This is a genomic window from Pelistega ratti, assembly GCF_009833965.1.
Classification (GTDB): domain Bacteria; phylum Pseudomonadota; class Gammaproteobacteria; order Burkholderiales; family Burkholderiaceae_B; genus Taylorella; species Taylorella ratti.
In genome coordinates, this window is record NZ_CP047165.1 from 1 (window position 1) to 230,686 (window position 230,686).

Genomic DNA, 230,686 nt, shown 5'->3' on the forward strand with positions numbered 1-230,686 from the left:
ACTGTTTCCGCACCACCTAGTCGCTTATTGTCGATGTTGGTTGAGGCAAAGGGATTAATTTATTTGTTTTTTACCGTTGTTCTAGCGGTACTTCTTTTTTCTTGGCACGCTACTGATCCGGGCTGGGTGAGTACCTTGACAGATGGGCAGGTACGTAACTTACTAGGAACATTTGGTGCGTATATGGCTAATATTGTTTACTATCTGGTGGGGGCTTCTGCTTGGTGGTTAGTTATATTATTAGCACAACGTACCTATATTTCATTAAAGCGTGTTTTTGGAGCGAATGTTGTTATTGACCCAGAGTTGGCATTACCTCGTGTTCCATGGGAGTTATGGACAGGTTTTATTTTGGTCTTTTTCTCTTCAATGGGGATTGAGGCTACACAAAATTATACATTGCTATCCTCTTTACCCGGAGGAGCAGGGGGCGTATTAGGAAATACAATTGCTAATTATTTACAAACCTATATTGGTGTAGGCCCTGCTGCATTACTATTAATTATTTTGTTTTTAGTGGGTTTAAGTTTATTTTTTAATTTTTCGTGGTTGAGTGTTGCTGAAAAAATTGGTGTACTAATTCAGCGTTTTATTAGTTTCTTTATTAAGCATCGTGAAGAAGTAGAAGACCGTAAGATTGGTGAGCAAGCCAGTGAGACACGGGCAACAGTTGTAGAATCGCAAAAAGAAGATCTCTCTGTGCATGCGGAACCCATTCGGATTGAACCTGCTGTTGCTCATGTTAAGCAAGCACTCAAAGTTGTGCAAAAAACCAAACAACCCGTGCTTTTTACGCTTTCAGATGAAGAGAGAGAAGTTGAGTTACCAACGTTAGACTTATTAGACCCAGCACCTGAAATACAGGAAACCGTTTCTCTTGATACGATTGAATATAACTCTCGTCTTATTGAGAAAAAACTGAATGATTTTGGGGTAGAAGTCAAAGTAGAAGCGGCTCAAGCAGGCCCTGTGATTACACGTTATGAGATTGAGCCTGCAACAGGAGTACGAGGTACGCAAATCGTTAATCTTAGTAAGGACTTAGCACGTTCATTGAGTGTCGTACGTCTTCGTGTCGTAGAAACCATTCCCGGTAAAAGCCTAATGGGGATTGAGTTACCGAATCCTCGCCGTCAAACTGTACATTTATGTGAAATTATTGGTTCTGAAGTTTTCCATAAAAGTGCCTCTTTACTTACTTTAGCACTAGGTAAGGATATTGCCGGTCATCCAATTGTTGCTGACTTGGCAAAAATGCCCCATCTATTAGTAGCAGGAACAACAGGTTCAGGAAAATCGGTGGGTATTAATGCCATGATTTTATCTATTCTGTATAAGGCTGACCCTAGTGAAGTAAGATTAATTCTCATTGACCCTAAAATGCTTGAAATGAGTGTTTATGAGGGGATTCGTCATCTACTTGCTCCAGTTGTCACCGATATGCGTCAGGCGGCTAATGCACTTAATTGGTGTGTTGCGGAGATGGAGCGCCGCTATAAGGTTATGAGTAAGATGGGTGTACGAAATATTGCAGGGTATAACACTAAGATTCGTGAAGCTAAGAAAAAGGGAGAAAGTATTCCTAATCCATTTTCTCTAACACCAGATGATCCTGAACCGCTAGATACATTACCAATGATTGTAGTGATTATTGATGAGTTAGCAGACTTAATGATGGTGGCAGGCAAGAAAATTGAAGAGTTAATTGCTCGTCTTGCTCAAAAAGCCCGTGCCGCAGGGATTCACCTCATTTTAGCGACACAACGTCCTAGCGTAGATGTTATTACGGGTTTAATTAAAGCCAATGTTCCTACACGTATTTCTTTCCAAGTATCAACTAAGGTGGATTCTCGTACGATTTTAGACCAAATGGGGGCAGAATCACTACTGGGGCAAGGGGATATGCTCTATATGCCACCGGGATCAGGTGTTCCTTTACGGGTACATGGGGCTTTTGTGGATGATGATGAAGTACATCGTGTCGTTGAATTCTTGAAAGAGCAAGGTGAGGCAGAATATGTAGAAGGTATTCTTGAGGGAGCAACCGCCAGTGGTGATGGTGAAGCTGGCTTTGCTGGTGGTTTTGGTGCAGATGCAGAAAAAGATGAACTATATGACCAAGCGGTAGAAATTGTATTGCGTACCCGTAAGGCTTCGATTTCTTCGGTGCAACGTCATTTACGAATTGGTTATAATCGAGCAGCACGTTTATTAGAGCAGATGGAAGCGGCTGGTTTAGTCTCACCCATGCAATCGAATAATAACCGTGAAATTCTTGTTCCTGCAGGACAAGGAACAGAAGACTAAGCGTATTTTTATCGTTTGGTGTACTTAATAGACTCTAAGGGATATTGATTGTAACAATTCTCTATCCCTAAGAAAGCGGATTGACTATACAAAAAGTAAAAATCGTTTTACATTGTGAGTTTTAAATTTATCCTAAGGAAAATAGAATGAAAAGAACCTTCTCTGTTTTAGCCATGAGTACTTGTCTTTTGATGGGAACTGTTGCTTTGGCACAAGAATTACAGGTTTCACCTGATCTTGCGAACCAATCCTTTTCTGTATCTACTGATTTAGGTGATATTCAATTTTCAGCGATTCCTGCGGTTAAAAATCAGACAAAAACAGATGCTCGTCAGCAACTTAGTGATTTTGTAAAGAATATCCAATCGGCTACGGGTCAATTTGCACAAGAGACAGTAGGGGGCAATAATCCTCAACCTCCTTCTTCAGGTGATTTTGCTTTCCAACGTAATGGGGGTAAATTTTCATGGCATATTCGTAAGCCCTATGAGCAACATATTGTGTCAGATGGGCGTATTGTGTCTCAATATGACCCCGATTTAATGCAAGTAACAGAGCGTACTATTAAGGGTGCATTGGGTAGCTCACCTGCGGCTATTTTATTTGGAAAGGGTAATTTAGAGAATAATTTTACTGTTCAGATTTTACCTGAATCAGAGGGTATGGTTTGGTTAAGAGCAACACCTAAGGTAGCAGATGAGGGAATGAATTATATTGATATTGCTTTTGCTAATAATTTACCTGCGGAGTTGCGTATTTTGGATTCTTTTGGGCAAACAACCCATATTAAACTACGTAACTTTAAGTCTAATGTTAGTATTGCCAATAAAACCTTTCAATTAAATCTACCTAATAATGTAGAGCGTGTTCGGTTGGATTAAGGGTTTAGCGTTATCTTATATTGATAATGGTTTTATAGAGATAAGCACCTTTATTAAAGTGTTATGGAACAAGGTACAGATTTATTTTCTCAAAAGCTGCTTGATGTGCCTTTGGCAGAGCGTTTGCGTCCTAAACATCTTTCGGAAGTAGTAGGGCAAACACACCTATTGGCAAAGGGAAAACCCTTGCAAGTTGCTTTCCAATCTGGGCGACCACATTCCATGATATTTTGGGGGCCTCCCGGCGTAGGAAAAACAACATTAGCACGTTTAATGGCAAATGGTTTTGATGCTCAATTCATTGCTATTTCGGCGGTATTGGGCGGTGTTAAAGATATTCGTGAGGCGGTACAATCGGCACAAATAGCCCAATCACAAGGGCGAAAGACTATTTTGTTTGTGGATGAGGTGCATCGTTTTAATAAAGCTCAACAAGATGCTTTTTTACCTTATGTTGAAAGTGGTTTATTTACTTTTATTGGTGCAACGACTGAAAACCCTTCGTTTGAAGTCAATTCCGCACTGTTGTCTCGCGCAAGAGTGTATGTACTGGAAGCACTTAAACCTGATGAATTAAATATTCTTATCCATAGGGCATTAGATGTCGTAAATGAAACCCATACTGAAAATCCGTTTAGTATGGATGAGGCGGTTAAAGAGCATCTAGCACAATGGGCGGATGGTGATGGAAGACGGTTAATTAATGCGATTGAGATTGTGTTAGAGTCGGCTTTAGTCGTTGGGCAGTACACCATTACATTAGAGTGGTTAGAAAAATTTTTACCTCAAAATCTAAGGCGATTTGATAAGGGGGGTGATGCTTTCTATGATCAAATTAGTGCTTTACATAAATCGGTAAGAGGCTCTCACCCTGATGCCGCTTTATACTGGCTCACTCGAATGCTAGATGGTGGGGCAGATCCTAAATATTTGGCACGCCGTATTGTACGAATGGCATGGGAAGATATTGGCTTGGCTGACCCTAGAGCGATGCAGATAGCCAATGATGCAGCAGCGACTTATGAGCGATTAGGAAGCCCTGAGGGTGAATTAGCCTTGGCACAAGCAGTGATTTATCTGGCGGTTGCAGCTAAAAGTAATGCGGGTTATATGGCATATAATGCTGCTCGTGCCTTTGTGAAACACGATAAATCTCGTCCTGTTCCTTTACACTTACGCAATGCCCCTACAGAGCTGATGAAATCATTAGGATACGGTAAGACTTATCGTTATGCTCATGATGAACCTAATGCTTATGCGGCAGGGGAAACCTATTTACCTGAGGGAATGGACGAACCAAATTGGTATCAACCTGTTCCAAGAGGGTTAGAATTACAAATTACAGAAAAATTAGCACGATTAAAACAGTGGGATAAAGAGGCTTTATCATCTGATAAAAATAAGCGTTGAGTTGTTTTTTGAGATACTTAAACTTAGATAACGTATTGGAAAAATACTATTAATAGAATATAGATTGCTACAATATTAATTAAGAATAAATCTATCAAAATTGCTACAGCGAATTGTCATACTTCCCCTATTTAAAAATTAGTCCTTATTAGCCACTCTACGTATTTTGGAAGAATCATTGATATATTGATAAAATCAGTATAGTATTTTCCAATAAATGGTTTAGATATAAATATGTTGTAGAGGGATAATGGATAGTCGTTTGATGCAAATCAGTAAAGAAGATTTAGCCAAATTAGAACGGGCTGTTGTTTTATTAGAATCACCGACGTTGACAGCACAAATTACCAATTTACTGGGTAAGGTAGTTAAAATTGATCTATTGCCAAATTATATTCAAGGTAAAATTGTCGGTATTGCTGAACAAGCCTTAGATACTGTTTTTAATGTGGCAAGCTCAACAATGGAAGATAAACAAAAAGTATCGTCTCCTCTATTACATAAATTAGCAGCTGCCGCGACTGGAGGAGCAGGGGGATTTTTTGGCATGACGGCTATACTCGTTGAAATGCCTATTTCGATTACAATTATGATGCGTTCTATCTTAGATATAGCACGTGAAGAGGGTTTTTCTTTGCGAAGTTATGAGACTAGAATGGAGTGTATTAAGGTTTTCGGTTTAGGTAGTAATTTATCACAAGATGATGATGAATCGGAGTCAGGCTATTTTTTGTCAAGAGTAGCACTAGATCGTATTACGCAAAGTTTATCAAAAACAGCAATGGAGATAGCGGCTAAAGATATTGGGGTAAAACAATTTGCTACTACAAATATTCCTTCTCAAATTATAGAGCCAGTCAGCAAAGCCATGATTAAATTAATTCAAGCGGTTGCGCAACGTTTTGGGGTTGTTTTAACAGAAGAAGCTGCCGCCAAACTTGTTCCGGGTTTAGGGGCTGTTACGGGTTCAATGCTTAATACAATGTTTGTTGATTATTATCAGGATATGGCTAAGGGGCATTTTATGGTAAAAAAACTTGAGCAAAAGTACTCTGAAGAACTTATCAAAACAGAATATCAACGTATTTATAAGCAACAAAAAATATCAAAATAAGTGGTTTTTATTATTTGAGGGGGTAGTAATTGGAGTGCTATATCATATATTTATTGGGGATATGGAAAAATAAAGTGTAACACGGCACATCTTACATTATCGACTTATCTTTTAAAACATGACACTTTGATCTTGAAATTAAGCCGTATTAATGCGTTATTTAAAATATAGGACTCTACTTTAAAAATATATTATTTCTCTTTCGCTATAACAGGTAAAACAGCTTTAAAACAGCTTCCTTCCCCAAATATGCTTTCTATTTCTAATGTAGAGTGGTATTTTGCCAGTGCGTATTTTGTAATCGCTAAGCCAAGCCCTGTACCACCTGTTTGTCGTGAACGTGCATTATCAATACGATAAAAGCGTTCAGTTAGGCGAGGAATATGTTCTGGAGCGATACCAATACCTGTATCTGTTACAGAAAAAATAGCATGATCTGTATCTGATCTACTAAGTTGAACAGTAATAACCCCTTGTGCTGGGGTATAGCGTACAGCATTAAAAGTAATATTACTAAATGCACTATATAGCTCTGATTCTAAACCATAAAAATAAATATCTGGTTCCACTTCAATAATAAATTGATGCTGTCCTTTAGAGATATTTTGGGTGGCTTCAATCACTTGGTTTACCATATAAGAAAGATTGAATTGTTGGAAATCACCTGCGGTTGATTGTCCTCGTTCTAAACGTGAAAGCGTTAATAAGTCGGTTAGCAGATTCAGCATTCTTTTGCCTTCTTTCTGCATAAGCCCTAAGAAAGTTTGGCGCTGTTCAAGTGGTAAATCAGGTATATCAGATAATGTTTCAACAAAACCATTAATAACGGTTAATGGTGTGCGTAATTCATGAGAAACATTGGCAACGAAAGTAATTTGTGCATCATCTAATTGTTCTTGTTGAGTAATATCTTGTGTGATAATGAGTTCACTTTGTTGCGTAAAGGGCTGACGGCTAATGGATAAAATACGTTTAAAATATTGCCCATCAGGTATGCTTAATTTTAAGGTAAGTGGCTGATTATCAAGTTTTTCTTGTAAGAATTGCTGACACTCTGGTAAACGGATAAGGTTTTGTAAAATACCTTTAAGGTCATTTTGATAATTAAGATTAAGGTGTTGGCAAATAAGGGGATTAAACCATTCGATACGACCTTCTGTCAGAATGATAATACCGCAAGGAATGGCCTCAATAATATGATTAAAACGAGCTAAAGAGGCAGAAAGTTTTTTCTTTCTCTTTAGGCTCGCTTTGCGAAGGGACAAAATTTTATCAAAAATATGTCCCCAGATACCAAACCCCTGTAATTTACTTTGTTGATCATTTAACCACCTAATAAGACGGGTAAGATAAAAGAGTTGTACACTTATCCAACCTAGTAGAACAATACTAATAGACATCCACATTAGTGTTGTTCCGCCTATTAAATAACAGATCCCTGCTACTAAAAAGAGTAGTAAAAAGAGCCGAATAAAGGTGGGTAAAAATAATCTCATTGTGTTTCTTCTTTACCAAAACGGTAGCCGAATCCTCTGACGGTTTGTAGTAAATTATCAAGTCCGCTGGGTTTGAGCGATTGGCGTAAACGGCGTATATGCACATCAATAGTCCGCTCTTCCATAAAAACATGATCTCCCCAGACAAAATCAAGTAATTGTATCCGACTATATAAGCGATTAGGGTGTGTCATAAAGAAATGCAATAATTTAAATTCTGTTGCACCTAAATTGAGTATGACACCATTGCCTGAAACAACTTTATTGATCGGATCAAGATTTAGTCCGTTGATACTGATTAATTGCGTTGTTTTATGGGGGTGGTGACGGCGTAATAATGCATTAACACGAGCCGTTAATTCACGAGGGGAAAAGGGCTTTGTGACATAGTCATCAGCCCCTGTATTTAACCCTTTTTCTTTATCTAATTCATCACTACGAGCCGTAAGGAGGATAATCGGTAAAGATTGTGTACGACTGTTACTACGTATCTCTCTGATAAAGTCAATGCCAGAAATATCGGGTAGCATCCAGTCAAGTAAGATAAGATGAGGAAGCTGTTCACTAATATGATGTCTGGCTTGTGAGATACTGTCAGCAAGTTTTACATTAAATCCGCCCTGCGTTAAGGTGAACTGAATTAAGGTAGCGATAGACTCTTCGTCTTCTACGACAAGAATATCGGCTTTTGACATAGAGTATTCCTTTGTATTATGAATATAAGTCTAAGTGTATTAACCAAATTTACCTGTAATATAGTCTTCCGTTTCTTTACGTTTGGGTTTCGTAAAGATTTGTTTGGTATCATTGACTTCGATAAGTTCCCCAAGATACATATAGGCTGTTATATCAGATACACGGGCAGCTTGTTGCATATTATGTGTAACAATAGCAATCGTGTAATCATTTTTGAGCTCTGTGATTAACTCTTCAATATAAGCAGTAGAAATAGGGTCTAATGCTGATGTAGGCTCGTCTAGTAATAATACATCAGGTTGGCAAGCAATAGCACGCGCAATACATAGACGCTGTTGTTGCCCACCAGAAAGAGAGTTACCTGATTGTTTTAATTTGTCTTTTACTTCTGTCCAGATAGCTGATTTACGTAATGCCCATTCTACACGATCATCTAAATCACTTTTGTTGAGTTTTTCATAGAGTTTGACACCAAAAGTAACATTATCATAGATTGACATAGGGAAAGGCGTTGGTTTTTGGAAAACCATACCAACTTTTGCACGGAGTAGATTAACATCAACCTCTGGACTAATAATATTTTTTCCATCAAGTAATAATTGTCCCTCTGCACGCATATTAGGATAAAGGTCATACATACGGTTAAATATACGTAGTAAGGTAGATTTACCACAACCAGAAGGTCCAATAAAGGCAGTTACTTTTTTTTCTAAAATATCAAGATTAATATTTTTTAAGGCATGAAAATTGCCATAGTAGAAGTTAAGATTAAGGGCTGAAATTTTTGTTTGCATCATAAATTCCTTAGTGTTTTTGACGACCTAAAATTCTTGCCATAATATTGGCAAATAGTACCGTAATAGCAATGAGTAACGCACCTGCCCATGCTAAAGATTGCCAGTCTTTATAAGGACTCATGGCAAATTGATAAATAACATTAGGTAAGTTAGCAATAGGTTGGCTCATATTTGAGCTGAAAAATTGATTATTTAACGCGGTAAAGAGTAAGGGTGCTGTTTCACCAGAAATACGAGCGAAAGCAAGTAAGACACCTGTAAGTACCCCTGTTTTAGCTGCTTTAAGTGTAACCATAGAAACCATTTTCCATTTTGGTGTTCCTAGTGCATAAGCTGCTTCGCGTAAGCTATTGGGGACTAGCTTTAGCATATTTTCTGTTGTTCGAACAACAACAGGTATAACGAGTAAGGAAAGTGCGAGAGATCCTGCCCACCCTGAAAAATGCCCTTGCTTAACAACAAAGATACCGTAAATAAATAGACCGATAACAATTGAGGGAGCGGAGAGCAAAATATCATTCATAAATCGAGTCATGCTAGCTATCTTGCTATAACGACCAAATTCAGCTAAGTAGATACCTGTTAAAATACCGATAGGTGTACCAATAAATAGTCCAAATATGGTGATTAATAAACTTCCCCAAATGGCATTACGTAAACCACCACCAGCATCAGGGGGCATGGTATCAACTCTAAAAAGATGTAATCCTAATCCGTTGATACCATTGGCTAATAGCGTATAAAAAATCCAACCTAACCAAAATAGACCAAATCCCATCATTAACCAAGCAATGAGTAAATAGGTACGATTAAGCCATTGGCGACGTGTATAGAGTGAATGATTAATAGTAGTTTTCATTTAACGTCCCTCATTTTTTACCATTTTTAATAACAGTAATTTTGATAAACATAATACAGTGAAGGTAATAATAAAGAGGATTAAACCTAAGTAGAGTAGGGAAGATAAATGCAATGGATTCACCGCTTCTGCAAATTCATTTGCCAGTGCAGAAGTAATGGATACGCCAGAGTTATTTAGACTAGCACTAATATTAAAGGTATTACCAATAATAAAGGTAACTGCCATTGTTTCACCCAATGCACGACCTAAACCAAGGATAATGCCACCAATAACACCTACTTTGGTATAAGGTAGAACAATGTGGCGGATAACCTCCCAACGTGTACAACCTAAACCATAAGCAGATTCTTTAAGCATTGTGGGTGTTACTTCAAAAACATCACGCATTACAGAGGCAATATAGGGGATAATCATAATGGCAAGAATTAAACCTGCAGGGAAAAGACCAATTCCCATAGGAATACCACCGAATAAGACACCAATGAATGGTAGATGGCTAAAATGCTCAATAATAAAGGGTTGAAGGGTATCAGAAAAAATAGGAGCAAAGACAAATAAGCCCCACATACCGTAAATAATAGATGGGATACCAGCAAGTAGCTCAATAGCAATACTTAATGGGCGGCGTAATATAACAGGGCATAGTTCTGTTAGGAATACGGCAATACCAAAACTCACTGGTATTGCGATCAATAGTGCAATAACAGAAGTTACTAATGTACCGTAAATGGGGGCTAATGCACCGTATTGACCTTGTACAGTATCCCAATCGCTTGAGCTGAAAAATCCGAATCCAAACTGTTGCATAGCTGGATAGGCACCAATCACTAATGACACTAAGATACCACTAAGACTGGCTAATACGAGTAAGGCAAAGAATCGAGTAATATTTACAAATATAACGTCAATAAATGCCTGCTGTTTTAATTTTTGGGAAAGTATCATCATGTTTCCTCATTCCCTCCCTCAAATGAATAGAGGAGGGAGGGAATATTTTTTTATTACTTATTCACTTTTTTCCATTCAGTACGTACCAATTCTTTTACAGCATCTGGTAAAGGTACATAATCAAGTTTTTGTGCTTGTTCATTTCCTTTTTGGTATGCCCAGTTAAAGAAATCAAGTACTGTTTCTGAACGTTGTTTATCAGCACCATTTTTTGGTACTAAAATAAAGGTAGCTGCTGCTAATGGCCATGCATTTGCTGCTGGTTGATTTGTTAGCACTAAGTTAAATCCTTTTGCTTTTGTCCAATCAACATTGGCAGCGGCAGCAAAGTTTTCTTGAGATGGAAGTACAAAATTACCTGCTGCATTTTGTAGTTGGATATAGGTCATTTTATTTTGTTTAGCATAAGCATACTCTACATAACCAATAGAGTTTTTAACACGACCAACATAAATAGAAACACCTTCGTTGCCTTTACCTGCAGCACCGCTTGCTGAGGTTGGCCATTTTACGGTGTTAGCAGCACCAACTTTTTCTTTCCAGTCAGGTGATACTTGGCTTAAATAATGCGTGAAAATAAAGCTTGTACCTGAACCGTCTGAGCGGAATACGGTAGTGATAGGTGCATCAGGTAGTGAGGCAGATGGATTTAATTGTTTAATTTTCTCATCATTCCAGCGAGTAATTTTGCCTAAGTAAATATCGGCTAATAATTCGCCTGTTAATTTAAGTTCCCCTGCTTTGATACCTTCTACATTAATAATAGGTACAACACCACCAATAACGGTTGGGAATTGGATAAGGTTGTTTTTAGTAAGATCTTCTTCTTTCATTGGTGAGTCAGAAGCACCAAAATCAACAGTACCAGAAATAATTTGTTTTACACCACCAGATGAGCCGATAGATTGATAGTTAATTTGATTACCTGTTTCTGCCTTATAATCCATTGCCCATTGTACATAAATGGGTTGAGGGAAAGACGCGCCAGCACCTGTAACAGTAGTAGCTTGTGAAACTTGACTAAAAGTAAGTGTAGACAATAAAGTTAATGTTATTGTACTAATCTTTTTCATGGTATTCTCCTTGAGTTAATTATGTGTGAATTATTATCACGCCGATAAAGATAACAAATGAATATGTCAGAAATATGACAAATAATATTTACAATTTGATTTGTTTTTTTAACAACACTAAGGTGGTAGAGGAAAGGTATAAAGGGGGAGGGATAAGATAATGGGATTATCTTGTAGCGATGTTTGTGGGGAAAAAGAGGGGGGCTACGCTACTGTTATTATTGTTATATATTGTCTGTTTTATTAGGGGAAGAGATGTAAAACAGAGGGCTGTAGCGTAGCAAAGGGGGGCTTATATTAGATGTTTTATTGTAAATTAGATTCAATTTCAGCCAGTGGCTTGTGTCGTATATCAATACCATGTACTAAATAGACAACGTGTTCAGCCATGTTTTTAGCATGATCGCCAATACGTTCAATCGCTTTATTCATCATCATAACATCAATCCATGTGCTGATTCTTTTTGGATCTTCAAAGATATTGGTTGTGATTAAGCGAATTTGGTTACGATAGTCTGTATCTAGTTTTTCATCGGCTAAGCGTAAAGTAATCACCGTATTTTCATCTAAACGGGCAAAAGCATCTAATGCTTGGCGAACCATACTAAATGCCATTTCTAAAATGCGGTGTGTATCGTATAGTTCTGGAATAGTGATTTTATTATTTGTTAATAAATTATTGGTATAGAGAGCGATTTTTTTAAGCTCATCACCAATACGTTCTAAATCGACAATCATTTTGGATGTTGTTAAGACAAAGCGTAAATCACTTGCAGCAGGTTGTCGTCTAGCGATAATGGTTTGGCAATGATCATCAATACGACCTTCCATATCATTAATTTTTTTATCGTTTTCAACGACTTCTTCTAAACCTTGTGTGTTACCTTGGTTTAGACTGTTGAGAATGGTTTGGATTTGTTGCTCAATAATGCCGCCCATTTGCATAACTTCTGTGCGAACGTTTTCAAGCTCTTGGTTAAAATAGGAAGAAATGTGCTGATTTTTCATTGAAATAAGCCCTAAAATAAATTATAAACAGTGCCAGTATAAAGAGTAAATATGTCAAAAATATGACAATTAATCGTTTCTTATTTTTCCTTCATTCTAATGTATTGTGTTTAATAATATTGAATGCATAAAATAGATATGATGACTAAAACTATTAATCATAGTGTAGGGAAAGCTACTCACCTATCATTTTATAGGGTCATGTTAATTGGCTTTATTATTTGTTTTAGATAAGAATATTATTTGTAGTGTAAAGGTATTCTTATCATTTATGCGTATTACTTGATTAAAGTATATAAAAATGATGGTATATATTGATAATTTATGCTAAATTTCTAATGTCTTTTCTTTATAAAAAGGATTTTCATGATGAAAAAAACAATCATAGCAACTGTTATTGGTTCGGTGTTTATGTTAGCGGCTTGCAGTGATAATACTGAGCTGACTCAAGCGAAAGAAAAGTTGGCTACCCTTGAGCAACAATCGGCTCAACAGGTAGAAAAATTAACGGCTGAACTCAATCAAGTTAAAGCAGAATTGGCAACTCATGCTTCTCAAGTACCTGCATTGCACGTAAAGGTATCGACTGTATTTGAAAAAGAAGAAGAAATCAAACATACGGTTAAAGATGAGTATGATATAGAAACAACAACAGTGCATTATAGAATGCAAGTCCCTGAAACAGGTATAGATTGGCTTGATACATTACTTGTAAAAGTCTATAGTAATACTGATGGTAAATTATCAGACAAAGTATTGACTAAAGAAGCACTTACTCAACAGGCTCAACAAGAATTTTCTACTATAGTTGATGATATTAAAAAAGAGCCTATTAGTGGTTATGAGCATATTTCTAATGCTGAGTTTGAAGGACAGCGTGAAAATATCGTGACATTTAGCCATTCTTATTATTCTTATGCCGGTGGTGCGCATGGTGTAGGAGGTATTAATTATATTAATATTGATACAAATAAAAAGGCAATTATTACCTTAAATGATTTAATTGCGCCTGCTCAACAAGATAAATTAAAAGATATATTATGGGGAAAGTATAAGGGAGATCAGGCAGAAGAAGATCTTTTTGTAAACAGAAAAGATTTTGATTTTATTAAAAATAATAATTTCTACTTTAGTCCAGCTGGTTTACACTTTGTCTATCCTGTGTATACACTAGGCCCTTATGTAGAGGGGGAAGTAGAATTGACCGTTTCATGGTATGAAATTAATGCTTTATTAAATAAAGATTATCAACGTGAATCCATTGAAATGGACTCTGTAGAGGGTAGTTAGTATTATCTGTTCTTACTATTATATCGAGGTAATATAACGATTGATAATCGGTATAAAAAGTGAATAGAAGAGATGGTATAAAGTAGTGAATAAAGCGTAGGAAGTTTATACTTTATATACAAAAAATAGTTTACTAACCACTTTCTTCTTTTTAATAAAAAAATCCCCAGAGAAGTCTGGGGATTTTGTTTGAATCGATGAAGTGGTGAAAAAGAAATTTCCCACCACTAAATTGATTATGCTTTCACTGTAGCAGCAAGTTCTTTGTAGCTATCGATTTGATCAAAGTTCATATAGCGATAGATCTTATCACCATTTTCATTAATCACTCCAATATCAGCAAGGTATTCTTCTCGTGTAGGAATACGACCAAGACGAGAACAAATTGCTGCTAATTCTGCCGAACCGAGATAGACATTGGTATTCTTACCTAAACGGTTAGGGAAGTTACGTGTACTGGTTGACATTACGGTTGCCCCTTCTCGAACTTGGGCTTGGTTACCCATACAGAGTGAGCAACCCGGCATTTCTGTACGCGCACCAGAAACACCGAATACACCATAGTGTCCTTCTTCGGTTAATTGCTCTGCATCCATTTTGGTTGGTGGAGCAATCCATAGGCGTACAGGAATATCACGTTTACCTTCAAGTAGTTTAGAAGCGGCACGGAAATGACCGATATTGGTCATACAACTACCGATAAAGACTTCGTCAATTTTTGCACCAGCAACGTCTGAAAGTGTTTTCACATCATCAGGGTCATTAGGGCAGGCAACGATAGGTTCGTGAATTTCATTTAAGTCAATCTCAATGACAGCAGCGTATTCTGCATCAGGATCGGCTTGTAATAATTGTGGATTTGCTAACCACTCTTCCATTTTACGGATACGGCGAGCTAATGAGCGTGCATCTTGATAGCCATTTGCAATCATTGTTTTTAATAGGGTGATATTACTATTGATGTATTCAATGATTGGCTCTTTATTAAGATGTACGGTACAACCAGCCGCTGAACGTTCAGCAGAAGCATCGGTGATTTCAAAAGCTTGTTCTACTTTAAGATCAGGTAAACCTTCGATTTCAAGGATACGTCCAGAGAAGATATTTTTCTTACCTTGTTTAGCAACGGTTAATAAACCTTGTTTAATAGCGTATAAAGGAATTGCATTCACAAGGTCGCGTAGTGTTACGCCAGGTTGCATTTTACCTTTGAAACGAACTAAAACAGACTCAGGCATATCTAATGGCATAACACCTGTTGCAGCAGCAAAGGCAACAAGACCAGAACCTGCAGGGAATGAAATACCAATTGGGAAACGAGTATGAGAGTCACCACCTGTACCGACTGTATCAGGTAATAACATACGGTTTAGCCATGAGTGAATGACACCATCACCGGGACGTAATGAAATACCACCACGGCTACTAATAAAGGCAGGTAATTCATGGTGTGTTTTTACATCAACAGGTTTTGGATAAGCTGCGGTATGACAGAATGACTGCATGACTAAGTCAGCAGAGAAACCTAAACAAGCAAGGTCTTTTAATTCGTCACGTGTCATTGGACCAGTGGTATCTTGGCTACCGACAGAAGTCATGCGTGGTTCGCAGTAAGTACCTGGACGGACACCTTGTCCTTCAGGTAAACCACAGGCACGCCCAACCATTTTTTGAGCCAATGTAAAGCCTTTACCTGTATCAGCAGGGCTTTTGGGTAGGCGGAATAAGGTTGATGGGGGTAAACCAAGGGCTTCACGCGCTTTTGCGGTTAGACCACGACCAATAATCAATGGAATACGACCACCTGCACGGACTTCATCAAATAAAACATCTGATTTAACTTGGAATTCGGCAATGACTTGACCATTTTTGATGGCTTTACCTTCGTATGGGCGAAGTTCAACTTCATCTCCCATTTCCATTTGAGAAACATCTAATTCGATAGGTAATGCACCGGCATCTTCCATGGTGTTATAAAAGATAGGAGCAATTTTACCACCCAAACAGACACCACCAAAACGTTTGTTAGGAATGAAAGGAATATCTTCACCCGTAAACCATAAAACAGAGTTAGTTGCTGATTTACGAGAAGAACCTGTTCCTACCACATCACCGACATAAGCAACAAGATTACCTTTTTCTTTGAGTGATTGGATAAAGGCAACAGGACCACGTTTACCATCTTCTTCTGGTTCAAAAGCAGCGCCTTCACGTTTGTTTTTTAACATGGCGAGTGCATGCATTGGAATATCAGGACGTGTTGTGGCATCAGGTGCGGGTGATAAGTCATCGGTATTCGTTTCACCGGGTACTTTGAAAACAGTGATTTTGAGACTTTCAGGTACTTCAGGACGACTAGTAAACCATTCGCCATCTGCCCAGCTTTGTAGAACTTCTTTGGCAAATTGATTACCTTTTTCGGCTTTCTCTTGTACATCGTGGAAAGCATCAAACATTAATAAGGTTTTTTTCAATGCATTAGCGGCAATTTGCCCTAGTTCTGGGTTATCTAAAAGCTCAATTAATGGGCTGATATTGTAACCACCTAGCATAGTACCTAGTAGTTCAGTTGCATAAGCAGGGCTGATAAGCGCATTTTTTTCACTACCAAATGCGAGAGCAGCGAGGTAAGATGCTTTTACTTTGGCTGCTTCATCTACACCAGCAGGTACACGGTGAGTGAATAGCTCTAATAAAAATTCTTCTTCACCAGTAGGTGGATTTTTGAGCAATTCGATAAGATCAGCGGTTTGTTGCGCTGATAGGGGGAGGGCAGGAATACCCAAGGCAGCACGTTCTGCTGCATGTTTACGATACGCTTCTAACATATGCTTTCCCTAAAGTGATTTAAAATTAATATGCTCTATTATAAAGTAAAAAATGAATGTCATGTTTAAGTCTTATATAAGACTTGCTCAAAAGCAACAAAAATCTAGGGTTAGCGAGTATAAAAATGCCATATAGGTGTTGTTTTTTATCATAAGTTTAACGAATAGGTGTTGAAGTAAACCATAATCCATGTATTACAAATTTGTACTTGCTATTTTGTTGCTGACTTGTTACACTTTGTGTATTCATAACGAAACAGGGGTGCTGTAATTTTATACGGCTGAGAATTACCCTTTATACCCGAACAAGATAATACTTGCGTGGGGAGTTTTAGGTATGTGACTGACTATTCATCATTCATAGCACGTAGGCTATGTCTTGAGTCCAAGGCACTTCTGTTTCATCATTAAGGAGTGCCATATGGCAAAATCAAAAGGTAATGAAGCACAAGAATTGACTCAATTAAGTGAGTCGCTTGGCATTCAATTTGCGTATCCCAAATCGGTTAAAGCATATATCACGGGTTCTCGTCCCGATATTCAAGTCCCTTATCGTGAAATATATCAGGATGATACGATTACCCCAACTGAAACAATAGAAAATCCCCCCATTCCTGTCTATGATACTAGCGGTGCTTATGGTAATCCTAAAGCCACTATTGATTTAAAAAAGGGATTACCTAATATTCGAGGGGTATGGATTGATGAACGAGGTGATACAGAAGTTTTACCCTGTTTATCAAGTCAGTATGGTCAGGAGAGAGTGAATGATCCTAAAACGGCACACCTGCGTTTTAATAAATTAATACAGCCTCGTCGTGCTAAGGCAGGACAAAATGTCACACAAATGCACTATGCTCGTAAGGGGATTATTACCCCTGAAATGGAGTTTGTTGCATTACGTGAACAAATGAAAATGGATGTGTTATTTCGCGACCCTCGTTATGAAAAATTAATTCGCCAACATGCTGGTTTTGCTTATGGGGCTAATATCCCCACACATCCTGATCAAATTACGGCAGAGTTTGTGCGACAAGAAGTAGCAGCAGGGCGAGCAATTATCCCTGCTAATATTAATCACACCGAGCTTGAGCCTATGATTATTGGGCGAAATTTTCGTGTCAAAATCAATGGTAATTTAGGTAATTCAGCGGTAACGTCTTCTTTAACCGAAGAAGTAGAAAAAATGGTATGGTCGCTTCGTTGGGGGGCTGATACGATTATGGATTTATCAACGGGTGAGCATATCCATGAAACACGAGAATGGATTATTCGTAACGCACCTGTGCCAATTGGTACTGTACCGATTTATCAATCCCTTGAGAAAACTGGTGGTATTGCTGAAGATTTAACTTGGGAATTGTTTAGAGATACCCTAATTGAGCAGGCAGAACAAGGGGTGGATTATTTTACGATTCATGCCGGTGTTTTATTACGATATGTTCCTCTGACAGCAGAACGCCTAACAGGTATTGTTTCGCGAGGGGGGTCTATTATGGCGAAGTGGTGTTTAGCACATCATCAAGAAAACTTCCTTTATACGCATTTTGATGAAATTTGTGAAATTATGAAAGCGTATGATGTGTCATTTTCTCTGGGGGATGGCTTACGACCCGGTTGTATTGCGGACTCAAATGATGAAGCTCAATTTGGTGAATTATATACCTTAGGAGAACTAACAGCTAAAGCATGGCAACATGATGTACAGGTGATGATTGAAGGGCCGGGTCATGTCCCCTTACAGCGTGTTAAACAGAATATGACAGAAGAGTTAAGCCATTGCTTTGAAGCACCTTTCTACACATTAGGGCCTTTGGTAACAGATATTGCACCAGCCTATGATCATATTACTTCTGGTATTGGGGCGGCAAATATTGCTTGGTATGGTACGGCAATGTTGTGCTATGTAACCCCTAAAGAGCATTTGGGTTTACCTGATAAAGAAGATGTGCGTACGGGTATTATTACTTACAAACTAGCAGCTCATGCAGCGGATTTAGCGAAAGGGTGGCCAGGAGCTCAGTTACGGGATAATGCTTTATCAAAGGCGCGTTTTGAATTCCGCTGGCGAGATCAATTTAGATTAGGGCTCGATCCAGAAAAGGCAGAAAGTTATCACGATGAAACATTACCTGCTGAGGGGGCAAAAATAGCCCATTTCTGCTCAATGTGTGGCCCTAAGTTTTGTTCGATGAAAATTACCAAAGAAGTCCGTGATTATGCTGCACAACAAATGCAGGAAAAATCGGTTGAATTTGTCAAAAAAGGCTCTAAAATCTGGAGCTGATTGGAGCATATAAAGATCGATTGGATTTAGTAAAGGAGGAGTAGCTAAGGAGGAGGAAGAGGAGACTTCTATATCAATAAATTTAGGGCTAATCTAATATAGCCCCTAAATTTTTATATAACTCTAAATAGTATTTTAGAAAAATAACTGATCGATATTTAAAATAGATAAGTGAAATAATATAAAAATTCTTGTAAAAAGAATAAATGGTTTTTGCTAGAACGGTGATATAAATAAGAGAGATTATTGGTTAGTATGGTATTGTTGCTAATTTCTCTTTTAAGAAATTAATAAATACTTGTGTTTTAGCGGGTAAAAGTTTAGTTGTTGTGAGGATATAGGCGGTAATGGGTTTTGCATGCCATGTTGGTAATATACGCTGGATTTTACCTGCTTGAACATATTGTTGTGCAAGAATATCGGGTAGTATCGTAATCCCTAACCCCTCACAAGCTAAGCGTAAATTCATACCGACACTATTTCCTTCAAAAGAACCCTGTATTTCAATCATTTTTTCTTTTTTTGAATGATGAATAAGATGCCATTGTGATTGATGGTGGAGTTGTAAACATTGGTGATGTATAAGTTCTTCTGGTGTATTGGGTATGCCAGAATGTGCAAGGTAGTGGGCTGAGGCATATAAACTACGCGTTAACGTAACCAGTTTACGGCTAATAAGAGAGGAATTTTTTTGTTCCCCCATTCTAATGACCATGTCAAATGTTTCGGTAATAATATCCACCTTACGAGGTGTTATATCAAACGCTAATTGAATGAGAGGGTAACGTTGATGAAATTCTGGTAGAAGCGGAGAAAGAATATCATAAGCAAAATCAACAGGGATAGAGATGCGTAGTATGCCAGTTGGATTGGTCAATATACCATTTAATTGTTGATGTAATGCTTTACTTTCTTGAACAATATGGACAGCTCTATCATAGTAAATCTTACCAATATCAGTGAGTTCTATTCGGCGAGTTGTTCGATTAAGTAATTGTAGCCCTAACTGTTTTTCTAATTTATTGATTCTTACCGAAATCGTAGAGGTTGGTATATGTAGTTTACGAGAGGCACTGGTAAAACCTTTAGCATTGACTACCTCTACAAAGAGATTCATATCATCTATCAGCATATTAATTATTCAAAATAATGAATAGTAAATTCAATTTTACATTATTTATATTTATTTTTTGAATAAATATAATGAAGATGTTTTATTAGTTTTATTAATTTCTTAGGAGAATGTCTATGAAAAATGTATTTACAGTAGATAATGCCACTATGTTACTGATTGATCATCAGGTGGGTACAATGGGCTGGGTTGGCTCTATTTCTTTTGATGAAATGAAAAAACATGCGTTGATGTTAGCGAAAACAGCCAAGGCGACTAATATGCCAGTTGTACTAACATCTAGTATGGAGGATCAAGCTCAAGGCCCTTTACTACCTGAGTTACAAACCATCCTACCACAAGCATTTGAAAATAGGATTTTGCGAGCAGGCATTGTGAATGCGATGAATGATGTTAATTTTGCAAATGCGGTAAAAGCAACAGGTCGTAAGAAAGTGATTGTTGCTGGGGTAACCAATGATGTATGTACAGTGTATCCTGTATTAACACTATTAGAACAAGGGTATGAGGTGCAAGTAGTAGCGGATGCAGGAGGCTCACCCAGTAAATTTGCAGATGAAATGTCATTAATTCGTATGCGAGAAGCGGGAGCAATAATTACGAGCACTAATCAACTCATTGCGGAGTTAGCACAAGATTGGTCTTCTGAAAATGGTTCAAAATTATTAGGTGTAATTGTAGAGAGTTTTCAAAGTTAATTGACGATTATTTCTTTATTTAAGAAGGGTGCTTTTTACGGTTTATAGCGATAAGGGTGAAAAGTACCCTAGTCTTTTAAAAGACCTTATCACTAGATAAAAATATCCCCAAAAAGGAATAAAAATATAATCTAATCAATAAAATAGTTAATGCTGTTCTAATTCTGATAGAATGCCATAGATATTTATAGGTATTTTTATATTTCTTTAGAGGGATAAAATGGCATTAAATAAAAAGGTTGGTTTGACAGTTATTGCTGCGGCTATTATTGGGGCAGGGGTTTGGTTTGGAGGAAATTATTTTCTTTCTAATAAAATTGAAACAGAGGCAAAAGCTTATATTGCCAAAAATAATTTAGAAGAACATATTAAATGGGAAAGTGTTGAAGGGCGATTAAACAAAAAGGCTATTTTCCATCAGGTTACTCTATCAGGTATGACACCAAAAGAAACACTCCACATTGAGCAGTTAGAAGTCAATGATTATGATAAAAGTGATGATCGCTTTTTACTGGATATTGATTTAAAAGGAATTACTGATTATCAAAAGCAACCGATTATCTCCTCTGCAGAAGAATTACAACCCGGTATTACTTTAGAAAGCTTAGGTATTACAGATATACCATTATTAAATAGTCATATTAAGATTAAACAAGATAGCCCCAGTAATTATGTCACCATTGATATTGGTTTAAATCAAGAGAAAGTGATTGATGTTGAGTTTGCCATTGATATGAAAAATACCAATACACTAATAGATGCTGTGCGAGAACAAAGTAATGAACTTAGTCCATTGCGGGTATTAGGTTTCGCAAGTAGTATGGCAGTAGGGGAAGTTTCTATCCAATTTAAGGATAAGGGAGCTATTGCTACAAATGCGAAAAAGAATCCTGAATTGATTCCACCAAAACAAGAATGCCTTGATAATTTAGAAGCTTTACATTTACCTCATGCGGATACGTATTGTGATGCTATCGTAAAATATTTCAGCGGTGATGCTTCTACCATTATGGTATCGGCTAAACCTCAGAAACCTTATCCTGTTGTCAAGCTAATAGATGATTGGCGAAAAATACAAATAATGCCGTATATGATTCCAGATGTTATTGAAAAGCTAAATATCAAGGTGAGTAACTAATACAGAGGAATATTAATATAGAGGGATATGTAAAACCTCTAAAATGATAAAAAAGGGCAACCCATTGTGTTGCCCTTATTGTTATCAGTGATGTAATGCAATGATACATCAAAATTATTGATAGAAAAATAAACTCTTTGTTAAATCAATCTATTTTGCCACAAGATCTTGATATTCAGGATGACGTTTAAGATAAGATTCCGTATAAGAGCAAGAAGGAATAATTTTGTAGTTATTTTCTTTGGCTGTATTTAGCATAAATTCGGTAATTTTTCCTGCTATACCTCTACCGCCAATGGCTTCTGGTACGACAGTATGGAGAATATTTAACGTATTATCGCCTTGAGGTTCATAATGAATATAAGCGGTATGACCATCTACTTCGGTGAAGAAAAGGTGTTTTTGTGTGTCATGATGAATTGTCATAAGATGTCCTTTATAAAATAGATTAACGAATAAATGATTTCCCCTAAACTAATAATCATTAGGACGAGTTTAAGAAGGTTGTCTCCCAATAAACCCAGTAGTGATGATGGATAAGGGGATTATATAGGTTATGAGATATAAGAATAATAATGAGGATTTTCAGTATAACCTATTTTTAATTGTAAAAAAATATATTTTTTAGGTGCTAAAGGTATTTTTTTCTAGCACTAAGAGAAAGTCTAAAGGGGTAGGGTAGTTATGTATTAGATAAAATAGTATAAAAAAGCCACGCTTATTTGCGTGGCTCTTATTTAAAATAATTTATATATTATTTTAATAAATCAGCAACACCATCACGTTCTTCAGTGAGTTCTGCTAAGGTTTTATCCATGCGTTCACGAGAGAAAGCATCAATTTCTAAACCTTGAACGATTTTATATTCACCGTTTTCAGTCGTAACAGGGAAACCATAAATAATACCTTCTGGAATACCATAAGAACCGTCAGAAGGAACACCCATTGTTACCCATTTACCATTTGTACCAAGTACCCAATCATGGATATGGTCAATAGCTGCATTGGCAGCAGATGCGGCAGAAGATAAACCACGTGCTTCAATAATAGCTGCACCACGTTTACCAACGGTAGGAATAAAGGTGTCTTTGTTCCATACATCATCATTGATTTTCTTCTCTAAGCTTTCACCATTGACGGTAGCAAAGCGAATATCTGGATACATGGTAGGAGAGTGATTACCCCAAACGACTAATTTCTCAATATCTTTAACTTGTGTACCTGATTTTTGAGCCAGTTGGGTCAATGCACGGTTATGATCTAAACGTAACATCGCTGTAAAGTTTTTAGCAGGTAAATCAGGTGCTGATTTCATCGCAATGTAAGCATTTGTATTAGCTGGATTACCAACAACAAGTACTTTCACATTGCGGCTAGCTACTGCATTTAATGCTTTCCCTTGAACAGTGAAGATTTGTGCGTTAGCTTGTAATAAATCTTTACGTTCCATACCAGGGCCACGGGGGCGTGCACCAACTAATAAAGCAATATCGACATCTTTAAAGGCTGTCATTGGATCACTATGTGCTGTTACTTCTTGAAGAAGAGGGAAGGCACAATCGTCTAATTCCATAATAACCCCTTGTAGGGCTTTTTGTGCTTTTTCATCAGGGATTTCAAGAAGTTGTAGAATAACAGGCTGGTCTTTCCCTAGCATTTCACCAGAGGCGATACGGAATAGTAAGGCATAACCAATTTGACCTGCAGCCCCTGTAACGGCAACACGAATAGCGGGTTTAGACATAATGATGCTCCAATAAAATATAAATAATAGTTACTTTACTTTAAAAGTAAGTAAAAGTTTGAATCTTCCCAATGTTATCCTTAAATAAGGATTTCGTCAATCATTCTTATATCTTATATATGATATCTTATAGATGAGTGGACAATTAGTGTAATATGTGAAATAATTCTACTACATTCAACATTTTTATTTACCGTTATGGTCAAAAATGACAAGGTAGTGACCAGACGAGTGATCAAAGAGAAATCTTCCGCTTCGTTTAGTCCTTTATATAAACAGATTAAAGATTTATTGTTACAAAGTCTAGAATCTGGTGAATTTAAAGCTGGTTTAATGATTCCTAGTGAGCAAGAACTTGCTGCCCGTTTTCAGGTTAGTCAGGGAACTGTCCGTAAGGCGATTGATGAATTATCGACAGAGAATGTTCTTATTCGCCGTCAGGGAAAAGGCACTTTTGTTGCTACGCATCATGAACCTCAAGTGCGTTATCGCTTTTTACGATTATCAACAGATACTTATCATGCTGATGAAAAACGCGCACAAAGTATCGTCTTATCCTGTACTCAACAAACGCCTACAGAAGAACAACGACAACTATTTGAGTTAAAGCCAGAGCAATTCGTTATTTGTATCAAACGAGTAATGCATTTGTCGAATCAGCCAACGGTTTATGAGGAAATTTATGTTCCTGAGCCTTCATTTCAGCACTTAACGCTTGAGTTACTGAATACAGAGAAACTACCACTATATAGCTTGTTTGAAAGTTATTTTGGTGTTCAGTTAATTCGTTGTGATGAAAAGTTGCGAGCAGTGAAAGCCCCATTGGACGTGGCACGTATGCTTAATGTCGAGGAAGGATACCCCTTACTTTCTGTGAATCGTATCGCCTATACCTATGGTGATAAGGCAATGGAAATTCGTAATGGTTTATACCTAACAGAGCATTATTACTACAGAAATAGTTTAAATTAGCGGTAAACTATCTGCTACAATTGATTTCTACTTTTCAGTGTGCCAAAAAAATCCTATAATCGAAGAGTTTTATTTGTTAATTGTTGTAAAAATAGAGGTTAGTTCATATGTCAGCTAAAAAACCTAGCCGTGAATTTCGAAATCTCGATATTCAACTAATTGCGACAAAGTATCGTTTACCTTTTGCGGGTAAAGTATCGATCCTACATCGCATTAGTGGCGTACTTCTTTTTCTTAGTCTGCCTGTGCTAATCACATTATTCTTATATAGTGTGGCTAGTCCAGAAACATTCGCCCAAATGGGTGTAGGGGCAGGTGGTGTTTTCCTTAAATTAGTGGCGTTAGTCGCTTTATGGGGATTTATGCACCATATGTGTGCAGGTATTCGATTCCTCATTCTTGATTTACATATCGGTATGGATAAGGTCAGTGCGCAAAAGAGTGCTATCGCGGTACTTATTATCAGCCTTACACTCACTGTCATTTTTGCAATTAAACTATTTGGAGTTTTATAATGGCTGATGAACAATACGGTAGAAAGCGTCGAGTAGTTGGTGCACATTATGGCACGATAGATTTTGTTGCTCAACGTCTGACAGCATTTGTATTAGCAGTTTATGCGATTGGTTTTCTAATTGCACTTTTGTTTACACCAGAAATTACCTATGATAAATGGGTGCATTTCTTTACCTTTACCTGTTTTGGCTTCCCTCTAGGGCGTGTTTTAGTAACGATTGCATTCTTCTCGTTAGCATGGCATGCTTGGGTGGGTGTACGTGATGTCTGGATGGATTATGTAAAACCCTTCGGGCTTCGTCTTGGTTTATTTGCTTTTACACTTCTTTGGTTAGCAGGCTGTGTGGCCTATTTTGCTGCCATTGTTTGGAGAATTTAAATGTCAGCGATTCTTTCTTCATTACCACGCCGTAAGTTTGATGTAGTGGTTGTAGGTGCAGGTGGTGCAGGTATGCGCTGTTCATTACAACTTTCTCAAGCAGGTTTATCGGTAGCTGTTTTATCAAAAGTATTCCCTACTCGTTCGCATACGGTTGCTGCACAAGGCGGTATTAGTGCCTCTTTAGGTAATATGTCAGAAGACCATTGGACATGGCATATGTATGATACTGTTAAAGGATCTGACTGGTTAGGCGATCAAGATGCTATTGAATTTATGTGTCGTGAAGCACCTAATGCTGTTTATGAATTAGAGCATTTTGGTATGCCATTTGACCGTAACCCTAATGGTACAATTTATCAACGTCCGTTCGGTGGTCACACTTCTAATAACGGTGAAAAACCTGTTCAACGTGCTTGTGCTGCCGCTGACCGTACAGGTCATGCTTTATTACATACTCTTTATCAACGTAATGTAGCCGCACGTACACATTTCTTTGTTGAATGGATGGCGTTAGACTTAATTCGTAATGATGATGGAGACGTATTAGGTGTAACTGCTTTAGAGATGGAAACAGGGGATATTTATATCCTAGAAGCCAAGACAACGGTACTGGCAACAGGTGGTGCAGGTCGTATCTGGGCGGCATCAACGAATGCTTTTATTAATACGGGTGATGGTTTGGGTATGGTTGCTCGTGCTGGTATTCCACTTCAAGATATGGAATTCTGGCAATTCCACCCAACAGGTGTGGCAGGAGCCGGTGTCTTAATTACTGAAGGTGTTCGTGGAGAGGGTGGTATTCTTCTCAATAAAAATGGTGAGCGTTTCATGGAGCGCTATGCCCCTAACCTTAAAGACTTAGCTCCTCGTGATTTCGTTTCACGTTCAATGGACCAAGAAATTAAAGAAGGTCGTGGTTGTGGGCCTGATGGTAGCTATGTCGTACTTAAATTAGACCATTTAGGTGCTGATGTTATTAATAAACGTCTGCCGTCTATTCGTGAAATTGCTATTCGTTTTGCAAACGTTGATCCTATTAAAGAGCCTATTCCTGTTGTGCCAACTATTCACTATCAGATGGGTGGTATTCCAGCTAACTATCATGGTCAAGTATTAACATGGGATGCAGCAACACAATCTAATAAAGTAGTTAATGGTCTCTATGCAATTGGTGAATGTGCGGCGGTATCTGTACATGGTGCTAACCGTTTAGGTACTAATTCATTATTAGACTTAGTTGTCTTTGGTCGTGCAACAGGTAATCATATTGTGGATTCACACCCTGAACGCCAATTAGCTCATCAAGAATTACCAATGCATTCAGTAGAAAAATCGCTTGATCGTGTGAATGCACTTGAAACACGTGCTTCTGGTGAAAAAGTTCAAGATGTGGGTAATGCAATTCGTGTGGCAATGCAACATCATTGCGGTGTATTCCGTACACTAGATTTATTAAATAAAGGTGTTGAGAAAATTGATGAAGTAGCTGAACAAGCGAAACATATTTATTTCAAAGATAAATCAAAAGTGTTTAACATGGCTCGTCAAGAAGCACTTGAAATTGAAAATATGATTGAAGTTGCTCGTGCAACAGTTAAATCAGCTTCTCAACGTACTGAAAGTCGTGGTGCACACGCCTTAAATGATTACCCAGAGCGTGATGATGTGAACTGGCTCAAACATACTTTATGGTATTCAAATGATGGACGTTTAGAGTATAAACCTGTTCAAATGAAACCATTAACAGTAGATTCTATTCCTCCAAAACCACGTACATTCTAATCGGATTTATTATGACTAAACGTATCGTAAAATTTGAAATTTATCGCTATGATCCTGATAAGGATGAACGCCCTTATATGCAAAAACTTGATGTTGAGTTAGGGCCTAATGACAAAATGCTATTAGATGCGATTGTTCGCATTAAAAATGATGTTGATGATAGTTTATCTATCCGTCGCTCTTGTCGTGAAGGTGTCTGTGGCTCTGATGCAATGAACATCAATGGAAAAAATGGTTTAGCTTGTATTACTAACTTGCGTGATTTGAAAGAACCGATTGTATTGCGTCCATTACCAGGGTTGCCTGTTATTCGTGATTTAATCGTTGATATGACACACTTCTTTAATCAATATCATTCGATTAAACCTTATCTCATTAATAACACACCAGCACCAGAGAAAGAGCGTTTACAAAGTCCAGAGGCTCGTGAAGAGTTAGACGGTCTTTATGAATGTATTTTATGTGCTTGCTGTTCTACTTCTTGTCCATCATTCTGGTGGAATCCTGATAAGTTTGTAGGGCCAGCAGGTTTATTACAAGCCTATCGATTTATTGCGGATAGCCGTGATGAAGCGACAGGAGAACGTTTGGATAACTTGGAAGATCCGTATCGTCTATTCCGTTGTCATACCATTATGAACTGTGTGGATGTGTGTCCGAAAGGTCTCAATCCAAGCAAAGCAATTGGTAAGATCAAGGAAATGTTGGTACGTCGTACTGTTTAAGTTATGGCAAATTTAACAGAGCTAGAGCGTGCACGTCTGAGATGGCGTGCTCGCCGCGGGTTACTAGAAAATGATCTTATTATTACACGTTTTCTAGACCGCTTTGAGGCAGAGTTGACTGATGACGATGTCAAAAGTTTAACTCATCTTTTTGAATTGGATGATAATTCGTTGCTTGACGTATTACTTGGCAGAGCAGAATTAACCGGAGACTATGATACTGTTAATATTAAACGGTTAGTAAAGCTCATGAATGAAGCCTAGCGGAAGAGACAACGGAGTAATTCCGGTATAACATTAAGGAGAATTCAGTTATGAAATTATCTGATAAAAAAGCAGTTTTAAATATTGATGGTAACGCACCTATTGAGCTTCCAGTCTATTCAGGTTCTATTGGTCCTGATGTATTAGATATTCGTAAGCTATACGGACAAAGTAAAACATTTACTTTTGACCCTGGTTTTATGTCAACCGCTTCGTGCGAATCAGCCATTACTTATATTGATGGTGATAAAGGTGAGTTGTTATACCGTGGTTATCCGATTGAACAATTAGCCGAAAAATGTGATTACCTAGAAGTATGCTATTTATTATTAAATGGTGAGCTTCCTAATGCACAGCAAAAAGAGGAATTCACTTACTCTGTGAATCATCATAATTTAGTTCATGAGCAAATGCATTTCTTCTTACGTGGCTTCCGCCGTGATGCACACCCTATGGCTATTTTGACTGGTCTTGTTGGTGCAATGTCTGCGTTCTATCATGATTCTTTAGATATTACAAATCCTCGTCATCGTGAAATATCAGCGATTCGCCTTATTGCTAAAATGCCTACATTAGTAGCAATGGCATACAAATATTCTCGTGGTGAGCCTTATGTATATCCACGTAATGAATTATCTTATGCTGGTAATTTCTTACGTCAAATGTTTGCAACACCATGCGAAGATTATAAAGTCAATGAAGTGGTTGAACGTGCTTTTGACCGTATTCTTACTTTACACGCTGACCATGAGCAAAATGCTTCTACTTCTACCGTTCGTTTATGTGGTTCTTCTGGTACCAACCCATTTGCAGCCATTGCTGCAGGTGTTGCGTGCTTATGGGGGCCTGCTCACGGTGGTGCAAATGAAGCATGCTTGAATATGCTTGAAGATATTCAGGCCAATGGTGGTATTGCTAAAGTTGGTGAGTTCATGGAGAAAGTAAAAGACAAAAACTCTGGCGTTCGTCTAATGGGTTTTGGTCATCGTGTTTACAAAAACTATGATCCACGTGCTAAATTAATGCAAGCAACTTGCAAAGAAGTATTGGCAGCTTTAGGTTTAGAAAACGATCCATTATTCAAATTGGCGATGGAATTAGAGCGTATTGCTTTAGAAGATCCATATTTTGTAGAACGTAAACTCTATCCTAACGTTGATTTCTATTCAGGTATTGTTCAACGTGCTATTGGTATTCCAACACAACTCTTTACCGCTATTTTCGCATTAGCGCGTACCGTTGGTTGGATTGCACAATGGAATGAAATGTTATCTGATGAAAACTACAAAATTGGTCGTCCTCGTCAGTTATATGTGGGCCATTCACTTCGTAACGTACCTGATATTACAAGTCGTTAAGAATAGTGGCGCCATTAGAAAATTTTATTCATTGTAATAGAATAGTCTAAAGAGTTTCCTCCTTTTGTTAATAAAGGGGATCATGGAAAACTTGCTTCTGTTGATTCAATAGGGGCAAGTTTTTTTATTGCTGTAGGGAAAAGGGTTTAGAGGGAATGGGTTTAGATATTATGAATAAGTGTAATGAAGATAAATAAAAAGCCTATTCAAATGCATTGAATAGGCTTCAGGGTTTTAATATATTTAAGGAGAACAATATTAAAAAACTTAGAATGGTTGCGGGGGCAGGATTTGAACCTACGACCTTCGGGTTATGAGCCCGACGAGCTACCAGGCTGCTCCACCCCGCGTCAGAAGATATAATTATAGAACTAATGGTATAATAAAGCAAGTCCTTTTTTAAATTATTTTATAGATTACCCTAAAATGAAAGAAGAATTACTCAAGAAAGTTTTAGAGACAGCACTTTTATGTGCAAGCGAACCTATGAAAATAGGTACATTATCTAAACTATTTGCTCAAGAAGATGATATTAAAAATGATGTAATAAAACAACAATTATTAAATTTACAAAGCGAATGGTTCAATAAAGGGTTACAATTAGTGGAAGTTGCTGGTGGGTGGCGTTTTCAAAGTCATCCCAATATGCAAAAATATCTAGAACGTCTGAGTCCAGAAAAACCACCTAAATATTCTCGTGCCGTGATGGAAACATTAGCCATCATTGCATGGCGGCAGCCCGTTACTCGAGGTGATATTGAGGATATTCGTGGTGTAACCGTCTCTTCTCAAATCATTAAAACGTTGGAAGACCGAGGCTGGATTGAGGTAGTCGGACATAAAGAAGGACCAGGCCGTCCTGCCTTATTTGGTACAACACATCATTTTCTTGATGATATGGGTCTTAAAACACTCACAGAACTACCTTCTATTGAATCAGATATTGAGCTTTTAAAAGCAAATACCCCTGAGCTTGCACAATTATTGCAAGAACAACAACTAGCACTTGTTAATGAAGAGGGTGAAAAAGTATTTAACTCAACTATACGTGAAGATATAAATACAGAGAATGAGATGGATACAGAGCATATCGTACCGACTGAGCAAGAGGATAACCGTTCTTTAGCTCAAGGTAGTATGACTGACAATAGTGCAGAAGATATACCTGTAGATGAGTCACCTACTGTATAGAAAAATTTCTGGCAGATACTGCTAATTATTTATTAATGATTTAATGACTTAATTTACTATTTTACATCAACAATAATTATTTCAAATTTAAAGGATAACTATATCATGAGTGAAACACAGGATTTCCTAGACAACATAAACGATACAACTTCAATAAATGATACGGCTAAAAAAGGAAGAAAACTTCGTACCCCTTTCCGCCGCCGGAAAGTAATAATAGAAGAGAAACCAACAACACCTAGCACATCACCTACAGAATTTACTCTCCCTGTTAAAGAAGAAAAAACCTCAAAGGGTAAAACATTAAGAAGTCCAATGTTGCGTAGTCGCCGAAATCTTCAACATAAGACATATACTAAAAATCCTCATAAAAAACCTTCATTTGTGAGTAATCAGGATTTAATTCTGCAACAAGCGATTCAAGAAGATGAGGCGAATGCTGCTTTATTTGAAAAAGAGCAACATCAAGTACTTAATTATCTTGACCAACACCACGATAAATTAGAAAGAAAGCTAGGCAAATATTTAAGCTCTGATACTATTATGCCTAAATTACATAAAGTATTAGCAGATGCAGGTGTAGGCTCTCGCCGTGATATGGAAGAGCTTATCCTTCAGGGGAGGGTATCTGTAAATGGTGAGCCAGCCCATATTGGACAGCGTGTTGGTTCAGAAGATGTTGTGCGAGTAAATGGTCGTTTAGTGCAACGTCCTAAAGTAGATCGTCCTCCTCGAGTTATTCTTTATCATAAGCCTGCTGGTGAGATTGTTACTATGGATGATCCTCAAAATCGAGCAACTGTTTTTTCTCGATTACCTAAAATGCGTACGGGAAAATGGGTTTCTGTTGGGCGATTGGATTTAAATACAGAAGGATTATTAATTTTTACAACATCGGGTGATTTAGCCAATCGTCTCATGCACCCTCGCTATGGTAGTGAACGTGAATATGCTGTGCGTGTATTAGGGGAAGTAACAGAAGAACAACGTCAGCAATTATTAAAAGGTATTATGCTTGATGATGGTTTAGCAACGTTTGGCTGTCTTGACTATATTGGCGGTGAAGGAAGTAACCGTTGGTATCGTGTAACGATTCATGAAGGGCGTAATCGTGAGGTTCGCCGTATGTTTGAAGCGGTTGGTTTGCTCGTTAGTCGATTGATTCGTTCTCGTTTTGGTGATATTTGTTTACCTCGCAACTTACGCCGTGGTGCATGGGAAGAGTTAGATGCTAGTCTTGTACTCGCTTTAATGGAACGTCTTGGTCTTCGTAAATCTGAGGAAGAGATGGTGACTAAAAAATATACTCGTCACCGTCCTTCTTATGCTATTTCGCATGATAATGCAATGCCACCAGGTTTTGAAAATGCAGTTGATGTTTCTTCTACCTTTAGTATTCATACACCGCGAAATACCCTTCAACAAAAACCTCGTACATTACGGAAAGGGACGACTGTTATTGTGAAGAAATCCTCTTCGCGCTTGTCTCATGCTAGTACAACAGAAACACAAAACCCTAAAAAAACTTCTCGTTTATATACTACACGTCGTAATACGCGTACCCGTGATGATTGGCAACCTAAAGGAAATAATGCGCATGAATCACAACTGGGTTTTTTCTGGGATGCTCATAAGAAAAATTATTAGTATTTAGTACAGAATATATACTGAGTGTATCAGCTATAGTAATTGCTATAGCTGATATTTTTTTAAGTATAAAATAGATTATTATAGTTATACTTATTTTGAAAAGTTATCGTTATAATAATTATTTATCTCTCTATAGGAAAATAAAATGTTTGGTATTACTAAAGAGCAGTTTTTAAAAGCATTTCAATATCGTAGTGCTACTCGTGCTTATGATCCTGAGAAGAAAATTAGCCAAGAAGATTTTGATTATATCCTAGAGTTAGGACGTTTATCGCCTAGTTCAGTTGGTTCAGAGCCTTGGCAGTTTGTTGTTATTCAAAATCCTGAGTTACGCTTAAAGCTGAAACCAGTTAGTTGGGGAATGCAAACGCAAGTAGAGGATTGTAGCCATCTAGTGGTATTTCTAGCTAAGAAAAATGCTCGTTGGGATTCTGCCTTTTTACGTCAAGGATTGGGGCGGCGTAATATTACGGGTGAACAAATGGAACAAGTAATTGAAAAGTATAAGAGTTTTCAAGAGCAGGATATTAAAGTAACCGAAAGTGAACGAGCTTTATTTGACTGGTGCAGTAAACAAACCTATATTGCATTAGGAAATATGATGACAGGTGCAGCAGTAATAGGTATTGATTCTTGTCCTATTGAAGGATTTAACTATGAGGCAGTCAATCAGATTTTGGTAGAAGCAGGTGTGTTTAATCCAGAAGAATGGGGCGTATCTGTTATGGCAACTTTTGGTTATCGTGCTAAAGAGATTACTCGCAAATCACGCAAACCTATTGAAGAAGTAGTGAAGTGGATTAAATAATAAATTTAATAAGTGGATATATGAAAAATATTATTTTATTGAGGTAAACATTCATTTGTATATCCATCTATATTAAAACGAAGTGTTTTATTAAATAGATTTTCTCTTTTTGAGGGGTTTCTAGCTATTTTAAAAATAAAGGATATTTAAAAAGGTTTTATCTTCATCTATGATGGTATTTACCTTTTTAAATATCCTTATTTGTTAGAAACTCAAGCGTTGTTTACACTATTTGCAAAATAAATTTCTAAATATTCGTAAGGTGTCAGTGTCCGTTTATGACCAAGTTGATCTTGGTAAACAAGAGCACTATGTGGTTTTACGGTGTTGTAGAAATTAATAAATCGGGTAAGCTCCTGTTTTCTATGCTGGCTATCGGTAAATTCATGTTTATCATGCCACATTTGCATCAAGGTTCTAATTACCCGTTCTGCTTTTCCATTGGTTTTAGGATTGGCGACTTTAGTAAATTTTTGATTGATATGATGTTGATAACAAGCTTTACCAAACTCATGTTCTTTTGTTCCTTTATATTCTGTTCCATTATCCGAGTAAATAACCTCTATGGTATAAGGACAAGGGTCTATCAGATGTTGGGTTAAGAACGTAGCCGCACTAAAGGCGGTTTTATCTGGCATAATAGCCGCATATAATTCACGCGAGTAATCATCAATAGCTACAAACAGATATTCCCTTTGACTTTGTGTATGTTGTCCTTTTAGTAAAGGCAAACGTTTTGTATCGACATGAATCATCTCGCCAGGATAGGATTTATTATAGCGTTTGGCTTGTTTTTTTAATCGTTCTTGGATGGACTTTTCTACTTTGGCTAAGCGTTTAATCCCAAATTTAGCCTGTCTAAACCGATTATTGATACTGGTCTGAGGTTTTAATAATCGACCACGAGCGAGTTTGAGTATCTTATAGATGGTGGGGCGAGAAACCTTGTATTCTTTCGCTAAAGAGGTGACATTTTGTTTGTTTTGCGTGTAAGCTAGCCAAATCTCTTCTCTTTGGCGAGGTAATAAGCGAGTGTTTTTGTGTATATTCATCGTACTATTATCTTAAAATAATGTAAACAACGCTAGTTTATTCTACACCTTATTGATAAAGGTAGATTTAAAGACGAAGTTGCACATTTTGCACCATCAGTTTATCTTTTAAAACCTTGTACTTCTATCTTGAATTTAAGTATGATATTCATCTATTGTATCGACCAAATATCTTTTGCTTCTAAGGTATGGATCCCTTTATATTTTTTAGCGACAGAGACTAGAGCCGTCGCTAAGGTTTTGGTTGGCATCGGTTTCATACTTTTTAATAACCCAATAGTATTAAACGCTTGTAAGATTTTGATACTCCACACTTCTCCTATACGTTGACTGTTTTGACGGATTAATACAGGGGGACGGAAAATCAGTAAATTTGCAAAACCAAGCTGTTTAATAGCTTCTTCTAATTGTCCTTTCATACGAGTATAAAAGTTACGAGACTGTGGTGAGGCAAAACCTGAGGAGACCAAAACAAAAGTATTTACTTGATTTGTTTTAGCGGCTTTAGCAAAAGCATATTGATATTCATAATCAACTTGCCATTGTGCTTGTTGTGTTTTAGCGGCTTTAATCGTTGTGCCGAGGCATGAGAAAGCAATATCTCCCTTAACTTTATCTGCCCATGTATCTGCTTTGTCAAACTCAACAATATGGACGGTCAATTTTTCATGGTTAATAGATAAGGGACGGCGAGAGAATACAACAACTTCTGTAAATGCTGTATCAGCAAGCAAAAGTGGTAATAAGTCTTTACCTGTAGCACCTGTTGCGCCAATCAATAATGCTTTCATAAAATTTTAACCTTAAATAAAATCATATTATACGGTTTTTAAAAATTACTTTTTTATTTGGACTTAACAACCACCACTACCTTCAGGATCATCTGTAAAAGGATTTTGCTTAAAAATTGGTATAAATGTTAGCAAATAGAGTACAAATACCATTATCAGCAATAAAGAGGGAATGTTGGTTTGTAACCATTCTGGTGCTAAAGGCATTAATACCGTACGAGTTAGTGCGGTAAGGAATAATAGGGGTAAAGCAATACGGCAAAGTATAGGGTAATCTAATCGTATAAATCCACTATGCCATAAGCCAGCAGTAAGCCACACCATAAGCACACCACCAAAGATACCTGCTATCGTAATGAGGTGTAAGGGGGTACTGCTAAGTGTTTGAAAAAGATGTGTATAGCCTAACCAGAGATAAGCTATACTGGCAAAAAGTTGTAAAAAATAATATGTACGTACATAATGTATGCGTAGTAGTTCATGATGATGTAACTCACGCAGTTTAGCGAGTAGAATCAGACCAACAGCTAATGCCATAAAACCAACAGCTTGTTGTGGTAGGTAGCGTTCAGCGATTGCATACATTAAAATAAGTAAAATAGCGATATTTTTATAAACTGCATTAGGAATAAAGATAGGATCCTTTAATGTACTTCTTTTTAGTGCTTCATTTCCTAAGAGAATACTAACCCGAAAGGATACCAACATCACCGCCGCCATATTTAAATGAACTTGGGTTTTAAGCCATGAAAGATCGCCTGTCATGGCATAACGTGTTTGCACAAGGGTAAAACAAGATAGTAATAGTAAGAGGGCAAAGTTATTGGTATTACGATCTAACCATATAAGCCATGTGGTAAAAAGCAATAAAACGAACCAGTACGCAGCGATAATATAACTACTTATAGTAGGAGCAATAAAAAGTGTGATAAACCCTAATAGTAGTAATATCCCAAGTATATTAGCAATCCCTTTTAGACTTCCTGAGAAGTGAGTCCATTCTAATAAAGCTGCCATTAAAAAACCACCGTAGGCAGCGGGTAACATAAATTCAAGAAAAATTTGTCTGTGCAGAATAATTGCTGTTGGACTTATCCAAAAACTGATGCTACTGATAATAGCAAAACAGGCCGTTATTACAAAAAAAGGACGCATGGGGTGCGTAAAGAAGGTTTGCCAGCTACTCATAATAATGGATTCCTTGAAACTCACGAGCAACGATTTTTTCTTCGTACGATGAATCACGAGAAGAGAGGGGTTCTGGTAAGATAACTCGATGGTTAATCTTCATGCCTTTTGGGGATAAAAATAAAATCTCATGGCTTAATCGAGCCGCTTCAAAACGATCATGAGTAACAAGTACACAAGCCATTCCTTGCTCAATTTTGTCATTTAAAAGACGAACTAATATATCGCGTAAATCACGATCTAATCCAACAAAGGGTTCATCTAATAATGCCAAGTCACAACCACACAGTAAAAGACGTAAAAAGGCGACACGTTTTGCCATACCGCCTGAAAGCTCTGTTGGGTATTTATATAAATCCCCTTGTGTGAGTCCAACTTTGGCTGCTAATGCAATCACAGCAGGTATATCCGCCTTTTCCATAAAAATAGTGATATTTTGCATCGCTGTCAGATTTTCAAGTAAGCGGTTTTCTTGAAATAAAAATCCAATTTTTTGAAAATCACTACTTATTTTTCCTGATTTTGGGGTCTCTAGTCCTGCAATAAGACGTAGAATAGTTGTTTTACCACAGCCACTGGGTCCAAATAAGGTTTTTACCTCACCTCGTTGTAGTGTAAAGCTAAAATGACGAATAATAGGATCTCGTAGTATCTCAAAACGAATATGATCTAATGTTAGCATTATCGTCTCCAAGGCATTAGAATAATTTCAAGGGGCTTGGTGATGAGGTATTCAAAAAGTGAGACAAAAACAATAACCAATACAACATATGCCATTACCGTAGATGTTTCTAACATGACTCGAGCATCGGCAATTTTAGCGCCCATACCATCACTTGCACCTAATAGCTCCGCCATAATAACCACTTTGACACCCATTGCAACTGCAATACTGATACTAGAGATGACATAGCTAGTAAGGTGAGGGAGGTAGAGATAACGGATTTTTTTTAATAAAGAACAACGGTAAGCATCAAAAAGCTCTTCATGTTGTTGGTTAATACTCGCCATACCCATTGCGGCACTGGCAAACGTTAGGGGGGATACTAGTACAATAATCGTAAATAATACGCTGGGTGAACCAAATCCAAACCAGAACAATGCCATCACTACCCAGATAATAGGGGGCATAGCTAATAAAATCGTGATAATGGGTTTAAGTAATGCCATGGCGGTTTTAAAGCTACCTGCTATTAAACCTAAGCATAATCCTGCTATTAAAGAAATACTAATCCCTAAAATAGCTCGTGATAGTGTAATATCTAATTCATAAAGGCTAAATTGTTGCAATAAAGCCCATGATTGATGAAAAACATTTAAAGGGGAAGGCAGCATAAACTCACCGAATACTGTGCTTCCCCAAGCCCACAAAGCAACGAGTACCATAGCAATTGCAAGGCTAGTAAAACCACTCCATAGATAATCTATAATAATAAATATCATAGGCTGTGGTTTTTTGATTTTATCGGTCTTAATCATAATAGATGGGGCTAATACAAAATAAACTAAAAACCATCAAAGTGTATCGAATAATCACTTACCCCCAGATAAGTTTATCCGATATGTATTTATACCAAGAAAAAATCATCACTTGGTAATTTACCCCCAAGTAATTTAGGATTAAATCGCATTAACTCTTCATAAAATTGCATTAATTCGGTTTTGATATCTCTACTTTTTGTTACGGTGAGATTTGCGTAAGGTAAACTTTGTACTAAGGCAGGTACAGGAGCAGGCATATAGTTTTTACCAATTTGAGCGGCACTTTGTGGGTTGTTGTTTGCCCATGCTAGAGCCGCTTGTAAATCCTGATGGAATAATTCAAATTGTTCTTGATGTTGTTGAAAGTAGTCAATATCTGCAATAATCCCTGCTTGTGGAATCATTGCTTGTGTATTAAATGCCTCACCCCATGCTTGGGTTAAATTAAAACTACGCACTACATTGATTCCCATTGTTTTCCCTTTTAAGATACTGGCACTTGCCATTGGTTCGGGGAGTAAAACAGCATCAAAATCTTTATTGAGGAATAAACCCACCGCCTCAGGAGGTGTTGCCGTATAAGTGATAGCTATTTTTTGGCTATCAATATTCAGTTTTTTAAGTAAAGCGTGTAAAACAATATCAAGCATATCGTTTTTGAAAGGAATTAAGACTTTTTTACCTATTAAATCTTGTGGTTGATTAATCGCTTGTTTACTGACAATATTAATAATCCCTTTGGTGAGAATATTAATCATACCAACACGCTGCCCTTGGTTAGCTAAATTAACCCCTACATTACTTGGGCTCATCATTACTTTAAATTGACCACTTGCAACCCCTGCACGTAACTGATCAGGTGATCGCCATGTTTTTAGTGATACATCCATCTGTTTGGTTAATTGCCCTTGTACAGCAGCAATCCCGATAATCATACTAGGTAGGGCAGGCGCTCCGTAAATAGCAAAGGTTTCTTTCTCCGCAGCTAATAAATTGGGTGAAAGTCCTAGTGTTGAAGTACCTGCTAATAATTTTAAAAATCCTCGTCTTTGCATAATGATTTCTCCTAATCGGAAAAAGAGTCTGAATAAAGTTAAGATTAAACGTTAGAATGCAGCGTGTAGGCTAAGCCAATATGTTCTACCCGGTGCATTCACTACGGCAGTAGGGGATAGGGCGACAACATGATCACCACTGATAAACTCAGCATAACGTTTATCAAATATATTATTAATACCTAACCGTACGCCATATTTATCGTGGATATTAATACCAGCATAAATATCTGCAACAACAAAGCTTTTGGCGGCTTCATGGTTGTCTATTCCTAACCCTTTTGTTTTATCAAAATCTCCACGGTGTTGCTTAGCGACATAGCGTGCAGTAATCCCTACATTGTAGCTACCAAGACTAAAATAATCTTTATAATCTGCCTGTGCCATTAACTCAAATGGACGCATTTGGTATAACGCACGACCATCGGTTTCATTCTGTCCGTAGTTATAGCGTGCTTTAAGCCCTGCTGCCCAATGTGCATTAAAGTTGTAGTGTGCATAGGCTTGAGCTGTAAATAGGCGGGCATCTACATTTCGAGTGATAATCCCACCGCCTTGGGTGGAGACACCACGTTGGTTTCTAGCACGATCAAAAATAATTAAATCTTTTACTTTATCAAAGATTAAATCACCACCTATATGCCAACCTTGCCCTGTTAGTGAGTTCATATAGTCATTATAGGCATCATTTTTGGTATCAATGCTAAGTTTAATAAAATTATGTTGTTCTGGTTTAAGTAAAGGATTCCCTACAATAGCAGCAACAGGTCGTTGGTTCATTAATTGACCATTAATCGTATTATGAATAATTGCCGCAATAGAATTAAAGCGTTCTAAATGGTTTCCAACTCGTTCAATATGAGCTAAGGTAAGGCTGTACTTTTGATATTCTGATGGGGTGTAATCGTATTGTAATTCTCCTGAGAAAGTTTCTTGTCGTACTTTACCATCAAATGCATAACCATAATGAGCTTGCCATATCTGTTGAGGATTAGCAAATGCTAAGCGTGGATTCATAGGGTTGGCAAGACGTGTGGTATTTTTACGAACCTCCGCTTCATTAAATTCATACGTCAGTCCTAAACCAAGTTTATGTTGTTCATTAAAACGATAGGATAAGGTATTTGATAGACGATAGCGATTGATATGTACATCACCAAAACGATATCCATTAAGAATATCCCTTCGGGGGGTATGTAGATAGCGCTCTCCATTAAAGTAATCATGTTGATAAGAAATAGCTGCTGTGTTATGAAACTGACCAATATCGTAATCATGTTTAAGGGAGAAGTTAAACATTTTACGTTCTAAATCAAGATATATATTTTGTGCGTGATTTTCTCGTAATGTATAGTTATCAGCATGACGCTGCATCTTGATAAAACTTGTTTCGGCTTGCAGTGTATTACTTAAATCAGCCTTACCCCACCGAGCATTGAGTTTAGCAATATGCCGCTCTGTTTTAATAGGATCCATCGCAAACTCAGGTTGTTTATCATCATCTATATTGTCATGTAGATAAGTGAGTTTGTATTCTTGATATTCAGAAGGGACAAATCCTAAAATCACTGATTGATTAAATCGCTTATACCCCCAATCAACATCATGACCTGCACCATCTTTATATCCATTGGCTTTTGTGTGATTAAGGTTGGCAATTCCATAAAAATTTGCACCGCGTGCTTGTGCCGATATTGCGTTATAAAAATTCTTACCATAAAACCCACTATTGATTTTTAAAGGGCGAAAGGCTTTATCAATATTTTCTGTCACAAAGTAGTAATCACGGCGATCAGTACGATCAAACTGATTTTCAGGAAAATAACCTAATGCAATATTCGGAGTAATGGGTTTAGGAGGTGAAAAGAATTTAATCGGTTCAATCGTATCTGGATTAGCAAGCTCTTGAGCAAAGGTAGTTATCGTAATAAAACTACTTAAGAGTGTGCAAATAGATAATTTTAAATTCATTTAAACCTCCTATAAGAATAATTATCATTTCCTTTTTCATTATCGTACAAAAGTAATATGAAGTAAACCGATATGAGGAAATTCTATAAATTTAGCGTAATAGTTTTATATCAATGTATATGATAAATAGCCTATAAATTTCTTATATTTCAATAACTTATATTAAATTATTGTTATGAAAAGAAAGATTTTTTAGGGGGTAGGGGAAAATGATTGTTATATTTTATGTAACAGAAGGTATATTTTATGGGAGTAGATGGATAAGAAAAAGAGTAGTAGTGCCGAGTTTTAATATTACTAAACGAATTATCTAAATACTTTAAATAATATATAAGGAAATAGAATTTATAATGGTTTTGGCTTATCAGCTACTATTTTTTAAAAACCTATGTAAAATAAAGGGCTTATTTATTATTTGCTTTTTACTTTTTTTAAGATGTCTTTAATCGTCCACAAATATGGTGGAACCTCAATGGGTTCTATCGAACGTATCCAAAATGTGGCTAAACGTGTTGCCAAATGGCATGCGGCTGGTCATCAAGTTGTTGTTGTTCCATCTGCTATGGCAGGGGAAACTAATCGTTTGTTGGGGCTTGCTAAAGAAATTAACGAGTTAGCCGACCGTAGAGAATTAGATATGTTAGCTGCGACAGGGGAGCAGGCTAGTAGTGCTTTACTTGCTATTGCATTACAAACATTAGGTGTTTCTGCGCGTAGCTATACAGGCTGGCAAGTTCCTGTGCATACGGATAAATCTTATACCAAAGCACGTATTACTAGTATTGAGCCAGACCGTATCAAACGTGATTTAGATCAAGGTAAAGTCGTTGTTGTAACGGGTTTCCAAGGGGTTGATGATGAGGGTAATATTACCACTCTTGGACGTGGTGGTTCAGATACCTCAGCAGTCGCTATTGCGGCAGCTATTAAGGCAGATGAATGCCTTATCTATACAGATGTTGATGGTGTTTATACGACTGACCCACGGGTAGAGCCGGATGCTCGCCGTTTATCCGTTATTTCATTTGAAGAAATGTTGGAAATGGCCTCTTTAGGTTCTAAAGTCCTTCAAATTCGTTCAGTTGAATTTGCAGGTAAGTATCATGTGCCTTTACGTGTTCTTTCTTCGCTTACCGACCCTAATATTGATCTTGAAGTTGAAAAAAATTCAGGAACGTTAATTACTCTTGAGGAAAATTCAAAAATGGAAGCCGCTATTGTTTCTGGTATCGCCTTTAGTCGCGATGAAGCCAAAATTACGCTTTTAGGTGTACCTGACCAACCGGGTGTTGCCTATACAATTCTTGATCCTATTGCCCAAGCCAATATTGATGTGGATATGATTATCCAAAATCAATCCGTTGATGGTACAACAGACTTTTCATTTACCGTTAATCGTAATGATTTTAAACGTGCTATTGAGGTGATTAATAGTCAAGTTGCACCTGCCATTAATGCGCGTGAAGTGATAGCAGATGATAAAATTGCTAAAGTTTCTATCGTAGGGATAGGGATGCATTCTCATGCAGGTGTTGCAAGCAAGATGTTTGGTACGCTCTCAAAAGAAGGTGTTAATATTCAGATGATTAGTACAAGCGAAATCAAAACCTCTGTGGCTATTGAAGATAAGTATATGGAGTTAGCGGTTAGAGCTTTACATAAAGCATTTAATCTGGATAAAGAAAATAATTCATAAAGTTTATGAACTTAGCATAATTTGCTTATTTGATAAAAGGGACGGTAGTAATACCGTCCTTTATTGTTTGAAACAACAACTGTAAATAGTGTTTAGGTCGCTCAAGTTATTGCCTATTTTATTTAAAAACAAATTTTATTCATGACAAATTTCTATATTGATGTAGTAGATATATAGGTCAATAGATAGAGATTTTTAATTCATCATTTCTGTTGTATATAAAGTAGCAAAATGTAATAACTATTTTTTATATAAGTAATGATTCTCCTATGTCAGTAGTGCTTATTGTTATTTATAATAAATGCTATTATTATCCTAAGGGAAAGGAGTGTTTTACTATGTCATCTGCACACCACCATCACCATGATGGACATCATCATGTTCATACCAGTAATAAAAAAGTATTGCGTATTTCATTATGGATTATCGCTATTTATATGATGGTTGAAGTGATAGGGGGTCTGTGGACAGGAAGCCTAGCTTTACTATCTGATGCAGGTCATATGTTTTCAGATGCCTTTGCGATAGGATTATCTTTATTAGCCTTTCAATTTGCTGAACGGGCAAGTAATTCACAAAATACCTTTGGTTACAAGAGAGCTGAAATTTTAGCTGCTGCATTAAATGGCATAACGTTAATTGTTATTGCGGTATTAATTATTATTGAAGCGATTAGACGGTTTTACCAACCACCAGAGATTGCAACAGTAGGAATGTTGCTGATTAGCTTTATTGGCTTGGTGGTGAATATTGTGATTGCTGTGTATATGCATCGTCAGGGAGATACAGAGCAAAATGTGAATATGCGAAGTGCTTATTTACATGTGCTAGGAGATTTACTGGGATCAGTCGGTGCGATTATTGCGGCATTGTTAATGATGTTTTTTGATTGGCGATTGGCTGACCCTTTAGTAAGTGTGATGGTAGCACTACTGATTGCTCGAAGTGCTTATGGTATTCTCAAAAGCACGTTCCCTATCCTTATGGAAGCCGCCCCTTCTCATATCAATCAGCAATCTATTGTAGAGGATATATTGAATACAGAAGGAATACAAGGCATTCATGATTTACATGTCTGGACATTAACAGGACAAGGTCATTATTTTTCTGCTCATTTGGTTGTAGAAGAGACATTAACAGTCGTAGAAACAAGCCAAATAATTCATCAAATAGAAGCTAAATTAAAAGATTACGGTATTTTGCATAGTACGCTACAGGTAGAAGGTAAACGTCATCAACATAGTGAAACACTCTATTGTGATGGCATGCAGAATCATCAGCACCATGCACCACACCATACCTGCCATCATCATTAGTATATTTTATGATACTAAAATAAACCATGCGTATCTAAAATAAAATAGTGCTTAAAATAGAGTGAATTTTACGGTAAAATAATGCCACTTTTATAGATTAATTATCAAGGTGATAATGTTTTTTTCGCATCGTTTTCGTTTCGTTAGTATCGTCGGTATAACCTTATTTTTAGCGGCATGTAGTACGGTAACACAGCATCGTTATCGTTCAATTGATCATGCTAAGCGCCCTCATGTAGAACGTGTTAATTTTGACCCGTCAGATATTAAAAAGGGTACAGGGACAACACAGCTAGTTGGACGTGCCTATCTACAGGATAACCGACAATTTAAAGAATATTCTGGTGCTATGATCGATGTTGTACTTAATCCTGTCTCTAAGGCGAGTGAACAATGGTTTAAAGAAGTCTGCCAACGTGGAAGAGTGCTGAGCGAACCAGCAAGTGCTTTGTATAAACAAGCTTTATATCAGGTGAAAACGAATACCTTTGGTCAATTTGCTTTCCCGAATGTTCCTCAAGGAGAATACTTTTTATCAACTCGTCTATATTGGGTCGATACAGCCCCTCGAAGTGGTCCAGTTGAATACGGCGGTTTATTAGCCAAAAGGGTGAAACTTACCTCAGCAGCTCAGGCAATCGACTTAAATCAACAAGACCGTTGTGCAGGATATTTCCATTAGTATATATTGACGTTTATTTACAAAAAAAATAGAAAAATCTTCAAATTTTTGATGACTATTTTGCATAATTTCTCTATAGTAGCGGTAATTTCTTTGTCATGATAAAAAGGCATCCTATATTGTCTTATGATTGATAGGGTAATGTGATTTTATTTAATTTTCAGATTTAGGATAAATTCTATGAAACTTTCTCGTATTGCCATTGGTGTTGCATTAAGTTTGAGCTTAACGGCTTGTTTTTCATTTTTTCCTCGTACTAGTCCATCTACGCCATCAGATGTTGTGGTGAAAGAAAATAGAAGTGCTCAAAATAATGCTAAAACTTTCCACCTTTATGTTGGTTCTACACATAAACCAGTTGCCAGTAAAAAATCAAGCAAGAAAAAAGCCCCTGCTACACAAGCAACAGAAGAGATTAAATCAGGTGATGTAACCTACTATACAACAGGTGCGATTGCTTCAATGGAAGATGTTCGTAATGCTTTTGTTGCAAAAACCGTATCTGACCAACCTGCTTTAGGTATCCGTTTAAGTGATGCGGCGAATAAGCGTTTAAGCGCTGCCTTAGCACACCATCGTTCAAATACAGTTTTAGCTAGCTTAAATAACTCGGTTTTCTCTAAAATTGATAATGCAGGCGCTAAACTACAAGATGGCGTTTTACTCTTACCTATGGCAACACTAAACCAAGCACGTGAAGTAGCCGATATCTTACGTCAAGCGAAAGCGAGTAAGTAAATTTCTAAGATGTAGTTATTATCTTTATATAAAAGCGTCATATACGATATGAGAAAAGGGCGGGCTTATCTGCCCTTTTTAGTATTTTTAAATGGTAAAACAGTGAAATATCTCTTTGCTTTTATAAGGTAGCGAGTAGAGAGGATAGGTATTTCTTTGTTATAATGTGCAGAAGTTTTATTTATGTCTAACCAATAAGGAATGATGATGAAGTTTTCTCGTAAATTGGCATTAGCCGTATTACCATTAGCTGCTATTTTGGCAGGTTGTGCATCAAGTGCTAGCAAAGATGCAGCAACAGAGACAGTTGCTCAACAAGCGCAAGCACAACAAGCAGCTTCTTTTGAGGTTTATGTTGCTTCAGATAAAGTGGTAAAAGGTTATCGTCCACTCAAAGTATCAGAGCAATCAACTATTTATGTTGCACAACAACCGCTTTTTACGCGTGATCAATTAACAAATATTGAATCCGTACAAGATGATAAAGGTCGTATTTTTGTTCGTGCGGTACTAAATCCTACCGCATCAAAAGCATTAGCAGCCGTTAATAATCGTGGTTTTGTTACGGTAGTAGGCTCACAAGTGGTTTCATTAAATAGTGCTCGTGATGGTGAAAACTTCCTATTCTTAGTAGGAGACCAACAAACAGCTCAAGCTATCGTTACTGCTGTTAAAGGTCAGCCTGTTCAACCTCCACTTAAATAATTAATAGTTAGTATATTGATTATTATAGCCTCAGGTATATGCCTGAGGCTTTACTTTTCTTATCTGGGTGAGTTATGAGAATTCCATTTTTCTCTCGTTATTTAGTTTTTGTCCTTATCGCTATTTTAGCGGTAGTAGGATTGATTTTATCGCTTTTTAATGCGAATTGGTTATGGCTAGCGATTCCCTGTATTATCCTGACAGGATTAGGGATATATGATATGAAACAGGTACGGCATTCTATCCGTCGTAACTATCCTATTATTGGGAATTTACGATTCTTATTAGAGTCAATTCGTCCCGAAATTCGTCAGTATTTTATTGAGAATGATACGGAAAACTTACCTTTCTCACGTTTGCAACGCTCAATCGTGTATCAGCGAGCCAAACAACAGATTGATAAACGTCCCTTTGGTACGATTAAAGATGTGTATGAAAAAGACTATGAGTGGATTAACCATTCTATGCACCCTTTTCATATTACAGATACCGATTTTCGTATTACAGTAGGTGGCCCTCAATGTAAACAGCCTTATAGTATGTCGATCTTTAATATTTCGGCGATGAGTTTTGGTGCATTATCGGCTAATGCTGTGTCTGCCTTAAATCGAGGAGCACTTAAAGGTAAATTTGCCCATGATACAGGTGAGGGTGGTATTAGTAAGTATCATTTACAAGGTGGTGATCTTATCTGGAATATTGGTTCTAGCTATTTTGGTTGTCGTAATGAAGATGGTACTTTTAATGATGAAAAATTTGCTGAAAAAGCTCGCCATCCCAATGTTAAGATGATTGAATTAAAAGTATCACAAGGTGCAAAACCCGGTCATGGTGGTATCTTACCAGGTGCAAAAGTGACTGCCGAGATTGCAGAGGCACGTGGTATTCCTATTGGTATTGATTGTAATTCACCCTCTACTCATCCTGAATTTGATACACCTATCGGTATGCTAAAGTTTATTCAACGAATGCGCGATTTATCGGGGGGTAAACCAACAGGCTTTAAAATTTGTGTAGGCCATGCATGGGAATTTTTTGCGATTGCTAAGGCGATGTTAGAAACAGGGATTTATCCTGATTTTATTGTGGTAGATGGGGCTGAAGGTGGTACAGGTGCGGCACCAGTTGAATTTGCTGATCATGTTGGTACACCTTTGCGTGAGGCATTACGTTTAGTACATAATACCTTGGTGGGTATTGGTTTACGTAAATATATTAAGATTGGGGCTGCGGGTAAAATTATTTCTGCCTTTGATATTGCCAGAACCTTATCCTTAGGGGCTGATTGGTGTAATGCTGGTCGTGGTTTTATGTTTGCTGTCGGCTGTATCCAAGCACAAGTTTGTCATACCGATAAATGCCCAACAGGGGTAGCAACACAAGATCCTAAACGTGCTAAGGCACTTGATGTGGATAATAAATCAGAACGTGTCTATAACTACCACCGTAATACGATGCGTGCCGTGGGTGAATTGGTAGGGGCTGCTGGTTTAAGCCATCCTAATTTATTGAAAGCACACCATATTGCTCGTCGTATTTCACCGACAGAAATACGGTTATTATCGGCTATTTACCCTGAGTTTCAAGAGAATGATTTACTCAATGGTATTTATCATTCTCGTTTATTTGAAGTGGCTTGGCCTGTGGCTCGTGCCGATTCATTTGACCCCAATGAGCAAATGGAAGAACTGATGGTTAAACTAAATGCTGTCTATCGCCCTTATACTGCGACAACCATACCTATTGTTCCTGAAGAAAAAAATGCGTCATCTACATAAAAAGGGTTATCAATAGGGGGTAATATTAATCCAGATGATGTATAACGTATCCTTATATATCATCTGGTATTAAAGCTATCGTTAAGTAATACATCTAACGAAAATATCTTTTTAATAAATATTATTTATACTATTGTGATAAGGTCAAATCTCTTTAGGATTATTTATGCAAATAGCGCTTTATTTTTCTCGTCTATTTATAGGTGTTGTGGCTAGTGTTAGTGCCTCATCTGCACTTGCTTTTGCAAAAGCACCTACGCAACAAGAGCGAGAAATACTATCAAAACAGGCAAGTCATTCTTGTGAAGTCGTGCTGGATAAGTTTAATCGTGAACAATTAGATAATAAGATTGATGTTAATCAGCTAGTGGGTATTATTCGTAGCCTTAATACGACCCAACAACTTCCCTCGTATTTTGTGACAAAACGAGAAGCAAGTGCTTTAGGGTGGTCAGCAGGTGTTCCTTTTAATCGTATTCCTGAACTCAAAGGAAAATCAATTGGAGGGGATCGTTTTGGTAATTATGAAAACCGTCTGCCTAAAGGACAGTGGAAAGAGGCGGATTTAGATTATCGTGGGAATAAGCGTAATGCAAAGCGGTTAGTCTTTAATACGCAACAAGAACGTTATATTACGATTGATCATTATGAACATTTTTCTCGTGTACCAAGTTGTGAGTAGTAGGGGAATAAAATGAAAAAATGTACGCAGACCAAAATAAAGCAGCCTTCACGTATTCATCAAATAAAAATTCCTCTTATTCATAGTGAGGCAGAGTTTTATAATGCTTTAGCTCAGCAAGTAAAGTTACCTTCTTATTTTAGTCATAATCTTGATGCATTATGGGATTTTCTCAGTACAGATTTAGAAGGGCCTATTGAATGGTATTGGTTAGAACATCAACAAAGTAAGGTATTTCTTAGTAAAACTTTCTATGATCAATTAATGATACTGTTACAAGAAATGGAAGTAGAGCGAGAAGATTTTACATTAATCATAGGCATAGAAGAGTAGATGGTATAGGGGAGAGGAGATAGTCCCTAGTTTTTTCTTATAAAATGTTGCAAAAATATAACAAAATAAATTTTTAATATTACCCTTATTATCAAATAATAGGGGTTTCCCCTGATATTGAGTGATATAAATAGCCTTTAAAATAGTGCGGAAAATAGCGTAAGATTTAGGTTTTATCAGCTATATTACTTTGAATGTAATGTAATAGCCTAGATCTTTGGGCGACTGTATTTTGATAGAAAATAGGTATGTTTAGGTATAACTGCACATAAAAGTTAAAAAAACTTTACAAAATTACTTTTTTAAGTTATTAATAAATTTTATGTTTTTATACTTATCGTTACTATTTATTCTAAATTCTAATTAAGGGAAACAACAGATGCAACCTATCCTAAAATATTCGGTATTATCAGCAGCAATTGCACTAGGCTTATCAACATCTGCTTTGGCAGCTAAAGTGCCAGCAGGCACTGTATTAGCCGATAAGCAAGAAATTACGATTAATAATGGCACAGAGCCACAAAGTTTAGATCCTCATAAATCAGAAGGTGTACCAGAGTCTCAAGTGGCTTATCAATTATTTGAGGGGCTTGTTACAGGAGATGAAGACGGAAATGTTATACCCGGTGTAGCAGAATCATGGGAACATTCACCTGATTTCAAACAATGGACATTTAAATTACGTCCTGATGCCAAATGGTCTAATGGTGATCCTGTTACCGCACATGATTTTGTTTTTGCATGGCAACGTCTTGTTACGCCAACGACAGCAGCACCTTATGCAAGTTATCTAAACTATCTTCAAATTGAAAATGCGAATGATGTTATTGAGGGTAAAAAATCTCCTGATGCATTAGGTGTTAAAGCAGTAGATGATCATACCCTCCAATTAACATTAAGCAATCCTGTGCCTTACTTAGTACCTATGGTTGCACATCAATCTGTCTTACCTGTTCCTCAAAAAGTAGTTGAAAAATTTGGGGATAATTGGGTAAAAAAAGAAAATATCGTAGGGAATGGTGCTTATAAACTGGTTGACCATGTGGTTAATGGCAAAATTGTATTTGAACGTAATCCCCATTACTGGAATGATAAAGAAACCATTATTAATAAAGCGACTTTCCTTACGATTGAACAACCGATGACGGATGTACAACGTTATCGTGCTGGCGATTTAGATATGACAAACTATGGTTTACCGCCAGAGATCTTCCCAAAATTAAAAAAAGAACTACCTGATGAATTATTTGTGACAAGAACACTGTCAACGTATATGTATGAAGTCAATCATACAAAAGCACCGTTTAATGATATTCGTGTTCGTAAAGCACTTAATTTAGCACTAGACAGAACAATTATTACTGATAAAGTATTAGCACAGGGACAGACACCTACTTATGTCTTTACACCGCCTTATATTAATGAAGGGAATAAGATTCAACAACCTGCTTATGCAAACCAATCTATGCAAGAGCGTAGTGCAGAAGCGATTAAATTATTAGAAGAGGCGGGTTTTAGTAAGTCAAATCCATTGACGTTTACGATTCTCTATAACACTAATGAAAGTCACAAAAAAATCGCTATTGCGGCAGCATCACTTTGGAAAAACAATACCAAAGGTTTAGTCAATGTTAAATTAGAAAATCAAGAATGGAAAACATATGTAGATAGCCGCCGTCAAGGTAATTATGATGTTGCTCGTGCAGGTTGGGTGGCTGACTATAATCATGCGACCACTTTTGGTAACTATTTCCTTTCTAATTCAAGTAATAATACGGCTTCTTATAAAAATAAAGCCTATGATGAGGCGATTGCAGCTTCCTATACCTTTGATGATAGTGAAGGACGTGAAAGTGCCTATGCCAAAGCAGAAGAAATTCTAGCCAATGATTTTGCATTGATTGCAGTCTATAACTATGTAAATACACGTCTTGTCAAACCGTATGTAGGCGGTTATTCAGGTAAAGACCCTCAAGACCATGTTTTACTGCGTAATCTTTATATCAAAAAATAAATATCCAAGGTAACAAGGGGGGCTTTCCCCCTTGTTTTGTTCTTTAGTATTACAAATGATTGCGTATCAACAAAATACGAAAGCGTTGTTTTGAATGATAAGAATCTTTTGCTTTAATACTTATCAATAGTTATTTCTGGTTTTTTGGGAGATACTTAATGTTGAAATTTATTTTAAGGCGGATATTAGAAGCGATTCCAACGCTACTGATTCTTATCACCGTTTCATTCTTTTTAATGCGTCTTGCACCGGGTAGTCCTTTTACCTCAGAACGTGCGTATTCCCCTGAGGTGATGGCGAATATTGAGGCAAAATACCATCTTAATGAGCCTTTGTATAAGCAATACTTCTTATATTTAAAGAATATGGCTCAAGGAGACTTTGGGCCTTCTTTTAAATATAAAGATCAAACGGTTAATAGTCTGGTTGCTTCTGCTTTTCCCGTTTCATTTAAACTTGGTGTTGTTTCTTTCTTCTTTGCCGTGTTGATAGGTGTGTCGGTTGGTACATTTGCTGCCTTAAAACAAAATAGCCGGTGGGATTATCTGCTGATGTCCTCGGCGATGATAGGTATTATTATGCCTAGCTTTGTATTTGCCCCATTATTAGTATTAATTTTTGCGATTTATCTGGATTGGTTGCCTGCGGGTGGCTGGAATGGCGGTGAACTTTATTATATGGTCTTACCTGTTACTTCCTTAACGATTGCTTATGTGGCAGGGATTGCGCGTATTACACGAGGCTCAATGATTGAAGTCTTGCATTCCAATTTTATTCGTACCGCTAAAGCAAAAGGCTTACCGATGCGAAAAATCCTCTTAAAACATGCGCTTCGTCCTGCCTTAATGCCCGTGGTGAGTTATCTGGGTTCAGTTTTTGTAGGGATTATTACGGGTTCAATCGTGATTGAAAGTGTATTTGGTATCCCGGGTATCGGTCAGCTTTTTGTGAATGGTGCGTTAAACCGAGACTATTCTTTGGTGATGAGTCTCACAATTTTAGTTGGTTTTCTCACTATTTTATTTAATACTGTTGTAGATATTCTCTATGCAGTGATTGATCCGAAAATTCGTTATTCATAAGCAGTTTTATTATAAAGGAGAGAGCGATGTCTGCTCATTCAGATCAACAAGCAATAGACCGTACTGTAGAAGCTATGCAAACACAAAGTGTACAAGGGCGTAGTTTGTGGCAAGATGCTCGCCGTCGATTTTTTCGGAATAAAGCAGCGGTTGGTAGCTTAATCATTTTATTATTGATTATTTTATTCATTATTTTTGCACCAATGCTTATACCATTTAGCTATGAAGATACCGATTATAGCTTGATGAATACTGCACCAGATTTTGCATCAGGTCATTATTTTGGTACAGACTCAGCAGGACGAGATTTACTTGTTCGAGTGGCTATTGGAGGGCGAATTTCCTTAATGGTCGGTATTGCTGGTGCGTTTATTGCCGTGATTATGGGGACTTTGTATGGTGCTATTTCAGGTTATTTAGGTGGCAAAGTGGATATGGTGATGATGAGAACCTTAGAAATTCTTGCGTCATTTCCTTTTATGTTCTTTATTATTTTATTAATTACCTTATTCGGTAAAGATATTCTACTGATTTTTGTTGCTATTGGTATGATTGCATGGTTAAACCTTGCCCGTATTGTAAGAGGACAAACATTAAGTTTAAAAAATAAAGAGTTTGTAGAAGCCGCGATTGTTTGTGGTGTTTCTCGTCGTCAAATTATTTGGAAGCATATTATTCCTAATGTATTAGGTTTAGTAGCTGTTTATGCTTCACTTGAAGTGCCTGCATTGATTTTATTTGAATCTTTTCTTAGTTTCTTAGGATTAGGTACACAAGAGCCAATGAGTAGTTGGGGGGCATTGCTGAGTGATGGGGCTATGCAAATGGAAACATCTCCTTGGTTATTGATTTTTCCTGCATTTTTCTTATGTTTAACCTTGTTTTGTTTTAATTTTATCGGTGATGGTTTGCGTGATGCACTTGACCCAAAAGATAAATAGGGGATAGGATCATGAAATTATTAACCGTTAATCAGCTTAATGTTTATTTAAAAACAGATGAACAATTGGTACACGCTGTACGTAATAGTTCATTTGAGGTCGAAAAAGGACAAACGCTAGCCATTGTTGGTGAGTCTGGCTCAGGTAAGTCAGTAACGGCGATGTCAATCATGCAATTACTGCCTTCTAATATTGTGCAATATGGAAAGGAATCAACGATTCTTTTTGAAGGGCAAGATATTCTACAGCTAACAGAGGAACAACTGCGTGCTATTCGAGGGGATCGTATTGGAATGATTTTCCAAGAACCCATGACCTCATTAAACCCCTTTATGACCATTGGGGAACAGATTCTTGAAGCAGTGATGACTCACCGTCAAATCAGTCGTACAGAGGCGGAAAAACAGGCATTAGCTATTTTACAGAAAGTTAAAATACCCAATATTGAGAAAAAACTCAAATGTTATCCTCATGAGTTTTCGGGTGGGCAACTACAACGTATTATGATTGCAATGGCAATTATTAATACCCCTGATTTATTAATTGCGGATGAACCGACTACTGCACTTGATGTAACGACACAGGCAGAAATTCTTGATTTAATGCATGATTTACAGCGTGAAATGGGTATGGCGATTATTCTTATTTCCCATGATTTACGTTTAGTCAAAAAATACAGTGATCAAGTTTGTGTGATGCAACATGGAGAGATTATTGAGCGTGGTGAAACCCAACAAGTATTTAATCATCCACAGCACCCTTATACTATTGAGTTACTAACACCGATTCCAGTTAATTTAAAACAAGCAAATGAACATACTGCTACGCTAATTAAAGCCGATAATATTGAGGTAGAGTATGTGTTAAAACGGACTTTCTTTGGTAAACCTAAAAAAGTATTTAAAGCGGTCAAAGGTATCTCATTAACCCTTGATGTTGGTGAAACATTGGGTATTGTGGGTGAATCAGGCTCAGGTAAATCGACACTGGGTAGAGCCATTATGCAGATATTGGATTATCGGGGTAATATTACTTTTAATGATGCTGTTATTGCAAAATTATCAAAGTCTGAACGCAAATTATTAAAAAAAGATATGCAGATGGTATTCCAAGATCCATTTAATTCACTTTCACCTCGTTTAACCGTTGGTGAAATTATTGGAGAAGGCTTATCTGTACACTTTCCGCATTTAACCGCACAGCAACGTCGTGAAAAAGTGATGAAAATGTTGGAAGAGGTTAATTTATCACCCAGTATGATTAACCGCTATCCACATGAGTTCTCAGGAGGACAACGCCAGCGAATTGCGATTGCGAGAGCGATTATTCTTGAACCTAAGTTTGTATTATTAGATGAACCCACTTCTGCATTGGACCGTTCTACACAAATTACGGTTGTAGAATTGCTTAACCGTTTACAGAAAAAATATGGTCTAAGTTATATCTTTATTAGCCATGATCTTTCTGTTATTCGGGCATTAAGTGATCGAGTCATTGTGATGAGTCAAGGTCAAGTCGTTGAGAGCGGTGATGTCCATCAAATCTTTGAATCTCCCAAAGATGACTATACAAAACGCTTGATTACAGCTTCAAATTTGTAAAATAATAAGAAGTTATTTATCAAAAAGAGGTACTCTAGTAGTGCCTCTTTTTTGTGGTTTAAATTTAAATGAGAAGTGCTATGTTTTTAAATAAGGGACTGTATTAGATTAGCCCTAAACACATTACCTTCTCCTAATCTTACGATAAAATATGGCTGAATGAGAGGGGTTATCTAGTATATCTAGCTTCTGATCGGTTAGTGATTTCTATTATAAAATGCTAATCATTTTCTTTGTGTAGATTGCTTTTATTTACAATGATTTATCTTCATTTTTATAGGTTAATATAACGGCTAATCTAATACAGCCTCTTTTTAATATTCTCAGGATACTTTATTGGTTTAAAGTTAAATAGTTCTTTAAAAATTTCTTTAAATTTTAATAAATAGGGATTTCCCTGATATTGAGTGTTGTTAATAGTCTTTAAAATAATGCAATGTTAAAAATAGTTTCTTAACTTTAATGAATTTAAATTATTATTAATTGTAATGAAACTGTATAATCCCTACTATGTTATCGTATTATTTATCAAAAACAGTAGTTTATTGGATATTACATAGTAAAAAGTGCATATTGTTATAGCGTTTTTACATTAATGATAGAGAAATTTATCAAACTATTTTTAATGGATAAATAGGGTTGTGGGCGTTTATTGATCTAGTTTCTTTGCTTATGGCAGAACAAAATGCAAACCCTAATGTTTTAGTACATTTTTACTTTATAGCATAATGCTTTATTCAGGAGAATAATAATGCAGTCTATTATGAAATATTCGGTATTATCTGCGACAATTATTTTTGGTTTATCGACAACTGCTTTTGCAGCCAAAGTACCTGAAGGTACGGTATTGGCAGAAAAGCAAGAAATTACGGTTAATAATGGTACAGAACCGCAAAGTTTTGATCCCAATCAAATAGCGGGAGGCCCAGAATCACAAGTGGCATTACAATTATTTGAGGGGCTTGTAACAGCAGATGAAGATGGTAATATCATACCTGGTGTTGCCGTATCTTGGGAGCATTCTCCTGATTTTAAACAGTGGACATTTAAACTACGTCCAGAAGCCAAGTGGTCTAACGGTGATCCTGTTACGGCGCATGATTTTGTCTTTGCATGGCAGCGTCTTGTTACACCAGCGACAGCAGCACCTTACGCAAGTTATCTTGAGTTTCTTCAAATCGAAAATGCAAATGAGATTATCGAAGGTAAAAAATCTCCTGATACACTTGGCATTAAAGCAGTAGATGATTATACCCTTCAATTAACCCTAAATAATCCTGTCCCTTATTTAGTATCGATGACAGCACATCCATCTGTGTTTCCACTCCCACAAAAAGTGATTGAAAAATTTGGGGATAGTTGGGTAAAAAAAGAAAATATAGTGGGTAATGGTGCTTATAAGCTCGTTGATCATGTGATTAATGGCAAAATCGTATTTGAACGTAATCCATTTTATTGGAATGATAAAGAAACGGTTATTGATAAAGCAACTTTCTTAGCGATTGAGTCAGGTGTCGCCGATGTACAGCGTTATCGGGCAGGTGATTTAGATGTTAATAATGGTCTGCCTGCGGAATTATATGCCAAACTCAAAAAAGAAATTCCAAATGAGATATTTAACAATCGCATACTAACAACCTATACTTATGATATTAATCATAGTAAACCTCCTTTTAACGATATTCGGGTACGTAAAGCATTAAATCTAGCACTAGACCGAAATATTATTACCGATAAAGTATTAGGACAGGGGCAAATACCTACTTATGTCTTTACGCCACCTTATATTAATGAAGGACATAAAATTCAACAGCCAGCTTATGCGAACCAGTCAATGCAAGAGCGAAGTGCAGAAGCGATTAAATTATTAGAAGAGGCAGGCTTTAGCCAATCAAATCCACTGAAATTTACGATTCTGTATAACACCAGTGAAGGTCATAAAAAAATTGCTATTGCTGTGGCATCTATTTGGAAAAAGAATACAAACGGCTTAATCAATGTTAAATTAGAAAATCAAGAATGGAAAACCTTTTTAGATACACGTCGTCAGGGTAATTATGAGATTGCACTGAGTGGTTGGGGAGCAGATTATAATCAGGCAACTACTTTTACGAATTACTTCCTATCTGATTCTAGTCAAAATTCTACTTTCTATAAAAGTAAAGCGTATGATGATGTAATTACGAATGCGTATAAAATTGAGGATAGTGAAGCACGTGCTGAAGCTTATGCTAAAGCGGAACAAATTCTAGCGGATGATTTTGCATTGATTCCCTTTTATAACTATGTGCGTGTACGATTGATAAAACCTTATGTAGGGGGATATACGGGTAAAGATCCGCTTGCTCGTGTCTTACTACAAAATCTGTATATTAAAAAATAAAGCTCAAAAAAAGGGTTAGCGTATCTAACCCTTTCTTTTATTAATCTAGTGACTGATTAATGATTAAGCACTTGGCGGTGTATAGCCTTGTGCTTCAACATCTTGGTCATCAAAGAGATAACTTTCCATTTGTTGTCTAACGTATTTTCTGGCACGCACATCAGCAAGATTAAGTCTGTTTTCATTGACAATGCGTGTTTGAATATCCATCCAGTTTTGCCAAGCTTCACGAGAGATATTTTTGTAAATTTGTACGCCAAGTTCTCCAGGATATGGAGGGTAATCAAGACCTGGTGCTTCTTTTTTTAATTTTACACATTGAACCATACGAGCCATAAATAACTTCCTTCTATAAATTCTTGATAAAAATAAGACTGTTTCTAGAACGATTGTAATTGATTTGCTTTTCCTTTGGCAAGTCGTCTAATGTTCCTTGTATAAAACCACGGTTCATAAACCAATGTGATGTTCGAGTCGTAAGAACGAAAAGTTTTTTAATGCCCATTGTGCGTGCCTTGGATTCGGTATGTTTAAGTAATAGCTCGCCTTCACCTGCACTTTGCCAATCTGGGTGTACAATTAAACAAGCCATTTCAGCCATCTGTTCATTGGTGTAGGGTATAAGTGAAACACAGCCATAGATAATGCCGTCATGCTCTAGCACGGTAAATTTCTCGACATCTCGTTCAATAATATGCCGTCCTCTAGGGACAAGTGTGCCATCGGCTTCAAGAGGTTCAATTAATGACAGAATAGCCCCAATATCGTCCATAGTTGCTGGGCGTAAATCATCTAGTGTATCTTCTACGACCATTGTACCGATACCATCATGGGTAAAGTATTCAAGTAGTAGGCTACCATCCAAATTATGGGGGATAATATGAGCCCGCTTAACACCACAACGCACTGCTTTAACGGTATGTTTTAAAAGATTAGCAAAGTGAGGCTCTATGCTTTTTTCCTTTAGAATTTTTTCTGCTTCTGCACGGGCAATTTCGGTAATAACATGACCATTATCATCCCTTAATACGGTTGATTGATTGAGAAAAACTAATTTATCGGCTTTAAGTGCAATAGCCGCATGGGTAGCAAGTTCTTCCATCGCGATATTAAAGGCCTCTCCTGTTGGAGAAAAACCAATTGGCCCTAATAAAACGACAGCACCAAGGGAAATGGCTTTATGAATAGAGGTAATATCAAATTTTCTGACTTTTCCAGTATGTTTATAATCAATCCCATCAATAACTCCAATAGGTTGAGCAGTGACAAAATTACCAGAAATAACGTGTATTTGAGCATTTGACATGGGGGTATTGGGCAACCCTTGACTAAAGGCTGCCTCAATATCTAAACGAAGTTCACCTGCTGCTTCTTTACAGCATTCAAGTGCAATCGCTGATGTAGGCTCCATACCTGTATCAAATTGAAAATCATATCCTTTTAAGCGTAGCTGTTCATTTACTTGGGGAAGGGAACCAAATACCAGTACCAAACGAACACCTAATGCGGTGAGTAAGGATAAATCCTGTATTAAGGCATTAAGCCGTTCTTCTTGGACTAAATCGCCACCAAACCCAACAACAAAGGTTTTGCCTCGCATGGTATGTACATAGGGGGCAACATCACGAAACCAACGAACAAATTGAGCAGGAGCATATTCGGGCGCATCTAACGCTGAGTAGGTTTCTGTTTCAATTGACATGAAAAAGTGTCCTCCATGAAAGATAGGGATAGCGTAAATCTATTTTGAAAATTATAATAGTGAGTAATACAAAATGGATTATCTTTTATGAAAAAGATAAAAATACATAATAACGTGTACTGATTGACCAACAATGCAAAAAGATACTGACTTAGTGAATACACCTATCCAAAAAAGAATGCCAAACCAATCTATGAATAAAAAAGCAAAGCAAGACCATCAAAAAACAATATCTGTTGAAGCATCAGAGGTGCTTTCTACGCGTTTAGCAAAATCTACTCAATTAAGAATTAAGAAACGTAAAACTACGTCTCCTAAAAAAATACCCTCTGCGCCAGATTTATCCGCAAAACCTACTCCCCCTTTAGAGAAAACACCTAGAGCATTACCTCCGATTCATTATGATGATGAATTACCTGTTAGTGGTAAAAGAGAGGAAATTGCAAAAGCGATTGAACAACATCAAGTCGTTATTGTAAGTGGTGAGACAGGTTCAGGGAAAACAACCCAATTACCTAAGATCTGTCTGGCATTGGGTAGGGGGCAAAAAGGATTAATTGGTCATACCCAACCAAGACGTATTGCGGCTATTTCGGTGGCTAAACGGATAGCACAAGAACTAAAAACAGAGATTGGGGATTGGGTAGGGTATCAGGTACGGTTTAATGACAAAACAGGCCCTAATGCGGCGATTAAGTTGATGACGGATGGTATTTTGCTAGCAGAGACACAGCAAGATCCTTTACTCCGCAAATATGACACGATAATTATTGATGAAGCACATGAACGTAGTCTAAATATTGATTTTTTACTGGGTTTACTCAAAAATATTCTTAAAAAACGGGCTGATTTAAAACTGATTATTACTTCAGCTACTATTGATGCGGATCGCTTTGCCCAACATTTTGCAAATGCTCAGGGGATTGCTGCCCCTATTATTGAAGTCTCTGGACGTTTATATCCTGTTGAAGTACGTTATCGTCCTATTGGTCTAATAGAGGAAGAAGATAGTGTATATTCTACTCAACAAGACCGTATGGATAGAGATGAAGAAAAAGACCTTATCAATGCCATTATTGATAGTGTTGATGAGTGTATGCGTGTAGGGTCAGGGGATATTTTAATCTTTCTTCCCGGTGAGCGAGAAATTAGAGAAACAGCAGATGCCCTACATAAGCATAAAATGGCCGCAGTGCAAGTATTACCACTTTTTGCTCGTATGTCTCAAGCAGAGCAAGAAAGAATATTTCAACCCTCTACAAATCTACGGCGAATTATCTTGGCAACCAATGTGGCAGAAACCTCTTTAACTGTACCGGGTATTCGTTTTGTTATTGATAGCGGTTTAGCGAGAATTAAGCGTTATTCTTGGCGGAATAAAGTTGAACAGCTTCAAATTGAGAAAATTAGTCAAGCCTCTGCTAACCAACGAGCAGGTCGTTGTGGACGTATCGGAGCAGGGGTGTGTATTCGCCTTTATGATGAGCTGGATTTTAAACGGCGAGCTGCATTTAGTGATCCAGAAATTTTACGTTCTTCTTTAGCATCGGTTATTTTGCGAATGAAAGCATTAAAACTGCATGATATTGAACAATTTCCCTTTGTGGATCAGCCTACAGGGAAAGCGATTGCTGATGGCTATCATATTTTGCATGAGTTAGGGGCATTAGATACGCGTAACCATATTACACCGGTTGGTAGGGTGTTAGCAGAGTTACCGCTTGATCCCAAAATTGCACGTATGATTTTATCTGCTAAAGAGCAACATAGCCTACACGAAGTATTGATTATTGCGGCTGCTTTATCAGTACAAGATCCACGTGAGCGTCCATTTGATGCCAAAGAGCAAAGTACACAGGCACACGCTAAATTTAAAGATGAGAAGTCTGAATTTATCTCCTATTTAAAATTATGGGATTGGTATCATGATAAGGTTGAACATAAAGCATCACAGCGTAAGTTGGTTAATGAACTTCGTAAAGAATATTTATCGCCTATTCGTCTAAGAGAGTGGCATGATATCCATAGCCAATTATTAACACTGGTTGCTGAAAAAGGGTGGCGTATAAATCAAACAGCAGCGACGTATGAGCAAATTCATAAAGCTTTATTAAGTGGTTTATTAGGGAATATTGGTCTTAAAAGTGAGCAGGATAATCAGATTTATCAAGGGGCAAGAGATATTCGTTTTATGATTCACCCTAGTTCTACCTTAGCAAAAAAAGCGGGTAAATGGATAATGGCAGGTGAATTAGTGGAAACTTCACGACTGTTTGCTCGAATCATTGCTAAGATTGAGCCACAGTGGATTGAGCGTGTAGCAGAACATTTGCTGAAAAAACAATGGTCTGATCCACATTGGAATCGTCAAAGAGGTCAAGTACAAGTCAATGAACGAGCGACTTTATATAGTATTCCTATCTATAATGGGCGTAAGGTACATTATGGGCGAATTAATCCCCAAGCGGCTAGAGAAGTGTTTATTCGTGAGGCATTAGTTACAGGAGAAATTGATAGTCAATTGCCTTTTATTATCAAAAATCGTCAGCTGATTGAAGAAATTGAACGATTAGAACACCGATCTCGCCGTCCTGATATTTTGGTGGATGATGAGCTTATCTTCGCTTTTTATGACCAGCATATTGCAACAGATATTTACCAGACGGCAACATTAGAAGCATGGTATAAACGGCTCTCTAAAGAAGAACAAAAAGCACTAATACTGGATAAAAAAGACTTAATGCGTCATGAAGCAGCAGGTGTTACCACACAGGTTTTTCCTAAAAAATTCACGTGGGATGGGCTTGATTTACCATTAGACTATCATTTTGAACCCGGTTCGCCTAAAGATGGCGTTACCATGACCATTCCTGTCTATGCCTTACGTCAAATTGATCCTGTTCCTACACAGTGGTTAGTACCGGGTATGTTAAGAGAGAAAGTGCAACTTTTACTTAAATCTTTACCACAGAAATTACGCCGACATTGTGTGCCTTTGCCAGAATATGCAAGGGATTTTTACTTCCGTCATGAGCATATTTTACAAAAACCTAACCGCCCTTTATTACAAGCCTTAATCGATGATATTTGGGCAACCACACAAACAAGGGTCAAGGAAGAAGACTTTAAAGTGGAAACATTACCCCCTCATATGCATATGATTTTTAAAGTCGTTGATGAATATGGGCGAATGTTATCGGCTAGTCGTCATTTAAGTTTACTTAAAGCAGAGCATGCTACACAAACACAAGAAAGTTTTCAGAAAGTGGCTGAACATGATCGCTATGCCGCAGCACTGCTTAAAACAGACCAAATTACTACATGGGATTTTGGTGAATTACCTGATATTCTTGAAATTAAAAAGGGACAACAATCCGTTATTGGCTATCCTGCCTTAGTTGATGAGGGGACTCATTGTGCCATTGATGTTTTTGATGAGCTAGAACAGGCACTTGATAAGCATAAAAAAGGGTTATTACGCTTATTTAAACTTGGTCTTAAAGAACAGATAAAATATTGGCAAAAGAATATCCATGATATAACTAAAATGAGTATGTTGTACCTACCATTGGGTACGCAAGAAGAATTATTGAGCGATATAATTGATTGTGCGTTAATACAAGCAGCTTTAATTGATCCTTTGCCTATGAATCAACAAACATTTGAAGACCGTAAAATGGTGGTCAAAGAAAAATTAGGCTTATTGGTCAATGAAGTGGCGAGACTTTGCTATCAAATTTTGGAACAATGGCATCAAACACAGAAAAAAATGGGAGCGATTAAAGCGTATAAAAATGCCTATCAAGATATGATGAGTAATCAGTCAGCCCTGATGCAAAAACATTTTTTAACACAGACAGACTATTCTCATTTAAATCATTTTGTGCGGTATTTAAAAGCAGATTTTGTGCGAGCAGAGAAAATACAAACTGACCCAGCACGAGATACCCGTCTAATGGCAGAGATGGCACCTTTATTGACCAATTATCAACGTGCATTTGCCCAGTTAAAGGGGAGAGAAGATAAGGGTTTAGAAGATTTTAGATGGTTACTGCAAGAGCTTAGAGTGGCTTTATTTGCACAAGAGTTGCGTACGCCAATGCCTGTATCGGTTAAACGCTTGCAAAAGGCATGGTTAATGCGAGGGGCTTAGCGGATTAAGTATCTTTGTTATAATTACTTTTTCTCTTCCTTTAAGACGGTATTACTATGTCCCCTCGTTTTGTTCATCTTCGTTGTCATTCAGAATATTCTGTTGTAGATGGTATAGCACGTATCAAAGATTTAGTTGATACGGCAAAACAATTTGAACAACCAGCATTAGGTATAGCGGATCTAGGTAATCTTTTTGGACAAATTAAATTTTATAAACAGGCGAGAAAAACAGGGATTAAGCCAATTATTGCCTGCGATTTATGGGTGAGCAATGATGATGACCCTCAAAAACCCTTTCGTTGTTTACTAATTGCTCGTACCCATCAGGGGTATTTGCGACTATGTGAGCTTATCTCTAAGGCTTGGCTAGAAAATCAAAATATTGACCATGCAGAGATTCGTAAAGAATGGCTAACAGAGACAGAAGGGCTTATCGCGTTATCAGGCGGTTTGATGGGTGATATAGGTAGAGCAATAGCAGTAGGTAATGTAGGACTTGCACAGCAATTGGCGAAAGAATGGTCAGCCAAATTCCCCAATGCTTTTTATATTGAATTACAACGAGCAGGATTTGATGGTGAAGAAAACTATATCCATGAAGTAAGTAAAATTGCACAAACATTACAATTGCCCGTAGTTGCTACACACCCTATCCAATTTTTAAAAGAAGAGGATTTTGATGTCCATGAAACAAGAGTTTGTATTGCGAGAGGTGAGCTTTTAGGCGATAGCAATCGTGTTAAGCTTTTTACCCCCCAACAGTATATGAAAAGTACAGAAGAGATGTGTACTTTATTTGCGGATATTCCTTCTGCCTTAGCGAATACGGTTGAAATTGCCAAACGCTGTAATGTAGAGATTGAATTAGGTCGCCCACAACTACCCTTATTTCCAACCCCTGATAATATTCCTTTAGATGATTATCTGATTCAGTTGGCACAAGAGGGATTAGCCAAACGCATGAAACATCTTTACCCTGATGAGAAAGAGCGTCAGGCACAGTACCCTAAGTATCAGGAACGATTGGATTTAGAATGTCAGACCATTACCAAAATGGGATTTTCAGGGTATTTCCTTATCGTACAAGACTTTATTAACTGGGGGAAAAATAATGGTGTGCCTGTTGGCCCGGGGCGTGGATCGGGGGCTGGCTCTTTAGTGGCATATTCTATTGGGATTACCGACTTAGACCCCTTACGCTATGACTTGCTTTTTGAGCGATTTTTAAACCCAGAACGTGTGTCGATGCCTGACTTTGATATTGATTTCTGTCAGGATAACCGTGAAAAAGTGATTGATTATGTTAAAGATCGCTACGGACGTGATGCGGTTAGTCAAATTGCCACCTTTGGTACATTAGGAGCAAAAGCAGTTGTACGAGATGTAGGGCGAGTGTTAGAGATGCCGTACCGTCTTTGTGATGGATTGTCTAAATTAATTCCTTTTAACCCTGCTAATCCGTGGTCTCTTGAGCGTACATTGACGGAAGAACCAGAATTTCAACGGTTATATCGAGAAGATGAAGATGTCAAAACAATTGTTGATTTAGCTAAACCCTTAGAGGGCTTAACCCGTAATATTGGTATGCACGCAGGGGGGGTGCTTATTGCTCCTGGTAAATTAACTGATTTTTGTCCTTTGTATTGTCAGCCGGGAAGTACCTCTGTGGTCTCTCAATATGATAAAGGGGATATTGAAGATGTTGGTTTAGTTAAGTTTGACTTTCTTGGTTTACGAAATTTAACGATTCTGGATTGGGCAGTACGGTATGTTAAGCAGTTTAACTCCAATAAAAAAGATTTTGATTTAATGCATCTATCCTTGGATGATGAGCCAACCTATCGCTTACTCTCAGAAGGAAATACAACAGCAGTATTCCAGCTAGAGTCCCGAGGAATGAAGGAATTACTGCGTAAATTATTACCTAATACCTTTGAGGATATTATTGCGATGCTGGCACTTTATCGTCCCGGCCCATTGGAATCGGGTATGGTGGATGACTTTGTCAATCGTAAACATGGTAGAGCTGAAGTAGATTATTTCCACCCAGATCTTACCGCTACTTTATCCAGTACCTATGGGGTGATTGTTTACCAAGAGCAGGTGATGCTGATTTCTCAGATTATTGGTGGATACTCTCTTGGCGGTGCAGACTTACTACGCCGTGCGATGGGTAAGAAAAAACCTGAAGAAATGGCAAAACACCGTGAAATCTTTGAAAAAGGGGCTGTTGCTAAAGGCTATGATGGTCAATTAGCGGTACGATTATTTGATTTGATGGAAAAATTTGCAGGGTATGGTTTTAATAAAAGTCACTCTGCCGCTTATGCCTTGATTGCCTATCAAACTGCTTGGTTAAAAGTACATCATCCTGCAGAGTTTATCGCAGCGACTATTTCCTCTGATATGGATGATACGGATAAATTACAAGTCTTCTGGCGAGATGCGATAGAGAATGGGATTACCGTTCTTCCCCCTGATATTAATCAATCAGGTTACCGTTTTGAGCCTGTATGGGATGAAGAAAGTCAAAAAGGTTTACCTCCTAAAACCATGCGTTATGGTCTTGGTGCCGTAAAAGGCACAGGGCAATCAGCTGTTGAAAATATTGTAAAAGTCAGAGAGGCAGGTGGTGCATTTAAGGATTTATATGATTTTTGTAGCCGAGTAGATCGCCATACCGTTAATCGCCGTTCAATGGAAGCCTTAATTCGAGCGGGTGCATTTGATAGTATCAATAGTAATCGTGTTGCTTTATTAGAAAGCCTTAACCAAGCGATAGAGGCAGCTGATCAAGCCGCAGAGAATGCCGATCAATTTTCTTTGTTTGAAGATGATTCTAGTGCATTGGTTGATTTACAGATTGCTAGTGTACAACCTTGGGATTTGCATACACAATTAGTGGAAGAAAAACAGGCATTAGGCTTTTATTTTAGCCATCACCTTTTTGAAGTATGGCGAGATGAAATTCGCCGATTTATTCCAACAACTTTAGCCAAAATCACAGAATCAAAAGAAACACAGTGGATTGCAGGGGTATTAAGTGGGGTACGAAGTTTTATCGCCAAAAGTGAAGGTGAAGAGGGAGGAAAACGTCTTTTCTTTTTACTCTTAGATGATGGATCGGCTCAATTAGAAATTATGTGTCCAGAAGACGTGTATGAACGTCATCGCCATCAAGTAAGCACGGATCATATATTGATTGCACAGGTTAAAGTGAAACAAAACCGTTTTAATGGTACGTTACGTATTACCGCAGAAACACTGTATGATTTACAATCAGCCAGAGAAGAAAAAGTACGTTATTTACACTTAACCTTAACAGAAAAACATACGGCACAGGTACTAAAATATGCGTTAAATCCCTTTAGAGCAGAGCCTGAAAACGGTATTCCGGGTATTTGGGTAAAAGTTTCCTTGGCAATGCAAAAAGCACAATTTCGCTGTGATCTGAAATTAGGTGAAGAATGGCGAGTGAGAATGTCGCCTGATTTATTCCAACAATTACGAGAAAGGCAAATTCCCTTTGAGTTGGAGTATTAAGTCGTACTTTTATAATAGAGTGGCTAATAATTTTTTTAATATTTTATTAAGGGATTTATTTTTCTAAAAGCATGGAGAAATAGTGGATAACCAGGCGAGTTTTCCGAAGCAAAGTGTAGGAATTGTTTGAGCGATTTACCACTATTACAGTGCTTTTTATAATGTTATCAAATCCATCCCCTTAACCGATACGTCAAAAGCCCCAAATACTCTTTAATAATTGAACGACTTGCCTCTAAAGCACGAGCATTCGGTAAGAAGGGATTAACGGTATCTGGTAATATAATTTGAGGAGGATTGGCGGCTGCAATCGGTTGATAACCTAATTTATGCATAACCGCCATAGAACGCGGCATATGCAGAGAAGAAGTAACGAGTAAAATCTGTTTAATGCCTTCTTGTTTAAGGATTTTATCAACATAAAAACCATTTTCTCGTGTCGTGGTGCTTTGATTTTCAATACGAATAACCTCTTTGGGAACACCACGTTGAATGAGCTGTGTTGCCATTCCCTTGGCTTCACTGGTACTACCATCTAATGCCGCACCAGAAACGATAATTTTAGGGGCTTTTTCCATAAAATATAAATCATCTGCTGTATCAATACGTGCGTGCTTTTTAGAGGTAGGATAGGCATCAAACCAGTTAATACGATTATTGGCAGTATTTCCTCCAAATACCACAATCGCCTCTGCGGTTGGTTGTAGGGGAGGAGGGATATAGGGATATTTATTCTCAAGATACCCCCCTAAAATAAGAGAAGTAATAGGTAAAGACCATACCAATAACCATAAAATACCCGTTGTGATACTTAAAAAAGCAAGTATTCTTCTTCTCAGAATAGTAAGAATAGCACCTACTATAACGAGAAAAATACAAAGATTAAGAGGAATAATCAGTGATATTAAAAAACTTTTCATATAATTTTCTTAATCTGGTTGATAACATCTTGTACACTAGGCCAAGCGTCCATCTTACCTAATACAACTGCTGTTGGTGACCAAGGGCGTGTTCGTTGAGGATCGGTAACACCAATTAAGGTAATTTGATGTTTAGCCCCTATACTGGCTAAATGAGAAACGCCAGAATCATTACAAATAACCATAGAGGCTTTACCCAGTAATGCCACAAAAGTACCTAAGGACATAGGGGGAAGTAACATTGCAGTAGGAGCTTGTTGTAATGCCATTTCTTTTTCATTAGGTGGAGGCGACATAACAACCGTATAGCCTTCGTTTTGTAACTGTCGAGTGAGGGTATCAAAGTAAGGCCATATTTTTTCTCTTCCCTTATGTTTCCCTGTTGCGGTAGGGGCAATCATAATAAAAGAAGAGGAGGGGATCTGTGAACGTATCTGTTCTGCTTGCTCAATATGTTGAGAATGTAGGGGAAGATGTAGCTGATGATCAACTGGTGATTTACTACTAAATCCCCATATAGTCAGGGCAGTATGGCATAGATAATACCAAGATTCTACAGCATGAAGCGATTGGGAGGGTTTGTTAATTGCCCATTTGAGTAAAGGGCTTCGTCCATCATCACGATAGCCAGCACATTGAATCCCTGCTGTACGAAATGTTAAGGCACTACTGAGTGAGTCTGGCAGTAGTAACCCAACACTTTTTCCCTCTATAGGGTGTGCTTTTTGGTAAGCAATAAGGGTTTTTCGGTCGTGTAACCATTTGCCTGTCAGTGGAATAAATGCCGTAAAATGTAATCCGCTAAGTAAATCTTTTGCCCACGGTTTAGCACAAATAATCACCTCGCATTGTGTGGCGATAACAGCATCTAAACAAGGGAGAGTCATGCATACATCACCAATCCAGTTGGGTAGGCGAATATAAATACGACGGATAGGATTTTTCATAGCGGTTTAATAAGAATAATTTCATGTAAGTAACACTTTACACCGATTTTATCTGAAAACCTATTAAAATCGTAGGCAATGTTTAAAAATATTGAATAAGAGGTATTTCCTTGAGTTTATTTAAGAAGAAAGAACAAGTCAATGATGGTACACAAGCGGTTGATCGAACACTATGGATTCGCTTGTATAAGCGAGTGTGGCCTTATTGGTTATATTGGTTAGGGGCTCTTCTTTTAATTTTAGCCGCTTCTGCGACACAGCCGTGGATGGCTTACTTAATGAAACCACTTATTGATCAAGGTTTTTTAGGCGCAGAGAAACACTATGTCTGGATGATCCCCATAATGATTATTGTGCTGATGTTTATTCGGGGGATTACTAGCTTTGGCGGTAGCTATATTATGGCATGGGTTGCCAATAAAGTCTTACTGACACTACGTCATGATATGTTTCAAAGTATGCTCCAGCTGCCTGATATTGAATACCAGAAAGGTGATTCAGGGCGATTATTAAATCGTTTTACCAATGATGCTAACCAAGTAACTGTTTATGCGACTGAGGTGATTACCACCTTAGTCAAAGAGGTGACGACAATTATTGGTATCTGTGCTATGTTGATTTATTTATCATGGCAATTGACATTGATTATCCTTGTTGTTTTTCCCCCTTCTGTATTGGTAGGCCGTTATTTTGCAAAACGACTTAGAAAAGTGGGTCGCCAAAATATTGATACCAATGCGGTTTTTACTAAAATCGTTAAAGAGGGGATAGAAGGGCAGCGTGTTATCAAAATGAATGAGGGCTATGAGCAAGAAACCAAGCGTTTTGATGAGGTAAATGCACTATTACGCCGTCATGCCATGCGTATTGTTTCTGCCGAGGCGGCTATGTCGCCACTAACACAGTGGGTGATTTCTTTTTCGGTTGCTGCGATTATTGCGGTAGCCTTATATCAAGGTGAAAAAGGGTTATTAACGGTTGGTGAATTTATTGCTTTTATTTCTGCTTTAGGACAAATTTTTGACCCTGTTAAGCGATTAACCAATATTGCGAGTAAAGCACAGCGTATGATGATGGCAACAGAAAGTGTCTTTAAGCTTATTGATGCACCTAAAGAAGCAAGTACAGATCAACAAGAAGCAGTGATTAAACCAGATTCTGTGATTGTCTTTGATCAGGTGTCTTTCCGTTTTGAAGGAGCCGAAAAAGACACGATCAGAAACTTATCACTGCATGTCAAAATGGGTGAAACCGTGGCTTTTGTGGGTCGATCAGGAAGTGGTAAAACAACATTGGTCAATATGTTACCACGCTTTATTGAGCCAACAACGGGACAATTATTATTAGATGGTATTCCTTTTTCTCACTATGACTTAAAGAGTTTACGGCGTAATTTTGCTTTGGTGGGACAGCACGTTTTTCTTTTTGATGGTACATTGGCTGAAAATGTGGCATACGGTATTTGCCATACAGCGACTAGAGAAGAGATTATGCAGGCATTAGATGCCGCTAACTTGACCTCATTTGTAGAATCCTTGCCAAATGGATTAGACACACCAATTGGAGAAAATGGAGCATGGTTATCAGGTGGACAACGTCAGCGTATTGCGATTGCACGTGCTTTATTGAAAAATGCCCCCATATTAATCCTAGATGAAGCGACTTCGGCTCTGGATAATGAATCTGAAAAATTGGTTCAACAATCATTGGAAACGTTGATGAAAGGACGTACCACTTTTGTGATTGCACACCGTTTATCGACTATACAGAATGCGGATCGTATTTTGGTATTAGAAGAGGGTAAAATAGTAGAAGATGGCACACATGAGCAATTAATACAGCATGATGGCTTGTATGCTTCTTTATCACAACTTGCACAAAAAAATAATTGAGGATAGTAATGACAAAAACAGAAAATTGGGGATATGAACATCCCGATGTCGTTGGGGCGAATGCACTGATGTTTTTTACATGGGATTTATCAAAAACAATAGAGCTAGTTTTTAAGGATTCTAATGAAGAAAATATTGAGTCCTATCTTCCAAAGGCACAATCATTAGTCGATGCTTTATTGCAGAAGTATATTGATTTAAAAGCAAATCCTGAGGCTTTTGAAGGGCAAAGTATTACGCTTTCTTTAGAGCGAAATGAAAAAACTAATACAGTTTTAATTGCCCTACAAACATCTAAAGAGTTGGAGGATCGGATTATAGCGATGCAGAGCAGAACCCCAGCAGGACATAGTTAGGTGTATTTATATGGAGAATTCATCGTAGAAGTGTAACATTGCATCTCTTATATTATTAATATATTTTTAAGATGTTGTACTGCTACCTTAAATGAGTGCTTTATATAATACTGTATAAAATGACCAAACTTATATTGGCTAGTGTGCAAAGTATTGTACATTAGCCATTTATTATGGCACAAAAAATAATATTAAAGGGAGGGCTAAGAGGGAAATTCAATTATTCCATTTTAAGATTAAACCAAAAGGGATATTTGTTTTTTTAAGAAAAAGTTCCTACAAAAATAAGAAACTTATCATCACAATATAGAGAAAAAAGTATTTTATTAAAGTGAATAATAGAATAATAAGGTGTCTTTATTTCAGTAAAAATAATAAGTACACTAAGCAAGAGAAAAACTTTTAACTAATTATAACTATATCTAATAAATATTTATAAAAAATGATAAAATTTTAAAAAATTTACTATATATTAGGAATTAATATATAACTAGTTATTTGATTAATTTAAATTATTTTTCATTATTAAATAATTTTAAATTATTAAAATAGATACAAACTTTTATATTTAGTATAAATATTAGGTGATTATGACTTGAGTAGCTTAATGTTTATAGTGATGCCGTTTATTATTTGATACAAGATCTTGAAGGAATTTCTATGAATAAAATTTTTAAAGTAGTTTGGAATCAATCTATTGGTGCTTGGGTTGCTGTATCTGAACTCGTTAAATCAAGGGGTAAATCTACTACAACTGTACAATCAGACATAGACTGTAGAGAATTAGAGAATAAAACAAAAATATTTTCACTAAAAGTTATACCACTTGCTATTTTCGCTTTAGGATTATCGGTATCATCGCTTAGTATGGCAAGAAATAGTGTTCCATGGGATACGGTCGGTATTGGTGAACGAGATACTTCTAATGGTGTTGATATGGGGACAGGAAGTGAAGACTCTCCTTCTACTAATATTAATAGAGCCAGTTCGGTAGCACATTCTATTGGTATTGGCGGTAGTGCAAGGATAAAAAATGTTTTGGGTGCAATTGCCATTGGTTATCATGCAAGAGCAATAGGTACGGGAGGATATGGTAAAGCGCCAGAAACAACAGACGGTAGCATTGCTCTTGGTGCTTATGCGGTTGCGGGTCAACCTCATACAGGGGAAGATCATAAAAAACTTGAAATTAATGGTGAAAATTTTCAGATTGATGGTAAAGATTTCGAGTTTGCGGGGTTATCCTATGAGGGCTCTCCAGTGCTATCTCTAGGAAATTATGTTAAAAATAACCAGTATGGAAGCCGCCAAATTCAAAATGTGGGGGCTGGTCGAATTGCTAAGGATTCAACAGATGCTATTAATGGTTCGCAGTTATACGGGGTAGTAAGAGCATTAGAAAAGGTTTCAGGCTTAGGTGATTTTACAGTAGGTGTCGGTAAACAGAATAATGCTACTAATACTACTACAGTTACAAATGTAGATGGAAGTAATAATACGGTCAATACTACTAATACTAATATAATTACGGTTAATAACAAAAATAAACATTTTGATATTATAGGTAAAAAAGATAACTATATTGAAACAGATGTAAGTGGTAATAATGTTACTATTGCCTTAAATGATAATGCAACAGAAGCCATTAAAAAAGCCCATAAAGGTTTTGGATTAAAAGCCCAAGTTGGTGGTAATGTTACTCATCAATTAGGTGAACCTATTGAAGTTGCAGGTGGTAATAGTAATATCAATACAACAGTTGAGAATGGGGCAGTAAAAATCAATTTAAATAATACCCTTAATTTGACAAATGGGGGTAGTGTTAAGTTAGGTAATACGACTTTAAATAGCACTGGACTAACCATTACAGGTGGACCTAGTGTTACTGAAGAGGGTATTAATGCCGGGAATAAGAAAATCACCAATGTTGCTAATGCCACAACAGGAACGGATGCGGTAAACCTTAACCAGCTAAATGCCGCAGCAGCCACAGCAAAAACAGAGCTAAAAGAAGGTAAGAATGTCACTATTACCAAAGCTGAAGCTGGTGATAAACATAGTGTTTATACAATCAATGCCGATAAATCAGTAGTAAAAGGCTCTGATAGTGTGAAAGTAACTGCTAATCCAGATGTAGCAAACTTTACGACTACTTACAATGTTGATCTTTCTGAGGCAATGAAAAAACAAATTGCTAAAGAAGAGAGTGTCAGTGCTGGCGATAATATTAAAGTTGCTGAAAATGGAACAAATACATCAGGTGGCAAGAATTATAAGGTTAGTTTAAACAAAGACTTAAACCTTACTAAAGACGGTAGTGTGACCATTGGCGATGCGGTATTAAATAATAAAGGTCTCACTATTACCAATGGACCAAGTGTGACTAAAGAGGGTATTAATGCCGGTGGTAAGAATATCACCAACGTTGCCAATGCCACAGCAGGCACAGATGCAGTGAACCTCAATCAGTTAAATGTCACTGTTGCCAATGCCGGCTTTAACCTCACTAGTAAAGCCGTTGAGGGTACAAATGGTCAAACCAGCGAAGCCGATAACCTAACCCCAGACGGTAAACGTTTAATCACCAATGAAAACTTTACCCTCGATGCCGGTAATAATATCGTGATTAAACAAATCGATAATGGGTATGAAATTGCCACTGCAGATAATTTGAATATCGGTAAAACTGGCAAAGACGGCATTGACGGCACTATTGGTGTCAATGGTAAAGACGGTTCCTCTGTCGTGATTAACGGTAAAGATGGTTCTATCGGTTTAACAGGTCCAGCAGGTAAAGACGGTCAATCGCCTAATGCTAATATCACTGTCGCGGAGGGTAAACCTACGGTCAATGTAAAAGATGGCGGTCAAAACATTACCCGTATTGTCTATAACACCACGGATGCGAATGGTGATCCTGTGACTCGTGAAGTCGCCACGATGGACGATGGCTTAACCTTTAAAGGGGATAATGACACTATTATCAATCGCACCCTAGGTAGCCAGTTAGAGATTACAGGTGGTGCGAATGTGACCAACCTAAGCGATAATAATATCGGTGTGGTAGGTGAAGCTAACGGTACATTAGCGGTTAAACTGAGTAAAACGCTTAATCTTACGACAGATGGTAGCGTAACGATTGGTGATACTATCTTAAATAACAGCGGTCTCACTATTACCAATGGACCAAGTATCACCAAAGAGGGTATTAATGCCGGTGGTAAGAATATCACCAACGTTGCCAATGCCACAGCAGGAACGGATGCAGTGAACCTCAATCAGTTAAATGCCACTGTTGCCAATGCCGGCTTTAACCTCACTAGTAAAGCCGTTGAGGGTACAAATGGTCAAACCAGCGAAGCCGATAACCTAACCCCAGAGGGTAAACGCTTAATCACCAATGAAAACTTTACCCTCGATGCCGGTAATAATATCGTGATTAAACAAATCGATAATGGGTATGAAATTGCCACCAGTAATACGCTTTCTATTGGTGAAAAAGGTACTGACGGCAAAGATGGTATTGACGGCACCATTGGGGTCAATGGTAAAGACGGTTCCTCTGTCGTGATTAACGGTAAAGACGGCTCAATTGGACTAACAGGTCCAGCAGGCAAAGATGGTCAATCGCCCAACGCTAATATTACAGTCGCGGAGGGCAAACCTACGGTCAATGCAAAAGATGGCGGTCAAAACATTACCCGTATTGTCTATAACACCACGGATGCGAATGGTGATCCTGTGACTCGTGAAGTCGCCACGATGGACGATGGCTTAACCTTTAAAGGGGATAATGACACTATTATCAATCGCACCCTAGGTAGCCAGTTAGAGATTACAGGTGGTGCGAATGTGACCAACCTAAGCGATAATAATATCGGTGTGGTAGGTGAAGCTAACGGTACATTAGCGGTTAAACTGAGTAAAACGCTTAATCTTACGACAGATGGTAGCGTAACGATTGGTGATACTGTCTTAAATAACAGCGGTCTCACTATTACCGGTGGACCCAGTGTGACCAAAGAGGGTATTAATGCAGGGAATAAGAAAATCACCAACGTTGCCAATGCCACAGCAGGTACGGATGCAGTGAACCTCAATCAGTTAAATACCTCTGTTGCTAATGCTGGCTTTAACCTCACCAGTAAAGCCGTAGAGGGCAGTAATGGTCAAACCAGCGAAGCCGATAACCTAACCCCAGACGGTAAACGTTTAATCACCAATGAAAACTTTACCTTAGATGCCGGTAATAATATCGTGATTAAACAAATCGATAATGGGTATGAAATTGCCACTGCAGATAATTTGAATATCGGTAAAGCAGGCAAAGACGGTATTGATGGCACCATTGGGGTCAATGGTAAAGACGGTTCCTCTGTCGTGATTAACGGTAAAGATGGCTCAATTGGACTAACAGGACCAGAGGGTAAAGATGGGGCTTCTATTGTCTTAAATGGTAAAGATGGTTCTATCGGTTTAACAGGTCCAGCAGGTAAAGATGGTCAATCGCCTAATGCTAATATCACTGTCGCGGAGGGCAAACCTACGGTCAATGCAAAAGATGGCGGTCAAAACATTACCCGTATTGTGTATAACACCACGGATGCCAATGGCGATCCTGTCACCCGTGAAGTGGCGACCATGGATGATGGTCTAACCTTTAAAGGCGATAATGACACTATTATCAATCGTACCCTAGGTAGTCAGTTAGAGATTACGGGTGGGGCAAATGCTACTGACCTCACTGATAAGAATATCGGTGTGGTAGGTGATGCCAATGGTACATTAGCGGTTAAACTCAGTAAAACGCTTAATCTTACGACAGATGGTAGCGTAACGATTGGTGATGCTGTCTTAAATAACAGTGGTCTTACTATTACCAATGGACCAAGTATCACCAAAGAGGGTATCAATGCTGGTGGTAAAGTCATTACTAATGTTGCGGATGGTAATGTGTCAAAAGGTAGCCAAGAAGCGATTAATGGTGGACAGCTTTATACGGCAATTGCTGAAGCGGGCTTTAACCTGACCAGTAAAGCGGTTGATGGCAGTAATGGTCAAACCAGTGAAGCCGATAACCTAACCCCAGAGGGTAAACGCTTAATCACCAATGAGAACTTTACCCTTGATGCGGGTAATAATATCGTGATTAAACAAATCGATAATGGGTATGAAATTGCCACCAGTAATACGCTTTCTATTGGTGAAAAAGGTACTGACGGCAAAGACGGCATTGACGGCACTATTGGTGTCAATGGTAAAGACGGTTCCTCTGTCGTGATTAACGGTAAAGATGGCTCAATTGGACTAACAGGACCGGCAGGTAAAGATGGTCAATCGCCTAATGCTAATATCACTGTCGCGGAGGGCAAACCCACGGTCAATGCAAAAGATGGCGGTCAAAACATTACCCGTATTGTGTATAACACCACGGATGCGAATGGTGATCCTGTCACCCGTGAAGTAGCGACCATGGATGATGGTCTAACCTTTAAAGGCGATAATGAGACCATTATCAATCGCACCCTAGGTAGCCAGTTAGAGATTACGGGTGGTGCTAATGTGACTAACCTAAGCGATAATAATATCGGTGTGGTAGGTGAAGCTAACGGTACATTAGCGGTTAAACTGAGTAAAACGCTTAATCTTACGACAGATGGTAGCGTAACGATTGGTGATACTGTCTTAAATAACAGCGGTCTCACTATTACCGGTGGACCCAGTGTGACCAAAGAGGGTATTAATGCAGGGAATAAGAAAATCACCAACGTTGCCAATGCCACAGCAGGTACGGATGCAGTGAACCTCAATCAGTTAAATACCTCTGTTGCTAATGCTGGCTTTAACCTCACCAGTAAAGCCGTAGAGGGCAGTAATGGTCAAACCAGTGAAGCCGATAACCTAACCCCAGAGGGTAAACGCTTAATCACCAATGAGAACTTTACCCTTGATGCGGGTAATAACATAGTCATTAAACAAATTGACAATGGCTATGAAATTGCCACTAGTAATACGCTTTCGATTGGTGAGAAAGGAGCGGATGGTAAAGATGGTATTGATGGCACTATTGGCGTGAATGGTAAAGATGGTTCATCAGTCGTTATCAATGGCAAAGACGGTTCAATTGGGCTAACAGGACCGGCAGGTAAAGACGGTCAATCACCTAAAGCCAATATTGCTGTTGCCGAGGGCAAACCTACAGTCAATGCAAAAGATGGTGGTCAGAATATCACTCGTATTGTGTATAACACTACCGATGCCAATGGTGATCCTGTCACCCGTGAAGTGGCGACCATGGATGATGGTCTAACCTTTAAAGGCGATAATGAGACCATTATCAATCGCACCCTAGGTAGCCAGTTAGAGATTACGGGTGGTGCGAATGTGACTAACCTAAGCGATAATAATATCGGTGTGGTAGGTGATGCCAATGGTACATTAGCGGTTAAACTCAGTAAAACGCTTAATCTTACGACAGATGGTAGCGTAACGATTGGTGATGCTGTCTTAAATAACAGTGGTCTTACTATTACCAATGGACCAAGTATCACCAAAGAGGGTATCAATGCTGGTGGTAAAGTCATTACTAATGTTGCGGATGGTAATGTGTCAAAAGGTAGCCAAGAAGCGATTAATGGTGGACAGCTTTATACGGCAATTGCTGAAGCGGGCTTTAACCTGACCAGTAAAGCGGTTGATGGCACAAATGGTCAAACCAGCGAAGCCGATAACCTAACCCCAGACGGTAAACGTTTAATCACCAATGAAAACTTTACCTTAGATGCTGGTAATAATATCGTGATTAAACAAATCGATAATGGGTATGAAATTGCCACCAGTAATACGCTTTCTATTGGTGAAAAAGGTACTGACGGCAAAGACGGCATTGACGGCACCATTGGGGTCAATGGTAAAGACGGTTCCTCTGTCGTGATTAACGGTAAAGACGGTTCAATTGAACTAACAGGTCCAGAGGGTAAAGATGGGGCTTCTATTGTCTTAAATAGTCAAGATGGTTCAATTGGTCTAAAAGGACCTGCTGATGAAGACGGTCAATCGCCCAATGCTAATATTACAGTAGCAGAGGGTAAACCAACGGTTAACCCTGATGATAAGAATAAAAATATTACCCGTATTATTTACGATACAACGGATGCGAATGGTAATCCTTTGACCCGTGAAGTCGCCACCATGGACGATGGCTTAACCTTTAAAGGCGATAATGACACTATTATCAATCGTACCCTAGGTAGCCAGTTAGAGATTACGGGTGGTGCTAATGTGACTAACCTAAGCGATAATAATATCGGTGTGGTAGGTGAAGCTAACGGTACATTAGCGGTTAAACTGAGTAAAAACCTTAACTTGACCCCAGAGGGTAGTATCATCATTGGAGATAGTATCTTAAATAATAGTGGATTAACCATTACGGGTGGACCTAGTGTCACCAAAGAGGGTATTAATGCGGGTGGTAAAGTCATTACTAATGTTGCGGATGGTAATGTGTCAAAAGGTAGCCAAGAAGCGATTAATGGTGGACAGCTTTATACGGCAATTGCTGAAGCGGGCTTTAACTTGACCAGTAAAGCCGTAGAGGGCACAAATGGTCAAACCAGCGAAGCCGATAACCTAACCCCAGACGGTAAACGTTTAATCACCAATGAAAACTTTACCCTCGATGCCGGTAATAATATCGTGATTAAACAAATCGATAATGGGTATGAAATTGCCACTGCAGATAATTTGAATATCGGTAAAACTGGCAAAGACGGCATTGACGGCACTATTGGTGTCAATGGTAAAGACGGTTCCTCTGTCGTGATTAACGGTAAAGATGGTTCTATCGGTTTAACAGGTCCAGCAGGTAAAGACGGTCAATCGCCTAATGCTAATATCACTGTCGCGGAGGGTAAACCTACGGTCAATGTAAAAGATGGCGGTCAAAACATTACCCGTATTGTCTATAACACCACGGATGCGAATGGTGATCCTGTGACTCGTGAAGTCGCCACGATGGACGATGGCTTAACCTTTAAAGGGGATAATGACACTATTATCAATCGCACCCTAGGTAGCCAGTTAGAGATTACAGGTGGTGCGAATGTGACCAACCTAAGCGATAATAATATCGGTGTGGTAGGTGAAGCTAACGGTACATTAGCGGTTAAACTGAGTAAAACGCTTAATCTTACGACAGATGGTAGCGTAACGATTGGTGATACTATCTTAAATAACAGCGGTCTCACTATTACCAATGGACCAAGTATCACCAAAGAGGGTATTAATGCCGGTGGTAAGAATATCACCAACGTTGCCAATGCCACAGCAGGAACGGATGCAGTGAACCTCAATCAGTTAAATGCCACTGTTGCCAATGCCGGCTTTAACCTCACTAGTAAAGCCGTTGAGGGTACAAATGGTCAAACCAGCGAAGCCGATAACCTAACCCCAGAGGGTAAACGCTTAATCACCAATGAAAACTTTACCCTCGATGCCGGTAATAATATCGTGATTAAACAAATCGATAATGGGTATGAAATTGCCACCAGTAATACGCTTTCTATTGGTGAAAAAGGTACTGACGGCAAAGATGGTATTGACGGCACCATTGGGGTCAATGGTAAAGACGGTTCCTCTGTCGTGATTAACGGTAAAGACGGCTCAATTGGACTAACAGGTCCAGCAGGCAAAGATGGTCAATCGCCCAACGCTAATATTACAGTCGCGGAGGGCAAACCTACGGTCAATGCAAAAGATGGCGGTCAAAACATTACCCGTATTGTCTATAACACCACGGATGCGAATGGTGATCCTGTGACTCGTGAAGTCGCCACGATGGACGATGGCTTAACCTTTAAAGGGGATAATGACACTATTATCAATCGCACCCTAGGTAGCCAGTTAGAGATTACAGGTGGTGCGAATGTGACCAACCTAAGCGATAATAATATCGGTGTGGTAGGTGAAGCTAACGGTACATTAGCGGTTAAACTCAGTAAAAACCTTAACTTGACCCCAGAGGGTAGTATCACCATTGGAGATACTATCTTAAATAACAGCGGTCTCACTATTACTGGTGGACCCAGTGTGATCAAAGAGGGTATTAATGCAGGGAATAAGAAAATCACCAACGTTACTAATGCCACAGCAGGCACAGATGCAGTGAACCTCAATCAGTTAAATGCCACTGTTGCCAATGCCGGCTTTAACCTTACCAGTAAAGCGGTTGATGGCACAAATGGTCAAACCAGCGAAGCCGATAACCTAACCCCAGACGGTAAACGCTTAATCACCAATGAAAACTTTACCCTCGATGCCGGTAATAATATCGTGATTAAACAAATCGATAATGGGTATGAAATTGCCACCAGTAATACGCTTTCTATTGGTGAAAAAGGTACTGACGGCAAAGACGGCATTGACGGCACTATTGGTGTCAATGGTAAAGACGGTTCCTCTGTCGTGATTAACGGTAAAGATGGCTCAATTGGACTAACAGGACCGGCAGGTAAAGATGGTCAATCGCCTAATGCTAATATCACTGTCGCGGAGGGCAAACCCACGGTCAATGCAAAAGATGGCGGTCAAAACATTACCCGTATTGTCTATAACACCACGGATGCCAATGGCGATCCTGTGACTCGTGAAGTCGCCACGATGGACGATGGTCTAACCTTTAAAGGCGATAATGACACTATTATCAATCGCACCCTAGGTAGTCAGTTAGAGATTACGGGTGGGGCAAATGCTACTAGTTTAACAGAGAATAATATTGGTGTTGTCGGTGATGCTAACGGTACATTAGCGGTTAAACTCAGTAAAAACCTTAACTTGACCCCAGAGGGTAGTATCACCATTGGAGATACTATCTTAAATAACAGTGGTCTCACTATTACCGGTGGACCCAGTGTGACCAAAGAGGGTATTAATGCAGGGAATAAGAAAATCACCAACGTTGCCAATGCCACAGCAGGAACGGATGCAGTGAACCTCAATCAGTTAAATGCCACTGTTGCCAATGCCGGCTTTAACCTCACTAGTAAAGCCGTAGAGGGTACAAATGGTCAAACCAGCGAAGCCGATAACCTAACCCCAGAGGGTAAACGTTTAATCACCAATGAAAACTTTACCTTAGATGCTGGTAATAATATCGTGATTAAACAAATCGATAATGGGTATGAAATTGCCACCAGTAATACGCTTTCTATTGGTGAAAAAGGTACTGACGGCAAAGACGGCATTGACGGCACTATTGGTGTCAATGGTAAAGACGGTTCCTCTGTCGTGATTAACGGTAAAGACGGCTCAATTGGACTAACAGGTCCAGCAGGTAAAGATGGTCAATCACCCAACGCTAATATTACAGTCTCGGAGGGCAAACCTACGGTCAATGCAAAAGATGGCGGTCAAAACATTACCCGTATTGTCTATAACACCACGGATGCGAATGGCGATCCTGTCACCCGTGAAGTGGCGACCATGGATGATGGTCTAACCTTTAAAGGCGATAATGAGACGGTTATCAATCGCACCCTAGGTAGCCAGTTAGAGATTACAGGTGGTGCGAATGTGACCAACCTAAGCGATAATAATATCGGTGTGGTAGGTGATGCCAATGGTACATTAGCGGTTAAACTGAGCAAAGTATTAAATCTAACCAATGCAGGTAGTATCACCATTGGAGATACTCTCTTAAATAACAATGGGTTAACTATTACCAATGGACCAAGTATCACCAAAGAGGGTATTAACGCAGGGAATAAGAAAATCACCCATGTAACAGCAGGTGACTTATCTGCCAATAGTACCGATGCGGTCAATGGTAGCCAGTTATACGAAACAAACCAAAATATCAGCAACCTTGAAACTAAAGTTGATAAAGGCTGGAACGTGACCACCTCCCAATCAGGTAGTGGTAAAGTGACAGGGAATACCACCCATAATGTGAAGATGGGGGACTTGGTAACCATTGATGCCGGAGATAATATCCGTATTAACCAAGCAAACGGTACGATTAGTCTCTCGACTTCTGATACACCAACCTTTGAGAATATTACTGTAGGTAAAGATGACAAAGTAGGTACTATTGGCATTAATGGTAAAGATGGTGCTAATGCAACTGTTACCGTGGTAAATGGTCCAGTAGGTGTTAATGGTAAAGATGGCGAGAACGGTACAACCCGAATTCAATATATCAACCAAAATGGTACAACAGAAACCATTGCTACTTTAAATGATGGCTTGAAGTTTAAGGGTGATGACGGTACCATTATTGCGAAAAAACTGAATGAAACCCTAGATATTAAAGGTGGTGCGGATAAAGCTAAACTCACGGATAACAATATTGGAGTGAATAACAACAATGGTTCGTTAGAAGTGAAATTATCTAAAGATCTGAACTTAACCGATAAAGGTAGTGTAACTATTGGCAATACTGCACTAAATAACAGCGGTCTCACTATTACTGGTGGACCCAGTGTGACCAAAGAGGGTATTAATGCTGGCGGTAAAAATATCACCAACGTTGCCAATGCCACAACAGGAACGGATGCGGTAAACCTTAACCAGCTAAATGCCGCAGCAGCCGCAGCAAAAACTGAGCTAAAAGAAGGTAAGAATGTCACTATTACAAAAGCTGAAGCTGGTGATAAACATAGTATTTATACGATTAATGCTGAGAAATCAGTAGTAAAAGGCTCTGATAGTGTGAAAGTAACTGCTGATCCAGATGCAGCAAACTTTACAACTACTTATAATATCGATCTTTCTGAAGCAATGAAAAAACAAATTGCTAAAGAAGAGAGTGTCAGCGCTGGTGATAATAATGTTAAGGTTGCTGAAAATGGAACAAATGCATCAGGTGGTAAAGATTTTGCTGTCAGCTTAAATAAAGACCTAAATCTTACGAAAGAAGGCAGTATTACCATTGGCGCTACACACTTGAAAGATGGTAACTTAACGATGGGAAATACCACGTTTAATAATGAAGGTATAACCATTAAAGATGGTCCATCTATGACTAAAAAAGGTATCAATATGGGTAATAAGAAAATTACCAATATTGCGGATGGTGATGTATCGCAAGGTAGTAAAGAGGTAATCAATGGTGGTCAGCTTTATACAGCCATTGCCAATAGTGGATTTAACCTGACAACCAATGGTGATAATACCCAAGCAACCGATAAGAGAATTAATAATAATGAAACCTTTAGCCTTAACCAAGGTAATAATATTGTGGTAAAACAAATCAACAATGGCTACGAAATCTCAACAGGTAATACACTTGTGATTGGTGGTAAAGGTGAAAATGGCAAAGATGGTATTGATGGCTTTATCGGTGTTAATGGTAAAGATGGTTCATCCATTGTGATTAATGGTAAAGATGGTTCTATCGGTCTAACAGGTCCTAAAGGAGCTGATGGTAAGAAAGGTGCTACTATTACCCTTAAACCAGAGAAAGGTTCAAAAACAGTTGCTGAAAAAGATAACGGTAAAGAAATTGATCGTATCAAATATACTGATGGCAACAATAATCCCCGTGAAGTAGCAACTTTAGATGATGGTCTTATCTTTACGGGTGATGATAGTAAGCCAGTCAATCGTACTTTAGGTTCTAATCTAAAGATTACGGGTGGCGCTAAAGATGTATCAACACAAGATAATATTCGTGTTTCTAATGATGGTAATAATGGATTAAAAGTCCAATTAGCCAATAATGTAACATTGGACAATACAGGTAGTATCAATATTGGCGGTACAACCTTTAGCCAAGGTGGCTTAGCTATTTATAATGGTCCAAGTATCACCAGAGATGGCGGTTTGAATGCTGGTGATAAGGTGATCAGTAATGTTGCACGGGGAGTTAAGGGAACTGATGCGGTGAATGTTGATCAATTAAACCAAAGAACAGGTGATATTTATAAACATATTGACCGTAATAACAAAGACCTTCGAGCAGGTATTGCAGGCACTAATGCGGCAGTAGGTTTACCACAGGCATTCCTACCCGGTAAATCAATGCTAGCAGCAGCTGCGGGTACTTATAAAAATGAAGGTGCGATAGCAGTGGGTTATTCGCGTATCAGTGATAATGGTAAGATTATCATTAAAGCGCAAGGTAATGCGAATACACGAGGTGATGTAGGTGCCTCTGCTGGTATTGGTTATCAATGGTAATAAACAGTATCTTATGTTTATAATATAAAGTTATATTCTTATCAGAAAAGACCAGAATAAATATTCACTAGAATAACTATTCTGGTCAATTAATAAACCCTTCGTTTTTAGAGCGAAGGGTTTTTTTATATGAATAAACGAGCTGTATTTAATTTTGAGAGAATAATTTGAGAAAGTATCTTTATTTACTTATTTAACACTACTATTTACTTACTCAAAGCAAAATTATTGTGTGATTTAACCGTGATATTCAACTAATAAATTATTAAATTTAATTCAAAAATAAGGATTAACTTATTGATAAAAAAGGCTATATTTATACTGATAAAAATTATTAATCATAAAAATTGAAAAAAAATATTAAAATTCGTTGTAATTTAGTATAAAAATGTATAAAAAATATTCTAAATAATGGTATGATGCGTTGAAAATTTTACTTAATAGTAAAGGTATATTTTTTAGTAAGTCTATTTAAGAAGCTAAGTAGTTGAAAATTATTTATGAATGACTTAAATGAATAATTTTATCGCTAAAGATAGATTTAAAATGTAACAAATTATTTGAATTTTTTAGTTGTTATAGTTCTTTTTTTATAGGAACTATTTTCAATATAAGGCTGAAGGGATTTTTATGAATAAGGTTTTTAGAGTAATTTTTAACAGAACAACTGAAAGTTGGGTAGTTGTATCTGAATTAGTAAAAGGGTATAGTAAATCATCATCTAACAACACCGTTGAAATAGCAGAAGGAAAAGAAAGCAAAGGTCAATCTTTTACTAGAGGTATTAAAACTATTGCTATATCGTCAGTGATTATGATGGTAATTATGCCTAATGCATTTGCTGTTACTGCTGGAGGTGAAGCAATTAAATGGGCTACAGGGCAAGGTACAGCAATTGCTGGTGGTGATGCTAACGGAGATAGTAATGCGATAGCGATCGGACGGGCAAATGATAAGGTGACATCGGATCATAGTGCTAAAGCTCATGCTCCCGGTGCAATAGCTATCGGCACAAAATCTAATGTCGGTGGTGGTGCAAATTCCGGTGTTGCATTGGGTTATGATACCAGCGTTACTGGTGGTATTCGTTCTGTGGCTATTGGTGCAGGTTCTCGTGCTAATGGTACAACAGCAACTGTTTTGGGTGGAAATGCGAAAGCAGATGGTAAAGGTGCTTTATCCTTAGGTGCTAATACAACAGCAACAGGTGAAGGGGCAACCGCAGTAGGAACGTTATCTAATGCTACAGCTGCATGGAGTACTGCTATTGGTTACAATACAACAGCTAGTCAAAGCTCAACAGCTATTGGTCAAAATGCAAAAGCGATGGCTTCTAGTACTGGAGAGCCATCAATAGCCATTGGGTTTAGTTCAAATGCATCTGGTGCGAATACCATTGCTATTGGTACAAATGCAGCAGTGACCGGTGGCGGTGGTGGTGTTGCATTGGGTAACAAAGCTAAGGTCACTGGCGGAAATCATGGTACAGCACTAGGTTCAGAAGCTTTGGCTGCTGCAGTTGGTACAACGGCAGTTGGATTTAATGCTAAAGCAGAACATCGGTACTCTGTGGCACTAGGTAGAGAATCTGTTACATCAAATGTTCATACAACTAATGCAACAACCTATACTTATAAAGATGCATCAGGTGCTGATAAAACCGTTAATTTCGCAGGAAGAGCAAATAGCGATTATGGTGTTGTTTCTGTCGGTGCTTCAGGCAAGGAACGCCAAATTATTAATGTTGCGGCAGGTTCATTAACACCGACATCAACAGATGCGGTAAATGGTAGCCAACTCCATGCCGTGATGACAAATTCCGGTTTTAATATTCAACAAAACAGTGTTTCAAAATCTCGAATCAATAATAACGGCGTGGTGAATTTTGTTGATGGCGATTATACAAAATCTGCAGTTAATGGTTCATCTGTAAAAGTGAATGTGGTAACGCAAGATATTTCTACGAATGCAAATGGTGTAACGAGTGCTTCAGGAACGGCAGGTTTAACGACTGCTAAAACAGTATCGGATGCGATTAATAATGCATTTGCTAATTCTAGCTTCTTAATTAAAGCTAATGGAGATAATGGATCAAAGGTAAAAAGGAATGATTCTATTAATATCGTACAAGGTACGAATATTAATGTAACCCGTAATGGTACGGATATTACGATTAAAACTGTTGACAATCCGAAATTTAAACAAGTTGAAGTAACTGAAAAATTAAATGTAGGGGCAGGCGGTTCATTAACAGTTTCCGGTACTTCAAACTTACGTGGCAATGTTCTACTCGGTGGAGAAGGAAAGAATATTACTTTCCAAGGAGGCTCTAATGTAGATATGGGAAATAATAAGATCCATAGTGTGGCAGATGGTACTGCCCTTACAGATGCAGTGAATAAAAAACAGCTTGATGCAGTAAACAGAGTTGCCAATACTGCCAATAATACAGCGAACACAGCTAAAACTACTGCTGATATGGCTAAAACTACCGCAGATACAGCCAAGACTACGGCTGATACTGCTAGCGCAACAGCCAATAGTGCTAATACTACGGCAAATACGGCTAAGGATATTGCTAGTACTGCTAATACAACAGCTAATACGGCTAAAGATATTGCTAATACTGCCAATACAACAGCCAATACGGCTAAGGATATTGCTAGTACTGCTAATACAACAGCTAATACGGCTAAAGATATTGCTAATACTGCCAATACAATAGCCAATACGGCTAAGGATATTGCTAATACTGCCAATACAACAGCTAATACGGCTAAGGATATTGCTAATACTGCCAATACAACAGCCAATACGGCTAAGGATATTGCTAGTACTGCTAATACAACAGCTAATACGGCTAAAGATATTGCTAATACTGCCAATACAACAGCCAATAATGCCAACAATACTGCCAATACGGCGTTGAATAAAGTCAATCAAGGTTGGAACATTACAACAGATAAGACTGAAGGCGGTAATGTAGGGGGTAGTAACTCGACCAACGTTCAAATGGGTGATACGGTAAAAGTTATTGCAGGGAAAAATCTTAATATCACACAAAGTGGTAAAGACATTACATTGTCTGTTAATGATTCACCGAGTTTTACCAGCCTTACAACAAGCAATGGCGCAACCATTGGCAGTGATTTAACAGTCAATGGTAGCACAACAGTTAAAGATCTAACAGCAAGTGGAAATACTTCACTAAAGAATGTAACTTTAGGAGCAAATTCAACCTTTAATGCTGGTGGTAATCGTTTAACTAATTTGAGTAATGCAACAGAGGGTAATGATGCGACAACATTAAGCCAAGTTGAAAGTTTAATCAAAGAGGCAACAACCAATGCAAGTAATATTAATACCACTAATTTGTCAGCAAGTAATGGCACAATTACCAACTTAACTTCAAGCAATGGTACAATTACTAACCTAACTTCAACTAACGGTACGATCACTAATCTGAACTCAGACAAGATTGAGGCAAATGACGGTACATTTAATAAAACCCTAGTGTCTAAAGGAGAAACAACCCTATCGGGTAATACAACTATTGGTGGAGAAAATAAAACATTCAATATTGCCAATGGTACAACCGTTAATATGGGTAATAATGTTGTTTCTGGTGTAGCAAATGGTACAGCTGCAACAGATGCTGTAAACAAACAACAATTAGATGCGGTAGCAAATAACCCATTAAAATTTGTAGGTAACTTAGGGGATACAAGTCGTAAACTTGGTGAAACCCTAAATATCTCAGGAGCAGCAACGACAAGTGGAGATTACAGCTCCAAAAATGTGAAAACTAATGTAACAGAAGGCAAAGTTGAAATCCAAATTGCTGAAAAACCTGAGTTTGAAACCATTTCAACCACAGGTGATGCCACAATTGGCGGTAATTCAACCGTGAAAGGCAATTCAACGGTGAAAGGTGATGCGACCTTTGAGAAAGATACACTGACTAAAGGTAATGCTACGGTCAAAGGGAATTCAACCGTTGAGGGTACAACAACTACCAAAGATTTAACTGTCACCAATAATGCCAATATTGCAAAAGACTTAACGGTGAATGGTAATTCAACTGTTGATGGTAATAGCACGGTGAAAGGTGATGCGACTTTTGAGAAAGATACACTGACTAAAGGCAATGCTACGGTCAAAGGGAATTCAACCGTTGAGGGTACAACAACTACCAAAGATCTAACCGTCACCAATAATGCCAATATTGCAAAAGACTTAACGGTGAATGGTAATTCAACTGTTGATGGTAATAGCACGGTGAAAGGTGATGCGACCTTTGAGAAAGATACACTGACTAAAGGCAATGCTACGGTCAAAGGGAACTCAACCGTTGAGGGAACAACAACTACCAAAGATCTAACCGTCACCAATAATGCCAATATCGCTAAAGACTTAACGGTGAATGGTAATTCAACCGTTAAGGGTGATGCAACCTTTGAGAAAGATACGTTGACTAAAGGCAATGCCACTTTCGAAAAAGATACCATCACAAAAGGGAATGCGACAATCGGTGGTGATTTAGGGGTCAATGGTACAACGACTACCAAAGATTTAACCGTCACTAATAATGCCAATATTGCAAAAGATTTAACGGTAAACGGTAATTCAACGGTGAAAGGTGATGCAACTTTTGAAAAAGATACCTTAACCAAAGGCAATGCTACGGTTAAAGGGAACTCAACCGTTGAGGGCACAAGCACCACCAAAGATTTAACCGTCACCAATAATGCCAATATCGCTAAAGACTTAACGGTGAATGGTAATTCAACTGTTGATGGTAATAGCACGGTGAAAGGTGATGCGACCTTTGAGAAAGATACACTGACTAAAGGTAATGCTACGGTCAAAGGGAATTCAACCGTTGAGGGTACAACAACTACCAAAGATTTAACTGTCACCAATAATGCCAATATTGCAAAAGATTTAACGGTGAATGGTAATTCAACGGTGAAAGGTGATGCAACTTTTGAAAAAGATACACTGACTAAAGGTAATGCTACGGTCAAAGGGAACTCAATCGTTGAGGGAACAACAACTACCAAAGATCTAACCGTCACCAATAATGCCAATATTGCAAAAGACTTAACGGTAAACGGTAATTCAACGGTGAAAGGTGATGCGACCTTTGAAAAAGATACGCTGACTAAAGGTAATGCCACTTTCGAAAAAGATACCATCACAAAAGGGAATGCGACAATCGGTGGTGATTTAGGGGTCAATGGTACAACGACTACCAAAGATTTAACCGTCACCAATAATGCCAATATCGCAAAAGACTTAACGGTAAACGGTAATTCAACGGTGAAAGGTGATGCAACTTTTGAAAAAGATACCTTAACCAAAGGCAATGCTACAGTTAAAGGTAACTCAACCGTTGAGGGAACAACGACTACCAAAGATTTAACCGTCACTAATAATGCCAATATTGCAAAAGATTTAACGGTAAACGGTAATTCAACGGTGAAAGGTGATGCAACTTTTGAAAAAGATACCTTAACCAAAGGCAATGCTACGGTTAAAGGGAACTCAACCGTTGAGGGCACAAGCACCACCAAAGATTTAACCGTCACCAATAATGCCAATATCGCTAAAGACTTAACGGTGAATGGTAATTCAACTGTTGATGGTAATAGCACGGTGAAAGGTGATGCGACCTTTGAGAAAGATACACTGACTAAAGGTAATGCTACGGTCAAAGGGAATTCAACCGTTGAGGGAACAACAACTACCAAAGATCTAACCGTCACCAATAATGCAACTATTAATAATTTAACCGCTGAAAAAGGTACGTTCAATAATCAACTTACCTCTACGGGTGAAACCGTATTATCAGGGAATACAACCATAGGTGGTAAGGATAAAACCTTTACAGTCAGTAACGGTACAAAAGTTGATATGGGTAGTAATGTTATTAGTAATATCAGCGATGGAAAAGTAGAGAAAGATAGTAAAGATGCAGTAACAGGCGGTCAGCTTTACACAACAATCCAAAGTTTCAGTAATCTTACCGATAAAGGGATGAATTTTACGGGAAATAATGGTGAAATTATCAATCGTAAATTAGGTGATACTCTCACAGTTCAAGGTAGTTTAGCGGCTGGGAAAGAGGCGGATAGTAGCAATATTCGTACAGTTGCTAATGCAGTGACTGGAGTAATAGAAATTCTAATGGCGAAAGATCCAACTTTCCGTAATTTAACTGCTACAGGTAATACTACAATTGGTGGTGATTTAGGTGTAAATGGTACAACTACCACTAAAGATCTAACCGTGACCAACAATGCGACGATTGAAAAAGATTTAGCAGTTAAAGGTAATTCAACCTTTGAAAAAGATACCTTAACTAAGGGCAATGCGACCGTTGAAGGCGATAACCTCGTTAAAGGAAATGCGACTTTTGAGAAAGACACCCTAACCAAAGGCAATGCGACTTTCGAAAAAGATACCATCACGAAAGGGAACGCGACAATCGGTGGTGATTTAGGGGTCAATGGTACAATGACCACCAAAGACTTAACGGTGACGAATAATGCTACGATTGAAAAAGATCTAGCCGTAAATGGTAATTCAACTGTTAAAGGTAACTCAACAGTCGAAGGCGATAGCACCGTGAAAGGCAATGCGACCTTTGAGAAAGACACCCTAACGAAAGGTAATGCCACTTTTGAAAAAGATACCATCACGAAAGGAAACGCCACAATCGGTGGTGATTTAGGGGTCAATGGTACAACGACCACCAAAGACTTAATGGTGACTAATAACGCGACCATTGCGAAAGATTTAGCCGTAAATGGTAATTCAACTGTTAAAGGTAACTCAACAGTCGAAGGCGATAGCACCGTGAAAGGCAATGCGACCTTTGAGAAAGACACCCTAACGAAAGGTAATGCCACTTTTGAGAAAGATACCATCACAAAAGGGAACGCGACAATTGGTGGTGACTTAGGAGTCAATGGTACAACGACCACCAAAGACTTAACGGTGACTAATAACGCGACCATTGCGAAAGATTTAGCCGTAAATGGTAATTCAACTGTTAAAGGTAACTCAACAGTCGAAGGCGATAGCACCGTGAAAGGTAATGCGACCTTTGAGAAAGATACTTTAACCAAAGGTAATGCCACCGTTGAGGGTAATCACCTTGTCAAAGGTAACTCAACAGTCGAAGGTGATAGTCTTGTGAAAGGCAATGCGACCTTTGAGAAAGATACCTTAACCAAAGGCAATGCGACCTTTGAAAAAGACACCTTAACCAAAGGCAATGCCACCGTTGAGGGTAACCACCTTGTCAAAGGTAACTCAACAGTCGAAGGTGATAGCACCGTGAAAGGTAATGCGACTTTTGAGAAAGATACCCTAACGAAAGGCAATGCCACCGTTGAGGGTAACCACCTTGTCAAAGGTAACTCAACAGTTGAAGGGGATAGTCTTGTGAAAGGCAATGCGACTTTTGAGAAAGACACCTTAACCAAAGGGAATGCCACCGTTGAGGGTAACCATCTTGTCAAAGGTAATGCTACTGTTGAGGGTGATAGCCTTGTGAAAGGTAATGCGACTTTTGAAAAAGACACCTTAACCAAAGGCAATGCCACCGTTGAGGGTAACCATCTTGTCAAAGGTAACTCTACCGTTGAGGGTGATAGCCTTGTAAAAGGCAATGCGACCTTTGAGAAAGACACCTTAACCAAGGGTAATGCGACTTTCGAAAAAGATACCCTAACCAAAGGCAATGCTACCGTTGAAGGTAACCATCTTGTCAAAGGTAACTCAACAGTTGAAGGGGATAGTCTTGTAAAAGGTAATGCAATCTTTGAGAAAGACACCTTAACCAAAGGTAATGCCACCGTTGAGGGCAATCACCTTGTCAAAGGTAACTCAACAGTCGAAGGGGATAGTCTTGTGAAAGGCAATGCGACTTTTGAGAAAGACACCTTAACCAAAGGCAATGCCACCGTTGAGGGTAACCACCTTGTCAAAGGTAACTCAACAGTTGAAGGGGATAGTCTTGTGAAAGGCAATGCGACTTTTGAAAAAGACACCTTAACGAAAGGTAATGCTACCGTTGAGGGTAACCACCTTGTCAAAGGTAACTCTACCGTTGAAGGGGATAGTCTTGTGAAAGGCAATGCGACTTTTGAGAAAGACACCTTAACCAAAGGTAATGCCACCGTTGAGGGTAACCACCTTGTCAAAGGTAACTCAACAGTCGAAGGCGATAGCACCGTGAAAGGTAATGCGACCTTTGAAAAAGATACCTTAACTAAAGGTAATGCCACCGTTGAGGGTAACCACCTTGTCAAAGGTAACTCAACAGTCGAAGGCGATAGCACCGTGAAAGGTAATGCGACCTTTGAGAAAGATACCCTAACGAAAGGCAATGCCACCGTTGAGGGTAACCACCTTGTCAAAGGTAATTCTACTGTTGAGGGTGATAGTCTTGTGAAAGGCAATACGACTTTTGAAAAAAACACCTTAACCAAAGGCAATGCCACCGTTGAGGGTAACCATCTTGTCAAAGGTAATTCTACTGTTGAGGGTGATAGTCTTGTGAAAGGCAATACGACTTTTGAAAAAAACACCTTAACCAAAGGCAATGCCACCGTTGAGGGTAACCATCTTGTCAAAGGTAACTCAACAGTTGAAGGGGATAGTCTTGTGAAAGGCAATGCGACTTTTGAGAAAGATACCCTAACCAAAGGTAATGCTACCGTTGAAGGTAACCACCTTGTCAAAGGTAACTCAACAGTCGAAGGTGATAGTCTTGTGAAAGGCAATGCAACCTTTGAGAAAGATACCCTAACGAAAGGTAATGCCACCGTTGAAGGTAACCATCTTGTCAAAGGTAACTCAACAGTCGAAGGTGATAGCACAGTCAAAGGTAATGCCTCTTTTGAAAAAGATATTTCTGTGGCAGGTACAATAACGACTAAAGATTTAACGGTTACTAACAATGCAACTGTTAATAATCTTGCAGCAACAAATGGTTCTATTACTAACCTTAACTCAACCAATGCTAATATCACGCATTTAGCTGCGGCAGAAGCAACGCTTGGTAAGGTAAAAATTGATCATATGCTTGTCTTAGGTGATAATGCAACGATTGATTTAGGTAAGTCTGATATTGAAGGACAATTCAATATCTACGGTAATACCGAGAAGAAAAAACTGGGTGATGCTATTAATCAGCTACAAACAACGGGCCCAATTGTTTATACGCAAAATAATCAAGTTGTTCAGAAGCAGACGAATGAAGTGTCACTCAATGGGGCAGGTGGTACAGGTACACCAGTACGCCTAAGTAATGTTGCTAATCCAGTTAAAGATACGGATGCGGTTAATTTAGGTTATCTCAAATCTAATATTAATCAAGTCAATAACCGTATCAGTGATGTGGATCGCCGCTTACGAGGTGGTATTGCTTCTGCTACCGCAATTGGATTGTTACCCCAACCTAGTCGTCCGGGAGAAAGTATGCTGAGTGTTGGTGGTAGTACTTATCGAGGTACTTCTGCTGTTGCAGTTGGTTACTCTAAGATGTCGGATAACGGTAATATTGTTATTAAAGTAAGTGGTAGTGCCAATACGACAGGAGATTATATCGGTGGTGCAGCTGTGGGTTGGAAATTCTAACCTTATGTAAAACACCTGTATAAAACCAAAAATCGCCAATTATTTCTTTGTAAATGATTGGCGATTTTTTTTGTGGAAAATTAAAATAACAGCGTAATAGAGCTAAGGTAAGATTTATAAAATACTATATTTCAGTATAAAAAAAGTATATACCTAAAGTAAAATAATATCGTACATCTCTTGTGTATAGGTATTATCAACTTCTAGGCTAATAGGTTTCCCTATAAAATCATCTAACATAGCTAGAAAATTACTTTCTTCATCTAAGAATAAATCAATTACTGCTGGCGATAAAATTAAACGAAACTCTTTAGGGTTAAACTGTTTTGCTTCACGAAGAATTTCACGCATAATAGTATATGCAATCGTTTTAGCGGTGCGAATATAACCACGGCTATCACATGTTGGGCAGGGTTCAGTTAGCAAGGTTGCTAGGGAATCCCGCATTCGTTTTCGCGTCATTTCTACTAGACCAAGTGCAGAGAAACCATTAATTGTTGTGCGTGTTCTATCTTTAGATAAGGCTTTTTTGAGTTCGTCCAATACAGCGGTTTGATGATCAGCATTATCCATATCGATAAAGTCGATAATAATAATTCCTCCCAAATTGCGTAATCTAAGCTGTCGGGCAATTTCAATACTTGCTTCTAAATTAGTTTTAAAAATCGTATCATTAAAATTACGCCAACCAATAAAGCCCCCTGTATTAACATCAATACTTGTCAATGCTTCTGTTTGATCAATGACTAAATAACCCCCTGATTTAAGATTAACACGGCGAGAAAGGGCAGTATTAATCTCATCTTCAATATTTGAAATATCAAATAATGGTTTACTGCCGCTATAGTATTTTGCTTTATCAACAATTTCAGGCGTATAAATAGTTGACCATTTGGTAAGGTGCTGAAATGCAATACGAGAATCAACCTCAACAGATAGTGTTTCTGGTTCAACCATATCACGCATCACTCGTTCAAGTAAATTAAGATCTTGATAAATCAGGCAAGGGGCTGCCTGTGTTTGGAGGCTTTTTTGAATATCTTTCCACCGTAGATTAAGATAGTGTATATCTCGAAGGATTTCTTCGTCATTTGCTTGTTCTGCTTGCGTGCGGATAATGTAGCCACCTTTTTCATCTGGGTGCATCAACTGCATCACTTTTTCTTTGAGACGATCTCGCTCGGTCTCTGATTCAATTTTTTGTGAAACACCAATATGGCTATCAAAGGGAATATACACAAGCATTCGCCCAGCAATACTGATTTGATTCGATAGCCTAGCTCCCTTATTATTGATAGCATCTTTGATGACTTGTACCATAATGGTTTGTCCTTCAAATAGTATTTTTTCTATTTGTTGTTGAGGTAAACCATTATTCCGAGCAATTCTATTTTCTCGTAAATCAGCGATATGAATAAAAGCGGCTTTTTCTAGTCCAATATCAATAAAAGCACTTTGCATACCGGGCAATACACGAACAACTTTACCTAAGTAAACATTACCTACCTTACCTCTTTGGTTGGATCGCTCAATATGGACTTCTTGTAGTGTACCTTGCTCCATAATGGCAACCCGTGTTTCAAAAGGGGTAACATTTACTAAAATTTGTTCGCTCATCATCGTTGTCTTATGTATAAAAAGAGGGGATTAAGTTTACAGTAAAACTATACTTATTATATATAGAGTGGGGGCTTTAGGGTAAAATAATCCGATTAATAATGGCTTATCTGCCTGAAAATAGGCAAATAAATTGTCAGATAAATCCCTAGTGGATAAAATACTTATTCATTATAGAATAAATAGTATGTATTATTTATAGCGAAATTGATTATCATTTAGGAAAAAACATAGTGAGTGATTCTAAAGAAACAACGTATATCTCAAACGTTATTCGACAACGTATCAAAGAGGCAGGTAAACGTTTTAATGCCAATGACAATATTGCAGAATTTATTAAACCGGGTGAATTAACATTACTACAAGAAGAAGTCGAGCAAAAATTTACAGACGTATTACAAAGCCTAGTGATTGATACGGAAACAGACCACAATACTAGAGAAACCGCTAAACGCGTGGCAAAGATGTATATTCAAGAGGTGTTTTCAGGGCGATATACTGAAATGCCGGATGTGACAGAATTTCCGAATATTGAGAAGCTCAATGAATTAATCATTGTTGGGCCTATTACCATACGCAGTGCGTGTTCGCACCATTTTTGTCCAATTATGGGAAAATGTTGGATAGGTATTATGCCGAATGAAAAATCTAATCTCATTGGCTTATCTAAATATGCACGATTAGCGAGTTGGGTGATGCAGCGTCCGCAAATACAAGAAGAGGCGGTTATTCAATTATCTGATTTATTAGTTAAAAAAATGCAACCTGATGGTTTAGCAGTGGTGATGAAAGCCGATCACTTTTGCATGCACTGGCGAGGGGTCAAGGATTTAGACTCTAAAATGATTAATAGTGTGATGCGAGGCTCTTTCCTAAAAAACTCAGATTTACGAAAAGAGTTTTTATCATTAATTAATCATGCGGCATAGTGTGATAAGTAAATAGTAGTAGAGGAAAGGAAGTTAATCATTCACTTCCTTTTTTATAATTAAGAGAGTATCGTATTTTTTATACCTAATACAGTCAATGTTTAAGGGTAATAGCAACAACCAAGTATAGTGTTTACTTCAAGATTATAGAGAATAAAGTGTGCCTTGTCACTATTTGTAATAAGCACTTAATCTTTTTAGTAAATTATTATTTTAAATTTCTATTAATTAACAAATATTTACGTTGCGTTATTTTGATACGACATAATCGTTATAAATCATACTTTACCTATTGATAAATGTTTAGGTTTGGCTATAATCCACCTTTATTTAAAGGAATAACCGTATGAAAAAAACACTTTTGGCACTTTCTATTGGCGTATTATTAAGTACACCGGTTTTTGCGAAAACGGGTGATACTGTTGATATCAGTGAGCCTTTTGTGGGAACTGTATTAGTTGATGGATTAGAAAGTCCTTGGGAAATGTTATGGGGTGCAGATAATCAAATCTGGATTACCGAAAGACAAGGTAAAAATATTGTTCAAATTGATCCAGAAACAGGGAAACGTACTGTACTCTGGCATAATGATGTGATTTTTTCTGCTCCACCACACCAAGGCTTATTAGGGTTGACTTTTGCCCCTGATTTTTTATCAGGTAAAGGTGAAAACCACTTGTTTACTGCTTATACCTATGAACAAGAGGGTAAAAAGTTTGCTCGAATTGTACGCTTAACGTATGATGCCAACACCAAACAATTAGGTCATGAGCAAATTATTTTAGATAAAATTCCTGCAAGTGATGACCACAATTCAGGTCGTTTACGCTTAGGCCCAGATAATAAGTTGTATTATACAATTGGTGATCAGGGACATAATCAAGGTAAACATATTGATAAACCTATCCAATCACAAGAGCTACCTACGGCAGATCAAGTAAAAAATCATGATTATGCCTTATATGTGGGTAAAATTTTACGTTTAAATCAAGATGGTTCTATTCCTACTGATAACCCTGAACTCAATGGGGTTAAAAGTCATGTATGGGCATATGGTTTCCGTAACTCTCAAGGTTTAGCATTTGTGGGAGATACTTTATTTTCTGTGGAGCATGGCCCTTCTTCCGATGATGAATTAAATCGTATCGAGAAAGGCGGTAACTATGGCTGGCCAAATGTTGCTGGTTATAAAGATAATGCTGGTTATGTCTATGCGGATTGGTCTAAAGCCAGTACAGCATTGCAAAAACAATTTAATCCTAATGTCATTCCTGCTGGTGTACCAGTACAACAAGAGAGTGAATTTACGGCAGATAATCTTAAAGATCCACAAAAAACTTTCTTTACAGTCTCAAGTAGCCATAATTACACAGATGCTAATTGTGGTGAGTTAAGTTACTTATGCTGGCCAACAATTGCACCATCAAATGTGATTTACTATCCTAAAGATGGTAAAATCACGGAATGGCGTAACTCTTTATTGATTACTACCTTAAAAAATGGGGCAATTTATCGTGTTCCTTTAGATGCGAGTGGAACACAAGTACAAGGTGATTTTAGTAAACACTTTAAAACAAATAACCGCTATCGTAATGCTGTTATCGGTAAAGACACAGGCAAAATTTATGTGGCTACAGATGCAGTAGGTAATGGTATTAGTAAAGAAGGTAAGCCAAATACAGAGATGGCTAATAAAGGTGCTATTATCGTATTTGACTACCAAGGTAAATAATTTGATGGGGCGGGTAATCCGCCCTTTTTATTCGTGGATCACAAAATGAAAAAAGTAAAATTATCCGTTCTTGGTGTAGTAGCATTGGTAATGCCTGCATATGCTGAAGAGCAGACAAGTCAATTAGAGGAAATCACTGTTACTGCTATTCGTAGTGAAATGGATCCATTTCATGCACCTGCTGCAATCAATATTATTGAGGGTGATACCGTACGTCAACAGGGAAAAATGAATGTTAATTTTAGTGATATGTTACAAGGTATCCCCGGATTGGTTGCGACATCCCGTGAAAATTATGCACAGGATATTAATCTTTCTACACGCGGATCACGCACAAGTGTGCGAGGTGTACGTATTTATGTAGATGGTATTCCTGCTACGATGCCTGATGGTCAAGGTGTTACTACGCATATTGATGTGAATTCCGTGGGACGAGTAGAAGTATTAAAAGGACCTTTTTCTTCCTTATATGGTAATTCTTCAGCAGGGACAATTTTAGTACAAACCGAGCAAGGGAAAAATCCACCTGGTATAGAGGTAAATAGTAGTGGAGGAAATAATCGTACTTGGCACTATGGGCTTAAAGTTCAAGGTGGGGGTGATGGTGAATGGATACCCGATTATGTTTTAAGTGTGAACCGTTTTACTACTGCTGGTGAGCGAAATCATAGTGCTGCCCGTAAAAATCAATTGAATATGAAACTAAACTGGACTACGCCTCAAGAGGGTAGTTTGGCGTTAACCTTAAATCACTCTGATATTAAAGCACAAGACCCTGGAGCATTAAGCTATACACAGTGGAAGCAGAACCGTAAACAGGTTGCCTCAACAATTGAGCAATTTAATGCGCGTAAAGATGTTCAGCAGACGCAATTAGGGGTGAGCTATCGTCAACCGCTAGACGATTATAATCTGATTAATATCAATGCGTATGTAGGTGAGCGTCGCTTAGAACAATATTTACCTATTCCTCGTATTACCCAAATCCGTAATAGGGGTCATGCAGGAGGTGTTATTGACTTTACCCGTCATTATGCGGGTATAGATGCTTATTGGCAGCATTATTTTAATCAAGATATTCATACTATTGTGGGGTTTGCTTTTGATTATATGCAGGATAAGCGTAAAGGGTATGAGAATTTTAGGGGTGTACAAAATGGGGTAAAAGGCAGATTACGCCGAGATGAGAAAAACCAGATTTATACCATTGATCCTTATATTCAGTTGAATTGGCAATTTTTACCCGATTGGTTACTCACGGGTGGTTTACGCTATAGTTCAACAAGGTTTAAATCAGAGGATTTTTATGTTTCAAATGGTGATGATAGTGGACGCAAACGAGATCATCAACTCTTACCTAGTATAGGATTAAGTTGGCAGGCATCAAGTCAGACAACAGTTTATGCTTCTTATAGTAAAGGTTTTGAAACAGGTACTTTTTTAGAGATGAGCTATCGTCCTGATGGGGTGGCTGGTTTAAACTTTGATTTAGAGCCATTGACTAGCCATAATTATGAAATAGGGATTAAACAGATATTTGGAGAAGGTTTACTCACCGCAGCTTTATACCGTAGCGATACGAAAGATGATATTATTTCTGCGGGAACCTTTGACGGACGAGCAACCTATCGTAATGGGGGAAGAACTCGCCGACAAGGTGCTGAAATTGCTTGGCAAGGGGATATATGGCAGTCTCTACAAGGTACTTTGAGTTATACCTTTGTCGATGCACGTTTTCGTGATAGTGTAGGTACAATGATTAGGAGTGGTAATCGAATTGCAGGTGTGGCAAAGCATAATGCTTATGCGAGTCTTGCATGGAATGACCCTCGTGGTTGGCGTATCGGTGCCGATTGGCGTTATAGTAGTAAAATTTTTGTGAATAATATCAATAGCCAATATGCACCTAGCTATAGTGATATTGGTATTTATGCTGGTTATTTAAAACCATTAGGCAATTGGGAAATTGATACCCATATTCGCGTTAATAATTTATTTGATAAAGATTATGCGACAGTGGTTATTAATGATGCGAATGGTCGTTTTTATGAGCCAGCTCGTAAAAGAAATATTACGGCAGGTATGAAAATTAGGTATCGATTCTAACGGTATATTGTCATAAACCCTTCGTTGTACGAAGGGTTTTTTATAGGGAATGACTGTGCTTAGGTGTTTAATGTTCTTTTTTTATATTTAATTGAATCAACTTAGCCACATTCTGTGCAGTAGAAATAAGGTTTTGCTCTCCTTGACGAAGAATATCAGATAAATCCCCTAATTGATGAATAATCGGAAAGACGGCATGGATACCATGTTGATAAACCACTTCATAATCTTCATGTAAGCAACCAACAATAGCAATAATTGGTTTATTTAGTTGATTAGCAGTACGTGCTACGCCTATAGGTGTTTTACCGAGAATGCTTTGTGCATCCATTCTTCCTTCGCCTGTGATAACTAAATCAGCCTCTTTGATATACTCTGCTAAACGTAGATTATCAATGACAATTTGTACTCCTGCTTTTAGTTGTACATTAGGCAATAGTAATAAACCACCACCCATACCGCCTGCAGCACCTGTACCAGCTGGTGTGGCAATATCGATACCACAATCACGTTGTGCTATGGTAGCAAAATGAGCCAATGCTGCATCAAGGGATTTTATCATATCAGGTGTAGCCCCTTTTTGTGGGCCAAAAATAGCAGAAGCCCCTTTTTCACCACAAAGAGGATTATTTACGTCACAGGCAACTTCAATCTGGGTCTGTGCTAAACGAGGGTCTAAATGTGTGGTATCAATATGTGTAATTTTGGATAATTGGCTACCTCCAAAATCAATATCTTGTTGATGTGCATCAAGAAAGCGTATGCCTAGGGCTTGTAGCATACCGACACCACCATCATTTGTTGCACTACCGCCAATCCCAAGAATAATATGTGAAACACCCCAATCCAGTGCTTTTTTTATTAACTCACCTGTTCCAAAGCTAGTGGTTTTGCAGGGATTGCGTAAGGTTGGATCGACTAAATGTAAACCTGATGCAGCCGCCATTTCAATAATAGCGGTTTTACCATCACCTGAAAGTCCAAAAAAACTTTTGATTGGCTCACCCAGTGGTGCAGTAACTGTGCATTCAATACGTTTCCCTTGTGTCGCATCAATGAGGGATTGTACTGTGCCTTCACCCCCGTCTGCCATGGGTAGTTTAATATATTCTACATGAGGGAAAATACGTTTAAAACCAGTCTCAATGGCATTGGCAACTTCTAATGCCGTTAAACTTTCTTTAAAAGAATCGGGTGCTATGACTATTTTTTTCATCATCTTCTCTTTATTTTAAAATCCCAATACACCAAAAATTAAGGTAGATATCACTGCCATAATTAAACCAATAGCGCTTTCATAAGGAATTAATTTTAAACGCTCTTGTATAGGCATATTAACACTACCCCCCGTAGCATGAAAGAAAGAACCATGTGGCATATGATCAAAAACAGTTGCCCCTGCATGAATCATTGCCGCTGCAGCAAGGCTACCAATGCCAAGTTCTAGTAAAGTGCTGCTAAATACATTGGCGGCAACAGCCGTTCCAGCGGTGGTAGAAGCAGTGGCAAGCGACATTAAAGAGCCAGAGATAGGAGCGAGTAGATAGGCAGGCAAACCAGACAGTTTTAATCCCTCAATTAAGACTTCTTTTAATCCTGAGTTGGCAATAATGCCTGCTAAAGCACCTGTGCCAAGTAACATAATAGCGACAGGGGCCATTTTGGCTAAACCACTCATGGCGTAACTATTGGCATAACGTATTTTACCCATACATAATGCACCGAGTAATCCACCTAAAGGTAAAGCGATAAGAGGATCAACATTAATATTAAATAAAGGGCGTAAGGCTAGTAATAAGATAGCACAAAGGGGAGCAACTAAAGCGGATGCAAAAGAGGGGAGATGTTGTTGTTCTACTTCGATAACCTCTTGGGTTGAAACGGTCGAACCTTTGTTTTTTAGGTATTTTGCTAAAAAATAGGTAAGTAGTAAACCAAAGATAGCTGGAATAATACCTGCCATCATCACAGAGGTGAGGGGAAGTTGAAAGGTATCTGCTGTGGCAATAGCATTTGGGTTTGGTGACATTAAATTACCTGCTTTACCACCGCCAATCATAGCGAGTAAGATAGCTGGTTTTGATAAATCGCTACGTTTTGCTAAGGCAAGAGCAATAGGTGAAACGGTAATAACAGCAACATCAACAAATACACCCACAGCAGTTAGAATCATTGTTGCAATAGCTAGTGCTAATAAAGCGCGTGTTTCGCCTAGTTTATGCGTAATCGTTTCAGCCATACGATTAGCTGCACCAGAATCAATTAATACGCCTGCTAATACGCCAGCAGCAAGAATACGCATAACAGCAGTGGTAATGGTTTGCGCCCCATTAATCATTAAGCTAACGGTTTGTGATAAATCAGCTCCACCGACTAAACCACCTACTAATGCCCCTGCTAACATACCGTAAGCAGGGGAAACTTTTTTTAGAATCAGAAAAATAGCCATTACTAAGGCGACTAATGCTCCAAGAGCAGATACCGTTGGCATAATAGCTCCTATAAAAGAAAATTAATTGATTATATCGAATTCGTTTATGTAAGTGGCTGGGTTTAGTTGGTATTATCAGTAAACGACTCGTAAATAGTGATAAAAGTCCATTAAGAGGTTTTTATAAATTATTTGAATAATTTTTATTTTTTTAGAAAACTCTCTTTATTATCAATGATTTTATGGATTTTTATCTATTATCTCTTATGAAAAAGTGATTAAAAAATAGTTTATATACTATTTTTTATTTAAAAAGTTTTTCATAATCGTTTGTGTTTCAGGACTGTGTAGGCATTGTGTAAAGTATTGTTTCTCTCGTTCAAAGCAGGTCTTTATATCAAAATGTTGGTGTGCTTGTAAGAGGGCTTTGGTGGCTAGTAGGGAAGTACGTGGCATCTGGCTTAGTTGTAGAGCGACTTTCTGTGCTGTTTTTATGGATTCACCGTTAGGGGTAATATCGTGAATAAAACCACTTTCTTTTGCTTGTTGGGCTGAAATTTTACTTCCTAAGTAGAGCCATTCTTGGGCTTTTCGTAATCCTACTACCTGACTTAATAGTTCGGAAGATCCTCCTTCGGGAGAAAGCCCTAAGGGGACAAAGGGCATGGTAAAGACAGCATTTTCTGCAGCAAATACAAAATCACAATGTAGCAATAATGTTGTACCAATACCAATTGCATGACCTTCAACAGCGGCGATAACTGGAATAGGTACTTGTCTTAATGCAAGCAAAAAATCTAATCCTTGATATAGTTCATTATTATTCAGTTGGTGAACAAAATCGTTTATATCATTCCCTGCAGAGAAAACCGCTGTTCCTCCCGTAAGTATAACTGCATGGATATCTGTATGTTGTGCCATAGAATGAAGGTGTTTGGTGAGTAATTTATAACTATCTATATCAAAAGCATTGTGTACTTGTGGGCGGTTAAAGGTAATTGTGGCTATTTTATGGTCAATAGCTAAGAGTATTTTTTCCATAATATGTCTCCTTTGAATCATTAAGGGGCTGAAGTAGATTAGCTGTTCGGCTGGATACCTAGCATATTAATAGTTGAATGAATAGTAGCTTCTAGTAAAAAAAATTAAGTGGTTTTGTAAGTTTCTTTAATTTACGATGGTTTATATTCACTTTTAGAGGCTAATATAACAGTTAATCTATTTCAGCCCCTTAATAAGTTTGCCTAATATGATGAATGTCGTTTAAATACCTTCGCTAAGATAAGCCTTAGCTTGTTGATATTCTGTCTCTAGTTGTGAGATAAGGTCAGCAGTAGGCATAATATGATCAATACTTCCTACACCTTGCCCAGCGCCCCAAATATCTTTCCAAGCTTTGGCATGATGTACATTATCACCAAAATTCATTTTATGTTTATCTGCTTGATGAAGGACATTAGGGTCAATACCTGCATTGATAATACTTTGTGAGAGATAATTGCCTGCAACTCCTGTAAAGTAAGGGGTATAAGTAATATCTTTAGCACTTGATTGTATAAGCATCTCTTTATATTCAGGGCTAGCATTTGCTTCTGTTGTAGCGATAAATCGGGTCCCAATATAAGCAAAATCAGCCCCAATTGCTCTAGCAGCTAAAATACCTGCTCCTGTAGAAATAGCACCAGACAAGGCAACAGGCCCATGATAAAAACGGCGAATTTCACTGGTTAGTGCAAAAGGATTGAGTGTTCCAGCATGACCGCCAGCTCCATTGGCAACTAAGATTAAACCATCTACTCCTGCTTCCAATGCTTTTTCAGCATGGCGAATAGAAATAACATCATGCAAAACAATGCCACCCCATTTATGAATAGCTTGAGCGACTTCTGCTGGTGCACTAAGGCTAGTAATAATAATGGGTGTTTTATATTTTTCGCAAAGAGCAATATCTTTTTCTAGGCGTGAGTTACTGGGATGGACAATTTGATTAATCGCATAAGGGGCTGTTTGGGGAGCTGTAGAAGTTGATAATGCCTCGGTAATTTGTGCTAGTTGCTCATCTAATTGCTCTGTTGTACGTGCATTAAGTGCAGGCATAGATCCTATAATGCCATTACAACATTGGGCAATAATAAGCTGAGGGTTAGCTACAATAAACATTGGTGCGCCAATAACAGGTAAGCGCATGGAAGAATAGAGTTTTTTTACGATAGTGTGTTGCATAGCTGTCTCCTAAAAAATCATTCTCTTTTAATGACTATAAAAGGAGTTGTGTATATCAGCAAGTAACTTATTCAAAATATAGGGAAAAACCTTATATTGATTTTTTGGTGGGGATAAAAATCTAGGGACTGTGTTAGATTAGCCCTAAATTAATTACCTCTCCTTATGATAAAAAAGTATCGCTGAATTAGAGTTAATATCCAGTATATCTGCTGCTAGTTGAGTATTACTTCTAGCACAAAAAATAAATTATGTTCTCTATTTAAATTTCTTTTATTTACAATAAGTTATCTTCATTTTTAGGGGCTAATATAACGGCTAATTTAATATCGCCCCTATATTATTAATATGAAGACACTTTATTGCTTATATCCTAATTGATATAGTGATATCAATTTTTTATTAATAATGCATTAAATTTTTAGCAAAATACGTTAAATCAGGTATAATTATACGTTTTAAAGCGTCCCCATAGCTCAACTGGATAGAGCAACCGCCTTCTAAGCGGTAGGTTGTGAGTTCGATTCTCGCTGGGGGCGCCATTTTATAGAAATCAATAGTATTAATAGAGATTAATAAATAAAAAACCATTGATTTTAAAAGAAATTTCTAAAAAATAAATAAGAATATATAAAATAAGTAGTAGTTGGTACAAAAGCCACTACCAAATTATACATTTTGGTAAATTTTTGGGTAACTTTCTATTCTTCACTTTATTATCAAAAAATAGAGGTTATGTACCTCATTCGGTTTATTTACTCCTAGATAAGTTTGATGTTATCTATCTGGGTAAGTATTCAACAAAAGATTAGGGGTTATATTAGATTACTCCTAAATTAATTACCTCTCCTTATGATAAAAAAGTATCGCTGAATTAGAGTTAATATCCAGTATATCTGCTGCTAGTTGAGTATTACTTCTAGCACAAAAAATAAATTATGTTCTCTGTTCAAATTTCTTTTATTTACAATAAGTTATCTTCATTTTTAGGGACTAATATAACGGCTAATCTAATACAACCCTAAAAAGTTGATATTACTAAGTCAATTAGAATATAAAATAGGTAATAAAGTTTCTTCAGATTAATAATATAAATATGGTTTATCCATATAAACCATAAAATAATAAACTCATTATTTCATATTTTTCATCTGTATATTCCGCTTTTATTATTTGGAATATAAAATATCCTTTAAAATATTTAGTATATTATTGATTTATATAAAGATTTATTATGACTGTTTTATTTGAAATTCATCCAGAAAATCCTCAAGCTAGATTAATCCATCAGGCATCATTACTTATTAAAGAGGGTGGTTTAGTTGCTGTTCCTACTGACTCAAGCTATGCAGTAGTTGCTCGTTTAGATGATGTTAATGCTGCTAAAAATCTACGCCGTATTAGAGGATTAGATGATAAACATTTATTAACTTTACTTTGTCGTGATTTATCTGAGATAGCTCATTTTGCACGTGTTGATAATCAACAATATCGTTTACTAAAAATGGCAACCCCTGGGCCTTGGACATTTATTTTAGAGGCAACAAAAGAAGTACCTAGAAGAGTATCTCATCCTTCTCGTAAAACCATTGGTATTCGAGTTCCGCAACATCCTATTTTACGCTCATTAATTGAAGAGGTTGGTTCACCATTACTATCGACTACCTTTATCCCTGAAGAGGGTGAAAGAGCCTTTGTTTCCAGTGATGAATTTATAGATGATTATAAAGGGCAATTAGATGGCATTATTGATGCTGGTAGGGTATCTCCACAAGAAACAACCGTTATTGATTTATCGGGATCAATGCCAGCCGTATTAAGAATAGGGGCAGGAGACCCTAAAACACTTGGGTTAGAAATAGATTAATAGTTTTTATTTAAATTAAATTTAATTTAATTTAATTTAATTTAATTTAATCATTTACTCATCATAATCCTTTTATTCACTAATAGCAGAAAGGACGATTACATTACCCATCAAATAAAGTAAGCCTAGGTAATGTATATAAGAAATAATCTGTAAATAGTAGGTAAAATAGTTTAAATTTTAAACATGATTATGATTTCTTCGTAATATTGGTTATAAAGTTTATTATATATGGCTAAGGCATTGTTTAGGTTTAAATTTAATACAATACCTTTTATTCCGTTATATCCTTTTCTAATTGAAGAGAGTTGGTAATATTAGTTATATATACGAGTAAAATAATGTTGAAAAAAAGAAAGTTTAGGCGTTTTTAATAGTTATACTTAAAAAATTTTAAAAAATAGGATGATAAATCGTCCTTTTTATTTAAAAAATCATATTCTTTTTTGGAAAAACCTTATTATCCCTATAACTTTTACTTATTTTCTATTAAACTAGAGCATTATTATTTTTAACTTTTAGGGTGAATTATTTATGGCATTGCATCATACCCAATATCCGCAGTTTAAAGGTAGTATTCCTGCGCTGGTTACGCCTATGTTACCAAATGGCGATATTGATTATAATGCTTATAAAAAGTTGATTGACTGGCATATTCAAGAAGGTTCTGATGCCTTGGTTGTCGTAGGGACATCGGGAGAGTCTCCGACAATTAGTTTTGATGAACATATTGAACTAATTCATCGTGCTGTAGAGTATGTGGCAGGTCGTATTCCTGTTATTGCTGGTGTAGGCGGAAATTCAACAAAAGAAGCCATATTTTTATCCCAACAAGCAGAAAAAGCAGGAGCTAGTGCTGGTTTATCGGTTGTTCCTTACTATAATAAACCATCTCAGCAAGGACTCTATCTACATTTTAAAGAGATTGCAGAACAGACAACTCTGCCCATCATTTTATACAATGTGCCTGGGCGTACTGTAGTAAATATGAGTAATGAAACGATTTTACGTTTAGCTCAAATTCCGGGTATTATTGGTATCAAAGATGCAACAGGGGATATTGCTCGTCTAGGTGAACTATTACGTGATAAACCTACTTATTTTCAGGTTTATTCAGGTGATGATCCTACAGCGGCTGCATTAATTATGTTAGGTGGTCAGGCTAATATTTCTGTGACGGCTAATGTCGCTCCTCGACTAATGCATGAATTGTGTATGGCAGCATTAGAGGGTGATTTAGCTAAAGTGCGTTTACTTAATGGTAAATTATCAACACTAAATCGCTTATTATTTGTAGAGTCAAACCCAATTCCTGTAAAATTTGCAGTAGCAAAAATGGGATTATCTCCATTAGGGTATCGTTTACCGCTATGTCCATTGACTGAAAGCAATCAGATTTTAGTCGAAAAAGTATTAAAAGATCTCGATTTACTTTAATTGAAAGGATTTATAACAATGCGTATTAAAATAAATAATCGTGTTGCCACTACATTACTTATTGGCCTATCATTAACGGCATGTAGCACAATTGATGACCTAATGACGGCCGAACAGGTTGATTATAAGAGTACTGTACGAGGTGAGCCTTTAACATTACCACCTGATTTATCAAAAGCACAGATTAACCCTCAATATTCTACCCATAATGGTGTTGCATCCGCATCAGCTTACGATAAAGCGATGGCAGATGCTAAAAAACAAAATAAAGCGACTGGTGGGGTATTACCAACAAATGGTGAAATGCAAGTTTTACGTTCTGGCGATAAACGTTGGTTAGTTATCAATCGAGATGCTTCTGCTGTTTATCAAGAAATTATTGCTTTCTGGGGAAATGAAGGTTTTACTATTAACCGTGAAAACCCAACCGCAGGTATTATTGAAACGGACTGGGCTGAAAACCGTGCCAAAATTCCTGATAACTTCTTGCGTCGTACATTAGGTACTATTATTGATATGGTATCAGATAGTGGGGAACGAGAACGTTTTACAACACGTCTTGAGCGTATCAATGGAAAAACAGAAGTTTATATCCGTCATGAACGCATGGTAGAAACCAAGATGGATCGTGATGGTACAGAATTTAAATGGTTGCCCGCTGATGAAGACCAAGAACTTAATGCTGTTATGCTATCTCGCTTGATGGCATATTTAGGTGCGCCTAAGCAACAAGCACAAGAAATGGTGAAAACAGCACAACCCGTGCAACAAGTACAAACAACGGCAAATTTTGTTAATGGTGATGTTGCCTTAGCAATTGCTGCTTCTCGTGAAAGTGCGTATCGTCAAGTGGGTCAAGCCCTAACAGCTAGTGGTTTTACAATTGATCGTACAGATGCGGCGGCAGGTAATTATGTGGTACGTTATTTAGATACAGATACGGGTGAAAAACGTAAATCATCTAACATTATCTCTCGCTTATGGGGAGATAAAGGTAATAAAACCCCATTACCTTATACTATCCATGTTGCACAAAGTGGTTCACAATCTATCGTAACAGTTTTAGATAGTGAAGGTAATGTGGATCGTTCTGAAACAGCACAACGTATTTTAACCGTTATTCGTGATTTCTTATAAGTATAAATACGTACTAAGATAGCGTCTTAACGCATTATTTACAGACTCCTTAGCTGGATACAATACCCCTACCTCAATAGGTGGGAAGTATATCAGTTAAGGAGTTTTCTATTGAACTTACAAATACTTAGAAAAAATCTATCAAAGAATAGATTGTCTTGAATTTAAGACAAAATTATTGCATACTGATAGTAATGAATGTTTATCTTTCAGTGCCGTAAAACTCCATGCTTCGCTATGAAGATATAAGGTATTAGAAAAGTTAATTGAAATTTAATCAGCTAACAAAAATAACAAAATTGTTATGGATGAAAGCAATTTGGACAGTGTTTGTCCATAACGTTTGTGACTAGTTTGGTGAAAACTAAGTGGCAGACGGGTATCAAGTGGTTCCAATATTGATGTTGGACGCTACGGTATCCTCAGGAATGAGGATTTTAATTAACCTAACTTTTAGGAGACTTATGATGAGTAAAATGCGTGCAGCTGTTGTAACAGCAAATTCTGACGGTAATGTTGAAGTCGTTGAACGCAATATTCCAGAAATTAAAAATGGAGAAGCTTTAGTAGAAGTGGAATATTGTGGTGTATGCCATACCGATTTACATGTTGCCGCAGGTGATTATGGAAAAAAACCGGGGCGTATCCTAGGGCATGAAGGGGTAGGTATTGTTAAAAAAATTGCTCCTGATGTGACGAATCTCAAGGTTGGTGATCGCGTTAGTATTGCATGGTTATTTGAAAGTTGTGGTATATGTGAATACTGTGTGACAGGAAGAGAAACTTTGTGCCGTAGTGTCAAAAATGCCGGATATAATGTTGATGGTGCGATGGCAACACATTGTGTCGTATCAGCCAAATATGCGGTTAAAGTACCAGATAATTTAGATCCAGCACAAGCAAGTAGTATTACTTGTGCAGGGGTAACTACTTATAAAGCCATTAAAGTCTCAAAAGTCCGTCCAGGTGAGTGGATAGCTATTTATGGTGCTGGGGGCTTAGGTAATCTAGCTATTCAATATGCTAAAAAGGTGTATGGCGCTCATGTTATCGCTGTTGATATTAATGATGATAAATTAGCACTTGCTCAAGAAGTAGGGGCAGATTTAGTGATTAATTCCCAAAAAGAAGATGTTGCTAAAGTAATACAAGATAAAGTAGGTGGTGCTCATGCTGCCGTAGTGACAGCGGTTAATAAAGTAGCTTTTACCTCTGCTGTTGCGTGTGTTCGTGCAGGTGGTCGAGTAGTTGCTGTGGGACTGCCACCAGAAATGATGGAACTTTCTATTCCTCGAATGGTATTTGATGGGATTGAGGTAGTTGGATCATTAGTAGGTACTCGTAAAGACTTAGAAGAGGCATTTCAGTTTGGTGCAGAGGGTATCGTGGCACCTATTGTACAAACTCGTACCTTAGATGAAGTCAATGCTATTTTCCAAGAAATGCGTGATGGTAAAATTCAAGGTCGTATGGTGATTGATATGAAAAAATAGGATTTTATTCCTATAAATTATTATGATATTTATTTAAAAATAAATATCTCTATAAAGGCAGATATTACCTACTGGGGTATCTGCTTTTATGTTTATTTAAGAATATAAAGGTTTCGTACTAAAAAATTTTACATGTCGGTTAAAATAGAGTATTCCACAGGTAGAAGGTTAAATATGAAAGAGCAGCAATTTGCCAGTGATAATTATGCTGGCGTATGTCCTGAAGCATGGCAGGCTATGCAAGAAGCAAATCAAGGTTCAGCAATGGCTTATGGCGATGATGAATGGACTGAGCTAGCTTCTAATGGATTTAGAACACTTTTTGGCATAGATTGTGAAGTTTTTTTTGTGTTTAATGGTACAGCAGCTAATTCCTTGGCATTAGCTTCACTCTGTCAGTCCTATCATAGCGTTATCTGTAGTTCTACAGCACATATTGAGACTGATGAATGTGGTGCACCGGAGTTTTTTTCTAATGGCTCTAAACTATTGATAGCCCCATCTCATGAGGGTAAATTAACGCCAGATGCTATCCGTACCTTAGTATTAAGTCGTACAGATATTCATTTTCCTAAACCTCGAGTTGTAACTATTACACAACCGACTGAAACAGGGCTTGTTTATACAGCAGACGAAATTAAGGCTATTTCAGATGTTTGTAAAACCTATCATTTAAAACTACATATGGATGGTGCGCGTTTTGCTCATGCTTGTGAGTTTTTACAATGTGATCCTGCCGATATTACATGGAAAGTAGGGGTGGATGTTCTCTGTTTTGGTGGTACTAAAAATGGTATGGCTGTAGGTGAAGCTGTTTTGTTTTTTGATAAACACTTAGCCGAAGATTTTGATTATCGTTGTAAGCAATCAGGGCAATTAGCCTCTAAAATGCGTTTTCTATCTGCCCCATGGGTAGGTATGCTCAAAAATGATGCGTGGCTAACCAATGCTCGTCGTGCTAATGAGAGTGCTCGATATTTAGCAGAACAAATTAAAGATATACCCAATGTTGAATTAATGTTCCCTGTACAGGCAAATGGTGTTTTCTTAAAAGCCCCAGAAAAAGTATTGGATGGTTTGCGAGAAAGAGGTTGGCGCTTTTATACATTTATTGGTGGTGGCGCACGTTTTATGTTTGCATGGGATGCACAACGTAGTCAAATAGATACGTTGGTTCAAGATATTAAAGAATGCAGTACATTGATATAGCCTAAGTGATACAGTAAAAATTTAAATGTAAATTAATAGAGATTAATACTATGTTAGATTCCGTTTTATTGCGTAAAGATATTGATTTTGTGGTAGCTCAGTTAGCGCGTAGAGGCTTATCGTTTGATGTGGATCGGTTTAACCAATTAGAGGCGGCTCGTAAAGCCATACAAGTAGAAACAGAGACACTTCAAGCAAGTCGTAATGCCTTAGCAAAAGAGATTGGTAAGCTAAAATCACAGGGACAAGATGCTTCTGCTGTGATGGCACAAGCGGCTCAAGTGCCTGAAAAACTTAAACAATTAGAAGAAAAATTAGCAAGCATTAAAAATGAATTAGATGCTTGGTTAATGACTATTCCAAATCTTCCGCATGAATCAGTGCCTTTGGGTAAAGATAGTGATGATAATGTGGAACAACGTCGTTGGTTTCCTGAGGGTGGCTACCAATCAGATAAAGAGCCAGATACCTTTGATTTTCCGGTACAAGATCATGTCGCTTTAGGAGAAAAATTAGGCTTAGAGTTTGATACGGCTGTTAAGTTATCAGGTTCACGCTTTTCATTTATGCGTGGTGGTATGGCAAGATTACACCGCGCATTAGCCCAGTTTATGTTAGATACACATACTGCTATGCATGGTTATACCGAATGCTATACCCCTTATATTGTTAATAGTGCGACTTTATTTGGGACAGGGCAATTACCAAAATTTAAAGAGGATATGTTCTGGGTAACAAAGGGTGGTGATGATGTAGATGAGCATGGACAGACTATCCCTAAAGAGGAAATGTACTTGATTTCTACTGCAGAAATTACCTTAACGAGTACCGTAAGAGAAAGTGTTGTTCCTTTATCGGCATTACCGCTTCGTTTAACTGCCCATAGTCCTTGTTTCCGTTCAGAGGCAGGGAGTGGTGGACGTGATACGCGAGGTATGATTCGTCAGCACCAGTTTGATAAGGTTGAAATGGTGCAGATTGTTCAGCCAGATACCTCTTATGAGGCATTAGAACAAATGACAGCACATGCCGAGAAAATTCTACAATTATTAAAACTTCCTTATCGTGTTATGCTTCTTTGTACAGGAGATATGGGCTTTGGCGCAAGTAAAACGTATGATTTAGAAGTATGGGTTCCATCACAACATACATGGCGAGAAATTTCATCTGTGTCTAATTGTGAGGCATTCCAAGCACGCCGTATGGGTGCTCGATTTAAAAATGAACAGGGTAAAAATGAATATGTACATACCTTAAATGGTTCTGGTCTTGCGGTTGGTCGTACTTTAGTAGCTGTGATTGAAAACTACCAACAAGCAGATGGTAGTATTATTATCCCTGAAGTATTACGTCCTTATATGGGTGGTATTGACGTACTAAAACCGTAGGTTTGTTTAAAGCGTTATTTATAGAATAACCTAAGTGAATTGTTTATCATAAAAGGAATTGGATTATGCCATCATTTGATGTTGTGAGTGAAGCCGATATGGTAGAAGTACGGAATGCCGTAGAACAAGCAAATAAAGAGATTGCAACACGCTTTGATTTTAAAGGATCGGATGCCCGTATTGAGCAGAAAGAGCTAGAACTTACCTTATTTGCTGAAAATGAATTTAAGGTCAATCAGGTTAAAGATGTATTGATTGCAAAACTAGCTAAACGTAATGTTGATTTACGCTTTTTGGAATATGGAAAGCAAGAAAAAATCTCTGGTGATAAATTAAAGCAATATGCCACTATCCGAAAAGGGGTTTCTGGTGAATTGGCTAAACGTATTGTGAAGCAAATTAAAGACAGTAAACTAAAAGTACAAGCGAGTATTCAAGGCGATAGTGTACGTGTTAGCGGTAGTAAGCGTGATACACTACAAGAAGTTATTGCCATTCTAAAGAAAGAAGTCAGCGATGCCCCATTAAGTTTTAATAATTTTCGTGATTAAATTATTAATTAAGATGAGGTAATGAATCCTGATATGAGAAAATACACTATACATAGCTAGATAATACCGTTGTATAGTATAGGTAAACTGAAAAAAGTACCCCTAAAAGAGGTACTTTTTTATTATCATTGTGGGTCAGGAAAGGTTGAATTACTATCTGAGTTGATAGGGGCTGGAAATGATGTGCTACCTGATGAGATAGGATCAGGAAACTGTGGGGTAGATGTATCTTGAATAGGTGCTGGAAATTCACTTAATGTAGAGATATTCTCATTTAGAGGTAGTGTTTCTGCTGATAGTACAGTAGATTCTTCTGGTGATGTAGCGGCTGGAGGAGCCATAGGCACAGGTGGTAATGCGTTACGCAATAAGGGTTGCTCTTGTAGTAGTTTACCTGGCTCTTCTTCTAATTCTTCCTCATCACTATTAAGAGAGGTTGTCTCAGAAGTTTCTACGGCAGAAGGTGTTTCAGTGTTAATAGAAGATTCTTGTGTTGATTCCTCTTCTGTTTGTGTTGTTTCTGTGGCGGTATTAGTAGTATCTGTTGGTGAGTTAGGTGACGTAATCGTACCACTTACTGTTGATTGGGTAGCTGACTCATTGACGGATGAGGTATTATATTCATCAGGGAGTGTAGGTTCTTTGGTGAAAACACGATAAAATGCATTGATAATAAAGAGAATAATACCAATAGAAATAATAAGTAAAACAAGATTCACGGCTTTTTTTGCCATAGTCAATATTCCTTTGAATAAAATCATTATAGGTATTATTGTAAAGTTATCTGTAGGAAAATACATAAGATGTGTGAGCCTGATACCACAAAAGGTAAGAAATAATTTATTTTTTATCTATAAACATATGCTAACTCGTGAATATTATTAGGAAAACTGCTAAAATTTAAGGTATGTTTAATATGAGAGACCATAATATATGAGTTATTTGACAACACGAATGACGCCTGACTTACATTGATTTTATGGTCGCTCGTGCATTGTTTCTACTCCAATGGTCTTTACTGGTAACGCGGCTGCCTAGGGGTGTGTCGCGTTTTTTATTTTTAAGGTTTATTTATCCATGATTCAAATTACTTTACCCGATGGTTCAAAACGAGCGTTTGAACACGCACTTACTGTTGCTGATGTTGCTCATTCTATCGCCCCTAGCTTGGGCAAAGCTGCTTTGGCAGGCAAGATTGGTACGACGGGTGAAACAAAATTAGTGGATACAAGTTATTTAATCGATAAAGATGTCGATTTAGCCATCGTAACAGCTAAAGATCCAGAGGGATTAGATTTAATTCGTCACTCAACAGCTCACTTATTAGCTTATGCCGTTAAAACCTTATTCCCTGATGCACAAGTAACGATTGGGCCAGTGATTGAAAACGGCTTTTACTATGACTTTTCTTATAAACGCCCATTTACACCAGAAGATTTAGAAAAAATTGAGAAAAAAATGGCTGAATTGGCGAAAAAAGATGAAGTCGTTGTACGTGAAGAGTGGTTGCGTGATGATGCGGTGAAGTTCTTTAAAGATCAAGGCGAACACTATAAAGCAGAGATTATCGCATCTATCCCTTCAAATGAGACAATTAGTCTATACCGTGAAGGTGATTTTATTGACCTCTGTCGAGGGCCTCATGTACCCTCTACTGGCAAACTTAAAGTATTTAAACTGATGAAGGTTGCTGGTGCTTATTGGCGTGGTGATTCCAAGAATGAAATGCTTCAACGCATTTATGGTACAGCGTGGGCAACCAAAGAAGAACAACAAGCGTATCTCACTATGCTAGAAGAAGCAGAGCGTCGTGATCACCGTAAACTAGGTCGTGATTTGGATTTGTTCCATTTCCAAGACGAAGCCCCTGGCCTTATTTTCTGGCATCCTAAAGGTTGGCGAATTTGGCAACAAGTCGAGCAATTTATGCGTAAAGTGTACATTGATAATGGCTACCAAGAAGTCAAAGCGCCTCAGATTTTAGATTTAAGTTTGTGGAAAAAAACAGGTCACTGGGATAATTACAAAGAAAATATGTTTACCACAGAATCAGAAAGCAGGGAATATGGTTTAAAACCAATGAACTGTCCTGGTCATGTGCAGATTTATAATGCAGGATTACATTCTTACCGTGAATTACCGATTCGTTATGGTGAGTTTGGTCAATGCCATCGTAATGAACCATCTGGATCGCTACATGGTATGATGCGTGTCCGCGGTTTTACACAAGATGATGGTCATATTTTCTGTACAGAAGATCAGTTACTCAAAGAATGTGCTGATTTTACAGCGTTATTGCAAAAAGTCTATAAAGAATTTGGTTTTACCGAAGTATTATATAAAGTAGCTACTCGACCAGAGAAACGTATTGGTTCTGATGAAATTTGGGATAAAGCGGAAGAAGCATTGATGGAAAGTTTACGTCAATCGGGCTGTGAATATGAAATCTCTGTTGGAGAGGGAGCGTTCTACGGGCCTAAGATTGAATACACACTGAAAGATGCTATTGGTCGTCATTGGCAATGCGGTACAATTCAGGTGGACTTCTCAATGCCAGCACGTTTAGGGGCAGAGTATGTTGATGCGGATGATCAGCGTAAAACCCCTGTTATGTTACACCGTGCTATTTTAGGTTCTCTTGAACGCTTTATTGGTATGCTGATTGAAAACTATGCAGGTGCTATGCCGCCATGGTTATCACCCGATCAAGCGGTGATTTGCCCCATTTCGGAGCAATTTAATGAGTATGCACAACGTATTTGTGAACAATTAAGAGCCAAAGGCTTTAGAGTAAATGCGGATTTACGAAATGAGAAAATTACACGTAAAATTCGTGAAAACAGTATGCAAAAAGTACCCTATATTCTTGTCGTGGGTGAAAAAGAGCGTGATACCCATTCAGTGGCTGTCCGTGCCCGCGGTAATATTGACTTAGGTGTACTAACAGTTGAAGATTTTATCGCACGCTTGGACAATGATGTTCAACAACGTATTGATGTACAAGCGTAATCTTTATTATTATTTTTAGGAGTTATTACCATCGCAACCGAAAAAACACACCACATTAATGGTGAAATTCGTAGTCCAGAAGTTCGCTTAATTGGTCTTGATGGCGAACAGTTAGGTGTTGTATCAATTAAAGAAGCCTTGAGCAAGGCAGAAGAGGCAGAAACTGATTTAGTTGAGATTGCCCCTAATGCCTCGCCTCCAGTATGTCGTTTAATGGATTACGGTAAATTCCGTTATCAAGAGCAAAAACGCTTACAAGAGGCGAAAGCAAAACAAAAAGTTGTTCAAGTGAAGGAAATTAAATTCCGTCCTGGTACGGATGAGGGTGATTATCAAGTCAAATTACGTAGCTTGAAACGTTTTATTGAAGATGGTGACAAAGCCAAAGTCACATTGCGTTTCCGCGGTCGTGAAATGGCACACCAAGAGCTTGGTATGAAAGTGTTGGAGCGAGTGCGAGAAGACCTAGGTGATTTAGTTTCTGTTGAAGCTATGCCTAAGTTGGAAGGCCGTCAAATGGTGATGGTTGTTGCACCGAAAAAGAAATAAATTTGTCTTTTCTCTGTGTTATTCTATCAAGTAGAAACAATGGGTAGTATAAGACTACCCTATTGTTGTTTGTCCTTTTCTAATAAGGAGAGTTATTATTAACGTCCTGTTTATTATTGATCCTATTGCTTCATTAAAAGCCTATAAGGATAGCTCTGTGGCAATGATGTATGCCCTTCAAGCAAGAGGACATCAGCTTTTTATTACTGAACCACAACATTTATATATCCGTAATCAGGTATTTGCTACGGTACAAGCGATTCAAGTACGTGATGGAGCAGACTTAACACAGCATGACTGGTGGCAATATAGTGGGGAATCAATAGAGCGTAACTTAGCCGATTTTGATGCGGTACTTATGCGTAAAGATCCGCCCTTTGATATGGAGTATGCTTATACTTGTCATCTATTAGCCTATGCTGAGAAATTTGGTGCAAAAGTCTTTAATAAAGGGGATGCTATCCTAACGCATTCTGAAAAACTGACAATTACCGAGTTTGCTCAATTTACTTCGCCTACTTTGGTTACCCGTGATATGAAACGTATCCGTGCATTCCATCAGGAGCATCAGGATGTTGTTGTGAAACCATTAGATGGTATGGGTGGTTCGGGTATTTTTCGTCTTCAGCCGAAAGAACCCAATTTAGGCTCTATCTTGGAGCTGTTATCACGCAATGGGCAACAGACAATTATGGCACAACGCTATATTCCTGATATTGTCAAAGGGGATAAGCGAATTTTAGTCATTAATGGTCAGCCTATTCCCTATTGTTTAGCTCGTATTCCATTAGCCGGTGAAACACGCGGTAATTTGGCAGCAGGTGGACGCGGAGTGGCGCAGCCTTTAAGTGAAAGAGACTGGGAAATTGCCAACACTTTAGCACCACAATTGAGAGAGCGAGGACTCTTTCTGGTGGGTTTAGATGTGATTGGTGATTATTTAACAGAGGTTAATGTAACAAGCCCTACGTGTTTTGTAGAAATTACTGAACAGACTGATTTTCATGTAGCCAACTTTTTTGTTGAGCAACTTGAAAAAGTACTTGGTGTTTAAGATGAACACATTAATTATTGTTATTGCACATACACCATTAGCATCCGCCTTAAAAGAGGTAGCAATGCATGTTTTTGAGGCAGCAAAAGAAATAATGGTGTATGACATTAAACCTGATGATGCTCCAGAAGAAATTCAGACAAACATTATGCAGGATATACAACAATATGAAGCAGTAGATCAGGTGCTAGTACTGGGAGATTTAGTGGGATCGACACCTGCCAATATTGGTGTCAAAGTCGCTCAATTATTAAATCAACAAGGTATTAATAGTGAGTTTTTTAGCGGTACTAATGTCTGTATGTTGCTTAATGCCGTCTGTTATAGAAGCTTGCCTTTGGATGCGTTAGAAGCCAAAATTCTTGAGGGTGGGCAAAAAGGAATGAAATCGATTGATTGTACTTGTCAATCATCATAGTATTTAGTAAGTTTTTGAGGTGGCTTTATGCCTTCAGTAGATATTGAAATTAGTAATCGTTTAGGTTTGCACGCACGAGCAGCGTCAAAATTGACGCAGTTAGCGTCTAGCTTTAGCAGTGAAATTTTTATTTCTAAGTCGCAACAGCAACAACGTGTTAATGCAAAAAGTATTATGGGTGTTATGTTGCTCGCAGCAGGGAAAGGAATGACTGTGACAGTGGACGCTGAGGGAGAAGATGCAGAAGAAGCCTTAAAAGCGATTAAAGCATTATTTGATGACCGATTTGGTGAGCCTGATTAATAAAGGGTTTATCAGGTATTATTTTGCGTATAAGTTGTAATAATAAAGGTGGCATATTGTTTAATATGCCATTTTTATTGAGAGGAAAAACCATTTAATAAGGATATTATCGTATGAAAACAGTAGAGCAAGTTTTTGAAGCCGCCCGTCAAGCGAAGTTATGGGCAGGTCATCTTATTCCACAGCATCCTTCTACTCATCATCAACTGGAAAATCGTACCCAGATTGATAATACCTTGATTGGTTATATGGCTGATGGTAATGAGGTGGATATTGATGTTGCTGTTAAAGCAGCAAGGGATTGTTTTGATAAAGGGGAGTGGTCACAATCCTCACCTAGTCATCGCCGGGAAGTTATTTTACGGTGGGCTTCACTTGTTAAACAGCATTCGGAGGAAATTGCTGCGTTAGACTGTATTGATGCAGGTAAACCTATTACAGAATGTTTAACGATTGACATGCCTGCGACATTGGAAACATTTTACTTTTATGCAGAATGTATTGATAAGCATTTTGGTAAAGTAGTTCCTACAGATAGTAATGCTTTAGGATTAATTGTATATGAACCAATTGGTGTGGTTGGTGCGGTATTACCATGGAATTTTCCTGCTCAGATGTTTGCATGGAAAGTATTACCAGCATTAGCAGCAGGTAATTCAGTTATTGTTAAACCAGCTGAACAGACCTCATTAAGTGCTTACCGTTTAGTACAGCTAGCACATGAGGCAGGTATCCCAGAAGGAGCATTAACACTTGTTTGTGGTCTTGGAGAAAAAGTAGGTAAAGCACTTGGTTTACACCATGATGTGGATATGGTGGCATTTACAGGTTCTACAGAAGTAGGACGTTATTTTTTAGAATATTCGGCTAAAAGTAACCTAAAAGAAATTGTATTGGAGTGTGGTGGTAAAAGTCCCCAAATTGTGTTTGAAGATGCGGATATAGATAAGGCTGTTCCTTCTATACTTGCAGCTGCTTTTTGGAATATGAGTGAGAATTGTAGCTGTGGATCTCGTCTGATTGTAGATACTCGTATTAAACCGTTATTACTAGAAAAGCTCAAACAAGGGCTACAACAATGGAAAATAGGAGATCCTCGTTTACCTGAAAATAATTTAGGTCCTTTAGTAGAAAAAGTACATTTTGATAAAGTAATGCACTATATGCTAATGGCAGAAAAAGAAGGGGCTAAGTGTGTGATAGGTGGAAATGCTTTGTCTCATATGGGGAGTGGCTGGTATATTGAACCGACGGTTTTTGATGAGGTTACGGCAGATATGACGCTTTTTAAAGAGGAGGTCTTTGGCCCTATTTTAGCAGTAACAAGTTTTACAACTGAAGAACAAGCAATAGCCTTAGCTAATCAATCAGATTATGGTTTAGCGGCTTATTTTTATACCAGTAATATTCATCGAGCACACCGTGTTGCCCGACAACTCAAAGCAGGTACAGTGGCTGTTAATGGTTTTTCTGAGGGAAGTATTGCAACTCCTTTTGGTGGATATAAGCAATCTGGTTTTGGGGGTAGAGATAAAGGAATAGAAGCACTTGAGCAATATCTTCAAACAAAAACGATTTGGTTTGTTGAATCCTAAAAGAAAAGAGGGTGTAGTATAAAAGTTATAGGTACTGCTTTTATGCTTCTTATCAATTTTACCTATCAGTTAATGTTATACTGAAAACCATTTTTTAAGTTAGTATTTTTTAGTATCAATTTTAGTCAGTATAGGTTAGGTAATGCAGTATAATGCGGTAGAAAATACAGGAATGGTTGCTTTACATGGAAAAGGTGTCGCCAAAGGAATTGCCATAGGTCGTGCACTAGTAATGGGGGCAGCATTATTAGAAGTTAATCATCACCTTGTTTCTGCTGAAGATATTGAATATGAATGTCATCGTTTAGAGCATGCCTTACAAACAGTTGCCGAAGACTTAGACTATATTAAAAATAATCTCCCTGACGATGCACCGATAGAGTTAGCCCCCTTACTAACGGTGCATAGCTTGCTGGTAGCAGATCCTTTATTAGCCAGTGAAACAAAAAATATTATTAGAGTACGTCGTTATAATGCAGAGTGGGCGATTTCGACTCAAGGGCAAATGTTATCAGATCAGTTTGCTCAAATGGAAGATGAGTATTTACGGGAACGTGCCAGTGATGTGAATCAAGTCATCGAACGAGTATTATCCGTTTTATCAGGAGTTAAAAGTTTTGATATTCAGAATTTACCAACACATAATGAGGATGACTTACCGTATGTTGTGGTAGCACACGATATATCCCCTGCGGATATGCTTAAATTAAGAGAAAAGCATTTTGCAGCCTTTATTACAGATGCAGGTGGTCCTACTTCGCACACGGCTATTGTTGCTAGAAGTATGAATGTCCCTGCGGTTGTTGGTATGAAAAATGTACGTTCTATGGTGAACGACCATGAACTCTTAATTGTGGATGGTGAAGCGGGTCTTGTACTGATTAATCCATCTCCTTTAGTGGTTGAACAATACCGTTCTAAACAACGTCAGCAAGAAGCAGAACGTGAGTTTATATTACGCCATAAAGATGAACCAGCCATTACATTAGATGGTATTGCTATTGATATAGAGGCTAATATTGAATCCCCTGAAGAAGCCAAAATGGCTATTGAAATGGGGGCGGCAGGTATTGGCTTATACCGTAGTGAGTTTTTATTTATGAACAGAGATTCGCTACCGAGTGAAGAAGAACAATATGAGGCCTATTCTTCTGTTTTAAAAATAATGGGTGATAAGCCTGTAACCATTCGGACACTTGATATAGGCTCAGATAAAACATTGAATAATGAAGCAACTGTAGCGGTAAACCCTGCGTTAGGATTACGGGCGGTTCGTTATTGTTTAGCTAATCCAGATATGTTTATGACCCAATTAAGGGCAATGTTGCGTGCTTCAGCGCATGGTTACTTACGCATTCTTGTACCTATGATTTCACATTTGCATGAGGTAACAGAGGTTAAGCGTTATTTACTACAAGCTCGCCAAGAGTTAGTTGCAGAGGGTTATTCTATTGGTGAAAAAATTGAGTTAGGAGCAATGGTAGAAATTCCTGCCATTGCTATTGCGATAGAGCCTTTCTTGAAAGAATTAGATTTTGTATCTATTGGAACAAATGATTTGATTCAATATACCTTAGCAGTCGATAGGGTAGATGATGAAGTGGTTAATCTTTATGATGCTGTCCATCCTGCTGTGATTCGTCTTATTCATAATACCATTCAAGCTGGTGATAGGGCTGGGAAGATGGTTTGTGTCTGTGGTGAAATGGCAGGTGATGTTGACTATACAAGATTATTACTTGGTTTAGGTTTAAAGAGTTTTTCGATGCACCCCCAACATATTCCTGATGTTAAACAAATTGTTCGTCATTCGCATACCAATACGTTAAAAACCAAAGTAGCGGCTACTTTAAACTATGGTGAAGCGATTAATTTAAATATGGTTAATGCGGCAGTATAAGGGATTTGGGATAAATAGTAGGGGTATATGTCTTATGCAAAAACGGTTATTGCTTGTAATAGGTAGTGTATTATTCAGTGCTTGTTCATTTATTCTCTATGAGGAGGATGATGTGCATTATATGCAAAGTTGTCAGGGGATAGAATGTACGCATCTGTTGGCACAATTTAAAACACAATGTTTACAGGAGCAAAAGGGAGAGATAATCGAACAAGTGGAAAAAAGCTCCTATGTAGGCTTACAATGTCGCCCACCTAAAAAAGCAGAAGAAAAGAAATAGGGCTATATTTTGCTGGTAAAATGTATTTTATTATTAATGGTTTTCTATGGATGATGAATAATTGCTCTATTGAGTAATGACTAAGTATCAATATTTATTACTATAAAATACTTAATATTTAACATAACAAAAATATAATAGGAATTTGTAGAGAAATAATATAAATCCCTTACTGATACTAAATAGTAAAATGAGTGACTAATTGGTTTATAAATCTATTAATTTCTTGTCATTTATCTTGTATTTAGCAAATTATTTTCTTGCGAATAGGGAATATCAATATAAACTACTTCTTCCAAAAAATGAAAGAAGTAGTTATCTAACTAGTATTCTGTAATTAGTAAAGACCTATAGAGTGAGGCTGTGTTTTATTTTGCTCATAAGATTGAACAACAATATCAATAACTTCTGTAGGATCATCTGTAATAGAGTATAAACCCCTATCTTGAGGAGAAATATACTGATGACTAACAAGACTTTGATTAATAAAATCTAATAAACCTTGCCAAAATGCTTTACCTACAAAAATAACAGGTGCTTTATGGGCTTTACCCGTTTGAATTAAAGTTAATGCTTCAAATAATTCATCTAAAGTCCCAAATCCACCGGGCATAATAATATATGCCCAACTATTCATAAAGAAAGTTGTTTTACGCGAAGTAAAATAGTTAAAATATAAACTATGAGATAGGTAGGGATTATTTTGAGTTTCAAAGGGAAGATTAATATTTAATCCTATACTTGTACCGCCTGCTTCGTGGCAGCCCTTATTAGCTGCTTCCATAATCCCTGGGCCACCACCTGTTATAATACTAAAACCTGCTTCAGCTAATTTTTTACTAATTTCTATTGCTTTAGTGTAATAGAGGCTGTCGGGTTTTGTTCTGGCACTGCCAAAAATACTAACGGCATTGGATACCTCATGTAGTGCGGCTGCCGCTGTAGAAAGCTCTTGTGAAATTTCTTTAATTTGTCCTTGAATAGTAGATGCTCTTAAATCAATCATGAAAAATAAAACCTTATTATTAGTCGATGGTTCCAGTTATTTATATCGCTCATATTATGCGATGCCTAATTTACGTAACCAATCAGGAGAGCCAACAGGGGCAATCTATGGTATGGTTAAGATGATGCGTAAAATTAGTCAAGAGTTTAATCCTGATTATATGGTCTGCATTTTTGATGCACCCGGTAAAACATTTAGAGATGAACTCTACCCTGATTATAAAGCACAGCGACCGCCTATGCCAGATGACTTACGTGTACAAATCGCACCAATCTATGAAACAATTGAAGCATTAGGTTGGACGCTCATTGCACAAGAAGGGGTAGAAGCAGATGACATCATTGCTACTTTAGCAGAAATAGCAAGACAAAATGATGTCAAAACGATTATTTCGACAGGTGATAAGGATATTGCTCAATTAGTCAATGAGCATATTAGTCTTATTAATACCATGACGGATGAACGTTTAGACCGAGAGGGAGTAAAACATAAATTTGGTGTATATCCTGAACAAATCATTGATTTTCTAATGCTTGTTGGAGATAAAGTAGATAATGTTCCCGGTGTTGAAAAGGTTGGTGAAAAAACAGCGGCTAAATGGCTTGAACAATATGGTAGTGTGGATAATCTTATTCAGCAAGCCGATAAATTAACAGGAAAAATTGGTGAAAATTTCCGCCAAGCTATCCCTCAGTTTGCATTAACTCGCCAGTTGATCACGATTAAAAAAGATTGTGAGCTACCTGAAACATATCGCCAATTTGATCAATTAGTACCCAAAGCAGAAAATCAAGAAAAATTAATAGAACTCTTTAATCGTTTTGGATTTAAAACATTACTAAGAGAAGTATCAGGGGATAAAGATGCCATACCAACTGAATATGCTCGTCAAGGCTCCTTACCTGAAATTCCTAAAGAAATACACTATAGCATGGTAACAACACCAGAAGCACTAATGACGTGTTTAACAAAAATACAAGAGGCAGATAGTGTTGCATTTGATACAGAAACCAATAGCCTAGAGCCGATGAAAGCACGGTTAGTAGGACTTTCTTTATCTATTGCTGTGGGACAGGCTTGGTATATTCCATTGGCACATAATAGTGCAGGTTTACTTGATGAACAATTGGATAAAACACAAACATTAGACTTACTTAAACCGTGGTTAGAGAGTGATAAACCCCAAAAAATACTACAAAATGCAAAATTTGATGCGCATGTATTAGCAAATGAGGGGATTAGTTTAGGAGGTGTTAAGCATGATACGATGTTAATGGCATATGTACTTGCCTCTAATAAGAAAGTATCCTTAGAGGAATTAGCTTCTCGTTACTTAGGTCGTAAAGGGTTAAGTTTTGAGGAAATTTGTGGTAAAGGTGCAAGTGCTATTACCTTTGATCAAGTGCCTTTGGATAAAGCGACACAGTATGCGTGTGAAGATGCTGATTTTACGTTTCAATTAGCGCAGGTCTTATTGCCTAAAATTGAGGCTTATGAGGGATTTAAGACTATTTATGCGCTTGAGATGCAGGTCTGGTCAGTGTTATACCAGATGGAAAGAGTGGGTGTTAAGCTAGATGAGCAGGAGCTTAAACAACAATCAGATGACTTAGGTAAAGCCATGATGGCACTAGAAGAAAAGATTTATACACTGGCAGAACAACCATTTAATATTAATTCGCCTAAACAACTAGGTGAGGTATTATATGAACGACTAAAACTACCGATTTTAAGTAAAACAAATTCTGGTGCCCCCTCAACCGATGAAGATACCTTAACAAAATTGGCAGCAGATTACCCACTACCTGCTTTAATTTTGGCGTATCGTAGCTTAGCAAAGGTGAAATCTACTTATACGGATAAATTACCTCGTATGATATTTTCAGGTACGGGAAGAGTACATACAAACTATGCACAGGCAGCTGTTGTAACGGGACGATTATCGTCTTCAGACCCTAATTTACAAAATATTCCTGTGCGGACGGAAGAGGGACGGCGAGTGCGTAAAGCCTTTATTGCACAAGAGGGTTTCCATATTATGTCAGCCGATTATTCACAAATTGAATTACGCGTAATGGCACATATTTCAGGTGATGCTAATCTGCAAAAAGCTTTTGCTGAGGGGAAAGATATTCATCGAGCAACAGCGGCAGAAGTATTTGGTGTTAATTTAGAGGAAGTAAGTGCAGAACAGCGCAGGGCAGCAAAAGCCATTAATTTTGGATTAATTTATGGTATGGGAGCTTTTGGATTAGCGAGTAATCTAGGTATTAGTCGTGAGGCGGCACAAAACTATATTAATCGTTATTTTTCTCGCTATCCTAGTGTTGCTGAATATATGGAAAGCACACGAAGTAAAGCGCATGATCAAGGATATGTTGAAACAGTTTTTGGTCGCCGTTTGTGGTTACCTGAAATTCAAGGAGCTAAAGGTCCTCGTAAAGCGGCGGCAGAACGAGCGGCAATTAATGCTCCTATGCAGGGAACAGCAGCTGACTTAATTAAGAAAGCGATGGTGGCGGTTCAGCATTGGTTAAGGGAACAAAAACTGGCTTCCCGTATGATTATGCAAGTACACGATGAACTGGTACTTGAGGTGAAAAATGAAGAAGCTGATCGAGTAAGAGAATATTTACCTCGTCTAATGAGTGAAGTGGCTCAACTTGCTGTGCCATTAGAGGCAGAAGTAGGAGAGGGGGATAACTGGGAGCAAGCCCATTAAGTGATTTGTTTTATGGAATATTTAGAAATTTATTTTGCAAATAGTGTAAACAACGCTTGAGTTTCTAATATTGATATTCCGTGAGTTGGTTGTTTTCAATCCGTTGTGTTTCTTTCTCAATAAGGTTATGTGCCGGGTCAAAAGCAAAGCGTTCTTGCCCTGCAAGCTGTATTTGACCCAACTTGTCATAACGATAAGGCGTTTTGCCGAATCAATCAGCAATAAACTATCACTATTACGGCAGTGGTCATTTATCCGCGATAAAGTACAACGACCAACTTATCACCGAATTTAGCTGAGACAAACTCCACAGAGAAATCAGCCGAACGCAGGGGAATTTAACCAGTCTGTTTAACCGTGACCCGGTGGGCAGATTAACACAGCAGTTGGCAACGCTTGAAAGTGTCTCCAAAAGTGCTGCAACAAGCGGTGAAATTATCCGAAGAAATTACCAATACGACCAGGTAGGCAACCTGACTGAAAGCGAAGATTTACGCACAGGCAACAGGGTTTTAAGCCGATTGCCGTTTTTATCATACTGTGATAGCCTATCACTTGGCTATTAGCAAAGCCTGAGTCGTTCATTTGCCATTGACGTTGTTCGGTTAATCTACCGACCTTATCATAATTAAACGAAAGCGTATTTTGACTATCTGTCAGTTGGGTGAGGCGGTTTAATCCATCATATCGGTAATGGGTTTGGCTCATTTCACTGCTTGTTTTCACCCTTTAGCTCACTCAACGCCCAAAAGCCATTTTTCTTAAATCATTGATATCTATAATTTTCGGTTCGGCTAATTGTGCCAAAATATCCATTTGAATAAATAAATCGACTTTTTTCACATTTTTAAATATCTTTTCACCACCTATAAATAAAGGCGGTACAAAGGTAAACATTTCATTTTCTTTTAAAGGACCATAAGCTTGAACGCACTCTTTAAACAAGTCAGCTGAAAGATGCTCGACTTTCGCTCCTGTAAACACGCTTTCTGCAGCTTTATTTGCATAGCCTGCCTCCAACAATGGATTAATATTTTCTTGAAACACCCATCCATTTAACGGATCAATTTCATATTTATCCCCATATTCTGGTTGCCAAACAACTAGCTCCCCCCAACCAGAGCGAGCTAACACATAACAATTCTCCGCCTGCTCTTCGGGAAGCCAGGTTTTTAATATATCCTGATACTCCTCAGGATTCACCGCCCAATACAACCCATCCATCACACTAAAAAAGCCATATTTTTTCCAATAACCGATAAACCATTCAGGCAAAATACCTGTGTATTTTTCAATTAATTCGGTATCTACAGGTTCACTATAGGTAATTTCTCCAAATTTCTTAAAAAAATAATCAATTTCATCCACAGTACGATAATCCATTTTTTTACCCCTATTATTTACAACGGTTTAATTCCACATTCATTTTGGCATGCTCACCATATTTAGCCATCATTTCTTTAGCATAATCATCCATTTCATCCAAACGCCCGTTTTTTCGCCATTGGCTACCAATAGAACGATTGATACTAGCATCGCCCAAACCCTGACCTTATCCTTTCCTCCCGCAATCATATCAGGGCTATGAAGTGCATCTAACTGCTGCATAATCTTTTTACTTTCATTTTTAGCTTGAATCTCTGCTTCATTTAAGGATAAACCACTCTTTGGTTTCTAACATCTTAGTGATATGATAAAACCTCGCTCAGCAAATAGTTGAACGAGGTTTTGCTATATAAAAGAGTAGAAATATACCTTATTTGCTACCTTTTTAAGGATTAGAAACGGTAAATTGCATTGATACTAAAGGTGTTCTTTTTAAATTTATCACTCTTAAATTTAACATTAGAACGGGCATACTCTGCACCTAATTCAATATTTTTGGTGGCTGCGTATTTGAAACCAATACCGTAAAGTAACCCTTTTCCTTTGCCAGAGGCATATTCTGAATCGTAAGTAGTGCTTTGTGCATCAACTTCTTTAAAATTATCTTCTGATTTAAGTTTAGCAGAACTATACCCCACTTTAACATAGGGAAGGAAATTATCTGTTACACGATAGCCTTGTAAATAGCTTAGTGTAAAGCGAATTTTTTCTTGCACTTTGTGATGACCTGATACAAAAGAGTATTCATCTTCTATGTGATGATAACGATCATTTAGAATTTTTTCTTTATTGAGTTTGACTTTGGCTTCAATAATCCCTACAAAATTACTACCGCCAAAATCAAAACCATAGTCAGCGACTAAACCTAAACCTGTTGTTCGTTTAAAGCTGATACTTTCAAATGTGCTGTATTTAGATGAACTAATATCAACCCCAAGACCAAAACCTGTAAAGGTATCTGCAGCATAAGTAGGACTAGATATAAGACCCACTAAATATAAGACCCACTAAAGTAAGTGCTAAAAGATGTTTTTTCATCATTATTTCTCTCTAAAACTAACCAAAAGTAAATATTCATTAATTATATTATAAATCTTACAAAATAGTAATAATTTGGTTGTAAGTATATAAAAGCCAGTGATATACACTGGCTTAATACTTTCCTGATTTTCTGAATAATTATCTTGAGAAAAATAGATAAAAATAATTATTAGATTAATGAAGTGAGAGATTTTGTAATGCTTGAATACGTTTTTCCATTGGAGGGTGAGTTGAGAAGATTTCTGCAAAACTCATCTTATCACTAATTCCCATGGCTTGCATTCCTTTGCTAAGTTCACCGGGTTCAAGATTACCAAGACGGGCTAATGCATTAATCATTGGTTTTGTTGATCCCAGTAATTTGGCAGAACCTGCATCGGCACGGAATTCACGCTGACGAGAGAACCAAGCGACAATAATAGAGGCTAAGAAACCAAAAACGATTTCACAGACCATACTGGTCATATAATAAGCAGCACCTACACTATTTTGTTCACTATTACCATTACGAGAGATGGCTAGGGCAACAATACGCGCAAAGAAGACGACAAAGGTATTGACAACACCTTGAATCAGGGTGAGTGTTACCATATCGCCATTAACAACGTGAGCGACTTCATGTCCTAATACAGCGATTACCTCTTCCTCATTCATGCTTTGTAAGAGACCTGTTGAGACAGCAACTAGGGCATCATTTTTGAAAGCACCTGTTGCAAATGCGTTGGGAGCGCCTTCATAAATACCCACTTCAGGGCGACCAATACCAGCACGATCCGCTAGCTGATGAACGGTATCGACTAACCATGCTTCGGTGCTATTGGCTGGTGCACTAGGGTCAATAATCTTAACACCCATACTCATTTTTGCCATTTTTTTACTCATTAAGAGTGAAATAATAGAACCAGTAAAGCCGACAACAGCCGCAAAACCTAATAAGCTAACGTAGTCTATACCTTGTTCAGTGAGGTAGCGGTTAAGACCAAGAACAGATAGGGTAATGTTTAATACAAACAATACAGCAAGGTTCGTTAGTATAAACAGGAAAACACGTTTCATTCAAATATCCTATATGAGAAAGTGGTTATAAAAATGCTATTTTCGCAGAAATTTTATATGGGGGTGAAATTTGTAATAACTAGGAATAAATTTTCCTGAAATAAGCAGATAGTGGTATCAAAAAATGAGTGCTTTATTATATGACAGATTATGCGAAAAAAGGGATTACTATGATAGCAATCCCTTGGTGTGATAAGTGAGTAATATGTCACTATAATGATAAGCCTCTATAAATGGTATCTTTAGATTAGGATACCATTTATTTCTTTATAAAGAATTAGGCATTTTGTGCAATTTGTCCAAATTTACCACTTTTAATATCTTGGAATGCTTGGACGATTTCCTCTTCGGTATTCATCACAAAAGGGCCATAACCTACAACAGGTTCATTGAGTGGTTCACCTGTTAGAATTAAAAGGCTAACATCATTATTGGCTTCAATTTGTACATCTTCACCACCTTTTTCAAATGTTACTAACTCATTTTGGCGCGCAACACTGTCATCATTGATGAGAATAGTTCCTTCGCGTACCAAAATAATCAAGTTGTGACTACTAGGAACAGCAAAAGTATGTTTTTTGCCAGCTTTTAACTGTACGTCCCACATATTAACAGGACTAAAGGTACTTGCAGGGCCTTGTGTTCCCTCTAATGCTCCTGCGATAATCCGTACTTGACCCGCTTCATCAGCAAGTTGAACGGTAGGAATTTCTTTAGCGGTAATGGCTTGATATTTAGGTGCAGTCATTTTATCTTTGGCAGGTAAATTTACCCATAACTGAACCATTTCAAATATACCACCCTCAGCAGAGAATTTCTCAGAATGATATTCTTGGTGCATAAGACCAGAGCCTGCAGTCATCCACTGCACATCACCTGTTCCAATAGTACCACCGCCACCGTAAGAATCTTTGTGAGAGACTTCGCCTTGATAAGCAATAGTAACCGTTTCAAAACCACGATGAGGGTGTTCACCTACGCCACGAAAATCGCTTGTACGTCCACCATCAAAATAACGGGGAGAGTTATAATCCATGAGTAAAAATGGATCAAGATTTCTAGATGTGTCGTTGTAGTTAAACATACCATGTACATGGAAACCATTTCCTACCCAGTGTTTTGCTGGAGCTGTAGCGATATTCATTACTTTTTTCATGGATTAACTCCTAAAATTAATTGAATTAGATGTATTATATTACTAAACAATAAGAAGAGAAATAGACTAAATATTGATTAATCGTTTCTTATTAGGAAACAATTAAACTTAAATATTCCACTTAATGATGCAGGCAAAATCATACAATAAAAAATTGACAAAGAGGGGGTGAGATACGCTATGATACGGATTATTTTATGATGTAATAAGGTTTGACGTGTATTACATATTTGTTCATAACCCTCTTTAAATAAAGATATTTTTTCTAAAGTGTAGTTTGGGTGTGTTTTGATGGATGTGTATATATGGAAGGTAAATGATGTGGTTACTCATTTTATTATTAACGATTATTTTATGGTTTTTTGTTGATAATATTGTTATTGCGGGTATCTTGGCGATGTTTAGTGTCTATCTCTATGATAAAAGTCGTATGTTATACCAGATTAAACAATATGAAAAAGAACAGCTTCGTTCACATAATGGGGCTGAGGATACACAAGGACAGCACCCCTCGTCAGAAGTTAATCCATCTGTTCAGTCTCATCAGTTGGATAGGGATTAATAAATAGGTTAAAGTAATTTTATTATTTCTTCTATAGCAGGGTATATAAGGTATTAGCTTTAGTGTATGATGGGTAAGGATAGTGTTTATTTGCTTATTAATCAGACAGCTATTATCTATTTTGATCATAAGATAAATACTATACGTACAGGGTGTAATGCGATTTTAAAGGAGATTTAGAATGTTAATTCGTGTACAAGAAATATTATCTACCCCAACAGTTAAGCGTCAATTTATTGATGTTCGACATGATCTGATGAATCACCAGTTTGGTGCTCAGTCCTATGTAGAGGGACATATTCCAGGAGCGGTTTTCTTTGATCATGAAACAGATTTATGTGCAACAAAAACAGGTAAAAATGGTCGCCATCCTTTACCTAAAAGAGAGGATTTTGCGGCATTATTAGCGAAAAAGGGCATTGATATTGATGCTCACATCGTTGTTTATGATGCAGATAATATGATGTTTGCTGCACATATGTGGTGGATGTTAAGATGGTTAGGTTTTGAACATGTACAGGTTTTAGATGGTGGGATTAAAGCATGGAAAGCAGCTAATGGTGGGATAGAAACAGGTATTGCACCTGCTTTACCACCTGTACAGTGTGCTCTTCGTGATAGTTTGGTTAAAACCTATACGGCAGAGCAAGTACTAGCTAATATCCAATCCCCCCAATTTACCTTATTAGATGCTAGAGCACCAGAGCGCTATCGTGGTGATGTAGAACCAATGGATCCTGTAGCAGGGCATATTCCTCATGCGATTAATCACCCCTTTACGCTTAATCTAACGGCAGAAGGTTTAATGAAATCACCTGAGGCACTGAAAGAGGCTTTTTCTGCTTATAACCAATATGATTTAATTGTGCATCAATGTGGTTCGGGTGTAACTGCTTGCCATAATATTTTAGCGATGGAAGTAGCAGGGTTACATCATTATGCCTTATACCCTGGGTCTTGGAGTGAATGGGTGGCTGATCCTAGTCGTCCGATTGCAGTAGGAAATGAACCTTAAGTAATAGATTATTAATCACTTACGATAAATTACATTTATGATAAATTATCGAGTGTATAAACCAGTATAATCTGTTTCCTATTGAATATATTTAATGGCTAGTCATCATTAATACTTTCCGTTCGATATATTCTTATATAGCTGATAGCACCTATCAAAAAGTATATGACATTGATAGGTGCTAATTATTTGTCAGGTACTATATCGTAGATTGATTTTTATGTTTAAAATCGTTTTATTTCTTTTTTCTATTTATCTTGTCTGGCGGTTGATTTTACCGTTACCACTCGCAAAAGTATGGCGTTGGGTATTGAGTATTATGCTTTTGATGCTTGCTCAATACTATTGGGTGCGTGAGTGGATTTTTGGTTCGCTTGCTTCACCAGAAGTGCCTAGATGGGTCTTATTGGTATTAGGTAGCACATTTGTTTATTTTGTTATAACAGTGTTATTGACAGTCTTTATAGAGATAATTCATTTAATAGCACGGTTTGTTCTGCGTATTTCTCGAGCTAAATGGTCAAATACCTTACGAATAGGGATTTTACTGGGTAGTGGGGTATTGAGTATTTTTGGGGTACAACAAGCGATAAAAGTACCCGAGGTTAAAACGGTTGTTTTACCTATCAAAAATTTACCAGCAGGCTTAGAGGGTTTTAAACTAGTACATTTAACGGACTTACATATTAGCCCTTTGCTTAATCAAGAATGGTTAGCTGCGGTTGTTGAGAAAACTAATGGTTTACAGGCAGATGTTATTGCAATTACGGGTGATTTAATTGATGGTTTTGTTAAAGATCGTCAAAAAGAAATCCCCCCTTATGCTGCATTACAAGCACGATATGGTGTCTTAGCGAGTCTTGGTAATCATGAGTATTATTTTCATGCACCAGAATGGTATGTGACATTTCAACAGTTGGGGATGCAAGTATTAGTGAATCAGCATACGGTGTTAACCCATCAAGGTGAGCCTATTGTTTTTGCAGGTGTGGCTGATCCTGTGGCTATAGGTGTTGGTCTAGAAGGACCTAATGTGGATAAGGCACTATCTGATGCTCCTAAAGGTGTCTTTACGGTTTTATTAGATCATCGTCCCCATCAAGCGAAAGATCATTTACAAAAGGGTGTCAATCTACAATTATCTGGTCATACACATGGGGGAATGATAGTAGGCTTTCAGGAAATAGTGAAGCAATTTAATGCCGGTTTTGTCTCAGGACTTTATGCAGTAGGCGAAGGTTTATTGTATGTGAGTAACGGTACAGGCTTATGGAATGGTTTTCCTGTAAGGCTAGGTGTGCCATCGGAGATTACATTATTTATATTAAAAAGGGGATAAAATAAGATTATCAAGAAATTATTACTTAATTATCTATAAAACATAGAGTGATAAAAATACGGTAAATAGTGGTTAGTCATTGAGATAAATTTTGTTTTGATGACCAAATATGCTTGGTGATTATCCACTATTTTTTAGGTTTTGGGGAAAATAGAATAAGTCAAAGGGGTGTTTATATAGAGAAGAATATTTTTAATTTTTTTGAATACGCAAAGCAAGCATTCCGCCTATTAAGGCAAGAAGAGAACCATATAAGCCGTAATATAAAAGGAAGTTATTAAATAATGCCATAAATCCCCAACCTTTCTGGTATAAGGACTCTAGTGTAGCGGTATCAACTAATACTAAAGCAAGGTAATTATAGAGAATAGCAATAGAAAACCCGAGTAGAACAATTATCGGTAAGCGGGGGTAGCGTTGAGGTAAAAGCTGAAAAATAATCGTTAAGCAAAGGGATACAATACCTAATTTATGAATGGTGGCATAGAGAAAAAGATTGATAGTTTCCCATGTAAGGCGAGTATCAAGATGTTGAAATCCACCCATAGAATAAATCGTGGCTCCTAAACTAATAAGAGCCACTGCAAATAATGCGAATAAAAAACAAAAAATTGTTTTAATCATTGCATTAACGATTACATGACACGGCTACGGTATTCGTTTGTGCGTGTATCGATTTCAATCTTGTCGCCAATATTGCAGAATAAAGGTACAGCAAGCTCAAAACCAGTATTAATCTTAGCAGGTTTCATCACTTTGCCTGATGTATCACCTTTAACAGCAGGTTCAGTATATACAATCTCACGAACAATAATAGTAGGTAGTTCAACAGAGATGGCACGACCCTCGTAGAAAACTACTTCTACTGTCATTCCTTCTTCTAGGAAATTGAGTGCATCGCCCATATTGTCGGCTTCAACATCGTGTTGATTGTATTCTTCATCCATAAATACATACATAGGATCCGCAAAATAAGAATAAGTACATTCTTTTTTGTCTAATACAACAACATCAAATTTCTCATCTGCTTTGTAAACAGTTTCAGAACCAGAACCTGTTAAAAGGTTTTTGAATTTTAATTTAACAACAGCTGCGTTACGACCAGATTTATTGTATTCAGCTTTTTGAACAACGAGTGGGTTGCCATCAACCATTACTACATTGCCTACGCGCAATTCTTGAGCGATTTTCATTAAGTAACTCCGAATGGAATAAGAAAAATATGAGCAAAAGCTCATTAAGAGCTTAGAAAAATTGGGTTAAACCCACTTAAACCATTATTTTAGCCTTTTTATCCATGTTTTGCCTGAAAATTAAGGATTGAAAAAGACAAAGTTTGATTTTTTAGTAAATGTTGTCGGTAGTCTAAGAGGGATTGTTGTAAGGAATGTAGCTGATCTGATTGAAATAATTGCGTAAATGCCTTAGAAAGAGTATTAGAAGATGTTGTTAATTTACCACTATCAATGGATGATGAACATGAAGAAACTTCATTCCATGCTGTATTTAAGGTAATAAGACGAGTATCAAAAGGATAGGAATTAAGCCATGCGTGTAACTTTTCTAAATGAATATTTTCTTCTTGTGGATAAATATGCCAAATAAAAGGAATCCCTGACCAAATCGCACGTACAAAACTATCTTCCCCCCGTACAATATTGAAGGTAGAACAGGCTAAGAGATAATCAAATTGCTCTTGGGGGAGAAAGGCAAAGCGTTTAATACGAATAAAATCAGCATGAGTGGATTGTAAGAGTTGCTCTGCTTGTGGAAGCACTCCTTCGGGGATTAATAAGAGTGTTGGGCGATGATTAGCCTGTAAACCTTGGAGTAAACTTAAAAAAGGAGCATGAGGGTAGCAAAAGAGGGTGATAAGCTGATCTCCTTGGATAAAGGCATCAGCGACTTCTTTACCAATATACTGTAAGAGCCATTGGTATTTTTCTGCTTGATGAAAATTTGCCAAAGAGGGTAAAAGCGTAGTTTCTCGAATTAACCCACCTGTTTTAGAGGTAAATCCAGGAAAGAAGAAATATTTAGCTACCCCATTTGCTTGGATAGAGGGCTGTGCATGAAAAGACTCTACCCAAGGTTCGGCACTAAGGTACTCAACATTTAACCAGTAGCGTGTCTGTCCTTTCATTTGTTGAATAAATCCCTCATCCAAATTAGCACCAAAGGCTTCAATCACCAAAGGAGCTGGTTGAGCTTGGCTAACAGTATTATCTTGCCAATGCATAATATGAATGCCTTGAATGATTTGTTGTGTTTTATGGGGATCGATGCGTGGTTCAAGGCGAGCGAAACTATACAAATCATCTACCCATAATCGAATGGTGTTGGGTATGGTAGGGTGGTGTTTAAAAAGAGTTTGTAGTAGGCTTGCTGGGTCAAAATAATCTGGATTAATTTGAGCAATATGTAAATGATTTTGTAAATCTTTAGCCAGCCGCCAACATACCCCTATATCACCATAGTTATCAATAACGCGACAAAAAATATCAATGAGTGCGGGTGAGGCGCTATAGGGGGTTATGTTTAGCATAGTTTATTATTTAAATATTTGGGATAGACCCGCCACACCTTGGCGGATTTTAGCTTCTGGTACAGTCACAAAACTAAGTCGTAAATGATTGGTTATTGTCTTTTCTGCTAATGGATAGAAAGGCTGTCCTGGAACATAGGCGACTTTTTGTTCTTCAACGGCACGAGGTAATAATTCAGTAGTATTTACTTGCTCATTAAAGGTTAGCCAGATAAACATACCGCCTGTAGGACGTGTCCATTGTACATCAATCCCTTTGAAATGTTCGTCTAGTGCCTCTAGCATATAAGTGCATTGTCGTTTATAGAGCTCGCGCACTTGGGGGAGATGTGTATCTAAGAAACCATTTTTAATCGTTTCATAGACCGCCATTTGTGTAATGGTTGATGTGTGTAGATCTGTTGCCTGTTTTAATTGTACCATTTTGCTAATAATGGCTTCTGGGGCAATGATATAGCCAATACGCATACCTGGTGCTAAGACTTTAGAGAATGAACCCATACGAATAACCGTACCGCCATGTTGTTGAGATAAGGCATAGAGTCCGGGTAAGGCTTCACCCTCAAAGCGTAATTCACCATAAGGATCATCTTCAATCAATGGTAGATTAAGTGCGGCACAGCGTTTGACTAAAGCAATACGGCGTTCTAGTTTGAGGGTACGACCAGTAGGGTTTTGAAAGTTAGGTAATGCATAGATAAAACGAGCGTCTTTAGCAATCTCATCAGTCAGCCCATCTGGAATCAATCCTTGTTCATCAGTAGGGATGGTGGCATAAGTAGGTGCAAATTGATTAAATGATTGGATTGCCCCTAAATAAGAGGGGGATTCTAAAACAACTTTAGAGCCTTCATCAATAAAGAGTTTTCCAATCAGATCAAGTGCTTGTTGTGAGCCTGATACGATAAGGACATTATCAACACCAATATCAACACCGCGAGTCTTAAAATCACTAACAATCCATTCTCTCAATGGACGATACCCCTCTGTGGGAGAGTATTGTAGAGCCACTTTGGGCTGTTGAGTTAAAACAGTATCATATGCTGCTTTAATTTGGTCGTGTGGAAATCCTTCAGGAGAAGGCAATCCACCAGCAAAAGAAATCACATCAGGACGTTCAGTGACTTTTAAAATTTCACGAATAACAGAGCTAGTTGCTCCTGTAGCACGTTTTGATAAAGGGAATGAAACACTATTCATCATTATTATTCCAAAAATATTATGATAATGGGTAATCTTTAAAAATAAATAATACTACTTAGTTTATATCTAAATAAATAAGCCTATTTATTTACCGAAAGTAGCTAGTACCGTTTTTATGGTATTTTATATATTTACAAAAGTTACCATAAGCATAGTACATTGTTTTTTGATATTTTGTTAGTATAAGCGCTTTTTTAAGTGTTTTTTCTTATTTACCTAGATAAAGTATGAGAATAATAATGTATAAATAGGCGATAGGCTACTTTATTATTTAAGTTAAAAATAATAGTATAAAAATGCTATAAACCATATTAATCTACGGTTCTTTGCTTAATGTACAAATTATGTGTACGGAGATGTAATTAAATAACTTAATAATACCCTTTAATCCGTACAATTTTAAGCACTTGTGGTACTTGACGAATGGCTCGGATAACGGTGGCTAAATGATTACGGTCTTCAACCTGTACGGTGAGTTGAAGATCAGCAATTCCCATGCTTTCATCAGGCATATGTAGGCGAATAATATTAGAACCTACACTAGCAATTTGCCCTGCAATACGACCGATAACCCCTTTTTCATTTTGAATCGTAACGAGTAGGCGAGTAGAAAGGTGTTTGTTATATTCCTGATCCCATGCAACAGAAACCCAACGTTCAGGTTCTTTGGCTCGTTGTCCAATGGCAATAGGACAATCTTCAGTATGAACAACTAAACCATAACCAGGACGTACAACAGCAATAACATTATCACCGGGGATAGGGGTACAGCATGGTGATAGCGTAACTGATTGCCCCTCATTCCCTTGGATAAGAATAGGACTGGATCGGGCAGCATTTAGCTCATCAATATCAGCAGCACTTGTTGCGATTAAGGGGGAGTCAATAAGAAAACGGCGAGCCACAACAGCGGCTAGACGGCGACCGACACCGATATCCATTAGGATTTCATCAATACTATGTCCGCCAGATTCTTTGGCAAGTTTTTCCCAAGTAGGATCATCTTTACTTGGAATGTCAATATTTAATTCTCTTAGGGCTTGTCGTAAGAGTTTTTCGCCAAATTGAATAGACTCTTCTAGATTGACTGTTTTTAAATAATGACGAATTTCAGAACGTGCTTTACCTGTACGAACAAAATTTAACCACTGGATATTTGGAGCTGCTTTCTCATTGGTAATAATCTGGACGGTATCCCCACTGACTAATGGTGTTTTGAGGGGGGCTTCTTTTCCATTGATAAGGGCTGAAATAGCATGATTACCAATTTTGGTATGGATAGAGTAGGCAAAATCAATCGGTGTTGCCCCTCGAGGTAATGAGATAATCTTACCCTTAGGTGTCAGTACATACACTGCATCAGGGAATAAATCGACTTTTACATTATCAATAAATTCAGAAGAATCACTTGTTTGACTCTGAATATCTAATAAAGACTGTAGCCAGCGATGTGTTTGTTTTTGTAAATCGCTAAGACTCATATTGTCTGTTTTGTAAATCCAGTGAGCAGCAATACCCTCTTCGGCGATATGATCCATATGGGTAGTACGAATCTGAAACTCAATAGGTGTACCATAGGGGCCCACTAACGTGGTATGTAATGATTGATAACCATTGATTTTGGGTAGTGCAATATAGTCTTTGAATTTACCGGGAATAGGACGATAGAGTTGGTGTAGTACACCTAATGCAATATAACATTCAGTTAGGGTATTAACAATAATTCTAAATCCATAAATATCCAATACCTCAGAAAATGATTTCTTTTGTTCTTTCATTTTCTTGTGGATACTAAATAAGGTTTTTTCTCTACCAATTAACTTACCTTCAATACCATAAGCAGGTAAAGCTGCACGGATACTATCAGTAATCTTATGGGTGAGATTGCGATTGGTATTATGTGCGTTTTCAAGTGCTTGTTTGAGCACTCTATAGCGATTGGGGTAATAAGCCTCAAACGCTAAGTCCTCAAACTCTCGTACCAAATGGTTTAAACCTAAACGATTGGCAATAGGAGCATAAATCTCAAGTGTTTCATTAGATACACGGCGTGCCTTGCTAGGCTCTACGCCGCCTAATGTACGCATATTATGTAATCGATCGGATAGCTTAACTAAAATAACGCGTACATCTTTTGCGGTAGCTAGCAACATTTTACGGAAGCTTTCGGCTTGTTGTTCAGATTTACTCGCAAAATTAATACGTTCTAACTTAGTTAAACCATCCACTAATTCAGCTACATCGGTGTTAAATCTTTCAGCAATTTCTGCTTTTTCAATACCCTGATCTTCAATGACATCATGCAATAAGGCTGCCATTAAAGCACTTGCATCTAATTTCCACTGTGCGCAAATTTCAGTTACTGCAACGGGGTGCGTAATGTAGGCTTCTCCACTTGAACGCATTTGTCCGAGGTGTGCTTTATCCGCAAAGCGATAAGCCTCACGAACTTGTTCAATATCGCTAGGAGAAAGATAGGTTTTGAGTTGTGTAATGAGTGGATAGAGTAAATCACCTGTATTTGTTGTATCAGGTGAAAAAGAAGGTGTGTCTGTGGGGAGTGCTTTCTTAACCCTTTTGCGGAAAGGGGAATTCTCGCGCAAAGCGTGAAGTAGCGAAGAGGAAACGTTTTTTATACCCATACACACCTCTATTGATTAGGTTGGTACTTTACGTAACATCTCTAAACCTGTTTTACCATCAGCTACTTCGCGTAAGGCGATGACTGTGGGCTTATCATCTTCTGGATCAACGCGTGGTTGGTGTCCTTGTGCTAATTCGCGTGCGCGATAAGTAGCGACTAATGTGAGATCAAAACGATTTGGGATTTTTTCTAAACTATCATCTACGGTAATACGAGCCATGAATTTACCTTATTTTTGTGAATGTGAAATACCTAATTCTGCAAAAAGCTTATGGTTATTAGCAGCTTGGCAAGCATAGCGAAGATTTGCTGTCTTGACAATATATTCTAGCTGCGCCAAAGCAATATCAAATGAGTCATTAATGATAACATATTCAAATTCATCTGCGTGAGCAATTTCACTACTTGCCGCTAATAATCGGCGAGAAATAACGGAATCGCTATCTTGTCCGCGATGATGTAAACGTTTTTCAAGTTCTTCTATAGAAGGAGGAAGAATAAAGATATCAATGACATCAGGAAATTGTTGTCGTACTTGACGAGCGCCTTGCCAATCAATTTCAAGTAGGATACTTTGTCCTTTTTTGATTTTTTCCTCGACAAATGAACGTGGTGTTCCATAGAAATTACCATGTACTTCAGCCCATTCTAAAAGATTATCTTCTTCTTTCCATTGGGTAAATGCTTCAACGGAGACAAAATGATACTCACGACCGTTCTCTTCTCCTGGGCGAGCAGGGCGGGTAGTGCATGATATGGATAAATGAATATCAGGGTGTTGTTTTAATAACGCATTGACGAGACTGGATTTGCCTGCACCACTGGGTGCAGAGACCATAAAAACATTACCAGGGTATTTCATTTTTATCCTTATTAAGAAGAGTGTATCAAATCACTATCATCATACCAAAAGATTGTGTGCTTATGTGATGAAATGGCTTGAGTTAAGTGCTGTTGTATTTAAAATTTGAGCAAGAATATGCAGATTAAGCAGATAAAGCTTCTTCAAAATTTATTAGGGCTAATTTATAGCCCTAATAAATTTTAATAGTTATCCAATAGAGAAGGTTTATACATTGTGTAAGTTTTATCACCCTAACTATAAGGCATCGCTGGCATAATCCGCTAAGCGAGAGCGTTCTCCTTTTTGTAAGGTGATATGCCCAGAATGTGCCCATCCTTTAAAGCGATCAACAACATAGGTAATTCCAGAGCTACCTTCGGTGAGGTAGGGTGTATCAATTTGAGCAATATTCCCTAAGCAAATAATCTTAGTCCCTGAACCAGCACGTGTAATCAAGGTTTTCATTTGTTTAGGTGTTAGGTTTTGGGCTTCATCAATAATAACGAATTTATTTAAGAAAGTACGTCCACGCATAAAGCTCATCGATTTTACTTTAATATGTGATTGGATAATTTCTTTGCTGAGACTACGTTCCCATTGTAAAGCACTTTCTTGCTTAGCATGGGTATGTAAAAACTCAAGATTATCTTCTAATGCCCCCATCCAAGGTTGCATTTTTTCTTCTTCTGTCCCCGGTAAGAAACCAATATCTTCACCAACAGGAACAGTGGCTCGTGTGATAATAATATCGGTAAAGCGTTTGGTTTCTAGCACTTGAGTAAGCCCAGCCGCAAGGGTGAGTAAGGTTTTCCCTGTGCCTGCTTGTCCTAATAAGGTAACAAAATCAATATCAGGATTCATCAGAAGATTAAGGGCAAAGTTTTGCTCTCGATTGCGTGCAGTAACACCCCATACATTATTTTTGGGGTGAGTATAATCACGAATAGTAGCAAGGGTTGCTGTCTTACCATTGACTTCTTTCACTTGTGCGTATAGTGGATTGTCACCTTCAAAGTAAACAAATTCATTAAGACGGAAATGAGAGACAAGAGGCCCTTTGATTTTATAAAAAGTCGTACCTGATTGTACCCATGATTCCATTTCTTTACCATGCCGCGTCCAGAAATTATCGGGTAATAAAACACTACCATCATAGACCAGATCACTATCTTCGTATGTATGATCGTTCAGATAGTCTTCTGCATTAAGCCCTAAGGCTTTGGCTTTCAGGCGCATATTAATATCTTTGGATACTAAAATAACCAATTGATTGGGGCGTTGGTTTTGTAGCGTTTGCACTACGGTTAAGATAAGATTATCTGCTTTACTGGTAGGAAGGCTAATGGAGAGTGCGTCTTCTAGTTTGCTGGTTTGAAACCATAGTTTGCCTGTTGCTTCTTTATGTCCTAAAGTATTTAAGGTAATTCCATCAAAAATAGTACCTGATTCTGCGCATAAATCATCTAAGCTACGGCTGACTTGGCGTGCGTGATGGGCGACTTCAGTCATGCCTTTTTTATGGTGATCAAGCTCTTCAAGTACAATCATCGGTAGGAAAATATCATGTTCCTCAAAGCGGAATAGCGAAGAGGGGTCATGTAAGAGTACATTCGTATCTAAAACGAAAAGTTTAGGTTTTTCTTGCTTCCCTGTTTTTTGATGACGAGTAGTCACTTGTTTAGTGGAGTGAGCTTGTTTTGTGGAAGAAACGCTTGGTTCTGCAGTAGGTGTATTTACCTTCTCTATTAAAGGAGATGCTGTCTCACCTTTCTTTGGGGTTGAGTCAGCAGTTAGTTTAGGCTTTCGACGTGTGGGTAACGCTTTGGTTTCGGTCGTTATATCCACTTTACTAGCAGGTTTGGTAGGCATTTTAGGTAAAGGCATCGCTTAATCCTAGAGGGTTTTTAGGGTATCTAAAACAGTTTGTACATGATTGGGGACTTTAACACCTCGCCACTCATGTACTAATACACCGTGTTCATTGATTAAAAAGGTTGAGCGTTCAATACCACGCACTTGTTTACCGTACATATTTTTCATTTTCATTACCCCAAAGAGTTCACATAATTTTTCTTCAGGGTCGGCAATTAATATAAATGGTAATGATTGTTTGGTAATAAAGTTGGTGTGAGATTTGATGGAGTCTCGAGAAACACCAACAATAACAGCATTTTCTTTTTCAAATGCGTTAATAAAATCACGAAAATCTTGAGCCTCTGTGGTGCAACCGGGGGTATTGTCTTTTGGGTAAAAATAGAGAACAAGACGTTTCCCTTGAAAATCACTAAGAGAAATTTGACCATTTGTACTATCGGCTGTCCATGCGGGTACTGGTTGATTGAGCGTAACCATAATATTTTCCTTAATCTATCAATAAAGCGACAATAACACGTCTGCCCTCTGCCATCAGTACATTATAAGTACGAGCAGCCGCTTTAGAATCCATCATTTCAATACCGATTCTAGCGTGTAAGAGGGGGGCAAGTATATGAGGGGGAATAAAGGCTTGCTTTTTGCCTGTTCCAATAATAATCACCTCTGGGGCATTGGCATACTGACGTGTTGGGTTATCTTCTAAAAAATCAAAAACAGATGAATTGGCAACGGTGAGTCCTGCTGCTTTTTCTAAATGCTCAAGTGTAATATCCGTAAAGTGTTCTATTTCCCATGGTGTAATATCACCTTCTGGACTAAAAAAGATAGGATGATGATAGCGTTGATCGTTCACTTCAATATAGTTATCACCATAACCTGTTACGGTATTAAGGTGGGTTCGTTGTTCTCTATGTAATTGCACATAAACTCCAAAATTTTGTTTATCGTAATCATTAAAAATGACAGATTAATGACTTTACTAAGACGATGTATAAGAAAATTAATAAACGATAACGTACTATTTTTAACACATTATTGATATTTAAACCAGATAATACGTAATAATATTAATGCATGAAATAGATAGATTATTTAAGAATAAGGATAAAAACTATTGTAAATAGTCCCCGTCTTTACTATAAGCAAAAAGTTTGCTGTATTTATCACTATTCTTTTCTCTATAATAGGTATATTGCACCATTATATTGAGTCTTTGGGTTATCTAGCTATTATAGGATAAGAAAGGGAGTAAAAAGTGGGGTATTGCATAATACTAAATGTATGTAACTATATCTTATATAAATGCTATCCTATCTTATAAAAAATAATAAGTGTTTAATAATAAAGACCTTATCACTTAAAAGGATAATAAAAAATTTAAATTTAATTTAAAAAATCCCTTGCGTAATCAACATAAATACGGTATTTTCTAGTGTTTATGTAAAATTTTCTCTATGATAAGGTAATACCATGAGACACTTTCCCCGTATTGAGCGTTTACCCCCCTATGTATTTAATATTACAGGGGAGCTAAAAATGGCGGCACGACGACGTGGTGAAGATATTATTGATATGTCAATGGGTAATCCAGATGGATCTACGCCAGAACATATCGTAAAAAAAATGGTTGAAGCTACACAACGTCAGGATACGCACGGTTATTCTGTGTCTAAAGGTATTCCTCGTTTGCGTAAAGCGATTACGGATTGGTATTTAAGACGTTATGATGTTGCGTTTGACCCTGATGCAGAAGCGATCGTAACAATTGGCTCAAAAGAGGGTTTAGCACATTTAATGCTAGCAACTCTTGATGAAGGGGATACGGTTTTAGTGCCTAACCCAAGCTATCCTATCCATATTTATGGTGCTGTTATTGCAGGCGCAAATGTACGTTCTATTCCAATGGGACCCGGTATTGATTTCTTTGCTGAAATTGAACAGGCGATTCACAATACCTTTCCTAAGCCTAAAATGCTAATTATTGGTTTCCCAAGTAATCCTACGGCACAATGTGTGGATCTTGATTTTTTTGAGCGTATTGTCAAACTAGCCAAAGAAGAAAATATTATTGTTGTCCATGATTTGGCATATGCCGATATTACTTTTGATGGTTATATTGCTCCCTCTATTATGCAAGTACCCGGTGCTAAGGAGGTAGCTGTTGAGTTTTTTACCATGAGTAAAAGCTACAATATGGCAGGATGGCGTATTGGTTTTATGGTAGGGAATGCCGAAATTGTTCATGCCTTGGCAAGAATCAAAAGTTACCATGATTATGGGACTTTTACACCTATCCAAGTCGCTGCTATTGCTGCGTTAGAAGGCCCACAGGATTGCGTGCATGATGTAACACGAGAATACCAAAAACGCCGTGATGTGTTGGTTAAGGGCTTACATGAGATAGGTTGGATGGTTGATATTCCTAAAGCATCTATGTATATTTGGGCAAAAATCCCAGAACAATATGCTCATCTTAAATCACTAGAGTTTTCTAAAAAATTATTAGCCCAAGCTAAAGTAGCGGTTTCTCCGGGAATCGGTTTTGGTGAGTATGGCGATGATTATGTACGATTTGCATTAATTGAAAATGAACAACGTATCAAGCAAGCGGTACGTGGTATCAAAGATATGTTTAAAAAGGACGGCTATTTGAAATGAGTCATTTAAAGCCCATTCGAGTTGGTTTATTAGGTTTTGGTGTTGTTGGTAGTGGCACATGGAATGTATTAGCACGTAATGCAGAAGAAATTGCAAGACGTGCTGGTCGTCAAATAGAGATTGTCCGTATTGCCACACGAACCCCATCAAAAGCTATTGATGTTGTTGGTGATCAAATTTCGGTTGATAATGATTTACACGCTTTAGTGAATGATCCCAGTATTGATATTGTGATTGAGCTAATCGGTGGAACAACATTGGCACGAGAGTTAGTATTAACAGCGATTAATAATGGTAAACATGTGATTACTGCTAATAAAGCCTTGTTAGCGATTCATGGTAATGAGATTTTTAAGTTAGCGAGTGATAAACATGTGATGGTGGCTTTTGAAGCTGCTGTTGCTGGAGGTATCCCTATTATTAAAGCGATTCGAGAAGGGCTAACAGCTAATCGTATCCAATGGGTGGCTGGTATTATTAATGGAACGACCAATTTTATTCTGACGGAAATGCGTGAGAAAGGTTTACCTTTTGCAGATGTGTTAAAGCAAGCGCAATCCTTAGGTTATGCCGAAGCCGACCCTACTTTTGATATTGAGGGTGTAGATGCAGCACATAAACTAACATTATTGGCTTCTATTGCTTTTGGTATTCCTGTTCAGTTTGATAAGGTATATGTTGAAGGCATTAGCCATCTTGCACCAGAGGATATTGAAGCTGCAGATCGTTTAAATTATCGTATCAAATTATTAGGCTTAGCGATTCGCCGTGAAACTGGGCTAGAATTACGCGTTCATCCTTGCTTAGTTCCGAAACATAAGTTGATTGCCAGTGTAGAGGGTGTCATGAATGCCGTCATGGTTAAAGGTGATGCGGTACAAGAAACACTCTACTACGGAGCTGGTGCAGGTTCTGAACCTACTGCCTCTGCTGTTGTCGCTGATCTGGTAGATGTTACACGATTACATACGGCAGATCCAGAACATCGTGTTCCGCATTTAGCATTTCAAGCAGATGCTTTAGCAGACTATACAATTTTCCCAATAGACGATATTATTTCTTCTTATTATTTACGATTAAGTGTTGAAGATCGTCCAGGTGTCATGGCTGAGATTGCTACTGTCCTTGCCAAAGAAAATATTTCGATTAATGCGATGATCCAAGATCCAAAAGAAGATTATGCATCCATTATTTTCTTAATTCATCAAGCAAAAGAAGGTAGTGTATTACAAGCGATTAAGCAAATTGAACAATTATCGTTTGTTCGCTCTAAAGTAACGATGATTCGTATGGAACACTTATTATGAAATATGTATCTACCCGAGGGGGCGTAGCTCCTGTTGAATTTTCAGCTGTTCTGTTAGAGGGACTTGCTCGTGATGGTGGTTTAGCAATGCCACAAACTATACCGCAAGTAAGTGCTGAAACCTTATCACAATGGCGCTCATTAAATTATGCACAGTTAGCGACAGAAATATTAAGTCTTTTTATTACAGATATTCCTAAAGAAGACTTACGTGATTTATGTGAGCGAAGCTATAACACAAGTATATTTAATCATCCTGATATTGTCCCCTTAAAACCCTTAGATGCACAGATTCATATTGTAGGGCTATCAGAAGGGCCAACATTGGCATTTAAAGATATTGCAATGCAATTCCTTGGTAATATTTTTGAGTATGTACTGGCTAAACAGGGACGTACTTTGAATATCCTAGGGGCAACTTCTGGTGATACGGGTTCTGCGGCAGAGTATGCCTTGCGTGGTAAAAAAGGGGTAAATGTTTTTATGCTGTCCCCCTATGGTCGTATGAGTGAGTTTCAACGTGCTCAGATGTATTCTTTGCAAGATAAAAATATTTTTAATCTCTCGGTTAAAGGTGTTTTTGATGAATGCCAAGATATTGTAAAAGCATTAGCGAATGATTTAACCTTTAAGGAAACTTATCATTTAGGTGCAGTAAATTCAATCAATTTTGCACGTATATCGGCACAAATTGTTTACTATTTCTGGGCATGGCTAAGAGCTACCCAAAAAGCAGGAGAGCAAGTTTCATTTACCGTCCCATCAGGTAATTTTGGAAATATTCTTGCAGGGCATATGGCACGTATGATGGGTTTACCTATCCGCCGTCTTGTTGTTGCAACCAATGAGAATAATGTATTAGAAGAGTTCTTTAATACAGGTGTTTATCGTCCACGTCAGCCAGAGCAAACTTATGCAACATCTAGCCCATCTATGGATATTTCAAAAGCCTCTAATTTTGAACGCTTTGTTTATCATTTGGTGAATGAAGATGGTCAGAAAGTAAAAGCACTTTGGCAAACATTAGCCGAAGAAGGGCAGTTTGATTTAAGTGCTTTACAGCCTGAATTGGAAGCTAAATTCGGTTTTGTAGCGGGAGTTAGTACGCATCAGGATCGTTTGGTAACGATTAAGCAAGAGTACGAAACAAACCACTATTTGCTTGACCCTCATACAGCTGATGGAGTAAAAGTGGCACGAGAATATGTTGAAGAGGGTATTCCCATGTTGGTATTAGAAACAGCATTACCCGCAAAATTTACAGAAACCATTCAAGAAGCGATTGGTCAGCCTGCTCCTATTCCCGCTCACCTTAGTGGTTTAAAAGATTTACCACAGCGAGTAGAAGTGATGGATTGTGATGTGGCAGTAGTTCGTGATTATATGATTCGTCATATTACACATTAAGTCCTCTCATAAAGTAAAGGGTTCTTACATGCTCATTTAATGATAAATGATATACGTTAGATGGGCATGGTTTTTCTACTATGCTGTTTTGTATTTAAGTAGATCGTAAGAGAATAAAAAAGTCATCTATGATGAAATAGATGACTTTTTACACATAAAACGATAACGTTACTTATGTAAGGGCTGATATAGCACAATAGAATCGGTATTTTTATGGGCTTTTCTTAACCAGTAAAGTGATTGTTGTTTATCTTTTCGGACACCTAAGCCATATTGGTACATTTTACCAATCTCAGTTTGTGCACCAGTATGCCCTTGTTTAGCCGCTTTTAAAAACCAAATAGCAGCAGTCGAGTAACTTTGAGAGACCCCCTCTCCATAAAAATACATATTACCAATATTGTATTGAGCGGAGGCAAAATTCTTTTTAGCTGATTTAAGGTACCAATAAATTGCTTCGTTATAATTGGTTTGTACCCCTTGAGCAAATTGATACATTGAACCTAATTTAAACTGTGCCTCAGCATTACCTTGTTCTGCGAGTGGGCGTAATATAGCCATTGCTTTCTCGTAGTCTTTGATATCAAAGGCTTGCTGTGCTTTGTGTAATTGGTCTTGTAAATAGTTTGTACCAGATGCCACCGCATAGCTTGTAGCACATGATAATAAACAGACTTGTGCAAAACGTGTCAACAAGCGTAAGGGTAGAGAATGCTTCATAACATAACCGATTAATTAAAATAATCTTGAGTATCGTTTATTGTGATACTAAATAAAAGAAAAAGCAATACTTAAAAAGCGGAAAGTATTTATATCAAAGAAAGTAGTAAAAAATAATTATTATTTTTCAATGGCTTAAATATCTTAATATCATATAGTTATATAGATTATACAAAGTTATTTTAAGAAATGTTGGAAAATATATACATAAGGTCTTTTTTTATATAGGGTTTTTATTAAAGGGTGGATATCAAGAGATAATGGTGAGCTTATACCTATAAATTCTTATAATGGGGGGGATGTTATATTACCTTTTATTATAAGAAATCCTTTTTATAAAAGGGTTAATCGTAAGTCTTATATACAATTGATTTAAAATACCCTTGTTGTAAATCAAATATTATTCTAGGTGTTGTATGGCGTTAATTCAAATTGATGTTCCTAGTACTTCTAAAACCAAATTATCACGATTTGAGGTGATTTTTGCACTGGGGTTTCGTCCTCTTTATTTAGCAGCCTCTATCTGGGCAGCACTGGCTGTTATATTATGGATATATACACCACAGTTACTACAAGGCCCTTTATTTGGGGTGTGGTGGCATGCTCATGAGATGCTATGGGGATTTATTGCAACCGTTGCAATTGCCTTTCTATTAACAGCAAGTGCAACATGGACAGGGCTTAATCCGCTAAAATCTTATCCGCTAGCTGGACTCTGTTTAGCTTGGTTAATTGCTCGTATTGGATATTTAATACCGAGTATGATTGCTTTTTTTATCGCTAGTATCGCTGATATTGTTTTTTTCCTTGGTGGGACAGTTGCGTTGGCTAGAGTGCTATTAAAAGCTAAAAGTAAACAAAATTATCCTCTTATTTATGCAGGAGCAGGCTTAGGGCTGAGTAATGCCGTTTATTTGTATATGGTCTATACATCACAATTTGATAGTGTTCGTACAGGATTCCATATTGGTTTAATTATTATGACGTTTATTGCCTTATTGGTAGGTCGTCGAGTGATTCCTTTCTTTGCTCAACGAGGGGCTAACCTAGATATTCCTCGTAGTGAAAAATCAGGTCAGTATCAATTACGTTTAACGATATTAACCTTTGTCTCATTGGTGCTTGGTTTTAAGACTATTACCAGTATTTTATTATTGGTGTTAGGGCTTTTAACACTTTATCAACTTTATACTTGGAAACCATTAGGTGTCCGTAAAGTGCCTTTATTATGGGTACTCTATATTTCTTACTTCCTATTGGGATTGGGATTGGTTACTGCATCTGTGTTTTTCTTACCGGTTGATGATTTGATTTTCCCTCCTGCTTTATTTGTGCATCTAGTCGGTATGGGAGGATTCTCTGTTATGATTCTTGGCATGATGACAAGAACTGCTCTAGGACATACAGGACGACCATTAAAAGCAAGTCGATTAATGGTAACCGCTTATGTATTATTAATTTTAGCTGTCGTCTGTCGATTAGCCTTATTCTTTGTTCCAGCAGGAGCAGTGATTCCATTATTGCATATGGCAGCATTCTTATGGGTTGTGGCTTTCTTATCCTATGCTTATCAATATGGACCTTACTTGACAGCCCCTCGATTAGATGGTCGTCCAGGGTAGTAGGGTATAGATCATTATGTCGTCATAAAAATCCACCAGATGTTATCTTTTGGTGGATTTTTTTATAAGGAAGTAATATTGTTTGATTAATACAGTATCTGTCTATAAATAAACTCGTTTACTTATCCATGTTTTTGTGGCAATAAATAATTGACTAATAGGGGCTAGGCTCATACTTTTATCAAGTACCTGCCAATTATCTTTTGAAAGTGTTGCTAGTAACTTTAAACTTAAATTAATTTGAATAAGAATAGGACGAAGTGTCTTACGTTGATCAGGTGAAAGATAAGTAAGACCTTCTTTAAATAAATCCTTTACAAAAAGATATTGCGCCTGCATTAAAGACTGAAATGCCTCTGTATGTTGTCCATTAAGGATATCAGCGGCTATCGCATTATGTTGACGTAAAAAATCCATAGGGATATAAATACGACCTTGTTGTGCATCAGCCCCCATATTTTGTAAGAATGAGGCAAAATGTAGTGCAACACCGATATGTTGAGCAAATCGAATATTGTCTTCTGTTGTGGTGGTTAATACTTGTGTGATTAGGCAAGTAAATGCACCTGTTTGCATGGTGCAGAACTTTTTGAGACTTACCCAATCCAAATAACGATTATGGGTTAAGTCCATTTCAACAGATTCAATAATATAAGTAAAGAACTGTTGGCTTAGCTGATATTGCTTTATTGGCTCTACTAAGGCTTGGCTAATGGGGTGTTCGGGTTTTCCTTGGAAGAGTTGGTGAATTTCATTTTTCCACCACTCTATCTTTGCCCTTGCAACGGTACTATCACTAGCCGTATAGAGGATTTGAGTGACTTCATTAAAGAAAGCATAAAGTATTTGAATAGTTTCTTTTTGTTTTTCAGGTACAAATAAATAAGCATAATATGCACTAGAGCCGACAGGATAGGTTTTTTCTTGGCAGTATTGAATGGAGGGTGTAGTAGCCATAATACATCATGATAAAAAATGAACAGCCTATTATAAAAGATATGATTGGAAAATGGGCAATAAGCCCATAGAATAAATAGTGCTAATCAATTCAATCCAGATGATATAGTCAAGGAATATTAATTTAAGGCATTATCTTCTGTTACTAGCAATTGGTATTAATTATTTTTCTTTGTACCAGGCGATAGCACGTTGTACAAGGGTAAGTGTTGCATCAATATAGCGATGTGGTGTTTCTGCTGCCTCTTGTGCCAAAATAATCGGTATTTCTGTACAACCTAGGATAATGACTTCCGCACCCTTTTGAAATAATAATTCTTTTTGATGTTGCATTAAAGTACGTGCTTTGGGTAAATCCCCTGCTTTAAGGGCACAAATGCTTTCCCATACTGCTTTTTGATTGTAGGGATCAGGTTCTATACAGTGTAAACCTCGTTTTTCAAGTTCTCTGCGATAGAGACCTTTTTCAATAGTAGCGGTAGAGGCTAAAACCCCAATTTGTGTTGCATTGAGGTTGAGTGCTGCTTCAGCCGCTGTTTCTAACATACTAAAAATAGGTACAGGACATTGTGCCTGTAAGGCTTTATCCCAATAATGAGCGGTATTACACGCAATAAGGATACATTTAGCGCCACCTTGTACTAAGCGTTGCGTATATTCTTGCATAGCAGGTAAGGGAGAGGGACCATCACCTAAAATAGAGGCACTACGATCGGGAATAGTTGGAATAGAGGAAACTAATATCGGAATATGCTCTTGGTCTCTTGTTGCCGGTGTATGATCGACAAATTTCTGTAGCATATCAACGGTTGCTGCAGGACCCATACCTCCAAGAATACCAACAATTTTTTCCATTTCTGCTTAACCAATTATGTATCTTAAAACCAGTCATTATATACCTAAATAATCCTTGGTAGCGTTTAGTTATAGTTGATAAGTTATAATAAACTTTAGTAAATAATGAATGGATTGTTTTAGGAGATTTTTAATGCCGCGTCCAATACTTGCAACAATTTCTACAGAGGCAATGGCATATAACTTAGCACAGGTCAAATCACGGATTCAACAGGTGCAACAATCCTCACTTGCTTATGCTCATCGACAAGTAATGACAATAGCGGTTATTAAAGCAAATGCTTATGGTCATGGTACGCTTAATGCGATAAAAGGTTTCGCACAAGCTGATGCATTAGGTATGATTGATTTAGCCGATGCAGTATTATGTCGAGAAAATGGGTGGGATAAGCCGATTTTGTTATTAGAGGGATTTTTTGATGCATCAGATATTCCCCTTTTACAGCATTATCAATTAACAACCGCTATTCACCATGATGAACAAGTGGCTCTGTTATCAGAAGCAAAGGCAGTTGGAAAACCCATTGATGTCATGGTGAAATTTAATACAGGTATGAATCGCTTAGGATTTCATATCAGTAGAGCATCTCATGTTCTTGATCAATTACATCAATTACAAAAAAATAATATTGTTGGGCGTATAGGCTGTATGACGCATTTTGCTAATGCGGATTTATGCCATGATGCGGTAGATGAATCGCTTGCACAGATGAACCGTATTAAAGATTTATTTGGGAATAGGGTAAGTGTGTGTAATTCAGCAGCGAGTTTGCGTTATCCTGAGTTTGCCTTGGTGGGAACTGAAAATTGGATTCGCCCAGGCATTTGTCTTTATGGTTCAACACCCTTTCAAACGGATAAAGAAGGTATCCCTGATGTCGTTTTTAAACCTGTGATGACATTGACTGCACGAGTGTTAGCGGTGCAATCTATTCAAAAAGGTGCTTCTATTGGGTATGGTTCTACCTTTACAGCAACAGAAGCTATGCGTATTGCGGTAGTTGCCTGTGGCTATGCAGATGGTTATCCTCGAAGTGCCAAGTTAGGTACGCCTGTGACGGTAGATGGTATAGATAGCCGAATTATTGGTCGGGTATCGATGGATATGCTAACGGTAGATATTACGCATATTCCAAATGCGGGTGTACATTCTAAGGTGGTATTGTGGGGTGAAGGTGGGCCTAGTATTGACCAAGTAGCAGATAGTGCTGGGCGTATTGGCTATGAGCTAATGTGTAATTTGGCAAAACGTGTGCCTCTGCAAATTGTTGAATAATGATTAAAGGAATAAAATGGCAAAGGCAAAAACCAGTTTTGTATGTCAAGAATGTGGTGGTGTAAGTACCAAATGGCAAGGTCGTTGTCCCCATTGTCAGCAGTGGAATACGATGGTTGAGTTTGTTGAGAAAAGTACATCCGCTCATCAAAATCGTTTTGCTCATTTGGCACAAACAGCTCCCATTAAAATCCTTTCAGAGGTCGTTGCGACAGAAGTTCCTCGTATTCTAACGGGTTTATCAGAATTTGACCGTGTTTTAGGGGGTGGTTTAGTACCCGGTGGTGTTGTTCTCATTGGGGGTGATCCGGGGATAGGTAAATCAACTCTCTTAATTCAAGCATTATCCTATCTATCTATTCAGCATGATGTTTTATATGTAACAGGTGAAGAGTCGGCAGAGCAAGTGGCATTAAGAGCTAATCGATTAGAGTTAGAAACAAAAAATGTTAAATTATTAGCTGAAATTCAATTAGAAGCGATTCAAACTGCCTTACAATCAGAACGTCCTAAGATAGCAGTTATTGACTCTATTCAAACGCTTTTTTCAGGTGAGCTGACGGCGGCTCCTGGATCTGTTTCTCAAGTACGAGAATGTGCTGCTCAACTGACACGTATTGCAAAACAAAATGGTATTGCTATTGTGATGATTGGACACGTTACCAAAGATGGAACATTGGCTGGTCCAAGAGTGCTAGAGCATATTGTTGATACGGTTTTATATTTTGAAGGAGAAAGTGATTCAACACATCGCTTAATCCGTGCTTTTAAAAATCGTTTTGGTGCGGTGAATGAGTTAGGTGTTTTTGCGATGACTGATAAGGGGCTTAAAGGAATTAATAACCCTTCAGCCATTTTTCTTTCGCAACATAATGAGGATATTCCCGGATCCTGTGTGATGGCAACACAGGAGGGAACACGCCCTTTATTAGTGGAAATACAAGCATTGGTTGATAATGCGCATGTCCCTAATCCCAGAAGATTGAGTTTGGGGATTGACGGAGGACGTTTAGCCATGCTTTTAGCTGTCTTAAACCGCCATGTAGGTATTGTTACTTTTGATCAAGATGTTTTTGTGAATGCTGTTGGCGGTGTCCGTATTACAGAAACTGCCGCTGATTTGCCTGTATTATTATCTATTATTTCTTCTTTGCGTGATAAACCTCTTCCCAAAGGACTTTTTGCTTTTGGTGAAATTGGTTTGGCAGGAGAGATTCGACCAGCCTCAAGAGGGCAAGAGCGTTTAAAAGAAGCGGCAAAATTAGGATTTAAAATCGCTATGATTCCTAAGCATAATATGCCTAAACAAACGATTGATGGTTTAACACTATGGCCTGTTTCTCGCTTAGATGATGTCGTTAATTATTTACGATAAGTAAATAATAAGAGCGATTGAAAGTATATAAAATAGGTACTGTAAAAGTTTTATTTCTCATATAGAGCAAGATAGGATAGGTGAAGGAACAAATGAGTTTAGTAGCTAATAAAGATAAGCGTATTCGGTGCGTTGTTCCGCAATGGCAATCTATAATTGATGAGCATTTTTTTCTTTTTAATCAAGCAATTGATCAATTAAATCCCTCTATAGATACGCCTTATCAATCTATCCAAGCGGTATCATCAGGAGGAAGAAATGCGGCATGGTATGTAGAACATCCCTTATTTTCAGGCGTATTGAGACAATATCGAAGAGGGGGGTTACTTGGGAAAATTATCCATCAACGTTATGTATGGAAAAATGCGTTAGAGACACGTTCTTGGGCAGAATTTGATATGATGCAGTATTTATATACACAGTCTTTCCCTGTGCCAAGACCGGTTGCTGCTATGTATAAGCGATATGCTTGCTTTTATGAAGCTGCTTTGATAACAGAAAGGATTGAGGGGGCAAGAACCTTAGTGGAGGTGATTAAAACCTTATCTCCATCTGAGCATGTAGATTATGCAACGAAAGTAGCCACTGTTATTAAGCAAATGCATTGTTTATTGGTCAATCATGCTGATCTTAATGCATTTAATATTTTAGTAGATAATAAGGGTAAAATTTATATAATTGATTTTGATAAAAGTCGCCGAGAAACGACTCAAGGTAAATGGTGCGAGGCAAATTTAGATCGATTGGAAAGACACCTTAAAAAAGTCCTTGGCGAGCTTGGGTTTGCATTTATGACACACATTCGACAAAAATATTGACCATATCGAAAAAAAATAGTGCAACTTTTGAAAAAAACCTTATTATTAGAAAACACCAGTAAATTTCAATTTAATTGATAATGGTGATTTATTCATTATGATGAATAATACTACGGAGAACTTCATCGCTGATGATGGAGGTGTCGTTAATACCTTTTTAAGATAGAGGGCATTCAATGAAATTTAAGTTTTTAGGTAAACTTTCTGTTGTGGCAACTGTATTAGCTGCCTCACTATCTATTGCTCATGCACAAGAAAAAATTGTTAATGTGTATAACTGGGCAGAATATACCACAAAAGATACGATCCCTGATTTTGAGAAACGTACAGGTATTAAGGTACGTTACGATACCTATGATACGAATGATATTTTACAAGCCAAATTACTGACAGGTAAATCAGGTTATGATGTAGTTGTTCCTTCTACGCATTATGCTTCTCGCCAAATTGAAGCTGGTTTATTGCAAAAACTGGACAAAAGTAAGATTCCTAATTGGGAGCATTTAGACCCAGAAATTATGGCTATTGTGGCACAAGTTGATCCCGGTAATGAATACCTTATTCCATGGGGATTTGGGACAGATGGTTTAGGCTTTAATGTGACCAAGGCGAAAGAAATTCTTGGTCAGGATGTTGATTTAGCAGACTGGGACTTATTATTTAAACCAGAAAATGCAGCTAAATTAAAGCAATGCGGTATTTCTATTTTAGATGAACCAGCACAAGTATTCCCTGCGGTACTACACTATATTGGTAAAGATCCTAATAGTACCAATCCTGATGATTACCGTGAGGCACTTAATGTGTTGAAACAAATCCGCCCCTATATTCGCCAGTTTAGTTCATCAGGATATATTAATGAGTTAGCCTCTGGTGATTTATGTATGGTATATGGTTTTAATGGTGATGTACTCATTGGTGCAGATCGTGCTAAAGAAGCTAAACAACCATTTGTAGTGGATTACTTTATTCCAAAAGGTGGTGCACCTGTTTGGTTTGATACAATGGCAATTGCCAAAGATGCTAAAAATGTAGATGAAGCGCATGCTTTTATCAACTACATTGAAGATCCTGAGGTACATGCAGCGATTACGAATCAAATGTTTTATCCTAATGCTAATAAAATAGCGCGTAACTATGTCAAACCTGAGATTGCTAATAACGAAATGCTTTACCCTGATGCAGAAGTGGCAAAAACATTATTTGTTATCAAACCGCAATCTTTACAAATACTTCGCCTACAAACACGTTTATGGGCAGAGTTGAAATCGGGTAAATAACCTCGGAACTAAGTATTCGTCATGAAGAATACTTAGTTATGGATTAATATTAAATGACGCTATTTTTAATAGCGTCATTTCTACAAAGATGAGATAGTAATTACACTGTTATCTATATGAAAATAGTATCGTGTAAGCTGTTATGGATAAAGAGTAGATTCTTAACGATATTTAATAAAAGGAAAGATAAAGTATTATGGAAGAAGGTCGCTTTACGACACAATCAACGGATACAGATGAGTTTGTTAAATTAGTTGATGTGGTGAAGATTTTTGGTGAGACGATTGCAGTTAAATCAGTTAATTTATCGGTTAAACGTAATGAGATTTTTGCTTTATTAGGGAGTTCAGGTTCAGGTAAATCAACCTTGTTGAGAATGTTGGCTGGGTTTGAGCAACCTACATCAGGTCAAATTCTCTTAGATGGGGTTGATATTTCTACCATACCACCTTATAAACGTCCTGTTAATATGATGTTCCAATCCTATGCTTTATTTCCGCATATGACAGTTGAGGCTAATGTAGCATTTGGTTTAAAGCAAGAGGGTGTAGATAAGCAAGAAATTCATGATCGTGTATTTGAAGCCTTAGACCTTGTTCAAATGGCAGGCTATGCTCGTCGCAAACCATCACAACTTTCAGGTGGGCAACAACAGCGCGTTGCTTTAGCACGCAGTCTCGTAAAACGCCCTAAATTATTACTGCTTGATGAGCCTATGTCAGCATTGGATAAGCAAATTCGTCAAAAAACACAGTTAGAGTTACTCAAAATTTTGGATTCAGTTGGTGTAACGTGTATTATGGTGACGCATGACCAAGAAGAGGCAATGACGATGGCACATCGCTTAGCAGTGATGACAGATGGTGAAATTATCCAATATGGTACGCCTCATGAAGTTTATACTTTCCCCAACTCACAATTTGTAGCAAGCTTTATTGGATCAACCAATATTTTTACAGGAACGATTGTCGTTGACGAACCCGATCACGTTATTATTGAGAGTGATGAATTAATGCGTCCCATGTATGTAAACCATGGTGTTTCAGAGCCATTGGGGATGGAGGTTTTTGTTTCCATTCGTCCAGAACAAATTCGTGTTTTACGGGATCAGCCAGAAGATGAGACCAATGTGGGACATGGTATCGTAACACACGTGGCATGGATGGGTTCTTACCTACGCTATCAGATTCGGTTAGATGCAGGTAAAGTGATTGAAGCAAGTGTGCCTAATACACGCTTATTACAAGAAGAGCCTCCCGGTATTGATGATGAGGTCTATGTGACTTGGGGGCCAGATAGTGGGACGGTCTTACCATCATGATGAATAATTTTTCCTTTAAAAACCTAAAGCCAGATCAACATAAAATGGCGATTATTCCGCCGTTTGCTTGGTTAGTGTTATTTTTATTAGTTCCCTTTTTAATTGTTTTAAAAATTAGTTTTGCGGAATCTACTTTTGGTATTCCACCTTATTCTAATTTGCTTGAATTTAAAGAGGGGGTTATTAGTCTTGCCTTACATTTAGAAGGATATATCCTTATCTTTACAGATGGGTTATTTTTTCATGCCTATTTAAACTCATTAAAAATGGCAGCCATTACCACCATCGTCTGTATTTTATTAGGCTATCCTATGGCATATTATATTGCTCGTGCCTCTGAGAAAACGCGTAATATTTTGCTATTGTTGGTGATTTTACCTTTCTGGACATCTCTTTTACTGCGTGTTTATGCCTGGGTTGGTATCTTGCGTAATGAGGGTTTATTAAACAATGCTTTAATGTGGTTAGGGATTATTGATACGCCAATAGAGCTTTATCGTACAGATATTGCGGTATATATTGGCATGGTATATACCTATTTGCCATTCTTTATTCTTCCGCTATATACCAACTTACTTAAATTAGATCAACGCTTATTAGATGCAGCTTCTGATTTAGGGGCAAAACCTTTTAGTACATTTTGGCATATTACATTGCCTTTATCTATGCCCGGTGTTATCTCGGGTGCTATGCTCGTATTTATCCCCACAGTAGGTGAATATGTGATTCCTGAGTTATTAGGTGGAACAGATGTGTATATGATTGGTCGAGTGATGTGGGATCAATACTTTACTGATTCTAATTGGCCTGTTGCAGCAGCTGTGGCGGTATGTATGATTCTATTACTTTTAGTACCTTTAGTAATTTATCAACGTAGCCAAGCACAACTCATGAAGGAGGATAAATAATGGGATCAACACGTTGGTTTAAATGGCTTTCTCTAGGGATTGGATTTGCCTTTTTATATATTCCTATTATCTCAATGGTTGTCTTTTCATTTAATGACTCAGCTGTATCATCAACATGGAGTGGTTTTTCATTACGATGGTATGAGCGGTTATTTGAAGATACGGCTTTATTAAGTGCGGCTTGGTTATCCTTTAAAATTGCGGTAATGTCAGCCACAATGGCGGTAATTGTAGGGACATGGGCAGGCTATGTATTGGCAAGAAAAGGACCATTTAGAGGCTTTTCTCTTTATATTGGTATGCTAAATGCACCATTGGTTATTCCTGATGTGATTCTAGGGATTTCTATTTTATTGATGGTGATTGAAATTCGTCATTTAATTGGTTTCCCTGCTGAAAATGGCTCTTTCACGATCTGGTTAGGTCATGTAACGCTTTGTGTGGCATATGTCTCTGTTGTCGTTTCTTCTCGCGTTCGTGAGTTGGATCGCTCTTTAGAAGAAGCTGCTTTAGATTTAGGGGCAACACCCTTAAAAGTATTTTTCTCGATTACCTTACCTTTACTTATCCCTGCTTTAGTGGCAGCATGGTTATTAGCATTTACTTTGTCACTTGATGATGTTGTGATTGCCTCTTTTTTAAGTGGCCCTGGTTATACGACCTTACCTGTTGAGATATTCTCAAGAGTTCGTTTGGGTATCAAACCAGAAGTAAATGCCTTGGCAACCTTGTTTATCATTGGTGTAGGGGTATTGGTTATTGTTGCCAACCGTTTTCAGAAAAAATAAAACATAATGATTAGTATTTTTGGTTTAAAAAATTGTAGTACCTGCGTGAAAGCCCAACAATGGCTTTCTACGCATGGGCTATCTTTTACTTTCTATGATGTTCGACAAACAGCATTAAGTGCAGAGCAATTACGGCAATGGGCAGAACAGCTAGGTTGGGATCGCTTGTTAAATAAACGTTCTCAAACATGGAGAGGGTTATCTGATGAACAAAAATCCTTAACAGACACACAGGATTTAATAAAATTAGTACAGTCTTATCCATCGTTGATGAAAAGACCCTTATTGGTTTATCAGCAAACGATATTATTAGGGTTTAATGAGATAGAATATACTCAGTTATTGAAACAATAGGAAAGTAAATATGGCATATTCACAACAAGCACTCAAAGAACAAGTGGCTAAGGCAGCAGTAGAGTATATATTACCGTTATTATCCCCAACAGCGGTTATTGGTGTGGGAACAGGTTCTACGGCTGATTTATTTATTGATGAGCTTGCTAAGCATAAGCAACAGTTTAAAGCGGCAGTTGCTAGTTCTGAACGTAGTGCTAAGCGATTAGCTGATCATGGTATTCTCGTATTAGATTTAAATGAAGTAGAATCTATGCCTGTTTATGTTGATGGGGCAGATGAGATTAATGCACAGCTACAAATGATTAAAGGAGGTGGTGGTGCATTGACACGAGAAAAAATGGTTGCTTCTGTTGCGGAGCGCTTTGTATGTATTGTGGATGAAAGTAAGCTGGTTGAGCGTTTAGGTGCATTTAAATTACCGATTGAGGTATTACCTATGGCGATTAATAGCGTTTCTCGTCAGATTGAAAAATTAGGTGGCGTAGCTCGACAACGTGTGGGTTTTATCACTGATAATGGTAATCCTATTATTGATGTAGAGGGATTTAGTGTTGAAGATGCTAGAGAATTAGAATCAACAATTAACCAAATTCCGGGTGTTGTATGTTGTGGTTTCTTTGCTTTATCACCTGCTACTATCATGATTATAGGTACACAAGAAGGGGTAAAACAGCTTAGTCATCAACCACTGTCTTTACAGTATTTATAATGAGAAAAATAATGCTTTTATAGGGTATGCTATAGAGAAATAAGAGAAAATAGTGTTTCTAATCTGTATTGGGAGTAGGTCTTCTTTTTGGAAAAATAGAGTGAGTGTTTAGCTATATGTTTCTAAAAAACAACATGCCAATATTAAAAAGACACTAATACTTGCTAAGAAATCTAAAAATTGGCATAATTACATCTTTACCACTGCCTAGTAGCTCAGCGGTAGAGCAGCGGACTGTTAATCCGTTGGTCACTGGTTCGATCCCAGTCTGGGCAGCCAAAATTCTAAAAGCACTTACTTTTTCGAGTAAGTGCTTTTTTTATTGTTTTATCCCAAATCTAGGTTCAACCTAGCTAATCCGTAAACGTAATAAAATACAAATTATTAATATATTATTTGGGTTTAAAATAATTTTCTTCATAATTATTTGTAGAATTACTTTGTAATATACAAATCAGCGATATAATTTCCTGTTTATTTCGTATTTAAACTTTTGAGTGTATTTTTATTATTTACTTGAATTAATAAGCATTATCACCTTGGGTGAGTAGGTGTGAGTAAATAGTATATTAAATAAATCGTTACCCAAAAATTTAATAGTGTTATTTTTTAGGAAAATTACGTATGCTCAATCATTTATCCACGTCCCGTCTTATTAAATATGGTGGATTACTATTCATTTTTGTTGTGCTGGGTATTAGTTTTGGGGTAAGTAATGAGTGGCTTACACTTTGTTATGGACTTGCATTATTTTTATTCGGTATGCAATGTATCGAAGAAGGGCTTAATAATGCAGCAGGTAGTACCTTAGAGCGATTGATGAGTAAAAGTACGGCTACCCCTGTTAGAGGGATGCTTTTTGGGATGGTAGCGACTTTTATTTTGCAATCGACAACATTGGTTTCTTTATTAACCATCGCTTTTTTAGGGACTGGCTTAGTTAGTCTTGCTGGTGGTATTGCTATTATTTTGGGGACAAATTTAGGCGCAACAAGCGGTATTTGGCTATTAGCCTTATTGGGTAAAAGTATTAGTTTAAGTCCTGTCTCTATTCCATTATTTGTTTTCGGGATTATTGCCTCTTTCTTTAAGGGAAGAATTAAATCTATTGGTCGGGTTTTTATCGGTATTTCTCTGATCTTTCTGGGTATTGATACATTGAAAGAGGGATTTGATGCACTTGGAAATCAAGTAGATTTTACCTCGTATCAATTAGATGGTTTAATGAATATTGTTGTATTTACCTTGATTGGCTTACTTTTGACCATAGTGCTCCAATCAACTCATGCAACGTTGATTTTAACCTTGGCAGCTTTAGCGGGCGGGCAGATTAGTGTAGAGCAGTCTTTTGCTTTAGCGATTGGTTCTAATGTGGGGTCTAGTCTTTCAACAGCGTTAGTTGGTATGCTGGGAAGTGCGCGTAGTGGTCAGCGATTAGCCTTAGCCCATTTAATTTTTAATGTGGTAACGGCAACATTATCACTTATTTTATGGATGCCGTTGACAGATTTTACCAAGTGGGTTGGTGATACATTAGGATTAAATCATTTATTACAATTAGCTTTATTTCATACCTTATTTAATGCAATGGGGGTGATAATTTTCTGGCGATACCAAGAGAAATTAGCTGCCTTATTGTGTAAATGGTTACCTAATAAACCTAAGAAAAATTTATTACCAGAAGATGAAGCGCTTGTTTCTGAGCAAGTAGAACCATCAGTAAAAGCACATTATTTGAATGATAATATGTTGCTATCAGGTGATACGGCAATGAGGGCGATGTTCTACGAAACACGTCATTTAATAGAGGTATGCTTAGAGGTATTGTGCCATGCTGCCTATATTCCTATACAACAGCTGTATGCTAAAGAGGATGATTCTACTTTATTGCCACCACAACCTCCTTTAAAATTGGATGCTAAAAGTTTATACGAGGAAGAAATTAAATCTTTATTTAGTGAAATTTTAAGTTTTAACAGTCGCATGAATGTCACTAGCCCAGAGGTAAAAAATCAACTTTTCCAACTCTATCTTGTTGGCTCCTATGGCTTAGATGCGGTTAAAGAGGGTAAGGGTGTCCAAAAAACAATGTATAGTGCTTTATCTGATTCACAAGCAGTGTTATATCAGCCACTATTGACCTTACGTCAGCACCTATTTATGTCATTACGCTATTTTGTCCGTTTATCTTTTATGCCAGTGCATTCTTCTGAGTGGGATGAGAGCTTTACATTCTTACAATATCATGTACAAGAATTTGCAATGTGCATTCAGAATGAATATTTAGATCAATTAAGGGAAAAAGTTATTGAACAAGCGGATTTTAAAATTTTAGTTAATGAAAGCCATCATATTAGACGTGTAGATCAAAAATTGCTGGATATATTAATGCTTAGTAAAAAACATTTACCAGAAGGGGTAACTTTATTTTCTAATAAACAAGAAGAAAGTATGGCTGCATAGGAAGTATGGTGGGCTGCTTTTTAACCCACCTTTGATTATTCACTATGCACTATATTTTTACTGATAGCGGGTCTATCAAAATAGGAAGAAAGAATATATCGTTCAGCACATAAAGGTTATGAAAATTTCTATAACGCTTTGTTTACTGGTTCAAGTATAAAATACTAACTACTTTTTTTTGATGTCGTATGTTCAACCAAGAAATCAATAAAAGCCCTTACTTTTGCACTGAGGAACTTCCGATCGGCATAAACAGCGTAAATGGTAGGGGAAGTAAAAGGCTGTTCTTTTTCTAATAGAGGAACTAATGTGCCATTTTTAAGATGTTCTTCTGTAAGCCAATCGGGTAGGTAAGCAATACCCATCCCTGATAAAGCCATTTCTTTTAAGAGTAATGTATTATTTGAATCCGCAACAGTTTGGATAGGAATATTTAATTGGGTATAGTTAGGAATAACTCCCCAGTGATTTTTTAAATCTTCTAGCTTTTTAGGTTTCCCGTATTGTTCAATATAACTCGGGCTTGCGACTAATCGGAAGTGGACTTTGGTGAGGGGACGTGCAATTAACCCGGGTTCTAATTCAGTAGTGGAACGTAATGCCAAATCAAAGCCACCCTCTACAAGATTAGTATATTTATTCTCAAGATAAACAGAAAGTTGAATATCAGGGTATTGCTGACGAAAGGTCTTGAGTAGATTAACAAAGTAGGGTGTACAACAAATGACAGGAACGGTAATTTTAAGTACCCCTCTAGGGGTAATAGTACCTTGTTGTACTTCGAGTTGTGCATTATCCAGTGTTTCTAAGGCTATAAGACATTGTTGAAAATAATGTTCCCCCAACTCTGTTAGGCTTAATTTGCGACTAGTACGGTTAAGTAATTTGGTTTGTATGCGATGCTCTAGTTTATTGACATGTTTACTTGCCATAGCGGTGGACATATTTAAAAATTCAGCCGCTGCGGTAAAACTGCCTAATTTAACAACATAACAAAACACACGAATACTCTGTAGTGTATCCATAAACCCCTTTCTTATTTGATAAAACTGACTAATCTTATAAAGAGAATAGTCTATATATATTGATGTCTATTGAATATTTTATCTCAAATGAGACTGTAGAGAAATAGTGTATAAGGACATTATGATAGGACTATTTATTTTGTTATGGTAATGGGGTAGTGATTTGTACTTAAATAGATTTTTCATAAAAAAAGCAACCCAGATATTATGGTGGGTTGCTTTTAGATAGGGAGAAAAAGTGATTATTTCTCAGCGTCTGCTTTTTTGAGCAATACGTATAACTGATCTTTGAGTGCTAGTTTTTGTTTTTTGAGGGTGTCAATCTCATCAAGACTGCTGGTAACGGGATTTTGTTCTAAACGGATAATTTGGTGATCTAATGCATTATGCTCTTCAAATAAACGAGCAAAATGCGCATCTTCATTTTTAAGACGAGAAATTAAATCGCGATACTCAGGAAACATAAAAACTCCTTTTCGGGTTATAAATAACAATATAAAAACATATATTATCGTTATTTCTATTATATCGTAAGCATTGAGCATATACTTCAATTTATTCTGTTTTGTAAAAAATAGTGTGTAACCATATATATGATCGAAAATATAGCTTTAAACCTTTATTGATGATGTGGTGTATGAAAAACATCATATCTATCGCTCTTAATAATGGATACATAGTTAAATAAAGCATTCGTGTTATTTAGATTAAAAATCACTGATAAAACTATCTTTAATTCATGAAAAGTATGAAAGATAAATAAATAGAGTGGATAAATAGGGCTATTACTGATAAGCCATAGAATAATATATGATTTAAGTTTAAATTATTCAATGTGATGATATCGTGTCCATATGATTTTAATGAAAGGATAATTGGCTTATTGTTTTATTTTTTAAGGAAAGAGATTTTAAACGATGATTAAAAATAAGCGATTAAAGTATTGCTTTACGCTAGAATAGTAGCCAAGTTAGATACAAATAGATAGAAATAGAATGCTTGGAACTTTTTTATCCAGTTTAACAAAAATAGTGATAGGGGCTTATCCTTATTGGCGATATAGTAAACCATCAAAAAAACAACGTATTTATTTTGCGAATCACTCTAGCCATTTAGATACTATGGCGATATGGTCGTCTTTAGATGCTCGCCTACGTAAATTAACTCGTCCCGTAGCGGCAAAAGATTATTGGGGAAAAGGCGGTATCCGTGGAATCATTGCGCATAATGCCTTAAATGTTGTGTTAATTGAGCGTTCAGGTGATCGACAAAGCGATCCACTGCAACCTTTATATGAAGCACTTGAGCAGGGGGATTCACTTATTATCTTTCCAGAAGGAACGCGCCGTTATGAGGCAGAACCTGCAAAGTTTAAATCTGGGCTTTATCATTTATCACGGCGTTACCCAAATGTTGAGTATATCCCTGTCTATTTAGATAACACACGTAGAAGCTTACCCAAAGGAGCTTTATTACCATTGCCCCTAAGCTGTGTAGTAACATTTGGTGCACCGTTATCAATTGATTTGGAAGAATCGAAAGAGGATTTTTTAATCAGGGCACGTCAAGCTGTGGTGGATTTATCTTTGCCTGATCCCATAGAAGAAAATAAAATAGCGGAAAAAGTAATGTCTTCTCAGCAAGCATTATCCTCTGAGTCTGTATCTCCTATGGTAATACAAGCTGTTGAAATAAATCATTCATCATCTAGCCATCATAAATCAGTAGAAGGGGAAGACAATGTTTGAATTTTGGCAAAAACTTTTAACTGTACCGGATAAATTCTGGTGGATGTTATTCGGTTTACTCGTTATTTTATCGGCTTGCTCACTTCTTGGATATTACTTGCCTAAAACAAAATATGCACGAGTTGCTCCTAGGCTAAATCAGCGCCTAAACCTTTGGTGGGTGATGGTTATTGTATTATTTATTTGTTTTATCTTTGGTGAAGTGATTACATTAATCCTTTTTACCGTCATCTCTTTTTTAGCGTTAAGAGAATTTTTAACAATTACGCCAACAGAGCGTTCTGATTATTGGGCATTGATTTTATGTTTTTATATTGCGATTCCTTTGCAATATATTTTGATTGGCACGGATTGGTATAGCTTATTTGTGATTTGGTTGCCTGTAATGGGTTTTATTGTATTACCAACGGTCTTAGTGTTATTTGGTGATGCCGATAAGTTTTTTGAACGAACCGCAAAAATACAATGGGGTATGTTGCTGACTATTTATTGTTTAAGCCATATTCCTGCAATACTTTTACTTACCAATATTGAATATGATGGGCAAGGGCTTATGCTTTTACTCTACTTATTGATTGTTGTACAGCTAAGTGATGTTTTCCAATCGGTGGTAGGTAAATTAATTGGTAAAAGAGAAATTGCTCCCCATATGAGTTCTGGCAAAACATTAGAAGGGTTTATTGGTGCTAGTGTAATGGCAGTCGCTGTAGGGACTTCTTTATGGTGGATTACCCCTTTTAGCATTGCTTATGCGGCATTATTTTCTTTTATTATTGTGATTTGTGGTTTCTTTGGGCATTTGTCTCTGTCTGCAGTGAAACGTAGTTTGGGGGCAAATGCATGGGGACGCATTAATGTGGGTAATAAAGGGGTAATGGATAGAGTAGAATCAGTGCTTTTTGCAGCACCTGTTTTTTTTCATTTGGTTCGTTATACTTATTTTTAAAGGATAGGGCAAGCCTTTTTCTCTTTGCCATTTATTTGTTATAATTGTACTTTCCTACTAAGCCCGAAAGGGCATGACTTTCATGACAAAATATGTTTTCGTTACCGGTGGTGTTGTTTCTTCTTTAGGTAAGGGGATTGCCGCCGCGTCTTTAGCTGCTATTTTAGAGTCACGCGGTCTTCGTGTGACAATGCTCAAATTAGATCCCTATATCAATGTTGACCCTGGCACAATGAGTCCATTACAGCATGGTGAGGTTTTTGTGACCGAAGATGGGGCAGAGACTGATTTAGACTTAGGGCATTATGAACGTTTTATTTCTGCCCGTATGCGTAAGTCTAATAACTTTACGACGGGTCAGATTTATGAATCGGTTCTTCGTAAAGAACGCCGTGGTGATTACTTGGGTAAAACGGTTCAAGTGATTCCCCATATTACCAATGAAATCCAAGACTTTATTGCTAAAGGAGCTAGTCAAGCCTTTGATGGTCAGGCGGATATTGCTATTGTAGAAATTGGTGGTACAGTTGGTGATATTGAGTCCTTGCCTTTCCTAGAAGCTGTCCGTCAAATGAGTTTACGTTTAGGTCGTCATAATACGGCATTTATCCATTTGACCTTAGTGCCTTATATTGCATCAGCAGGTGAACTCAAAACAAAACCTACTCAGCATTCTGTACAAAAATTGCGTGAAATTGGTATTTATCCCAATGCCTTGTTATGCCGTGCAGATCGTCGTATTCCTGATGATGAAAAAGCTAAGATTTCTCTCTTTTCCAACGTACCATTAGATGCTGTTATTTCAGTATGGGATGCCGATACGATTTATAAAATTCCTCGTATGTTGCATGAGCAAGGATTGGATCAACTCGTATGTGATGCATTGGGTATTAATCCTCCTAAAGCAGATCTCTCGGCATGGGATAAGATTATTGATGATTTAGAACACCCAGAGCATGAAATTACCATTGGTATGGTGGGTAAATATGTTGATTTAACAGAATCGTATAAATCACTGATTGAAGCCTTAAATCATGCTGGTATCCATAATAAGACCAAAGTTAATATTGACTATATTGACTCAGAAGATATTGAAAATAAGGGAACAGATATTCTGAAAAATGTTGATGCAGTGCTTGTTCCTGGAGGCTTTGGTAAGCGTGGAACTGAAGGTAAAATTAAAGCAATCCGTTATGCCCGTGAAAATAATATTCCTTATTTAGGGATTTGTTTAGGTATGCAATTAGCAACTATTGAATATGCACGTCATGTGGCACAATTAGGTGGTGCTAATAGTACAGAGTTTGACCCTTCTACCCCTCATCCAGTTGTGGCATTAATCACCGAATGGGTTGATCACGAAGGTAAGGTAGAAACACGGACAAATCAATCTGATTTAGGCGGTACGATGCGTAAAGGTGCTCAAACAGTACCTATTAAAGCAGGGACATTAGCTCAAAAAGTATATGGTGATCAGGTAACAGAGCGTCATCGTCATCGTTATGAAGTGAATAATGTCTATGTGCCACGTTTAGAAGAAGCTGGATTAGTCATTAGTGCTCGTACACCAACGGAGAATTTGCCTGAAATTATGGAAATTCCAAATCACCGTTGGTTTATGGGGGTTCAGTTCCATCCAGAGTTTACATCAACGCCACGAGCACAACATCCACTCTTTAATAGTTATCTTAAAGCTGCTTTAGATTATCAAGCTGAACGTAAAGAGCATAAATAATGAAGTTATTAAATTTTGATGTGGGTTTAGATAAGCCTTTTTTCCTTATCGCTGGGACTTGTGTTATCGAGTCCCGTGATATGACATTTGATGTTTGTGGAAAATTAGTTGAAATTACACAGGCTTTGGGCATTCCTTTTATTTATAAAAGCTCTTTTGATAAGGCAAACCGTAGTTCAAGTAAGTCTTTTCGTGGTCCTGGTATGGAACAGGGGCTATATATATTAGAAGAGGTAAGAAAGCACTTTAATATTCCTGTTCTCACTGATGTTCATGATATTACACAAGTAGATGAAGTAGCTAGTGTGGTTGATGTGTTGCAGACACCTGCTTTTTTGTGTCGTCAAACAGATTTTATTCAAGCATGTGCAGCAACACGTAAACCTGTTAATATTAAGAAAGGGCAATTTTTAGCCCCTCATGATATGGTGCAGGTTGTTAATAAAGCACGTGAGGCGGCAATTGCTGCTGGTGGTGATGGTCAGAATATTATGGTCTGTGAGCGAGGTGCTTCATTTGGCTATAATAACTTAGTATCGGATATGCGTTCTTTAGCAATTATGCGTGAGACAGGGTGTCCTGTTGTATATGATGCGACGCATTCTGTGCAATTACCGGGAGGACAAGGAACGGCATCAGGCGGTCAAAGAGAGTTTGTTCCTGTACTATCACGGGCAGCAGTGGCAGTGGGTGTAGCAGGATTATTTATGGAAACACACCCAGACCCTTGTCATGCACTGTCTGATGGTCCTAATGCTGTACCTTTGCACCATATGGAATCGCTTTTACGCACACTAAAAACGATTGATGAGACGGTAAAATCACAGGTGTTTTTAGAAGATATTTTTAACACATAATTTCGTTGGTATCTTAAATAATTTTAAGCTAATAAGTGTAGTAAGATAGTAGTATTACTTTAATTTTTAGCATAACTCATAAAGGATAGAGAATGGCGGCATATATTGTGATGCATATAGAGGTAAGCAATCCTGCACAGTATGAGCAGTATAAAGTGTTATCTAGTTTAGCGATGAAAGCCCATGATGCAAAAATTCTTGTACGTGGTGGAGAAGAAATCGTACTAGAGGGTGAAAGTTTAAAAAGAACCGTTATTATGGAGTTTCCTTCAGTAAAAGCGGCACAAAGTTTTTACCATTCGTCGCAATATCGCCGTGCTCGTAATGTGCGAGAAGGGGCAGCTAAAGTAGATATGTGTATTATCCAAGGTGTTTAAGATACATATTATTTTTCAGATTTATTTAATTTTTTAGGAATATTATCCATGAGTGCAATTGTAGATATTATTGGTCGTGAAATTTTAGACTCACGTGGTAATCCTACCGTAGAGTGTGATGTTTTATTAGAATCAGGTGCAATGGGGCGTGCAGCAGTACCATCTGGTGCATCAACAGGTTCTCGTGAAGCAATTGAGTTACGTGATGGTGATAAATCACGTTATCTTGGTAAGGGTGTTTTAAAAGCGGTTGAAAATATCAATACTGAAATTTCTGAAGCATTGATTGGTTTAGATGCACAAGAGCAAACTTTTATTGATCGTACCTTAATTGATTTAGATGGTACAGAGAATAAAGAGCGTTTAGGGGCGAATGCTTTACTTGCGGTGAGTATGGCAGTTGCACGAGCAGCGGCAGACGAAGCGGGTTTATCACTTTATCGCTATTTTGGTGGTAGTGGTCCTATGAGTATGCCTGTACCAATGATGAATGTTATCAATGGTGGTGCGCATGCAAATAATACCCTAGACCTTCAAGAGTTTATGATTCTTCCAGTAGGGGCGAAGAGTTTCCGTGAGGCACTTCGTATGGGTGCAGAAGTTTTTCATGCCTTGAAAAAAATTATCCATGATGCGGGTATGTCAACAGCTGTGGGTGACGAAGGTGGTTTTGCCCCCAATGTTGAAAATCATGAAGCAGCAATTCAACTTATTCTACGTGCGATTGAAGAAGCGGGCTATGTAGCAGGTCAAGATATTGTATTAGGTCTAGATTGTGCGAGTTCTGAGTTTTATAAGGATGGTAAATATCATTTAGCCGGTGAGGGTGGTATTGCCCTAAGTTCTACCGAGTTTGCTAATCTATTAGCTTCTTGGTTCGATAAATATCCTATCGTAACGATTGAAGATGGTATGGCTGAAAATGATTGGGAAGGTTGGAAAATCCTAACAGATTTGCTTGGTAAACGTGTTCAATTAGTTGGTGATGATTTATTTGTAACTAATACCAAAATTCTTAAAAAAGGTATTCAGGAAGGTATTGCTAACTCTATCCTTATTAAGATTAATCAAATTGGTACATTAACAGAAACTTTTGCCGCTATCGAAATGGCAAAACGTGCAGGTTATACCGCTGTTATTTCTCATCGTTCTGGTGAAACAGAAGATTCAACAATTGCGGATATTGCAGTAGCTACCAATGCTATGCAAATTAAGACAGGTTCATTATCGCGTTCTGACCGTATGGCAAAATATAATCAGTTATTGCGTATTGAAGAAGAGTTAGCAGAAGTTGCTGAGTACCCAGGGCGTGATGCTTTTTATAATTTAGCCTAAGATTAATCGATGCGCTTAGTTTTTATTGTTCTTATTTTGGCTTGCATAGCCATTCAATACCCTTTACGTATGGGAGAGTTTGGTTATAAACGTGTAGAGGAATTGAATGAGCAGTTGCAGAAACAACGGGAAACCAATCAAGCGATGGTGGCTCGTAATAATGCTATGCAAGCTGAAATTGAAGATTTAAAAACAGGGACACAAGCATTGGAAGATTATGCTCGTTCAGAAATGAATATGATTGCTGGTAATGAGACGTTAGTGAGGATATTAACCCCTCATGAGGCGATACCTGTTGCACCTATACGATATGGTGCTGGTACAACACCTCCTACTACTAATACTTCATCTTCTGATACTAAACAAACTAATGCGACAAAGCCAGTAACTCCCTAGGGGTTATATATTGGCTATTATGATTTTTACCCTATATAGTAAATATTACTATATAGGGTAATTTTTATTTTAGATCATATGGCTCTGGAAATGGTAGAGGATTATATACCTTAAACTAGCTATGACAGCAAAATCACTACAAATAGTGTTGAGTCGCTCGAGTAGTTTCTCGTGATACTCGAAAAACTCGCTTTGTCAATCACTATTTCTCCGTGATTTTGTAATAATGGATGCATTGATAAGATAATAGCGAAACTTTCTAATGTATTAGCTGGGATTAATAAGTAGATTGATGCTCCAAACTAGCTATGACAGGTAAAATCACTACAAATAGTGTTGAGTCGCTCGAGCAGTTTCTCGTGGTACTCGAAAAACTCGCTTTGTCAATCACTATTTCTCCGTGATTTTGTAATAATGGATGCATTGATAAGATAATAGCGACACTTTCTAATTCATCAGTTAGGATTAATAAGTAGATTATATGCTCCAAACTAGTTATTACAGGTAAAATCACTTATTTATAAAGGTATATTTATTAAATTTGTGGTTGTGCTGCTAATTTAGCAAGGCGATACAGTTTATCCCTTTTAAGTAATTCGGGGATAGTATAGTCGGGTAGTCCTAAGCGTAAGTGTTCTTCTCTACCGATTAAAAATAATTGTGTTAAAACCTGAGTATGTGTTTTCCATAAAGTAGACAAATATTCATCAGGTGTTTTTAGAGAAATTTCCTGTAAACGTAATTCTTTACGATGAAAATCTTTAATATTCCATGTAAGTAATATACTTTCTTGTGGATTAAAACGGTGTATGCCCTCAAGGGCACAGTAAGCCACGTGTCTGTCTTTTTTATCAATACGTTTAAATAAATTCTCGTAGATAGGGACTTCTCCCATATTAGAGAGGGGGTATTGTATTTGCATATTATCCCATTCTTTTTCAACAATATTAGGGGAAACTTTCCAGATTCTAGGGGCATTACGTAACCACTCAATTCCAATTTCTTGACTCCAAATAGGAAAGCATAAATGATATTTTCCTAAGCGTAACAGTAAATTCCGCGTAAATGAGTGCATGAGTACACAGGTATCAAGGGTAATAAGTGTATTAATAGCGTAAGAGGTTGAGGAAGATAACGGTTGCTCGTGGGAAGAATCGTTTATATCTAAAAGAATAGGTAATGTACGCATTGTAGGTATTGTATAGATAAATATCGTTAATGATACTCGTGTAAAAGAGATAGTCCCTTCCCTAAAAGGGACATTGTAGCGTTTCTTCTTGAAAAAGAAGTTATTTTAGGAAAAAATACTTGAAAATTTTCGTCCGTCCCCAATATATGAACTAGTGGAGTACCAAGGTACTCAATAGTATAAAGGAATGGATTATGAGAATTGATAAATTAACAACAAAATTTCAGCAGGCATTGGGAGACGCTCAAAGCTTAGCGGCTCGCAGTGATAATCAGTATATTGAACCAGCCCATGTATTAGCTGTTATGTTGGCTGATACGGATTCTGGTATTGGTAGTTTACTTGCCCGTGCGGGGGTACAAGTGGCTACCTTACAGAATAAGTTAAGAACAATGGTCAATAACTTCCCAAAAGTGGAAGGTGCTGATGATGTGCAAATTAGCCGAGCTTTAAACCAAGTGTTGCTAAAAACAGATAAAGAAGCCGCTAAACGTGGTGATAACTACATTGCAAGTGAGCTATTTTTATTAGCAATTGCTGATGATAAAGGTGAATTAGGTGATGCTTTACGTGAGTCTGGTTTACAGAAGCAAGCATTAGAAAGAGCAATTGATGCCGTAAGAGCCGGTAGCTCTGTCATGGATCAAGAGGGTGAATCTAATCGTGAAGCTTTAAAAAAATATACAACTGACTTAACTCAACGTGCAAGAGACGGCAAACTTGATCCTGTTATCGGTCGTGATGATGAAATTCGCCGTGCGATTCAAATTTTACAACGCCGTAGTAAAAATAACCCTGTATTAATTGGTGAACCTGGTGTGGGTAAAACGGCAATTGTAGAAGGGTTAGCGCAACGTATCGTTAATGATGAAGTGCCTGAATCATTAAGGGGTAAACGCGTCTTATCACTTGATATGGCATCTTTATTAGCAGGTGCTAAATATCGTGGTGAGTTTGAAGAGCGTCTTAAAGCGGTACTTAAAGAATTAGCACAAGATGAAGGTAAGAATATTGTCTTTATTGATGAAATTCATACTATGGTTGGTGCAGGTAAAGCAGAAGGGGCGATAGATGCGGGTAATATGCTTAAGCCAGCACTGTCACGAGGTGAGTTGCATTGTATTGGTGCGACAACACTAGACGAATACCGTAAATATATTGAAAAAGATGCTGCTCTTGAACGTCGCTTCCAAAAAGTGTTGGTTGATGAGCCAGATGTAGAGGCAACTATTGCTATTTTACGTGGTTTAAAAGGTCGCTATGAACTTCACCATGGGGTTGAAATTACCGACCCTGCTATTGTAGCCGCTGCAGAATTAAGTAATCGCTATATTACGGATCGTTTCTTACCCGATAAAGCAATTGACCTTATTGATGAGGCAGCTGCACGTATTCGGATGGAGATTGACTCTAAACCAGAGGTAATGGATAAGCTCGATCGCCGTATTATTCAACTCAAAATTGAACGTGAAGCCGTGCGTAAAGAAGATGATGATGCATCAAAACGCCGTTTGCAAATCATTGAAGAAGAGCTTGAAAAACTACAACGTGAGTATGATGACTATGAGCAAGTATGGAAAGCAGAAAAAGCTTCTGTACAAGGTGCGCAATCTATTAAAGAAGAGATTGATCGTGTTCGTGCTGAAATGGCAGAGTATCAACGTAAAGGTGATTTTGGTAAATTGTCTGAATTGCAATATGGAAAATTGCCTGAGCTAGAGGCTCGTTTGAAATCAGCCGAAAAATCTGAAACACAAAATACCTTACTTCGTGTTGAGGTAGGAACAGAGGAAATTGCGGAAGTGGTTTCTCGTGCAACAGGTATTCCTGTGGCTAAAATGATGCAAGGTGAACGTGCTAAATTATTAGCCATGGAAGATCAATTACACCAACGTGTTGTAGGGCAAGATGAAGCAGTACGTTTAGTCTCTGATGCGATTCGCCGTTCTCGTGCAGGTTTATCTGATCCAAGTAAACCTTATGGTTCTTTCTTATTCTTAGGCCCTACTGGGGTGGGTAAAACAGAATTAACCAAGGCATTAGCAAACTTCTTATTTGATTCTGATGAGCATTTAATCAGAATTGATATGAGTGAGTTTATGGAAAAACATTCTGTTGCTCGTCTTATCGGAGCGCCTCCGGGGTATGTAGGATATGAAGAGGGCGGTTACTTAACAGAAGCTGTTCGCCGCAAACCTTATAGTGTGATTCTTTTAGATGAGATAGAGAAAGCTCACCCTGATGTCTTTAATATCTTATTGCAAGTATTAGATGATGGACGATTGACTGATGGTCAAGGTAGAACAGTAGATTTCCGTAATACGGTAATTGTAATGACTTCAAATATTGGTTCTCAACAGATTCAATCGCTTAGTGGTGAACCCTATGAAACGATTAAAGCGGTGGTATGGGATGAGCTTAAACATTCTTTCCGACCAGAGTTTTTGAATCGTATTGATGAGGTTGTTGTCTTCCATGGCTTAGATAATAAGCATATTGCCAATATTGCACGTATCCAGTTAAGCCGTTTGGAAAAACGACTTGTTGATAGAGAAATGAAACTTGAAGTGAGTGAAGCAGCCCTAGAGAAAATTGCTGAAAATGGATTTGACCCTGTCTTTGGTGCTCGTCCACTTAAACGAGCTATCCAACAGCTGATTGAAAACCCACTTTCTAAACATATTCTTGAAGGGGAATTTGGAACAAATGATACGATTTATGTCGATGTAGAGGGTGATACTTTTACATTTACAAAAAAGAGTGATTAATTGTTCTACAACTAACCAATAAAGGATAGTGAGAAAACTATGATACCCTCCGTAGAGAAATACTATGGAGGGTATTTTTTAGAGCGGTAGAATTTTAAAAATTAATAGGTATATTCTCTTAAAGAGAGAATCAATTTCTAAAACGATTAATAGTTAAAAACAAGTTATTGAGATAATTTTTTTTCAAGCTCTGCAACCGTAGTTTCTAGTTTTTCTACACGTTCGCGTAAAGCATCAACAAGCGCACGTTGAATATCAAATTCTTCACGGGTTACTAAGTCCATTTTGGCAAAACCCTGTGCCATAAAGGCTTTAACATTTTTTTCGATATCCGCTGCAGGGCTTTTGGCAATTAATTCTTGTACATTTTTTTGAAAATCTTCAAATAATTCATTGGGTTTAATCATGATGAACCTCAGGAATGATAAAACAGATATAAGCGAACATTTTACCTTAGAATAGGTAGAGAAAATTCTAATTTGTATCTTTATCGGGTAAATCGTTATATTGGGAGAGGGTAATATTCTTTTTGGGTAATAGCTAGCATGAATCAGGGATTATCTTAGAAGTGTTGGAAAAATAGATTTATAAAAAGTGGGATAGTGTGAAATAGATGGTTTTTATTACTGACTAATAAAGATATATCCTATAAAAAAGTGGATATAAAATAACTTTATATCCACCCTGTATGATATTGAATACTACGCTAAGATAGATTAATCAGATCTTAATCAGATTATCTTTCTTTATGATTAGGCAGCATTATTAAGTGCTTCTTTGACTTGTTGTTCAATTGCTACTTTTAAATCATCAGCAATATTGAGTTGTTTGGCAAGCTCATCTAAATAAGCTTTTTCCATAAAGTTTTGATCATTACAAATGGATAAACTCATGGCATAAATCTGTGCAGCTAATTCTGGTTTTTGGTTGGCAAAGCTAGCCACATAAGCTGGATCAACAGGGCGAGCAACTTCAGCTTGGAACCATACTTTATCTTGAGGAGATTGTATTTGTGATAACTGTTGATCTAATTGTGCTTTTTCTTCTTCTTGGATATGACCATCTGCTTTAGCCGCATTAATCATAGCGACAAGTAATGCTTTACTGGTTTGTTCAAGTTCACTAGGTGTATAGCTAAGAGCAGGAGGTTCTGATGCAGTAGGGGCTACAGTACCATTTTGTTGTGCTTGCCAACGTTGATAAGCCTGATAAGCAATTGTACCTAAACCAGCTAAACCACCTAATTTAATTAAGCTACTATCCGCTTTAGAACCTAATAATACGGCTAATGCACTTAAAGCAAGCCCTTTTTTATCACCACTACCAAGTACGGATTTTTCACCCATTGTGGCTTCTTTAATCTGATTAAAAATATCTAAACCCTTTGTTTGTAGTTGATTGATAGAGTTAGTTTGCGTAGCATTTTTAGCTTGTTGTGAGAAATCCCCCACAATACTACCTAGATTTTTACCTAATAATTGTTCCAATATATTAAATGCACTCATTGTTTTTCCTTTGTTGGATAGATAATGCGTTAAAAAATAATTTCTCAATAGGGTAGATTATCAATATAACAGATTAGGGAATACCTACTGAAAATGGTATAGGTATTTTAAAAGAGAATTTTAAAAAATCAATGTTTTTGCATAAAAAAGTATAAGAGAGAAATAGATTGTAATGAGCATAGGGTTTAAAAGCACTGTCATAGACTATAACCCTCCTTAAAGGGGTGTTAGTGTTTTTCGATAAGATAGTAGATTAAATAAAACACGCTTACTTGGGCTATATATCTCTATATTGTAGTAAAAGGGGTTGAGCATGATAGAGGATAAAGTAAATTTTTGACTAGAGTAGTAGCCTATGGGTTTAAAAGCTTTTTATCAATAATATTAATGATGCTATTTAATTTTTACCATTAGCATAAAACATTAATAACGATTACAATAAGGCAATTCAATTATAGGGTATTTATAATGTTATTTCTTTTGTCTCCTGCTAAAAAATTAGACTATGATAAGCCTCTTCAGGTGGAAAAATATACACAACCTTTATTTGTTGATCAAGCTCAACAACTCATCACTATTCTAAAAACAAAATCTGTTCAAGATATTGAAGACTTAATGCGTTTAAGTCCATCACTTGCTGAATTAAATGTAATGCGTTATGCGGAGTGGGTACCTCATTTTAGTTTAGATAATGCCCGTCAAGCGTTGTTAGCATTTAATGGTGATGTATATGATAAGCTAGATGCACATAGTTTAAATACAAAACAATTAGATTGGGCGCAAGAGCATATCGTTATTTTAAGTGGATTATATGGTGCTTTACGTCCGCTAGATTTAATGCAAGCATATCGTTTAGAAATGGGGACAAAATTAGAAAATCCACAAGGTAAAAACCTATATGATTTTTGGGGAACAACTATTGCCAATTATTTGAATGGGCGTTTAGAGAAGGATAAGCAAGCAATAATTATTAATCTTGCTTCGGAAGAATATTTTAAATCAGTGGATTTAAATGCCTTAAAAGCAAGTGTGGTGCAATGTGTTTTTCAAGATTATAAAAATGGTACTTATAAAATTATTAGTTTTAATGCGAAAAGGGCACGAGGTATGATGGCACGTTTTGCCATTGAACATCAGGCGAAAACTCCAGAAGATTTACTAGCCTTTAATGTCGAGGGGTATGCTTATGATGCTGCTGTCTCTACTGAAAATAAGTTTGTCTTTAGGCGTAAATTAGATGATTGATATAAAGGAATGGGGTAATGTCATATATACAGCGAGCAAATAATACTGATAAATACTCACGAATGGGTAAACCTCCCACGATACCCCTTTCATTTGAACAGACAAAAATAATTCTTTTAAATAAACCTTTTAATGTTTTAACACAATTTAGTGATGAAATAGGAAGATTAACATTAAAGGATTTTGTTCCTATCCCTCATGTTTATCCAGTGGGGCGATTAGATAGAGATAGTGAGGGTTTGGTTTTACTAACAAATAATGGCATTATTCAGCACCGTTTAGCTGAACCTAAATATAAAACACCGAAAACATATTGGGTACAAGTGGAGGGAAGTCCTAAAGAAGAAGATCTTATGCCGTTAAGAGAAGGGGTTAATCTTAAAGATGGTTTAACCCTGCCTGCAAAAGTAGCTTGTATAGACGAACCACCATCGCTATGGAAACGAGAACCACCTATTAGAGAGCGTAAAAATATTCCTACTACTTGGCTTGAAATACGTATAACAGAGGGTAAAAATCGTCAGGTTCGCCGAATGACAGCACATATTGGTTTTCCAACACTACGTTTAATTCGTTGCCAATTGTCTCTTTTTACGCTTGCAACATTACCAGTGGGACATTATAGAGAGGTAAGTGATAGAGAGAAAGTTCAACTCTATCAGCAATTGGGAATGAGCTTACGCTAATCCCATTTGATAGGCTTCTTGTCGAATAGTTTGTGCGGCCTTTTGCATCTGCTTAACAGGTAACATAAAGGGTTGATTTTCAGGAGTATTTTCAAGATAGTCTGGTGTGGCAATATCAATAGCATATGGAGCGCTTAATAAGGTCTCAATATAGATAAATTGTTGTTGTAGGGGAGGATTATTTTTATCTAAAGCGAGTAAGAGAGGGCCAAGAGAGTTAATCTGACTTGACATGGTATTAAGAGACATAATGAGATTATTCAAGCTAGCAATATTGATATGATGTGATTTAGGCTCATTGAGCATTCGGGCATAGCTGTCGGCAAATTCAGCATAAGTATTATGAATATCCTGACGAGCGATTTGTAATTCTATATAAAGGGGATGATGAGCGAAGTTACTGGCTTCAAATTGTTCTCCCCCTAAACCTTCATTAACAACGGCAGTCGTAAAAGATAATTCTTTACGTAGATAATTTCTACTGGATTCAATGGTGCGGAGAGCCAGTCGTTTGATTTGATTTTCTTCCCACCACGGAAAAGCAAAACTGCACGCATAAGAAATAAAGCATGCAATAATCGTATCTAAGGCGCGCTCACCAATAACGGTAGAGATATTGGGACTAAGAAAATAAAAACCTGTGAGTACATAGAGGGTAATAAACATAGACCCCATACGGAAATGATTAACAACTAAGGCTTGCCCCAAAATCATAAAGAGGATAATACTAGGAATAAGTACATAGGGGGAGGTTGTCATACTAAGCAGTAGTAATGTTAATAAACAACCAATAACAGTACCTTGTAAGCGCATCACCATGCGTTGTCGAGTAAGTGCAAAACCCGGACGCATAATCAGTAAGATGGTGATAGTAATCCAATAGCTATGCTCACTCAGTTGTTCAATGTGTGCATTATCATGATAGAAAAATATAATAATAGCGGTGATTACCTGTACAATCAGAATGGCTAAGGTTACACGTAAGGCATATCGAAAGATAGCGGATCCCATATGCATATTATCTAAAATGGGTTGTAACCGTAGATATTGGTGCGTTCTAAATTGGAGTAAGGATTGATCTCGGCGCATGGTATCAATCGGTTTAATATCGCCACCACGAAGTGTATCTGCAATAATATCAACATAGCGAGTAGCGTTCCGTAAACGGCGTAAGATTTGAATTAATAAGGCGTAGATTTCAGGCTCTTCTTTTGCCATACCTGCCATTTTATAACGCTCTATTTCATACTCAATTGCTCGTAATTCTGCTTTTACACTATTACGATATTGCATATCTGTATTACTTGCCATTTTAATGGCACAGCGTTGTAAGGTACGGCTTAGTTTCAGTAGCGTATCTCGCATAAATAACATAATATCGTCATTTTTAAAACGTTGCCGTAAGAGTTCATAGTCTGTTTGTGTCGCAACCATCGTATCCAAAAGGGCAGTCATTTCAACAAACACATTCCATAAGAGAATACGCTGCTGCTGATTTTTTTTCTTGTCATCAGGAAGATTTCGTAGGACATTATCTCGTGCTGCTTGATGACTATCGGTCATCGCAATCATTTGAGGGAGCAGTTGGCGAAAGCAAGTATCTAAATCATTGCTGACTTCATAGAAATTGGCACGAGCTTTCATATAATCAGCCGTGGCATATACGGCACTGGCTAAGGTAAGACGCTCTTCATATAGTCTGAAAAGATGGCTAATGCTGATACTATAGAGGAAATAATAGATGCTACCTGATAAGGTAATAAGGCTATAGTAAAAAATCTCATGTGTTTCCACCTTGAGATTGAGAGAGAGTAGCATCATTAAAAGGCAGCAAAAACCAACCAATCCCCCTCGTTTACCAAAAACAGCTAGCATTGAAAACATAAAGACTTGGCAAGAGATGACTATCCAAAGTAATAAAGGGTAGTGATTTGCCCAAGCCGTCAGAAAAGCGCAGAGATTGCCAGCAATTAAGCCAAAGAGTAATTCTTTAATACGGGTACGTTTAGTACCGCCCGGCTGGTCTATGAGGGCTAAAGAAAGTGCCCCTGCACTAAAAGCAAAACCAAAACGATAAAGATCAAATAAAGCGATCAAGATAATAATTGGTAGGATAACCCCTAAACCCTGACGGATAGCAAAGAATAAATGAGGGCCAGAAATAAGGCGGATAAAATGTTCTGAAGGATTATGCATATCAATAAAAAGAATGCTTATGTGATGATCAATAGGAAAATAATGAATAAAAAGAAATTATATTCATATAACAATAAGTTATTAAATAAACTAAATAACCCCGTAAAATGGTGATTTTAACATGCTAATTAGTTAATTGTATGACGAGACTTGTCGCTTTTTTCCTAAAAAATGAAAATCTTATTTGCAATTATTTTAGGTATGAGGTAAAGTAAATTTCTGCTTCTTTTTATCCTAAAGAAGCTTTGGTATGCATAAGAGCTAGCTACCCGCTAGTAATTAATTGCGCCCCGTATTAGAAAATAGTTGTTGTATTGACCACAAGTTGATAGAGCAACCTCCGTTTCTAACTTTTAATGCGTTACGACGCTTTTTGTGCTGACTGGTTGATTCCTTCAGACACTAATTAACTGGGGTTTTCAGGTGGGTTGTCTTTGTGAGGCACGAGACGCTGAGAGTTTCAGTAGTTAGGCTTAGGTATATATCAAATTCAACCAAATCAGGCTAGTTATGAAAGGACATAAAAATGGAACTTATAGGCGCTGATATTATCGTGCGTTGCCTTGCTGAACAAGGTGTTAAACATGTATTTGGATACCCCGGTGGTGCGGTATTAAATATTTACGATGCTATCTACAAACAAAAAGATTTTGAGCATATTTTAGTGCGTCATGAGCAGGCAGCTGTTCATGCGGCGGATGCTTATTCTCGTTCATCTAATGAAGTCGGTGTATGTATTGTTACAAGTGGCCCAGGTTTGACGAATGCGGTTACGGGTATTGCAACGGCTTATATGGATTCTATTCCCTTAGTGGTAATTAGTGGTCAAGTAGGATCAAAAGCGATTGGTGAAGATGCTTTCCAAGAATGTGATGCAGTAGGTATTACACGTCCCTGTGTGAAGCATAATTTTTTAGTGAAAGATGTTAAAGATCTTGCGGATATTATACGGAAGGCATTTTATATTGCTAAAACAGGTCGCCCAGGGCCAGTGCTGATAGATATTCCTAAGGATATTTCAGTAATGCCTTGCAAATATGCTCCTCCCAAAGAGGAAGTAAAAATGCGTTCTTATGCACCGACAACAAAAGGGCATAGCGGACAAATTAAGAAAGCTGTCCAATTATTGTCAACAGCTCAACGCCCTATGATTTATATTGGTGGTGGTGCAATATTAGCAAATGCTTCTGAAGAATTAAAAGAATTTGTACATTTAACAGGCGCACCTTGTGTTACTACTCTAATGGCATTGGGTGCTATTGATGCCAATGATCCTCATTGTCTTGGTATGCCAGGTATGCATGGTACTTATGAAGCTAATATGGCATTGCATTATAGTGATGTATTAGTGGCAGTTGGTACAAGGATAGATGATCGGGTAGTCGGTAATCCTAAAAACTTTATGTCTCAACCACGTAAAGTGATTCATATTGATATTGACCCATCTTCTATTTCTAAGCGTATTCGAGCAGATATTCCTATTGTGGGCAGTGTAAAAGATGTACTTGAAGAGCTTAATGGGTTTATCCGTGAATTAGGTAGTCCTAAAGAAAAACAAGCTGATGCTCTTAAAGCATGGTGGGATCAAATTAAGCAGTGGCAGGCTCGTGATTGCTTGGATTATGATAAAAATGCTGATGTCATTAAACCCCAATATGTTGTTCAAAAACTTTGTGAGGTAACAAATGGTGAAGCATTTGTTGCATCTGATGTTGGACAACACCAAATGTGGGCGGCACAGTATTATCGATTCAAAAAACCTCGACGTTGGCTAAATTCAGGCGGTTTAGGTACGATGGGCGTAGGTTTACCGTTTGCGATGGGTATTCAAAAAGCTAACCCTGATCCTGATACACAGATAGCAGTAATCACAGGCGATGGTTCTATTCAAATGAATATTCAAGAGTTAGCAACATGTAAGCAATATGGTTTTACTCCTAAGATTATTTGTTTAAACAATAGTTTCTTAGGAATGGTTCGTCAATGGCAAGAGCTAGATTATGACAAACGCTATTCACAATCTTATATGGAGTCTATGCCAGACTTTGTGAAGTTAGTTGAAAGTTATGGACATATTGGTATCCAAGTAGAGAAAAAAGAAGATGTTGAACCAGCACTTCGAGAAGCTTTTGGTCGATATAAAGATCGCTTAGTTTTTTTAAACTTTATTACAAGTCCAGAAGAGAATGTATTCCCCATGGTTAAGGCAGGTAAAGGTCTTACCGAAATGCTTTTAAGCCCAAATGATAAATAGGAGTATAAAGGTATGCGACATATATTATCTGTTTTATTAGAAAATGCTCCTGGTGCTTTATCACGAGTAGTGGGGTTATTTTCTGCGCGTGGTTACAATATTGAAACGCTAACCGTTGCCCCTACAGAAGATCAAACCTTATCACGTATCACCATCATGACAGATGGATCAGATGATAGGATTGAACAAGTCACTAAGCATCTTAATCGTTTGGTGGATGTCGTTAAGGTTGTTAATCTGACCGAGGCAGACTATGTTGAACGTGAATTAATGTTAATCAAAGTGCGTGCGGTAGGTAAAGAGCGTGAAGAAGTGATGCGCCTTACAGATATTTTCCGTGGTCATATCGTTGATGTAACCGATAAAATCTATACGATTGAACTCACGGGTAATCAAAGTAAGATTCAAGCATTTATTAATGCTTTAGACCGTAGTGCTATTTTGGAAACCGTACGTACAGGGGTTTCTGGTATTGGTCGTGCAGATCGTATTTTAAAGGTTTAATTATTAATAATTTTATATAGAGGTTTTTATGAAAGTTTTTTATGATAAAGATAGTGATTTAAATTTAATCAAAAATAAACACGTAGCTATTATTGGTTATGGTTCTCAAGGTCATGCACATGCCTTAAATTTGCATGATTCAGGCGTTAAAGTGACTGTTGGTTTGCGTAAAGATGGTGCTTCTTGGAATAAAGCGGTTAATGCAGGCCTCCAAGTGGCTGAGGTTGTTGATGCAGTAAAAGTAGCTGATGTGGTAATGATTCTTTTACCAGATGAACATATTGCTGAAGTGTATAAAACACAAATTGCACCTAATCTCAAATCAGGTGCAGCATTGGCTTTTGCGCATGGATTTAATGTTCACTATGGACAAGTTACCCCTCGTGCTGATGTAGATGTTATTATGATTGCTCCAAAAGCACCGGGTCATACGGTTCGTGGTACTTATGCTCAAGGTGGTGGTGTGCCTGCATTAATCGCTGTTTATCAAGATAAATCAGGTACGGCACGTGATATTGCTTTATCATACGCAAGTGCTATTGGTAGTGGCAAAGCAGGTATTATTGAAACAAGTTTCCGTGAAGAAACAGAAACAGACTTATTTGGTGAACAAGCTGTACTTTGTGGTGGTGCGGTTGAACTAATTAAATGTGGTTTTGAGACTTTAGTCGAAGCAGGCTATGCACCAGAAATGGCATATTTTGAATGTTTACATGAGTTAAAACTTATTGTTGATCTCATCTATGAAGGTGGTATTGCCAATATGAACTACTCTATTTCAAATAATGCGGAATATGGAGAGTATGTAACAGGCCCCCGTGTAGTAACAGAGGATACTAAAAATGCGATGCGTCAATGCTTGAAAGATATTCAAACGGGTGAATATGCGAAGAGCTTTATTCTTGAAAATGCAGCAGGTGCGCCAACCCTTATTTCTCGTCGCCGCTTAAATGCTGAACATCAAATTGAACAAGTTGGTGCTCAATTACGTGCGATGATGCCTTGGATTGCTAAAAATAAATTAGTTGATCAAAGTAAAAATTAATATCTTTTACCTTATAGACTAAAAGTAGTATCTGGTATATTATTTTTATAGAATAGGTATCAGCATAGAAGTATTAGCGAGTATCTATTTAAAACAGGTGCAAAATAAGCACCTGTTTTTTTATGTTTTGTTGCGGTAAAGATGATTAAATATGCTACTTGAGTATTAAATGAATTTAGAAGGATTTTTGTATTTATCCGCTGATAGTGGGGGAAATGTAATATAATCTTTCCAATCATGGAATATTTTAGATTTCATACATCAATTTTTGGTAATTTCTTTATGTGAGGAATATAAAAATGCTAAAAAAATTATGTTTAACGCTTATGCTAGGAGCTGGTCTCAGTATGGGGGGTACAGTAGCCGCAGAAGGTGTATTAAAAATTGGTGTAGAGGCAATGTATCCGCCGTTTGAAAGTAAAGATGCAAACGGTAAACTCGTTGGTTTTGATATTGAGTTAGCTGACGCGGTGTGTGCAAAATTAGACGTTAAATGTGAATGGGTAGAAAGTACATTTGATGGTCTTATCCCTTCATTAAATACACGTAAGTTTGATTTTGTTAATTCTAATATGACGATTACAGAGGCTCGTAAAAAAGTAGTGAATTTTACAGTACCTATTTATGATGTTCCTTCTCAATTGATTGTCAAAAAAGATGTTGATGTTACCTTAGATCCAGAAAGTCTTAAAGCAAAAAATATTACTGTAGCGGTGTTACAGGGTTCTGCTCAAGAAACTTTTGCGAAAAAGCATTGGCAATCTAAAGGGGTTAAAGTTGTCTCTTATGCTAACCAAGATCAAGTCTTTATTGATTTAGCGAATGGTCGTGTACAAGGTGCATTACAAAACACACCTGTAGGAAGAGATGCGTTTTTATCACAGCCAGAAGGTAAAGATTTTAAAGAAATAGAAGAAGTGGCGAATGATCCAGAAGTTCTTACCACAGCGATTGGTTTTGCTGTTCGTAAAAATGATCATGCACTTAAAGATCAATTAGATCAAGCGATTAATTCGTTAAAAGAAGAAGGGGTTGTTGCCGAATTATCAAAAAAATATTTTGGTAGTGATTGGACAGCAAGAAACGAATAATTTTCGCAGAAAGTTATATGAAATAATAAGACAAAGGTATGTTTTAGCTTAAAAGGTGCAGATAGATATTTGCACCTTTTGCACAAGCATTTTTGGTGATAGAAAAATATAGAGTTATGTAGATAAGGCATAGATTACATACTTTCCTATTATTTCATTGCGTAAGGTTTTTGATTCTTCGATTAAAGATAGAAACTAGTCTTTAAAGAAGATGGTATTTTTAAAAAGGAAATTAAAATGACGACAAGAAAAGAAGTCGATTTACTAGGTGAACGTGAAGTTCCTGCAGAAGCATATTGGGGGATTCATACACTAAGAGCAGTAGAGAATTTTAAAATCTCTAACACCACTATTTCAGATGTACCTGAATTTGTTCGTGGTATGGTGATGGTTAAAAAAGCGACAGCTTTGGCGAATGGTCAATTAGGTGCTATTCCACAAGAGATTGCTCAAGCGATTGTAAAAGCTTGCGATACGATCTTAACAGAAGGAAAATGTATGGATCAATTTCCTTCAGATGTCTATCAAGGTGGAGCAGGGACATCTGTTAATATGAATACCAATGAAGTGGTGGCAAACCTTGCTTTAGAAATTCTTGGGCATCAAAAAGGGGAGTATCAATACCTAGATCCAATGGATCATGTGAATGCTAGCCAATCAACGAATGATGCCTACCCTACAGGTTTCCGTATTGCTGTTTATAATAGTGTCATTAAGTTAATTGAAAAAGTTCGCTATTTACAAGAGGGTTTTGAACATAAAGCAAAAGCGTTTGATCATGTTCTAAAAATGGGACGTACTCAATTGCAAGATGCTGTTCCTATGACAGTAGGACAAGAGTTTAGAGCATTTGCCGCTTTATTAGAAGAGGAAGTCCGTTATTTAAAACATACAGCAGCCCTTTTATTAGAAGTAAATTTGGGGGCAACAGCTATTGGTACGGGTTTAAATACGCCAGAAGGGTATGCACCTTTGGTGGTAAAACATTTAGCTGAGGTATCAGGTTTACCTTGTGTATTAGCCCCTAATTTAATTGAAGCAACATCTGATTGTGGTGATTATATATCGGTACATGGTGCTTTAAAACGTACAGCCGTCAAGCTATCAAAAATATGCAATGATTTACGTTTACTTTCTTCTGGCCCTCGAGCTGGTTTAAAAGAAATTAATCTTCCTGAGCTACAAGCAGGCTCTTCAATTATGCCTGCTAAAGTAAATCCTGTGCTACCCGAGGTGGTTAATCAAGTATGCTTTAAAGTAATTGGTAATGATACTGCACTTACCTTTGCAGCTGAAGCAGGGCAATTACAATTAAATGTTATGGAACCAGTAATTGGACAAGTAATGTTTGAAAGTATCAGTATCTTATCAAATGCTTGCCAAAGTTTACGTGATAAGTGTGTAGATGGAATTACAGTGAATGAAGACATTTGCAAAAACTATGTTTTCAACTCTATTGGTATTGTTACTTATCTAAATCCGTTTATTGGTCATCATAATGGTGATATTGTTGGTAAGATTGCAGCACAAACAGGACGTGGTGTGCGAGATATTGTGCTTGAGAAAGGATTACTGACATCAGAGCAATTAGATGATATTCTTTCGGTAGAAAATCTCATGAATCCTACTTACAAGGCGAAATTAAATAAATAATTTACTCGCTAGTAGGCTATTCTATTAAAGGGAATAGTGGGTAAGTAGCCATAAGGACTGTTATTCAGTAATGAATAACAGTCTTTTTAGTTTTTAAATATAGTCTGATAGTTGTTAGAAAATAATTTAAGGGACTGTCGTAGATTAGCAGTTATAGTAGTAGCCTATAAAAATGAAGGGGCTGTATTTATTTCTTGCGAGGGGGTTTATTAGGGGGAATAGGTGTAGAGGGGGTTGTTGCATTGGCGATATATCGCTGTGCTTGCTGTTGAAGTTGTTTGGAGAGCGTTCCACTGGGTTGATATGTATCGGTACTGCTTTCAGCGAGGGCAGCGATTGATGAGGTACTAGCATCATAAAACGGATGCCATATGGTATGGTCTGGTGTTTCTTTATTTGTGTGATACAAAAGATGATGTATTTTTTCAACAAAAAGTCTTTCTTTGGCGGGGCTAGGAGGCGTGCGTAGGAGATGCTTAATAAATATGGATAGGGCTAATGTGCTATGAAGATTTAGTTTTTTCAAGATATGCTTTCGGTGGTATTCAACCGTTCGAGAAGAGCATTCTAATATTAGGGCAATATTGCGTGTGGGAACACCTAGCACGATTAACCACATGACTTGTTTTTCTTTTATAGTGAGTTGATGGCATAACTCAAATTGATCCCATATCTCGTCTTGCATAATCTCTCCTGTTCGCTATTGTTGCCTGAATTTATTAAAGGGGTAATCTGTTGTTTTATCGGTTATAGCAGACTGTTTGGGCTCAAACCAATCTGTGGAAAAAGGGGGATTTTGTCGCGATTTTACGAAAGCGATTTTCCACACAAAAATGATAAAAAGTAATCCTATTTTTTGCTATAAAGATAAAAACACGCTATTAACAGCCCCTAATCTAACACAAAGAAAAGGCTTTCTCTATAGGCTCTTTGAGAAGTAGGCTAATAATATCCTAGTGGAGAGAGGTGGAAAAGAGGTTTGCGCCGTAGATTGTTATGGACAAAAAAGGGAATGGGTAAGTCGATGAAAGTGGTTAATATAGGATATTGTGATATCGATTTAGACCAGTAGTGGTTTTTAGGTATAGAGGATTATAAGAATAAAATAAATAGTTACAAATAGCGTGTAATCAATCACTTATTGCTTGCATCAGACAAAAACAAATGGGAGGATGGAATAAGGGGTTGGCGCATTAAGGGTAATCTGATGACATAAAAATAATCAGATTGTTTATAAAAAGAATATCCCTAAAGAAGTGTTTAAATGGGGGAGAGAGGTAGGCGAGATGGGGTATAAAATAATAGGGACTATATTGTTGTATAAAAGCTACTTTATGAGTGAAATAATGAATAGATGATAAGTGAGTGGGAGCGATTGGTTAATAAAGGTACTTTTAATCAGGATAATAAACTTTTATTAGGGAATCATTTATTAGGGAATCATTTATTAGGGTAATCGTTATCTTATTATCTTATGCTGTGATATTAACTAAGAGGGGCGTATTACTACCATTGAGATGCTTGTTGTTGAAGTACATCTATTTAGATATGGGGTAGTATTATTTATTCGTTTGATAGAGAGATGGGGGCTTTTCTATTTTTTATAGTTGAGATAAAACGAATTATATAACAGAGAAAATGAGCCTATTGCTATCCCTATATCAGAGAAAAGGAGTTTATCACAGTCTCTATATACTAGATACAATAGGCTACTTCTTTATTAAGATTTTCTTTCATTAAGAAAAAGGGTATATGTATCTCTATATACCCTGATACCCATAAGATAGCGTGATGCCTAAACAATATATGATCGCTATTTCTCACCGAGTATATTATGTATATATTTATGGGGGGATCTATAACGTTAATAAAAAGCAAACCATTAAAAATAAAAAACAACCTATAAAAAATAAAAAACAACCTATTAAAAATAAAGCGTGTCTAAAAACAACAGATCGTTAAAAAAGCGACTATTGCTAAAAAGCAACAGCTTAAAAGAAAGTGTGTGTCTTTTTAACGACATTTTATGGAATACTAAAAAGAGATGATAAATCAAGGTATTACAGCATTACTTTGAGGTGTTAAACGGAAGGAAAATCTACCTGATAGCAAGGTTTTCGATCGAAACCACTTGCTAAAGCGGGTAGAAGTTGGCATAATTACATTTCTTCGCTGCACAACAGTGTTTGTGCCAAGCGGTCAAGTGAAAAAAGAATCGTCGTAATGTGTTGTTTCTTTTTTCGTTTTTTAAAAAAGATTTTAAATTTTTTAAAAAAACACTTGACAGAATGTAGTCAGTTAGTTCATAATTACATTCTTTCGTTGCTCAACGCAACGTCGCCTCAAAGCGAATCTGTTCTTTAACAACTAACAGCCGATAAGTGTGGGTGCTTGGAATGCAAAGCTCATTACCCTATCACGGGGTAAGCTTACAAGTTATTTTAAGTGCTTACACTACATATATGAAGAAGTAAGGTTTTATACATAAAACGTTATTTCTTTTGAGTGAAGCAGCGATGATAGATTTTTCTATCACAAGAAAACAGGAATTGAACTGAAGAGTTTGATCCTGGCTCAGATTGAACGCTAGCGGGATGCCTTACACATGCAAGTCGAACGGTAACAGAAGAGAGCTTGCTCTCTTGCTGACGAGTGGCGAACGGGTGAGTAATGTATCGGAACGTACCCAGTAGCGGGGGATAACTACGCGAAAGCGTAGCTAATACCGCATACGCCCTACGGGGGAAAGAGGGGGATCGCAAGACCTCTTACTATTGGAGCGGCCGATATCGGATTAGCTAGTTGGTGGGGTAACGGCCTACCAAGGCAACGATCCGTAGCTGGTTTGAGAGGACGACCAGCCACACTGGGACTGAGACACGGCCCAGACTCCTACGGGAGGCAGCAGTGGGGAATTTTGGACAATGGGGGCAACCCTGATCCAGCCATCCCGCGTGTGCGATGAAGGCCTTCGGGTTGTAAAGCACTTTTGTCAGGGAAGAAAAGCTTTTTGCTAATACCAAGAAGTCATGACGGTACCTGAAGAATAAGCACCGGCTAACTACGTGCCAGCAGCCGCGGTAATACGTAGGGTGCAAGCGTTAATCGGAATTACTGGGCGTAAAGCGTGCGCAGGCGGTTCGGAAAGAAAGATGTGAAATCCCAGGGCTCAACCTTGGAATGGCATTTTTAACTCCCGGACTAGAGTATGTCAGAGGGGGGTAGAATTCCACGTGTAGCAGTGAAATGCGTAGAGATGTGGAGGAATACCGATGGCGAAGGCAGCCCCCTGGGATAATACTGACGCTCATGCACGAAAGCGTGGGGAGCAAACAGGATTAGATACCCTGGTAGTCCACGCCCTAAACGATGTCAACTAGCTGTTGGGTCCTACGGGACTTAGTAGCGCAGCTAACGCGTGAAGTTGACCGCCTGGGGAGTACGGTCGCAAGATTAAAACTCAAAGGAATTGACGGGGACCCGCACAAGCGGTGGATGATGTGGATTAATTCGATGCAACGCGAAAAACCTTACCTACCCTTGACATGTTCGGAATGCTAAAGAGATTTGGCAGTGCTCGCAAGAGAACCGAAACACAGGTGCTGCATGGCTGTCGTCAGCTCGTGTCGTGAGATGTTGGGTTAAGTCCCGCAACGAGCGCAACCCTTGTCATTAGTTGCTACGCAAGAGCACTCTAATGAGACTGCCGGTGATAAACCGGAGGAAGGCGGGGATGACGTCAAGTCCTCATGGCCCTTATGGGTAGGGCTTCACACGTCATACAATGGTCAGGACAGAGGGTTGCCAAACCGCGAGGTGGAGCTAATCTCATAAACCTGATCGTAGTCCGGATTGCAGGCTGCAACTCGCCTGCATGAAGTCGGAATCGCTAGTAATCGCGGATCAGCATGTCGCGGTGAATACGTTCCCGGGTCTTGTACACACCGCCCGTCACACCATGGGAGTGGGTTTTACCAGAAGTGGCTAGTCTAACCGCAAGGAGGACGGTCACCACGGTAGGATTCATGACTGGGGTGAAGTCGTAACAAGGTAGCCGTATCGGAAGGTGCGGCTGGATCACCTCCTTTAAGAGCAAGAGCTTTAAAGCCAAAGCATCCACATTTATCGGTTGTTCATGAAAAACGTAGCTAGAATTTGGGTCAGTAGCTCAGTCGGTTAGAGCACCGTCTTGATAAGGCGGGGGTCGCTGGTTCGATTCCAGCTTGACCCACCAATCACGGGGGATTAGCTTAGTTGGTAGAGCGCCTGCTTTGCAAGCAGGAGGTCATCGGTTCGATCCCGTTATCCTCCACCACTCTATTCGGTGACTAGGTAGCGTTTTTTAAAAAACAACGAACAAGTTTTTATTGTCTATTGCAGCAGGATATGCTACAATAGTCGGCTGTTCTTTAACAATTTGGAAGAAGCACAACAAGTAAATAAAGTGAACTTAAATTTCACCAGGAATTTAAGCCAACTTATTGATGGGTTGTGATTGCATTATTATTTTTGAAGTTCTCAACGCATATAGGATAACCCCTATATGAATAAACATTGATGAACGGCATAAACACGCAAACTCAAGCAAATGGGTGTTAACGGGTACGAACCAGTACCAAAAAGGCGTTAATATCCAAGGTAAATGGAAAGATGAGTGTATTTTACTTAATTTTTATTTATCTAAAACCGTAAAGTTAACTTATGCTATAGCAAAGTAGGCATTAAGCCGATAAAGTTATAGGATCAAGTGACTAAGTGCACATGGTGGATGCCTTGGCGATCACAGGCGATGAAGGACGTTATAGCTTGCGATAAGCTGCGGGGAGCTAGCAAATAAGCTTTGATCCGCAGATTTCCGAATGGGGAAACCCACTGCTTTTGCAGTATCATTATCTGAATACATAGGGTAATGAAGCGAACCGAGTGAACTGAAACATCTAAGTAACTCGAGGAAAAGAAATCAACCGAGATTCCGACAGTAGCGGCGAGCGAAATCGGAAGAGCCTAGACGAGATAGCGTAAAAAGCAGTCGAAGGTGTTGGAAACCACCGCCGTAGCAGGTGATAGCCCTGTAGACGAAACTTTTTACGTGGTACTAAGCGTCAGACAAGTAGAGCGGGACACGTGTAATCCTGTTTGAAGATGGGGGGACCATCCTCCAAGGCTAAATACTCGTGATCGACCGATAGTGAACCAGTACCGTGAGGGAAAGGCGAAAAGAACCCCGGGAGGGGAGTGAAATAGAACCTGAAACCGTGTGCATACAAACAGTCGGAGCTCCAGATTAAAGCACCTTGGGTCTTTAGGAAAAATGGACGAAGGCCATTTTTTCAAAAGATATAAAAGGAGTGAATAGCTTCTTAATCCTTTAGGAAAAATGGACGAAGGTCATTTTTTTAAAAGAGATAAAGGGAGTGACAATTGGCATTCAAGTCAGGATGCTTTAATCTGGAGTGACGGCGTACCTTTTGTATAATGGGTCAGCGACTTACATTCAGTGGCAAGCTTAACCGAATAGGGAAGGCGTAGCGAAAGCGAGTCCGAATAGGGCGATTTTAGTCGCTGGGTGTAGACCCGAAACCAGATGATCTATCCATGGTCAGGTTGAAGGTATCGTAACAGATACTGGAGGACCGAACCCACTAATGTTGAAAAATTAGGGGATGAACTGTGGATAGGGGTGAAAGGCTAAACAAATCTGGAAATAGCTGGTTCTCTCCGAAAACTATTTAGGTAGTGCCTCATATATTACTGTCGGGGGTAGAGCACTGTTATGGCTAGGGGGTCATGGCGACTTACCAAACCATGGCAAACTCCGAATACCGACAAGTACAGTATGGGAGACAGAGCACTGGGTGCTAACGTCCAGACTCAAGAGGGAAACAACCCAGACCGCCAGCTAAGGTCCCTAAAATTGGCTAAGTGGGAAACGAAGTGGGAAGGCATAGACAGTCAGGAGGTTGGCTTAGAAGCAGCCACCCTTTAAAGAAAGCGTAATAGCTCACTGATCGAGTCGTCCTGCGCGGAAGATGTAACGGGGCTAAGCCAGTTACCGAAGCTGCGGGTGCATAGGCAACTATGCGCGGTAGGAGAGCGTTCTGTAAGCCTGAGAAGGTGGCTTGAAAAGGCTGCTGGAGGTATCAGAAGTGCGAATGCTGACATGAGTAGCGATAAAGGGAGTGAAAAGCTCCCTCGCCGTAAGTCCAAGGTTTCCTGCGCAACGTTCATCGGCGCAGGGTGAGTCGGCCCCTAAGGTGAGGCAGAGATGCGTAGCTGATGGGAAGCTGGTTAATATTCCAGCACCGACATTAAATGCGATGGGGGGACGGATTGCGAAATGTTATCGAGTGATTGGTAGTACTCGTTGTTGATTTTAAGGTGGCTGTTAGGCAAATCCGGCAGCGAAATCCAAGAGATTGACCCGAAGGGGATTTATTCCCCGAAGTAACAGGCAGTGGTCCCAGGAAAAGCCTCTAAGCTCTAGTTTAATGTTGACCGTACCGCAAACCGACACAGGTGGACGGGATGAATATTCCAAGGCGCTTGAGAGAACTCAGGAGAAGGAACTCGGCAAATTGATACCGTAACTTCGGGAGAAGGTATGCCTTTGTAGCGTGTAAAAGCGCCAAGAGGCCGCAGAGAATCGGTGGCTGCGACTGTTTATTAAAAACACAGCACTCTGCAAACACGAAAGTGGACGTATAGGGTGTGACGCCTGCCCGGTGCTGGAAGGTTAAGTGATGGGGTGCAAGCTCTTGATCGAAGCCCCAGTAAACGGCGGCCGTAACTATAACGGTCCTAAGGTAGCGAAATTCCTTGTCGGGTAAGTTCCGACCTGCACGAATGGCGTAACGATGGCCACACTGTCTCCTCCTGAGACTCAGCGAAGTTGAAGTGTTTGTGATGATGCAATCTCCCCGCGGCTAGACGGAAAGACCCCATGAACCTTTACTGTAGCTTTACATTGGATTGTGAACCGGCCTGTGTAGGATAGGTGGGAGGCGCAGAAGACAGAACGCTAGTTTTGTTGGAGCCGTCCTTGAAATACCACCCTGGTTTGTTTGCGGTTCTAACCTAGGCCCGTGATCCGGGTTGGGGACAGTGTATGGTGGGCAGTTTGACTGGGGCGGTCTCCTCCCAAAGTGTAACGGAGGAGTTCGAAGGTACGCTAGGTACGGTCGGAAATCGTGCTGATAGTGCATTGGCATAAGCGTGCTTGACTGTGAGACTGACAAGTCGAACAGGTGCGAAAGCAGGACAAAGTGATCCGGTGGTTCTGAATGGAAGGGCCATCGCTCAACGGATAAAAGGTACTCTGGGGATAACAGGCTGATACCGCCCAAGAGTTCATATCGACGGCGGTGTTTGGCACCTCGATGTCGGCTCATCTCATCCTGGGGCTGTAGCCGGTCCCAAGGGTATGGCTGTTCGCCATTTAAAGAGGTACGTGAGCTGGGTTTAAAACGTCGTGAGACAGTTTGGTCCCTATCTGCCGTGGGCGTTGGATACTTGACGGAGGCTGCTCCTAGTACGAGAGGACCGGAGTGGACGTACCGCTGGTGTATCGGTTGTCATGCCAATGGCATTGCCGAGTAGCTAAGTACGGAAGAGATAACCGCTGAAGGCATCTAAGCGGGAAACTCGTCTGAAGATAAGGTATCCCGGGAACTAGATTCCCCTAAAGGGTCGTTCGAGACCAGGACGTTGATAGGCTGGGTGTGTAAGTGCAGTAATGTATGCAGCTAACCAGTACTAATTGCCCGTGAGGCTTGATCCTATAACTTTATCGGTTAACGAGAAAAGTGTGGGTATGCCCCATTAACAGAAAACTTCAAAATAACCATAACCCTCAATTCCTACCAGCTGTGCTTCTTCCAAAGGGCTAAAGCAACAAGCCTAATCCGTTTACGCTTGACGACCATAGCAAGGTGGACCCACTCCTTCCCATCCCGAACAGGACAGTGAAACGCCTTTGCGCCGATGATAGTGGGTGGACACCTGTGAAAGTAGGTCATCGTCAGGCTCTTATTCCCTAAACCTCTCAATCCTTGACCGATTGAGAGGTTTTTTATTGCCCGTCTGATTTCCTCCCTGCCCCTTATCGTATCGCCACGTTATATCTATCTCGTTAATGGGTGAATCGTAACACTACCTCCATCGATAAATCGATATACTTTGCGTTATCCGCTGAATGACGCTGACTACATTATGCTGGCTTAACGCATTAAACTCGCAATTTTTTCCCCTTTTTGGATTCAACACTGAAGACTAACATCGACAAAGTTAGATTTTACATCGTATCGCCATAAGCTCTACTAGTTAGGATTAGCACCGTATAAGCACCCCTTTATTTTCTATTTAATTTTTAATCAATCTAAAATCTTTAACCTCTCTTCCCTTTTTATTTATAAATCTAGTTTTCTAAATAATATAATTATTATGCTCTTTATACTTATTGATAAGTATGAGAAAGTTCTTTTAATAGAGGAGTTAACCGAGATGCTGCATGTTTAAAAGGGATGTAGTATTTAATTGAATCATTCGTCCTCTAGTGTATTTGTAATACCAAGTTATTCCAATATAAATCCTCATTACTAAAGCTATTGATAAACTGAATAATACTATTTTTATTCTTTTCTAAATGATTAAGTAAAATTTTATAATGAGTAATATTTTGGTAGTCTTAATAAAAATTTTGTGCTAATTTTCCCAGTTTATTCCATTTAAAAGCTATTTTAGAAAAATAATTTCTTGTGCATATACCAAGATAAGACTAATTCTCCCCAGCCTCTTAAATAAGACACTAATTATACTTCCTTTGATATGACCTTGTATTAATGGAGTAAATGCCTTTTATTCAGGAATAGCAACTAATTTTTTTTACTAGGGAAATATAATTTTTTGATTATATCAATAAGTTCATTTTTAGATGTAGGTATTGTTATTGTGATCTTTGTATAAAAAGTAAATTAATGATATAAAAGATGATGTTACACTTTGATTATCAATACCTATAGATCAAAATATTATGAAATACTATGTATATTTTATATAGGAATAAATACAAAGTATTATTTTTGATAATGGAAAGGAGTTTACTTTATATAAATAAATTTGAATTTATCATGGTTAATTTAATGTAGTTTCATTTGTCAAATTAAGTTAGACATTTTTAGACATTACTTTTTTAAGAGCCTCTTTTAAATAGATCAGAAAAACATGGTAAGGGGTTTTATAACCGAGAGATTTTCTAGGTATCATGTTTATTTTATGAGCAATACTGGACAAATATGATTGAGTCATTCCTATAAAATCAGTCTGTTTCGGTAGTCCATGTCGGCGTAATAATCCATTAGAATGTTCATTAAGTCCTCTCTGACTTGGACAGCCTGGATCGGCAAAGAAAATATCAATATCATGTGCATTGGCAATCGTTTTCCAGTCAGAGAACTCTTTGCCTCTATCAAAGGTGATGGATTTAAATAAATGAGGTAGAGTTGAAAAAGAAGACATCCAGCGACTGATTGCCTTTTGTATATCCTGTGCTTTTCGTCCATCTGTTTGTAAGGTAATAATAGCTTTAGACTTTCTCTCAACCAGTGTTATCACCGCACTTTGATGATTTTTCCCTACGATAGTATCGCCTTCTAAATGTCCAAATTCTTCCTTAAACGCTGGATAATATTTGGCTCGTTCATGAATATCCCTTACAAAAGCTTGTTTACCCCGTGTTTCTTTTCGTCCATTAGCTCTACGCTTACCTTTCCAAGGTAAATCCTCTTTCTTAAAAACACCTCGTTCCACTAAGCGATACAGTGTTCTCATTGAGCAAGAAATCTTCTTGCGATAGACCCCTTTAATCACATCAAAGTTCCACCCCTTATTCAAATGGGCTTGTATCAACGCTCTCTCTTTCTTGGATAATTGGGTTTTACCTCGCCCACAATAGCGCTTATTCTTTTTATACTGCTCATAATACTCATAGGCAGAGCAACCCTTTTTTAACATCGCTATTACCCTATAGATCGTTTGCCTTGACCGATTCAGTGCCTTAGCTATATCTATTACTTTTTTACCAATTTGGTAATATGCCTCTATTATGACCAATTCATTTATGCTAAGATGTCTATAAGTCATTTATGTTAGTTCCTTTTCAGTAAATGTGGTGTTTATCTGAATCTAATGTAAATGGCTTTTTTTGTCTAGTCTTTTGTCTAACTTAATTTTACAAATTGGGTAGTAAAAAAATTTTGCTTCTTCTTCATTTTAATTGCTAATTCTATAATCAATATGTAGTATAAGAATATTTTATTATTATTGCTATTTTTCATTTATCATAGTAAGTTATTTAACTATATTCTGATTTTAATATAAAAATTGTTGTTACTATAAATAACTAGAGAGGTAATTTATTATGATTAACCTCATTCTCATCATAAAACGCCCCTAATCAATATCTACCTTGCTTAAACGGTGTAAAATAACTCCATTTCTTATTCATTTAAATGTGTTTTTATGAATGATTTTGCCCTTCCTTTTGACCAGTGGTTAGCACAAGCGGTTGCTTCTGTTGAATCAACGTTAGATGTCTATCTACCTACTGAAGATGAAGAACCTGCTCTTTTGCATGAGGCGATGCGGTATGCTGTCTTAGGACCAGGGAAACGTGTACGAGCAGCCCTAGTCTATGCTTCAGGTCTAGCTTGTCAGTCCTCTTTGGATACTGAGCATTTTAAGGCATTATCATTAGCCACTTCTGCAGTTGAATTAATCCATGCTTATTCGCTTGTACATGATGATTTGCCTTGTATGGATAATGATGAATTACGCCGAGGTCGTCCTACTTGTCATATTAAGTATGGAGAGGCGATGGCACTTTTAGCCGCTGATGCTTTACAGCCCTTAGCTTTTAAACAGTTATCGCAAATGCCTATTGCACCTGCACTGGTTATTCAAGCCATTGATATTTTGAGCAGTGCTGCAGGTAGCCATGGTATGGTAGGGGGGCAAGTTATTGATGTATGTCATGTAGGGCAACAGCTTAGTCTTACACAACTTCAACAAATGCACCGTATGAAAACAGGGGCAATGATTGAGGGAAGTGTTTTGTTAGGGGCTATTAGTTCTGGCGCTAATTCAGAAGTTCGTCAGGCGTTAGAAGATTATGCCGCCGCAATAGGACTTGCTTTTCAGGTAGTTGATGATATTTTAGATGTTACGGTAGATAGCCAGTCTTTAGGTAAAACAGCAGGTAAAGATGAGCAATCACATAAACCTACCTATGTATCTTTAATGGGATTGGAGAACTCTAAAACCTTTGTTAATCAATTGTACCAAACAGCGTTAGCTGCTTTACTTCCTCTGGGGCCACAAGCACAACGATTGCGAGAGTTGGCTGATTTTATTATACGCCGTCATTATTAGTTTATTTTTATGCAGTTATTATCTACGATTCAATCGCCTGAAGATATTCGGCATCTTAACCGCCAACAATTAAACGTACTGTCTAAAGAGTTGCGTGCGTATATTATTGAATCTGTTTCTAAAACAGGTGGTCATCTATCGTCTAACTTAGGTACGGTAGAGCTAACAATTGCACTACATCATGTGTTTAATACACCTTATGATCGTATTATTTGGGATGTAGGGCATCAATCGTATCCACATAAAATTTTGACAGGGCGGCGAGAGGCGATGGCAACCCTTCGTCAAAAAGGGGGGATTTCTGGTTTTCCTAAGCGGAGTGAATCTGATTATGATGCTTTTGGAACAGCCCATTCTTCTACCTCTATTTCTGCGGCTTTAGGTATGGCAGTGGTCTCTCGTTATAAAGGCGATCAGCGTCAGCATATTGCAGTTATTGGTGATGGTGCTATGACAGCTGGTATGGCATTTGAGGCGTTAAATAATGCAGGTGATACCTCGGGGATTAATCTATTAGTGATCTTAAATGATAATGATATGTCGATTTCACCGCCTGTTGGTGCCTTAAATAAGTACTTAACACAATTAATGTCAGGAAGTATTGCTAAAGATGCACATGATATTGGTAAAGCCGTATTAGAGCAATTGCCAAGTCCTATTATGGATATAGCACGTAAGGTAAAAGGACATGCTAAATCAATGATGGGGCCTGCTACTTTATTTGAAGATTTAGGATTTAATTACTCTGGACCTATTGATGGTCATGATTTAGATGCATTAATTCCGACACTGGAAAATCTCAAAAACCTAGGTGGTTTACAATTCTTGCATATTATTACCAAAAAAGGGCAAGGGTATAAATTAGCAGAAGCTGATCCCGTGCTTTATCATGGACCTGGTAAATTTGATCCTGCTTTGGGTATCCAAGCTAAGAAAGGTGAAAGTAAGCCCACATTTACACAGGTTTTTGGTCAATGGTTATGTGATCAAGCAAAAGCTGATGAACGTTTAATGGGTATTACGCCTGCCATGCGAGAGGGGAGTGGTTTAGTACAGTTTGAACAGCTTTTCCCTGAGCGTTACTTTGATGTTGGTATTGCAGAACAGCATGCGGTGACATTTGCGGCGGGTATTGCTTGTGAGGGGTTTAAACCCGTAGTGGCGATTTACTCAACCTTTTTACAACGTGCGTATGATCAAGTCATCCATGATGTTGCCTTACAAAATCTTGATGTTACCTTTGCCTTGGATAGAGCAGGTATTGTTGGTGCAGATGGGGCAACACACGCAGGTAATTATGATATTGCCTTCTTGCGTTGTATTCCTCATATGGTAATTACGACGCCATCAGATGAAAATGAATGTCGATTATTATTAAATACCTGTTATCAATATCAAGGTCCTGCCAGTGTTCGCTATCCTAGGGGATCTGGTATTGGTGCCTGTGTAGAGGCAACATTAGCAGCTGTGCCTGTGGGTAAGGCAGTGGTTCGCTATGAAGCTCCTTCTCTTGTGGATACTCATCGTGTTGATGGAGATAAGCGAATAGCGATATTAGCCTTTGGTACATTATTACATCCAGCCTTAGTAGCAGGGCAAGAAATAGGGGCAACAGTGGTGGATATGCGCTTTGTTAAACCACTAGATGAAGCCTTATTATTGACACTTGCCAAAACACATAAAGCATTTGTAACAATAGAAGAAGGCTGTATTATGGGGGGAGCGGGTAGTGCTGTTGCTGAATTTTTTCAGTCACAAGGGATTTATCACCCTGTATTACATCTGGGCTTACCCGATCAGTTTATTGATCATGGGGAACAACAAGCTATTTTGGCAGAACTTGGTTTAGATACAAAGGGTATTCTATTACAAATAGCATCTTGGAAAAAAACATTTTAACCCCATCTAAGGTGGCATAGCTAATAACAGCTTTGTTAATGTACTGCTAAAGAAAATAGTATTAAGCGTATTCGTAGATAGTGTAGATATATTGTTTACACTATCTATTTTTAATCAGTGGGTAGTATAGACGATAGCGTTTATATATGCTATTTAATGAGTCAATAGTATGACTACGTACTATTAGCTTTTGGAATGGTATAGATAAAAATCTATGCTATTTATTTAACCAAAGAGTAGTATTAATGAATAATACTATTCATTTTTATAGAAGATAGTGTTGTACTATTTATTCTATAGTTGAATATAGGTAAGAATTCAATGAGTGATAAATCTGATCAAGTTACGACAATGCCAGATGTGCAAAGTAGTTATGATCCTCGCCATATCCCTATCCAAAGAGTGGGGATTCGTCGTGTAAAATCTCCTTTACTTTTACAGCTAAGTGATGGGTCTGTGCAAGCTACGGTTGGGGAATGGACATTAACTGTCTTTTTACCTGAAACCGAAAAAGGTACACATATGTCTCGGTTTATGGCATTGTTAAATGATTATCGTCAGACACCGATGACAATGGAAGTATTTAAAAAAATGACAGAAGAAATGCTTCCTTTATTACATGCTCAAAAAGGGGATATTACGGTATCCTTTCCTTACTTTATTAATAAAAGTGCTCCTGTATCGGGGGTGCAGAGTTTAATGGATTATCAGGTTACCTGGCAAGCAGTAGCTGATCAAAATGGGGTTTCTTTTGAGTTAGGGGTACAAGTCCCTGTAATGAGCTTATGTCCTTGTTCTAAAGCTATCTCAGCCTATGGGGCGCATAATCAGCGTTCTCATATTACCGTGCATATGGTGGGTGAGCAAATTTATGATATGAATCAAGTTATTCGTACGATTGAACAACAAGCATCTAGTGAGTTATGGAGTTTACTCAAACGAACCGATGAAAAATATGTAACAGAAGGGTCGTACGATAATCCTAAATTTGTTGAAGATTTAATTCGTGATGTTGCGGTTGCTATTCGACAATTTCCTGCTTTAATTCGATATAAAATTGAAGCTGAAAATTTTGAGTCAATTCATAATCATTCGGCATATGCTGTTATTGAAGAGCAAGTATAGTGTGTATTAGAGGGTGAGGACGTTTATTTTATCTGTGGTGTCTGGCTGTTTTAGTCTGATAAAGGTAGAAATAGCTAAATTGTAATCCTCTCGAGTACGTATTATCTTTCAATGTACAAAAAAGGCGAGTAATAACTCGCCTTTACCTACTTCGTATCACAAAATAGTTTCTTTCTCTATGAAAAGGATAAGAGGAGTGAAAATAATCTCTTATTTAAGTGAAAGAATCCATGTTGCTAATGCTTTTGCTTCTTCATCATTTACGGCATTAGGCGGCATTGGTACAGGCCCCCATTTACCAGAACTACCATTTTTGATACTTGCTACAATAGTATCTGTGTCTTCTGCATATTTTGCTGCGATTTCTTTAAATGCTGGTCCGATAATTTTGGTGTTAGTGCTATGACAGCCTACACAGGCTTTTGTTTTGGCTAGTTCAGCACCATCTTGAGCATAAACAGATGATACAGCAAGAACTGTAGAAGCACCAAGAATTAATTTAGTCATTCGGTTGAGTTTCATAAAAATATCTCCTTACAAAAAGCAATAAAATGTTGAGCTTAATATAACATATTGATATGTTTTAAAAGTTGACATTTCTCAAGAGACATTGAGCTTAGGAGAAGAAGTAGAAAAAATGTTGTTTACCTGCATCAAAAAAATACTAAAGCAGATAAAAGTTTGATTAATATAAAAAGTATTTGATTTTTATAAGAAAAGTTTATAAAATAGATGGTTTCTTGCTCGACTAGGGCAGTTTTGTGAGTTGTTAGTTAATAGAGATATTTGTTAATAACGATACGGGCTTACTTAGCGGGCTGTTTTTATCCATAAGGAGTTAATATGCGTCACTACGAAGTAGTGTTTATTGTGCACCCTGATCAAAGCGAACAGGTTCCTGCAATGACAGAGCGTTACCAAGGTATGGTAACGACTAACGGTGGTAAAGTACACCGTTCAGAAGACTGGGGTCGCCGTCAATTGGCTTACCCAATCCAAAAACTTGTTAAAGCTCACTATGTTTGCTTAAACATTGAATGCGATCAAAACACATTAGATGAGTTAGAGCATTCTTTCCGTTATAACGATGCTATCTTACGTCACTTAGTGATTAAGACAAAATCAGCACAAACTAGCCCATCAATTATGATGAAAGCCGCTGAACGTGAGGAATCTCGTAAAGCAGCCGCTGTTGCTGAAGAAGTGGCTCTTGAGCAAGAAACCGAAGAATAGAGAAGGATCATATTGAATCAGGTTTATCTAGAAGTACGTGTTATAGAGGTGAAACCACTTCGATTAACACCAGCAGGCATACCGGTTCAAGAATTAATTGTTGAACATTGCTCTGAAGTTGTTGAAGCAGGGCATTTACGAAAAGTAGAGTTTGTATTATCTGCACGTGCTATTGGTCATATTACGCAATTATTGCAAAATCTTACTATTGGCACTGTTATGAAGGTAGAGGGTTTTTTAGCCGCTTCACGAAAGCATTCAACAAAGTTGGTGCTACACCTTCAAAAAGTACAAATTCCTGATGTAAGTGGTTCAACACAAATGATCGAGATGGCAAAGTAGTAATACTTTGGATTAACAAGTTATAGGGGAGTATCCCCGATTAGTTTAAAGGCAAATACCATGGCTTTCATGAAAAAAGGCAAGGAAAAACGCAGCAAATTTACGCAGCAAAATCCACTATTTAAACGTCGCAAATTCTGCCGTTTTACAGCAGCTGGCGTTGAAGAAATTGATTATAAAGATGTTGATACATTACGTGACTTCATCACAGAGACAGGTAAAATTATTCCTGCTCGTTTAACAGGTACTAAAGCTAACTACCAACGTCAATTAGACACAGCAATTAAACGTGCTCGCTTTTTAGCTTTACTTCCATACACCGATAACCACAAATAAGGATTACTGACATGCAAGTTATTCTGTTAGAAAAAATTGGCAAACTAGGTAACCTAGGTGAAATCGTTAAAGTACGTGACGGTTTTGCACGTAACTACTTAATTCCTCAAAAGAAAGCTCGCCGTGCGACAGAGCAAGCGATTGCTGAGTTTGAAGCACGTCGTGCAGAGCTAGAAAAAGCACAAGCAGAACGTTTAGCAGCAGCTCAAAAAGTAGGTGAACAACTTAATGGTTACCGTTTAGTTTTATCTCAAAAAGCAGGTGTTGATGGTCGTTTATTCGGTTCTATCACCTCTATGGATATTGCTGCAGGTCTTGTTGCGGCTGGTTTTGAGACTATTAATAAACAACAAGTACGCTTAACAGAAGGTGCATTAAAAGCAGTAGGTGAATACCCTGTTTCTTTACATTTGCACGCTGACGTTGACGCTGACATTACTGTTGTTGTTCAAGGCGAAATGGCTTAATTAAACCATTTTAAGTGCTTTATAAAAACCAACTCCTATGATTATAGGGGTTGGTTTTTTGTCTTTTAATACACAAAAATTCGTTTATAATAGGCAGTTTCATCTTTTATAAAGTGGTTGTGACAAAATGAGTGATAAGGTTGCTGAACTTGATTTTACTTCGGATATTCCGCCAGAAAATCCTAATTTTACTAATTTACGTCTTCCCCCCCAATCTATAGAGGCAGAGCAGTCGGTTCTGGGTGCTTTACTTATAGAAAATAGTGCGTTTAATGAAATTAGTAGTTTATTATCAGAAGAAGACTTTTATCGTCATGATCACCGTCTCATTTGGCGCCATATTTATCAATTAATTAGTTTAGATCGTGAAGCTGATGTCATTACGGTGGCAGAGTCTTTACGTCTCGTTAATAAAGAAGAAGAGGTAGGTGGGCTTGCTTATCTCAATGATTTAGCCATGAATGTGGCATCAGCTGCTAATATTACTCGTTATGCTGAAATCGTACGAGAACGTTCTATGTTGCGTCAGTTAGTCGCTGTTGCAGACGAGATAGCAACCATGGCATTTCAACCTAATGGTCGCCAAGCACGGCAACTATTAGATGAAGCAGAGGCAAAAGTCTTTAAGATTTCTCAGGATAATGGAGCGGGTGCAAAAGATTTTCATACGATGCCAAATGTGATGGTACAAGTCATAGAAGAGCTCGAAAAATTAGCAGCACGTGATAATGATTCTCTTGTGACAGGTATCAGTACAGGATTTACCGATTTAGATGCACGTACAGCAGGTATGCATAGTGGTCAGTTAATTATTGTAGCAGGTCGCCCTGCAATGGGTAAAACCTCTTTTGCGATGAATATTGTCGAGCATGTCGCTATTCATGAAAAATTACCCGTTGCTGTTTTTAGTATGGAGATGGATGCGGTTCAGTTAGGGCATCGTTTATTGGGTTCTGTGGGTAAAATTGATCAGCAACGTATGCGTACAGGACGATTACGAGATGAGGATTGGCCAGGTATTATCCATGCAACTTCTCTTTTACAAGATGCTAAGATTTTTATTGATGAAACCCCAGCTTTAACACCGATTGATTTACGAGCAAGGGCTCGCCGTCTGAAAAGTAAAGAAGGGGAGTTAGGATTAATCGTTGTTGATTATTTACAGTTAATGTCTGGTAATGGACGCAATGATAATCGTACAGCAGAAATCTCTGAAATTAGCCGTTCTCTAAAACAATTAGCACGTGATTTAAAATGCCCTATTATTGCGCTTTCACAGCTTAATCGTGGATTGGAGCAACGAACAAATAAACGACCTATTATGTCAGATTTACGTGAATCTGGGGCGATTGAGCAAGATGCAGACGTTATTCTCTTTATCTATCGTGATGAAGTCTATAATCCTGAATCACCTGATAAAGGGACGGCAGAAATTATTATTGGGAAACAGCGTGCGGGTTCGATCGGCACAGTACGTCTTACTTTTGCGGGTGAATATACCAAGTTCTTTAACTATACGGGTGCTGGAGCGGCATTTGTAGGAGAATAATCGTATATGAGGATTAAGTGCAATACTTTTTAATTTATTATGTATAAAGTATTGCACTTTTAATTTGAACGTAAACTAATAAATATAAGAGAAAATGATAGTAAATATTAGTTTAAAGCATAGTTTTCTATATTATTAACCACGCCCTGTACTACCAAAACCGCCTTCGCCGCGATGACTTTCTGTAAACTCTTCTACAATATTAAAATCAACTTGTTGAACAGGAACAATAACGAGCTGTGCCATACGTTCAAATGGTTCCAGTTTAAAAGCAGTCTGACCACGATTCCATACAGAAACCATCAGTTGTCCTTGATAATCTGAATCAATTAGACCTACAAGATTACCCAGTACAATACCGTGTTTATGTCCTAAACCTGAACGGGGTAGAATAAGAGCAGCATAACGGGGATCGTCTAAATGTATGGCTAAACCCGTTGGAATAAGTTCAGTTTGTCCTGGGGCTAAAGTAATGGCTTCATCAATACATGCACGTAAATCTAGCCCTGCTGAACCTGTTGTAGCATAATGAGGCAACTGGTCTTTAATACGTGTATCTAGGATTTTTAAATCAACTTTCATTTCTGTTCCTTTTTATATAAACTGCAAGCTTACCATAATATTGTAGAGCTAAGGATAATTTATTGGTTATTCATATACCTTTAATAATGACTATATTAAATAGGGATAGGGGTTATTTATAACTATATCTGGATTATAGATGGTGATAAGAATTAATTTTTACTATCTTTTACACTAAGGTAAAGTATTAAATACTTCTTAGAATAAGTATATTCGCAAAAAATAACCCTTACTTTATAAGGTAAGGGTTAAATGAGATTATCGCTTAGGATTGATCCGTTTTATCTGACATTAACGTATCTGAATTTGTTTTACTTTTTCGTGAAGTAATAAAAAAGTAAATGACTATACCAACACCGAGAACAACAGATAAGATAGTTAATATCTCACCAATTCCAACGCCTGTTTTTGCTGAAAGGGTTTGAGCGCCTTTTGCTGAAAAATAACCGGGTGATAGCATAACAGGTAACCAAATAATGGCTGAGGTAATATTAGCGAGTTGGAATTTGCTGTGCTTTAATTCCATGACTCCTGCTACAGTTGGAATGGTTGAGCGAATGGGTCCCATAAAGCGACCTAAGAAAACAGATAAAGTACCGTATTTTTCAAAGAACTTATGTGCTTTTACAAAGAAGAGATAATATTGATTAAAGGGAGGTTTTTTGGTAATTTCCCAACCAAACCAGCGTCCGATATAATAAGAAACAGCATCACCTAAAACAGCCCCTATAAATCCCCAAATAAAAACACCCGTAGGGTCTAGTGTACCTGTCCCAATAAGTCCACCTGTAAAGATAAGAATAGCGGTAGCAGGAATCATAATACCAATGACGAGTAAAGATTCACCAAAGCAAAGTAAACCAATAATGGGTCCAGCCCAAACTTGATTATTAGAAATAAAGTTATTAATTAATTGAATATAGTCATTCATTCTGTATATCGTTCTAAAAAGAGAAAGAGTGTGCCTATTGTAAACTAAGTTGCCTCTTTTAGTATAAAAGAAAGTAAAATTTCTTATTAACATGTGAGTGGATAATCAGCATATAGGAATTAATTTTACTAGTAGATATTAATTCCTAGATAAGAGTAATATGAAGATAATATATGTGAATACGCATTGAATCCATAGGCTATTTGATGCTTTAATGGAGATAGCTCTAATACGTCATGGTATATAAGCAATAGATTAGTGTTATTTTATCCCAATAATAGCAGGAGACAAATTGACAGTAGATGTATTGCTTATACAAAGTAAAATGACTTAATCTCTTATCTAAACCTAAACAACTATACTATGAAGATACTTTTTAATAAAGAGAAACTATACCCTATCAGTAATGATTAGGTTTTTAAATGACTGATTGATGCTGATGTATAACGTTTAGCAATTGCTTCAATCAATCGTTGTGCCGCTTCATCCTTAGGCAAAGTAGGTAACTGTTCTTCACCCTTATCATCAAATAAAACCATTGTAGTGGTATCTGCTTCCATTACTTGTTGTGCAAGATTACCTACCAAGAGGGGAACGCCTTTACGAAGACGTTTTTCTTGAGCATACAGGTTTAAGTTTTCTGTTTCAGCTGCAAAGCCTACACACCATGGGGCTTTATCCAGATGAGCAACCTCTGCCAAAATATCAGGATTAGGGGAAAAGTGTAGCTGTAAACCTTGTTGGTCTTGTTTTTTTTGCTTGTGTTCGGTGTAATTATCAATATGCCAATCAGCAACAGCCGCTACACTAATAAAAATATCATAGGTGCTTGCTTGTGATAAAACCGCTTGATGCATTTCTCTAGCGGTGCGTACCTTTTCAATAGTAACCCCATAAGGTGTTGCTAGGGTAGTAGGTCCACTAATAAGATGCACATTAGCCCCAGCATTAAATGCTGCTTGTGCAATGGCATAGCCCATTTTGCCTGATGAACGATTCGTAATCATTCTAACAGGGTCAATAGGTTCTTCAGTCGGGCCTGCCGTGATTAATACTTTTTTTCCTACTAAGATTGATGGTGTGAAAAAAGCCTGACATTCAGCCATAATCTGAGGAACTTCTAACATACGACCATAGCCTGTTTCGCCACAGGCTTGTATGCCATTAGCAGGGCCCCAAATATGGATACTGTCTTGCTGTAAGAGGGAAATATTACGTTGGTTAGCAGGATTACTCCACATTTCCCGATTCATAGCAGGAACAATAGCAAGCGGACAAGCTCCTCTAGCAAGGCAAAGTGTAGAGAGTAAATCGTTAGCAAAACCATGGGCAAGTTTTGCGATAAAATCGGCACTACAAGGAGCAATTAAAATTAAGTCGGCTTGTCGGCTTAAATTAATATGTGCCATACTATTATCCATGCGGTCATCTTGTGTATTTATAAAAACAGGATGATGACTTAATGCTTGCATGGTGGTTGGTGTAATAAAGTGTGTTGCCGCTTCAGTCATTACCACGGTTACTTGAGCACCTTGATCAATCAGACGGCGGCAAAGTTCTGCACTTTTATAACAAGCAATTCCACCTGTTAGCCCTAGAACAATATGTTTACCTTGTAGTTTCATGATATGGCTTAATTATTTTTCCTAAAAAATAATTCTTCAATAATAATCAATGTTGCCCCTATCGTAATAAAGCAATCTGCCAAATTAAATGCAGGGAAATAAAATTGCCAGTCTTCCCAGTAGAACAACAGAAAATCAATAACATGACCATAGGCAATACGGTCAATAAGATTACCGGCTGCCCCTGCTAGAATAAGGGAAAGGGCAAAGCAAAAAAAGGGTTGCTCTTTATGCGTTTTGAGTAAATAAATAATAAAAGCACAAGCTCCAAAGGCTAAAGCGATAAAGAGCCAGCGTTGCCATCCTCCTGCTTCTGCGCCTATGCTAAAGGCAGCTCCTGTATTATAAATAAGGATAAAGTCGAAAAACGGCAATACATTGACACGCTCAGCAAACTCAAATGTATGTTCTACATAGAGTTTGCTTGCTTGGTCGAGTGCTATCAATATAATCGCTAGTATAGCCCAAAAAGAGAAGGGTTTTTGCACTAATTGAGAACTAGGCATATTGGCGAATTTCCCCATCTCCGTGAAGATTACTATCGCAACGACCACAAATATCAGGATGTTCGTGGTTATGACCAACATCTGCCGTATAGTGCCAGCAGCGATCGCATTTCTTCTCTGCCGAGGCGATAACCTCAAATAGTGGTTCTGTGGTATCGGCTTGTTTTAATGTTACTTTAGAAACAATAAAGACAAAGCGTAAATCTTCACCTAAGCTAGATAAAATAGCCATATCTTCAGCATTAACTGCTATTTGAACTTCTGCTTGAAGGGAAGAACCAATTAAGCCTTCGCTACGTTTATTTTCAAGCTCTTTATTAAGTAATGCACGAATCGTCAGGATACGATGCCATTTGTTTTCTAAACTATCTGCATTTACTATGTTAGGTACTTGTTCAAAAAGTTCTGTAAAGATAGTAATTGTATGAGCAAGTGGTGTATTTTTGAGGAAAGTCTGACGCATTTCTCCCCATGCTTCTTCTGCGGTAAAGGAGAGAATAGGGGCAATTAATTTCACCATGGTCATCGTGATATAGTAAAGTGCAGTCTGAGCTGAACGGCGAGCGAGACTATCTTTGCCTGATGTATATAGACGATCCTTGAGAATATCTAAATAGAATGCCCCTAAATCCTCTGAGCAGAAAATTTGGAGACGTGAAACAGCAGGGTGGAATTCAAATTTTTCATAGTTTGCCAATACTTGGTCTTGCATTGCTTTTGTAAAAACTAAAGCAAATTGATCCACTTCAAGTAATTTTTCAACAGGGATTAAATCTTTACTTGCATCAAAGTCACTTAAATTGCCCAGTAAGAAGTACAAAGTATTACGGATACGGCGATAGCTTTCCACAACACGTTTAAGAATTTGATCAGAAATAGAAAGTTCACCAGAGTAATCGGTTGAGGCTGTCCATAAACGAATAATTTCAGCACCTAATGTATCTGATACTTTTTGTGGTGCAATCACATTACCGAGTGATTTACTCATTTTACGACCTTCACCATCTACGACAAAGCCATGTGTTAATAAGGCTTTATAAGGTGCTTGACCAAAGAGCATAGAAGAGGTGAGTAAAGAAGAGTGGAACCAACCACGGTGTTGATCTGATCCCTCTAGGTATAAGTCAGCGGGCCATGCAAGGATATCCGAATGAGAACCTTGACAAGCGTGATCTTTACCACCCATGACTGTGTAATGGGTTGCACCAGAGTCAAACCATACATCAAGGGTATCACGATTTTTTTCATATACCGCGGCTTCTTCAGCAGGTAATAAATCGCTTGGTTCAATTTTTTGCCATGCTTCGATACCTTCTTTTTCGACACGCTGTGCAATTTGCTCAAGTAGTTCGGTGGTACGAGGATGTAGTTCGCCTGTTTCTTTATGAACAAAGAATGCCATTGGTACACCCCATTGACGTTGGCGAGAAAGCGTCCAGTCAGGGCGATTGCTAATCATGGCGTGTAAACGTGCGCGTCCCCAAGAGGGGAAGAAGCTAGTCTCATCAACCGCTTTAAGGGCTTTTTCACGAAGAGTGCCACTACCGTCATTTGGTTTTACATCCATACCTGCAAACCATTGACTGGTTGCACGGTAAATAACGGGTGTTTTATGACGCCAACAATGCATATAGCTATGTTTAAGATTTTTGACTTGTAGTAAAGTTCCTGCTAATTTTAGTGCTTCAATAATTTTAGGGTTGGCTTCCCAGATACTTAAACCACCGAATAAGGGTAAACTACTCGCATATTGACCATTTCCCATGACAGGATTAATGATTTGATCATCATGAATACCATTTGTTTTGCAAGATAGGAAGTCTTCTACACCATAAGCAGGGGCAGAGTGGACGATACCCGTACCTGCATCAATTGTTACATAATCAGCGAGGAAAATAGGCGATAGACGTGCATATCCCTCATTGGCTTTACTAAGAGGGTGATGGAACTGAATACCTGCTAATTTTTCACCTTTCGTTGTAGCAATGACCTTACCCTCGAGTTTCCATTGTTCTAAACAAGCTTGATAACGGTCTTTAGCTAATAGTAATAATTTGCCTGTTGGTAAGGCTTCATTTAATTCAACTAATACATAGTCTAAATCAGGGTGTGCATTTAAGGCTTGGTTAGAGGGAATTGTCCAAGGGGTAGTTGTCCAGATAACAATAGCACCATCTTCTACCTTATCCAAACCAAAAGCCTGTGCAAGTTTATCTTTTTCAGCAAAAGTAAAGGCGACATCAATAGCAGGGTCTTCTTTGTCTTTATACTCAACTTCGGCTTCAGCTAGTGCTGATTGACAATCAAAACACCAATTAACAGGTTTTAATCCTCGGAAGATATAGCCTTTGTCAATAAGGCCCGATAAAGCACGAATTTCATTGGCCTCATTACTATAGTTCATTGTCAGGTAAGGATTTGACCAGTCACCTAATACACCTAATCGTTTAAAGTCTTTACGTTGGCGTTCTACTTGCTCATATGCATAAGCTCGTGCTTTGGCTTGAACTTCAGCAACAGGAAGATGTTTACCATATTGTTTTTCGATTTGAATTTCAATAGGCATACCATGGCAATCCCAACCCGGTACATAAGGGGCATCAAAGCCACTCATACCACGACTTTTGATGATAATGTCTTTTAAGATTTTGTTAATAGCGTGACCAATATGAATATCGCCGTTTGCATAGGGAGGCCCATCATGTAAAATAAATTTAGGGCGTCCTTTACTAGCAGCACGAATGGCTTCATATACTTTATTTTCTTCCCATTGAGCTACCCATTGTGGTTCTCGTTTGGGTAAATTACCCCGCATAGGGAAATTGGTTTCTGGTAAGTTTAACGTATCTTTATAGTCCATGATCATCAAAATAATGTTGTGCGATGGCGATATCCTTTTGGATAGCACTCATCATTGTGGTTAAATCTGGGAATTTTTCCTCATCTCTGATGTAGTGATGAAAATCAATCGTTACCATTCTACCGTAAGCTGAGACAGAATGATTGAGAATATGCACTTCTAGTAACACTTCACCATGTAATTCAACTGTTGGTCGTACCCCTAAACTGGCGACTGCAGGTAAAGCATGTTCACTTAACCCTCGCACAGAGACCACATAAATACCTGATCGTAAAGCACAACGAGGCATAACGGGGATATTTAACGTGGGTATGCCAATGGTTCGACCCAGTTTTTTACCATGAATGACGTGTCCACTAATGCTATATCGGCGTCCTAAAAAGGAATTTGCCTTTTCAATTTGACCAAAAGCAAGGGCTTGACGTAGTTCTGTACTGGAATAGCGAATTTGATGGTTATCCAGTACGTCTTGCATGATTTCTACGGTAAAATGGTGCTGTTGGGCAGCTTCTTTGAGTAATTCAATATTACCACTACGGCGATGCCCAAACTGAAAGTCCTCTCCAACGTAGAGATAGCGTACTTGTAATTGCTCAAGTAAAACTTTTTGAATAAAGTCTTGTGCTGACATTTGAGCCATTGCTTGGTTAAAGGTTTGCAGATAAACAGCCTCTATCCCATGACAGTTTAGAGCCATTACTTTATCGCGTAAAGTAGAAATACGCGTAGGAATAAGCTCTTGACGCTGACCTCTCAACGCAAAGAATTCTCTTGGATGAGGGGTAAAGGTAAGTACCGAGGGTATCAAATGACGTGCATAAGCCTGCTTGACTAAATGCTCAAGCAAATGCTGATGTCCAATATGTACACCATCAAAATTACCAATGGTGAGGGCAGTTGGTTGAACTGCTTTTTCGTTACGATAGAGTTTAATAGAATTTTTCACGTCTAACAGTTTACAATTATTTTGTTATTTTGTAGGAGATTTTTCGTGTCTGAACAAAAACAAGCACAAAAACGATTTGTTATTTTAATCTCAGGAAGAGGTTCAAATATGCAAGCCATCGTTAATATGGCAAAAAAACGTGATGATATTCATATTGCGGCGGTGATTTCACATAAACCTAATAGTGTTGGATTGGTTTGGGCAAAAGAGCAGGGAATCGAAACAGCAGAGCTATTACATAAGTCATATCCTACGCGAGAGTCTTATGATGAGGCATTACGAGATTTAGTATTAAGTTATCAAGCTGATTATGTTATTTTGGCGGGGTTTATGCGAATTTTAACAGAGGTGTTTATTGAGCCTTTTAAAGGACGATTAATTAATATCCATCCCTCTTTATTACCTAGTTTTACAGGGTTAGATACACATGAACGAGCCATTGTGGAAGGGGTTAAGGTACATGGTTGTACCGTGCATTTTGTTACCCCTGTTTTAGATGTTGGGCCTATTATTGCTCAAGCGATTGTTCCTGTACATAAGAAAGATGATGCAGATACTTTAGCGGCACGTGTCCTGACGATGGAGCATCAAGTTTATCCTGCAGTAGTCGATTATTTAGCACAAGATTTACTTTCTTTGCATAATCAACAGGTTGAATACAAAAAGCCTGTTACTACCTTATTTGTGCATCCTGATATTGGCTAATAGTCGTTAGCTTTATACCCTTTGATATTTGTAGAAATTGATTTTAATGATGAAAAAAAACACCACTAAACATACTAAAAAACAGACGATAAAACGTCATGCAAACACAACTAGCTCATTTGCAAAATTACCCATACTTCAGCAACGTATTCAGCAAGTTGCGCAGGTATTGGATAAAGTTTTAAAGTTTAATCACCCTGCTGATGCTGTTTTATCGGCTTGGTTTAAAGAAAATCGTCAATTAGGCGGGAGAGATAGAGGGGAAGTTGCTGAGGCAGTATTTGATATTTTACGTCATTTACGTTTTTATCGTCATCTGGCTGAAAGTGGCGTAGGTCCAGCCCATCAACGTTTAGCAATCTTGGGTTTAGTACATACGGTAGGTCAAGAAAAGGTGCAAGAGGTACTTGATGTTGCTCAACAAGATTGGTTAATGCGTGTTTTAAAAATAGATCAAGGTACTGTGGCAGCTGCTGTACGTTTTAGTTTACCCGATTGGTTATTTGAAACACTACAACAACAAGAAAATCCTGAAGCCCTTATGCAAGCTCTAAATACAAAAGCACCATTGGATTTGCGTGTTAATCCTTTAAAGGTAGAGCGTGATGCAATATTAGCGACTTTACAAGCTGATGATGCCTTACGATTATTTAATGTTCAAGCAACACCTTATTCACCATGGGGAATCCGATTGGAAGGAAAGCCTGCGATTAATCGTTGGGCATTCTTTGAAAAAGGTGAGATTGAGGTACAAGATGAAGGAAGCCAATTACTTTGTCTTTTAGTCAGTCCTCGCCGTACCGATATGGTGATTGATTTCTGTGCTGGGGCAGGGGGAAAAACTTTATTATTAGGTGCAATGATGCGTTCACAAGGGCGATTATATGCCTTTGATGTGTCAGGTGCGCGTTTAGCTAAGGCTAAACCACGGATTGCTCGTAGTGGTTTATCTAATGTCATGTGTGTGCAAATTGAGAATGAAAATGATGTGAGAGTGAAGCGTTTACAAGGTAAAGCTCATCGTGTTTTAGTCGATGCGCCTTGTTCTGGTGTTGGCACTTTACGTCGTAATCCAGATCTAAAATGGCGACAAACTCCTCAAGATTTAGCCGAATTAACTGCATTACAAGCACGTATTTTAGAAAAAGCCTCTCGCTGTGTTGCTTCTGGAGGTCGTTTGATTTATTCAACGTGTAGTTTATTACCACAAGAAAATGAACAACAAGTGGAAGCGTTTTTAGCGAATCATCCAGCGTTTACTTTAGTCCCTTTTGAGCAAGTGCTAGGGGATCGCTTACCAAAAGGCTTGCAGTCGGTAAATGGTATGCTCAAATTACGTCCAGATGTACATGGTACAGATGGTTTTTTTGCTGCTGTTTTAGAGAAAGCCTAAGCAATGAGTAGAAGGATAATAAATAAAGATATAAATTAATAATCATTTTATTCCTAATACGAAAGATTTTATCAATAAAAATACTGGTATAATAACCAGTATTTTTGTATTTTAAAGATAAGTAAAAATATCTAGGTAGCGCATGATTAATATAGAACAACTCAATCCTGAACAACGCCTTGCTGTTACAACAGATGCACAGTATGTCCTCGTACTGGCAGGTGCTGGGAGTGGTAAGACTAAAGTGCTGACAACACGAATGGCATGGCTTATTGAACAAGGATTAGTGAGTCCCGGTGGTATATTAGCCGTTACTTTTACCAATAAAGCGGCTAAAGAGATGCTACAACGTATTCATGCTTTATTGTCTGTCAATACACGAGCAATGTGGGTAGGGACGTTTCATGGGCTTTGTAATCGTTTATTGCGTGCGCATTATCGTGATGCAGGTTTACCTCAGAATTTTCAAATACTTGATACGCAGGATCAGCTCTCAGCAATTAAGCGCTTACTTAAACTTTACAATATTGATACCGAGAAATACCCACCAAAAGAAGTTTTCTACTTTATTAATCGTCAAAAAGAAAAGGGTTTACGCCCACAAGATATTGCTCCGACTGACCCTCATGAGGTACGTTTAGTTGAATTATATGAACTTTATCAAAATCAATGCGATAAAGAAGGGGTAGTGGATTTTGCTGAACTCTTACTAAGAGCATTTGAATTACTCAAAAATAATATACCTATCCGAGAACATTATCAGCGCCGTTTTTCGCATATTTTGATTGATGAGTTTCAAGATACCAATGATCTACAGTATAAGTGGCTGCGATTATTAGCAGGGCAAAAAAATGCTGTTTTTGCCGTAGGAGATGATGACCAATCTATTTACTCATTTAGAGGGGCAAATGTAGGGAATATGCAAGACTTTGAGCGAGATTACGCAAAAGGTCATATTATTCGTTTAGAGCAGAATTACCGCTCTTATAATCATATTCTCCATTCAGCAAATGCATTAATTGCGCATAATAAAGACAGACTAGGGAAAAATCTATGGACAGAAAGAGGGCATGGTGAGCCTATTCGTATTAATGAGTTAAATGATGATCGTCAGGAAGCACAATGGATTGTAGATGAAGCTAAATCCTTAATTAGAGAGGGAGTAGATTATCAGCAGATTGCTGTTCTTTATCGTAGTAATGCACAATCGCGTGCGATAGAGCATGCTTTTTTCAGTGTGGGCTTACCTTATCGTGTCTATGGCGGGTTGCGTTTTTTTGAACGTCAAGAAATCAAACACGTACTTGCTTATTTACGGTTAATTCATCATCTTGATGATGATACCTCATTCTTGCGTGTGGTGAATTTCCCAGCGAGAGGAATAGGGGCAAGAACGCTTGAGCATTTGGGGGATGCCGCCAAAGAAATTGGTTGTAGTTTAGCCTTAGCTGTTGGTGCTTTAAAAGGGGCTTCTGCTGCTAAGTTGGCTGCCTTTGTTGATTTGATTAATCGCCTCAAGGATATGGCAAAAATACTGACGCTACCCGAATTGATTCAGCAAGTTATTCATGATACAGGTATTGAAGCCTTTTATGAAAATGAACGAGAGGGAGAAGAGCACTTAGAAAACTTAAACGAATTGGTCAATGCGGCTAAGGTGTTTTGTATAGAAGAGTCTTTTGAGAATATTCCAGCAGCACAAATGAATCAGGTCGTTGTGAATGCTGAAGAAGGGCAAACTACTACCGAATATCAATCTGCATTAGATATGTTTCTTAGCCATGCTAGTCTAGAAGGTGGTGATAACCAAGCAGAGCATGGTGCAAATGCTATCCAATTAATGACTATTCATGCGGCAAAAGGGTTAGAGTTTGATGTTGTTTTTGTATCAGGTTTAGAGCAAGGTTTATTTCCGCACCAAAATAGTCTTGTCGCTGAAGATGGTTTAGAAGAAGAACGCCGATTAATGTATGTAGCGATTACACGTGCCAGAGAACGTTTGTATTTATCAGGTGCTTATCAACGAATGCTTTATGGTCAAACGGAATACACCACTCGTTCACAATTTTTAGAAGAAATTCCAGAAGAGCATACTAAATGGCTTTGTCCCAAAGAAAAAGTCAATGCCTATATGAAAGATGATATATTTACCACATCATCTCATGGAAAAACAATCGCAAAAATAACGAATGGTGTACAGGTGGGGAATAAACTATTCAAAGTCGGTCAGCGTGTTCGTCATGCAAAGTTTGGTGAAGGTATGATTATTAATTTATCGGGTCAGGGCATGGATGCTCAAGCACAGATTATCTTTGAAACCGCAGGAGCCAAAACACTTGCCATTGCGATTGCCAAATTAGATATACTATAAGGGTAAAATGAGTTTATTATTTTGAGTATAAAGTATTTTTTAGGAAAAGATGATGAATAAAATAATAGTATTTAGTATGGCGTTATTACTCACTGCTTGCACTTCGGTTAATACTCATCATAATAGTGCTGTTACTCGTAGTGGTACACAGGTCGGTCATTCTACCCATACTAATGCAGTTCAACAAAAACCTAAAATAGAAGTTTATGGCATGATGGACGCGGGGATTGGTTATCACCGTACGAAAACCACTACGCATGATTAAAGTAAGTGTATAAGTGGAAGTGGCTATATAGTGTTAGCTAATTATTTATGATTTTGTATTAAGTTTTTCCTATTGATAAAAGGAGATTTTTTCTCATTTATCCATTCTGTATCTGTTTTTTTCTGACACAATAATAGGTTTCTCAACGTATAATAAAGACTTTGGTTATACTCTTTTTATTAGAAAATAGTTAGCTTATTTACTTTATTTAATCTTTTCTTTGAGGAAAAAATGTCAGAACAAACCGCCAGTGTTGCTCAATTAGAAAAATATACCGCTACAAAATCATATGAAGAAGCGTGCCAAGCACTACTTGCTATATTAAGACAATTAGATAGTAATTTTGGTCAGATAACAGCGATTGAATGTGATTTTCCTCCTCAGTTAGTCGAAGATAAAGATAAATTAGTCCATTTTTCTACAAGGGTAGCTAATTGTATAACAGATTTATTTTCAGATAAAAACTTAAAAATTTCTGAATCAGGGGCATTGCAATTTTTTACCTATCAGCGATGGTTATCGTTGATTTTTGCAAGTTCACCTTTTGTGAATGCCGATCATATTTTACAGGTGTATAACCTGAGTACCAATAAAGAAAGCGGTGAATTTATTTTAGAAAGTAATAATGATAGTTTAATAAAGTTCTGTATTCTTTATTTGATGGAATCCAATATTAATATTAATTTGGATTACTTATGGAATCTTAACCCAACATTATGTGCTTCATTATGTTTTGGCTTACAATCAGCCCGTTTTATTGGTACAAAGGTCGCTTTTAATAAAAGGGGAACAATTCTTCAGTGGTTCCCTGAAAAGTTAGCAACATTAGAAGGGCTTAATGATATACCAGCAAATATATCACATGATGTTTATATGCATTGTAGTTATGATATTGCGACTAATAAACATTGGGTTAAGAAATCATTAAACCAAGTTATTCGCCGTTATTTATTAAGTTTAGGCTGGCAAGATAGAGAAATTAGATCTATCAATCGAACACGTTATGGTAAACCTGTGATGATGGTTTTGCTTGAGCATTTTAATTCAGCCCACTCTATTTATCGTACGCATTCTACCTCAATGATTGCTGCTAGAGAGCATTTTTACTTGATCGGTTTAGGCTCTTCGGCGGTAGATGAAGCAGGAAGACAAGTTTTTGATGCATTTTATGAGTTAAACGAAACCAGCGTGATGGGGAAACTTGAAACGCTTAAAAAAGTTGCTCAAGAGCATGATGCCAGTGTCTTTTATATGCCAAGTATTGGTATGGATTTGACGACTATTTTTGCGAGCAATACACGTCTAGCGCCTATTCAAGTGATTGCATTAGGACATCCTGCGACAACCCATTCTGACTTTATTGAATATGTAATCGTAGAAGATGATTATGTCGGTAGTGAAGAGTGTTTTAGTGAGACTTTATTACGATTACCAAAAGATGCTTTACCTTATGTCCCATCTTCTCTTGTACCTGAGCAAGTAAACTATATGTTAAGAGAAAATCCAGAAGTAGTACATATTGGTATTGCCTCAACAACGATGAAATTAAATCCTTATTTCTTAGAGGCGTGTCAGGCGATTAGAGATAGAGCAAAGGTTAAAGTGCATTTTCATTTTGCCTTAGGGCAGTGTATCGGTATTGTCTATCCTTATGTAGAGCGATTTATCCGTTCATATCTAGGTAATTCTGCTTCTGTTAATGCCCATCTTCCTTATCAACAGTATCTACAAGTATTACATCAGTGTGATATGATGATTAATCCTTTCCCTTTTGGCAATACGAATGGGATTATTGATATGGTAACGCTAGGGCTAGTTGGGATATGTAAGACAGGCCCAGAAGTGCATGAACATATTGATGAGGGATTATTTAAGCGTTTAGGTTTACCTGATTGGTTGATAGCGAATACTGTTGATGATTATATTGAAAAAGCTATCCGTTTAGCTGAAAACCATGAGGAGCGTCTTGCCTTACGCCGACAAATTATTAATAATAATGGTTTACAAACGCTTTTCTCAGGTAATCCAAAGCCTATGGGTGAGGTATTACTGAAAAAAGTGCAAGAATGGGAAGTGGCTCATTCTTCGATTACAAATTAGTTAATATATAAAAATGAATGATTAAACCAAAATGATTTAAAAATAATTAAATTGTTTTGTGTATAAAGCATAAAAGGCTATCTTAATGGGTAGCCCTTTTGTTTGAATAAAAATAGTAGGGGAGTTATTTATCAGTAAGAGGGGAAAAAAGCGTTGAATATGAGGGTTAAAGCAATAGATCTAGAATAGAAATTTTATATATTAATTCTTTTTATTATTGTGAATACTTAGTATTATTCAGTATATTTATTTTAAATTAATATTATATTTACTTATTAAAATTCCCTATAGATAACCCCCTATAATCATAAATACAGGGGGTAGCAGATACTCTCCATAAGTTAAAAATTTAATAATTATGATTGGATACTCGGTAAGGGTTGTAGCCCTAATAAAATAGCAAAATAGACCAGTAAAACACCTGAAATAGCAATCGTTACTCGACTAAGATTTCCACTTCCTTTATTTAGCGTAAATTTATTGACAAAAAAGGTCATTACCGTAAACCATATTGCTATGGTGAGTACATGTATGCTAATCAGTATAGTACCGCTAAGATAATAATGAGGACTATTAAAATTAATAAACTGAGGAAAGGCAGCGATATAAAATGTAGAGACTTTAGGATTGAGTATCTGTGTAATAAAGCCAGCAGAGAAATTTTTAATAACAGATAGTTTTTTTACTTTAGCAATAGTGGGTGCTTTTTTAGAAAAAAACCAAGCCTGCCAAATAAATTTAGCCCCTAAATAAAACAGATAAAGTGCGCCTAATATCTTGATAGTATTAAATAGAATGGGAGATTTTAAGACAATCAGAGAAATCCCAAATAAGGATAAGAAGCCATGACAATAAGTTGCTATGACTAGCCCTAGGATTTTGAGTAAAGCATCATTTTTACCTGCACTACTAGCGGTGCTAAAGATAAGAAATGTATTAGGTCCGGGTGATATAACTAATACTAAACACAGTAAGATATAAGGGATAAGATTGTCTATTAGCATTTTATTTTCCGAATGATCTTTATAAATAAGATAGATTTTCCTAATAAACCCAGATGATATGTGTATCAATCGTTCCTTGGCAGACTTGAAAAACGTTGTTGTCTATCTATTTTTGCCCTTTAACAATAGTGGGTAGATGGCTTAACATACAATAAATTTCTGAATTATCTAGGATAGGAATCTAAATGATTTAAAACAGTGATTTATACTATTTTATAGAAAATAGTTAATAAATATTATATTTTATTGCATTTATTCATAATTTTAATTTTTATATAAAAATAAGTATAAAAACTAGGATAAAAACCTCTCAATAATGCTTTTATTCCTTTCTTTTTTGCCACATACTAAGGGAAATTTTTGGCTGATATTTTACTTTCTATACGCTACTCGTTATTAGAGAAAAGATTTTGCATTTATTAGTAGGGGGGATATGAGTTTATCGGTTGTAAGGAGTTGTGCTTTGATGGGTTTACAAGCCCCTGTCGTTGATGTGGAAGTACATATGGCATCAGGGCTTCCTGCTTTTAATATTGTTGGTTTACCTGATATGGGTGTCAAGGAGAGTAAGGAGAGGGTGCGTTCGGCGATTGATTTTTGTGGTTGGGATTTTCCTGCAGGGCGATTTACGGTTAATTTAGCCCCCACTGCTTTACCGAAAGAGTCAGGACGATTTGATTTACCTATTGCGTTGGGTGTGTTGTTGGTAACAGGACAATTAATTCTATCGCCTGAATATGAGGCACAATTTTCCCATCTTTATTTTGTGGGGGAGTTATCGCTAACAGGAGCATTAATTTCAGTGCAAGCCCCTTTGATTATTGCTTTATCAATTTATAGACAAGATCCACAAGCCATTTTAATCCTCCCTAAAGAAGATGCTAATGTAGCCGCTAGGATTGAGGGACTAACGGTTATTGGTGTAGAAACGTTAGATGAGGTAATGTGTTTGCTCAATGGTCAGATGCGTATTGAGGCAAGCCATTACCAAGAGGAGGAAACAGTTGCGGCTGAAGCAGGTTTGTGCTTATCGGATATAAGAGGGCAGGCTTATGCTTGTCAAGTACTTGAAATTGTAGCCAGTGGAGGGCATGGTTTATTACTCTCTGGCTCTCCGGGAGTCGGTAAAAGTATGCTTGCACACCGTCTGCCAACCTTATTACCTCCGTTAAATAAACAACAGCAGTTAGATGTGATTGCGATTTATAGTTTATCGCGTACAGCAAATATGCCTATACTTCAAACAGCCCCTTTTCGTGCGCCACATCATTCTGCCTCAATGGTATCGTTAGTGGGAGGCGGGGCAAATGCAAGTCCAGGTGAGATTAGTCTTGCACATCATGGGGTGCTTTTTTTAGATGAACTCCCTGAATTTGATCGCCGTGCTTTAGAGGCATTAAGAGAACCTTTAGAAACAGGAGAAATCCATATTTCTCGTGCGAGAAAAAGCCAGACTTATCCTGCTCGTTTTCAATTGATTGCCGCCTATAACCCTTGCCCTTGTGGTTATCTAGGACATCCCACAAAATTATGTAAATGTACCCCTGATAAGATTACACGCTACCAGAATAAATTATCAGGCCCATTGTTAGATCGTATTGATGTGCATCTTCATCTCCATGCCATCGGAAAAGAGTGGTTAAATGCAGAAAAAGCAGAGCGATCGGATATTGTTAGAGAGCGAGTAATAGCGTGTCGAGAAAGACAATATAAAAGGCAGGGGGTACTTAATGCCTATCTGACCGATGCTCAACTATCCGAATATTGTGGACTACATCAAGAAACCCAACAAATCTTATCAAAAGCTATGCATCAGTTTTCTTGGTCTGCACGTGTGAGTCAGCGAGTTCTTAAAGTTGCTCGAACGATTGCGGATATGCAATTACATGACACCATACAGGTGAGTGATTTATCTCAAGCGATTATGTGTCGTAGTGAACATTAGTGTTTGTGGATATTTGTATGATATTGGTGCATTATTCTGATAAAAATAGTGCAAAAAAAATTAAAAACCGCTAAACTATGCTTTTGTTATAAGCATTACTCAATTTATTCACAGGGAGTAGTAATGGCTTGTACCATTTAAAGCGAATGAAAAATTTTGCCTAATGTAATAGGTGTAATGAAATCGCTTTTAATGAAAATTGATGCATACATTTTAGGAGAAATCAAGATGGCAAAAAGTGTTAATGATGTATTACACTTAATGAGTGAACATGAAATTAAGTTTGTTGACTTTCGGTTTACCGATACGCTAGGTCAAGAGCATCATATCACAGTCCCAGCACATCAAGTTGATGAAGATAAATTTGAATCGGGCCAGCCATTTGATGGTTCTTCAATGATAGGTTGGAAAGGTATTGAAGCATCAGATATGCTATTAATTCCTGATCCTGACACGGTACGCATGGATCCTTTCCGTGAAGAGCCAACATTGATTTTAACGTGTGATGTGGTAGAACCTACTGATCTAAAAGGTTATGATCGAGATCCTCGTTCATTAGCACGTCGTGCAGAAGCTTATTTAAAAGCAACAGGTATTGGTGATACGGCTTATTTTGGCCCAGAACCAGAGTTCTTCGTTTTTGATGGTATCTCATGGGGCGATGATATGTATAATCGCTTTGTTAAGATCCATTCTGATGAAGCTGCTTATGCTAGTGCACTTGATAATGAGGGGCGTAATCATGGTCATCGTAACCGTGTGAAAGGGGGGTATGTTCCTGTATCACCTATTGATTCATTTAGTGATATGCGTGCAGAAATGTGTCTTGTCATGGAGCAACAAGGCGTACCTGTAGAAATCCATCATCACGAAGTAGGCAACGCAGGTCAATTAGAAATTGGTACACAATTCAGTACATTAGTAAAACGTGCTGACTGGAACCAAATTATGAAATACACCATTCACAATGTTGCTCATATGTATGGTAAAACAGCAACGTTTATGCCTAAACCAATAGTAGGTGATAATGGCTCTGGTATGCACGTTCACCAATCTATTTGGAAAGATGGTCAAAACTTATTTGCTGGTAATGGTTATGCAGGACTGTCTGAATTAGCCCTTTATTATATTGGGGGGATTATTAAACATGCACGTGCCTTAAATGCGATTACGAATCCGGGTACTAACTCATACAAGCGTTTAGTACCGCATTTTGAAGCACCGGTGAAGTTAGCCTATTCTGCAAGAAACCGTTCTGCTTCTATTCGTATTCCTTATTCAAGTAGTCCTAAAGGTCGCCGTATTGAGGCACGTTTCCCTGATCCATTGGCTAATCCGTATCTAGCATTCTCTGCTTTATTAATGGCAGGTTTAGATGGTATTCAAAACAAAATTCACCCAGGTGATCCAGCTGATAAGAATCTATATGACTTACCGCCAGAAGAGGATAAAAAAGTCCCAACAGTAGCGGTTTCTCTTGAGCAAGCATTAGAAGCCTTGGATGCGGATAGAGAGTTCCTCACTCGTGGAGGGGTGTTTAGTCATGATATGATTGATGCTTATCTTGCTGTAAAAGAACAAGAGGTGAATCGTTTACGTATGACAACACATCCTGTTGAGTTTGATCTATATTATTCACTGTAATTTATTTTAAGCATAAACTTTTTAGCTATATCTAAGTTTCTTGCAAAAAATAAATGTAACCCTTTAGCTAGTTACGAATACCCTTATATTGTTACAGCAATATAAGGGTAAATTTATATCTTAGTTTTTTAGGGATTGAGTGGAAAGTAGTTGTTTGTAGTATCACTATTTAAAATGAGATACTTTTATACTTGTAAATTTTATATGACAAATTAAAAGGGGCTATGATGAGTAGCCCCTTTATTTATTCAAGTGTCAAATATTTATTATGAAAGGGTTGTAATGTTCCACGGTGTCCTACACTGAGGATAATCATATGAGGAAGTCGTGTTTTAATTAATTGATAGAGTAAGGCTTCTGTCGGTTCATCTAAAGCAGAACTGGTTTCATCTAAAAAGACAACATCGGGTTTGCTCAAGAGAATACGAATAAAGGCGACTCGTTGTAATTCACCCGGTGAAAGAATAACTTGCCAATCATTTTCATTATCTAAGGCATGGATATATTTCTCTAAGCGACAGTCTTTCATTGTTTGTATAAGTTCAGAGTGGTGGGGATTGATATTAGGATAGCAAATAGCTTCCCGAAGTGAACCTTGTGGCATATAGGGACGTTGAGGTAAAAATAAAATGACAGCATTACAAGGGCATTCGGCTTTACCTATCGTTTCAAATGGATAAATACCTGCAATCGTTTTTAATAATGTTGTTTTTCCTTTACCTGAAGCACCTTGAATAAGTAAAGCATCACCATGTTTAAGATAAATATTAAGATGTTGGGCAAGAATATTCCCATACTGGTCTTTAAATCCAAAATCATGTAAGGCAACATAGTTAGCACATTCAATTGGTGTATGGATTTCTGTTGTTTTAAGCTCATGTAGTTTATGAATAAAACCAGCTAAACGATTCAAACGAGCTTGATATAAGGTAAAGTCTTCGTAGAAAAGACGAAAGAATGATAAGGCACGCATCAGGCGATTAAATGCTTGTACGGTCTGGTGCATATCGCCTAATTGAATCTGTCCCGCAAAGAAACGAGGGGCTTGTAAAATCAGGGGAAGAATCATCGCAATCTGTGTTACCCCAGTATTAAAGCCATCTAAACCAAGCATACGTTTAACAATTAACCAGCGGTTTTTAATGATTGTATTAAATCGGTCTGTAAGGTGGTTAAATTCACGAGTTTCTCCATGATAGAAAGCAATGCTCTCTGCATGATCTCGTACTCGAATAAGGGAATAACGGTAATCACCACTAAAATGTTCTTTCTCAAAATTAAGTCTAACCAGTGGTGAACCTATCCATACTGAAATCACTGTTGCAGTAATGATAAAGAGATAGATAAAATAAACCACACCTTTAGGAATATGTAAACCAAATATGGCTAATATGCCAGATAATCCCCAAAGAATAATAGTAAATTCAATAATAGAAACAAGGGAATTAATTACACCTCTTACCATTTCAACAGTTCCAGTGATAAATTCTCTTGCATCTTGTTCAATACGCTGATCAATATTATCGGGGAGTTCTTTTTCGTATTTGATACGGTAGTAATTTTTATGGGATAACCAGCGACTGAGCATTTCATGGTTTAGCTTTTCTAACCAACGAATTTCAAATACTTGGGTCATCAAATAATCTAAAAGATAATGGATAATTTTAAAAATAACGAGTAGTGCATTGATAGAAGCAAAGAACCAGAAGGCATTAGCATCACCATGTTGTAATGAACTATATAAACCATTATAAAAGTAGGTATTTAAGACACTGATGCGGACTTCTAATAGCACTAGTAGAAAAAGCACTAAAATAAGGCTAATCACTTTAAGACGATTGGACTGGTCTAAACAGGGTTTTGTGATTAGCCAGAATTTTTGTCCAAAAGTGGTTTTTCTAATGCAAAAGGCAAAAACAATAAAAATACCACTAACGGTAAGTAGGGCATATAAAAGCCATAAAGGTGTATGGTAAAGTGCTGTTTGCCAATCCGTTTTCATATTAACTATTCCTAAAATACAGCATGGAATGTTTTGATGGGTTATGTAATAATGTTTGTATTCAATGTGATAGTGGCTAAGATGATGTAATAGGGAAATAAGGTACAAATAAAATATGGATTTCTATATTTATTTCGTTAAATTAGGACTGAATAAAAATCACTGCAAATAGCGTTAAGTCGTAGTTCCTCACTGTGTACGCAAAACTCGCTTAGTTAATCGCTATTTCTCCGTTCTTTTTATGGTGAATAAATTTTACGTAAATAAAACCTCAAAATAATATTTCATTCCTATACTTATTGCCATAACATGCTATATTGATAATGAATACAACAATAAGGTAGTTACCATTTATAAAATACCTTTTTAAAAACGATAACTACCTTAACTTGGAAAGTAGTATTAGAACTCTACTTTCGCATTGAGGAAAAACTCTCTACCATAACCAATGGAAACAGGAATAATACGATTATCTGCGACACCAGAAGTAGATTGATAGTATGTTTTATCGGTTAGGTTTTTCACATTAAATTGAAAATCCACTTTTTTACCCGTAATTTTTGTTTCATAGGAAGCAAAGGCATCACCAATAACGGCACTTGGGATTTTATAGACATTGGTATAGGTACTATTATAGGCATTCCATGAGCCAAGGTATTTAATACCGCCCCCTATACGTAACTGGCCAGGGCCTACTGTACCAATATCATAGCTAAGGTATAATGCACCTTGATGTTTAGGAACACCATTGAGTTGTTTGCCAACGGTAGCAGGTTTGTAGCGATGGCTTAATGATTTTACATCGGTATAAGTATAGGTTAAGGCAGCACTTAGTTTATCGGTAATATAGCCATTAATATCTACTTCTATACCACGAGAGCGTTGCTTACCAGCAATAACAACTTCACTGTTACCATTGATTGATATCGTATCACTGACATTATGTTTATTAATATTAAAGAAAGCTAATGTTGCATTGATATTGGTACTTTCATATTTAGTACCTACTTCAAAGGATTTACCTTTTTCAGGGGGAAGTCCTGCATCCGTATAAGCGGCAATTTCTGCTTGTGGTCTAAAGGATTCTGCATAATTGGCATAGACAGCCCATTGAGGGGTAAATTTATAGACAGTTCCTAATTGGTAGAGAAACTTACCATCACTTTGATCTACGTTTGGTCTAAAGGCAGCACCAATAGCATGACGACCAGCAACTTGATCAAAGTATTCGTATCGAACCCCTCCTGTGACAATCAATTTATCAGTGAGGTAGGCAGTATCTTGGATATAAAGTCCTAAGGTTTTGATATGGTTAATTTGCCAGTTGTTGGCAGCGATTAGGTTAGCACCTCTTCTTAAAGGAGGATTGGTATAAATAGGGTTATCAATATTAAGTCTACTTGTACCGCCATTATTATAAACAGGCCCTGTATCACGATAATTACGACTAGCATCTGCCCCGATAATAAAGCGGTTGGCAATATTACCAATGGCAAATTCACCGACTAAGTTAAGAGATGCAGAGTGTACTGTTTGTTTGGCTGCTTGTTGTTCCATACGGCGAAGGGCAGTACGAGGAGGTAATGAAATTCTGTCTGAAAATAGCTTATTATCCGTATAGCTTGTATTAATATCTTGTACTCGTGTTTGATAATAGCTATATTCATCACGTACGTAACCATAAGCAGCATTGATTTTCCATTCATCATTGAGTTGATGCTCTATTTTGAGTTGGAAATTATCTACTTTACCAATGGTTTGATTGTTGGGTTCATCTAAACGGCGAGAAATAGGAATATTCGGTTTACGACCGCCATCACTCACAACCAAAGCTGTTCCTCGGTCAAAAGGTTGTTCATAGTCTAAATGTTCATAAGCCATTAAGATTTTGGTTTTATTATTTTCCCATGAGAGAGAAGGGGCATAAGTAGTGCTTTTAATACGACCAAAATTACGCCAATAATCTTTATCTTGTTTATCATAAATAAAACGATAGGCAAAACCATTTCCCAATGGACCTGTAAAGTCTAACTGTGTTCCCCAAGCACTATGATTGCCTGAACCAACACTAAGGGCATATTTAGGGGTGTTTAATGGCTTTTTGGTGACAACATTAATCACACCACCCGGGTCTTGGATACCGTATAGTACAGATGCTGGACCTTTGAGCACTTCTACGGTTTCAGTGGTTGCTCCAAAGTTATGAGAAGGGCCTGCTTGCATACCATTACGCATAATAGAATTATCACGGTTTCCACCAAACCCTCGTTTTTGAACGGCATCAAAAATTCCCCCGAGTGTATTTGCCTCACTAACACCACTGACTGTTGCTAATGCATCTACTAAATTATTAGGACGGCGATCTTGTATCAGTTGAGAGGTAACAACATTCACTGTGGTTGGGGTGTCAATAATAGGGACATCAACTTTAGATACGGCAGATGTACCAATGGCATGATAACCTAATTGTTTGAGTTCGCCCGATGTAACATCGATTTGATCTAACTCATCATTGTCGGTCAGTGTTTCTGCAAAAGCAGGCGAGGAAAAAGCAAGTAAAAGAGTAGAGGAGATGAGGGTTAATTTGAATTGTTGCATAACTTACATTTAAAGAAAATTATAAAAAATATGAAAAAATAATTTTATAAAATGCGAAAACCCCTAAAAAGGGGTTTTCGTTTGCCGATTAACGAATGGAAAACTTAATCGGTATGGTGAGAGAGGAGGCTACACCAGGCGGTTTAGGGCCAATTGATCTTGCCCGTTTCACGGCTTGTACAGCAGCATTATCTAAATCATCCGAACCAGATGATTTAACCAACCGTATATTACTAAGACTACCATCATTATTTAGGGTAAAACTGACAGTGGCTATACCTTGTTTACGCATCATTCTTGCCCGTTGAGGGTAGGTTTTGTTGCGTTCAATTTCACGGCGTAAAGCACTTTGATAGGCTTTTACTTCATCGCCACCTCTGCCTGGCCCTACAAGATTAGGGTTTGTCGTGGTCGCACCATCAATACCTGTCGCTACAGAGTTTACTTTTGCGTCTGAATTTACATTACGATCGCCAATAGGTAAATCTTTACGGATAGGTTTTTCCTTCGTATGCTTAGGTTTCTCTTTTGGTGGTTTAGGTTTAGGCTTATCCTTAGGAGGTTTTGGTTTCTCCTTAGGTTTTTCCGGTTCAGGTTTTTGAGGGGGAGGTTCAGGCTTAATCGTAGGATCAGCAACCTCTTCTTTAG

At 37.8% G+C, this 230,686-nt stretch carries 169 protein-coding genes, 5 tRNA genes, 3 rRNA genes, 1 pseudogene and 1 riboswitch (1 of these 179 cut by a window edge); of the genes and pseudogenes, 110 read left to right on the forward strand and 68 right to left on the reverse strand.

From position 1 onward, the window contains the following. Positions 1 to 33 precede the first annotated feature (33 nt). The 4 genes from F9B76_RS00005 (at position 34) to F9B76_RS00020 (ending at position 5,712) form a co-directional block, all read left to right on the forward strand. A complete protein-coding gene (locus F9B76_RS00005; RefSeq protein ID WP_159992201.1) occupies positions 34 to 2,307 on the forward strand; it encodes a DNA translocase FtsK in 2,274 nt (757 codons plus the stop codon). Positions 2,308 to 2,453: 146 nt separating this feature from the next. Further along, positions 2,454 to 3,188: an outer membrane lipoprotein periplasmic chaperone LolA gene (gene lolA / locus F9B76_RS00010; protein WP_159990242.1), complete on the forward strand. Its 735-nt coding sequence runs from the start codon at positions 2,454 to 2,456 to the stop codon at positions 3,186 to 3,188. 63 nt (positions 3,189 to 3,251) lie between these two features. Next, entirely contained in the window at positions 3,252 to 4,598 is a 1,347-nt protein-coding gene (locus F9B76_RS00015; RefSeq protein ID WP_159990243.1) for a replication-associated recombination protein A, read from the forward strand. 250 nt (positions 4,599 to 4,848) lie between these two features. After that, positions 4,849 to 5,712, forward strand: a complete 864-nt coding sequence (locus F9B76_RS00020; RefSeq protein ID WP_159990244.1) for an EcsC family protein — start codon at positions 4,849 to 4,851, stop codon at positions 5,710 to 5,712. 191 nt (positions 5,713 to 5,903) lie between these two features. Here the strand turns inward: F9B76_RS00020 and phoR are convergent, their stop codons facing one another. From phoR to phoU, 7 genes are all read right to left on the reverse strand, one after another. Continuing rightward, positions 5,904 to 7,208, reverse strand: coding sequence for a phosphate regulon sensor histidine kinase PhoR (gene phoR, locus F9B76_RS00025; RefSeq protein WP_159990245.1), 1,305 nt, complete (start codon positions 7,206 to 7,208; stop codon positions 5,904 to 5,906). Next, positions 7,205 to 7,903 (reverse strand): phosphate regulon transcriptional regulator PhoB, encoded by a 699-nt coding sequence (gene phoB / locus F9B76_RS00030; RefSeq protein ID WP_159990246.1) that lies wholly within the window; start codon positions 7,901 to 7,903, stop codon positions 7,205 to 7,207. Before phoB ends, phoR begins: the two co-directional genes overlap by 4 nt. Positions 7,904 to 7,942: 39 nt before the next feature. Beyond that, positions 7,943 to 8,701: a phosphate ABC transporter ATP-binding protein PstB gene (gene pstB / locus F9B76_RS00035; protein WP_201289312.1), complete on the reverse strand. Its 759-nt coding sequence runs from the start codon at positions 8,699 to 8,701 to the stop codon at positions 7,943 to 7,945. Between the two features lie 7 nt (positions 8,702 to 8,708). Beyond that, on the reverse strand, positions 8,709 to 9,560 hold the full coding sequence (gene pstA / locus F9B76_RS00040) for a phosphate ABC transporter permease PstA (protein ID WP_159990247.1): 852 nt from the start codon (positions 9,558 to 9,560) through the stop codon (positions 8,709 to 8,711). Continuing rightward, positions 9,561 to 10,511, reverse strand: a complete 951-nt coding sequence (gene pstC, locus F9B76_RS00045; RefSeq protein ID WP_201289313.1) for a phosphate ABC transporter permease subunit PstC — start codon at positions 10,509 to 10,511, stop codon at positions 9,561 to 9,563. A gap of 53 nt (positions 10,512 to 10,564) precedes the next feature. Continuing rightward, a complete protein-coding gene (gene pstS, locus F9B76_RS00050) occupies positions 10,565 to 11,584 on the reverse strand; it encodes a phosphate ABC transporter substrate-binding protein PstS (protein ID WP_159990248.1) in 1,020 nt (339 codons plus the stop codon). A gap of 306 nt (positions 11,585 to 11,890) precedes the next feature. Continuing rightward, positions 11,891 to 12,592: a phosphate signaling complex protein PhoU gene (gene phoU / locus F9B76_RS00055; RefSeq protein ID WP_159990249.1), complete on the reverse strand. Its 702-nt coding sequence runs from the start codon at positions 12,590 to 12,592 to the stop codon at positions 11,891 to 11,893. A 366-nt stretch (positions 12,593 to 12,958) separates the two neighbouring features. Between phoU and F9B76_RS00060 the strand changes: the two genes are divergently transcribed. Then, on the forward strand, positions 12,959 to 13,882 hold the full coding sequence (locus F9B76_RS00060) for a DUF3298 and DUF4163 domain-containing protein (protein ID WP_159990250.1): 924 nt from the start codon (positions 12,959 to 12,961) through the stop codon (positions 13,880 to 13,882). Between the two features lie 236 nt (positions 13,883 to 14,118). Here F9B76_RS00060 and acnB read toward each other — a convergent pair whose 3' ends face one another. Continuing rightward, positions 14,119 to 16,710: a bifunctional aconitate hydratase 2/2-methylisocitrate dehydratase gene (gene acnB, locus F9B76_RS00065; protein WP_159990251.1), complete on the reverse strand. Its 2,592-nt coding sequence runs from the start codon at positions 16,708 to 16,710 to the stop codon at positions 14,119 to 14,121. A 248-nt stretch (positions 16,711 to 16,958) separates the two neighbouring features. Beyond that, positions 16,959 to 17,055, forward strand: a riboswitch (TPP riboswitch). A gap of 76 nt (positions 17,056 to 17,131) precedes the next feature. Between acnB and thiC the strand changes: the two genes are divergently transcribed. Next, positions 17,132 to 18,997 carry a phosphomethylpyrimidine synthase ThiC gene (gene thiC / locus F9B76_RS00070; protein ID WP_159990252.1) on the forward strand — a complete coding sequence of 622 codons (1,866 nt, stop codon included), beginning with the start codon at positions 17,132 to 17,134 and terminating at the stop codon, positions 18,995 to 18,997. A gap of 250 nt (positions 18,998 to 19,247) precedes the next feature. Here thiC and F9B76_RS00075 read toward each other — a convergent pair whose 3' ends face one another. Then, positions 19,248 to 20,129 carry a LysR family transcriptional regulator gene (locus tag F9B76_RS00075; protein ID WP_243140646.1) on the reverse strand — a complete coding sequence of 294 codons (882 nt, stop codon included), beginning with the start codon at positions 20,127 to 20,129 and terminating at the stop codon, positions 19,248 to 19,250. A gap of 110 nt (positions 20,130 to 20,239) precedes the next feature. Here F9B76_RS00075 and F9B76_RS00080 point away from each other — a divergent pair, with 110 nt between their 5' ends. Together F9B76_RS00080 and F9B76_RS00085 are read left to right on the forward strand one after the other, a co-directional pair. Further along, positions 20,240 to 20,827, forward strand: a complete 588-nt coding sequence (locus F9B76_RS00080; RefSeq protein ID WP_159990253.1) for an isochorismatase family protein — start codon at positions 20,240 to 20,242, stop codon at positions 20,825 to 20,827. Between the two features lie 220 nt (positions 20,828 to 21,047). Then, complete coding sequence (locus tag F9B76_RS00085) at positions 21,048 to 21,965, forward strand: hypothetical protein (protein ID WP_159990254.1); 918 nt, start codon at positions 21,048 to 21,050, stop codon at positions 21,963 to 21,965. A 150-nt stretch (positions 21,966 to 22,115) separates the two neighbouring features. On the opposite strand, the gene F9B76_RS00090 is transcribed toward F9B76_RS00085, so the two are convergent. Together F9B76_RS00090 and F9B76_RS00095 are read right to left on the reverse strand one after the other, a co-directional pair. Beyond that, a complete protein-coding gene (locus tag F9B76_RS00090) occupies positions 22,116 to 22,391 on the reverse strand; it encodes a GNAT family N-acetyltransferase (protein WP_159990255.1) in 276 nt (91 codons plus the stop codon). 328 nt (positions 22,392 to 22,719) lie between these two features. Next, positions 22,720 to 23,709, reverse strand: coding sequence for a malate dehydrogenase (locus tag F9B76_RS00095; protein WP_159990256.1), 990 nt, complete (start codon positions 23,707 to 23,709; stop codon positions 22,720 to 22,722). 231 nt (positions 23,710 to 23,940) lie between these two features. Between F9B76_RS00095 and F9B76_RS00100 the strand changes: the two genes are divergently transcribed. From F9B76_RS00100 to gltA, 7 genes are all read left to right on the forward strand, one after another. Next, positions 23,941 to 24,681, forward strand: a complete 741-nt coding sequence (locus F9B76_RS00100) for a GntR family transcriptional regulator (protein ID WP_243140647.1) — start codon at positions 23,941 to 23,943, stop codon at positions 24,679 to 24,681. Positions 24,682 to 24,788: 107 nt separating this feature from the next. Continuing rightward, positions 24,789 to 25,196, forward strand: a complete 408-nt coding sequence (gene sdhC, locus F9B76_RS00105; protein WP_159990258.1) for a succinate dehydrogenase, cytochrome b556 subunit — start codon at positions 24,789 to 24,791, stop codon at positions 25,194 to 25,196. Then, on the forward strand, positions 25,196 to 25,576 hold the full coding sequence (gene sdhD, locus F9B76_RS00110) for a succinate dehydrogenase, hydrophobic membrane anchor protein (protein ID WP_159990259.1): 381 nt from the start codon (positions 25,196 to 25,198) through the stop codon (positions 25,574 to 25,576). The genes sdhC and sdhD overlap by 1 nt, the downstream gene beginning before the upstream one ends. Then, a complete protein-coding gene (gene sdhA / locus F9B76_RS00115) occupies positions 25,577 to 27,361 on the forward strand; it encodes a succinate dehydrogenase flavoprotein subunit (protein ID WP_159990260.1) in 1,785 nt (594 codons plus the stop codon). 8 nt (positions 27,362 to 27,369) lie between these two features. Then, a complete protein-coding gene (locus F9B76_RS00120; protein WP_159992012.1) occupies positions 27,370 to 28,086 on the forward strand; it encodes a succinate dehydrogenase iron-sulfur subunit in 717 nt (238 codons plus the stop codon). A 3-nt stretch (positions 28,087 to 28,089) separates the two neighbouring features. Further along, a complete protein-coding gene (locus tag F9B76_RS00125) occupies positions 28,090 to 28,350 on the forward strand; it encodes an FAD assembly factor SdhE (RefSeq protein WP_159990261.1) in 261 nt (86 codons plus the stop codon). A gap of 50 nt (positions 28,351 to 28,400) precedes the next feature. Then, on the forward strand, positions 28,401 to 29,708 hold the full coding sequence (gene gltA, locus F9B76_RS00130; protein WP_159990262.1) for a citrate synthase: 1,308 nt from the start codon (positions 28,401 to 28,403) through the stop codon (positions 29,706 to 29,708). 273 nt (positions 29,709 to 29,981) lie between these two features. Here gltA and F9B76_RS00135 read toward each other — a convergent pair. After that, positions 29,982 to 30,058, reverse strand: a tRNA-Met gene (locus tag F9B76_RS00135). Between the two features lie 76 nt (positions 30,059 to 30,134). Here F9B76_RS00135 and scpB point away from each other — a divergent pair. The 3 genes and pseudogenes from scpB to F9B76_RS00150 form a co-directional block, all read left to right on the forward strand. Then, a pseudogene (scpB, locus tag F9B76_RS00140) lies at positions 30,135 to 30,647 on the forward strand (SMC-Scp complex subunit ScpB); the annotation flags it as partial. A gap of 357 nt (positions 30,648 to 31,004) precedes the next feature. Beyond that, positions 31,005 to 32,546, forward strand: a complete 1,542-nt coding sequence (gene rluB / locus F9B76_RS00145; RefSeq protein ID WP_243140648.1) for a 23S rRNA pseudouridine(2605) synthase RluB — start codon at positions 31,005 to 31,007, stop codon at positions 32,544 to 32,546. Between the two features lie 148 nt (positions 32,547 to 32,694). Beyond that, positions 32,695 to 33,357: an NAD(P)H-dependent oxidoreductase gene (locus F9B76_RS00150; protein ID WP_159990264.1), complete on the forward strand. Its 663-nt coding sequence runs from the start codon at positions 32,695 to 32,697 to the stop codon at positions 33,355 to 33,357. Between the two features lie 212 nt (positions 33,358 to 33,569). Here F9B76_RS00150 and F9B76_RS00155 read toward each other — a convergent pair whose 3' ends face one another. The 7 genes from F9B76_RS00155 to F9B76_RS00185 form a co-directional block, all read right to left on the reverse strand. Beyond that, the gene (locus tag F9B76_RS00155) at positions 33,570 to 34,409 is read right to left on the reverse strand and encodes an integrase core domain-containing protein (protein ID WP_159990265.1); all 840 of its coding nucleotides are present in this window, start codon (positions 34,407 to 34,409) and stop codon (positions 33,570 to 33,572) included. 152 nt (positions 34,410 to 34,561) lie between these two features. After that, positions 34,562 to 35,200, reverse strand: a complete 639-nt coding sequence (locus tag F9B76_RS00160; protein ID WP_159990266.1) for an NAD(P)H-binding protein — start codon at positions 35,198 to 35,200, stop codon at positions 34,562 to 34,564. A gap of 63 nt (positions 35,201 to 35,263) precedes the next feature. Further along, positions 35,264 to 36,388: an NnrS family protein gene (locus F9B76_RS00165; protein ID WP_201289314.1), complete on the reverse strand. Its 1,125-nt coding sequence runs from the start codon at positions 36,386 to 36,388 to the stop codon at positions 35,264 to 35,266. Next, entirely contained in the window at positions 36,381 to 37,070 is a 690-nt protein-coding gene (locus tag F9B76_RS00170) for an ATP-binding cassette domain-containing protein (protein ID WP_201289315.1), read from the reverse strand. The genes F9B76_RS00165 and F9B76_RS00170 overlap by 8 nt, the downstream gene beginning before the upstream one ends. Beyond that, positions 37,070 to 37,867, reverse strand: coding sequence for an ABC transporter permease (locus tag F9B76_RS00175; RefSeq protein ID WP_159990267.1), 798 nt, complete (start codon positions 37,865 to 37,867; stop codon positions 37,070 to 37,072). Before F9B76_RS00175 ends, F9B76_RS00170 begins: the two co-directional genes overlap by 1 nt. A gap of 89 nt (positions 37,868 to 37,956) precedes the next feature. Next, positions 37,957 to 38,925, reverse strand: a complete 969-nt coding sequence (locus F9B76_RS00180; RefSeq protein WP_201289316.1) for an ABC transporter substrate-binding protein — start codon at positions 38,923 to 38,925, stop codon at positions 37,957 to 37,959. A 51-nt stretch (positions 38,926 to 38,976) separates the two neighbouring features. Beyond that, positions 38,977 to 40,896: a TonB-dependent receptor gene (locus tag F9B76_RS00185; RefSeq protein WP_159990268.1), complete on the reverse strand. Its 1,920-nt coding sequence runs from the start codon at positions 40,894 to 40,896 to the stop codon at positions 38,977 to 38,979. Between the two features lie 436 nt (positions 40,897 to 41,332). On the opposite strand from F9B76_RS00185, the gene F9B76_RS00190 reads away from it, so the two are divergent. The 13 genes from F9B76_RS00190 (at position 41,333) to F9B76_RS00250 (ending at position 56,847) form a co-directional block, all read left to right on the forward strand. After that, positions 41,333 to 42,592: an aspartate kinase gene (locus F9B76_RS00190; RefSeq protein ID WP_159990269.1), complete on the forward strand. Its 1,260-nt coding sequence runs from the start codon at positions 41,333 to 41,335 to the stop codon at positions 42,590 to 42,592. 338 nt (positions 42,593 to 42,930) lie between these two features. After that, positions 42,931 to 43,908, forward strand: a complete 978-nt coding sequence (locus tag F9B76_RS00195; RefSeq protein WP_159990270.1) for a cation diffusion facilitator family transporter — start codon at positions 42,931 to 42,933, stop codon at positions 43,906 to 43,908. Positions 43,909 to 44,023: 115 nt separating this feature from the next. Next, positions 44,024 to 44,590 carry a carboxypeptidase regulatory-like domain-containing protein gene (locus tag F9B76_RS00200; RefSeq protein WP_159990271.1) on the forward strand — a complete coding sequence of 189 codons (567 nt, stop codon included), beginning with the start codon at positions 44,024 to 44,026 and terminating at the stop codon, positions 44,588 to 44,590. Positions 44,591 to 44,770: 180 nt separating this feature from the next. After that, positions 44,771 to 45,328: a hypothetical protein gene (locus tag F9B76_RS00205; RefSeq protein ID WP_159990272.1), complete on the forward strand. Its 558-nt coding sequence runs from the start codon at positions 44,771 to 44,773 to the stop codon at positions 45,326 to 45,328. A 207-nt stretch (positions 45,329 to 45,535) separates the two neighbouring features. Continuing rightward, positions 45,536 to 46,033, forward strand: coding sequence for a hypothetical protein (locus F9B76_RS00210; RefSeq protein WP_159990273.1), 498 nt, complete (start codon positions 45,536 to 45,538; stop codon positions 46,031 to 46,033). Positions 46,034 to 46,107: 74 nt separating this feature from the next. Beyond that, positions 46,108 to 47,811, forward strand: coding sequence for an FMN-binding glutamate synthase family protein (locus tag F9B76_RS00215; RefSeq protein ID WP_159990274.1), 1,704 nt, complete (start codon positions 46,108 to 46,110; stop codon positions 47,809 to 47,811). 166 nt (positions 47,812 to 47,977) lie between these two features. After that, entirely contained in the window at positions 47,978 to 48,493 is a 516-nt protein-coding gene (locus F9B76_RS00220) for a ribonuclease domain-containing protein (protein WP_159990275.1), read from the forward strand. A gap of 12 nt (positions 48,494 to 48,505) precedes the next feature. After that, positions 48,506 to 48,826, forward strand: coding sequence for a barstar family protein (locus F9B76_RS00225; protein ID WP_159990276.1), 321 nt, complete (start codon positions 48,506 to 48,508; stop codon positions 48,824 to 48,826). Between the two features lie 379 nt (positions 48,827 to 49,205). Beyond that, positions 49,206 to 50,840, forward strand: coding sequence for an ABC transporter substrate-binding protein (locus tag F9B76_RS00230; protein WP_159990277.1), 1,635 nt, complete (start codon positions 49,206 to 49,208; stop codon positions 50,838 to 50,840). Between the two features lie 158 nt (positions 50,841 to 50,998). Beyond that, positions 50,999 to 51,922, forward strand: coding sequence for an oligopeptide ABC transporter permease OppB (gene oppB, locus F9B76_RS00235; RefSeq protein WP_159990278.1), 924 nt, complete (start codon positions 50,999 to 51,001; stop codon positions 51,920 to 51,922). A gap of 26 nt (positions 51,923 to 51,948) precedes the next feature. After that, positions 51,949 to 52,863: an oligopeptide ABC transporter permease OppC gene (gene oppC / locus F9B76_RS00240; RefSeq protein ID WP_159990279.1), complete on the forward strand. Its 915-nt coding sequence runs from the start codon at positions 51,949 to 51,951 to the stop codon at positions 52,861 to 52,863. A gap of 11 nt (positions 52,864 to 52,874) precedes the next feature. After that, positions 52,875 to 54,464, forward strand: a complete 1,590-nt coding sequence (locus F9B76_RS00245) for an ABC transporter ATP-binding protein (RefSeq protein ID WP_159990280.1) — start codon at positions 52,875 to 52,877, stop codon at positions 54,462 to 54,464. Between the two features lie 751 nt (positions 54,465 to 55,215). Further along, positions 55,216 to 56,847 carry an ABC transporter substrate-binding protein gene (locus F9B76_RS00250; protein WP_159990281.1) on the forward strand — a complete coding sequence of 544 codons (1,632 nt, stop codon included), beginning with the start codon at positions 55,216 to 55,218 and terminating at the stop codon, positions 56,845 to 56,847. A 63-nt stretch (positions 56,848 to 56,910) separates the two neighbouring features. Here F9B76_RS00250 and F9B76_RS00255 read toward each other — a convergent pair whose 3' ends face one another. Together F9B76_RS00255 and argA are read right to left on the reverse strand one after the other, a co-directional pair. After that, positions 56,911 to 57,183 carry an oxidative damage protection protein gene (locus F9B76_RS00255; protein ID WP_159990282.1) on the reverse strand — a complete coding sequence of 91 codons (273 nt, stop codon included), beginning with the start codon at positions 57,181 to 57,183 and terminating at the stop codon, positions 56,911 to 56,913. A 13-nt stretch (positions 57,184 to 57,196) separates the two neighbouring features. Beyond that, positions 57,197 to 58,549 carry an amino-acid N-acetyltransferase gene (argA, locus tag F9B76_RS00260; RefSeq protein ID WP_159990283.1) on the reverse strand — a complete coding sequence of 451 codons (1,353 nt, stop codon included), beginning with the start codon at positions 58,547 to 58,549 and terminating at the stop codon, positions 57,197 to 57,199. Between the two features lie 133 nt (positions 58,550 to 58,682). Here argA and hrpA point away from each other — a divergent pair, with 133 nt between their 5' ends. Next, a complete protein-coding gene (hrpA, locus tag F9B76_RS00265; protein WP_243140649.1) occupies positions 58,683 to 62,702 on the forward strand; it encodes an ATP-dependent RNA helicase HrpA in 4,020 nt (1,339 codons plus the stop codon). Positions 62,703 to 62,758: 56 nt separating this feature from the next. Continuing rightward, a complete protein-coding gene (gene dnaE / locus F9B76_RS00270) occupies positions 62,759 to 66,247 on the forward strand; it encodes a DNA polymerase III subunit alpha (protein WP_159990284.1) in 3,489 nt (1,162 codons plus the stop codon). 167 nt (positions 66,248 to 66,414) lie between these two features. On the opposite strand, the gene F9B76_RS00275 is transcribed toward dnaE, so the two are convergent. Further along, the gene (locus F9B76_RS00275; RefSeq protein ID WP_159990285.1) at positions 66,415 to 67,167 is read right to left on the reverse strand and encodes a YdcF family protein; all 753 of its coding nucleotides are present in this window, start codon (positions 67,165 to 67,167) and stop codon (positions 66,415 to 66,417) included. After that, entirely contained in the window at positions 67,164 to 68,114 is a 951-nt protein-coding gene (locus tag F9B76_RS00280) for a glycosyltransferase family 9 protein (protein WP_159990286.1), read from the reverse strand. The genes F9B76_RS00275 and F9B76_RS00280 overlap by 4 nt, the downstream gene beginning before the upstream one ends. 110 nt (positions 68,115 to 68,224) lie before the next feature. Between F9B76_RS00280 and msbA the strand changes: the two genes are divergently transcribed. The 4 genes from msbA (at position 68,225) to F9B76_RS00300 (ending at position 93,189) form a co-directional block, all read left to right on the forward strand. Further along, positions 68,225 to 70,006, forward strand: a complete 1,782-nt coding sequence (msbA, locus tag F9B76_RS00285) for a lipid A export permease/ATP-binding protein MsbA (protein ID WP_159990287.1) — start codon at positions 68,225 to 68,227, stop codon at positions 70,004 to 70,006. Positions 70,007 to 70,014: 8 nt separating this feature from the next. Then, positions 70,015 to 70,362 carry a hypothetical protein gene (locus F9B76_RS00290; RefSeq protein WP_159990288.1) on the forward strand — a complete coding sequence of 116 codons (348 nt, stop codon included), beginning with the start codon at positions 70,015 to 70,017 and terminating at the stop codon, positions 70,360 to 70,362. A 660-nt stretch (positions 70,363 to 71,022) separates the two neighbouring features. Further along, positions 71,023 to 83,538 (forward strand): YadA-like family protein, encoded by a 12,516-nt coding sequence (locus F9B76_RS00295; protein WP_159990289.1) that lies wholly within the window; start codon positions 71,023 to 71,025, stop codon positions 83,536 to 83,538. Positions 83,539 to 84,168: 630 nt separating this feature from the next. Beyond that, the gene (locus F9B76_RS00300; RefSeq protein WP_159990290.1) at positions 84,169 to 93,189 is read left to right on the forward strand and encodes a YadA-like family protein; all 9,021 of its coding nucleotides are present in this window, start codon (positions 84,169 to 84,171) and stop codon (positions 93,187 to 93,189) included. 153 nt (positions 93,190 to 93,342) lie between these two features. Here the strand turns inward: F9B76_RS00300 and rng are convergent, their stop codons facing one another. Then, on the reverse strand, positions 93,343 to 94,806 hold the full coding sequence (gene rng / locus F9B76_RS00305; RefSeq protein WP_159992018.1) for a ribonuclease G: 1,464 nt from the start codon (positions 94,804 to 94,806) through the stop codon (positions 93,343 to 93,345). 233 nt (positions 94,807 to 95,039) lie between these two features. Between rng and folE the strand changes: the two genes are divergently transcribed. The 3 genes from folE (at position 95,040) to F9B76_RS00320 (ending at position 99,573) form a co-directional block, all read left to right on the forward strand. Further along, a complete protein-coding gene (folE, locus tag F9B76_RS00310) occupies positions 95,040 to 95,735 on the forward strand; it encodes a GTP cyclohydrolase I (RefSeq protein ID WP_159990291.1) in 696 nt (231 codons plus the stop codon). A gap of 346 nt (positions 95,736 to 96,081) precedes the next feature. Beyond that, on the forward strand, positions 96,082 to 97,467 hold the full coding sequence (locus F9B76_RS00315) for a glucose/sorbosone family PQQ-dependent dehydrogenase (protein ID WP_159990292.1): 1,386 nt from the start codon (positions 96,082 to 96,084) through the stop codon (positions 97,465 to 97,467). A 45-nt stretch (positions 97,468 to 97,512) separates the two neighbouring features. Beyond that, entirely contained in the window at positions 97,513 to 99,573 is a 2,061-nt protein-coding gene (locus F9B76_RS00320) for a TonB-dependent receptor family protein (RefSeq protein ID WP_159990293.1), read from the forward strand. A gap of 67 nt (positions 99,574 to 99,640) precedes the next feature. Here the strand turns inward: F9B76_RS00320 and F9B76_RS00325 are convergent, their stop codons facing one another. The 4 genes from F9B76_RS00325 to F9B76_RS00340 all read right to left on the reverse strand — a co-directional run bounded on the left by F9B76_RS00325 (position 99,641) and on the right by F9B76_RS00340 (position 104,227). After that, positions 99,641 to 100,792, reverse strand: coding sequence for a glycerate kinase (locus F9B76_RS00325; RefSeq protein WP_201289317.1), 1,152 nt, complete (start codon positions 100,790 to 100,792; stop codon positions 99,641 to 99,643). A 12-nt stretch (positions 100,793 to 100,804) separates the two neighbouring features. Then, positions 100,805 to 102,064: a GntP family permease gene (locus tag F9B76_RS00330; protein WP_159990294.1), complete on the reverse strand. Its 1,260-nt coding sequence runs from the start codon at positions 102,062 to 102,064 to the stop codon at positions 100,805 to 100,807. A 237-nt stretch (positions 102,065 to 102,301) separates the two neighbouring features. Next, positions 102,302 to 103,045: an enoyl-CoA hydratase/isomerase family protein gene (locus tag F9B76_RS00335; protein WP_159990295.1), complete on the reverse strand. Its 744-nt coding sequence runs from the start codon at positions 103,043 to 103,045 to the stop codon at positions 102,302 to 102,304. A 222-nt stretch (positions 103,046 to 103,267) separates the two neighbouring features. Continuing rightward, positions 103,268 to 104,227, reverse strand: a complete 960-nt coding sequence (locus F9B76_RS00340) for an NAD(P)H-dependent flavin oxidoreductase (protein ID WP_159990296.1) — start codon at positions 104,225 to 104,227, stop codon at positions 103,268 to 103,270. Between the two features lie 465 nt (positions 104,228 to 104,692). Here F9B76_RS00340 and F9B76_RS00345 point away from each other — a divergent pair. The 8 genes from F9B76_RS00345 (at position 104,693) to F9B76_RS00380 (ending at position 113,309) form a co-directional block, all read left to right on the forward strand. Next, positions 104,693 to 104,769 (forward strand) — tRNA-Arg (locus tag F9B76_RS00345). 692 nt (positions 104,770 to 105,461) lie between these two features. Next, positions 105,462 to 106,094 carry an L-threonylcarbamoyladenylate synthase gene (locus F9B76_RS00350; protein ID WP_159990297.1) on the forward strand — a complete coding sequence of 211 codons (633 nt, stop codon included), beginning with the start codon at positions 105,462 to 105,464 and terminating at the stop codon, positions 106,092 to 106,094. Positions 106,095 to 106,628: 534 nt separating this feature from the next. Further along, positions 106,629 to 107,531 carry a 4-hydroxy-tetrahydrodipicolinate synthase gene (dapA, locus tag F9B76_RS00355; protein ID WP_159990298.1) on the forward strand — a complete coding sequence of 301 codons (903 nt, stop codon included), beginning with the start codon at positions 106,629 to 106,631 and terminating at the stop codon, positions 107,529 to 107,531. Between the two features lie 18 nt (positions 107,532 to 107,549). Beyond that, the gene (bamC, locus tag F9B76_RS00360) at positions 107,550 to 108,668 is read left to right on the forward strand and encodes an outer membrane protein assembly factor BamC (RefSeq protein ID WP_159990299.1); all 1,119 of its coding nucleotides are present in this window, start codon (positions 107,550 to 107,552) and stop codon (positions 108,666 to 108,668) included. A gap of 464 nt (positions 108,669 to 109,132) precedes the next feature. Beyond that, positions 109,133 to 110,161, forward strand: a complete 1,029-nt coding sequence (gene adhP, locus F9B76_RS00365; RefSeq protein ID WP_235914847.1) for an alcohol dehydrogenase AdhP — start codon at positions 109,133 to 109,135, stop codon at positions 110,159 to 110,161. A gap of 174 nt (positions 110,162 to 110,335) precedes the next feature. Next, positions 110,336 to 111,370, forward strand: coding sequence for a threonine aldolase family protein (locus F9B76_RS00370; RefSeq protein ID WP_159990300.1), 1,035 nt, complete (start codon positions 110,336 to 110,338; stop codon positions 111,368 to 111,370). 50 nt (positions 111,371 to 111,420) lie between these two features. Continuing rightward, positions 111,421 to 112,758 (forward strand): serine--tRNA ligase, encoded by a 1,338-nt coding sequence (serS, locus tag F9B76_RS00375; RefSeq protein ID WP_159990301.1) that lies wholly within the window; start codon positions 111,421 to 111,423, stop codon positions 112,756 to 112,758. Between the two features lie 65 nt (positions 112,759 to 112,823). Next, positions 112,824 to 113,309: a YajQ family cyclic di-GMP-binding protein gene (locus tag F9B76_RS00380; protein WP_159990302.1), complete on the forward strand. Its 486-nt coding sequence runs from the start codon at positions 112,824 to 112,826 to the stop codon at positions 113,307 to 113,309. A 125-nt stretch (positions 113,310 to 113,434) separates the two neighbouring features. Here the strand turns inward: F9B76_RS00380 and F9B76_RS00385 are convergent, their stop codons facing one another. Next, a complete protein-coding gene (locus tag F9B76_RS00385; protein WP_159990303.1) occupies positions 113,435 to 114,043 on the reverse strand; it encodes a hypothetical protein in 609 nt (202 codons plus the stop codon). A gap of 343 nt (positions 114,044 to 114,386) precedes the next feature. Between F9B76_RS00385 and thrS the strand changes: the two genes are divergently transcribed. From thrS to F9B76_RS00425, 8 genes are all read left to right on the forward strand, one after another. After that, positions 114,387 to 116,318, forward strand: coding sequence for a threonine--tRNA ligase (gene thrS, locus F9B76_RS00390; RefSeq protein ID WP_159990304.1), 1,932 nt, complete (start codon positions 114,387 to 114,389; stop codon positions 116,316 to 116,318). A gap of 30 nt (positions 116,319 to 116,348) precedes the next feature. Then, complete coding sequence (infC, locus tag F9B76_RS00395; RefSeq protein ID WP_159992021.1) at positions 116,349 to 116,867, forward strand: translation initiation factor IF-3; 519 nt, start codon at positions 116,349 to 116,351, stop codon at positions 116,865 to 116,867. A 97-nt stretch (positions 116,868 to 116,964) separates the two neighbouring features. Next, on the forward strand, positions 116,965 to 117,921 hold the full coding sequence (gene gshB / locus F9B76_RS00400; protein ID WP_159992022.1) for a glutathione synthase: 957 nt from the start codon (positions 116,965 to 116,967) through the stop codon (positions 117,919 to 117,921). Between the two features lies 1 nt (position 117,922). Continuing rightward, on the forward strand, positions 117,923 to 118,339 hold the full coding sequence (locus F9B76_RS00405) for a PTS sugar transporter subunit IIA (protein WP_159990305.1): 417 nt from the start codon (positions 117,923 to 117,925) through the stop codon (positions 118,337 to 118,339). A gap of 27 nt (positions 118,340 to 118,366) precedes the next feature. Then, the gene (locus tag F9B76_RS00410) at positions 118,367 to 118,642 is read left to right on the forward strand and encodes an HPr family phosphocarrier protein (RefSeq protein WP_159990306.1); all 276 of its coding nucleotides are present in this window, start codon (positions 118,367 to 118,369) and stop codon (positions 118,640 to 118,642) included. A gap of 113 nt (positions 118,643 to 118,755) precedes the next feature. Next, the gene (locus F9B76_RS00415; RefSeq protein ID WP_159990307.1) at positions 118,756 to 120,237 is read left to right on the forward strand and encodes an aldehyde dehydrogenase; all 1,482 of its coding nucleotides are present in this window, start codon (positions 118,756 to 118,758) and stop codon (positions 120,235 to 120,237) included. 142 nt (positions 120,238 to 120,379) lie between these two features. After that, positions 120,380 to 122,137 carry a phosphoenolpyruvate--protein phosphotransferase gene (gene ptsP, locus F9B76_RS00420; protein ID WP_243140650.1) on the forward strand — a complete coding sequence of 586 codons (1,758 nt, stop codon included), beginning with the start codon at positions 120,380 to 120,382 and terminating at the stop codon, positions 122,135 to 122,137. Positions 122,138 to 122,171: 34 nt separating this feature from the next. Further along, a complete protein-coding gene (locus F9B76_RS00425) occupies positions 122,172 to 122,417 on the forward strand; it encodes a hypothetical protein (RefSeq protein ID WP_159990308.1) in 246 nt (81 codons plus the stop codon). Between the two features lie 337 nt (positions 122,418 to 122,754). On the opposite strand, the gene F9B76_RS00430 is transcribed toward F9B76_RS00425, so the two are convergent. Further along, positions 122,755 to 123,423, reverse strand: a complete 669-nt coding sequence (locus F9B76_RS00430; RefSeq protein ID WP_159990309.1) for an LOG family protein — start codon at positions 123,421 to 123,423, stop codon at positions 122,755 to 122,757. Between F9B76_RS00430 and polA the strand changes: the two genes are divergently transcribed. After that, positions 123,422 to 126,145, forward strand: a complete 2,724-nt coding sequence (polA, locus tag F9B76_RS00435; protein WP_159990310.1) for a DNA polymerase I — start codon at positions 123,422 to 123,424, stop codon at positions 126,143 to 126,145. The genes F9B76_RS00430 and polA overlap by 2 nt on opposite strands. A 435-nt stretch (positions 126,146 to 126,580) precedes the next feature. Here the strand turns inward: polA and F9B76_RS00440 are convergent, their stop codons facing one another. From F9B76_RS00440 to F9B76_RS00465, 6 genes are all read right to left on the reverse strand, one after another. Then, positions 126,581 to 126,853 carry an RHS repeat domain-containing protein gene (locus F9B76_RS00440; RefSeq protein WP_159990311.1) on the reverse strand — a complete coding sequence of 91 codons (273 nt, stop codon included), beginning with the start codon at positions 126,851 to 126,853 and terminating at the stop codon, positions 126,581 to 126,583. 30 nt (positions 126,854 to 126,883) lie between these two features. Next, positions 126,884 to 127,528, reverse strand: coding sequence for a GAD-like domain-containing protein (locus tag F9B76_RS00445; protein WP_159990312.1), 645 nt, complete (start codon positions 127,526 to 127,528; stop codon positions 126,884 to 126,886). Between the two features lie 13 nt (positions 127,529 to 127,541). Continuing rightward, positions 127,542 to 127,688, reverse strand: a complete 147-nt coding sequence (locus F9B76_RS10210; RefSeq protein WP_159990313.1) for a polymorphic toxin type 15 domain-containing protein — start codon at positions 127,686 to 127,688, stop codon at positions 127,542 to 127,544. Positions 127,689 to 127,923: 235 nt separating this feature from the next. Further along, the gene (locus tag F9B76_RS00455) at positions 127,924 to 128,523 is read right to left on the reverse strand and encodes a porin family protein (protein ID WP_159990314.1); all 600 of its coding nucleotides are present in this window, start codon (positions 128,521 to 128,523) and stop codon (positions 127,924 to 127,926) included. A 223-nt stretch (positions 128,524 to 128,746) separates the two neighbouring features. Next, the gene (gene htpX, locus F9B76_RS00460) at positions 128,747 to 129,628 is read right to left on the reverse strand and encodes a protease HtpX (protein ID WP_159990315.1); all 882 of its coding nucleotides are present in this window, start codon (positions 129,626 to 129,628) and stop codon (positions 128,747 to 128,749) included. A gap of 277 nt (positions 129,629 to 129,905) precedes the next feature. Beyond that, a complete protein-coding gene (locus tag F9B76_RS00465; RefSeq protein ID WP_159990316.1) occupies positions 129,906 to 130,784 on the reverse strand; it encodes a pirin family protein in 879 nt (292 codons plus the stop codon). 316 nt (positions 130,785 to 131,100) lie between these two features. On the opposite strand from F9B76_RS00465, the gene F9B76_RS00470 reads away from it, so the two are divergent. From F9B76_RS00470 to F9B76_RS00480, 3 genes are all read left to right on the forward strand, one after another. Further along, a complete protein-coding gene (locus F9B76_RS00470) occupies positions 131,101 to 131,346 on the forward strand; it encodes a hypothetical protein (RefSeq protein WP_159990317.1) in 246 nt (81 codons plus the stop codon). A gap of 181 nt (positions 131,347 to 131,527) precedes the next feature. Then, positions 131,528 to 132,361 (forward strand): sulfurtransferase, encoded by an 834-nt coding sequence (locus F9B76_RS00475; RefSeq protein ID WP_159990318.1) that lies wholly within the window; start codon positions 131,528 to 131,530, stop codon positions 132,359 to 132,361. A 220-nt stretch (positions 132,362 to 132,581) separates the two neighbouring features. Beyond that, entirely contained in the window at positions 132,582 to 133,700 is a 1,119-nt protein-coding gene (locus F9B76_RS00480; protein WP_159990319.1) for a metallophosphoesterase, read from the forward strand. A gap of 192 nt (positions 133,701 to 133,892) precedes the next feature. Here the strand turns inward: F9B76_RS00480 and F9B76_RS00485 are convergent, their stop codons facing one another. The 10 genes from F9B76_RS00485 to F9B76_RS00530 all read right to left on the reverse strand — a co-directional run bounded on the left by F9B76_RS00485 (position 133,893) and on the right by F9B76_RS00530 (position 143,733). Beyond that, a complete protein-coding gene (locus F9B76_RS00485) occupies positions 133,893 to 134,246 on the reverse strand; it encodes a hypothetical protein (protein WP_159990320.1) in 354 nt (117 codons plus the stop codon). A gap of 89 nt (positions 134,247 to 134,335) precedes the next feature. Then, entirely contained in the window at positions 134,336 to 134,893 is a 558-nt protein-coding gene (gene efp, locus F9B76_RS00490; RefSeq protein WP_159990321.1) for an elongation factor P, read from the reverse strand. Between the two features lie 98 nt (positions 134,894 to 134,991). Next, positions 134,992 to 136,245, reverse strand: coding sequence for an elongation factor P maturation arginine rhamnosyltransferase EarP (locus F9B76_RS00495; RefSeq protein WP_159990322.1), 1,254 nt, complete (start codon positions 136,243 to 136,245; stop codon positions 134,992 to 134,994). 6 nt (positions 136,246 to 136,251) lie between these two features. Then, the gene (locus tag F9B76_RS00500; RefSeq protein WP_159992024.1) at positions 136,252 to 137,445 is read right to left on the reverse strand and encodes an aminotransferase-like domain-containing protein; all 1,194 of its coding nucleotides are present in this window, start codon (positions 137,443 to 137,445) and stop codon (positions 136,252 to 136,254) included. 374 nt (positions 137,446 to 137,819) lie between these two features. Next, positions 137,820 to 140,090, reverse strand: coding sequence for a RelA/SpoT family protein (locus tag F9B76_RS00505; RefSeq protein ID WP_159990323.1), 2,271 nt, complete (start codon positions 140,088 to 140,090; stop codon positions 137,820 to 137,822). A gap of 15 nt (positions 140,091 to 140,105) precedes the next feature. Then, positions 140,106 to 140,312 (reverse strand): DNA-directed RNA polymerase subunit omega, encoded by a 207-nt coding sequence (rpoZ, locus tag F9B76_RS00510; protein ID WP_159990324.1) that lies wholly within the window; start codon positions 140,310 to 140,312, stop codon positions 140,106 to 140,108. A gap of 9 nt (positions 140,313 to 140,321) precedes the next feature. Next, a complete protein-coding gene (gene gmk, locus F9B76_RS00515) occupies positions 140,322 to 140,954 on the reverse strand; it encodes a guanylate kinase (protein WP_159990325.1) in 633 nt (210 codons plus the stop codon). Positions 140,955 to 141,191: 237 nt separating this feature from the next. Beyond that, entirely contained in the window at positions 141,192 to 142,820 is a 1,629-nt protein-coding gene (locus F9B76_RS00520) for a PhoH family protein (RefSeq protein ID WP_159990326.1), read from the reverse strand. A gap of 9 nt (positions 142,821 to 142,829) precedes the next feature. Further along, positions 142,830 to 143,291: a peroxiredoxin gene (locus tag F9B76_RS00525; protein ID WP_201289363.1), complete on the reverse strand. Its 462-nt coding sequence runs from the start codon at positions 143,289 to 143,291 to the stop codon at positions 142,830 to 142,832. Between the two features lie 7 nt (positions 143,292 to 143,298). Beyond that, a complete protein-coding gene (locus F9B76_RS00530) occupies positions 143,299 to 143,733 on the reverse strand; it encodes an Mth938-like domain-containing protein (protein WP_159990328.1) in 435 nt (144 codons plus the stop codon). 548 nt (positions 143,734 to 144,281) lie between these two features. On the opposite strand from F9B76_RS00530, the gene alaC reads away from it, so the two are divergent. The 3 genes from alaC to thrC are packed head-to-tail and all read left to right on the forward strand — an operon-like array spanning position 144,282 to position 148,182. Further along, the gene (gene alaC / locus F9B76_RS00535; protein ID WP_159990329.1) at positions 144,282 to 145,469 is read left to right on the forward strand and encodes an alanine transaminase; all 1,188 of its coding nucleotides are present in this window, start codon (positions 144,282 to 144,284) and stop codon (positions 145,467 to 145,469) included. After that, the gene (locus F9B76_RS00540) at positions 145,466 to 146,776 is read left to right on the forward strand and encodes a homoserine dehydrogenase (protein WP_159990330.1); all 1,311 of its coding nucleotides are present in this window, start codon (positions 145,466 to 145,468) and stop codon (positions 146,774 to 146,776) included. The genes alaC and F9B76_RS00540 overlap by 4 nt, the downstream gene beginning before the upstream one ends. Next, positions 146,773 to 148,182: a threonine synthase gene (gene thrC, locus F9B76_RS00545; protein ID WP_159990331.1), complete on the forward strand. Its 1,410-nt coding sequence runs from the start codon at positions 146,773 to 146,775 to the stop codon at positions 148,180 to 148,182. Before F9B76_RS00540 ends, thrC begins: the two co-directional genes overlap by 4 nt. Before the next feature lie 168 nt (positions 148,183 to 148,350). Here the strand turns inward: thrC and F9B76_RS00550 are convergent, their stop codons facing one another. Then, on the reverse strand, positions 148,351 to 148,902 hold the full coding sequence (locus F9B76_RS00550) for a tetratricopeptide repeat protein (protein WP_159990332.1): 552 nt from the start codon (positions 148,900 to 148,902) through the stop codon (positions 148,351 to 148,353). A gap of 416 nt (positions 148,903 to 149,318) precedes the next feature. On the opposite strand from F9B76_RS00550, the gene F9B76_RS00555 reads away from it, so the two are divergent. Further along, positions 149,319 to 150,524, forward strand: a complete 1,206-nt coding sequence (locus F9B76_RS00555; RefSeq protein ID WP_159990333.1) for an NnrS family protein — start codon at positions 149,319 to 149,321, stop codon at positions 150,522 to 150,524. 102 nt (positions 150,525 to 150,626) lie between these two features. Here F9B76_RS00555 and F9B76_RS00560 read toward each other — a convergent pair whose 3' ends face one another. Continuing rightward, positions 150,627 to 151,481, reverse strand: coding sequence for a squalene/phytoene synthase family protein (locus F9B76_RS00560; RefSeq protein ID WP_159990334.1), 855 nt, complete (start codon positions 151,479 to 151,481; stop codon positions 150,627 to 150,629). Between the two features lie 162 nt (positions 151,482 to 151,643). Then, complete coding sequence (gene cuyB / locus F9B76_RS00565; RefSeq protein WP_159990335.1) at positions 151,644 to 152,336, reverse strand: cysteate racemase; 693 nt, start codon at positions 152,334 to 152,336, stop codon at positions 151,644 to 151,646. A 133-nt stretch (positions 152,337 to 152,469) separates the two neighbouring features. On the opposite strand from cuyB, the gene alr reads away from it, so the two are divergent. The 11 genes from alr (at position 152,470) to F9B76_RS00620 (ending at position 163,631) form a co-directional block, all read left to right on the forward strand. Continuing rightward, entirely contained in the window at positions 152,470 to 153,612 is a 1,143-nt protein-coding gene (alr, locus tag F9B76_RS00570) for an alanine racemase (RefSeq protein WP_159990336.1), read from the forward strand. A gap of 16 nt (positions 153,613 to 153,628) precedes the next feature. After that, the gene (gene radA, locus F9B76_RS00575; protein ID WP_159990337.1) at positions 153,629 to 154,987 is read left to right on the forward strand and encodes a DNA repair protein RadA; all 1,359 of its coding nucleotides are present in this window, start codon (positions 153,629 to 153,631) and stop codon (positions 154,985 to 154,987) included. Between the two features lie 92 nt (positions 154,988 to 155,079). Beyond that, positions 155,080 to 155,805, forward strand: a complete 726-nt coding sequence (locus F9B76_RS00580) for a 3-deoxy-D-manno-octulosonic acid kinase (RefSeq protein WP_159990338.1) — start codon at positions 155,080 to 155,082, stop codon at positions 155,803 to 155,805. A gap of 176 nt (positions 155,806 to 155,981) precedes the next feature. Then, positions 155,982 to 157,085, forward strand: coding sequence for a polyamine ABC transporter substrate-binding protein (locus tag F9B76_RS00585; protein ID WP_159990339.1), 1,104 nt, complete (start codon positions 155,982 to 155,984; stop codon positions 157,083 to 157,085). Between the two features lie 196 nt (positions 157,086 to 157,281). Then, a complete protein-coding gene (locus F9B76_RS00590) occupies positions 157,282 to 158,406 on the forward strand; it encodes an ABC transporter ATP-binding protein (protein WP_159990340.1) in 1,125 nt (374 codons plus the stop codon). Then, positions 158,406 to 159,314, forward strand: coding sequence for an ABC transporter permease subunit (locus tag F9B76_RS00595; RefSeq protein WP_159992025.1), 909 nt, complete (start codon positions 158,406 to 158,408; stop codon positions 159,312 to 159,314). Before F9B76_RS00590 ends, F9B76_RS00595 begins: the two co-directional genes overlap by 1 nt. Further along, positions 159,314 to 160,102 carry an ABC transporter permease subunit gene (locus F9B76_RS00600; protein ID WP_159990341.1) on the forward strand — a complete coding sequence of 263 codons (789 nt, stop codon included), beginning with the start codon at positions 159,314 to 159,316 and terminating at the stop codon, positions 160,100 to 160,102. Before F9B76_RS00595 ends, F9B76_RS00600 begins: the two co-directional genes overlap by 1 nt. A gap of 6 nt (positions 160,103 to 160,108) precedes the next feature. Further along, entirely contained in the window at positions 160,109 to 160,456 is a 348-nt protein-coding gene (locus F9B76_RS00605; RefSeq protein ID WP_243140651.1) for a Spx/MgsR family RNA polymerase-binding regulatory protein, read from the forward strand. 10 nt (positions 160,457 to 160,466) lie between these two features. After that, positions 160,467 to 161,168, forward strand: a complete 702-nt coding sequence (gene rpiA / locus F9B76_RS00610) for a ribose-5-phosphate isomerase RpiA (protein ID WP_159990342.1) — start codon at positions 160,467 to 160,469, stop codon at positions 161,166 to 161,168. 204 nt (positions 161,169 to 161,372) lie between these two features. Next, positions 161,373 to 161,447 (forward strand) — tRNA-Asn (locus F9B76_RS00615). Positions 161,448 to 161,792: 345 nt separating this feature from the next. Continuing rightward, positions 161,793 to 163,631, forward strand: a complete 1,839-nt coding sequence (locus tag F9B76_RS00620; protein WP_159990343.1) for a Na/Pi cotransporter family protein — start codon at positions 161,793 to 161,795, stop codon at positions 163,629 to 163,631. Positions 163,632 to 163,795: 164 nt separating this feature from the next. Here the strand turns inward: F9B76_RS00620 and F9B76_RS00625 are convergent, their stop codons facing one another. After that, positions 163,796 to 164,656 (reverse strand): LysR family transcriptional regulator, encoded by an 861-nt coding sequence (locus F9B76_RS00625; protein WP_159990344.1) that lies wholly within the window; start codon positions 164,654 to 164,656, stop codon positions 163,796 to 163,798. Between the two features lie 242 nt (positions 164,657 to 164,898). Further along, entirely contained in the window at positions 164,899 to 165,120 is a 222-nt protein-coding gene (locus tag F9B76_RS00630) for an HP1242/YdcH family protein (RefSeq protein ID WP_159990345.1), read from the reverse strand. A gap of 531 nt (positions 165,121 to 165,651) precedes the next feature. On the opposite strand from F9B76_RS00630, the gene F9B76_RS00635 reads away from it, so the two are divergent. From F9B76_RS00635 to F9B76_RS00665, 7 genes are all read left to right on the forward strand, one after another. Continuing rightward, positions 165,652 to 166,404: a 1-acyl-sn-glycerol-3-phosphate acyltransferase gene (locus F9B76_RS00635; RefSeq protein ID WP_159990346.1), complete on the forward strand. Its 753-nt coding sequence runs from the start codon at positions 165,652 to 165,654 to the stop codon at positions 166,402 to 166,404. Then, positions 166,397 to 167,350, forward strand: a complete 954-nt coding sequence (locus F9B76_RS00640; protein WP_159990347.1) for a phosphatidate cytidylyltransferase — start codon at positions 166,397 to 166,399, stop codon at positions 167,348 to 167,350. The genes F9B76_RS00635 and F9B76_RS00640 overlap by 8 nt, the downstream gene beginning before the upstream one ends. 82 nt (positions 167,351 to 167,432) lie before the next feature. Beyond that, the gene (locus F9B76_RS00645; RefSeq protein ID WP_159990348.1) at positions 167,433 to 169,085 is read left to right on the forward strand and encodes a CTP synthase; all 1,653 of its coding nucleotides are present in this window, start codon (positions 167,433 to 167,435) and stop codon (positions 169,083 to 169,085) included. After that, the gene (gene kdsA / locus F9B76_RS00650; protein WP_423805508.1) at positions 169,085 to 169,942 is read left to right on the forward strand and encodes a 3-deoxy-8-phosphooctulonate synthase; all 858 of its coding nucleotides are present in this window, start codon (positions 169,085 to 169,087) and stop codon (positions 169,940 to 169,942) included. The genes F9B76_RS00645 and kdsA overlap by 1 nt, the downstream gene beginning before the upstream one ends. Positions 169,943 to 170,034: 92 nt before the next feature. After that, positions 170,035 to 170,319 carry a DUF1330 domain-containing protein gene (locus tag F9B76_RS00655; RefSeq protein ID WP_159990349.1) on the forward strand — a complete coding sequence of 95 codons (285 nt, stop codon included), beginning with the start codon at positions 170,035 to 170,037 and terminating at the stop codon, positions 170,317 to 170,319. A 48-nt stretch (positions 170,320 to 170,367) separates the two neighbouring features. After that, positions 170,368 to 171,654, forward strand: a complete 1,287-nt coding sequence (eno, locus tag F9B76_RS00660; RefSeq protein ID WP_159990350.1) for a phosphopyruvate hydratase — start codon at positions 170,368 to 170,370, stop codon at positions 171,652 to 171,654. Positions 171,655 to 171,663: 9 nt separating this feature from the next. Then, entirely contained in the window at positions 171,664 to 172,050 is a 387-nt protein-coding gene (locus F9B76_RS00665; RefSeq protein WP_159990351.1) for a septum formation initiator family protein, read from the forward strand. A 535-nt stretch (positions 172,051 to 172,585) separates the two neighbouring features. Here the strand turns inward: F9B76_RS00665 and F9B76_RS00670 are convergent. Next, positions 172,586 to 173,239 (reverse strand): hypothetical protein, encoded by a 654-nt coding sequence (locus tag F9B76_RS00670; RefSeq protein WP_159990352.1) that lies wholly within the window; start codon positions 173,237 to 173,239, stop codon positions 172,586 to 172,588. Between the two features lie 194 nt (positions 173,240 to 173,433). Here F9B76_RS00670 and clpB point away from each other — a divergent pair, with 194 nt between their 5' ends. Beyond that, entirely contained in the window at positions 173,434 to 176,007 is a 2,574-nt protein-coding gene (gene clpB / locus F9B76_RS00675) for an ATP-dependent chaperone ClpB (RefSeq protein ID WP_159990353.1), read from the forward strand. Positions 176,008 to 176,171: 164 nt separating this feature from the next. Here the strand turns inward: clpB and F9B76_RS00680 are convergent, their stop codons facing one another. After that, a complete protein-coding gene (locus F9B76_RS00680; protein ID WP_159990354.1) occupies positions 176,172 to 176,414 on the reverse strand; it encodes an accessory factor UbiK family protein in 243 nt (80 codons plus the stop codon). Positions 176,415 to 176,759: 345 nt separating this feature from the next. Then, on the reverse strand, positions 176,760 to 177,512 hold the full coding sequence (locus tag F9B76_RS00685) for a tellurite resistance TerB family protein (RefSeq protein ID WP_243140652.1): 753 nt from the start codon (positions 177,510 to 177,512) through the stop codon (positions 176,760 to 176,762). A gap of 468 nt (positions 177,513 to 177,980) precedes the next feature. Here F9B76_RS00685 and yaaA point away from each other — a divergent pair, with 468 nt between their 5' ends. Together yaaA and F9B76_RS00695 are read left to right on the forward strand one after the other, a co-directional pair. Further along, complete coding sequence (yaaA, locus tag F9B76_RS00690) at positions 177,981 to 178,757, forward strand: peroxide stress protein YaaA (protein WP_159990355.1); 777 nt, start codon at positions 177,981 to 177,983, stop codon at positions 178,755 to 178,757. Between the two features lie 17 nt (positions 178,758 to 178,774). Then, the gene (locus F9B76_RS00695) at positions 178,775 to 179,443 is read left to right on the forward strand and encodes a pseudouridine synthase (RefSeq protein WP_159990356.1); all 669 of its coding nucleotides are present in this window, start codon (positions 178,775 to 178,777) and stop codon (positions 179,441 to 179,443) included. Here F9B76_RS00695 and F9B76_RS00700 read toward each other — a convergent pair. Further along, positions 179,435 to 181,639 carry an FUSC family protein gene (locus tag F9B76_RS00700; RefSeq protein WP_159990357.1) on the reverse strand — a complete coding sequence of 735 codons (2,205 nt, stop codon included), beginning with the start codon at positions 181,637 to 181,639 and terminating at the stop codon, positions 179,435 to 179,437. The two genes, F9B76_RS00695 and F9B76_RS00700, sit on opposite strands and share 9 nt — an antisense overlap. Positions 181,640 to 182,165: 526 nt before the next feature. Here F9B76_RS00700 and ilvB point away from each other — a divergent pair. From ilvB to aspA, 5 genes are all read left to right on the forward strand, one after another. Further along, entirely contained in the window at positions 182,166 to 183,893 is a 1,728-nt protein-coding gene (ilvB, locus tag F9B76_RS00705) for a biosynthetic-type acetolactate synthase large subunit (protein WP_159990358.1), read from the forward strand. A gap of 12 nt (positions 183,894 to 183,905) precedes the next feature. Next, positions 183,906 to 184,397 (forward strand): acetolactate synthase small subunit, encoded by a 492-nt coding sequence (gene ilvN, locus F9B76_RS00710; RefSeq protein WP_159990359.1) that lies wholly within the window; start codon positions 183,906 to 183,908, stop codon positions 184,395 to 184,397. 28 nt (positions 184,398 to 184,425) lie between these two features. Next, positions 184,426 to 185,442 carry a ketol-acid reductoisomerase gene (gene ilvC / locus F9B76_RS00715; RefSeq protein WP_159990360.1) on the forward strand — a complete coding sequence of 339 codons (1,017 nt, stop codon included), beginning with the start codon at positions 184,426 to 184,428 and terminating at the stop codon, positions 185,440 to 185,442. A 299-nt stretch (positions 185,443 to 185,741) separates the two neighbouring features. Next, positions 185,742 to 186,533 carry a transporter substrate-binding domain-containing protein gene (locus tag F9B76_RS00720; protein ID WP_159990361.1) on the forward strand — a complete coding sequence of 264 codons (792 nt, stop codon included), beginning with the start codon at positions 185,742 to 185,744 and terminating at the stop codon, positions 186,531 to 186,533. A 237-nt stretch (positions 186,534 to 186,770) separates the two neighbouring features. After that, positions 186,771 to 188,186, forward strand: a complete 1,416-nt coding sequence (aspA, locus tag F9B76_RS00725; RefSeq protein WP_159990362.1) for an aspartate ammonia-lyase — start codon at positions 186,771 to 186,773, stop codon at positions 188,184 to 188,186. A 187-nt stretch (positions 188,187 to 188,373) separates the two neighbouring features. Here the strand turns inward: aspA and F9B76_RS00730 are convergent, their stop codons facing one another. Then, positions 188,374 to 188,871 (reverse strand): LuxR C-terminal-related transcriptional regulator, encoded by a 498-nt coding sequence (locus tag F9B76_RS00730; protein WP_159990363.1) that lies wholly within the window; start codon positions 188,869 to 188,871, stop codon positions 188,374 to 188,376. A gap of 1,866 nt (positions 188,872 to 190,737) precedes the next feature. Here F9B76_RS00730 and F9B76_RS00735 point away from each other — a divergent pair. The 5 genes from F9B76_RS00735 (at position 190,738) to rrf (ending at position 196,209) form a co-directional block, all read left to right on the forward strand. Beyond that, positions 190,738 to 192,274: ribosomal RNA gene (locus tag F9B76_RS00735) — 16S ribosomal RNA — on the forward strand. A 69-nt stretch (positions 192,275 to 192,343) separates the two neighbouring features. Continuing rightward, positions 192,344 to 192,420 (forward strand) — tRNA-Ile (locus tag F9B76_RS00740). A 5-nt stretch (positions 192,421 to 192,425) separates the two neighbouring features. Further along, positions 192,426 to 192,501 (forward strand) — tRNA-Ala (locus F9B76_RS00745). Positions 192,502 to 192,927: 426 nt separating this feature from the next. Beyond that, positions 192,928 to 195,963, forward strand: a 23S ribosomal RNA gene (locus F9B76_RS00750). 133 nt (positions 195,964 to 196,096) lie between these two features. Next, positions 196,097 to 196,209 (forward strand): 5S ribosomal RNA (gene rrf, locus F9B76_RS00755). Together the 16S, 23S and 5S rRNA genes with 2 tRNA genes alongside form the textbook arrangement of a ribosomal RNA operon. Positions 196,210 to 197,348: 1,139 nt before the next feature. Here the strand turns inward: rrf and F9B76_RS00760 are convergent. Beyond that, positions 197,349 to 198,323 carry an IS30 family transposase gene (locus F9B76_RS00760; protein WP_159990364.1) on the reverse strand — a complete coding sequence of 325 codons (975 nt, stop codon included), beginning with the start codon at positions 198,321 to 198,323 and terminating at the stop codon, positions 197,349 to 197,351. 378 nt (positions 198,324 to 198,701) lie between these two features. On the opposite strand from F9B76_RS00760, the gene F9B76_RS00765 reads away from it, so the two are divergent. The 3 genes from F9B76_RS00765 to folE2 all read left to right on the forward strand — a co-directional run bounded on the left by F9B76_RS00765 (position 198,702) and on the right by folE2 (position 202,634). Beyond that, positions 198,702 to 199,610 carry a polyprenyl synthetase family protein gene (locus F9B76_RS00765; protein WP_159990365.1) on the forward strand — a complete coding sequence of 303 codons (909 nt, stop codon included), beginning with the start codon at positions 198,702 to 198,704 and terminating at the stop codon, positions 199,608 to 199,610. A gap of 3 nt (positions 199,611 to 199,613) precedes the next feature. After that, a complete protein-coding gene (dxs, locus tag F9B76_RS00770; RefSeq protein WP_159992029.1) occupies positions 199,614 to 201,509 on the forward strand; it encodes a 1-deoxy-D-xylulose-5-phosphate synthase in 1,896 nt (631 codons plus the stop codon). 321 nt (positions 201,510 to 201,830) lie between these two features. Further along, positions 201,831 to 202,634: a GTP cyclohydrolase FolE2 gene (gene folE2 / locus F9B76_RS00775; RefSeq protein ID WP_159990366.1), complete on the forward strand. Its 804-nt coding sequence runs from the start codon at positions 201,831 to 201,833 to the stop codon at positions 202,632 to 202,634. Positions 202,635 to 202,844: 210 nt separating this feature from the next. Here the strand turns inward: folE2 and F9B76_RS00780 are convergent, their stop codons facing one another. Further along, positions 202,845 to 203,156, reverse strand: a complete 312-nt coding sequence (locus F9B76_RS00780; RefSeq protein ID WP_159990367.1) for a c-type cytochrome — start codon at positions 203,154 to 203,156, stop codon at positions 202,845 to 202,847. A gap of 321 nt (positions 203,157 to 203,477) precedes the next feature. On the opposite strand from F9B76_RS00780, the gene rpsF reads away from it, so the two are divergent. From rpsF to dnaB, 5 genes are all read left to right on the forward strand, one after another. After that, positions 203,478 to 203,867 carry a 30S ribosomal protein S6 gene (rpsF, locus tag F9B76_RS00785; RefSeq protein WP_159990368.1) on the forward strand — a complete coding sequence of 130 codons (390 nt, stop codon included), beginning with the start codon at positions 203,478 to 203,480 and terminating at the stop codon, positions 203,865 to 203,867. Between the two features lie 12 nt (positions 203,868 to 203,879). Then, on the forward strand, positions 203,880 to 204,209 hold the full coding sequence (gene priB / locus F9B76_RS00790) for a primosomal replication protein N (protein WP_159990369.1): 330 nt from the start codon (positions 203,880 to 203,882) through the stop codon (positions 204,207 to 204,209). 60 nt (positions 204,210 to 204,269) lie between these two features. Continuing rightward, complete coding sequence (gene rpsR, locus F9B76_RS00795; RefSeq protein WP_159990370.1) at positions 204,270 to 204,545, forward strand: 30S ribosomal protein S18; 276 nt, start codon at positions 204,270 to 204,272, stop codon at positions 204,543 to 204,545. 11 nt (positions 204,546 to 204,556) lie between these two features. Continuing rightward, a complete protein-coding gene (rplI, locus tag F9B76_RS00800; RefSeq protein ID WP_159990371.1) occupies positions 204,557 to 205,012 on the forward strand; it encodes a 50S ribosomal protein L9 in 456 nt (151 codons plus the stop codon). A 127-nt stretch (positions 205,013 to 205,139) separates the two neighbouring features. Then, the gene (dnaB, locus tag F9B76_RS00805) at positions 205,140 to 206,561 is read left to right on the forward strand and encodes a replicative DNA helicase (protein WP_159990372.1); all 1,422 of its coding nucleotides are present in this window, start codon (positions 205,140 to 205,142) and stop codon (positions 206,559 to 206,561) included. Positions 206,562 to 206,696: 135 nt separating this feature from the next. Here dnaB and dut read toward each other — a convergent pair whose 3' ends face one another. From dut to F9B76_RS00835, 6 genes are all read right to left on the reverse strand, one after another. After that, complete coding sequence (gene dut, locus F9B76_RS00810; protein ID WP_159990373.1) at positions 206,697 to 207,143, reverse strand: dUTP diphosphatase; 447 nt, start codon at positions 207,141 to 207,143, stop codon at positions 206,697 to 206,699. A gap of 265 nt (positions 207,144 to 207,408) precedes the next feature. Beyond that, a complete protein-coding gene (locus F9B76_RS00815; protein WP_159990374.1) occupies positions 207,409 to 208,074 on the reverse strand; it encodes a DedA family protein in 666 nt (221 codons plus the stop codon). A 410-nt stretch (positions 208,075 to 208,484) separates the two neighbouring features. Beyond that, entirely contained in the window at positions 208,485 to 209,702 is a 1,218-nt protein-coding gene (gene coaBC / locus F9B76_RS00820) for a bifunctional phosphopantothenoylcysteine decarboxylase/phosphopantothenate--cysteine ligase CoaBC (protein ID WP_159992030.1), read from the reverse strand. A gap of 5 nt (positions 209,703 to 209,707) precedes the next feature. Next, complete coding sequence (gene lspA, locus F9B76_RS00825) at positions 209,708 to 210,205, reverse strand: signal peptidase II (protein WP_243140653.1); 498 nt, start codon at positions 210,203 to 210,205, stop codon at positions 209,708 to 209,710. Continuing rightward, the gene (gene ileS, locus F9B76_RS00830; RefSeq protein WP_159990376.1) at positions 210,198 to 213,065 is read right to left on the reverse strand and encodes an isoleucine--tRNA ligase; all 2,868 of its coding nucleotides are present in this window, start codon (positions 213,063 to 213,065) and stop codon (positions 210,198 to 210,200) included. The genes lspA and ileS overlap by 8 nt, the downstream gene beginning before the upstream one ends. Further along, complete coding sequence (locus F9B76_RS00835) at positions 213,055 to 214,011, reverse strand: bifunctional riboflavin kinase/FAD synthetase (RefSeq protein ID WP_201289318.1); 957 nt, start codon at positions 214,009 to 214,011, stop codon at positions 213,055 to 213,057. Before F9B76_RS00835 ends, ileS begins: the two co-directional genes overlap by 11 nt. Before the next feature lie 45 nt (positions 214,012 to 214,056). Here F9B76_RS00835 and purN point away from each other — a divergent pair, with 45 nt between their 5' ends. The 5 genes from purN to F9B76_RS00860 all read left to right on the forward strand — a co-directional run bounded on the left by purN (position 214,057) and on the right by F9B76_RS00860 (position 220,845). Then, on the forward strand, positions 214,057 to 214,716 hold the full coding sequence (gene purN, locus F9B76_RS00840) for a phosphoribosylglycinamide formyltransferase (protein WP_159990377.1): 660 nt from the start codon (positions 214,057 to 214,059) through the stop codon (positions 214,714 to 214,716). Between the two features lie 46 nt (positions 214,717 to 214,762). Continuing rightward, positions 214,763 to 216,109 carry an RsmB/NOP family class I SAM-dependent RNA methyltransferase gene (locus F9B76_RS00845; protein ID WP_201289319.1) on the forward strand — a complete coding sequence of 449 codons (1,347 nt, stop codon included), beginning with the start codon at positions 214,763 to 214,765 and terminating at the stop codon, positions 216,107 to 216,109. A gap of 145 nt (positions 216,110 to 216,254) precedes the next feature. Beyond that, the gene (locus F9B76_RS00850; protein ID WP_159992033.1) at positions 216,255 to 218,480 is read left to right on the forward strand and encodes a UvrD-helicase domain-containing protein; all 2,226 of its coding nucleotides are present in this window, start codon (positions 216,255 to 216,257) and stop codon (positions 218,478 to 218,480) included. 49 nt (positions 218,481 to 218,529) lie between these two features. Beyond that, positions 218,530 to 218,745, forward strand: coding sequence for a hypothetical protein (locus tag F9B76_RS00855; RefSeq protein WP_159990378.1), 216 nt, complete (start codon positions 218,530 to 218,532; stop codon positions 218,743 to 218,745). 231 nt (positions 218,746 to 218,976) lie between these two features. Beyond that, the gene (locus F9B76_RS00860) at positions 218,977 to 220,845 is read left to right on the forward strand and encodes a UDP-glucose:protein N-beta-glucosyltransferase (RefSeq protein ID WP_159990379.1); all 1,869 of its coding nucleotides are present in this window, start codon (positions 218,977 to 218,979) and stop codon (positions 220,843 to 220,845) included. 356 nt (positions 220,846 to 221,201) lie between these two features. Here F9B76_RS00860 and F9B76_RS00865 read toward each other — a convergent pair whose 3' ends face one another. Next, complete coding sequence (locus F9B76_RS00865) at positions 221,202 to 221,849, reverse strand: LysE family translocator (RefSeq protein WP_159990380.1); 648 nt, start codon at positions 221,847 to 221,849, stop codon at positions 221,202 to 221,204. A gap of 433 nt (positions 221,850 to 222,282) precedes the next feature. On the opposite strand from F9B76_RS00865, the gene F9B76_RS00870 reads away from it, so the two are divergent. Both F9B76_RS00870 and glnA read left to right on the forward strand, forming a co-directional pair. Further along, complete coding sequence (locus F9B76_RS00870) at positions 222,283 to 223,794, forward strand: YifB family Mg chelatase-like AAA ATPase (protein WP_159990381.1); 1,512 nt, start codon at positions 222,283 to 222,285, stop codon at positions 223,792 to 223,794. A gap of 228 nt (positions 223,795 to 224,022) precedes the next feature. After that, complete coding sequence (gene glnA, locus F9B76_RS00875; RefSeq protein ID WP_159990382.1) at positions 224,023 to 225,438, forward strand: type I glutamate--ammonia ligase; 1,416 nt, start codon at positions 224,023 to 224,025, stop codon at positions 225,436 to 225,438. A 244-nt stretch (positions 225,439 to 225,682) separates the two neighbouring features. Here glnA and F9B76_RS00880 read toward each other — a convergent pair whose 3' ends face one another. From F9B76_RS00880 to F9B76_RS00890, 3 genes are all read right to left on the reverse strand, one after another. Then, positions 225,683 to 227,440 (reverse strand): ABC transporter ATP-binding protein/permease, encoded by a 1,758-nt coding sequence (locus F9B76_RS00880; RefSeq protein WP_159990383.1) that lies wholly within the window; start codon positions 227,438 to 227,440, stop codon positions 225,683 to 225,685. A gap of 402 nt (positions 227,441 to 227,842) precedes the next feature. Then, entirely contained in the window at positions 227,843 to 230,038 is a 2,196-nt protein-coding gene (locus F9B76_RS00885; RefSeq protein WP_159990384.1) for a TonB-dependent siderophore receptor, read from the reverse strand. Between the two features lie 88 nt (positions 230,039 to 230,126). Continuing rightward, on the reverse strand, positions 230,127 to 230,686 hold the 3' portion of the coding sequence (locus tag F9B76_RS00890; protein WP_159990385.1) for an energy transducer TonB family protein. Its footprint extends 229 nt past the window's final position; only the last 560 of its 789 coding nucleotides appear in the window; its start codon lies off the right edge, out of view; its stop codon occupies positions 230,127 to 230,129.

Bases quoted from the DNA above. Each gene is read 5' to 3' on its own strand.
- oppB (WP_159990278.1), top strand. From the start codon at position 50,999: ATGTTGAAATTTATTTTAAGGCGGATATTAGAAGCGATTCCAACGCTA.
- F9B76_RS00200 (WP_159990271.1), top strand. From the start codon at position 44,024: ATGTTTTTTTCGCATCGTTTTCGTTTCGTTAGTATCGTCGGTATAACC.
- F9B76_RS00470 (WP_159990317.1), top strand. From the start codon at position 131,101: ATGATGTGGTTACTCATTTTATTATTAACGATTATTTTATGGTTTTTT.
- yaaA (WP_159990355.1), top strand. From the start codon at position 177,981: ATGTTATTTCTTTTGTCTCCTGCTAAAAAATTAGACTATGATAAGCCT.
- F9B76_RS00280 (WP_159990286.1), bottom strand. From the start codon at position 68,114: ATGAAAAATCCTATCCGTCGTATTTATATTCGCCTACCCAACTGGATT.
- F9B76_RS00765 (WP_159990365.1), top strand. From the start codon at position 198,702: ATGAATGATTTTGCCCTTCCTTTTGACCAGTGGTTAGCACAAGCGGTT.
- phoB (WP_159990246.1), bottom strand. From the start codon at position 7,903: ATGTCAAAAGCCGATATTCTTGTCGTAGAAGACGAAGAGTCTATCGCT.
- F9B76_RS00630 (WP_159990345.1), bottom strand. From the start codon at position 165,120: ATGTTTCCTGAGTATCGCGATTTAATTTCTCGTCTTAAAAATGAAGAT.
- F9B76_RS00555 (WP_159990333.1), top strand. From the start codon at position 149,319: ATGGCGTTAATTCAAATTGATGTTCCTAGTACTTCTAAAACCAAATTA.
- F9B76_RS00275 (WP_159990285.1), bottom strand. From the start codon at position 67,167: ATGAAAAGTTTTTTAATATCACTGATTATTCCTCTTAATCTTTGTATT.
- F9B76_RS00410 (WP_159990306.1), top strand. From the start codon at position 118,367: ATGCCTTCAGTAGATATTGAAATTAGTAATCGTTTAGGTTTGCACGCA.
- F9B76_RS00635 (WP_159990346.1), top strand. From the start codon at position 165,652: ATGCTTGGAACTTTTTTATCCAGTTTAACAAAAATAGTGATAGGGGCT.
- argA (WP_159990283.1), bottom strand. From the start codon at position 58,549: ATGTCAATTGAAACAGAAACCTACTCAGCGTTAGATGCGCCCGAATAT.
- adhP (WP_235914847.1), top strand. From the start codon at position 109,133: ATGATGAGTAAAATGCGTGCAGCTGTTGTAACAGCAAATTCTGACGGT.
- pstA (WP_159990247.1), bottom strand. From the start codon at position 9,560: ATGAAAACTACTATTAATCATTCACTCTATACACGTCGCCAATGGCTT.
- F9B76_RS00695 (WP_159990356.1), top strand. From the start codon at position 178,775: ATGTCATATATACAGCGAGCAAATAATACTGATAAATACTCACGAATG.
- F9B76_RS00005 (WP_159992201.1), top strand. From the start codon at position 34: ATGTTGGTTGAGGCAAAGGGATTAATTTATTTGTTTTTTACCGTTGTT.
- F9B76_RS00330 (WP_159990294.1), bottom strand. From the start codon at position 102,064: ATGCCAACGGTATCTGCTCTTGGAGCATTAGTCGCCTTAGTAATGGCT.
- pstS (WP_159990248.1), bottom strand. From the start codon at position 11,584: ATGAAAAAGATTAGTACAATAACATTAACTTTATTGTCTACACTTACT.
- F9B76_RS00160 (WP_159990266.1), bottom strand. From the start codon at position 35,200: ATGAAAGCATTATTGATTGGCGCAACAGGTGCTACAGGTAAAGACTTA.
- F9B76_RS00250 (WP_159990281.1), top strand. From the start codon at position 55,216: ATGCAGTCTATTATGAAATATTCGGTATTATCTGCGACAATTATTTTT.
- F9B76_RS00290 (WP_159990288.1), top strand. From the start codon at position 70,015: ATGACAAAAACAGAAAATTGGGGATATGAACATCCCGATGTCGTTGGG.
- F9B76_RS00870 (WP_159990381.1), top strand. From the start codon at position 222,283: ATGAGTTTATCGGTTGTAAGGAGTTGTGCTTTGATGGGTTTACAAGCC.
- aspA (WP_159990362.1), top strand. From the start codon at position 186,771: ATGACGACAAGAAAAGAAGTCGATTTACTAGGTGAACGTGAAGTTCCT.
- sdhD (WP_159990259.1), top strand. From the start codon at position 25,196: ATGGCTGATGAACAATACGGTAGAAAGCGTCGAGTAGTTGGTGCACAT.
- F9B76_RS00645 (WP_159990348.1), top strand. From the start codon at position 167,433: ATGACAAAATATGTTTTCGTTACCGGTGGTGTTGTTTCTTCTTTAGGT.
- efp (WP_159990321.1), bottom strand. From the start codon at position 134,893: ATGAAAATCGCTCAAGAATTGCGCGTAGGCAATGTAGTAATGGTTGAT.
- ptsP (WP_243140650.1), top strand. From the start codon at position 120,380: ATGCAGTATAATGCGGTAGAAAATACAGGAATGGTTGCTTTACATGGA.
- F9B76_RS00175 (WP_159990267.1), bottom strand. From the start codon at position 37,867: ATGATTAAGACCGATAAAATCAAAAAACCACAGCCTATGATATTTATT.
- F9B76_RS00730 (WP_159990363.1), bottom strand. From the start codon at position 188,871: ATGCAAGACGAGATATGGGATCAATTTGAGTTATGCCATCAACTCACT.
- F9B76_RS00415 (WP_159990307.1), top strand. From the start codon at position 118,756: ATGAAAACAGTAGAGCAAGTTTTTGAAGCCGCCCGTCAAGCGAAGTTA.
- serS (WP_159990301.1), top strand. From the start codon at position 111,421: ATGTTAGATTCCGTTTTATTGCGTAAAGATATTGATTTTGTGGTAGCT.
- F9B76_RS00075 (WP_243140646.1), bottom strand. From the start codon at position 20,129: ATGCTGATAGATGATATGAATCTCTTTGTAGAGGTAGTCAATGCTAAA.
- F9B76_RS00485 (WP_159990320.1), bottom strand. From the start codon at position 134,246: ATGGGTGGATTTCAACATCTTGATACTCGCCTTACATGGGAAACTATC.
- F9B76_RS00680 (WP_159990354.1), bottom strand. From the start codon at position 176,414: ATGATTAAACCCAATGAATTATTTGAAGATTTTCAAAAAAATGTACAA.
- F9B76_RS00440 (WP_159990311.1), bottom strand. From the start codon at position 126,853: ATGAGCCAAACCCATTACCGATATGATGGATTAAACCGCCTCACCCAA.
- F9B76_RS00205 (WP_159990272.1), top strand. From the start codon at position 44,771: ATGAAACTTTCTCGTATTGCCATTGGTGTTGCATTAAGTTTGAGCTTA.
- F9B76_RS00405 (WP_159990305.1), top strand. From the start codon at position 117,923: ATGAACACATTAATTATTGTTATTGCACATACACCATTAGCATCCGCC.
- F9B76_RS00015 (WP_159990243.1), top strand. From the start codon at position 3,252: ATGGAACAAGGTACAGATTTATTTTCTCAAAAGCTGCTTGATGTGCCT.
- F9B76_RS00550 (WP_159990332.1), bottom strand. From the start codon at position 148,902: ATGAAGCATTCTCTACCCTTACGCTTGTTGACACGTTTTGCACAAGTC.
- ilvB (WP_159990358.1), top strand. From the start codon at position 182,166: ATGGAACTTATAGGCGCTGATATTATCGTGCGTTGCCTTGCTGAACAA.
- F9B76_RS00620 (WP_159990343.1), top strand. From the start codon at position 161,793: ATGCTCAATCATTTATCCACGTCCCGTCTTATTAAATATGGTGGATTA.
- F9B76_RS00500 (WP_159992024.1), bottom strand. From the start codon at position 137,445: ATGAATAGTGTTTCATTCCCTTTATCAAAACGTGCTACAGGAGCAACT.
- F9B76_RS00625 (WP_159990344.1), bottom strand. From the start codon at position 164,656: ATGGATACACTACAGAGTATTCGTGTGTTTTGTTATGTTGTTAAATTA.
- F9B76_RS00860 (WP_159990379.1), top strand. From the start codon at position 218,977: ATGTCAGAACAAACCGCCAGTGTTGCTCAATTAGAAAAATATACCGCT.
- F9B76_RS00315 (WP_159990292.1), top strand. From the start codon at position 96,082: ATGAAAAAAACACTTTTGGCACTTTCTATTGGCGTATTATTAAGTACA.
- kdsA (WP_423805508.1), top strand. From the start codon at position 169,085: ATGAAGTTATTAAATTTTGATGTGGGTTTAGATAAGCCTTTTTTCCTT.
- F9B76_RS00495 (WP_159990322.1), bottom strand. From the start codon at position 136,245: ATGCTAAACATAACCCCCTATAGCGCCTCACCCGCACTCATTGATATT.
- F9B76_RS00560 (WP_159990334.1), bottom strand. From the start codon at position 151,481: ATGGCTACTACACCCTCCATTCAATACTGCCAAGAAAAAACCTATCCT.
- F9B76_RS00325 (WP_201289317.1), bottom strand. From the start codon at position 100,792: ATGATGAAAAAAATAGTCATAGCACCCGATTCTTTTAAAGAAAGTTTA.
- F9B76_RS00685 (WP_243140652.1), bottom strand. From the start codon at position 177,512: ATGAGTGCATTTAATATATTGGAACAATTATTAGGTAAAAATCTAGGT.
- pstB (WP_201289312.1), bottom strand. From the start codon at position 8,701: ATGATGCAAACAAAAATTTCAGCCCTTAATCTTAACTTCTACTATGGC.
- eno (WP_159990350.1), top strand. From the start codon at position 170,368: ATGAGTGCAATTGTAGATATTATTGGTCGTGAAATTTTAGACTCACGT.
- sdhC (WP_159990258.1), top strand. From the start codon at position 24,789: ATGTCAGCTAAAAAACCTAGCCGTGAATTTCGAAATCTCGATATTCAA.
- F9B76_RS00425 (WP_159990308.1), top strand. From the start codon at position 122,172: ATGCAAAAACGGTTATTGCTTGTAATAGGTAGTGTATTATTCAGTGCT.
- pstC (WP_201289313.1), bottom strand. From the start codon at position 10,511: ATGATGATACTTTCCCAAAAATTAAAACAGCAGGCATTTATTGACGTT.
- F9B76_RS00215 (WP_159990274.1), top strand. From the start codon at position 46,108: ATGAGAATTCCATTTTTCTCTCGTTATTTAGTTTTTGTCCTTATCGCT.
- F9B76_RS00595 (WP_159992025.1), top strand. From the start codon at position 158,406: ATGAATAATTTTTCCTTTAAAAACCTAAAGCCAGATCAACATAAAATG.
- F9B76_RS00335 (WP_159990295.1), bottom strand. From the start codon at position 103,045: ATGGAAAAAATACTCTTAGCTATTGACCATAAAATAGCCACAATTACC.
- clpB (WP_159990353.1), top strand. From the start codon at position 173,434: ATGAGAATTGATAAATTAACAACAAAATTTCAGCAGGCATTGGGAGAC.
- F9B76_RS00885 (WP_159990384.1), bottom strand. From the start codon at position 230,038: ATGCAACAATTCAAATTAACCCTCATCTCCTCTACTCTTTTACTTGCT.
- ilvC (WP_159990360.1), top strand. From the start codon at position 184,426: ATGAAAGTTTTTTATGATAAAGATAGTGATTTAAATTTAATCAAAAAT.
- F9B76_RS00670 (WP_159990352.1), bottom strand. From the start codon at position 173,239: ATGCGTACATTACCTATTCTTTTAGATATAAACGATTCTTCCCACGAG.
- acnB (WP_159990251.1), bottom strand. From the start codon at position 16,710: ATGTTAGAAGCGTATCGTAAACATGCAGCAGAACGTGCTGCCTTGGGT.
- rng (WP_159992018.1), bottom strand. From the start codon at position 94,806: ATGAGCGAACAAATTTTAGTAAATGTTACCCCTTTTGAAACACGGGTT.
- F9B76_RS00505 (WP_159990323.1), bottom strand. From the start codon at position 140,090: ATGGGTATAAAAAACGTTTCCTCTTCGCTACTTCACGCTTTGCGCGAG.
- F9B76_RS00720 (WP_159990361.1), top strand. From the start codon at position 185,742: ATGCTAAAAAAATTATGTTTAACGCTTATGCTAGGAGCTGGTCTCAGT.
- F9B76_RS00080 (WP_159990253.1), top strand. From the start codon at position 20,240: ATGTCTATGAAAAATGTATTTACAGTAGATAATGCCACTATGTTACTG.
- bamC (WP_159990299.1), top strand. From the start codon at position 107,550: ATGCGTATTAAAATAAATAATCGTGTTGCCACTACATTACTTATTGGC.
- lspA (WP_243140653.1), bottom strand. From the start codon at position 210,205: ATGCCTAGTTCTCAATTAGTGCAAAAACCCTTCTCTTTTTGGGCTATA.
- F9B76_RS00585 (WP_159990339.1), top strand. From the start codon at position 155,982: ATGAAATTTAAGTTTTTAGGTAAACTTTCTGTTGTGGCAACTGTATTA.
- rpsF (WP_159990368.1), top strand. From the start codon at position 203,478: ATGCGTCACTACGAAGTAGTGTTTATTGTGCACCCTGATCAAAGCGAA.
- folE2 (WP_159990366.1), top strand. From the start codon at position 201,831: ATGAGTGATAAATCTGATCAAGTTACGACAATGCCAGATGTGCAAAGT.
- F9B76_RS00780 (WP_159990367.1), bottom strand. From the start codon at position 203,156: ATGAAACTCAACCGAATGACTAAATTAATTCTTGGTGCTTCTACAGTT.
- F9B76_RS00815 (WP_159990374.1), bottom strand. From the start codon at position 208,074: ATGAATGACTATATTCAATTAATTAATAACTTTATTTCTAATAATCAA.
- F9B76_RS00760 (WP_159990364.1), bottom strand. From the start codon at position 198,323: ATGACTTATAGACATCTTAGCATAAATGAATTGGTCATAATAGAGGCA.
- F9B76_RS00185 (WP_159990268.1), bottom strand. From the start codon at position 40,896: ATGAATTTAAAATTATCTATTTGCACACTCTTAAGTAGTTTTATTACG.
- F9B76_RS00230 (WP_159990277.1), top strand. From the start codon at position 49,206: ATGCAACCTATCCTAAAATATTCGGTATTATCAGCAGCAATTGCACTA.
- F9B76_RS00590 (WP_159990340.1), top strand. From the start codon at position 157,282: ATGGAAGAAGGTCGCTTTACGACACAATCAACGGATACAGATGAGTTT.
- thrC (WP_159990331.1), top strand. From the start codon at position 146,773: ATGAAATATGTATCTACCCGAGGGGGCGTAGCTCCTGTTGAATTTTCA.
- dnaE (WP_159990284.1), top strand. From the start codon at position 62,759: ATGTCCCCTCGTTTTGTTCATCTTCGTTGTCATTCAGAATATTCTGTT.
- F9B76_RS00220 (WP_159990275.1), top strand. From the start codon at position 47,978: ATGCAAATAGCGCTTTATTTTTCTCGTCTATTTATAGGTGTTGTGGCT.
- F9B76_RS00655 (WP_159990349.1), top strand. From the start codon at position 170,035: ATGGCGGCATATATTGTGATGCATATAGAGGTAAGCAATCCTGCACAG.
- dut (WP_159990373.1), bottom strand. From the start codon at position 207,143: ATGAAAGTTGATTTAAAAATCCTAGATACACGTATTAAAGACCAGTTG.
- rluB (WP_243140648.1), top strand. From the start codon at position 31,005: ATGAGTGAAACACAGGATTTCCTAGACAACATAAACGATACAACTTCA.
- F9B76_RS00210 (WP_159990273.1), top strand. From the start codon at position 45,536: ATGAAGTTTTCTCGTAAATTGGCATTAGCCGTATTACCATTAGCTGCT.
- F9B76_RS00060 (WP_159990250.1), top strand. From the start codon at position 12,959: ATGATGAAAAAAACAATCATAGCAACTGTTATTGGTTCGGTGTTTATG.
- hrpA (WP_243140649.1), top strand. From the start codon at position 58,683: ATGCAAAAAGATACTGACTTAGTGAATACACCTATCCAAAAAAGAATG.
- F9B76_RS00445 (WP_159990312.1), bottom strand. From the start codon at position 127,528: ATGGATTATCGTACTGTGGATGAAATTGATTATTTTTTTAAGAAATTT.
- F9B76_RS00380 (WP_159990302.1), top strand. From the start codon at position 112,824: ATGCCATCATTTGATGTTGTGAGTGAAGCCGATATGGTAGAAGTACGG.
- phoR (WP_159990245.1), bottom strand. From the start codon at position 7,208: ATGAGATTATTTTTACCCACCTTTATTCGGCTCTTTTTACTACTCTTT.
- F9B76_RS00170 (WP_201289315.1), bottom strand. From the start codon at position 37,070: ATGCTAACATTAGATCATATTCGTTTTGAGATACTACGAGATCCTATT.
- F9B76_RS00245 (WP_159990280.1), top strand. From the start codon at position 52,875: ATGAAATTATTAACCGTTAATCAGCTTAATGTTTATTTAAAAACAGAT.
- oppC (WP_159990279.1), top strand. From the start codon at position 51,949: ATGTCTGCTCATTCAGATCAACAAGCAATAGACCGTACTGTAGAAGCT.
- F9B76_RS00600 (WP_159990341.1), top strand. From the start codon at position 159,314: ATGGGATCAACACGTTGGTTTAAATGGCTTTCTCTAGGGATTGGATTT.
- F9B76_RS00430 (WP_159990309.1), bottom strand. From the start codon at position 123,423: ATGATTGATTTAAGAGCATCTACTATTCAAGGACAAATTAAAGAAATT.
- F9B76_RS00155 (WP_159990265.1), bottom strand. From the start codon at position 34,409: ATGAATATACACAAAAACACTCGCTTATTACCTCGCCAAAGAGAAGAG.
- F9B76_RS00195 (WP_159990270.1), top strand. From the start codon at position 42,931: ATGTCATCTGCACACCACCATCACCATGATGGACATCATCATGTTCAT.
- F9B76_RS00150 (WP_159990264.1), top strand. From the start codon at position 32,695: ATGTTTGGTATTACTAAAGAGCAGTTTTTAAAAGCATTTCAATATCGT.
- F9B76_RS00165 (WP_201289314.1), bottom strand. From the start codon at position 36,388: ATGAGTAGCTGGCAAACCTTCTTTACGCACCCCATGCGTCCTTTTTTT.
- rplI (WP_159990371.1), top strand. From the start codon at position 204,557: ATGCAAGTTATTCTGTTAGAAAAAATTGGCAAACTAGGTAACCTAGGT.
- F9B76_RS00465 (WP_159990316.1), bottom strand. From the start codon at position 130,784: ATGAAAAAAGTAATGAATATCGCTACAGCTCCAGCAAAACACTGGGTA.
- F9B76_RS00125 (WP_159990261.1), top strand. From the start codon at position 28,090: ATGGCAAATTTAACAGAGCTAGAGCGTGCACGTCTGAGATGGCGTGCT.
- F9B76_RS00880 (WP_159990383.1), bottom strand. From the start codon at position 227,440: ATGAAAACGGATTGGCAAACAGCACTTTACCATACACCTTTATGGCTT.
- F9B76_RS00300 (WP_159990290.1), top strand. From the start codon at position 84,169: ATGAATAAGGTTTTTAGAGTAATTTTTAACAGAACAACTGAAAGTTGG.
- F9B76_RS00090 (WP_159990255.1), bottom strand. From the start codon at position 22,391: ATGACAATTCATCATGACACACAAAAACACCTTTTCTTCACCGAAGTA.
- dnaB (WP_159990372.1), top strand. From the start codon at position 205,140: ATGAGTGATAAGGTTGCTGAACTTGATTTTACTTCGGATATTCCGCCA.
- thrS (WP_159990304.1), top strand. From the start codon at position 114,387: ATGATTCAAATTACTTTACCCGATGGTTCAAAACGAGCGTTTGAACAC.
- F9B76_RS00370 (WP_159990300.1), top strand. From the start codon at position 110,336: ATGAAAGAGCAGCAATTTGCCAGTGATAATTATGCTGGCGTATGTCCT.
- ilvN (WP_159990359.1), top strand. From the start codon at position 183,906: ATGCGACATATATTATCTGTTTTATTAGAAAATGCTCCTGGTGCTTTA.
- radA (WP_159990337.1), top strand. From the start codon at position 153,629: ATGGCAAAGGCAAAAACCAGTTTTGTATGTCAAGAATGTGGTGGTGTA.
- F9B76_RS00085 (WP_159990254.1), top strand. From the start codon at position 21,048: ATGGCATTAAATAAAAAGGTTGGTTTGACAGTTATTGCTGCGGCTATT.
- dapA (WP_159990298.1), top strand. From the start codon at position 106,629: ATGGCATTGCATCATACCCAATATCCGCAGTTTAAAGGTAGTATTCCT.
- glnA (WP_159990382.1), top strand. From the start codon at position 224,023: ATGGCAAAAAGTGTTAATGATGTATTACACTTAATGAGTGAACATGAA.
- F9B76_RS00180 (WP_201289316.1), bottom strand. From the start codon at position 38,925: ATGCAAAGACGAGGATTTTTAAAATTATTAGCAGGTACTTCAACACTA.
- F9B76_RS00295 (WP_159990289.1), top strand. From the start codon at position 71,023: ATGAATAAAATTTTTAAAGTAGTTTGGAATCAATCTATTGGTGCTTGG.
- F9B76_RS00480 (WP_159990319.1), top strand. From the start codon at position 132,582: ATGTTTAAAATCGTTTTATTTCTTTTTTCTATTTATCTTGTCTGGCGG.
- F9B76_RS00350 (WP_159990297.1), top strand. From the start codon at position 105,462: ATGACTGTTTTATTTGAAATTCATCCAGAAAATCCTCAAGCTAGATTA.
- gmk (WP_159990325.1), bottom strand. From the start codon at position 140,954: ATGAAATACCCTGGTAATGTTTTTATGGTCTCTGCACCCAGTGGTGCA.
- F9B76_RS00865 (WP_159990380.1), bottom strand. From the start codon at position 221,849: ATGCTAATAGACAATCTTATCCCTTATATCTTACTGTGTTTAGTATTA.
- rpoZ (WP_159990324.1), bottom strand. From the start codon at position 140,312: ATGGCTCGTATTACCGTAGATGATAGTTTAGAAAAAATCCCAAATCGT.
- F9B76_RS00095 (WP_159990256.1), bottom strand. From the start codon at position 23,709: ATGTCTAAACCCGCTATTCGTGTTGCCGTTACAGGGGCTGCAGGTCAA.
- rpsR (WP_159990370.1), top strand. From the start codon at position 204,270: ATGGCTTTCATGAAAAAAGGCAAGGAAAAACGCAGCAAATTTACGCAG.
- rpiA (WP_159990342.1), top strand. From the start codon at position 160,467: ATGGCATATTCACAACAAGCACTCAAAGAACAAGTGGCTAAGGCAGCA.
- F9B76_RS00605 (WP_243140651.1), top strand. From the start codon at position 160,109: ATGATTAGTATTTTTGGTTTAAAAAATTGTAGTACCTGCGTGAAAGCC.
- thiC (WP_159990252.1), top strand. From the start codon at position 17,132: ATGGCAAAATCAAAAGGTAATGAAGCACAAGAATTGACTCAATTAAGT.
- F9B76_RS00255 (WP_159990282.1), bottom strand. From the start codon at position 57,183: ATGGCTCGTATGGTTCAATGTGTAAAATTAAAAAAAGAAGCACCAGGT.
- cuyB (WP_159990335.1), bottom strand. From the start codon at position 152,336: ATGGAAAAAATTGTTGGTATTCTTGGAGGTATGGGTCCTGCAGCAACC.
- F9B76_RS00475 (WP_159990318.1), top strand. From the start codon at position 131,528: ATGTTAATTCGTGTACAAGAAATATTATCTACCCCAACAGTTAAGCGT.
- htpX (WP_159990315.1), bottom strand. From the start codon at position 129,628: ATGAAACGTGTTTTCCTGTTTATACTAACGAACCTTGCTGTATTGTTT.
- gltA (WP_159990262.1), top strand. From the start codon at position 28,401: ATGAAATTATCTGATAAAAAAGCAGTTTTAAATATTGATGGTAACGCA.
- F9B76_RS00020 (WP_159990244.1), top strand. From the start codon at position 4,849: ATGGATAGTCGTTTGATGCAAATCAGTAAAGAAGATTTAGCCAAATTA.
- F9B76_RS00385 (WP_159990303.1), bottom strand. From the start codon at position 114,043: ATGGCAAAAAAAGCCGTGAATCTTGTTTTACTTATTATTTCTATTGGT.
- ileS (WP_159990376.1), bottom strand. From the start codon at position 213,065: ATGGACTATAAAGATACGTTAAACTTACCAGAAACCAATTTCCCTATG.
- F9B76_RS00580 (WP_159990338.1), top strand. From the start codon at position 155,080: ATGAGTTTAGTAGCTAATAAAGATAAGCGTATTCGGTGCGTTGTTCCG.
- phoU (WP_159990249.1), bottom strand. From the start codon at position 12,592: ATGAAAAATCAGCACATTTCTTCCTATTTTAACCAAGAGCTTGAAAAC.
- F9B76_RS00845 (WP_201289319.1), top strand. From the start codon at position 214,763: ATGATGAAAAAAAACACCACTAAACATACTAAAAAACAGACGATAAAA.
- F9B76_RS00190 (WP_159990269.1), top strand. From the start codon at position 41,333: ATGTCTTTAATCGTCCACAAATATGGTGGAACCTCAATGGGTTCTATC.
- F9B76_RS00665 (WP_159990351.1), top strand. From the start codon at position 171,664: ATGCGCTTAGTTTTTATTGTTCTTATTTTGGCTTGCATAGCCATTCAA.
- F9B76_RS00855 (WP_159990378.1), top strand. From the start codon at position 218,530: ATGATGAATAAAATAATAGTATTTAGTATGGCGTTATTACTCACTGCT.
- polA (WP_159990310.1), top strand. From the start codon at position 123,422: ATGAAAAATAAAACCTTATTATTAGTCGATGGTTCCAGTTATTTATAT.
- F9B76_RS00225 (WP_159990276.1), top strand. From the start codon at position 48,506: ATGAAAAAATGTACGCAGACCAAAATAAAGCAGCCTTCACGTATTCAT.
- F9B76_RS00520 (WP_159990326.1), bottom strand. From the start codon at position 142,820: ATGCCTTTACCTAAAATGCCTACCAAACCTGCTAGTAAAGTGGATATA.
- lolA (WP_159990242.1), top strand. From the start codon at position 2,454: ATGAAAAGAACCTTCTCTGTTTTAGCCATGAGTACTTGTCTTTTGATG.
- alr (WP_159990336.1), top strand. From the start codon at position 152,470: ATGCCGCGTCCAATACTTGCAACAATTTCTACAGAGGCAATGGCATAT.
- F9B76_RS00540 (WP_159990330.1), top strand. From the start codon at position 145,466: ATGAGTCATTTAAAGCCCATTCGAGTTGGTTTATTAGGTTTTGGTGTT.
- F9B76_RS00340 (WP_159990296.1), bottom strand. From the start codon at position 104,227: ATGCAACACACTATCGTAAAAAAACTCTATTCTTCCATGCGCTTACCT.
- alaC (WP_159990329.1), top strand. From the start codon at position 144,282: ATGAGACACTTTCCCCGTATTGAGCGTTTACCCCCCTATGTATTTAAT.
- F9B76_RS00700 (WP_159990357.1), bottom strand. From the start codon at position 181,639: ATGCATAATCCTTCAGAACATTTTATCCGCCTTATTTCTGGCCCTCAT.
- F9B76_RS00320 (WP_159990293.1), top strand. From the start codon at position 97,513: ATGAAAAAAGTAAAATTATCCGTTCTTGGTGTAGTAGCATTGGTAATG.
- sdhA (WP_159990260.1), top strand. From the start codon at position 25,577: ATGTCAGCGATTCTTTCTTCATTACCACGCCGTAAGTTTGATGTAGTG.
- F9B76_RS00640 (WP_159990347.1), top strand. From the start codon at position 166,397: ATGTTTGAATTTTGGCAAAAACTTTTAACTGTACCGGATAAATTCTGG.